The following is a 230,686-nucleotide window of genomic DNA, read 5'->3' on the forward strand; positions in this document are numbered from 1 at the left end:
CCTGACTCTCGAGAGCTCGATCTTCAGCGGCGAGGTTCCGGACATGACCTCGAACAGTGGAGGCACCGGCCAGAATGGTCCGCCCACCGAAGGGACAGGGCCCAGCTCGTTCTCGGTCGACCGCTTCACCGTCACGGGCATCGACTCCGCGACCGATGCGCTCGGTCCGCTGACCACGATGGAGATCACCGATGGCGAGGGGCTGTCGAGCGCCGGCGACACCGATCCCGTGGCCGTGCTCGACTCGGTCTACGCCAGCGAGGTCGGACTGGCCGTGGGCGACGCGATCTCGGTGGCCGGCACCGACCTGACGGTCATCGGCGTCGCAACCTCCACCAGCGGTGAGGGCGTGGCGACCGAGTCGAACGTCTACGTCCCGCTGACGCTCGCGCAGACCCTCGCGGGCCTGACCGACCAGGTCTCCACGGTCTACGTGCAGGCCATCTCGGCCGACACCGTGGGCGAGGTGGCTGACGCGATCAGCACATCACTGCCCGACCTCTCGGTCGAGACGCAGGAGGACCTGGCGTCCTCGGTGACCGGCTCGTTGTCGAGTGCCTCCGACCTGGCCGGCTCGCTGGGTCGTTGGCTCTCGATCGCGGTCCTGGTCGCGGCGTTCGGCCTCGCCGCGCTGTTCACGGTCTCGGGGGTCAACCGCCGCACTCGTGAGCTCGGCACCCTGAAGGCCATCGGCTGGTCGCGGCGCCGGGTCGTGGGGCAGGTCGCCGGCGAGTCGCTCGTGCAGTCACTGATCGGCGGCGTCATCGGTGCGGTCGTCGGACTGATCGCGATCGTCGGGATCAACGTCGCCGGCATCACGCTGTCGGCGGCACAGGCGGCCACGACCGGACCCGGAGGCGGCGCGTCCGGAGGCGGACCCGGAGGCGGACCCGGAGGCGGACCCGGAGGCCAGGCCGAAGAAGCCGCCACGAGCACCGTGGACCTGGTGCTGCACGCCCCGATCAGTCCCCAGCTCGTCGTGATCGCGCTCGGCGTGGCAGTCGTCGGCGGTCTCCTGGCCGGCGCGATCGGCGGTTGGCGCGCCGCCCGCCTCAGTCCCGCCGTGGCCTTGCGATCCATCGCCTGACCACCCACCCACCCAAGGAACGGAGCAGGACATGTACTCCATCACCGGACTCACCAAGACCTACGCCACCAGACAACGCGGCACGATCCACGCCCTCGAGGGCATCGACCTCCAGATCGACGACGGTGAGCTCGTCTCGATCCAGGGCCCCACGGGCGGTGGCAAGTCGACACTGCTCCAGATGCTGGGTGCGCTCGACCGGCCGAGCGACGGCTCCATCAAGGCCTTCGACGAAGACCTTGCGGTGCTGAGCGACACCGAGCTGACCCGGATTCGGGCGCGGGAGATCGGCTTCGTCTTCCAGCACTACAACCTGATCCCGACGCTCACCGCGGCCGAGAACGTCGAGGTGGCGATCCTTCCATCCAATTGCGACGGGAAGGTCACCCCACCGGAGCGACGCGAAAGGGCGCTCGAGGTACTGGCTCAGGTGGGCCTGGCCGACCGCGCGACGCACCGTCCGGCCGAGCTCTCCGGCGGTCAGCAGCAACGGGTCGCGATCGCCCGGGCGCTCGTCAAGCGACCCCGGGTCCTGCTTGCCGACGAGCCGACCGGCAACCTCGACGAGGCGATGCGTGACGAGATCTGGGACGTCATCGAGCGGCTCCACGCCGACAGTGGGCTCACCGTCGCGATCGTCACGCACGACACCGCGATCGCGCGGCGCACTCCGCGGCGCCTCCGCATCGCGGCAGGAAGGCTGGCGGAGCTCGACTGACTAGCGGCGGTTCCACTCGATCGCGGGGCAGGTGTCCATGACCATCGGGACGCCCGCGTCGCGGGCCCGGTCGAACGCGGCCTCGTCGATCACGCCGAGCTGCAGCCAGATGGCCTTCGCGCCGACCTCGATCGCCTCGTCGACGAACTGGCCGGCGGCCTCGGAGCGACGGAACACGTCGACGACGTCGAGGTCGAACGGCACGTCGGCGAGCGTCGCGTAGCCCTGCTCCCCCAGCACGACCGGTGCGTCCGGGTGGATCGGCACGATGCGCTTGCCCCGCTGCTGCAGCAGGGCCGCGATCGAGTGGGCCGTGCGGCTCGTGTCGGTCGAGAGGCCGACGACGGCCCAGGTCTCGAGATCGTCGAGCATCAGGTCGACGGCCGCCTTGTCCTGCCAGTTCGCGCTCATGGGTCCACGGTAGGCCGGAACCCCCAGCAGCGGGAACAGTCTCGGCCGGCAACCGGTTGACGCCGGTATGAAGATCTTGCTCACCGGGGGAACCGGGTACATCGGATCAGCGGTCCTCGACCGCCTCACCGCTGCTGGCCACGAGGTCACGGCCGTCGTGCGCAGCGACGACTCCCGCGCGAAGGTCGAGCCGACCGGCGCGACGGGCCTCGTCGGCGACCTGTTCGACTCGGCCTGGTTGCGCGAGCAGCTGACGACGCACGACGCCGCCATCCACACCGCGGCCGGAAGCGACGCCGACGACCAGGCGCTCAACACCTCGGTCGTCGAGGCCGCGATCGCGGCGTTCGGCGGCACGACCAACCCGTTCGTCCTGACCGGTGGCGTCTGGACGTACGGCTCGGGCGCCGACCTCGCCGAGGACCGCGAGCCGAACCCGGTGCCGCTCACCGCGTGGCGGGTGCCGCTCGAGCACCAGCTGCTCGACTCCGGCCTGCGCGCCACCGTGGTGCAGCCGGCCGTCGTGTACGGCCACGGGGCCGGCATCCCCGCGATGCTCGTCGGTCAGAAGTCGTTGCCCGGCACGGGCGACCAGCACTGGACCACGGTCCACGTCGACGACCTCGCCGACCTGTACCTCGCGGCGCTCGAGGCCCCCGGCGGGCAGGCCTACCTCGCGGCCAGCGGCGACAACCCCACCGTCCGCGAGCTCGGCGACGCGATCGGCGCCGACGTCACGGCCCAGGGCGACGAGGCCACGCTCGACGCGCTCGGCCCGTTCGGTGAGGCGCTGCTGCTCGACCAGCAGGCGTCCGGCGCCAAGGCCCGAGCCGACCTCGGCTGGTCGCCGAGCCGTCCGACGCTCGTCGAGCTGCTGCGCGAGGGTTATCCCGCCGACCGCTGAGCCACGAGCCGGTATCCCTGGCCCGGGTCGGTCAGGAACAGCACGGGGTTGGCCGGGTCGGGCTCGAGCTTGCGCCGCAGCTGCGCGAGGTAGACGCGCAGGTAGTGCGACTCGCGCCCGTACCCGGGACCCCACACCTCGTGGAGCAGCTCCCGCTGCGACACGAGGTGGCCGGCCCGACGGGCCAGCACCTCCACGAGGTGCCACTCGGTGGGCGTCAGTCGGACCACCTCGCCCCCGACCTCGGCGCGCCGCTCGGTGACGTCGAGCCGTACTCCGGCGCCCGTGACCACGAGCGGCGGTTCCCCCGAGGCGGTGCGTCGCACCGCGGCGCGCACGCGAGCCATGAGCTCCTCCATCTCGAAGGGCTTGGTCACGAAGTCGTCGGCCCCGGAGTCGAGCGCCTCGACCTTGTCATCGGTCTCGTGCCGCGCCGAGAGGATCACGACGGGCACGGAGTGCTGCTCGCGCAGCCGCTGCAGGACCGACAGCCCGTCGAGGTCCGGCAGGCCCAGGTCCAGGATCACGGCGTCCGGCAGGCGCTCGTCCACGACCTGCAGCGCGGAACGGCCGTCGCCCGCGGTCTCGACGTCGTACCCCCGGGCCCGGAGGTTGATGCCGAGCGTGCGCACGATCGCCGGGTCGTCGTCGACCACCAGCACGAACGTCATCGGAGCCCTCCCCCCTCGGACCGCGCCGGCAGGTCGACGACGAAGGTCGTGCCCCCGCCGGGCGTGTCGTCGACCGTGACGGTACCGCCCATGGCCTCCGTGAGTCCGCGCGCGACGGCCAGGCCCAGGCCCACCCCGGAGCCGCCCGGCACGTCCCCGAGACGCTGGAACGGGGCGAAGACCCGGTCGCGGTCGGCCGGGGCGATGCCCGGGCCCGTGTCCGAGACCCGCAGCAGGACCCGGCCTCCGACCGCCGAGGCGTCGACCCGCACGCCCGCGGGCGCCGGGGCGTGACGCACCGCGTTGGTCACGAGGTTGTCGACGACCCGCTCGAGCAGGCCCCCGTCGGCCCAGGCGGTCAGCGCCGGGTCGAGGTCGAGCTCGACCCGCTTCGCGTCGTCGGGCTCGAGCACTCCCACCACCACCCGCACCAGGGTGTCGAGCTCGACCGGACCGCTCCTGCTGCTCACGGCCCCGGCCTCGAGCCGGCTCATGTCGAGCAGGTTCGCGACCAGCGCGTCCAGGCGGTCGGCGCCCTCCTCGACCGTGGCGAGCAGCGCCTCGGTGTCCTCCGGGCTCCAGGCGATCGCGTCGTTGCGCAGGCTCGACGCGGCGGCCTTGACCGACGCGAGCGGCGTGCGCAGGTCGTGCGAGACCGCTGCGAGCAGCGCCGCCCGCGCGCGGTCGGCCTCGGCGAGCGCCTCACGCTCGGCGCTCTCCCGCGCCGCCGCGCGGCGCTCCCCCAGCACGCGCACGTGCGCCGCGTAGGCCGTCATGAGCCGGAGCTGGTCGGGAGACGGAGCGTGGCCCGTGAACACCAGCGAGGTCCCGTCGTCGACCTCGATCGTGGTGCTGTCGTCACCCGTCCCGGCGGGTCCGTCGTCGGACGCGACCAGGACGACACCGTCGGCATCCACCACGGCCACGCGGCGCATCCCGAAGACCTCGCGCGCCCGGGTCACGACGTCGCGGACGTCGAGTCCGGCGTGCAGCAGCCCGTGCGCCAACGCCGACAGGGCGTCGGCCTCGGCGGTGGCCCGCAGGGCCTGCGCCGTACGGCGAGCCGCCAGGTCGACGACCGAGGAGACCGCCACGGCCACCACGACGAACAGCGCCACCGCGTAGGCGTTCTCGCTGCTCGCGATGAGGAGCGTGCGAAGGGGTGGGGTGAAGAAGTAGTTCAGGGCGAAGCCGCTCAGGAGCGCCGCGAGCACGGCGGGCGCCAGACCACCCACGAGTGCGGTGGCCACGACGACGACCATGAAGAGCATCGACTCGCTCGGCAGCGAGTGCAGGTCGGGCGTCACGAGCAGCAGGCCCGACAGCAGCAGCGGACCGAGCACCGCGAGCGCGAAGCCGAGGACGCGACGCCGTGCCGCCAGCGCCGGCCTCGCCCGGACGTCACCCCGCCGCCTGCGGGCCTGGTCGTGCGTCACGATGTGCACGTCGATGTCGCCGGACTCCGCGATGACGACCTCGCCGATGCCGGGCCGCACCAGGGTCGAGAGACGGCCTCGACGACTCGCCCCGATCACGACCTGCGTCGCGTTCTCGGCGCGCGCGAACGTGAGGATCGCGCTGGCCGCGTCCCCGCCGTCGACGCCACCGACCACGCTGTGGAAGGACCCGCCCAGGTCGGCGGCCATGACCCGCATCTCCTCCAGCCGGGCCGGCGGGTGGTGCACGAGGCCGTCCCCACGGGCGACGTAGAGGGCCATCCAGCGCCCACCGCCGGTGCGCGACGAGATCCGTTCGGCGCGCCGCATGAGCGCCTCGGACTCCGGACCGCCGGTCACCGCCACGACGAGCCGCTCCCGGGCCGCCCACGTCGCGTCGATCTCGTGCTGCGACCGGTACCGCTCGAGCCCCTCCTCCACCCGGTCGGCCAGCCAGAGCAGCGCGACCTCCCGCAGCGCCGTGAGGTTCCCCTCGCGGAAGTACTGCGACAACGCCGCGTCGACCCGGTCGGCGGCGTACACGTTGCCGTGCGCCATGCGCCGGCGCAGCGCCTGCGGGCTCATGTCGACGAGCTCGATCGCGTCGGCCGCCCGGACGAACCGGTCCGGCACGGTCTCGCGCTGCTGCACTCCCGTGATGGCCTCGACGACGTCGTTGAGCGACTCCAGGTGCTGCACGTTGACGGTCGTGATGACGTCGATCCCGGCCGCGAGGAGCGCCTCGACGTCCTGCCACCGCTTCGCGTGCTCCAGGCCCGGCACGTTGGTGTGCGCGAGCTCGTCGACGACCGCGACGTCGGGACGCCGCGCGAGCAGCGCCGGCAGGTCGAGCTCGGTCTGCTCCGTGTCGCGGTACGGGACGGTCCGGCGCGGCAGGACCTCGAGCCCACCGATGCGCTCGGCCGTGTGCGTCCGTCCGTGCGTCTCCACGACACCGACCACGACGTCGGTGCCACGGGCGGACCGGCGGCACGCCTCGTCGAGCATGCGGTACGTCTTGCCGACGCCGGGCGCCGCGCCGAGGTACACCCGCAGGGCGCCCCGTCCCGGCTCCTGGAGATCGCTCACGGGATCAGTCTGCTCCCTCGAGCACGCGGTTGAGCGCCAGGACGTCGACCCGCGGCTGCCCGAGGAACCCGAGCTGCCGGCCCGAGGTGTGGTCGTCGACCAGCCGCTCGACCTCCGCGACCGGCAGGCCTCGCTCCTCGGCGACCCGCTCGACCTGCAGTGCGGCGTACTCGGGCGAGATGAACCGGTCGAGGCCGGAGGCGGACGCCGTGAGCGCGTCGGGCGGCACCGCGGCCGGTTCGACGCCCTCGACCTCCGCGACGGTCGCCCGCCGCTCGTCGATCAGGGCGAGCAGGTCGGGGCTCGACGGGCCGAGGTTCGACGGCGCCGACGCGAGCCCGTCGTAGTCGTTCGCCGACGGCCGCCCGTGGAACCAGCCGTCGTCGGCGACCGGGAAGTTCTGCCCGATCGTCGCGTCGTCACCGGGCACCACGCGACCAACCGCCCAGACGGCGGCGGGATAGGCCACGCCGAGCAGGAGCGTGGCCACGAGCAGGAGCCGCAGCCCCACCCAGGCCTGCCGGCCCGTCGACGTGAGCGTGTGCGTGAGGTTCGTCATCTGGTTCACCCGATTCCCGGAATCGTCGACACGACGACGTCGATGAGCTTGATGCCCACGAACGGGACCACGAGGCCCCCGAGTCCGTAGACGAGGACGTTGCGGCGCAGGAGCGCCTCGGCCGACAGCGGCCGGTACTTCACGCCGCGCAGCGCGATCGGGATCAGTGCCACGATCACGAGCGCGTTGAACACCACGGCGGACGCGATCGCCGACTGCGGCGTCGACAACCGCATGACGTTGAGCGTGTCGAGCGCCGGGTAGGCGGCCAGGAACATCGCCGGCAGGATCGCGAAGTACTTGGCGACGTCGTTCGCGATCGAGAACGTCGTCAGGGCCCCGCGTGTGATGAGCAGCTGCTTGCCGATCGCGACGACGTCGATGAGCTTGGTCGGGTCGGAGTCGAGGTCGACCATGTTGCCGGCCTCCTTCGCCGCCGACGTGCCGCTGTTCATCGCGACGCCGACGTCGGCCGCGGCGAGCGCGGGAGCGTCGTTCGTGCCGTCACCCGTCATCGCGACGAGGCGTCCGCCCTCCTGCTCCTTGCGGATCAGCGCGAGCTTGTCCTCCGGAGTCGCCTCCGCCAGGACCTCGTCGACCCCCGCCTCGCGTCCGATCGCCGCCGCCGTGCGCGGGTTGTCGCCCGTCACCATGACGGTGCGGATGCCCATCGCGCGCAGCTGGGCGAAGCGCTCCACCATGCCGTCCTTCACGACGTCCTTGAGGTGCACCACCCCCAGCGCGCGGGCGCCGCCGGGGCCCGACTCGGCCACGACCAGCGGTGTGCCGCCGGCCTCGCTGACCTCGTCGACCTGCGTCTGCACCGCGGCCGGCAGGGGCGAGCCGATCCACGTCTCCACCGCCGTGCCGGCTCCCTTGCGGAGCGCCCGACCGTCCGCGAGGTCGATCCCGGACATCCGCGTCTGGGCGGTGAACTCCACGAAGACCGCGCCGTCCGGCAGGTCCGTGTCGTCGGCGCCCCGCTCGAGGGCCAGGTCGACGATCGAGCGGCCCTCGGGGGTCTGGTCGGCGAGGCTCGTGAACCGGGCGACGTCGCGCAGCTCGTCGGCCGTGACACCCGGCGCGGTCAGGAAGGCCGAGGCCCTCCGGTTGCCGTACGTGATGGTGCCGGTCTTGTCGAGCAGCAGCGTGCTGACGTCGCCCGCCGCCTCGACCGCCCGGCCCGACATCGCCAGCACGTTGACCCGCACGAGCCGGTCCATGCCGGCGATGCCGATCGCCGACAGCAGGGCACCGATCGTGGTGGGGATCAGGCACACGAGCAACGCCACCAGCACGAGCGGTTCCTGCGAGGCCCCGGCGAAGTCCGCCATCGGCGCGAGCGTCACGACCGCGACGAGGAACACGATCGTCAGGCTCGTGAGCAGGATCGACAGGGCCACCTCGTTCGGCGTCCGCCGCCGCTCGGCCCCCTCGACCAGGGCGATCATCCGGTCGATGAAGGTCTCGCCCGACGCCGCCGTGATGCGCACGACGACCCGGTCCGACAGGACCCGCGTGCCGCCCGTGACCGCCGACCGGTCGCCACCGGCCTCGCGGATCACGGGGGCGGACTCGCCGGTGATGGCCGACTCGTCCACCGAGGCGACGCCCTCGACGACGTCGCCGTCGCCCGGGACGACCTCGCCGGCCTCCACCACCACGCGGTCGCCGACCGCGAGCTCCGTGCCCGGCACGACGACCTCCGTGCCGTCGGCCCTCAGGCGGCGAGCCGTGACGTCGCTGCGGGCCGCCCGCAACGAGTCGGCCTGCGCCTTGCCCCGGCCCTCGGCCACGGCCTCGGCCAGGTTGCCGAACACGACCGTGAGCCACAGCCAGATGGTGATGAACCAGGCGAACGTCGACGGATCCGTGAGGGCCACGACCGTCGTGGCCACCGACCCGGTCCACACCACGAACATCACGGGGCTGCGCCACAGGTGGCGGGGATCCAGCTTGCGCAGGGCCTGCGGCAGCTGGGCGACCAGCGTGGACAGCAGCGACGAGATGCTCACGACATGGCTCCGGTGGTGAGGGCTTCGGCGACGGGGCCGAGGGCGAGGGACGGCAGGTAGGTCAGGCCCGTCACGAGCAGCACGACCCCGACCAGGAGCGAGCCGAACAGCACGGTGTGGGTCGGGAGCGTGCCCGCGGTGGTGGGGACGGGACGTTGGCGGGCCAGCGACCCGGCCAGGGCCAGGACGAGCGCGATCGTGACGAACCGGCCGAGCAGCATCGCCGTCGCGAGCGCGACCTGGAAGAAGGTCGAGGTCACCGTGATGCCGCCGAACGCACTGCCGTTGTTGTTGGCTGCGGACGTGAAGGCGTAGACGACCTCGCTGAAGCCGTGGACGCCGCCGTTGCCGAGGGCCTCGTTCGTGGAGGGCAGGGCGATCGCCACCCCGACGCCGACCAGGACGATCGCCGGCACGCTCAACGTGTAGAGGGCGACCCGGGTGATCTCGGGCCGGCCGATCTTCTTGCCGAGGAGCTCGGGGGTGCGCCCGACCATGAGCCCGGCGACGAAGACCGTCACGATCGCCATCACGAGCATCCCGTAGAGGCCCGATCCCACGCCGCCGGGCGAGACCTCGCCGACCATCATGTTGACGAGCGCAGCGCCGCCGCCTGCGGGGGTGAGCGAGTCGTGCGAGGCGTTGACGGCTCCGGTCGACGTGCTGGTCGTCGCGGTGGAGAACAGGATCGAGCCCCAGGTGCCGAACTGGGTCTCCTTGCCCTCCATCGCGGCGCCGGCGGCACGCGCGGCGGCGCCCTGCCCGGTGGTCTCGGCCCACGCGGCCACGGCCAGGGAGGCCGTGAACAACGTCGCCATCGCCCCGAGGATCGTCAGACCCTGCCGGCGCGAGCCGATCATCGTGCCGAACGTGCGCGTCAGGCACACCGGGATCAGCAGCAGCAACGCGATCTGCACGAGGTTGGAGAACGGCGTCGGGTTCTCGAACGGGTGCGCCGAGTTCGCGTTGAAGAAGCCACCGCCGTTCGTGCCGAGCTGCTTGATCGCCTCCTGGCTCGCGACCGGGCCGCCGGGCACGACCTGGCTGCCGCCGGTGACGGTCGTGATCGTCTGGTCCGCGAAGCTCTGGACCACCCCCTGCGTGAGGAGGACGACGGCACCGACGACCGCCACCGGCAGCAGGATCCGGCCGGTCACACGCACGAGATCGACCCAGAAGTTGCCGATCGTGCCGGACCGGGAGGCGAGGAAGCCCCGCACGAGGGCGACCGCGACGCAGATGCCGACGGCCGCCGAGAGGAAGTTCTGCACCGCGAGCCCGGCCATCTGCGCGGTGAAGCCCAACGTGGACTCCCCTGCGTAGGACTGCCAGTTCGTGTTGGTCACGAACGAGACGGCGGTGTTGGCGGCCATGTCCCACGGCATGCCGGGCAGGTCGCGCGAGAACGGCAGGTGCTGCTGGCCCATCAGGATCGCGACGAGCACGAGGATGCTCACCCCGGAGAAGGCCAGCACGCTCGTGGCGTAGGACCGGGCGCTCTGCTGGGCCTGCGGATCGACCCCGACCAGCCGGTACAGGGCCCGCTCGGGCCGCGCGTGGCGCGTGCCGGTCACGACGCGCGCCATGTGGTCGCCGAACGGCTTCCAGGCGAGGGCCAGGACGACGACGAGCGCCGCGATCGTCAGCAGGCCGGAGGTGGTGTCGTTCATCGTCGCCTCAGAACCGGTCCGCCAGGACCAGCGCGACGAGCAGGTACACGATCAGGGCGCCGGCGAGCACCAGCCAGAGCGCGGAGGAGAGTTCCATGCGCTCATCGCACACCCGCGACGGTGCGGATCAGCTCGCGCTGACGGAGCCTTGACCCGTCTTGACGCGATCTTGACGCCCCGGAAGGGCGCCAGGTCAAGGGCGCGTGACGGTGCGACCGGCGAATGCCGCCAGGCGCTCGTACGCGTTGGCGCCCTCGGGTGCCGGGGTCTCCGGGTCGAACGCGCCGACCCGCTGCTCCTCGGTCAGGTTGGCCGACATGAAGGCGAAGCCCTCCTCCGCCAAGGACTGCTCGAGGTCGTCGGTGCTGCGGCCGAGGGCCGCCGCGAGGTCCCAGGTGTGCACTGACAGCTCAGCGGCCACCATCCCGAGCGGGAACGTGGCGCCGGCCTCGATCACCGTCAGCAGGTCGTGTGAGCGCTCGTCCCACACCGGCACCGGGTCGTCCAGCTGGTCCGGCGAGGCCGTCCAGTCGACCTCGCCGGCCCGTGCCATGGTGAGGAACTGGCCCCCGGTGTGCACGATGTGGTTGCTCAGGTCGGCGACGGTCCATTCGTCGCAGGGCGTGGCGGCATCGCGATGCCCCTCCGCGACCTGCAGAAGCGCGGCGACCTGACGGACTCCGGTGGTGATCTGGCTGATGCTCGTCATGATGGATCTCCTCGGGTGGATCGATCGGTGGAAGCGGGACCCGGTTCCGGGACCGGGAGTCGTGCGGCCGCGCGCGCCGCCACGCGTTCGGCCCGTTCGGGTGACATGGCGGGCCCGGGCGTGGCCACGACCGACGACGAGTCGTGCACCTGGCCGCAGCCCGCGCAGACCGTTGCGCCCGTCACGACGCCACCACAACGGGCGTGCCGGTAGACGATGGGCGGCCCGTGCGGCGCAGCCCAGGCATCGCCCCAGTCGGTGAGGGCGACCAGCACCGGCGTGAGTGCACGCCCCTTGGCCGTCAAGCGGTACTCGCGTGATGCGGGACGGAGGTCCGAGGGGACGCGCTCCATCACCTCAGCGCTGACGAACGCCTCCAGGCGCGCGGCGAGCACGTTCGAGGCGATGCCGAGCGACCGCTGGAAGTCACCGAATCGGGTGGTCCCCGCGAACACCGCGTTGCGCAGGATCAACAGGCTCCAGCGTTCGCCGACGACCTCGAGGGTCCTCGCGATCGAGCAGACCTCGTCGTCGTACCGGCTGCCGAGCATGCGAGCACCGTACGACGATCACTTGCATGATGCAAGTGCTCGCCGCTCGTGACGCCGCCCCGACGCGGCGCGACGCGGCCGGGATCGGCATACTGACCCTCGACGTGACGCCTCCGAAAGGGACCCCGTGCGCAATCCCCGTGCCTTCCTCCGCCCCCTCGCCGTCGGCGCTCCCGCGCCCATGTCGGAGGTGCCGTTCCGGCCGAGCCGGATGATCCACTTCTTCGACCCGAGCAACCCGAAGATGGCCGAGAAGGCGCCGTCCATCGCGGCCAAGGTCGACATCATCCTCGGCAACCTCGAGGACGCCATCAAGACCGAGAACAAGGAGGCCGCGCGCCTCGGTCTCGTCGAGATCGCGAAGAACAACGACTTCGGTGACACGCAGCTGTGGGTGCGCGTCAACAGCCTCGACTCGCCGTGGGTGCTCGACGACCTCACGACGCTCGTGACCGAGATCGGCGACAAGCTCGACGTCATCATGGTGCCGAAGGTCGAGGGCGCCCAGGACATCCACTACGTCGACCGCCTGCTGGCGCAGCTCGAGGCCAAGGGCAACGTCCAGAAGCCACTGCTGATCCACGCGATCCTCGAGACCGCGCTCGGCGTCACGAACGTCGAGGAGATCGCCGCGGCCAGCCCGCGCATGCAGGGCGTCAGCCTCGGCCCGGCCGATCTGGCCGCCTCGCGCCGCATGAAGACCACGCGCGTCGGTGGCGGCCATCCCGGCTACCTCGTGCGCCAGGACCCCACCGGCGAGGACCTGAACGAGGGCCGCACGACCTACCAGCAGGACCTCTGGCACTACACGATCGCCCGCATGGTCGACGCCTGCGCCGCGAACGACATCCTCCCGTTCTACGGACCCTTCGGTGACATCAAGGACGTCGTGGCGTGCGAGGACCAGTTCCGCAACGCGTTCCTGCTGGGCTGCGTCGGCGCCTGGAGCCTGCACCCCGTGCAGATCGACATCGCCAAGAAGGTGTTCTCGCCCTCGAAGGAGGACGTCGAGCACGCCAAGACCGTCGTCGAGGCGATGGGCGACGGCTCCGGCGCCGTCATGATCAACGGCAAGATGGAGGACGACGCGTCCTGCAAGCAGTGCCTCGTGATGCTCGACCTGGCCCGCGAGCTGGCCGAGCGCGACCCCGAGCTGAAGGAGCTGTACGACCTGTGAGCACCGATTCCGTGGAGCTGCGTCCCCGCCGCTCCGTCCTCTACATGCCCGGCGCCAACGAGCGCGCGCTCGAGAAGGCCAAGACGATCGACGCCGACGCGCTGATCCTCGACCTCGAGGACTCCGTGTCGCCCGACGCCAAGGAGGAGGGCCGCGCCAACGTGGTCGCCGCCGTGCGTTCCGGCGAGTACGGCCACCGCGAGCTCGCGATCCGCGTCAACTCGATCGGCACGCAGTGGCACGACGACGACGTCACGGCCGCCTCCGAGGCCGGTCCCGACGCGATCCTCGTGCCCAAGGTCGAGTCGGCCGAGCAGGTCCAGGGCCTCGTGGCCGCGATGGAGGCCGCCGGCGCCCCGGAGCACACCCAGCTGTGGGCCATGATCGAGACACCCCGCGCGCTCCTGCATGCCGAGGAGATCGCGGCGGCCCACGAACGGCTGACCGTCATCGTGATGGGCACCAACGACGTCGTCAACGAGACCTACGGCCTGCACGTGCCGGGTCGCAACGCCGTCGTGCTCACCTCGCTCGCCTGGACGCTCCTCGCGGTGCGCGCGGCCGGCAAGGTCATCATCGACGGCGTCTACAACGACGTGAAGGACCCCGAGGGCTTCGAGGCCGAGGCCCGCCAGGGGCGCGAGATGGGCTTCGACGGCAAGACGCTGATCCACCCGTCGCAGGTCGAGCCCGCCAACGTCGCCTTCAGCCCGTCGGAGGCCGACGTCGAGCGCGCCGAGGGCATGATCGCGGCGTTCGAGGAGGCCGCGCAGGAGAAGAAGGGCGTGGCCACGTACAAGAACAAGATGATCGAGGAGCTGCACATCCGCGACGCGAAGCGCATCCTCGCCTTCGCCGAGGCCCTCCAGGGCCGCTGACCCTCCCGGGGTGGGTCAGGCGCTGAGGCGCTGCGCCGCGGCGGCGATGCGCTCGTCGGTCGCGGTGAAGGCGACACGCACATGCTGGGCGCCGGCCGGACCGTAGAACTCCCCCGGTGCGGCCAGGATGCCGCGCTCGGCGAGCCAGTCAATCGTGGCGCGGCACGCCTCGCCACGGGTGGCCCAGAGGTACAGCGCACCCTCGGAGTGGTCGATCGTGAATCCGGCTCCCTCGAGCGCAGCGCGCAGCTGCAGGCGCCGGCGGGCGTAGCGCTCCCGCTGCTCCGCGACGTGCGCGTCGTCGCCCAGCGTGGCCGCCAGCGCCCGCTGGACGGGCGTGGGCACCATGAAGCCCAGGTGCTTGCGCACCGCGAGCAGCTCGCCCACGACGTCGGCGTCGCCGGACAGGAACGCCGCGCGGTAGCCCGCCAGGTTGGAGCGCTTGGAGCTCGAGTGCAGCGCGACGAGGCCCGTCAGGTCACCGCCACTGACGTCGGGGTGCAGCACCGACACGGCGGGGGCGTCCCACGCGAAGTCCAGGTAGCACTCGTCGGAGACGACGAGCACGCCACGCTCGCGCGCCCAGTCGACGACCTTGCGCAGGTGGTCGACGCCGAGGATCCGGCCGCTCGGGTTGGCCGGCGAGTTCAGGTAGACCAGCTTCGGGTTGCGCGGGCCGATCGCCAGGGTCGAGTCGGCGGCCAGGACGTCGCAGCCGGCGTAGCGCGCACCCACCTCGTAGGTCGGGTACGCGAGCTCGGGGAACACCACGAGGTCGCCGGCGCCGAGGCCGAGCTGGTTCGGCAGGTTCGCGATGAGCTCCTTCGAGCCGATCGTCATGAGCACCTGGTCGCGCGAGATCGACGCCGCACCGGTGGCTCGCGCGACCCACGCCGCCACGACGTCGCGGACCTCGTCAGGACCCGCCACGGTCGGGTAGCCATGGGCGTCGACGGCGGCCGTCAAGGCCTCCCGGGCCACCTGCGGCACCGGGTCGACCGGCGTGCCGATCGACAGGTCGACGATGCCGTCAGGGTGCGCCGCGGCGCGGGCCTTCGCCGCCGTGAGCGTGTCCCAGGGGAAGTCGGGGAATCGCGCCGAGACGCGGGCCACGGGGGTCAGCCCTGATTCTGGGGCGGGAGCTCGGCGATGATCGGGTGGTCGAGGTCGATCACCCCGAGCTTCGCTGCACCGCCGGGTGAGCCGAGCTCGTCGAAGAAGTGCACGTTGGCGTCGTAGTACGACGCCCACTCCTCCGGGGTGTCGTCCTCGTAGAAGATCGCCTCCGGCGGGCACACCGGCTCACACGCCCCGCAGTCGACGCACTCGTCGGGGTGGATGTAGAGCATGCGCTTGCCCTCGTAGATGCAGTCGACCGGACACTCGTCGACGCACGCGCGATCCTTCACGTCCACGCACGGCTGGGCGATCACATACGTCACTGCTCTGACTCCTTGTCGACGGTCCGCCCACCAGTATCGCGGCTCGCGGGTACTCCCCACACGTTAGGTTCGCCTGATGGACACCAGCCCCGTCCGACCCCCCGGGAAGGACGTCGTCGGCCGACGCGTCAGCGTGCGCCACCGGACCCCCGACGGCGCCGCCAGCGACGTCGTCGGTCGTCTCCTGGACGCCGGCAGCTCGCTGCGGCTCGAGCGCCGCGACGGCTCCGTGACCACGGTCGAGGCGGCCGCCGTGATCATCTGGCGCCTCGTCCCCGACCGTCCCGTTCGCGCCCGTCGCGCCACCGCGACCCCGGTGGACCAGCTCACGCGCATCACGGCGCGGGGCTGGCCCGCGATCGAGACGGAGCCGCTCGGCGAGTGGCAGCTGCGCGCCTCGAGCGGCTTCACCAAGCGGGCGAACTCAGCGTCCGCCTTCGGCGACCCGGGTCTCGGCGTCGATGCGGCCCTCGAGCGGGTCCGGTCGTTCTACGCCGACCGCGGGCTGCGCCCCCTCGTCAACCTCGAGGCCGGCGGCCCGTGGGAAGGTCCGCTCGTCGAGCGCGGCTGGACGCCGGTCGACGGCGGTGACACGACGGTGCTCGTCGCCCAGCTCGACCGCCGGTGGCCGCTCGATGCCGAGGCCGACGTCGCGACCGAGCCCGACGCTGCCTGGCTCGCCGCGTACGTCTCCCCCGGTGAGCCGGTCGACCTGGCGCGGCAGGTCATGTCCGGCACTCCCACCGCGGCGTACGTGAGCCTCAACGCGGCGATCGCGCAGGTCGTCGTGACCGGCGAGTGGGCGGGGCTGAGCGCCCTGTGGGTGCCCGAGGAGCATCGTCACCGTGGTCTGGCGCGCCGGCTCGTCACCACCTCGCTGGGATGGGCCGTGGAGCAGGGCGCCGACAAGGCGTACCTGCAGGTCGTCACCGGCAACGAGCCCGCCGAGCGGCTGTACCGCGCGTTCGGCTTCGTCGACCACCACGAGTACCGCTACCTGACGCTCCGTAGCGCGCCCCCACCGACACCCTGACGTGGTCAGGCCGGCGGCGGCCCGCAGACCACGGCGTCACCGGCCCGGTAGACGGCGGTGTCGGTCTCGGTCTTGACGACCTGGCCGTTCTGCTTGAACGTCCGGGTCACGTCGACATCGAATCCTTGGATCGCCGACTGCGGCGTGCATTCCGGCGAGGCGTCGTAGATCGTCGAGCCGGAGCGGAAGTTGCGCTTGGCCGAGACGTCGGCCTCGATGTCCCAGTACTTCGTGCTCCACATCTCGACGTGCATCGTGCCCTGGCGGCTGGAGTTGCTCGGCACGACCCACGCCTTGATGAGGATCCCGTAGGGGGTCGAGTTCGTGAACCTGAGGTCGATCGTGCCCCAGTTGACCGTGGCCTCGCGACCGAGCGGGTAGCGGCTCAGGTACAGGGAGTGCGGCCGGTGCTCGTCGTCGTCGAGGCCCGCGAAGAATGCCGCGTTGTACGTCGTGGTGGCCACCTGCGACACGCCGCCGCCGAAGGACTCCACGAAGCGGCCACCCTCGATCACGCCACCCTGGACGAATCCGTTGGCGGCCGTGCGCTTGCCGACGACCTTGTCGAAGCTGAACTGCTCCCCCGGTTCGAGGATCGTGCCGTCGATCAGGTCCGCGGCACGGCCCTGGTTGATGTTGCGGTACTGCGTGTTCGGGTAGTTCGTCTCGAACTCGCTGACCTTCTCGACGATCTGCAGGTCCTCGGCGTCGGCGGTCGTGAACTCGGGCTCGACCGGCTGGGCCTCGACCGGCAGGACACGCTCGGGCCCGGCGGCGGTCAGGACCGGCAGGAGGTCGACCGCGAGCACGTCGGGCTGGAGCCCGATGCCCGGCGTGCCCGGTGTGATCACCGGCGCGCCCCCCACGATGTCGATCGTCGCGTCGACGGCCTTCTCACCGATGCCCGTGGTGGAGTCGGTCAGGGGGCCCGCCAGGGCCGCGGGGTCGATGAAGGGCACCATCTCGTCGCCCTCGGTGCGGATCTGCAGCGCTGGGGCGTAGGCGGTGACCGGCAGCTCGACCTGGGTGCCACCCACGTCGAGGATCACCGGGGCGCTGACCGCGGGGACCGCGATCTCCTGCACGGCCTTCTCGAGCCCGGCGGCATCGACCCCGGGCTCGACGACCTCCGTCGGGATCTCGATCGTGTCGTCGCTGAGGAGATAGACCTCGCGCACGGCCTCGAGCAGGCCGTCGGAGGTGACCTGGCGGCCGTCGGCGGGCTGCACCGCGACGGGTTGCGCCTCGGGGAACGTGATGAGGGCTTCGGTCACCGGGATGTCGACGGCCTCGCCGAAACCGGCCCGGGCGGCGTCGAAGAGCTCCTGGTCGACCGTGAGCTCCGCGTCGTGGTCCGTGCCACCGAAGAGGGTGGTGACCATGGCGACCGGGTTCCAGCTGCGCTTGCCGCCCGCGGCCTCGACGGAGGCGGCGGCGTCCAGGGCCAGGCCCATGTCGGCGGCGGCGACCGTGAACTGCTGGTCCTCGAGCGCGAACACCAGGTTCTGGTTCTCGCGAGGAGCCAGCTCCTCGGTGAGCGTCGACTCGGCCTTCGCCGGGCTCTGGCCCCCGACGTCGACGCCGGCGATCGTGGTGTCGGCGCCCAGTCGGTCACCGATCAGGTAGTACGCACCGACGTAGACCCCGCCCAGCAGGAGGACGGCCGCCGCGACGAACCACGGCCAGCGTCGACGGCGACGGGGCTCCTCGCCGTCGGTGGGCGCCTCGTCGATCGGCGGATCGGCCGGAGGCTCGTCGATCGGTGTCAGCACGGGTCCCCCGTCGGCCACGACGGCGGCCCGGACGGTGGCGTCGGGGTCGACGTACTCCGGCTCGGGCGCCCCCTCCTCGTCGCGCGGCACCTCAGGGACGTCGTCGGCCGGCGGCGGCGCGCCCGCACCACTCTCGGTGGAGGACTGCGGCGGATCTCCCGCGCGCTCGTCGCTGCTCATGACTCTCCCTGACGATGACTCGACTCGAACTTCCGTGACCCCGCGATGGTGCCCGAGTCGGCCCGGGACCACAACACGGAGAGGGTGTTCACCGCTTCAGCCTAGAGTTCCGGAGCACGACCGCCACGAGCAGGGCCAGTCCGAGCAGGGTATAGGTCCACCCCACCGAGTCGTCGGCAATCAGGTACTGACCGCGCGAGGTCGATCCCTGCAACGCCAGCACGAGCCCCCACCCGATCATGAGGGAGGCGCTGCCGAGCGAGACCGTGCGATCGGCGACGAGCCCGAGGGGCACGAGCGGAGCCACCGCGAGGAGCAGTCCCCACGGCACGTCCAGGCCGAGGAGGTCGGCGTCGTGCCGGTGCACGACGGCACCGAGCACCCCGGCGTAGAGACCCGCGAGGATCCAGACCCCTCGGGTCAGAGCCCGGCGAACAGGTCCTCCTCGAGGCCCGACTCCCCGACGGGGCCGCGTGTGCCGCGGACGAGCCGGTAGTGCTCGGTGCCCCAGGCGAGCTTCGCGAGGTCGACACCCATCGCGAAGAACATGCCGTCGGGCGTGATCTGCGAGGCGTGGGCCCGCATCGCGGCGAGCTTGGCGTCGGTGTGCTCGGGCGACTCGATCACGGCGTCGAGCTGGTCGTCCTCGACCATGAACGGCGGGAGGTTGTCGGGGTCGAAGCCCTCGAAGCCCTCGGCCCCGGACTCCCGCATCAGGCGGATCCCCTCACGCATGCGGTTCGCCGACATCGCACCCCAGTACAGCTTGGCGACGTCCCAGGCCTCCCCCAGGTCGGGGCGGTGGCTGCGCGCCGCGGCGAGGTCGACCGCGTAGTGCGCCACCCGGTGGGCCTGGACGTGGTCGGGGTGTCCGTAGCCGCCGAACGTGTCGTACGTGACGACGACCTGGGGGCGGACCTCCCGGAGGATCTCGACCAGCAGGTCGGAGGCCTCGAGCAGGTCGGCGTTCCAGAACGACCGGGGGTCGACCTCGTCGGCGGCGGTGGCGTGGCCGTTCTCGTCCCACTTCATGCCCGAGTCGCGGAAGTGCCCCGCCCCGCCGAGCACGCGGTGGTCGGTGACGCCGAGCTCGCCCATGGCGGCGGCCAGCTCGCCGGCGCGGTGCTCACCCAGGGCGTCGTCGCGGTCGGCGGCGAGGTGCTCGAGCTCGGGCACGAGAATCTCCCCGAGGTCGCCGAGCGTGCAGGTCACGAGCGTGACGTGCGCCCCCTCCGCGACGTAGCGCGCCATCGTGACGCCGTTGCCGATCGACTCGTCGTCGGGATGGGCGTGGACGAGCAGCAGGCGGCGGTCGGGGAGGGTCATGGAGCCAGATTAGAGGGGCCCCATGATCGAATGGCGACATGACCGACGACAGCCCGTCCTACCCGCGCCTCGCCGCTCGCACCCTGCGCTTCACGCTCGGGGTGCCCCGCGCCGTCACGGTGTCGCCCGACGGGTCCACGGTGCGCTTCATCCGTACCCCCGACGGCGTGACCCGCACGGGCCAGCTCTGGGAGCACGACGTCGAGTCCGGCGTCGAGTCCCTGCTCGTCGATCCCGCCGTGCTGCTCGGCGCCGGCGACGAGGAGCTGTCGGCCGAGGAGCGGTCGCGCCGCGAGCGCAGCCGTGAAGGTGGTGCCGGCATCGTCGGGTACGACGTCGACGAGACCGGGCGATGGGCCGCATTCGCGCTGTCGGGCCGCCTGTGGGCCACCGACCTCGGCACGAAGGCCACCCACGAGCTCCCGTCCCAGGGGGCCGTGATCGATCCGCGCCTCGATCCCACCGGCCGCCGCGTGGCCTACGCCGCCGGCGGTGCCCTGCACGTCGTCGAGCTCGCGGACGCGAGCCACACGACGGTCGCCTCGCCCGCCGGCCCCACCGAGGTGTGGGGCCAGGCGGAGTTCATCGCCGCCGAGGAGATGGAGCGCATGCGGGGGTTCTGGTGGGCGCCGGACGGGCAGTCCTTGCTCGTCGAGCGCTACGACGAGGCCGCGGTCGCGATCTGGCACGTCGCCTCCCCGGAGCACCCCGAACGTCCCGCGACCGCCCACCGCTACCCGGCCGCCGGCACCACCAACGCCGACGTCTCGCTCTGGCACGTGACGCTCGACGGCGAGCGCACGGAGGTCCCGTGGGACCGCGACGCGTTCGAGTACCTCGGCCGGGTCACGTGGACGTCGGAGGGTCCGCCGCTGCTGCAGGTCCTGTCGCGCGACCAGAAGACCTCGCAGGTGCTCCGGGTCGATCCCGCCACCGGCGCGACGGAGGTGCTCCGCACGCTCACGGACGCCGCCTGGGTCGAGCTCGGCCCCGGGCCCCGGTGGTCGCCCGCCGGCGCCCTCGTCACGATCGAGGACGTCGCTGGCTGGCGTCGCGTCGTCATCGACGGGGAGCCGGTGACGCCCGACGGCTGGCAGGTGCGGGGCGTCGTGGCGACGTTCGCCGACGCGGTCGTCGTGACGGCCTCCCACGAGCCCACCGAGGTCCAGGTCGTGCGGGTCGGCACCGACGGCTCGCTCGAGCAGGTCACGCAGGGACGCGGCGTGCACGGCGCGGTCGTCGGCGGCGCCACGACCGTCATCACCCGTACGAGCCTCGCGGACACGCTGGTGCACCACACGGTCCACCACGACCTCGGCGCGGAGTCCGCCACGCCCAGCACCCTGACGAACGTCTCGGTCCCCCTCCCCGTCACCCCGTCGGTCCACCTGCTCAGCGCCGGTCCCCACGAGCTCCGCACCGCCGTGGTCTTCCCCACCGGGCACGAGCCGGGCACCCGGCTGCCGGTGCTGCTCGACCCGTACGGCGGCCCCGGTGCGCAGCGCGTGTGGGCGTCGGCCCGGGCCTTCGCCGAGGCGCAGTGGCTCGCCGACCAGGGCTTCGTCGTCGTCGTGGCCGACGGCCGGGGGACGCCGGGTCGCGGCAGCGCCTGGGACCGGGCGATCCACCACGACTTCGCCGGCGTCACGCTCGACGACCAGGTCGAGGCCCTCACCGCCGTCGCGGCGGCCTTCCCCCACGACGTCGACACCGGACGGGTCGGCATCACGGGCTGGTCGTACGGGGGGTACCTCGCGGCGCTCGCCGTGCTGAAGCGCCCGGACGTGTTCCACGCCGCGGTCGCCGGCGCCCCCGTGACCGAGTGGCGCCTCTACGACACCTGCTACACCGAGCGGTACCTCGGCCACCCCGGCGAGGTCCCGGACGTGTACGACCGGAACTCGCTGCTGCCGCTGGCCGCCGGACTCGAGCGCCCGCTGATGCTGATCCACGGCCTCTCCGACGACAACGTCGTCGCGGCCCACACGCTCCAGCTGTCGTCGGCGCTGCTGGCTGCCGGCCGCCCGCACACCGTGCTGCCGCTGTCGGGCGTGACCCACATGACCCCACAGGAGACCGTGGCCGAGAACCTCAAGCTGCTCCAGGTCCAGTTCCTGCGCGAGCACCTGGCCTGACCCGCCCGGGCGGGAGACGCAGCGGACCCCCGCACCGAGTCGGTGCGGGGGTCCGCTGCGTCAGGCGGTGGGTCAGCCCTGGCGCTGGGCCAGCGCTGCGTCGACCTCCGGGTCACCGAGCTGGCCGAGCCACTCGAGCATGCCCGGGTAGGCCTGCGGGTTGCCGGCCGCGGCCGGTCGCGCCTGCGGGTGGTTCTGCACCAGGTCGGCGAGCTCGGCCTGCGAGATCGTCGGGTCCGACGCGCGCTGCACGATCGGGTCGACCGCGACCTGCTCGGTCGGCGCCTCGCCCACCGGGATCTGCTGCGTCGGCGTGGGCTCCTGCGGGGCCTCGAACGACGGAGCCGGAGCCGGAGCCGGGGCGGGGGCGGGCGCAGCCGGTGCCGGGGCGGGCGCGTTCACGATCGGGGCCGTCGGGGCCGGGGCACCCGGGAGCGGGGCTCCGGCGGCGGGGCCCGCCGCCTGTGCGTTGGCGAACAGCTTCTTGGCGCCGCCACCGATCGTGCTGGTGCCCGTGATCGCGAAGGCGATGAAAAGCGCCGCCAGGATCGCACCGAGCCAGGTGTGGGCCGGCAGCGACTGCGAACCGTTCAGGCCGACGAAACCGGGCGAGCCCTCGTCGATGATGGCCATGATGATCGACGCGACGATGACGAGGACCGCCCACACGGCCACCGCGAAGAGCGGCAGCGTCTTGGCGCCCGTCGACGACGTCGTGACGAAGCCGAACACGGCGACGCCTCCCGCCAGCACCGAGATGATGAGCGACACGATGACGGCCGCCCCGAAGTCGTCGCCGGCGATGCCGATGAAGACCGCGCCCAGCACGTGGAGGAGCGAGGCGAGCGCGAGCAGCAGGAAGCCCGCCTTGGCCGCACCGGCCAGCGAGATCGGGTGCGACGCACCACCGGTGGCACGCGAGGCGCCGGGCGACAGCGCCGCGGCCGCTGCACCGACCAGCAGGAAGGCGCCGAAGCCCGGGAGCTGGAAGCTCTCGAACCCGCCCAGGATCGTGATGAAGCCCGTGAGCTGCGAGGCGTTCTCGCCGTCGATGTGCAGCATGCCGAGCACGAGCACGATCAGGCCGAGCCCGGCGATGAGCGCAATGCCCGCAGGCTTGGACATCAGCGCCAGGACCGCGCCGTAGGCCAGCAGGGCGGTGTAGACCATCGCCCCGATGACGAAGACGATGATCTCCGGCGCCTCGGCACCGAAGTCGTTGAGGTCACCGATGAAGATCAGCGACGTGATCAGCGCGAGCAGCGCGGACAGGGCGACGAGGCCGCCCGTGACGTAGACCCAGATCTTGTCGCTGGGAGCCAGCGACGCAGGCGGCAGCTCGTGCTTGCGCGGCTGGGCCACAAGGATCGCGGCGAACAGCCCGACGGCGACACCGACGCCGACCAACCGGTCGTCGGCGAGGTCGAGGATCACGACGACGAGGATGCTGATGAAGTACGGGACGGTGGCGCCGAGACGGATCAAGCCGTTGGTGCGGGGGTTCCAGGCCTGCCCGAACACGCCGAGCTTCCACAGGTACGTGGCCGCGAGCGAGATCAGGGCGAGGGCGAGCGACACGTCGACGAACCAGAGGTTGGCGCCGCTGTTGATCCCGGCGTCGAAGTTCCAGTCGTAGAACAGGGCCGTCACCAGGAGCACCAGCGCGGCGACGTCGCGCAGGACGTCGGAGAGCGGGAGTCCGGAGAAGGGGTTGGAGACCTGGGCCGGCGCGCCGGGAGCCTGCTGGTACTGCGGCTGCGGCTGCTGCGGTGGATAGGGCTGCGAAGTCATGAGCAGCACCCTAGCCCGATCGGGCCATGTCAGCAGTGCCGCGTCCGCCTCCTGGCATGGGGACCAGTCCCCCGCCTCATTCCCGCTTGAGCCGCTTCGGGGCGTCGGGCAGCTCGGGCCCGGCGGGAGGCCCCGTGTCGGGTCCGTCCGGGAGCCGTTCGTCGCCGGGCATCCAGCCGCCGTACACGTCGACCATCTCGACGACGCGGTCGTCGAAGGGGGTCACCGTGAGGACCCAGGCCTGGTCCTCGGCGTCGTCGTCGCCGGCGAACGCCTCCCGACGCAGGTCGGTGGTGTAGCCCTCCGACTGCAGGGCCTTGACGAGCTCGGTCGCGTCGTCCGCCTCGTCGAAGAAGATCTCGGGGCCGGGTGCCGACACGTCGCCTACCCCCGGATGAGCGCGAGCACCTGGTCGCGCACCGTGGCCATGGTGGCCTCGTCGTCGCCCTCGACGTTGAGGCGCAGCAGCGGCTCGGTGTTCGAGGCGCGGACGTTGAACCACCACGTGTCGGCCGTGACGGTCAGGCCGTCGAGCCGGTCCTGCTGCTGGTCGGCGTACGTGTCGACGAGGCGCGCGATGACCTCGTCCGCATCGGTGACGGTGCTGTTGATCTCGCCGGACGCCGCGTAGCGCGAGAACTGCTCCATGAGCTGCGAGACCGTGCCGTCCGACTCGGCGAGCGCGCCCATGACGTGCAGCGCCGCCAGCATGCCGGAGTCGGCGAGGTAGAAGTCGCGGAAGTAGAAGTGGCCCGAGTGCTCGCCGCCGAAGACCGCGTCGGTGCGCGCCATCTCGGCCTTGATCAACGAGTGGCCCACGGGCGTGCGGACGGCGGTGCCGCCGTTCTCGGTGATGATCTCGGGCACCGCGCGCGAGCAGATGACGTTGTGCAGGATCGTGGCGCCGGGCTGCTGCGCGAGGTACCGGGTGCCGATCAGCGCCGTGATGGCCGACGGCGCCACGAGCTCGGCGCGCTCGTCGACCACGAAGCAGCGGTCGGCGTCGCCGTCGAACGCCAGGCCCAGGTCGGCTCCGTGCTCGGTGACGGCGGCCTGGAGGTCGACGAGGGTGGAGGCGTCGAGCGGATTGGCCTCGTGGTTCGGGAAGGTGCCGTCGAGCTCGAAGTAGAGCGGCACGACCTCGACGTCGATCTTGTCCAGGACGGCGCTCGCGGTGTGGCCCGCCATGCCGTTGCCCGCGTCCACGACGACCTTCAACCGGCGACCCGAGACCGGCGCCAGGGACACGACCAGCTCGGCGTAGTCCTCGAGGAAGTCGCGCTCGGTGAGCTGGCCACGCAGCGCGCCCACCGGCTGGTCGAGCAGGTTGCCCGCCGCCTCAGCGATGGTCCGCAGGCCGGTGTCGAGACCGATCGGACGGGCGCCGGCGCGGCACACCTTGAAGCCGTTGTACCCGGCGGGGTTGTGGCTGGCCGTGATCATGATGCCGGGCAGGTCGAGCTGGCCGGACGCCGCGTAGAGCAGGTCGGTCGACGCCAGGCCCACCAGCAGGACGTCGCCACCCTGGGCGCGGATGCCGTCGGCCATCGCGGCCGCGAGGTCGGGCGACGAGTCGCGCATGTCGTGCCCCAGGACGACTGTGCCCCCACCCTCGCTCACGCCGACCTCGTCGGCGTAGGCGCGGCCGAAGGCCAGTGCGAGCTCGGCGTCGAGCTGGTCCGGGGTCGTGCCGCGGACGTCGTACGCCTTGGTCACGGCAGCGAAACGGGGGTGCATGGGGTGGAGATCTCCTGCGGTCGACCGACGGGGTGGCACGAGCCTAGTGGTGCCCCGGGATCCGCACGCCCCCAACGCGCCCTCGACCGGCCGGGGTCAGTCGCGTGGGGGGACCGAGCGGAGTCCGGGAGGTCCCGGGGGCTCCGGCTCGCGCCGGGACGGTCGACCCGCCTCGCGCACCGCGTCGGCCAGGGCCAGCAGGTCGTCGCGGGACGGCTCGCTCGCGCCGGTGTCGATCGCCAGTCGGATGACGTTCCACCCCTGCGGCACGGAGAGCCGCTGCGCGTGCTCGACACACAGGTCGTACGTGTGCGGCTCGGCCGCCGTGGCGAGCGGTCCGATGACCGCCGTCTGGTCGGCGTAGACGTACGTGAGGGTGGCGACAGCCGCGTTCGGGCAGGCGGCTCGGGTACAGCGTCGGACACTCACGCGCCGAGAGTACCTCGCGGAGCGGTCGCGTCTGGCTAGGCTCGCACCGTGGGTCATCCTCCGCGCGACACGCGCCGCTTCGTCGGCCCCGGGCTGGAGCCGGTCGTCCTCGGGCCCCGTCCCGGGCGACTCCGCGACCGTCGCGGACGTGGGCCGCGCGGACCCCTCGCGCTGCCGGGACCCCTGTCGCCCGCCAGCGTGCCCCTGCACCGCTCCCCCCGCGACGCCTTCGACCGCATCGTGTCGGAGGTCCTCGCCACCCTCGAGCCCCACTTCGAGCGCGAGACCGACGACGTCGACGTCGTCGTCGAGGAGGCACCGCTCCTCCCGCCGGAGTGGGACGAGCGCGTGCCGAGCAGCGTCGTCGCCCAGCACCTGACGCCCGCGCGGCTCGTCCTGTACCGGCTCCCGCTGAGCCGCGGCTGCACCACGCGCGCCGACCTCGAGGAGGCGGTCTGGGAGGCCATGCTCGACGGGCTCGCCCAGGTCTGGCACGTCCCCCCGGAGTCGCTCGACCCGCGGTAGAGCGCGCCGCTCGTCCCTCGCGGCATCACCGGTTCGTACCTCACCGGAGCCGGGCTTCGCCCGGGCGCCTGCCTCGCTTCGCTCGGCCCGTGGATCCGACGGTCGCGGGCGAGGCCTCAGCGCCGCGGGTGGTGGTCAGAACCCCGGTTGGACGTCGGGGCCGAGGGCGGTGAGGGGGGCCTCGACCAGGGCGAGCAGCGAGAGCAGGGTGTCGACCCGGTAGACGGCGGTGCCGTGCACCGGGGCATCAGCCCACACCACGACGTAGGCGACGTCGGGCGAGGCGAAGGCCTCCGGGTCGGCGAGGTCGACCGTGCCCAGGACCTCGTGGCCCACCCCGACGGTCGTCGACCCGACCGCCGTCATGCTCGCGTCGAAGGCCTCGACCGTCACCTGCGCCTCCGTGTCGTCGGCGAGCAGCTGCAGCACGGGACGCACGGTCCCCGAACCCGTCGCGACCGGCACGACGACCGGTCCCGTGAACGCGGGCGCGCCGGTGGCGTAGGCGAAGTCACGATCGGACGGGGTGACGCGGACGACCGAGAGCACCGGCTCGTCCGACGTGATCCGGAGGGCGGTCGCGTCGGTGCCCGAGGCCGGAGGCAGGGGCAGCACGATCACCGTGCCGGCCGGGACCTGCACGGCGTCCAGCCCCTCCGGCACGAAGTCGGCGTCGGCCCCGGTCTGGTTGACCGTGACGGTCGCCACCGTCGAACCCGGATTGGCGAGCAGCACCGATCGCGTGGCCGCTGCGGCGACGCCGGGCAGCACGGTCTCGGTCGACGGCTCCCCCGACGACGCCAGCACCTCGGAGCCGGCCAGCACCGACGTGGAAGTGTCGACGAGCGAGGTCGTGACGGCGCCGCGCATGCGTGTGACGTGGACGGCGACGTCGTCGACACCGACCGCCAGGTCGCTGATCGGCACCGTGCGTGTCTGGCCCGGCTCCACCACGATGCCGGTCTCGTCGACCGCGTCGATCGGACCCGCCGGACCCCACAGCTCGACGTCGACGCTGCCGACCACGTCCGCGACGTTCGTGAGGACCAGGGAGGAGGCATGCCGCTCGCTCGTGCCGGCGCCGAGGTACCAGGACTCGTCGGCGACGTCCGGGCACGAGGTGACGACCAGGCCGTTCCCGGGCGCGAGCTGACCGGCGGCGAACGCGACTCCACCGCCCGCCCCCTGCTGCCGCACGATCGCGGCGTCGCCCGTGCCCGCCGCCGCGGTCCACATGGTCGGGTCGAGCTCGGTGGTGGTGGACTCCTCGCCCGTGAGGGTCGTGACCGCGCTCGTGTCGCCCGCCTCGGGCCGGCCGACCGACGCCGTCAGCCCGTTCTGCAGCGGGCAGGCCGCCACCGACGACACCAGGGAGACCTCGCTCGGGCCCGTGGGATCGGGATCGCCCGGACCGATCACGACCCCGACGACCACCAGGAGCACGCCCACCAGCGGCAGGGCCAGGGCCTTCAGCGCCTCCACGTCCAGCCGGCGCTGCACCGCACGACGCCGGCTCATGCCCGCACCGCAGCGGCGGTCTCGTCGTCGACCTCGTCGGCGTAGGGCTCGGGCTCGGGACGCCGGCGGACGGGCGCGGTGAGCACGAGGGCCAGGAGCCAGACGGCGACCTGCACGACACCCAGCCCCACGCGCCACCAACCCGCGTCACGCGACGGGTCACCGGCCTCGCTTTCGATGGTCCACACCCGCGACGCGGGGCTCTCGCTGCCGGCCGGCTGCATCGAGGGGGCGGAGTCGACGCGCGAGGCGAGGCGGTCGTCGGCGTCGGGCAGGTAGACGGCCGTGATGCCCGCGTCGAGCAGGGCCTGCACGTCGTCGGCCGAGGGAGCGCTGAGCAGACGGTCGACCGCGGTGCCGACGGACCTCGAGGTGTCGGACGCCCGGATCATGGCCTCCTCGCCGAGCTCCAGTCCACCACCGCGCACCACGGTGTAGCGGACTCCGTCGGCGAGGTCGCCGCGGACGACGAGGGTCGAGCCGTCACGCCCGGCCAAGTAGGCCGGGACGATCTCGGCAGCGTCGTCGGTCAGCGGGTCGGCCGACCCGCGCACCAGCCAGTGGACGCCCGCGACGACCGGGAAGACGAGCGCCACGGCGACGACTCCCGCGGCGAGCCGGCGGGGCATGAACTCCAGCTCCTCGGAGGCCAGCAGTGCGGCGCCGAGCATCGCGCCGAGGAAGATGCCGGACGGCAGCGCCAGGGTCGGCGTGATGTCCTGGGCTCCGCTCGGGGTGCCGTAGGTGACCAGGTGTCCCAGGACCGCGGCCGCGAGGCCGATCAGGCCGATCGCCCACGCCCAGCGCACCTCGTCGCGCGTCAACGCGGGCAGCAGGGCCAGCACGCCGATCACGACGATCGAGACGCCCATCCAGCCGGGGGCCGAGCCCGAGCCGGACCAGCCGCCGAGCACGGCGGACGGCAGTGAGGTGTCGGCCGAGACCGCCACGCCCGCGTCCCACCACAGGCGGGTGGGATGAAGAGCCCGCTGGGCAAGCCAGGGACCCAGGAGCACGGCGGCGACGCCGAGCGCACCGGCCGTGTGGACCGCGAGCGAACGCAGCTCCTCGTGCCCCCGGCGCGCGACGAGCACCATCACGAGGGCCACCACCGTCATCGCGAGCACCAGCGGCGCGAACGCAGCACCCACGGCGGTCCAGATCCCGAGCCGGAGCGCGGTCTGCCAGTGCGGCGCTGCCACGAGCTGCACGGCCAGGTTGACGATGACCGGCGCCACCACGAGACCCAGGACGGTCCCGATCCGACCCTGGTCGATCGCTCCGCCGGCCGCGACCACCAACGCGTACGACACCGCGAACAGGATGCGGGCCGGACGCTGACTGCTGACGAGCCGGGCGAGCCGGTGCGCCGTCAGTCCCGCGAGGACCGGCGCCAGCAGGAGCAGCACCCAGATCAGGATCTCGGGCGCGAACCAGACGGGGACAGCCGCGAGCCCGAGCAGCAGCACGTAGGGCGGGGCGAAGGCGAGCGACGGCAGGCCGGTGTCGGTCGCACCGCGGAGCACGAGGTCCCACCACCCGCCCGCCGTGCCCGGGGCCGGCAGGAGCGCGCCTCCGGTCAGACCTGGCGTGAGCGGACGAGCGGCGATCACGGCAGCGACGGTCAGCAGGGCCGTGGCCGTGAGCCAGGGCCGGCGCCGCCAGATCGAGGGTCCCTCGTCGAGCTCGGGCTCCTCGTCGCCCTCGGTGTCCGGGGCGTAGGTGCGGCGTCCGACCGTCTCGGTGGTCTCCGGTCGCACGGCCGCGCGGACCGCCTCGACGAGGCCGTCCCACGAGTGCTGGTACGGCTGCCACCACGGGGGGAACAGGTGGGCGATGTCCTCGTGGCCGCGGCGCGCCGTGGACTGGCGCCAGCGTCGCGCCTGCTTCAGGCGGCCGGGGTGCAGGTAGATGGCCCGCAACGACAGCAGCTCGTCGGCGGCGCCCTCGGGGTCTCGGCCGACGAGCTGGCCCACGAAGCGCAGCAGGGTGCCGAAGAACAGACGGACGTACTGCCACGCGAAGCGCCGCGTGGACACGTTCGCCAGCACGGTGAACATCTCGGCCCGCCGGCGTTCGTGGTGCGGCGGATCGCCCGCACCGCGCTCGCGGACCCGGCGCCGGCTGGCCTCCGCGTGGAACACGACCGCGGCAGGTGCCGTGCGGACGCGGTGTCCGGCCCGGTTGGCCCGCCACCCGAGGTCGAGGTCGTCGGCGAACAGCGGGAGCTCGGGATCGAGCCCTCCCAGCTCGTCCCAGACGTCGCGGCGCACGAGCATGCCGGCCGTGTTGACCGCGAGCACGTCCTCGGCCCAGTCGTGCTGACCTGCGTCGGGCTCGCCCGTCTCGAGGCCGGTCTCGCGCGAGGCCGTGCCGGAGATCGTCAGGCCAACCTCCAACAGGCGGCGCAGCGAGGGCCACTCGCGAATCTTGGGTCCCACGACGGCGATGTCGTCGGCCGAGGTGGCCTCGTCGAGCAGCGCCGCCAAGGTGCCGGGCGTGACCGTGACGTCGTCGTGGAGCAGCCAGATCCAGTCGGTCCGCGGCAGCTCCGAGAGCCCGAGGCGGACGGCCTGGCCGAAGCCCGTGCCCGACGGCGCGTACGTGATGCGCTCGGCGCCGAAGGAGCGGCGCAGCAGCTCGGCCGAGCCGTCGGTGGAGCTGACATCGACCGCGTGCCATGCGGTGGGAGCGTGATTCAGGCCGGCCAGGGACGACAGGACCTTGGGGAGCCAGGTCGCTCCGTCATGGCTGACGAGGACCGCAGCGACCGAGGGTGGACTGCTCCTCCATGCCGAGATCACCTGCTCGTCGTCCACGAGCATCGACACTACTGGACCAGCGGTTGAGCCCTCAGGCGCGCTTCTTGAGCTTGCGGCGCTCGCGTTCGGACAGTCCGCCCCAGATGCCGAAGCGCTCGTCGTGCTGCAGCGCGTAGTCGAGGCAGGTGCTGCGGACGTCGCACGTCAGGCAGACGCGCTTCGCCTCGCGGGTGGACCCACCCTTCTCGGGGAAGAACGCCTCTGGATCAGTCTGGGCGCACAGTGCGCGCTCCTGCCACAGGAGTTCTTCGGTGTCGCCCACCGGCAGGCCCAGATCGAATGACATGCATGTGATTACAGTCCCTCAACTGCCACACGTCAAGCCGAATGGTCAAGATTCAGGCCCTCGACGGCGTGTCGCAGCGCCGTTGCGGCACGATGGGACCCATGCGACTCGTCCTGCTCGCCGGTGCTCCCGGCACGGGCCTCGCCCGAGAGCTCGCCGATCGGTGCGAGCTCACGGTCGTCGCTCCCACCACCCGCGACTCCTGGGCCGACGGTCTGAAGCGTTCCCCCGACATCGACGCCTTCCTCGGCGACCCTGCCCACGAACCCACCTACGGCGTCGCCCGGGCGCTCGAGGAGCTGGCGTTCGGCGCCGCCTGGCAGCGGGCGCACGACGACGAGATCGCCCTGCGGATCATGCGAACCGAGCTGCTGCACGCCGACTTCACCCTGACCGACGCCGTGGCCGCGCTCGCGCAGCGTCGCAGCCTGGGATTCACGCTGCTCCCGCTCAGCGACGACCGGGGCGAGATGCGCTACGTCGTGACCGATGAGGACGGCTCCCGGGCGGTGCACCACGACGAGTACCACGCCGCGCTGCCCGTCGGCGACGCCCCGGAGCCCGCCGTGGTCGCCCTCACGTGGGCCGTCACCGACCGGGTCGTCGAGGCCGTCCAGGCGTCGCACGAGACCACCGTCGCCGTGCTGGGCTCCGACCCCGTGATCCGCCACGCGGTGGAGACCGTCGCGGCGCGCGTGCCGGAGGCGCGCTTCGTCGACGTGACCCAGGCGGGTGTCGCGGAGGTCCTCCGTGCCGTCACGACGCCCCGATGACGGGTCCCGCCGTGGCTGACACCCTGGTCGACCTGGCAACCCGCGTCCGCCGGCCGACCTCGCCGCTCGTGACGTACTACGACCTCGACACGGGCGAGCGCGTCGAGCTCAGCGGCGTCACGACCGCGAACTGGGTCGCCAAGACCGCCAACTTCCTGATCGACGAGCTCGACGCCGAGATCGGCACCCGCGTGCGGATCGGCCTGCCGACCCACTGGCTGCGCGTCGTCTGGCTCCTGTCCGCGTGGCAGGTGGGGGCGGTCGTGGTCGAGCGTGACGCCCAGATCGCCGTCACCGGGCCCGACCTCGAGGCCGACGAGCCCGATCGCGTCGCCTCGGCGCTCCTGCCGTTCGGCGTCCGGTTCCCCGAGCCGCCCGCGGGGTTCTGGGACATCGGCGTCGAGGTGCCGGGCCACCCCGACATCTACCTCGGCCTGTCCTTCCCCGGCCCCGCCGACGCCGCGGTCGAGCTGGCGGACCTCGCGGGCACGCACGCCGACCTGCTCGCGACTCCCCCGGACGACCGTCGTCTGGTGCTGACGGAGGGCGACGTGGCCCGCGACGCATCGCTCCTGGTGGCGGCCTGCCGCGGCGGCGGCTCCCTCGTGCTGTGCCGTGGCGGTGGTACCGACGCACTGGAGCGCACGGCCGTTCAGGAGCAGGCCACCGTCTGGACCCCGACTGTTTGAATCGGCCGCCTAGCGTCCGGTGGCGTGGTGACCACCGACCGTGACGCGCTCGTCCCCGTGACGACGCAGGGCCCGACGACGCTGGGCCCGACGACGCTGGGCCCGGTGCCGTTGACGCTCGTCGGAGGTCGTCCGCCGCTTCCGGAGTACCTCCGGCAGGTCTGGGCACGCCGATCCTTCATCTACGCGCTCGCCCGGTTCCGGATCGAGGCCGAGAACCAGCAGAACCGTCTCGGCATGGCCTGGGTCGTGCTCAAGCCGCTGCTCAACGCCGGCCTCTACGGCACGATCTTCGGCGTCCTGCTCGCGAGCGGGCGGCCACCCCACTTCGTCGAGTTCCTCGTGATCGGGGTGTTCCTGTTCGAGTTCTTCGCGACCTCGTTCACGAGCGGGGCGAAGTCCATCACGACCAACACCGCCCTGGTCCAGAGCCTGGCCTTCCCCCGGATGGCGCTGCCGATCGCCGTGGTGCTGCAGCGGCTGCTGCAGTTCGTGCCGATGCTGGCGATCATGCTCGCGGTGGTCGCCGCGTTCGGGCATCCCGTGAGCGCGACCTGGCTTCTGCTCGTGCCCCTCACCGGGCTGTTCTTCCTGTTCAACACGGGCCTGGCGCTCGTCGCCGCCCGGCTCACGGTGCACGTGCGCGACCTCAGCAACCTGCTGCCCTTCGTCACGCGCCTCACCTTCTACATGACCGGCATCTTCTTCAGCATCGAGCAACGCTTCGCCGACGACCCCCTGGTGCTCCGGATCGCGTCCTTCGTCCCCCTGCACGAGTTCCTCACGCTGGCGCGCGGGATCCTGCTCGACGACCCGGCCTTCGAGGCACCCCCGGAGTTCTGGCTGTACGCCAGCGCGTGGTCGGTCGCGGTCCTCGTGGTGGGCGTGCTCTTCTTCTGGGCCGCGGAGGAGCGCTATGGCCGCACCGACTGAGACCGGGCGCCGGCCCGTCGTGGTGGTCGACGACCTGCACGTGGAGTACCGGGTCCTCGCCACGGGCAAACGGGCCTCGTCCCGTGACTCCCGCGGCGGCCTGCTGCACCGCGGGCGCAGCACCCGCACCGTCCACGCGCTGCGGGGCGTCGACCTCACGATCCACGAGGGCGACAGCGTCGGCGTGATCGGCGCCAACGGCTCGGGCAAGTCGACGCTCATGCGCGCGATCGTGGGCCTCACGCCGGCGACCCGGGGCACGGTGAGCGCCGCCGGTCGGCCCAGCATGCTGGGGGTCGGCGCAGCCCTCGTCAAGGAGCTCTCCGGGTCGCGCAACATCATCCTGGGCGGGCTGGCGCTCGGCTTCTCCCGCGAGGACATCGAGGCCCGCCACGACGACATCGTCGCCTTCGCGGGCCTGGAGGAGTTCATCGACCTGCCGATGCGCACGTACTCCTCCGGCATGACCGCACGGCTCAAGTTCGCCCTGGCGACCGCCCGCGACCACGACATCCTGATCGTCGACGAGGCACTCGCCGTGGGCGACAAGGCGTTCCGCACGAAGAGCGAGCGCCGCATCCGGGAGATCCGTGACGACGCCGGCACGGTGTTCCTCGTGAGCCACTCGATGAAGTCGATCCGCGACACCTGCAGCCGCACGGTGTGGATCGAGCGCGGCCGGGTCGTCATGGACGGCCCGACCGACGAGGTCGTCGACGCGTACGAGGCGACGTAGGGGCCAGGGTCCCCGACGGCTGTGAGTGGTGCCGAACAGGCGGCCACGGACAACGGCGCCGGCGGGCCGCGCCTCCGCCCCGGACCGGGTGACAGTTGGACCGACGGTGAGGCATTCAGGTCGTTGTGCCGACCGCGATGCATCGTCCTCGGTCCGCGGCGGTGGGCCGCAGCCCCGGGGCACCTCGTCCCGTGGTCCATGCCGCTCGTCCGGCACCATGGCCGGCGGTCAGGTGACGGATGGTTTCGAGGCTCGCGCCGCAGGCGGCACTCACACCTCAACCGGCGGTGGATTCGCTCAGCAGGTCTCGGCGAGGTTGGCGGTGTCGTTGGCGAGGGTCGGGTCGGCCGCCGCCTCCTCCGCGGAGCGCTCCGGCTGCGGGAGCACCGCGGTGACGGTCTCGAAGGCCGACGGCGGCGCGTCCTGGCCCTCCGCGATCGTGATCGCGTCGTTCACGAGCTGGCGGACGACGTCGAAGTCGGGGTCGGTCGTGTCGATGGCCGGCGGCACGATCGAGACGGTCGAGATCGGGTTCTTGCGGGCCTCCAGGGCCAGCCCGGCGAACTGGTCCAGCTCGGACGCCGGGATGTCGGTCGACAGCAGCGACGCGCTGCTCTCGGCGATGTCCTGCACGTTGAGCAGGACCTTCTGGGGGCTCAGCTGCGACAGCATCGCGTTCATGACGCACTTCTGGCGACCCATGCGCGCGAAGTCGTTGTCGGCCTTGCGGCTGCGCGCGTACCAGAGCGCCTCCTCACCGCTGAGCTCCTGCTCGCCGACCTCGATCCATCCGCGGGTCCGCTCGTTGATGCCACTCTTGGGGGTGCGCTGCTTGACGTCGACCGTGACGCCGCCGACCGCGTCGATCAGCCGGGAGAAGCCCTCCATGTTGATCGAGGCGTGGTAGCTGATCGTGAGTCCGGTGATCTCCTGCACCGCCTGGGTCGTGGCCAGCAGGCCCGGGTCGGCGGTGTCGCCGAAGAGCTCGGCGTGGTCGTTGGCCCACGTGCTGATGCCGTTGAGGTAGTAGCCCTCGTCCTCGTCCTCGCTGATGAATCCGTCGGGGAACTGGTCGTGCATCACGGTGCCGTCCGGGAAGGGCACTCGCTGCAGGTTGCGCGGCAGGCTCACGATGACGGTCCGCCCGGTCTCGGCGTCCACGCTCGCGACGTTGATCGAGTCGGGACGCATGCCGTCGCGGTCGGAGCCGGAGTCACCGCCCAGCAGCAGGATGTTGTACCGGCCGTCCGTGGCGTCACTGACCTCCTCGGACGCGAAGACCGTGCCGATCAGGTGGTTCTGGGCGGCCAGCACGTTGGCGGCGAAGAGCAACGACCCGGCCACGACGAAGCACAGGACCCCGTTGACCGCCGTGACCGCGAGGCGACGACGCTGCGGCAGGCGCAGCGGCATGCCGAGGCGCCACGCGTCGAGCAGCAGCACGACCCAGGCGATCGCGACGGCCGTGAGGATCCATCGGCCCAGGAACAGGATGCGCTGGTCGAGGACCAGGCTCAGGAACAGCGACCGCGACAGGAGCGCGACCAGCAGACCGAGCGCGGCCACCGCGACGAGGCTCAGCCAGACCCGCAGCGCGACGCGTCCGACCCGCCGGTCACCCGCCGCGATCTGGGCCGAACCGGGCACCACGACGGTCATGACGAGGAGTACGAGGGCCCGGCGGAACTGCACGCGCGCCGACGCGTCGGCGGCGGTGCGCGGGGGCGCGACGGATCTCGCGCTCGAGCGATCGTCAGGCATGTCGTCCTCACGGGGGAAGGTGCTGAGCGCGACCAGTGGACCACAGAAGTCTCGACCTCGACTTGAGGGCACGCCGGGGTGTGGCGCACTTTTTCGCGACGCCAGGGGTGACGGATCGCTGACGTCCCTGCCTCGGCTAGCGGACGGCGCTACCGTTCTGGCATGCCGCAACAGCCGAGCGACGGGTACGACTGGCTCTACGACGGGAAGCCGTCCACCGCACCTCGCCGTGACGCGCCCGCACCGCCGTCGCAGCTGCCGCCGCCGAACCTTCCACCACCGGGCCGTCGGGCTCCCGCGCCGCCGGCCGGGGGGCGCCCGCGCTCGACGCGTCGCTGGTGGATCCGGATCCCGCTGCTGCTGCTCGTGCTGTGGCTCGTCTTCCTCGTGGCCACCCCGTTCTGGGCCCTGCGCACCACGTCACGCGTCGACGTGGCCCCGGGCGGCGAGCGTCCCGGTGACCAGCCGGGGACGACCTACCTCGTCGTGGGCTCGGACAGTCGCGCCGGACTCACGCCCGAGGAGCAGGCCCAGCTCGCCACCGGCGGCGACGAGGGGGGCAACGGCCGCACCGACACGATCATGATCCTGCACGTCGGTGACGGGCCCGCCCTGCTGCTGTCGGTGCCGCGCGACTCGCTCGTGGACGTCCCGGGCTACGGCACCACCAAGATCAACGCCGCCTACTCCTACGGCGGCCCCTCGCTGCTGACCCAGACCGTCGAGCAGAGCACCGGGCTGCGGATCGACGGGTATCTCGAGATCGGCTTCGGTGGCCTGGTCAAGGTCGTCGACGCTGTCGGCGGGGTCGAGATCTGCCCCGCCGAGGCCATCACGGACCCCGACGCGGGTCTCGACGTCGCCGCGGGCTGCCAGGAGGCCGACGGAGCCACCGCGCTCGGCTACGCGCGCTCGCGGCACTCCTACGCGACGCAGGACATCCAGCGGGTGCAGGCGCAGCGCGAGGTCATGGGCAGCCTCGCCGGTGAGATCAAGAGCCCGTCGAGCGTCCTGAACCCCTTCCGCTACGTCGCGATCAACAAGGGCGGAGCCGCCTCCCTGACGATCGGCGAGGACGTCAGCACCTTCGACCTGGTGCGCTTCGCCCGCGGCCTCTCGTCGGCCATGAGCGGCGACGGCCTGAACTGCACCGTGCCGCTGCGCGACTTCTCCGTGCGGTGGGACGCCGAGCGCGCCGGGCAGATGTTCGAGCTCGTCGCGACCGACCGGACCAGCGACATCGGCGACCTGTGCACCGCCGACGGGCTGCCCGCATCGGGCTGACGATGACGCACGACACGAGGGTCAGGCGCCGGTGGTGGCTGCCCGGGGCCCTCGTGCTCGCGGTCGCCCTCGGGCTGGTCGTCGTGGAGCCCGGCAGCGACGGGGCCCGCGCCGGTGATCAGCGGTCGATGGTCGTCGTGGGCGACTCGATCTCGGCGAGCTACGACGACGAGCCCGGCAGCCCGCTGCAGGCGTGGTGGAGCCTCGTGGCCCGCGAGCTCGGCTACACGCCGACCGTGCTCGCGGAGGCGGGTTCGGGCTACCAGCGACCGGGCGCCGGCTGCTCGGGCACCGCGTTCGGCGACCGGCCCGGCGTGTTCGACCAACCGCCACCGGACCTGGTCCTGGTCGAGGGCGGCCGCAACGACTGGGCGCGGTGCGACGGCACCGACCTGGTCGAGGTCGACCCCGAGGCCGTGCTCGCCGCCGCGGACGAGTTCCTCGGCCGGCTGACGCGCGCCTATCCCGATGCACGCGTCGTCGTGCTTGCGCCACCCTGGGGACCCCTGCACCAGCAGTACGTCGACGGCGTCACCGACGCGATCGAGACCGCGGCGGAGCGCCACGACTGCGACTTCGTGCGCATGGACGGCGTCCTGCCCGCCGCGCGCACCACGGATGGCGCCCACCCCGACATTGCCGGCAGCGCGGCCATCGCCGACACCGTCGTGCAGGCGTTGCGCTAGGCCAGAAGCGACGCGACGCGCGGCGCGATCGCGCCCAGCGCGTGACCTCGATGGCTGATCCGGTCCTTCTCGGCCGGCTCCAGCTCCGCGGTGGAGACGTCGTAGCCCGTCGCCGCGAACAAGGGGTCGTAGCCGAAGCCGCCCCCGCCGAAGGGGGCGTGCAGGATGCGGCCGGGCATCTCGCCGTGCTCCACGACCTCGGTGCCGTCCGGCAGGCAGAGCGCGACGGCGCACACGAATCGGGCCGTGCGCCGGACGTCGGGCACGTCCGAGAGCTGGCTCAGCACCAGGTCGTTGTTGGCCCGGTCCTTGTCCGCACCACTGATGCCGGACCACCGGGCCGACAGCACCCCGGGCATACCGTTGAGGGCGTCGATGCAGAGCCCGGAGTCGTCCGCCAGGGCGGGCAGACCCGTGACCTCGACGCACGCCCGGGCCTTGATGAGCGCGTTGCCCGCGAACGTCGGGTCGGTCTCCGCAGGTTCGTCGTAGGACGCGACGTCGGCGAGCCCGAGCACCGTGAGTCCGGGCACGAGCGGAGCCAGGATGCGCTGCAGCTCGGCCAGCTTCTTGGCGTTGTTCGACGCCAGGACGACCCGCGTCCCGCCCGTCGCGTCTTCGCTCATCGAGCGAGGGCGTCCAGCTGCAGGCGCGTGAGCTCGGCACAGCCACCCGTGGCCAGCTCCAGCAGCGCGTCGAGCTCGGCCTTCACGAACGGGGCGCCCTCTGCCGTGCCCTGGACCTCGACGAAGGCACCCGAGCCCGTCATGACGACGTTCATGTCGGTCTCGGCCCGGACGTCCTCGACATACGGCAGGTCGAGCATCGGCACGCCGTCGATGATGCCGACGCTGATCGCCGCGACCGACTCGCGCAGCGGGTCGCCCTTCAGCGCACCCAGCCCGTCCAGGTGCCGCACCGCGTCGGCGAGGGCGATGTACGCGCCGGTGATCGCGGCGGTGCGGGTGCCCCCGTCGGCCTGCAGGACGTCGCAGTCGATCGTGATGGTGTTCTCGCCGAGCGCCGTCGTGTCGATCGCCGCGCGGAGCGAGCGCCCCACGAGGCGCGAGATCTCGTGCGTGCGACCGCCCACGCGGCCCTTGACCGACTCGCGCGAGGACCGCTCGTGTGTCGCGGCCGGCAGCATCGCGTACTCGGCCGTGACCCAGCCCTTGCCCTGGCCCTTGAGCCAGCGCGGCACGCCCTCGACCGCGGAGGCGGCGCACAGGACCCGGGTCTTGCCGAACTCGATCAGGCACGATCCCTGGGCGTGGTCGAGCCAGTTCCGCTGGATCGTGATGTCGCGGAGCTGGTCGACGGCGCGGCCGTCCTCTCGAGTCGTCATGGGACGAGCCTAGGGACTGTCAGAAGTCGAACGTGTCACCGGGGCGGACCACGGCGTAGGGACCGTCGTAGGCGGCCTTGAGGTCGGACTCGACCTCGTCGGCGTCGGTCCAGGCCGGGATGTGCGTGATGAGCAGCTGGCCCACCTCGGCGGTCGCGGCACAACGACCGGCCTCGGCCCCCGTGAGGTGCAGGTCGGGCGGGTTGGTGGCCGACTCGACGAACGACGCCTCGCACAGGAACACGTCGGCTCCCGCAGCGAGCTCGTCGAGCTCGGGCGTGGGGCCGGTGTCGCCGGAGTAGACCAGCACCGAGCCCCCGGCCTCGACGCGGATCGCGTAGGCCCGCACGGGGTGCTTGACCTCGACGACGCGGAGCGTGAAGGGTCCGACCTGCTGGACCGGCTCGTCCTCCCACACGGTGAAGTTGAGGGCGTCGAGCGGTGGCTCGCCCCCCGGTCCGCCGGCGTGCGCCAGGTACTCCTCGGCGCCGCCCGGCGCGATGACCGTGATGCTCTCGTAGGGGCCGTCCGGGTGGTACTTCGCGAGCACCACCAGGCTCACCAGGTCGATGCAGTGATCGGGGTGGAGGTGGCTCAGGGCGACGGCGTCGATGCCGCGGGGATCCATGTACCGCTGCAGCTGCCCCAGGGAGCCGTTGCCCATGTCGAGCAGGATGCGCCAGGTCCGGCCTTCGTGCTCGGCCTCCACCAGATAGCTGCTCGCGGCGGAGTCGGGGCCGGGGTACGACCCGGCGCAGCCGACGATCGTGAGCCTCATGCGCCCACCTCCGTCGCCGACGCCAGGGCGAGGCCGTGGACCCGGTCGACCTCCGGACCGAGGAAGCGGCGACCCAGCGCCGCGAACTCCTCCGGGTCACCCGTGGTCAAGAAGTGGTGGCGCGGGTCCGGCAGGCCGGGATCGCGGGTCAGACCGTCACGCGCCAGGAGGCGGTAGACGTCCTTCGCGGTCTCCTCGGCGCTGGAGACCAGCGTGACGGCGTCGCCCATGACGTAGGACAGTACGCCGGTCAGGAGCGGGTAGTGCGTGCAGCCCAGCACGAGCGTGTCGACCCCCGCGGAGCGGAGTGGTGCGAGGTACTCCTCGGCGACCCGCAGGAGGTCGTCGCCCCCGGTGACGCCCGCCTCCACGAACTCCACGAACCGCGGGCAGGCGCGCACGTGGAGGTCGATGCCGGGATTGGCCGCGAAGGCGTCGTCGTACGCGCGGGACGTGGCCGTGGCCGTGGTGCAGATGACCCCCACCGATCCGTTGCGCGTCGCGTTGACCGCGCGGCGGGTCGCCGGGACGATGACCTCCACGACCGGCACGTCGTAGCGCTCGCGGGCATCGCGCAGGACCGCGGCACTCGCGGAGTTGCACGCGATCACCAGGGCCTTGACGCCCTGCTCCACGAGGCGGTCCAGGCACTCGAGCGCGAACTCGCGCACCTGCCCGATCGGACGGGGACCGTACGGCTGGCGCGCGGTGTCGGCGACGTAGAGCAGCGGTTCGTGCGGGAGCTGGTCGAGCACCGCGCGCGCCACCGTCAGACCTCCGAAGCCGGAGTCGAAGATGCCGATCGGTGCGTCCGCCACAGCCCCGACCCTAGAGCCCCGTCCGACACCGCACCACACGACCCGGGTGGTGCCGTGGGGTCAGAGCGGGAGCTTGGGCTGGGGCGGGGCGTGGGTCGGGTCGACGCCGTCGAACAGGCTCGAGACGGACTCACCGGCGTGGATGCGGGCGATGGCTTCGGCGAACAGCGGAGCCACCGACCGGATCCGCAGGGCGGGCCAGTCCGCCGGGGCCGGGACGGTGTCGGTCGTGACCACCTCGCTGATCGTGGGGTGGTCACGGAGCCGCTCGACGGCATTGCCGGTGAACAGTCCGTGCGTGCAGGCGACCGAGACCTCGGTGACGCCCTCCTTCTCGAGCATCGCGACGAGCTCGACGATCGAGCCACCCGTGGCGATCTCGTCGTCGAGGACGATGACCTTCTTGTCGCGGACGTCGCCGACGATCGCGTCGATCACGACCTTGTCGTCGGCCTTGCGCTGCTTGCTGCCGGCCGCGACGGGCAGACCCAGCAGGCGGGCGAACTGCGACGCGGTCTTGGCGTTGCCGAAGTCGGGCGAGACGATCACGGTGTCGCTCAGGTCGCGCTCGCGGTAGTAGGCCGCGAGCTCGCCGATCGCGGTGAGGTGGTCGAGCGGCATCGCGAAGAAGCCGTGCACCTGGGGCGCGTGCAGCGTCATCGTGACGACCCGGTCGACCCCCGCGGTGGCGAGCATGTCGGCGACGAGCTTGCCTCCGATCGAGATGCGCGAGGCGTCCTTCTTGTCGGAGCGCGCGTACGCGTAGTGCGGGATCACGACCGTGACGGAGGCGGCCGACGCACCTCGAGCGGCGTCGACCATGAGGAGCAGCTCCATCAGGTGGTCCTGGGTCGGCGGCACGAGCGGCTGCACGATGTAGACGTCGCGTCGCCGGCAGTTCGCCAGCAGCTGCACCTGGAGGCAGTCGTTGCTGAACCGCGCCGTCTCGGACGGGGACAGCGACACCCCGAGATGGCTGCAGATGCTCTCGGCGAGCTCACGATGGGCACTGCCGGAGAACACGACGATCTGGCTCACGCTCGGAAGCCTAGGGGAGGTCGGCCCCCACGCCTACTCACGACCGAGACTCAGCCGGCCATCAGTCCGGCGGCGAACGCGACGGAGACGACCAGGCCGGTCGCGAGGGCGCTGAGGCCCGTGGCCATGGCGCCCCACCGTGTGTGCCAGAAGGCCACCCAGAACGTGCCGACGACCACGGTGCCCACCGTGATCGGCACTCCCAGGAACATCATCGCGAAGAGCACGCTGTCGCGTGGGGTCAAGGTGCAGCCGAAGCCGATGCCCTCGCACTGACCGGGCGGATTGCTGTCCGCCGCCAGGGCGTAGGCCACGACCGCCGCGGCCCAGAGGAGGCCGATGCCCCCGAACATCCACGCCAGGCTGCGCCCGAATCGTCGCTCGGTCTCCATGGGGAGATTCCAGCACGACCCGGGTCCACTCCGGGCCGGTCAGGCCCAGAGACGCTCAGGCCCAGAGACGCTCAGGCCCAGAGCTGGCCGTCGAGGGCGTCCTCGGCCTCGTCGAGCGTTCCCTCGTAGGCGCCGGTCGAGAGGTACTTCCAGCCGCCGTCGCACACGACGAACACGATGTCGGCACGCTCGCCGGCCTTGACGCTCTTGGCGGCCTGCGCCAGCGCGGCGTGGAGGATCGCCCCGGTCGAGATGCCGGCGAAGATGCCCTCGGACTCGATCAGCTCACGCACCCGCCGCACGGCGTCGCGCGGACCCACGCTGAAGCGCGCGTCGATGAGGCTCTCGTCGTACAGCTCGGGCACGAAGCCCTCGTCGAGGTTGCGCAGGCCGTACACGAGCTCGCCGTAGCGCGGCTCGGCCGCGACGATGCGCACGTCGGGCTGGTGCTCGCGGAAGAAGCGGCCCACGCCCATCAGCGTGCCCGTGGTGCCGAGACCGGCCACGAAGTGCGTGATCTCCGGCAGGTCGGCCAGCAGCTCCGGACCCGTGCCGCGGTAGTGCGCCTCGGCGTTGGCCGGATTGCCGTACTGGTAGAGCATGACCCAGTCCGGGTGCTCGGCCGCGATGCCCTTGGCGACGCGAACGGCCTCGTTGGACCCTCCCGCGGCGGGGGACGGAATGATCTCGGCCCCCCACATGCGCAGCAGCTGTCGACGCTCCTCCGAGGTGTTCTCCGGCATCACGCAGACCATGCGGTAGCCCCGCATCTTCGCGACCATCGCCATCGAGATGCCGGTGTTGCCGCTCGTGGGCTCCAGGATGGTGCACCCCGGTGTCAGACGGCCGTCGGCCTCAGCGGCCTCGATCATGGCCAGGGCCGCCCGGTCCTTGATGGAGCCCGTGGGGTTCTGGTCCTCGAGCTTGGCCCACAGCCGGACGTCGGGCGTGGGCGACAGCGTCGGCAGGCCCACCAGGGGCGTGCCGCCGACCGTCGCGGTCAGGTTCGCGAACTTCACGCCGGCAGGGGTGCCGGGCCCTGGGCGGCGAGATCGACACTGCCGCCGGCGACGGCGGGGAGGATCACGACGGTCGAGCTCTCCGAGAGCTCGGTCGCCAAGGCGCCCGTGAAGCGGATGTCCTCGTCGTCGACGTAGATGTTGACGAACCGGCGCACCGCGGGGCCGTCGGCGCCGTCCTCGACGAGACGTTCCTTGAGGCCCGGGTGCGACGACTCGAGGGCGTCGATGAGCTCGGCGACCGAGGCGCCGGAGGACTCCACCGCGCGCTCACCGCCGGTGTACGTGCGCAGGATCGTGGGGATGCGGACCTCGATGGCCATCAGGCGGACTCTCTCTTCGGGTCGGGGCTGTCGTGGGGGGCGTCGTCTGCGTAACGCTCGACGATCGTGACTTCTTCCTCGGTGACCTCGCCGTCGACGATCCGGTAGGACCGGAAGTCGACGGGGCCGGACTCGTGGGCGCCGTCGCGCGTGCTCACCAGCACGTAGTGGGCGTTCGGCTCCGAGGCCAGGTTGATGTCGGTGCGCGACGGGTAGGCCTCGGTGGCGGTGTGCGAGTGGTAGATCACGACGGGCTCCTCGTCGCGGTCGTCCATCTCCCGGTACAGGCGCAGGAGGTCGCCGGAGTCGAACTCGTAGAACGTCGGCGACATCGCGGCGTTGACCATCGGCACGTGCCGGGTCGGGCGATCGGACCCGATCGCACCGGCCACGACGCCGCACGCCTCGTCGGGGTGGTCGCGTCGAGCGTGGGCGACGATCGCGTCGCGGATCGCAGCGGTGATGGTCAGCACGCCCTCGATCCTATCGACGCCACAACATCGTTCCCGTGGTGCGTCCGAGGAGCGGTCCCTCAGTCGAGCACGCTGATCAGGGACTCCTGCACGTAGCCGAGCCAGTCGTAGACGTCGCTCATCGCGGCGACCGCGTCGTCCTCGGACCGCGCGACGAGGGAGGCGTCCTCCTCGGTCTCGATGCCGAGCCGCACGGCGATCGCGAGCCGGACGTCCGTGAGCGACTTGAGCCAGGCCTGCACGGCCTCGCTCCCGAGCTCGACCTCGACGGCCTCCTGGCCGCTGATGTCGCCCGCGTCCGGGTCGTAGCCGCCGACCACCAGCGACGACAGCACGGCCTCCGCGTGACTGACCTTCGCGGCGGTCAACGCCTGCTCGGTGTAGCGGCGGAACTCCCCGGACTCCTCGACCTCGTCGCCGGAGTAGGCGTCGGGCAGCAGGCGCCGCAGGACCGGGTCCTCCGGCGGGAGTGACGGGCCGTCGAGCCCGAGCTGGGCGGCCAGCGGGTCGGTCTCGGCGACCGACTCGCCGTGCCGGTCGCGCAGCAGCTCGATGACCTGACGGGCCAGATTGGCCAGCAGCGCCGCCTCACCGGGGTCGAACGTGGCCGTGATGCTGCCGCGACGCCGGCGCCGGAACGGCTTCATGACGGCGCCTTCGTGGACGGGGTCATGCGTCGTCCTTCTGCACGGTGGCCCAGAGGCCGTAGTCGTGCATCGCCTGGACGTGCCGCTCCATCTCCTCACGGCCACCGCTGGAGACGACCGCGCGCCCCTCCTGGTGCACCGCCATCATCAACGTGTCGGCCTTCTCCTCGGTGTAGCCGAAGTACGTGCGGAACACGTACGCCACGTAGCTCATGAGGTTGACCGGGTCGTTCCACACGATCGTGACCCAGGGTCGGTCCACCACGAGGTCGAGGCCGACATCGGTGTCGACCTCGGTGTCGGCATGCTCGACGGGAGCGGTCTTGGGCACGTCCCCCATTGTGACCCAGGGCGAGCGACTCACAAACCCGCGGGGATCGGCCTGACAGATGGACGCAGTCTGAGGGGTGCTGGTCGCTGCAGCGATGAGCCCCAGAGCACGGACGGTGCTTTCCGGCACCTGGGGCAGCCCGCATGCATCATCGTCCCCACCAATTCGTCCTACGCTGGCCGCGTGACCTCCACCGCGCTGCTGACGGACCGCTACGAGCTGACGATGCTGCAGGCGGCCCTCGCCGACGGCACGGCGCACCGGCCGAGCGTCTTCGAGCTGTTCTCCCGCCGACTCACCGGCGGACGCCGGTACGGCGTGGTCGCCGGCATCGGTCGCGCGCTCGACGCGCTCGAGCAGTTCCGGTTCGGCGACGACGAGCTCGCCTGGCTGCGCGACGCGGAGGTCGTCGACGCCCCGACCCTCGACTGGCTCGCCGACTACCGCTTCACGGGCTCGATCTGGGGCTATGCCGAGGGCGAGGTCTATCTGCCGCAGTCCCCCGTCGTCGTGGTCGAGTCGACGTTCGCCGAGGGGGTGCTGCTCGAGACGCTGCTGCTCTCGATCCTCAACCACGACTCCGCGATCGCCTCGGCCGGCGCCCGCATGGTCTCGGCGGCTGCCGGACGTCCGTGCATCGAGATGGGCTCGCGCCGCACGCACGAGCAGGCCGCCGTGGCCGCCGCTCGCGCCGCGTGCCTGGTCGGCTTCGCCGCGACGTCGAACCTCGAGGCCGGCCGCACGCACGGTGTCCCGACCACGGGCACGAGCGCCCACGCCTTCACGCTGCTGCACGACACCGAGCGCGACGCCTTCAGCGCGCAGGTCGACTCCCTCGGCACCGGAACGACCCTGCTCGTCGACACCTACGACGTGGCCGAGGCGATCCGCACCGCGGTCGAGGTCGCGGGTCCGGGTCTTGGGGCCGTCCGCATCGACTCCGGCGACCTCGTCGCGCTGGCGCACCAGGTGCGTCGCCAGCTCGACGACCTCGGCGCCACCGACACCCGCATCATCGTGACGAGCGACCTCGACGAGCACGCGATCGCCGCGCTGGCCGCTGCGCCCGTCGACGGCTACGGCGTCGGCACGTCGCTCGTCACGGGCTCCGGCGTGCCCACCTCGGGCTTCGTCTACAAGCTCGTCTCGCGGGCCGACGACACCGGCGCCATGGTGTCGGTCGCGAAGGCCAGCACGGAGAAGACCTCGGTGGGCGGCCGCAAGTTCGCGGTGCGCCGCCTCACGGGCGGCGTCGCGCGCACCGAGCTCGTGGGCGTGGGCGAACCGCCGGCGCACGACGGCGACGACCGGTCGCTGCTCGTCGAGCTGGTCCGCGCCGGCGAGCGCGTGCACCGTCCGACGTTGCAGCAGTCCACCGCGCACCACCAGTCGGCGATGGCCGAGCTGCCGCTCGTCGCGACCCAGCTCTCCCCCGGCGGCCCCGTGCTCGACACGTTGCTCGGCTGACCGCCCGTCGTCAACGGCTGAAGGGCCCCACGTAGATCAGCACCGAGCTGACGGCCGTCACGACAGCGACGGCGGCGACGACCGGCAGCGAGACCAGGGTCGCCAGAGCCGCCAGCCCGGCCACCAGGACCACCAGCCGGAATCCCACGTTCGTCGCCACCAGGTCCACGGGCGCCTGCGGCGACACGAACACCCCCCACAGAACGGCAGCGAGACCGACCACGGCCACGACGGCCAGCCCGCTGGTGACGACGTGGTTGCCCTGCCGCCACGCCCAGATCCCGAGGCTGACGAACACGACCACCTCCACGACGAAGACGACCAGGTCGTTCGCGTTCACCGACTCCCTCATGCGGACCCCTAAGTCTTCGAGAAGCTGTTTTCGAGAGCACTGCTCACGCTTGGGCTCCATGAGAGCACATCCGGGCCACAGGGCGGTGAACGACCCCGTCCCTAGACTGGAACGATGAAGGCTCCAGCATCGACAGCGTTGATCGTGGTCGACGTCCAGAACGACTTCTGCGAGGGCGGTTCGCTGGCGGTGGCCGGTGGCGCCCAGGTCGCCTCCGACGTCGCCGCGCTCGTCGAGTCCGGCGCCTACGCGACCGTCGTCGCCACCCGCGACCATCACATCGACCCGGGCAGCCACTTCTCCGAGACGCCCGACTTCGTCGACTCGTGGCCTCGGCACTGCGTCGTCGGCACGCCCGGCGCCGAGCTGCACGAGCCGCTGCGCGCCGACCACTTCGCCGCCGTGTTCCTCAAGGGTGAGTACGAGGCCGCGTACTCCGGCTTCGAGGGACGCGACTCCGGCGGCAGGCTCTTGGCCGACTGGTTGCGTGACGCCGGAGTCACGCACGTCGACGTCGTCGGCATCGCGACCGACCACTGCGTCCGGGCCACGGCGCTCGACGCCGCCCGTGAGGGCTTCGGCGTCCGCGTCATCGAGGGCCTCACGGCCGCCGTGACACCGGAGAACCTCATCCACGTGCGCCAGGAGCTCGCTGACGCCGGCGCCCGGGTCAGCCCGTCGCGCTGACCCGCTCGGCCAGCACGTCGTCGCTCGGCATCGTCTCGGGGAAGGTGCCCAGACGCGCCACGATGTGGCCGTTCGGGTAGCTCGCGACCCGCGCCAGGTCGCGCGCGTACGTCGGCTCACGTCGAGCGGGCAGGCGGGCGATCAGCCGGCCACGCAGGCGCAGGGCGGCCCGCGACGCCCAGCGCACCGGCGCCGGCGGCTTGCGGTAACCGAACGCCGCCAGCAGGTGGTCGTCCATCAGGCTCCGGGCAAAGGCGTCGACCGCGGGGGCGAGCGGCTTGGGGTAGAAGGAGATCAGCAGCTCGAGCGTGGCATCGGCGACCGCCCGCGTCTTGCGGTCCGGGGTGAAGTGCTCGGCCTCGTACGTGTCGAGGAGGCGGCTGAAGCCGGCGTAGTCGCCGGGCAGGTCCTTGATGCCCATGAGCGCGCCGATCCTGCTGTAGTACTCGACCGTCGCCTCGACCTCGTGCGGGCGGAGCGCGCGGTACCCGTAGTCGTCGACCCACCGCACCGGCATCACGACGAAGGTCGCGAGCACGTAGCGCATGTCGTCGTTGCTGATGTCGTAGCTGCCGTGCATCTGGTTCATGCGTCGCACGGACTGCCGCCCGACCTCGGAGTCGGGGCCGTGCTCGATGATCCCCTCGAGGATCAGGACGGTGTCGTCGTGCCGCCGCTGCGTGTCGGTCGTGAACTCCCCCGTGTCGAACAGCAGCCGCCCGATGCTCGGTACCGCATACGTGCGGAACAGCGCGAAGCTCAACGCCTGCTGCAGGTCCCAGGGGAACTCGTGCATCGACAGGATCTGGGTGACCCGCAGCCGGTCCTGCACGGGATCGAGCCGATCGATCTCGCGCTCCCAGTGATCGCGGCGCAGTGGCAGTCGCATCGGTGCTCCTCATCGTGACAGCGGAACTGTGACGCTAGAGCACGGACCGGCGACTTTCCACCACCTCGGACCGCTGGCGAGGGCGTCGACGCGATCAGGACGCGAGCGCCTCCGCGAGCAGCTCGATCGAGCGCACGCGCGCCGGCGCCTCGCCCGGCGCGACGCCCACGTGCTCGGAGACGATCGGGTGCAGCATGACCTCGTCGACACCGAGCTCCGTGGCCAGCTCCGTGAGGTGGGCGGCGACCGCAGCCGGGTCACCCACCCCGCCCTGGCGCAGCGATGACGCCACGAGGGGCTCGAGCTGCGGCGGCAGATCGTCGACGGGGTCCTCGACCAGGGCGAGCGGGTGCATCGGCAGCCCGCCCCGGAGTCGCGCCATGTTGACCGCGTTCGGACGCGCGAGGTCCCGCGCCTCGTCGGCCGTGGGGGCGACCGCGACGTTGGCGGTGAGGAACGTCGTGGGCCGCTCGAGCAGGTCGCTCGGCTGGAAGTTCTCGCGGTAGAACGCGAGCGCCTCGCGGGTGCCCTGACCGGAAAAATGATGCGCGAAGACGTACGGCAGGCCCTTCTCGGCCGCCAGGCGCGCGGAGTACATCGACGACCCGAGCAACCACAGGCGCGGGACGCTGGCCGCCGCGGGCGTGGCCTTGAGGACGTAGGGACCTCGACTCAGCGCCTGCGGGACCGGGACCTTGACGCCCGCAGCGCCCATCAGCGCCACGACGTCGTCGAGGTACTGCGGGAAGAGGCGGACGTCGTCGTCACCGCGGCCCGCCGCGCCGCGCAGCGCGACCGACGTGACGGGGTCCGAGCCCGGGGCGCGCCCGATGCCGAGGTCGATGCGACCCGGGTACGCGGCCTCCAGCAGCGAGAACTGCTCCGCCACCGCGAGCGGCGCGTGGTTGGGGAGCATGACGCCCCCCGAGCCCAGACGGATGCGCTCGGTGGCGGCAGCGAGCATCGCGATCAGGACCGGCGGACTCGTGGCGGCCACCGACGCCATGTTGTGGTGCTCGGCCACCCAGTAGCGCTCGAAGCCGAGCCGGTCGGCAGCACGGGCCAGGCCGGTGCTGGCACGGACGGCGTCGCCCGTGGACTGGTCGGTGCGGACGGGGACGAGATCGAGCACGGAGAGCCTCACCCTCGTCCCAACGCCGGACGAGGGTGAGACCTTCCCGGCCGCACTCAGCCGGCGACGGCGACCGGCCGGAACGCGGCGATCGCGTCGACCGCCCCCTGGAGCTTCGCGATGACCTCCTCGGTGCCGAGCACGTCGACGTCGATCGAGGTCTGCGAGACGGTGACGTCCTCGAGCGCGATGCCGCCGGCGATCGTGACCGACTTCAGCGCGTGCTCGTGCGACCACACGCCGCCGTAGGGGGTGGGGGTCACGCCGATCGCGGCGACGGGCTTGCCGGTGATGGCGCCCTGGCCGTACGGACGCGAGAGCCAGTCGATCGCGTTGTTCAGCACCGCCGGCATCGTGCCGTTGTACTCCGGGGTGACGAGCAGCAGGCCGTCGGCCTGCGCCACCGCACCGCGCACGCGCTCGGCGGCCTCGGGGGCCGAGCCGGCGTCGACGTCCTCGTTGTAGAACGGCAGCGCGTCGATGCCCTCGACGACGTCGAGGGTGACGCCATCGGGGGCGTGGTCGCGCAGGTACTCGGCGACCTTGCGGTTGACGGAGTCGGCGCGCAGGCTGCCGACGAGGACGGCGACGTGGGTGGTGTCAGACATGGGATGCTCCTGGGATCGAGTGAAGCGGACTGTGGTCCGGTTGCTAGGGTACACGTAACGGACTGCGGTCCGGTTATGGTGCTCGTCACCTTTCACCTCCCGCCCAGCGGCCCGCGACCTACAGTGAGATCCCATGAGCGACTCGCCCGTCCTCCTGCCACTCCCCCTCGCCGGGGAGCCGGTCGGTGAGCGCAGCGACGCCGCCCGAAACCGGGCTGCGCTGCTGTGCGCGGCGCAGCAGCTCGTGGCCGAGAACGGCGCCGAGGCGGTCACGATGGACGATGTCGCCGCCCGCGCCGGCGTGGGCAAGGGCACCGTCTTCCGCCGGTTCGGCAGCCGCGCGGGCCTGATGGTCGCGGTGCTCGACCAGAGCGAGGCGCACTGGCAGGCCCAGGTCATCTCCGGGCCGCCGCCACTCGGACCCGGGGCACCCCCGTGGGAGCGACTGGAAGCGTTCGGTCGCTCACGGCTCGAGACCACGATGACGCACGCCGACCTGCTTCGGGCCGCCGGTGCCGCAGGCAGCCGATCCAGCCCGGCGACCTCGTTCGTCGTGCAGCACGTGCACCACCTGCTCCTCGAGCTCGGCGTCACGGGCGACGTCCGGCTCCTGGCCACGGCGCTGATGGCCCCGCTCGAGATCGAGCTGCTCGACGCGCTGCGTACGAAGGGGATCGACGTCGAGCGCATCCTGCACGGCTGGCTCGACCTCGCCCGCCGCATCGTCGGCGGCTGCTAGCTGTACTCGGCGTGCTGCGCGGCGTCTCCCGCCAGCCGACTCACCACTGGGGCCGGAAGGCCGACTGAGGTCAGGTCACCGAGGTCAGCACGAGGCGACGCCGAGCTCATCCAGCAACGCCCTCACCACCGCCCCGGGATCGGCGGCGCGCATCACCTCACCCATCACGGCGACGCCATGGGCGCCGGCAGCGAGCGCCGATGATGCATTGTCGGGCGTGATCCCACCGAGAGCGTAGACCGGGAGCCCGTGTCCGGCGTAGGCCTGCTCGGGCAGCGGCGGACCGTAGCCCGGCTTGGAGGCAGTCGCCGCGAAGGGCGACAACGTCACCCATCCCGCTCCCCGGCCGGCCGCCGACGCGACCTCGGCGCGATCGTGGCAGGACTGCCCGAACGGCCTCGCCCCCGCAGCCGACGGGTCTTGCCCGGCGGCAAGGTGCGCACCCCATGCACCGACGAGCGCGCCGTGGGCCGTCACGACCGCGAGGCCGAGTGCGGTGAGCTCAGCCACCCAGCGGGTGCGTTGCTCCCGGTCGAGATCGAGCTCGCGGAGCACGACGTGGCTCAGACCCGCCTCGGAACAGCGCCCCAGGGTCGACACGAGGCCAGCTCCGTCCGGCAGCTGATGCCGATCGGTCATTACCAGCAACCGCGGCAGCGGCCCGGCCGTCACGGCGCCTCGATCCTGCCCGTCATCGGGGAGGACGCCCGTGCCACGACGCGCCGAGGAATCCGGCCGGCCTGATGGGCCAGGCGCCCCGCCTCCACGGCGAGTCGCAAGGCGCGGGCCATCATGACCGGGGACTCGGCCCGGGTGACTGCCGTCGCGGCGAGGACCGCATCACAGCCGAGCTCCATCGCCAGTGCCGCATCACTGGCGGTGCCGACGCCAGCGTCGAGCACGACCGGGACGTCCACGGCGGCGCAGACCGATTCGATCGCGTGTGGGTTGAGCACCCCCAGGCCCGAGCCGATGGGCGACCCCAACGGCATGACCGCCGCGCAGCCGGCATCGACCAACCGGCGGGCAATCACCGCGTCGTCGGTCGTGTACGGCAGAACTGTGAACCCGCGGCGCACGAGCTGCTCGGCGGCCTCGACCAGTCCGATTGCATCCGGCAACAAGGACACTTCGTCACCGATGACCTCGAGCTTGACCCAGTCGGTCTCGAGCGCCTCCCGACCCAACTCGGCCGTCAGCACCGCCTCTCGGACCGACAAACAACCGGCGGTGTTCGGCAACACCCGGACCCCGACGTCACGGACCTGCTCGAGCAAGCCACTGGCTCCCGAGCCCGAGGCGCGGCGCATCGACACCGTCACGAGCGCGGGTTCAGCCGCCGCGAGCACCGGGCCCACGAGCGAGACCTGCGGCAGCCCCCCGGTGCCGAGAAACAGCCGTGAGGACATCGTCTGCCCCGCGATGACGAGCGGATCGGCCGACGCGCTCATCCGCCCTGCACCGCCGTGACGACCTCGACAGCATCGCCATCCACGAGGCGGTGGCGGGACCACTCACTACGCGGCACCACCGCCGCGTTGACCGCGACTGCGACGCCGCGCGGACCCGAGTCCGTCAGGTGCGACCGCACGAGGTCGGCGACGGTCTCGGCCAGCTCGTCGAAAGGCTCACCGTTGAGCGTGAGGGGCATGGATTCCTCCTGGTTGGCGAGAAGTAAAACGTCGAGGGTCAACAGCGGCGTCGACCGCCGAACGCGGATCGTCCATCGCCTCGGCGATCAGGCGAGCGGTCAGCGGCGCGAGCAGCACACCGTGGCGGTAGTGACCGGCCGCGAGCCATTCACCGGATCGCTCCGTCGGACCGATGAGCGGCAGACCGTCGAGCGTGCCGGGCCGGTCGCGGGCCGTGGTCTCGACCAGTTCAGCGCGATCGAGCGCCGGCCACACCACCCGGGCCGCGGCCAGCAGCCGCAGGACTCCCCCGGCCGTGACGACGGGCAGACCGTCGTGCTCCTCGCTCGTCGCCCCGACCACGACCTCGGCCGGCCCCGCGGCCTCAGGTCGCCGTGGCACGAGGTAGACCGGCTCGCCGGAGACCCACCCGCGCACCGTGCGCGACGGCGGATCGTCGGTGCGCAGCCGCAGGATCTCGCCGCGCACGCCTCGAACGAGATGGCGGTGCGGTTCAGGCAGGACCGATCCCGTGGCGATCACCGTGACATCGGCACGCCAGTCGGTCGGCTCCTCCGGTTCCACTCGGACCCGTTCCAGCAGCGCGGCGCACACTTCGCGCGGGTTGACGCTGCCCTCGCCCGGCACCCAGACACCGCCGGCGACCCGATCGAGACTCGGCTCGCGTTCGACGACCTGCCGCCTCGACCACTCCTCGACCTGCACGCCGTGCCGCGCCAGCAGGTCGGCCTGGCGCCTCACCTGTTGCAGGTCGCCCGCGTCCACGCCGACCAAAAGCGTCCCGGTGTCGACCAGCGGTACGTCGAGACGCTGGGCGAGATCGGGCCACAGGGCCAAGGAGGCCAAGCCGAGCCGCAGCACGTCGTGCTCGCCGTGCCACACCTCGGCGGCCGGAGACAACATGCCGGCCGCCGCGAACGAGGCTCCACGCGCCGGCGCCGGATCGACGACCCGCACCAGGTGCCCGCGCCGCAGCAGCTCCTCGGCCACCGACAGACCGATGATGCCGGCACCTCGGACCGTGACGCGCATTGACATGAATCACACTTCCTTCGCCGGCATGACCCGGATCAGGTGTGACGGTCGGAGCGGATTCAGCTCCCTCTCAGCCCGATGCCTCGGACTCCCGCGGGGACCTCGCCACGCTAGCACCAGCCCTACGGCCCTGATGTGGGCACTGGACGCTCGAACCGCGGCCGAGACGGCGACCCGCTGCCGCTGAAACCGGCCCTACCTCGAAGCGCGCATGGCCCAGGTGCGGACGAGGTCGATGCGCTGCTGGAGGACCTCGACCGAGGCGGACGCGGCCGGCGGGCCTCCCGTGGAGTCGCGTAGACGCGTGTGGGTGACCCCGTGCGGCGCTCCCGTGCGGTGGTGCCACGCACCCACCAGGCCGTTGAGCTCGCGGCGCAGCTCACTGCGTCGCTCGTGCAGCACGGTCTCCTCCGAGACGCGGTCGACCTTCGGCTGCGCGGCCTTGGAACGCCGGCTCTGACGCAGCAGCTCGGCGACCTGGTCGGGCTCGAGCAGACCGGGGATGCCCAGCAGGTCGAGCTCCTCGCCGTCCTCGACCAGGCCGTCGTAGCCGAACTCGCCGCCGTCGTAGAGCACCTTGTCGAACGAGGCCTGGCTGCCGAGGGCCTGGTACTGGTTCTGCAGTTCCGCCGACCCCGCCTTGGCCTCCTGCGCTGCGGCGAGCAGCTCGGCCTCGGCGGCGAACAGGTCGTCCTCGTCCTTGATCGGCCGGCCGATGACGTGGTCGCGCATCCGCTCGAGGTCGCTGGCGTGCCCCAGGAGACCGGCGACGCTGGGCAGGAAGATCGTGGCGGTCTCGCCCCGGCGGCGGGCCCGCACGAAGCGACCGACGGCCTGCGCGAAGAACAGCGGCGTGGACGTGGTGGTGGCGTAGACCCCGACCGACAGCCGCGGGATGTCGACGCCCTCGCTGACCATGCGCACCGCGACCATCCACGGCTCCATGCCGGCGGAGAACTCGGCGATGCGCTGGCTCGAGCCCGCCTCGTCGCTCAGCACCACGACGGGCTCGACGCCCGTGACCTCGGCCAGGATCGCGGCGTAGGCGCGGGCCGAGGTCTGGTCGGAGGCGATCACGAGGCCACCGGCGTCGGGCACGTCGCGACGCACCTCGGTGAGCCGGCGGTGGGCCGCCGTGAGGACCGCCGGGATCCAGGAGCCCTTCGGATCGAGCGCGGTGCGCAGCGCCTGGGCGTTGCCGTCGCGGCCCAGCGGCTCGCCGAGGCGGGCCTGGATCTCGTCGCCCGCGCGGGTGCGCCAGTGGAGGTCGCCCGAGTAGGCCATGAACAGGACGGGCCGCACCACGCCGTCACGCAGCGCGTTGCCGTAGCCGTAGCTGTGGTCCGCGACGCTCACGAGGGTGCCGTCGTCGGCCGGGGCGTACTGCACGAAGGGGATGAAGCTGTCGTCGGAGCGGAACGGGGTGCCCGTGAGGCACAGCCGGCGCGCCGCCGGCTCGCACGCCTCGCGCACCGCGTCGCCCCACGTGAACGCGTCGCCCGCGTGGTGGACCTCGTCGAGGATCACGAAGGTGCGCCGGTGCTCGATGCGCACGCGGTAGGCCGTGGGGTTGGTGGCGATGCCCGCGTACGTGACCGCGAAGCCCGTGAAGTCCGAGCCGAGCACCCCGCCGCCGGCCATCGTGGGGTCGAGCGCGATGCCGACGCCCGCCGCCGCCTGGGCCCACTGCACCTTGAGGTGCTCGGTGGGCGCGACCACGACGACCCGGTCGACGACGCCCCGCGAGAGCAGGTCGGCCGCGAGGGTCAGCGCGAACGTGGTCTTGCCGGCACCGGGCGTGGCGACCGCCATGAAGTCACGCGGCTGACGCCGGGTGTACTCCTCGAAGGCGGCGCGCTGCCAGGCCCGTAACCGGGTGCTACTCACCCGAGCCGGAGGAGCCGGAACCGGACCCCTCGCCGTCGTCGCCGCCGCCTTGCATGGAGTTCCAGATGTCCTTGCACTCCGGGCACACCGGGAATCGCTGCGGGTCGCGGCTCGGCACCCAGACCTTGCCGCACAGGGCCACGACCGGCGTGCCCATCACCATGGCCTCGGTCAGGACGTCCTTGGGGACGTAGTGACTGAAGCGCTCGTGGTCACCGTCCTCGGTGCGCAGGTCAGTGCGCTCGTCGAGGACGGTCTGCGTTCCGCGGCCGAAGAATCCCACGCCGACATCGTACGCGGCCCCGGTGACGTCGTGGGCCAGGACGCGAGCCCGTGTCAGTTGTCGCTGGGATCGTCCGGGAGCGTGGTCCAGTACCGCAGGTCGCCGGGCTGTCGGCGCACGACGTCACGCCACAGCGACTCCGGGTGGCGGCTGATCAGGTCGCCCGGCTCGCCGTCGAGCACGAGCCAGGCCCCTTCCTCGACCTCGTCCTCGAGCTGTCCCGGCGACCAGCCGGCGTACCCCGCGAAGACGCGGAGCCCCGCGAGGTGCTGCGGTGCGGGTGGGGCACCGTCGAGGTCGACCAGACCGACGCGTCCGGCCATGGGCTGCCAGCCCGGGGGCGGGCCGTCCGCCGGCGCGGGATCGGCGAGCACCCCGACCGCGAGTGCACCGTCGGCCTCGACCGGGCCGCCCTGGAAGAGCAACGTCGGGGAGGTCACCGACGACGTCCACCCGGGCAGCACGCGGTGCACCTCGGAGTCGAGGGGCCGGTTCACGATGACGCCGAGCGCACCGTGGGCGTCGTGGTCGAGCAGGAACACGACACTGCGCGCGAACACCCCGTCCTCGATGGCCGGGGTGGCGACGAGAAGACGACCCCGCCATGCACCCATGCCTCTATGATGCCCGCATGGCTGACCCCGCGTCCGGAACCGGCGCCGACGGCGATGACGAGTTCCTGATCGACGGCCTGGCGGCCCACGTCGGCATGACGGTCCGGAACGTCCGGGCGTACGCCGGTCGCGGCATCCTCCCCCCGCCCCGTCTCGAGGGACGCACCGGCTACTACGGCCGTGAGCACGTGCAGCGGCTGCAGCTCGTGCGCGAGCTCCTGGACCGCGGGTTCACGCTGCAGGCCATCGAGTCGAGCATCCGCGACGCGCGTCCGGCGGTCGCGGGACACACGCTCGATCTCCTGCGCATCCTCGACGAGCCGCACGACGTCGAGCCCGAGATCATGTCCCGCGACGGCCTGGCCGCCCTCGCCGGGGTCGATCGCGACGCCCAGCTCATCGACGACCTCGCGACGCTCGGGCTCGTGCGCTGGCTCGACGACGACAACGTCGAGCTCCTGCAGCCGCAGATCGTGCGGATCGGCGCCACCGTGGTCAACCTGGGGTTGGACCCCGGGACCGTCATCAAGCTGTACCCGCTCATGCGCCAGCACCTGCGCACGATCGCCGACGCCTTCGTGGCGTCGGTGTCGGCCGAGATCATCGACCCGTTCCTCGAGGCGGGCCTGCCCGAGTCGGACTGGGACCACATCCTGGCGCTGACCGAGAGCCTCCTGCCCACGGCCAGCCAGGTCACGGTCGCGATCCTGCGCGAGCAGCTCGGTGTCGCGATCGACGAGGAGCTCTCCGTCAAGCTCGAGATGCTCCGCGCAGCCACCGAGCGCTAGCCACACCTGCCGGACGCCCCGCCGTGCCCGGAGGGAGTCAGGGGCACGACGGGGGTCACGCTTCCCGCGCGGCCGAGGGAGAGCGGCGCGCGGGGGTCTTGTCAGGCGGCGAGCGCGTTGCGCAGCCGCGTCAGGAGGCTCGGCGACGGCTCGACCGTGGCCGCAATCTCGGGCAGCACCGCGACGACGCGAGCCGAGTCGGCGATCTCACGGCCTCGCTCGCCGAGCGAGGGGGACATCGCCGGGACGCCCGCGGCGCGGGCCAGCAGCGTGTTCTCCTTCGCGACCGCCTTGGCGAGCACGGGCGTGCCGCGGTGACGGTCGAGCAGGCGCCGAGCGCCGGGCAGGACGGCAGCGGTGTCGACCCAGGCGTTGACGACGCCGATCTCCGGCGTGTCGTCACCCTCGCCGACGAGCTGGTCGAGACGGGCACTCAGGGCGGACGCCCAGCGCAGCTGCACGTCGAGCAGGAGCAGGTGGTCGTCGGGGTACACGTCGCGGGAGCCGGGAACGGCGTCCAGCGCGGCGTCGAGCGTCACTCTCGCGTCCGCGTCGGCGATCGCCAGCACGTCGGTCACGATGGTCTTGCGACGATGGTAGGCATCCCAGGTCATGGTCGCGATCCTTCCGTCGGGGGGAACGTACTCAGAGTACGTACTTCGAGTATGGCGCATTTGCGCAGGTCAGGCCCTATCAGGACCATGTGATCCCCCACACCTGAGGAACGCCCCTCTAGGATGTGAGGCATGACTCATCCGGCGAAGGTCCTTCGCGCCGCCCGCAAGGCCACCGGCACGTCGTCGGGGCGCGGGTACTCGTCGGGCACCAAGCGGGCCCTCGTGCAGAGCGCGACCCGCCTGTTCGCCGACCACGGCTACGCCGGCACCTCGCTCGACGAGGTCGTCGCGGCGTCCCGCGTCACCAAGGGCGCGTTCTACCACCACTTCCCGAGCAAGCTCGCGTTGTTCGACGCCGTCTTCACCGAGCTGCAGGAGTCGGCGATCCGCAGCATCCGCGCCGCCTTCGACGCCGAGAACGACCCGTGGGAGCAGGCCCGGGCCGGACTGCGGGCCTACCTCGACGTCAGCCGCGAGACCGAGTACCGCCGCATCTGCATGCAGGAGGCTCCGGTCGCCCTGGGTCAGGAGGCGTTCGCCGAGTCCGAGCGGGCCGCGTCGCTGGGCTTCGTGCACGACGCCGTCAACCGCCTCGTCGACGACATCGGGGAGGTCGCGGTCGATCGCGAGGCGCTCGCCGCGGTGTTCTACGGAGCCATCCGCTCCTCGGCCGAGTTCGTCGCCGAGTCCAGCGACCCCGACCTGGCCAGTGCGCGGGTCGCCGAGTCGATCGACGTCATCCTGACCGGCCTGCGCACGCTGGGCCAGCTCGTCGCCGACTGACCCGGTCGCCTGCTGCGGCTACTGGAAGGTCGCCGAGCCCCGGTCCTGCGAGACCAGCTCGAGCCAGGTCTTGCCCGCCGGGATCGTGACCGGCTCACCCGCCGCGTCGGTGAAGGAGAGCGTGCTGCCGAGCGACTCCTTCGACCAGGTCACGTCGATCGCCTGCCCGCCGATCACGACGACGCCGGCGCCGCTGCCCTGGAAGATCGTCTCGGGCACGGGGTTGCCGGCCGGGTCGCGGTACCCGGCATCGCGCTCGGGCGCGAACACCACGACGAGGTTGTTCGCCACGAACTCCTCGCCCGGGGCGGCGAAGCCGTTGGTGCGCGTCCACCCGCCGTCGGCGAAGCCGAACGTCGTGGTGTGGCTGCGGGAGAAGACGACCGTGCCCGACGTGACCGGGCGCGCTCCCGCCGAGGCCGGCTGCTCCTCGCCCACCGGGGTGAACTGGAAGTAGGGCCCGGGAATCTCGGTGGCCGCGGCCTGCGACGCGAGCGAGGCGAGGTCGACCAGGCGGTTGTAGGGGCGCTTCTTCGCGGAGTCGGTGCTGAACCCGGGCGCGTTGTTGTCCTCGGTGTAGGTCGTCAGGCCCGCCGCACCGACCGCGTCGTACGCGGGTCCAGCGCCACCGGAGGCCACGACGTGGGCCCCGACCGGCGCTGCGATGCCCGCGTCGGTGCCGCGCAGGGAGCGGACGTGGCCGATCTTGTCCGGCAGCGTCGTGTGGTAGAACGCCGCGAGCCGGGTGATGCCACCCTCGACCATCTCCTCGACGACCAGGTCGGCCTGGTTCACGCCGTACTGGGGGGCGCCCGACTTGCTGTTCTCGACCTTGACCACGAAGACCGGGTTGACGGGGGGCTCTCCCCCGAACTCCATCCCCGTCAGGGGCGAGACCTGCACGACCGTCTGGCTCTCGCCCGTGGTCGACTCCTGGTCGTCCGAGCCCGAGTCACCGCCGCTGCAGGCTGCGGCCACCAGGAGCAGGGACGTTGCGACGGCGATCAGACGGAACCTCATGCCGGTCAGCATGCCCGACGGGCCCACGGATCCGGTGGGGACACGCGGACCCTCCCCGCCAGGGGGCGGTGAGTGGTCCACCGAGGGCGGTGGCTCAGCCACCGTATGAGCGCTCATACGGTGGAGAACTCACCGCCCACCCCGGCGTGGTCCTCATTCGGTGGCTGACTCACCGCCCCCTCCGGCAGACCCGTCCGCCGTGCGGTGTCGGTGGTCGCTGCGACGATGTCAGGGTGCCCGACCCGCTCGACCGATTCGCGCCGGCCACCCGTGCGTGGTTCGGCGAGAGCCTTGGCGAGCCCACAGCCGCTCAGGCGGCCGCCTGGTCCGCGCCCGACGACCGGCACCTGCTGGTCGTGGCGCCCACCGGCTCGGGCAAGACCCTCGCCGCGTTCCTCAGCGCGATCGACGGCCTGCTGCACCGCGAGCCCCGCGCACCCGACGCGCCTGCGCGCGGCACCTCGGTGCTCTACGTCTCGCCGCTCAAGGCCCTGGCCGTCGACGTCGAGCGCAACCTCCGCTCGCCCCTGGTCGGCATCTCCCGCACCGCGGCCCGCGAAGGCGAGTCCGTCGTCGACGTCAGCGTCGGCATCCGCTCCGGCGACACCCCGCAGCAGGAACGCCGGCGGCTGGCCACCCACCCGCCCGACGTGCTCATCACCACGCCCGAGTCGCTGTTCCTCGTGCTCACGTCCGCGGCCCGCGAGTCGCTGCGCGACGTGCACACCGTCATCGTCGACGAGGTCCACGCCGTCGCGGGCACCAAGCGCGGCGCGCACCTGGCCCTCAGCCTCGAGCGCCTCGACGCCCTGCTCGAACGGCCTGCGCGGCGCGTCGGCCTGAGCGCCACGGTCCGTCCCGCCGAGGAGGTCGCCCGCTTCCTGGGGGGTGGCCGCCCCGTCGAGACGGTCGCGCCGCCCTCGCCGCGCCACCTCGCGCTCGAGGTCCGGGTGCCGGTCGAGGACCTCACCGACATCCCCGCGATCGACGAGGACAGCCCGGCGGGCACCATCTGGCCCCACGTCGAGCGTCAGGTGCTCGACCTCGTCCTGGCCCACCGGTCCACCCTCGTGTTCGTCAACTCCCGCGGGCTCGCCGAGCGGCTCACGTCCCGACTCAACGAGGCCTGGGCCGACCGCCAGGGCCACGCGCGCGACCCCGCGGTCGACTCCCGGGCCCCGGCCCAGGTCTCGGGCGGCAGCAACCAGTCCAAGGGCGTCGCCGACGGCACCGACGACCTGGTCGCACGCGCCCACCACGGCTCGGTCAGCAAGGAGCAGCGCGCGCTGATCGAGGACGACCTCAAGACGGGGCGCCTGCCGTGCGTCGTCGCCACGTCCAGCCTCGAGCTCGGCATCGACATGGGTGCGGTCGACCTCGTCGTCCAGGTCGGCTCCCCGCCCACCGTGGCATCGGGCCTGCAGCGGGTCGGCCGCGCGGGCCACCAGGTCGGCGCGCTCTCCCGCGGCGTCATGTTCCCCACCTCGCGCACCGACCTGCTGGGGTCCTCCGTCACGGCCGAGCGCATGATGGCCGGCGCGATCGAGGCCCTCCGCGTCCCCACCAACCCCCTCGACGTCCTCGCCCAGCAGACCGTCGCCGCGTGCGCCCTCGACCCGATCGACGTCGAGGACTGGTTCTCCACGGTCCGCCGCTCGGCCCCGTTCGCCACGCTGCCGCGGCGCGTCTACGAGGCGGTGCTCGACCTGGTCTCCGGCCGCTACCCGTCGGAGGACTTCGCCGAGCTGCGGCCCCGGGTCGTGTGGGACCGCGACGCCGGCACGCTGACCGGGCGGCCCGGCGCCCAGCGACTCGCCGTGACCAACGGCGGCACGATCCCCGACCGCGGCATGTTCTCCGTGGTCCTGCCCGTCGACGAGGAGTCCACGTCCAGCCGGCCGGCGCCACGACGGGTCGGTGAGCTCGACGAGGAGATGGTCTACGAGACCCGCCTCCAGGACGTCATCTCGCTGGGCGCCACGAGCTGGCGCGTGCAGGAGATCACGCACGACCGCGTCATCGTGGTGCCGGCGCCCGGGCTGCCCGCACGGCTGCCGTTCTGGAAGGGCGACGCCGCAGGACGATCCGCCGAGCTCGGCGAGGCCATCGGCGCGGCGGTCCGCGAGCGCCGCACCACCTCCCCGTCCCCTGAGGTGCGAGGAGGAACGACGAGCCTCGAAGGGTCAGCAGACGATCCGCCCGGCTCCCTGCTCGACGACCGCGCCACCACCAACCTCGACGCCTACCTGGCCGAGCAGCGGGCCGCCACGGGCGTCGTGCCCACCGACCGCACGCTGGTCGTCGAGTCCTTCCGCGACGAGCTGGGCGACTGGCGGGTCGTGCTCCACTCGCCCTACGGCCGGCGGGTGCACGCACCGTGGGCCCTGGCCGTCGCCGCCCGCATCCGCGAGCGCTTCGACCTCGACGGCGCCGTGGTGGCGTCCGACGACGGCATCGTGGCGCGCCTGCCCGACCTCGACGGCGACGCCGCGCCGGCCCTGGCCGAGCTGTTCGCCTTCGACCCCGACGAGCTGGAGCGCATCGTCACCACCGAGGTCGGCGGCTCGGCGCTGTTCGCCGCCCGCTTCCGCGAGTGTGCCGCCCGTGCCCTGCTGCTGCCACGGCGCAACCCCGGAGCACGTGCTCCGCTGTGGCAGCAGCGCCAGCGCGGCTCCCAGCTGCTCGAGGTGGCCCGCCGCCACCCGGAGTTCCCGATCCTGCTCGAGACGGCCCGCGAGTGCCTGCAGGACGTCTACGACCTTCCCGCCCTCACCCGCCTGATGCGGGGCATCGACGACCGCACGGTCGCGGTCGTGGAGGTCACGACCGACAAGGCCTCACCGTTCGCCCAGAACCTGGTGTTCGGGTACGTCGCCGCGTTCCTCTACGAGGGCGACGCACCGCTGGCCGAACGTCGCGCAGCCGCCCTGTCCCTCGACTCCGGACTCCTGGCCGAGCTCCTCGGCCGCGCCGAGCTGCGCGACCTCCTCGACCCGGAGGTCGTGCGCGACGTCGAGGCCGAGCTGCAGCGCACCGCGGCCGACTTCCGGGCACGCAACGCCGAGCAGGTGGCCGATCTCGTGCGCCGCCTCGGACCGATCCCGGCGTCGGAGGTCCGCGAGCGCATGGTCGAGCCCGACGAGGCCGATGCGTGGCTCGCCGGGCTGCAGGACGCGCGGCGTCTCCTCGAGGTCAACGTGGGCGGCCAACCCATGTGGGCGACCGTCGAGGACGCGGGGCGCCTCCGCGACGCGCTCGGGGTGTCGCTCCCGCTGGGCGTCCCGGCCGCCCACCTGGAGTCACCCGCCGACGCCCTCGGCGACCTCGTCTCGCGGCACGCCCGCACGCACGGGCCGTTCTCCGCCTCCGAGCTCGCTCGCCGCTGGGGCCTCGGCGTCGGGCCGGTGCGCGACGTCCTGCGCCGGCTCGCCGCCGACGGCCGCCTCGTCGAGGGCGAGTTCCGTACCGACGCCGACTCCAGCACCCAGGCCCACGACCGGACCGAGTGGGTCGACGCCGAGGTCTTGCGCCGCCTCCGCCGGCGCAGCCTGGCCGCCGCCCGGCGTCAGGTCGAGCCGGTCGACACCAGCACGCTCGTGCGGTTCCTGCCGGGGTGGCACGCGCTCGACCGCCGCCGCCGCGGCGAGACGGGCCTGCTCGACACGATCGACCAGCTCGCCGGCGTCGCCCTCCCGGCCAGCGCCTGGGAGTCGGTCGTGCTGCCCGCCCGCGTCGGTGACTACTCCCCCGCGATGCTCGACGCCCTGCTCGCCGAGGGCGAGGTCGTGTGGGTCGGTGCGGGCACGCTCGGCCGGTCCGACGGCTGGCTCCGGCTGCTCCCCGCCGATCTCGCCGGGCTCCAGGACCCGGTCGAGATCGAGCTCACCAGTCTCCACACCGAGGTCCTCGGCCAGCTCCGCGCCGGCGGGGCCTTCCGGTTCACCGAGCTCGTGCCCGGCCTCGACGACCCGGAGTCCCGCGCCGCCGACGTCGTCTGGGACCTCGCCTGGGCCGGCCTGGTCTCGAACGACTCCTTCGCCCCGGTGCGGTCGCGTGCCGGGGTCCGCACCACCCGGAGCTCTCGGCCCACCAGCCGGCCCCGGCGGCTCAACGCGCGCGCCCTGCGTCCCGCCGCGCCGCCGGCGCTCGCGGGCCGCTGGTTCGCCCTCCCCGACGACCCGGTCGATCCCACACGACGTGCCGTGACCCGTGCCGAGGTGCTCGTGGCGAGGCACGGCGTGCTCACGCGCGGGGCGGTCATGGCCGAGCAGGTGCCGGGTGGGTTCGCCGACGTCTACCGCGTGCTGCGCGAGGCCGAGGACCGCGGCGCCGTGCTCCGCGGCATGTTCGTCGAGGGCCTGGGCGCGGCGCAGTTCGCCGCCACGTCCACGATCGACGTCCTGCGCTCCCACGTGCGCGAGAGCGATGACGAGTCCACCGGGGCCGCGTACGCCCTGGCCTCCACCGACCCCGCCCAACCGTTCGGCGCGGCCCTGGGATGGCCCGACACGCTCGCCGCGGCCGACAGCACGCACCGCCCCTCGCGCCGGGCCGGCTCGCTCGTGCTGCTGCACGACGGCGCCCTCGTCGCCTACGTCGAGCGCGGCGCACGGCGGATCCTCACGTTCACCGACGACCCCGCCCATCTCGTGGCCGCCGCGGCCGCCCTGGCCGATCTCGGGCGCACGGGTCGCGTCGGGCGGCTCCGCGTCGAGACGGTCGACGACCGCACCGTCGGCGGCACCGCTCTCGGCGAGGCCATGGCCGCTGCAGGCTTCCGCGCCCACCCGAAGGGACTCCAGCTCGATGCCCGAAGGTGACACCGTCTTCCGCGCCGCCGCGAAGCTGCACGAGGGTCTGTCAGGCGGGGTCCTGACCGTCTCCGACTTCCGGGTGCCCCAGCACGCCACCGCCGACCTCACGGGCCTGGTGGTCGACGAGACGGTCAGCCGCGGCAAGCACCTGCTCACCCGCGTGGGCCCGTGGACCATCCACACGCACCTGAAGATGGAGGGGGTGTGGCACGTCCACCCCCACGGCACCGGGTGGCGGCGTCCGGCCCACTCGGCCCGCCTCGTGCTCGAGACCGCAGATCGCCAGGCCGTGGGGTTCTGGCTGGGCATGGTCGACCTCGTGCCGCGCGACGCCGAGGACACCGTGGTCGGCCACCTCGGGCCCGATCTGCTGGGTTCCGACTGGGACCTCGATGAAGCTCTCGCGCGCCTGGCCACGCGCCCGGACAGCCAGGTGTTCACGGCCCTGCTCGACCAGCGCAACCTCGCCGGCTTCGGCACCGAGTACGTCAACGAGATGCTGTTCGTGCTCGGGATCCATCCCACCACCGCGGTCGCCGACGTGCCCGACCTGCGCCGGCTCGTCTCGCGAGGTCAGCAGATGATCCGGGTCAACTCCACGCGCTGGGAGCGCTCCTTCACCGGCAGCACGCGCCGCGGCCAGGAGCGATGGGTGTTCCACCGCGAGCGCAAGCCCTGCCGGCGGTGCGGCACCCGCATCCGCGACACCGACCTCGGCGACGTGCCCACGCAGGAGCGCAACGCGTTCTGGTGCCCGCACTGCCAGCCGGCGCGGGGCTGACGCTCAGACGGCGGTCGGTGCCTTCGCCGGGGCGACGTCCCAGATCATGGCCTCGTCCAGGTCGGTGCGGCGGTGATCGATCGAGTCGAGCCACCAGTTCTGGCGGATCGTCCACGGGCGGGTCGATCCCTGCTGCGGCATCTGCTGGGCGACGCGCTGGACGTAGCCCGAGGTCAGGTCGAGCAGCGGACGCTCCTCGCCACCCGGACCGTCCGGGTGCGGGGCTCCGAACCGGCGCCCCGTGGCGCGCAGGTGCTCGACGAACCGCGCGACGTACTGCGAGGTCAGGTCGGCCCGCAGGGTCCACGAGGCGTTGGTGTACCCGACGCACCACGCCAGGTTCGGCACGCCACTGAACATCAGGCCCTTGTACGTGTACAGGTCGTGGGCGTCCAGCACCTGACCGTCGACCTCGACCTCGGCCGTGCCGAAGTTGACGAGCTGCAGGCCGGTGGCCGTCACGACGACGTCGGCCTCCAGGCGGCGCCCGTCCGTCAGCTCGATCCCGTCGGGCGTGAAGCCGGCGATGTGCCCCGTGACGATGTCGGCCTGGCCGCGGCGCAGCACACGGAACAGGTCGCCGTTCGGCACGACGCACAGGCGCTGGTCCCAGGGGTCGTAGCTGGGGTTGAGGTGCGTGTCGACATCGAAGCCCTCCGGAACCGCGCGCCGAGCGCGGGTCAGCAGGATCCGGCGGGCGAGCCGCGGGAAGCGCTGGCAGAACTCGTAGAAGCCCACCGCGATCGAGGCGTTGCGGAACCGGTTCAAGCGGTGCGCGAGACCGGCGGGCAGCAGCTTCTGGGTCACCCCGGCCAGCGGGTCGACCTGCGGCAGGCTCGTGATGAACGTGGGCGAGCGCTGCAGCATCGTCACGTGGGCCGTCTGGTCGGCCAGCGACGGCAGCAGGGTGACCGCGGTGGCGCCGGAGCCGATCACCACGACGCGCTTGCCGCTGACGTCGAGGTCCTCGGGCCAGAACTGCGGGTGGACCACGGTGCCGTCGAACGACTCCAGACCGGGGAACTCCGGGGTGTACCCGGTGTCGTAGGAGTAGTAGCCGCTGCAGAAGTAGACGAAGGACGCCGTCACGGTCGTCTCATCGCCCGCCGTCGTCGCCGTGACGGTCCAGCGTGCGTCGTCGCTGGACCAGCTGACCCGGCTGACGCGGTGGCCGAACCGGATGTGCGGCACCACCCCGTCGGCCTCGGCCGTGTCCTCGATGTACTGGCGGATCTCGGCACCGTCGGCGATCGAGTTGCGGTTGGTCCAGGGCCGGAACGGGTAGCTCAGCGTGTACATGTCGCTGTCGGAACGGATGCCGGGGTAGCGGAACAGGTCCCACGTGCCGCCGACGCGGTCCCGCGCCTCCAGGATCGTGAAGGTCGAGGTCGGCGAGATCTCGCGCAGCCGGTGAGCGGCCCCGATGCCGGAGAGACCGGCTCCGACGATCAGGACGTCGACGTGGTCGGTACTCATGAGCGGCTCCCGTGGTGATGTGACACTGCGGATGTCACCATACCGATGGTACGTCGGAGTGTCACCCTTCCTGCCTAGACTGTCGGCGTGACCGAGACCGACACCACACCCGCGCCCCGTGCGACCGAGCTCCGCGAGGGCCTGCGGGGCTACGGCGTCTTCCTGATCATCACCGGCGGCATCGCCCTCGCCTCCGCCCTGATCCTCACGATCGAGAAGGTCAACCTGCTGGAGAACCCGCAGGAGGCGCTCGCCTGCGACCTCAGCGCGTTCGTGAGCTGCGGCGGCGTCGTCAACCAGTGGCAGGCGTCGGTCTTCGGCTTCCCCAACCCGCTCATGGGCATCGTCGGATTCACGATGGTCGTGCTGCTCGGCGTGCTCCTGGTCTCCGGCGTCACCCTTCCCCGGTGGTTCTGGGGCGGCATCGCGATCGGCGTCACGTTCGGCATCGGTTTCGTCACGTGGCTGCAGAGCCAGAGCATCTACGACATCCAGGTGCTCTGCCCGTACTGCATGGTCGTGTGGCTCATGATGATCCCGATGTTCGTCGTCTCGATCGGTCAGGTGCTCATCGAGTACCGACCCGACGCAGCGGTCACCCGGTTCGTGAACGAGTGGCGGGTCCTCATCGTGGCGCTCTGGTACGTCGTCGTCGCCAGCCTGATCTGGTTCCAGTTCGGCACGACGCTCTGGGCCTGATTTCCTGGGCCTGAACCTCTGGGCCACCGTGCGCCACCTGGGCGTCATCTGAGGTCCACCGGCTCGTCACCGGGCCTCCCTACGTTCCGGCCATGCCCTCCTCCCCCACCCGCCGGGCGACCTCGCGTCGACTCGGACGCTCGCTGGCGGTCGCCGCCTCCGCGACGGCCCTTCTCGCTCCCCTGACCCTCCTGGGCCCGGCCCAGGCCGCCGCGCCGGTCATCCGCGACTCCGCCGACGGCGCCGAGCTCTCGCTCGACGTGCTCGGCACGTTCCGCACGGGCGTCTTCGACGCCAGCGCCGCCGAGATCGTGGCGTTCCACGCCGCGACGCAGCGGACCTTCGTCGTCAACGCCCAGTCGGGCGAGATCGACGTCCTGGACGCCTCCGACCCCGCGGCACCGGCCCAGGTCGGCTCGATCGTCGCCGCCGACGCACCCGCGATCGACCCCGGTGCCGTCGCCAACTCCGTGGCGATCCGCGCCGACGGTCTGATGGTCGCTGCGATCGAGGCACCCACCAAGACCGACGCCGGATGGCTGCTGTTCGCCGACGCGACCACGCTCGAGATCCTCGGCACGGTCCAGGTCGGCGCGCTGCCCGACATGGTCGCCCTGACCGCGGACGGCACGCGAGCCGTCGTCGCCAACGAGGGTGAGCCGGCCGACGACTTCAGCCTCGACCCCGAGGGCTCCGTCGGCGTCGTCGAGCTCCCCGCAGCGGTCGTCGCCCCGGCCCAGGACGCCGCGCGGACCGCGACGTTCCACGAGTTCGAGGCCGGCGGCAGCAGGACCCTGGACCCGGCGGTGCGCGTCTTCGGACCCACCCCCGAGGACGGCAACCCCGTCTCGCGCAACCTCGAGCCCGAGTACGTCGCGATGGCGCCGGGCGGCACCAGCGCCTACGTCGCGCTGCAGGAGGCCAACGCCGTCGCGGTCGTCGACCTCGCCACCGCCACGGTCACCGACATCTGGCCGCTCGGCGCGAAGGACCACAGCATCGCCGGCCAGGGGCTCGACCCCTCCGACCGCGACAGCGCCGCGAAGGGTCCCGAGATCGCGATCGGCGAGTGGCCGGTCCAGGGTCTGTACATGCCCGACGGCATCACCGCCTACCAGGCCGACGGCGACACCTACCTCGTGACCGCCAACGAGGGTGACGCCCGCGAGTGGGGCGACTACGTCGAGCCGTCCCGCGTCAAGGACCTCGGCAAGAACGGACTCAAGCCGATCTGCGAGGACTCGCCGCTCGCCGCCCTGAAGGGCGATGCCGCGCTCGGCCGCCTCAACGTCTCGACCGCCTCGGGCCTGGACGAGGCCGGCACCTGCTACGACGAGCTCTACTCGTTCGGCAGCCGCTCGTTCTCGATCTGGACGACCGACGGCGATCAGGTCTTCGACTCCGGCGAGGACTTCGAGCAGACCGTCGCCCGCGTGGTCCCGGAGTACTTCAACTCCAACCACTCCGAGTCCAATCTCGAAGGCCGCAGCGACGACAAGGGTCCCGAGCCCGAGAACGTCACCATCGGCACTGTCGGCGACCGCACGTACGCGTTCATCGGTCTGGAGCGGGTCGGCGGCGTCATGGTCTATGACATCTCCGACCCCGCCGACGCCACCTACGTGACCTACGTCAACAACCGCGACTTCGCGGTCTCGGTGGAGGACGGTATCGAGACCGCCGAGGACCCGGCGGCCTTCTTGGCCTCCGCCGGCGACCTCGGACCCGAGGGCCTGACGTTCGTCTCCGCCGTGGACTCCCCCACCGGGGAGGCGCTCGTGATCGTCGGCAACGAGGTCTCGGGCACCACGACGTTCTTCGGGGTCACCGACCTCGTCGAGCCGGAGCCGACGACGACGTTCACCGACGTCACCGAGGAGCACACCTTCTTCACGGAGATCACGTGGCTCGCCGCCCAGGGCATCACGACGGGGTACGCCGAGGCGAACGGCACCACGACGTTCCGCCCGTCGCAGCCGGTCCTGCGCGAGCAGATGGCCGCCTTCCTGTACCGGACCGCCGGCGAGCCTGCGTGGACCGCGCCCACCGCGTCGCCCTTCGCGGACGTCCCGACCTCGCACACCTTCTACCGCGAGATCACCTGGCTGGCCGACCAGGGCGTGACGACGGGCTACCGCGAGGCGAACGGCACCACGACGTTCCGTCCGTCGCAGCCGGTCCTGCGCGAGCAGATGGCCGCCTTCCTGTACCGCACCGCGGGCTCGGACTTCGTCGACGAGGACGGGGCGACGTTCATCGACGTGCCGCCCAGCGCCACGTTCTTCGACGAGATCGAGTGGCTCGCGACGACCGACATCACGACGGGCTACCTCGAGCGGGCCGAGACCCGCTCGTTCCGCGGCCCCCAGCCCGTCCTCCGCGAGCAGATGGCGGCGTTCCTCTTCCGGTTCGACCAGCTGCCGCAGTGAGGTCGGACCGGTGACACGTCGCCCCTGGGTCGAGGGGATCCCTTCGGCACGGGGGCGACGTGCGTCACGACTGGTGCGCCGTGACGACGTGCTCGGCGAAGAGCCCGGGCCAGGCCACGACTCCGTACGGGGTTCGCGCGACCTCGAGGCGGCTGCCGTGGATCCACTTGTGGAGCTTGTTGGCCGTCGTCATGGGGTGGGTCCGATCGCCCGTCCAGGCCAGGACGAGCGTCGGCACCTGCATGCGCACGACCAGCTTGCGGTGGGGCAGGTCGCTCGCCGCCGCTCCGCGGAGCACGGCCGGCAACAGCTCCTCCGGGACCGTGGGCACCGTCTCCGGAGCGTGGCCCATTGCCGGGACCGCGGGCGTGTCGACGTCGAGGGCGTGGAAGGCGCCGATGCCCTCGCGTTCGACGAGGTCGGCGTTCGCGAGATACGTCTCGGCCTGCTTGCGACGCGTCTTCCCCGCGGTCGGCGGGGTCACGAGCGTCAGGCTCGCGAACCGGTCGGGCTCCCGGGTCGCTGCGTGGAGCAGGGTGCCCGTGCCCATCGACGGCCCCACCCCGTGCACCGACTCCCCCGGCGCCACGTGGTCGAGCAGGGCCAGGAGGTCGCCGGCGAGTCGATCCCAGCGATACGCATCGGGCTCGGCCGTGCCGGTGGACCCGCCGTGTCCGCGGGCGTCGAAGCGGAGGATGCGGTGATCGCGCAAGGCACGCGACAGGTCGAGCCCGAGCTGACGGTCACGGTCGCGGCTCGAGGTGAGGCCGTGGAGCTGCACGACCAAGGGCCCGCCGGTCCCGTCGACGTCGAACGCGAGCGCGGCACCGCCCGTGGTGAATGTCTGCACGCCACCTCGCACTCTGTCGTCTACCGCCCGTCGGCCGGCACCCCCGCCCGCGCACCGGTTCCCGGGCATCGCCGCGCCTAGGATAGCGGCGATGCGACTCACCAACGTGGCTCACATGAGGCTCCCCCCGGGTCGTGTGACGAGTCTCTCCACGGGTCAGGTCGGCCTGCCCGGTGCCGCCGTGCCGATCTCGTACGACCAACGGCTCCACGCGGGCGCCGGCGATCGCGACGGCTCGTGGATGGCGATCGCGTTCCGGCTCGACCTCGACGCGACGCACGATCAGCTCGCCCACGCCTGGACGGCCGTCGTCGAGCGGCACGGCACGTTGCACACCGCTTTCTCGAACGAGAGCGGGAAGCTGGGCCTCCACCAGGTCCAGGTCGTGCAGGGCGAGTGGGTCGACCATCCGCCGGCCGATCCGTCCGAGACGCCGCGCGACGTGCTCCGACGCGTGCTCGACGCCGCCTGCCGACCGTTCGGGGCCCCCTCGCACCGGCTCTGCGTCGTCGTTCCCGATCCCGGCAGCGGCGAGGATCACCGGCCCGTGCTCGTGATCGCCGGCGACCACTCCCACCTGGACATGTGGTCGCTGCTGGTCCTGCTGCGCGACCTCCGCACCTGCGTCGCGGACGTCGTGGCTGGCCGGGCACCGGGGGCCGACCTCGCGCCGGCAGCTCCGTTCGCCGCCCACACGCACCTGCTCGAACAGCTGGACTCCACCCCGGACTGGGTCGCCGACCGGTGGGCCGAGGTGCTCGCCGCGGGCGGTGGAGCACTGCCGACCTTCCCGCTCCCCCTGGGTGACGTCTCCGCACCTCGGTCCGAGGTCGTCGAGGTACGTGACGTCCTCGAGCCCGGGCAGCTCGAGGCGCTCGAGAAACGCGCCGCCGACCACGGCGTTCGCCTGACCGCGCTCGCGATCGCCGAGGTCGCGTCAGCGACGGCGGAGCTGTCCGGAGCTCCGCTGCGTGCGGTGTTCCCGGTGCACAGCCGTGATGATCCTTCCTGGTACGGATCGGTCGGCTGGTTCATCACGAACTCCGTCATCGACTGCACCGACCCCAGCCCGACCGGGTGCACCGCCGCCCTGCGGGAGTCGATGAAGCTCGGTGCCCATCCGCTGGCCCCGATCCTCGGCCACCTCGACCGCGAGCTCGCCCCGCCCGGCATGTTCGCCCTGTCGTGGCTCGACACCCGACGCCTCCCCCAGGTGCCGCCGGGCCTGGACGTGCAGTACGTGTCGGCGGTCACCCGCCCCGACGGCGTCATGGCGTGGTTCCTGGTCAGCGACGACGGACTGCACTTGAGGTGCCGGTACCCCGACACCCCGGAGGCACGCGAGAATGTCGGACGTTGGTTGGACGCCGTGGTGGAGCGGGTGGGGGGCACCCGCGTCCCGTGACGACGAACCGTCAGTCGTCGGGAGAATGGAGCCCAGCTGCCGCGGCCGCCTCGTCGGCGAGCGTGTGCCCGGCTCCGTCGTAGAGGTGCAGCACGATGTCGGCCCCGTGCTCGCGTGCCTGCGCCGCCTCGTCGGCGAACTGGACCACGACCGCGACGACTCCGGCGAAGCCGGCCTCCTGCAGTCGCGTGGTCGCGGTGCGGTTCGCGCCGTGGAACGGCATCGCCAGCACGGCGAGGTCCAGATCCTCGGCACGGGTCAGCCGCAACCAGAACTCCGGGTCGCTGGCATCGCCCTCGACCGCCTGCAGACCGGCCTCGCACAGGCTCTCGACCCGTTCGCCGTCGGCGTCGACCCCCACCGTCTCCACACCGTGCTCGTCGACGAGCTGCTCGTAGGCAGCCCGGCCCACCCGCCCCATGCCGATGACGACCGCCTGCGCGTGTCCCACGTCGATCGGACGGTCCTGTTCCAGGAGCCGGTCCGGGTCCTTGGCCGGCAGCCAGCGGGACGCAGCGGTCACGAGGCGCTCGCGCCCAGCAGCGGCAGCCGTGGACAGCAGGAAGCTGAAGGCCACCGCCGTCGACACGACGACGAGCCAGTCCTCCTCGAGCACCCCCGAGGTGACCCCGTTGTCCACGACGATCAGCCCGAACTCCGAGAAGCTCGCCAACGCACCCGCCACCAGTGCCGCACTGCGGTGCCGCAGGCCCATCCGGTCGAGAAGCACCGCGAAGCCGACGACCTTGAGCGGCACGAGCACCAGCACCAGGACGCCCGCGATGAGCAGATCACTCGCCGACGGAAGTCCGATGAACCCCAGTGAGACGAAGAAGCCGACGAGGAGAAACTCCTTCAGCCCGAAGATCGCCTTCCGGATCTCGCCGGACCGTTCGTGCGAAGCCAGCAGCATGCCGAGGACCAGGGCACCCAGATCGCCCTTGAGGCCCACCGCGTCGAACAGCAGGTAGCCCGGGACGATCGCGACGACGACCCCGAACAGCACCTGCACCTCCCCGTGGTCGAGCCGCCCCATGACCCACCGGATCGCCCAGGCGCCCGGCACCACCAGGACCAGCGCGAAGGCCCACGGGCTCGGCAGATCACCCGTGCTCCCGGTCAGCACCGCGACGGCGACGATGTCCTGGATGACCAGGACCCCGATGGCGGTCCGCCCGAAGAACGCCCGCGTGGCGCTCGAGGCCTCCAGCAGCTTGACCACGAACACGGTGCTCGAGAACGACAGCGCCACCCCGATCAACGCGTACCCGCGCCAGTCGAGTCCGGCGATGAGGCTCAGCCCGGTGAGCCCCAGCACGGCGAGGAGCGCGATCGCGACCACCGTGGAGACGGCCACGTGCACTGTGGCGGTCACCCACACCTCGCGGCGCACCAGGATGCGCGGGTCGAGCTTCAGACCGATGCCGAACAGCAACAGGGTGACCCCGGCATCGGCCAGGACGTCGAGACCCTCGAAGGCGGGTACGCCCGACGCGTTGAGGATGAAACCCGCCGCCAGGAAGCCCACCATCGGGGGCACGCGGATCACCGTGGCGAGCAGTCCACAGACCAAGGGCACGGTGAAGAGCAGACCGAGGTCCATGTCGGGCGGGCTCCTCGTCAGGGCGGCGGGGGTCCAGCAGGAAGGCTCAGTCTAGGACCCGGCGGAGGTGGCGAGCGCGGGTGCCCGCGGCACGGTTCCCGGAAGGGTCGCTGCGGGGATCCCTCGACGCGCGACTTCGTCGCGGAAGATGGGGCCCACTCGATTCACGGAGCCTTCGATGACATGACGCTGCGGGGATCCCTCAGGAAGGGCGACTTCGTCGCCGACGGAGGGGCCCACTCGATTCGCTGCACTTTCGATAACGCCACTGAGGCCGCCCCCAAAGAACGGGGGCGGCCTCAGTGGCGTTGTGGAGCTGCGGGGAATCGAACCCCGGTCCTATGGCGCTGCATCAGGGCTTCTCCGGGTGCAGTTCGTCTAGCGCTTTTCTCGGCCCCGGTGTTCGGACGAACGCGTCACCGACAGGCCCAGCCACGAAAAAGTCCCGGTCACGCCTCGCGGCGCGGCATGACCAGCAAGTCCCCTAAATGAGACAGACGATCCGGGACGGGGACGCTCCCGGGTCTGCCCTTCACCAGTCGCTGTCAGGCAGCGAGGGCGAAGTCAGTGCGCTTGGAATCGGCACTTATAGATTGCAACGGACGTTTGAGAGATGACGTTGCGTTCTCTACCCGCTTCACCTGATCCGAACGACCACAGTCGAAACCGATCAGCCCCTCTGGAGTTGTCAAAACCCCTCGAGCTGCAGGGGCCACTGCCGAAGCAGTCTGCCCAGCATAGCGCTGCGGGCCGACGAAAGATTCCCGTCGGCCCGCAGCGCTGGCGTATCAGAGCTTGTAGTCCTTCAGGAGCGCGCGACCGATGATCATCTTCTGGATGTCGGAGGTGCCCTCGCCGATCAGCATGAACTTGACCTCGCGCATGATGCGCTCGATCTCGTACTCCTTGGAGTAGCCGTAGCCGCCGTGGATGCGGAAGGAGTCCTCCACGACCTCGTTGGCGTACTCGGAGGCGAGCATCTTGGCCATGCCGGCCTCGACGTCCATGCGCTTGCCGGTGTCCTTCAGACGGGCGGCCTTGACCATCATGGTGTGGATCGTCTCGACCTTGGTGGCCATCTCGGCCAGGCGGAACAGCACGGCCTGGTGGTCGGCGATCTGCTTGCCGAAGGTCTTGCGCTGCTGGGCGTACGCGATGGCCAGCTCGAAGCCACGGATCGCCATGCCGCACGCGCGGGCGGCGACGTTGACCCGGCCGACCTCGACGCCGTCCATCATCTGGAAGAAGCCCTTGCCCGGCTCGCCACCCAGGATCTGCTCGGCCGCGATCTGGTGGTCCTCGAGGATGAGCTCGGTCGTCTCGACGCCCTTGTAGCCCATCTTCGCGATCTTGCCCGGCACCGTGACGCCCTGAGCGGTCTCGCCGAAGCCCGGCTCCTTCTCGACCAGGAACGTCGTCATGTTCTTGTAGACGCTGTCGGCGCCCTCGTCGCTCTTGCAGAGCACCGCGACCAGCGTGGACGTGCCGCCGTTGGTCAGCCACATCTTCTGGCCCGTGATCGAGTACGAGCCGTCGTCCTTCTTGGTGGCCTTGGTCGAGACCGCCGCGACGTCCGAACCGAGGCCCGGCTCCGACATGCTGAACGCGCCACGGACCTCGCCGGTGGCCATCTTCGGCAGGTACTTCTTCTTCTGCTCCTCGGTGCCGTGCTGCATCAGCAGGTACGCCACGATGAAGTGCGTGTTGATGACGCCCGAGACGCTCATCCAACCGCGCGCGATCTCCTCGACCACGAGCGCGTAGGTCAGCAGCGACTCGCCGAGGCCGTCGTACTCCTCGGGGATCGTCAGGCCGAAGACGCCGAGCTCCTTGAGGCCCTCGATGATCTCGGTCGGGTACTCGTCGGCGTGCTCGAGCTCCTGGGCGACCGGGATGATCTTCTCGTCGACGAACTCGCGGATCGTCGACAGGATCGCGGTCTGCTCCTCGGTCAATCCCTCGGTGCTGGCGAGACGTCCCATGCGATGGCTCCTGGTGAGAAAGAGGGGGGCGACAGCCCACATGTCACGGCGACTCTACCCACCGGTAGCCCCCACCACTCGACGAGCCACCCGACGAGCCGGGTCAGTCGACCAGGGGCGGTTCGGCCAGCACCGGCTCGCGCGAGGAGCGCCGTGTGACGACGAACACGAGCCCGGCCAGGATCAGCGCCAGGCCGACCCAGACGCCCGCGTGCGGCGACTGGTCGAGGAAGGCGCCGGCGAGCAGGGCCGCCAGCGGCACCTCCAGCAGCAGCATCAACGAGACCACCGTGGGGCTCATCACGGCGAGCAGGTGGTTGAGGATCGAGTGCCCCAGGAACTGCGCAGCGATCGTGACCCCGGCGATCAACATCCAGTCGCGGGCCGAGAAGCCGGTCAACGGGATCCCACCCACGACGACCGCGACGAGCAGCGCCAGGCTGCACACCGAGTAGCAGACGGCGGTGTACGCCGTCGTCGACAGCTCGGTCCGCACGGCGCTGCCGGCCACGAGGTACAGGGCGGCGAAGAGCCCACCGGCGACGGCCAGGCCGTCGCCCACCAGGGCCTGGGTCGAGACCGTGAAGTCGAAGCCCGACACGACCAGCACCCCGGCGATCGCGAGCGCACACCCGATGCCGGCCTGCAGCGGCACGGGCCGCCCCCGCAGGCGGTCGATCAGCAGGACCCAGACCAGCTGCGTCGTGACGAGCGCGGTGGCGGCGGCCACCGACGTCAGCTTGAGCGACCCGACCCACGTCGCGAAGTGGAGCGCGAGCATGAGGCCCGCCACCACCACGAGTCGGCGTCCCCGCGGCGACAGGGCTCGCAGCTCGTCGCGACGACGCAGCAGCGTCACCGGCGCCAGAACGGCGGAGGCCGCGGCGTTGCGCCAGAAGGCGATCGCGAGGGCGGGGGCGGTCGTGGCGGCCATCAGCGGACCCGAGGCCGAGACCCCGAGGATCGCCACGGCAGCCAGGAGCGCATTCACCCGATCAGTGTCGGGGATGGGGGCGAAGCCCCGCCCCCTGAGGTGCGAGTGAGGAACGAACGAGCCTCGAAAGGGGTACCGCAACCCATCACCTGACCGAGGTTTCGAGGCTCGTCGCCAGGGCTCCTCACACCTCAACCGCCGGTGGCTGGGCCCGCCCCTTGAGGTGCGAGTGAGGAACGAACGAGCCTCGAAAGGGGTACCGCAACCCATCACCTGACCGAGGTTTCGAGGCTCGTCGCCAGGGCTCCTCACACCTCAACCACCGGTGGTGACCACCGGCCGAGCCGCAGGCGAGGCAGGCTGCCGGGCGGAGCCCGGGCGCGATGAGGAACGAGTCGCGTATCGCGACGGAGTCGCGATCAGCCCCAGGACGTCTCGAGCTCGGAGAGGGCGCTCTCGAGGTGCAGCAGGAGCCGCTGGAGGTGCGGGACCGTGCGACGGCAACCGATGATGCCGACGTCGAGGTAGCCGGCGCGGCTCGTCAGGGTGATGTTGATGGCCTGGCCGTCGAGCGCGATCGAGACGGGGTAGGAGCCGTCCATGCGCGCGCCGTTGAAGTAGAGCTCCTCGGAGGGGCCCGGCACGTTCGACACGATGACGTTGAACGGCGGGTGCGTGTACTTGACGAACCCCGGCACCGGCGTGAAGGCGAGCGGCAGCATCTGCAGCGCCGAGAACGCGAGGATCTGCGTCGGGGTGAGGTCGCCGAGGATGCGCTTGGCCTGGCGCGAGGAGTAGGCGATCTCCTCCAGTCGCGTCGACCCGTTCTCGCGGTCGGTCGCGAGGTTCACGATGATGACGCCGACCTGGTTGCCGCCGTCGCGCCCGCCGTCGGCTCCTCCGCCGGACCGCAGCGAGAGCGAGACCGGCACCATCGCGGTCATCGGGTCGTCCGGCAGCGCATTGTTCTCGATCAGGTAGTCGCGCAGGGCCCCGGAGACCATCGCGAGCACGACGTCGTTCATGGTCGTGGCCGACGACTTCGCGACGCGACGGATCCGCTCGATCTCCCACGACTGGGCCGCGAACCGCCGGGCACCACCGATCGGGACGTTGAACATCGTGCGGGGCGCGCGGGGCAGCGTGAGGTCGTTCGAACCGATCGCCTCCATCGCGATGCGGGCCGAGGCGGGCAGCAGGCCCGCCAGGTCGCCCGCGACACCACCGGCTGCCCCCACGAGCGACTTCGCCAGGGCCAGCGGCGCGAACCCGCCCGTCGCGGCGGCGTCGTCGTCGGCCTTGTCCCGCTTGCGGGCCGGCTGCAGCCACGGCGGCAGGCAGTCGTCGGCGTCGGGGTCGGTGCTGAGCGAGCGCTGCATCAGGCGCGCGGCCGAGACGCCGTCGATCAACGAGTGGTGCACCTTCGTGTAGACGGCGAAACGGCCGTCCTGCAGGCCCTCCACGACGTGGCACTCCCAGAGCGGACGGTGCCGGTCGAGCAGCGAGCTGTGCCAGAGCGAGGTCGCCTGCAGCAGCTCGCGGATGCGCCGCGGCTCGGGCAGGGCCGAGTGGCGCACGTGGTAGTCGAAGTCGATCGACTCGTCGTGCGTCCACCACGTGCTGCCGACCGCACCGACGGGCTCGGCCGGACGCTTCCGGAACAAGGGGTTGACGTTGTCGCTGCTGCGATACCGCTCCAGAACCTCGCGCACGAAGTTCGGACCGGCGTCGGCCGGGGGTTCGAACAGCTGCAGGCCCCCCACGTGCATGGGGTGCTCACGCGACTCGGCCAGCAGGAACATCGAGTCGGTCGGCGGCATGAACGGCATGGTGTGGGTTCCTCGCGCAGGGTGGTCGGGGCTGAAGTACGCTCACGGGGCGGATGTGAATCACATCACAACATGAGACATGATTCTGGTGAATGCTCGCAGGTCCCAGGGGGAGCGACACGAGCAGGACCAGATCGTGAGCAGAGGGAGAGACATGATGGGGAACACGCACCTCACCGTGGCCGCGGACGCCCAGTTCCGCGCCGGTGCCAGCCTGCCGTCCCAGGTGCTGGCCTTCGGGCTCAAGCACACGGTCCGTCCGCTCCTGGACGCCTGGTCGCGACTCCCCTTCGACGTGTTCCCGCCGAACCTCCTCGAGCAGGCCGCCCGCCTGCTCCCCGCGCCCGAGGGCACGCGGTGGCGCCGCGTCGACCTGAAGGAGTGCGGCGCCGAGCTCGTGCTGGGAGCCGACGTCGCCGACAACCCGGGCGAGGGCGGCGCGATCCTCTACCTGCACGGCGGCGCGTTCCTGACCTGCGGCATCAACACCCACCGCCGCCTCGTCTCGCGCATCTCGTCGGCATCGGGCGTCCCGGCCCTCAACGTGGGCTACCGCCAGATGCCCTACGAGCCGATCGCGGAGTCGATCGCCGACGGCCTCGACGGGCTGCACTGGCTGCTCGCCCAGGGCCATCGCATCGAGCAGATCACGATCGCGGGCGACTCCGCGGGTGGCTACCTCGCCTTCGCCGTGGCCCGGGCCGCGATGGACGCCGGTCTCGGACGGCCCGCCGGCGTCGTGGCCCTCTCCCCCCTGCTCGACTTCGACCCCGCCGGCAAGGTGGCCCACCGCAATGCCCACCGCTGCCAGACGTTCTCGCTGCGAGCCGTCTCGCGCCTGACCGACGTCTCCGAGAACCTCGACGCCCGCCGCGGCGTCTCGGGCCGGCGCACGTGCCCGGTCAACATGCCGCTCTCCGACATGCCGCCGACCCTCATCCACGTCGGCTCGCGCGAGGTCCTGCTGGCCGACGCCGAGCTCATGGCCAACCGGCTCGTGGCCGCCGGGGTGCCCTGCGACCTCACGGTCTGGGACCGCCAGGTCCACGTCTTCCAGGCGGCTGCGTCCTGGGTCCCCGAGGCGCGTGCCGCGATCAGCGAGGTCGGCGCGTTCGTCGCCGGGCTCGAGGGCCGCGTGGAGTCGCGTCCGTCCTCGACGCAGAACCTCGGCCACGTCAGCGCCGTGGCCCCGCGGCGCAGCTCTGCAGCGCCGGCCTGACACGAGACCCGCCGGTAGGGTGCTGACGTGAGCAGCATGCCCGGACGCATCTTCCTGTCCCGCGTCGTCGGTCAACCGGTCTTCGACCCGTCCGGCGACCGCGTGGGCAAGCTGCGCGACGTCGTCGTGACGGTCCGCTCCACCGGCAGTCGACCGCGCGTGCTCGGGCTCGTGGTCGAGGTGCTGGGACGCCGCCGGGTCTTCCTGCCGATCACCCGGGTCACCTCGCTCGACGGCGGCCAGATCATCACGACCGGCGTCGTCAACATGCGCCGCTTCGAGCAGCGCAAGCACGAGACCCTCGCGGTGCACGAGCTGTTCGACCGCCAGGTCACGACCCGCGACGACGTCGCCGGCGAGGTCTTCGACCTCGCGATGGAGATGGACGCCCGCCGCGACTGGCACCTGACCCACGTCGCGGTGCAGGAGTCGGGCAAGCGCTTCGGTCGCCGCGGCGCGACCCACACCCCCGAGTGGTCCGACGTCATCGGCCTGGCCGACGAGGACTCCGCGCAGGGCGCCCAGCACCTGCTCGCGGCGATGGACGACCTGCGCGCGGTCGACCTGGCCAACGCCCTGCTCGAGCTCACGCCCAAGCGGCGCCTCGAGATCGCCTCCGAGCTCGGCGACGAGCGCCTCGCCGACGTGCTCGAGGAGCTGCCGGCACGCGCCCAGGTCGAGATCCTCGGGGTCCTGGACCCCGAGCGAGCCTCGGACGTCATCAGCGAGATGAACGACGACGACGCGGCCGACCTGCTCGGATCCCTCCCCCCGGCCACCGCGGAGCAGCTGCTGCAGCGGATGGAGCCCGACGACGCCGAGGACATGCGCCGACTCCTGACGTACGAGGAGGGCACCGCGGGCTCGATGATGACGACCGACCCGGTCGTGCTCGCCCCCGACGCCACGATCGCGGAGGCCCTGGCCCGGGTCCGCGAGCCCGACCTGATTCCCGCGCTCGCCTCGATGGTCTACGTCTGCCGCCCGCCGGTCGAGACGCCCACGGGACGCTTCCTGGGGGTCGTCCACCTGCAGGCGCTGCTGCGGCACCCGCCGTCGACCCTGGTCAGTGCGATCGTCGACGACGACATCGAGTGGCCCCGCCCCGAGTCCTCGCTGGCCGACGTCTCCGGCCTGCTCGCGGCATACAACCTCGTCGCGCTGCCCGTCATCGACGAGTCCAAGCACCTGATGGGCGCCGTCACGATCGACGACGTGCTCGACCACCTCCTGCCCGAGGGCTGGCGCGAGTCGTCGATCGAGGTCTCGCGCCATGGCTGAGCAGTCGCGGCGCGACGCCGACCGCCAGAGCCGCCTCGACCAGCCGCGCGACCGCCGTCGCGGCTGGCACCCCAAGGCCGACTTCGACACCGAGCGCTTCGGCCGCTTCGCGGAGTCGTTCGCCCGCTTCATGGGCACCGCCACCTTCCTGGCGGGCATGACGGTCTTCATCATCGTGTGGCTCGTCTGGAACGTGCTGGGCCCGGAGGAGGCCCAGTGGGACCCGTACCCGTTCATCTTCCTGACGCTGATCCTGTCGTTGCAGGCCTCGTACGCGGCGCCCCTGATCCTGCTCGCGCAGAACCGTCAGGAGTCCCGTGACCGCGTCCAGCAGCAGCAGGACCGCGACGCGACCGCCCAGTCCCACGCCGACATGGAGTTCCTCGCCCGTGAGGTCGCGGCCCTGCGACTCGGTCTCGGCGAGGTCGCCACGCGCGACTTCCTGCGCAGCGAGCTGCGCGGACTCGTCGACGCGCTCGACCCGGCCGACGACGGGGAGCGACGCGACAAGCCGAGCAAGGCCAAGAAGGACAAACGCGACTGAGGCTGGACTCACCTCGGGCGCACAGGGCTCCCCCGTACGATGGGTCGCATGGCAGTCGTCACCGAGGAGCAGGTCCGTGAGGCGCTGACGCGCGTCAACGACCCCGAGATCAAGCGTCCCATCACCGAGCTCGGCATGGTCGACACGATCACGATCAGCGACACCGACATCACGGTGCGTCTGCTCCTGACCGTCGCCGGCTGTCCGTTGAAGGAGACCCTGACCCGCGACGTCACGGCCGCGGTCGCGAGCGTCGCCCCGGCACACCTGGCGCACGTCGACATGGGCGTCATGACCGACGAGCAGCGCTCGTCGATGCGCGACATGCTCCGCGGCGGTGCTGCCGAGAAGGAGATCCCCTTCACGCAGCCCGGCAACCTCACCCGCGTCTACGCGGTCGCGTCGGGCAAGGGCGGTGTCGGCAAGTCGTCCGTCACGGTCAACCTGGGCGTTGCGATGGCCCTGCGCGGACTCAAGGTCGGCATCCTCGACGCCGACATCTACGGTCACTCGATCCCCGACCTGATGGGCGTGGGCGACCACCGCCCCACCCAGGTCGACGACATGATCATGCCGGTCCCCGTGCCCGTCACGTCGCTCGGCGACCACCCCGACGCACCGGCGGCTCCTGACGTCAAGGTCATCAGCATCGGCATGCTCAAGCCGCGCAAGGACCAGGTCGTCGCGTGGCGCGGCCCGATGCTCGACCGCGCGCTCGTGCAGATGCTGAGCGACGTCTACTGGGGCGATCTCGACGTCCTGCTGCTCGACCTCCCGCCCGGCACCGGCGACATGGCCATCAGCGTCGGCCAGCACCTCTCGAACGCCGAGGTCGTCGTCGTCACGACCCCGCAGCAGGCGGCGGCCCAGGTCGCCGAGCGCGCGGGCACGATGGCCTCGATGCTCCACCAGCGCGTCGTGGGCGTCGTCGAGAACATGTCGTACCTGGCGCTGCCGTCGGGCGAGCGCCTCGAGGTCTTCGGCAGCGGCGGCGGCCAGCAGGTCGCGTCCACCCTGGCCGAGCGCCTCGGCCACGACGTCCCGCTGCTGGCCGAGGTCCCCCTCGACGAGCAGCTCCGCGTCGGCGGCGACGAGGGCCACCCCATCGTGGTCGCGCACCCCGAGTCGGCCTCTGCGGTCGTCCTGCAGGCTGCGGCCGATCGCCTCAGCGGTCGCTCCCGCGGGCTGGCCGGCATGCAGCTGGGCCTGACCCCGGCCGGGCGACTCTAGGACTCACCGTGTTCGGCATGGGCTGGGCGGAGATCGGGGTCGTCCTGGTCGTCGCGATGCTCCTGTTCGGCCCCGAGCGCCTGCCCGAGATCGCCAAGCAGGCCGGCGGCTTCGTGCGCACGGTGCGGCGGATGGCCGAGAACGCCAAGGACGACCTCGGGCGCGAGATCGGTCAGGACCTCTCGGGACTCCAGCTGCGCGACCTCGACCCGCGCGAGGCGGTGCGCCGCACGTTCCTCGACGAGCCGTCCGGACGCACCCCGCTCACGGCCGCCGCGACGGCGGGCCCCCGCGCCCTCCGGCCCGGCGAGCGCCCACCCTTCGACGCCGAGGCCACGTAGGGCGCACGGCGACTACGCGGCCGAGACCCAGCCGGTCATGCGGTGCAGGCCGTCCTCAACCCGTTCGACCGCGGAACGGTCCGGGGTCGAGGGCAGCTGCGCGACGACCTCGGCGACGCTCGCGACCGAGGCGTCCGTGACGACGGTGTACACGACGCCGTCGGCCTCCCACGAGGCCACGTTGGGCAGCCCCTCGCGCACCCACACCACCGAGTCGGCGAGGGTGCGCCGCTCGAATCCGGCGAGGGCAGCATCGTCGAGCCGTCCGACCTGCTCGATCAGGTGGAGCTGCACGTGCTCACCCAGGTAGCGCAGCGCGACCACGGCATCGCCGACGAGGCGTCCGTCGACGCGTTCCAGGTCGCCGGCCAGCATGGCGTGGCACGGCCAGCCGTCGGCGTCGAGCTCGTCGAGCTCCGCCGGGCTCAGGGGCACGTCGTCGCTCGAGGCGGCGACGGCGCTCGAGGCCGCGACGATGTCCGGGGCTCGCCGGCTCGCCGCCTCCGACATGAACTCCGCGACGTACGCGTCGAAGTGCGGGCCCACCGGGTCCCCGGAGCTGGGCAACGGCGGAGCCAGCACGTAGGCCAGCAGCAGCACGGCCGCCGACGAGCCCATGAGGGCGACGGCGACCCCCACCGACCGGCGCAGGGCCTGCCGGCTCCTCGGGTCAGGCTCGGGCGGGTCGGACGCGACGGCGCTGAGCGCCGCGGCGAGGTGTGCCGGAACTCCGGCGGACATGGACCGCGCCATGCGGCGCTTGAGCTGTTCCTGCTCGGCGACCACCCCGCGGCAACGCTCGCACTCCTCGAGGTGACGACGGGCGGCCAGCTCCCGCGCCGGCGGGAGCTGCCCGTCGACGAACGCCGCGACATCGGCACCGAGATGCGTCATCCGACCCCGACCGGTCCCCAGACCCGGGTGCGACCGGTGGTGGGCGCACGGTGCGCGAGCGCGGCCCGGAGCTGCGTCCGGCCCCGGTGGATGCGCGACCGCACCGTGCCGAGCTTGATGCCCAGCACGTCGGCGATCTCCTCGTAGCTCAGACCCTCGACGTCGCACAGCACGACCACGACCCGGAAGTCCTCCGAGAGCGCCTGGAGGGCCTGCTCGATGTCGGGGTCGAAGCCGGCACCGTCGACGGCCTCCTCCGGGCGCAGCTCGCGGGCCAGCAGCCGGTCCTCCGCGCCCTCGGCGAAGCGGTCCATGCGGATCCGAGACGCCCGGCGGGCGCGGTCGAGGAACAGGTTGGTCGTGATGCGGTGCAGCCAGCCCGGGAAGTTGCCGGGCTCGTAGGTGCCGAGCGAGCGGAACACCCGCACGAAGACGTCCTGCGTGAGGTCCTCGGCATCGTGCGGGTTGCCCGTGAGACGAAGCGCCAGCCGGTAGACCCGGGCGGAGTGCTCCGCCACGATGTCGTCCCACTCCAGGGAGGGGTGCGGCTCGGTGGTGACCACAGGGTTCCTGTCGCTCGTCATGGACTGATCGTCCCGCTTCTTGCTGAGAGAACGCCCAGCACGCGCTGACGGTTCCCCAAGCCCGGTCCTGTCTGCGCTGGGGCCATGACGAGGACTGCGGTTCCACCGTCATTCTCCCGCGTGGTGCCGCCGCGCGCAGGTCGACCCGCACTAGGCTGACGCCGTGGCGAAGGACAGCATGATCAACGCGGCCAGCCTGGCGTTCGCCGAGGCCTACCCGCGCGAGGACGCCGTCCTCGCGGAGGCGCGCCAGCGCGCCACGGTCGTCGGCGTGGCACCGATCGGGGCCAGCGGCGGTGCGACGATCTCGTTCCTCGCGGCAGCGATCGGCGCGAAGGCGGTCGTGGAGATCGGTACCGGCACCGGGGTGTCCGGCCTGTGGGTCCTGCGCGCGACCCCCGACGCCGTGCTGACCTCGGTCGACCTCGAGGCCGAGCACCAGCGCCACGCGCGCGAGGTCTTCTCCCTCGCCGGAATCCCGCCGCAGCGCTTCCGCCTGATCGCCGGCGCTGCGCTCGACGTCATGTCGCGCCTGGCCGACGGCAACTACGACCTCGCGTTCCTCGACGGCGACAAGGTCGAGTACGCCGAGTACCTCGACGAGGCCGTGCGCCTCGTCCGACCCGGTGGGCTGATCTGCTTCGACAACGCGCTCTGGCACGATCGCGTCGCCGATCCCGCGCAGCGTGACCCCGAGACCAGTGCGATCCGCGACCTGCTCCAGCGCGTCAGCGACGACGACGGCCTGCGGGCCATCGTGCTGCCGGTCGGCGACGGCCTGCTGGCCGTGCAGAAGATCGCCTGACCGCGCTCGTCCCGCTGACCGCTCAGCTCTCGAAGCGGGCCGACGACCGGAATCCTGCGGGTCCGCGCACTGCCGCGACGACCTCGAACGCCTCGATCAGGACCGGCGGCGAACCGATGAGCTCCGTCCCCGGCGCCGAGTCCGCCTGGGCGGTGAAGGATGCCTGGAAATCGGCGCGCGCCTGCGTGGAGACGAACACGTAGGTGCCCTCGAACCACTCACCGTCACGCGCACGCCACGTCTTGTAGCGCAGGCCGTCGAGTCCCGCGAACCGTGGGAGCGAGACGTCCTCGACGTACGCGTGCAGCCGCTCGAGCACGCCGTCAGGTGCGTCGGTCAAGGACCAACGCACCGACAGCCCGAACATCAGACGGCTTTGAGTGCGTCGCCGAGCGTCGCGGCTTCCTCGTTGTTGAGCTCGACGACGAGGCGTCCCCCACCTTCCAACGGGACGCGCATGACGATGCAACGCCCTTCCTTGGTGACCTCCATCGGACCGTCACCGGTCCGAGGCTTCATGGCCGCCATGAGTTCCCCTCTCGTCGAACAGGACCCACCGTCGTGGCGGGCCCGTGACTCATTATCTCCCATGGGCCGCAGCGATGCGACGTCACGGGTGTGTCATCTCGATGAAGGCGCTTGATCGGGGCTCAGCCGGGGGCCGTGGCGCAGGCCTCGAGGTGGTCGTCGACGACACCGATGGCCTCCATGAGCGCGTACGCCGTGGTGGGGCCGACGAACCGAAATCCCCGGGATCGCAGCTGCTTGGCCAGCGCCGCGGACTCCGGCGTGACCGCCGGGACCTCGGCCATCGACCGCGGCCTGGGCCGGGGGCCGGGGCCGCTGCCCCACACGATCGCGTCGAGCTCGCCCCCGAGGTCCAGCACCGCGCGGGCGTTGGCGATCGTCGCCTCGATCTTGGCCCGGTTGCGGACGATGCCGGCGTCGGCCAGGAGCCGCTCGACGTCGCCCGGCCCGTAGCCGGCCACCACCTCCGGGTCGAAGCCCGCGAACGCCTCGCGGAAGGCCGGTCGCTTGCGCAGGATGATGGCCCACGACAGTCCCGACTGGAACGCCTCGAGGCTGATGCGCTCGAACAGGCCGACGTCGCCGTGCACCGGCCGGCCCCACTCGGTGTCGTGGTACTCGACCATGTCGGGAGCGGCGCCCCACGGGCACCGCAGCAGGCCGTCGGGGCCGGGGATCGCGCTCACCCGTCGATCCTGTCAGCCGTCACCGACAGGGGTCGGTCGCGCCTAGCTCGTGAGCCAGGTGCGGAGCTTCTCCTCGACACTGCGCAGGTGGGCCACCGGCACCTGCTCGTCGGCCTTGTGGGCGTAGATCGGGTCACCCGGCCCGTAGTTCACGGCGGGCACCCCGAGGAGCGTGAACTTCGCGACGTCGGTCCAGCCGAACTTGGGTCCCACCTCGGCTCCGACGGCCTCGACGAACGCGGCCGCGGCGGGGCGCTGCAGCCCGGGCAGCGCGCCCGGCGCCGAGTCGGTGACCGTGAGGTCGTAGCCGGGGAAGGTCTCGCGCAGCACGGCCAGCGCCTGCTCCTCCGACCGGTCCGGGGCGAAGCGGTAGTTGACCGTGAGCGAGGCGGCGTCCGGCACGACGTTGCCCGAGACCCCACCGGACACGGCCACCGCGTTCAGGCCCTCGCGATACGTCAGCCCGTCGATCTCGACCTCGCGCGACACGTACCCCGCGAGGACGGCGAGGGCCGGCGCGAGGGCGTGGATCGCGTTGGAGCCCATCCATGACCGCGCCGAGTGCGCGCGCTCGCCCGCCGTGCGCAGGTCGACGCGCATCGTGCCCTGGCACCCCGCCTCGACGCCGGCGTTCGACGGCTCCATGAGGATCGCGAAGTCGGCCTCGAGCCAGTCGGGGTGCTCACGGGCGAGGCGGCCGAGCCCGTTGTGCACGGCCTCGATCTCCTCGGCCTCGTAGAAGACGTAGGTGACGTCGCGCGTGGGCTCGGCGACGGTCGCCGCCAACCGCAGGGCGACCGCGACCCCGCCCTTCATGTCGCACGTCCCCAGGCCGTGGAGCACGTCACCGTCGAGGCGTGAGGGCAGGTTGCCGTTGACGGGGACCGTGTCGAGGTGGCCCGCGATCACGACACGCTCGCCGCGGCCGAGGTCGCTCCGCGCCACGATCGTGTGGCCGTCGCGCGCCACCTGAAGGTGCGGAAGCGCCCGCAAGGCGGCCTCCACCTCGTCGGCGATGAGCTGCTCGTCGAGACTCTCCGAAGGGAGGTCGACGAGGGCTGCGGTCAGGTCGACGACGTCAGCGTCCAGGTCGAGGGGCATGGGTCCACTCTGGCACGCGGGCCGCCGACGATCAGGCCGGGTCGAAGACGCAGAACTCGTTGCCCTCGGGGTCGGCCATGACCGTCCACGGCTCGTCGTCGAGCGGCCCACGCAGCAGCAGGGCGCCGCGGTCCTGCAGGTCACGGATCGAAGTATCGGGCTCGAGGCGGACGTCCCAGTGGATCCGGTTCTTGACGGTCTTCGGTTCCGGGACCTGGGCGAAGTCGAAGCCTTCCCCCGGCCACCCGGGGACGTCCTCGACCGAGGAGTAGCCGGCGTCGTCGCGCTGGACCAACCGGCCACCGAGGACGTCGGCCCACCACGCCGCGATGGCCGCGTGGTCGACCGCGTCGACCTCGAGCGCCTTGAACGCGGGGGCGGCTCCGTCACGGACGAAGACGCAGAGCTCGCTACCCTCCGGGTCGCTGAAGACCGTCCAGGGGAACTCCCCGGGCTGGCTCAGTCGCTGCAGGTCGGAGAACGGCTCGAGCGAGGAGTCCTGCACGTCGACGTGCGTCCGGTTCTTGACGGACTTCGGCTCCGGGACGGCGTTGAACCAGATCGTCCGTCCGGGCTCGTCGCCGCGGAGCACCGCGGTGTCGTCGCCGTCCTCGACCTCCAGACGCAGCCCGAGGCGCTCGGCCCAGAACCGCGCCGAGGCCGCGGCATCGGCGGCGTCGACCACGAGGCCCTTCCACGTCACGAGGCTCATGGTCCGAACCTAGGCACGAACGGTCCGATCAGCATCCGCTCGCGGCGAGGTCAGTCCTGGACGGCCTTGATGATGGTCACGGCGGCCGTGACCCGACCGGCCTCGGAGTCCTCGATCGCCCACATCGCCCGGTGGGCCTCGCGCACCACGACCCAGTCGCGGGCCCGCTGCTCGTCGAGCCCGGCGACGTCGACCAGGGTGTGGAAACGGCGCCGCACGGCCGATCGCGGGTCGCGCGCCGCGAGCACCTCGTCCCAGCGGTTCGAGAGCATCGGGGCGGGCTCGTAGTGCGCGTCGCCCGACAGCGGTCGCGAGCCGATCGCGAGCCAGGGAGCCCGGTCGGCGGCCAGCACGTTCTCGTCGCGCAGGTCGGTGTGCACCAGGGTGCCGTCGGTGTCGGCATCGCCGGCCAGGGCTCGACCGAGGTGGATCGCCTGCTCGACCATGCGGCGCGGGAAGGGCAGGGACCGTGGCAGCGCCGCGAGGTCGTCGGTCCATCGCGTGACCGCGTCGGACAGGCGGTCCAGCCGGGCCGGCGCCGGCACGTGCAGCTGGCCGTAGAGACCGGCCACGACCTCGCAGGCCTCGAGGGCTCCGAGCGAGAGGAGGTCGGTGCCGTGCAGCCGCTCGAGCAGCAGCACGTTCGCCGCGGGGTCGGCGCGCAGCAGACGCACGGCACCACGCCCGTCCCACTGGCGCAGCGCGAGCCACTCCTGCCGCGACTCGTCGAACGGCCACCCGGTCGTGAGCACGGCCGGGCGGCCCTCGGTCGTCACCGGGACGGCCAGTGCGGTGGGCCCGTGCGTCGGCACACCGTCGACGACCAGGTCCCACGCCTCGAGGGCGTGGGCGACCCGGCCCGGCACCGAGTCGACCCAGGCGGCCCACTTCTCGTCGCGCTCCGCGTGCGCGAGGAAGGCGGCCGGCAGGTCGAACGGCAGCGGGCTCACGTCACGAGCCTGCCAGCCCTCCGGCAGGGGTCAGAGCGTCGACTGGATGCCGGCGAGGAGCTGGCGGCCCATGACGATGCGCTGCACCTGGTTGGTGCCCTCGTAGATCTGCGTGATCTTGGCGTCGCGCATCATGCGCTCGACCGGGTAGTCGCGGGTGAAGCCGTACCCGCCGAGCAGCTGCACGGCGTCGGTCGTGACCTGCATCGCGGTGTCGGAGGCGAACGCCTTGGCCGCGGCACCGAAGAACGTCAGGTCCTTGTCGCCGCGCTCGGAGCGGCCGGCAGCCGCGTAGGTGAGCTGACGGGCGGCCTCGATCTTCATACCCATGTCGGCGAGCATGAACTCGATGCCCTGGAACTCGGCGATGGCCTTGCCGAACTGCTTGCGCTCCTTGACGTAGCCGAGGGCGTAGTCGAGCGCGCCCTGCGCCACGCCGACGGCCTGGGCGGCGATCGTGACGCGGGTGTGGTCGAGGGTCTTCATCGCGATCGAGAAGCCGTCGCCGACCTCACCGATGATGCGGTCGCCGGGGATGCGGACGTGGTCGAGGTAGACCTCGCGGGTCGGCGAGCCCTTGATGCCGAGCTTCTTCTCCGGGGCGCCGAACGAGACGCCCTCGTCGGACTTCTCGACGACGAACGCCGTGATGCCCTTGCTGCGCTTGTCCGGGTCGGTCTGGGCCAGGACGGTGTAGTACTCCGACTCACCGGCGTTGGTGATCCAGCGCTTGGTGCCGTTCAGGACCCAGTCGTCGCCGTCGCGGGTGGCGCGGGTCTTCTGGTTCGCGGCGTCGGACCCGGCATCGGGCTCCGACAGGCAGTACGAGAAGCCGCCCTCGCCGGCCGCGAGCTTGCTCAGGTAGGTCTTCTTGACGTAGTCGCCGCCGCCGATCTGCACCGGCAGAGAGCCCAGCTTGTTGACCGCGGGGATCAGGGACGACGACACGCAGACGCGGGCGACCTCCTCGATCACGAGCACCGTGGCCAGCGCGTCCGCGCCGGCTCCGCCGTACTCCTCGGGCACGTGGGGGGCGTGGAAGTCCGATGCGAGCAGGGCCGCTGCTGCCTCGTGCGGGTAGCGCGCCTCCTCGTCGACCTGCGCCGCGTAGGGCGCGATCTTGTTCTCCGCGACGGCACGCACGGCCTCGCGGATCGCCTGGTGCTCCTCGGACAGCACGAACATGTCACTCATCGTCGACTCCTGGTGGACGGACTTCTCGGGCCCGGGGTGATGGGCCTGCCCCTACATAGTAGGACGTCCGACTAACGGATCCCCAACCACACGACCTGCCGGAAGGCGAGAGGTCGCCCACACTGGGTTCGTGACTCAGCGATTCGACGGACACATCGTGGGGCTCGGCACGACGAGCGGCACGCGGGTCGTCGTCGGGATCTGGGACCGGAGCCCCCACGGACGATTCGCCGACGCGATGGTCGAACGCCCCGACGGCCACCGCATCCTGCTCGCGCCCGATCCGTGGGTCGCCGACCTGGTCTCCACCACCTACACCTTCGACGACGTCCGGATCGTGCCCGTCTCGGTCGACGGGTGGTCGATCGCCGCCGGTCCCCTGCGCGCGCGATGGAGTCCCGGCGCGCGCGTCCCGGTCGGCTACCTGCTGCGCTGCGTCCCGCGCGCCGTCGGCCACCGGGAGACCTGGGCCCGGTTCTGCGACCCCATCGCGCGACGCGTCATGCCTGGCGTCCGCACCCACGGGACCGCGGGCAACGGCCGCACCGAGTGGTACGCCGCGTCCGACGCCTGGCGCGTCACGGAGTCCACGGTCAGCTGGGACGGGCACGACCTCGGGCCCCTCGCCCCGGTCGACCCGCCGGTGCGGTTCGGGTTCGCGTCGGCCCCCCGTGAACCGACCCTCAGCCAGGTCACCTCGTTCATCCGCGACCGCTGACGGCGTCGCGGGGGCAAGCACACCGATGAGACGCACCTCACAGGCACATCGGGCAATCTCACACCCGCTCCATGACGCGATCCTCCGGCCGCTCCGGCACAGTTGAACGGTGGACTTCTGCAGGGTCCGCACGTCTTTCTCAAGGAGTTGTCGAGCGTTGTCCGAGAACGCGAACCTTCCCACCGCGCCGAGCTCGCCTCTGCCGGACCACCTCACGACCGACGTGCTCCTGGTGGGCGCCGGCGTCATGAGCGCCACCCTGGGCACGATGCTCCGGACGCTCGAGCCGGACTGGTCGATCACCGTCCTGGAGCGGCTCGCGTCGCCCTCGCTGGAGAGCTCCGGGCCGTGGAACAACGCCGGCACGGGTCACTCCGCGCTGTGCGAGCTCAACTACACCCCGAAGCTGCCGAACGGCGACGTCGACGTCTCGAAGGCGCCCATCGTCAACGAGCAGTTCCAGATGTCGCGACAGTTCTGGTCGCACGCCGTCGAGAACGGGGTGCTGACCGATCCCTCCAGCTTCATCAACCCGGTCCCCCACGTCAGCTTCGTGCAGGGCGCGAAGAACGTCGAGTACCTGCGCAAGCGCCACGACAAGCTGTCGGCCAACCCGCTGTTCGCCGGGCTCGAGCTCATCACCGACCGCGACGAGTTCGCCCGGCGCCTCCCCCTGATGGCGGAGGGCCGCGACGAGTCCGAGGACGTCGCGATCAGCTGGGCCGAGAACGGCACCGACGTCGACTTCGGCGCGCTCACCCAGCAGTTCGTCGACCACCTCGCGCGCACCGGTGCTGACATCCGCTTCGACCACCACGTCAAGAACCTGACGCGCGAGAGCGACGGGTCGTGGCGCGTCGTCGTCAAGGACCGCCAGAACGGCAAGAACGTCGTGATCCGGGCCAAGTTCGTCTTCGTCGGCGCGGGCGGCGGCGCGATCCACCTGCTGCAGCGCTCGGGCATCGAGGAGATCAAGGGCTTCGCGGGCTTCCCCGTGAGCGGCCAGTTCCTGCGCTGCCTCGACGAGGACATCGCCGCGAAGCACCAGGCCAAGGTCTACGGCATGGCCGCCGTCGGCGCCCCGCCGATGTCGGTGCCGCACCTCGACACCCGCGTGATCGACGGGCACCGCTCGCTGCTGTTCGGCCCGTACGCCGGCTGGACGCCGAAGTTCCTCAAGGAGGGTTCGTTCACCGACCTCCCGAGCTCGATCCGCCCCGACAACCTGCTGCCGATGGCCGCCATCGGCGTGACGTCGTGGTCGCTCATCAAGTACCTCGTCCTCGAGCTGGCCAAGACCCGTGGCGGCAAGGTCGACGCCCTGCGCGTCTTCGCCCCCGAGGCCGAGGACCAGGACTGGGAGCTCATCACCGCCGGTCAGCGGGTCCAGGTCGTGCGCAAGAAGGGCCGGCTCGGCGGTTCGCTCGAGTTCGGCACCACGGTCGTCAACTCCGCCGACGGCTCCATCGCCGGCCTGCTGGGTGCCTCGCCGGGCGCCTCGACGGCCGTCGCCGCGATGCTCGACGTGCTCGAGCGATGCTTCCCCGCACGCTTCGACGGGTGGCGCACGCAGCTCAAGGAGATCGTGCCGTCGTTCGGCACCTCGCTGGCCGAGAACCCCGGCCTGCTCGCGGAGCTGCGCACCTGGACCGACGCGACGCTCGACCTCACGCCCTGACCTGAACCCGCCCGCCCCGCGGGTCGAGCGGGCCGTGGTGGGTCAGCGCGGGCCGAAGCCGGCGGGGCCGGAGCCGGCAGCACCACCGCGCACCTTGGCGCCCTTGGCGCGCGCGGCGTCGGCCAGGCCGGCCTGGAAGTCGAGCATCCGCTGCGTGAGGTCGGGGTCGCCCACGGCCAGGATGCGGGCCGCGAGCAGTCCCGCGTTGCGCGCGTTGCCGATCGAGACCGTCGCGACGGGCACCCCCGCCGGCATCTGCACGATCGAGAGCAGCGAGTCCATGCCGTCGAGGTACTTCAGCGGCACCGGGACGCCGATGACCGGCAGCGGCGTGACCGCAGCGAGCATGCCCGGCAGGTGGGCGGCGCCGCCGGCACCGGCGATGATGACCTCGAGGCCGCGCCCGTGGGCGTCCCGGCCGTAGGCGAGCATCTCGTCGGGCATCCGGTGCGCCGAGACGACGTCGGCCTCGAACTCGACGTCGAACTCCGCGAGGGCCTCCCCGGCGGCCTGCATGACCGGCCAGTCGGAGTCGGACCCCATGACGATGCCCACGCGCGCGCTCATGCTGGCGATCCTAGCCAGCACCCCGCCCGCCCCGCGGGCGGTGAGTGTTCCACCGACCCAGGGCGGGCGGTGAGTGTTCCACCGTCTGAGCGTTCGTGCGGTGGAAGACTCACCGCCCCTCGGTGGGTCAGCCGTCGGTCAGGAGTGCCGCGGCGCGGCGGGCGTCGGCCAGGACGGCCTCGAGGTCGGCCCCCACGACCGTCACGTGGCCGACCTTGCGGCCCGGCTTGACCGCCTTGCCGTACAGGTGGACCTTCGCGTGCGGCACCGCGGCGAGCACGACGGGTAGCTGCGCCTCGAGGTCGGGCACGGCTCCCCCGAGCACGTTGACCATGACGCTCCACGGCGCGAGTGGGGTGGAGGGCCCCAGCGGGAGGTCCATGACCGCACGCAGGTGATTCTCGAACTGGCTCGTCACGGCCCCGTCGATGCTCCAGTGCCCCGTGTTGTGCGGACGCATCGCGAGCTCGTTGACCAGGATCCGGCCGTCGGCGGTCTCGAACAGCTCCACCGCCAGCATCCCGACGACGTCGAGCTCGGTCGCGATCCGCTCGGCCAGCGCCGCGGCCTGCGCCGCGAGGGCGTCGTCGAGCTCGGGCGCGGGCGCGACGACCTCGGCACAGACGCCGTCGGCCTGCCGTGACTCCACCACCGGGTAGACCTCGACCTCGCCGCCGGGACGCCGCGCGACCTGCGCCGACAGCTCCCGCCGGAAGTCGACGAGCTCCTCGGCGATCAGACGAGCCCCCGACGGCAGCGCCCCGTCCTCGAACAGCGCTGCGGCGTCGGCGGGCTCACGGACGACCCAGACGCCCTTGCCGTCGTAGCCACCGCGCGTGGTCTTGACGACCGCTGGGAACCCGAAGGTCGCGACGTCCTCGGCGGTCCCGACGAACGCCCAGCGCGGACACGGGACGCCGAGCTCGGTGAGCCGCGTGCGCATCTCCCCCTTGTCCTGCGCGAACAGGAGTGCGTGCGGGCCGGGGCGGGGTGCGTGCCCGGCGGCCTCCAACGCTCGCAGGTGCTCCGGCGGCACGTGCTCGTGGTCGAACGTGACCACCGTGACGCCCTCGGCGACGCGCTCGAGGTCCGCGAGCACCGTGTGGTCGCCCACGATCGAGTCGGCCACGACCTGCGCGGCGGAGACGTCGGGGCCCTCCGCGAGCAGGCGGATGCGGAGCCCCAGGGCGATCGCCGGCTGCTGCATCATCCGGGCCAGCTGGCCACCACCGACGACGGCCAGGTGCGCACGTGACATGCGCCGAACTCTAGCGAGCGCAGAGGGGCCACGCGCCGACTGCATCGACCACTGGCGGACGGACGGGCCGAGCCGCAGGCCTCAGCGGCTGCGGAAGGCGCGGCGCTGCGACACGGTGATGGGGGCGACGTCGCCGAAGCCCCGCAAGGGTCGGGGCGGCAGGGCCCGGGTCGCGAAGTCCGGTCCGAGGGCCTTCGCGGTCGCGTCGTCGACGAGCACCCGGTTGGCCCGGGCCACGTGCGAGAGCCGGGCCGCGAGGTTGACCGGCGGACCGAAGACGTCGCCCAGCCGGCTGACGACCGAGCCGGTGGCCAGGCCGACGCGGATCGCGGGGACGTCGTCGCGGGCACCCACGTTGCTGACCAGCTCGAGGGCGATCCGCGTGGCCACGACGGGGTCGACCGTGACGTAGAGCACCGCGTCGCCCAAGGTCTTGATGACCCGGCCGCCACCCACCGTGATGACGTCGGCGCCCCGTTCCTCGAAGCGTTCGACGAGCGTGCCGAGCGCCGCGTCGTCGAGCTGGTTGCTCAGCGAGGTGAACCGGCTCAGGTCGGCGAAACCCACCGTCATCGTGGTGGTGCGGAGCTCGGTGTCGTTGGCCCCGATCGCCTCCATGCGCGCCGCGGCCACCGTGAGGTGACGCCGCCAGACCTGGACCAGGATGTCCTCGAAGCGCGGAGCGAGCTCAGCGGCGAGCGTGAGGGCCACCCCCAGACGGCTGTCGGCCCGGCCCACCTCGACGTCACGCTCCATCTCGTCGACGAGCGTGGCGACCTCCCAGTCGGCGAGCCTGGCCATCGTGACGCCCATCGCGCGCGCCAGGCGCAGGACGGTGTCCTCGGTCAGCAGGTCCGACTGGATCGCCGCCGTGACGAGCTGGAAGGCCGCGACGTCGGCGTCGCCGAACGCCTGGCGCTCCCCCGGCTCGGGAAAGCCGAGCGCTCGCCAGAGACGTCGCGCGAGCTCCGGATCGAGCCTCGCGTCGCCCGCGGCAGCGACGATGTCGCGGTCGAGCTCCTCGCGCAGCAGCAGACCGAGCAGTCGGTTGCGCAGTGACTCCCGACGCGGTTCGCGGACGGGTTCGCCCGACGGCGGGGAGGTGGATCGGGTCATCGCCGGCGGCTCAGTCGTCGTTCTGGTTCTGCACCTCGAACACCAGGTCGCTGATGCGGCGGTGGAACTGCTCGACGGAGGGGATGTCGTCGAGCTTCATCCCCTCCTCGTCGGCCGCGTTGTGGACGATGAGGGTGCCCGAGCGCAGGATGCGGTCGTTGAGGTTCTTCTCGTACGAGACGTCGTTGATGCGGCTCAACGGGATCACGCGACCGTGCCGCGTCAGGATCCCCTTCTGCTCCACGACGCGGCGGTTCGTCAGGGTGTACGTCCAGAGGTACCAGCGCAGGAACGGGACCACCGAGAACCACACCAGCACGACGACGGCGATCGCGATGATCACCCAGCGGACGTAGCCGTCGCCCGCGTCGCCCGCCTGCGCCGCGCCGAAGGCGCCCGCGAACGCCACCACGAGCAGCACGACGAAGGGCAGGAACAGCGCCTTCACGTGCGTCCGGGTGGTCTGGATGTTGTGCTCGCCGGTCATGAGCATCTTCTCGGACAGGGCCATGGGACTGATCTTGTCATGCGGCGAGCGGCGCGGGCAGGGTCTTCTCCCTAGTCACGGGCGCGGACGTGCGTCACGTCACCCGCGCTGACCGCGGTGCGTCGGCCGTCGGGTCCCACCACGACGAGCCGGCCGTCGTCGTCGACGTCGTCGGCGGTGCCGTGGAGCACCGACCCGTCGGGCATCGCGACGTCGACGGCGCGGCCCACCGTGTCGCACCGCGCGACGTAGGCGGCTCGCAGGTCCGCGGGGTCGGCGAGCTCCCAGCGCCGGTAGACCGCGTCGAGGTGTCCCAACAGGAGCGCGAGCACGCGACCGCGGTCCAGCTCCCGTGCCCCGGCGATCCGCAACGACGTCGCGTGCGGGACGGGCAGCTCGTCCTCGGCCAGGTCGACGTTGAGTCCCACCCCGACCACGGCTGCTGCGGCGGAGTCCGCGTCGGGGGTCTCGACGCGCTCGAGCAGGATGCCGGAGATCTTGCGCCCCTCGACCAGCACGTCGTTGGGCCACTTGACGTGGCCGCTCACGCCCAGGTCGGTCAACGTCGCGTCGACCGCCAGGCCGACCGCGAGCGGGAGCCAGACCCAGTGGCGCAGCGGGGCCTCGGGGCGCCAGACGACCGACACGGCGATGCCGCTGCGCTCGGGGAGGGTGAACGTGCGATCGAGTCGACCACGGCCGGCGAGCTGGTGGTCGGCCGTCACGACCGAGCCGTGCGGCGCCCCGTCGCGGGCCCACTGCGCGGCGTCGGCGTTCGTGCTGCCGGTCTCGGCGAGCACCCTGACCTCGCCACGGCGGGGTCCGAGCGCCGTGGCGAGCGCGGCGGCGTCGAGCGACTGGCGGGGAGGGCGGGCGTCCACGGCGCCAGAGTCGCACAGGGGTGCGGGCAACCTCCCAGCACGGTCACCGCTGACGGTGGTTACGCTGGCCCCCGTGACCGAACAGACGACTGACGACCTCGAGATCCGTCCGGAGCTCCACACCACGGCCGGCAAGCTCGACGACTTCCGTGACCGCAACCGACAGGCGACGGTCGTCGTCGCCGAGAACGCCGCCGAGAAGCAGCACAAGCGGGGCCGCAAGAGCGCCCGCGAGCGCATCGAGATGCTCTTCGACGAGGGCTCGTTCGTCGAGCTCGACGCGCTGGCCCGCCACCGCAGCCACTCCGCCGCCCTGCAGGACCGGCGGCCCATGGGCGACGGCGTCATCACCGGCTACGGCACGGTCGACGGACGCCAGGTCTGCGTGTTCAGCCAGGACTTCAGCGTCTTCGGCGGCAGCCTCGGCGAGGTGTACGGCGAGAAGATCACGAAGGTCATGGACCTTGCGATCAAGGCCGGGTGCCCCATCGTCGGCATCAACGAGGGCGCCGGCGCCCGTATCCAGGAGGGCGTCGTCTCGCTCGGCCTGTACGGCGAGATCTTCAAGCGCAACGTGCACGCCTCCGGCGTCATCCCGCAGATCAGCATGATCATGGGCAACTGCGCGGGCGGCCACGTGTACTCCCCCGCCGTCACCGACTTCACGATCATGGTCGACAAGACCTCCGGCATGTTCATCACCGGTCCCGACGTCATCAAGACCGTCACCGGTGAGGACGTCACGATGGAGGAGCTCGGCGGCGGGCGCACGCACAACACCAAGAGCGGCAACGCCCACTACCTGGCTGCCGACGAGGACGACGCGGTCGAGTACGTCAAGGCCCTCCTGTCGTTCCTGCCCCAGAACAACCTCGAGGAGCCCGAGGTCTACGACGAGGTGGCCGACCTCGAGCCGAACGAGGCCGACGAGGCGCTCAACACGCTGATCCCCGACTCCGACAACGTGCCGTACGACATCCGCACGGTCATCGAGACGGTCCTCGACGACAACGACTTCCTCGAGGTGCAGCCGCTCTTCGCCCCCAACCTCGTCATCGGCTACGGCCGGGTCGAGGGTCGCAGCGTGGGCGTCGTCGGCAACCAGCCGATGCAGTTCGCCGGCTGCCTCGACATCGACGCGTCCGAGAAGGCCGCGCGGTTCGTGCGCACCTGCGACGCCTTCAACATCCCGGTGCTGACGTTCGTCGACGTGCCGGGGTTCCTGCCGGGCACCGAGCAGGAGTGGAACGGCATCATCCGCCGCGGCGCCAAGCTCATCTACGCGTACGCAGAGGCCACGGTCCCGTTGATCACGATCATTACCCGCAAGGCCTACGGCGGCGCGTACGACGTGATGGGGTCCAAGCACCTCGGCGCCGACGTCAACCTGTCGTGGCCCACGGGCCAGATCGCGGTCGTCGGTGCCTCCGGTGCCGTCAACATCCTGTACCGCAAGCAGGTCGCGGCCGCCGACGATCCCGAGGCGATGCGCCAGGAGCTCATCACGGCGTACGAGGACGAGCTCTGCAACCCGTACATCGCGGCCGAGCGCGGCTACATCGACGCCGTCATCGAGCCGGCCACCACGCGCGCCGAGGTCACCAAGGCCCTGCGCCTGCTGAAGACCAAGCGCGAGACCCTGCCGCCCAAGAAGCACGGGAACATCCCCCTGTGAGCGACGAGTCGAACGAGACGGCCCCGGAGCCGCAGAAGCCGGCCCTGCGGGTCGTCAAGGGCGATCCCACGCCCGAGGAGCTCGCCGCCCTCGTCGCGGTGCTGGCCGCCCGGTCGGCGGCAGCGGCCGACGCGGCGTCACGGTCCCGCAAGCCCGTGCGGTCGGAGTGGGGCAGCCCCGCCCGGGCCGTCCGCGGCGTGCACCGCCACGGTGCCGACCAGTGGCGACGCTCCTCCTGGGGCTGACGTGCGCCCGTCGCGTGCGGCACTGAGCCACGAGCCGGACACCTCCGTGGCCGACTGGTTCGTCGGCGCCGACGCGCCCGCCCAGGTGCTCGCCGTGCAGGGTCCGCCCGGCTACGACGCCTACGCCACCGTCCACTTCGACGGCGCCGGCGACACCGCGGCGGGAACGGGCTACCGGAGCGACCCCGCCCTGGTGGCTCTCGTGACCCGACTGTGTGCGAACCACACCGCGACACCCGACGACGTGGTCTACGGCCTCTGGGAGGGCTGGGGGGAGATCGACGGCGGCGACGCCCGCCTCCTGGGGGTCGACGTCCGGTACCGGGTCCTGCCGCGCCTGTTCCGACCCCACCCCGGTCCCGCGACCCCGGCGGCCTTCGAGCCCCGGGTCGTCGACGCGCCGCGCGTCGACCTCGGGGGCCTGCGGTCGTACCTGCTCTTTCGCGGTTCGCTCGCCCAGGTCGGCGAGTGGGGCGCCCGCCCGCTCGCCCCGGGATGGCCGCGCACCCTCCCCCAGGCCTCACTGACGTGGCCCGCCGACCGCGCGTGGTTCATCGCCTCGGACGTCGACCCGTCCTGGTTCACCGTCGCGGGGTCCCGCGAGCTGATCGACCTCCTGCTCGGACGCACCGACCTCGTCGTCTCCGTCGCCCGGTACGGCGACCCGAAGGAGCCGACGTGAAGATCGTCCTGGCCTCGCAGTCGCCCGCCCGACTCGCGACGCTGCACGCCGCCGGCATCAAGCCCGACGTCGTCGTGTCCGGCGTCGACGAGTCACAGATCTCCTCGCGCGATCCGGCCAACCTCGCCTCCGCCCTCGCCCAGCTCAAGTGTCGGGCCGTCGCCGCCGACCGACCTGACGACCTCGTGATCGGGTGCGACTCCGTGCTCGCGTTCGAGGGCGAGATCCTGGGCAAGCCCGGCGACGCGGCGACCGCGACGGCCCGGTGGCGGCGCATGCGCGGACGCTCGGGCGTCCTGCACACCGGACACTGCCTGCGCCTTCGCGGCGAGGAGGTCGTCGAGGCCTCCTCCACGATCGTGCACTTCGCCGACCTGACCGACGACGAGATCGCGGCCTACGTCGCGACGGGCGAGCCGCTGCACGTGGCCGGCGCCTTCACGATCGACGGCTACGGCGCCGCGTTCGTGCGGGGCATCGAGGGCGATCCGCACACGGTCGTGGGCATCAGCGTGCCCCTGCTGCGCGAGCTCGTGGCCGATCTCGGGCTGCGCTGGACCGACCTGTGGTCGTTCATCCACCCGAACGAGTGAGGTGCGCCGCCGCGTCGTCGAGGCTGCCGGCGCCTCCCCACGAGCGGCGGGAACCCGGGCCGCAGGGGCAGCGATTCGCTTCTGGGAGCCGAGAAGAGGAAACTGGGATCACCATGACCGCGCCCCGTCGTCTCGCCAGCAGCCCGTTCGCCCCGCCCGCAGCGCCCGCGGAGCGCAACTACGAGGTGGGCCAGCGCGTCACGCACGACGCCCACGGCCTCGGGCGCGTGGTCAGCACGTCGGGCTCGACGGCCGTCACGGTCGACTTCGGCACCAAGGTCTGCCACTTCTCGCTGCCGTGCGCGAGCCTCGACGTCCTCTGAGGGTCCGCGCCCGCACGCCGCTACGGTCACCCCTGACCGCCCTGCGGCGGCAGCCGCCCGACGGCTCCCCTAGACTCGCTCCGCATCCCCGCCGACGTGTCCGAGGAGATCTTTCGTGAGCACCCCCCCGTTGCGCAAAGTCCTGATCGCCAACCGTGGCGAGATTGCCGTCCGCGTGATCCGAGCGGCGAAGGACGCCGGCATCGGTTCCGTCGCCGTCTACGCCGAGCCGGACCGTGACGCGCTGTTCGTGCGCCTCGCGGACGAGGCCTACTCCCTCGAGGGAGCGACGCCGGCCGAGTCCTACCTGTCGATCGAGAAGATCATCGCCGTCGCGAAGAAGAGCGACGCCGACAGCATCCACCCCGGCTACGGCTTCCTGGCCGAGAACGCCGAGTTCGCCCAGGCCGTGATCGACGCCGGGCTGATCTGGATCGGCCCGCCGCCGTCCGCGATCGAGAATCTCGGTGACAAGGCCAAGGCCAAGCAGATCGCCCTGAAGGCGAACGCCCCGCTCGCGCCCGGCACCAAGGACGCCGTCAAGGACGTCGACGAGGTCCTCGCGTTCGCCGACGAGGCGGGCCTGCCCGTCGCCATCAAGGCGGTTTTCGGTGGTGGCGGTCGCGGTCTGAAGGTCGCCCGAACCCGCGAGGAGATCCCGGGCGCCTACGAGTCCGCCGTCCGCGAGGCCGTGTCGGCCTTCGGCCGCGGCGAGTGCCTCGTCGAGAAGTTCCTCGACAAGCCGCGCCACGTCGAGACCCAGTGCCTGGCCGACAGCCACGGCAACGTCGTCGTCGTGTCGACGCGTGACTGCTCGCTGCAGCGCCGTCATCAGAAGCTCGTCGAGGAGGCGCCCGCGCCGTTCCTGACCGACGACCAGCTCGAGCGTCTCTACTCGTCGTCGAAGGCGATCCTCACGGAGGCCGGCTACGTCGGCGCCGGCACGTGCGAGTTCCTCGTCGCGGCCGACGGCACGATCAGCTTCCTCGAGGTCAACACCCGCCTGCAGGTCGAGCACCCGGTCTCCGAGGAGGTCACCGGCCTCGACCTGGTGCGCGAGATGTTCCGCATCGCCGCGGGCGAGGAGCTCGGCTACGGCGACCCCGAGATCATCGGCCACTCGATCGAGTTCCGGATCAACGCCGAGGACGGCGGCCGTGGGTTCCTGCCCGCGCCCGGCACCCTCACGGCCTGGGAGCCGCCGAGCGGCCCCGGCGTCCGCGTCGACTCCGGCTACGTCAACGGCGAGACCATCCCGGGCGCGTTCGACTCGCTCGTGGCCAAGCTCATCGTCACCGGCCGTACGCGCCAGCAGGCCATCGAGCGCTCGCGCCGCGCCCTCGACGAGTTCGTCGTCGACGGCATGCCGACCGTCATCCCGTTCCACCGCGACGTCCTCGACAACCCGGCCTACAACGCCACCAACCCCGATGGCAGCGAAGGCTCCTTCGACGTCTACACGACGTGGATCGAGACCGACTACGACAACCAGCTCGAGCCGTACGTCGCCTCCGGCGCCGAGGCCGACGAGCCCGCCGCCCGTGAGCGGGTCGTCGTCGAGGTCGGCGGCAAGCGCATCGAGGTCGTGCTGCCCGGCTCGCTCGGCGTCACCGCTGCAGCGTCCGGCGGTGCCAAGAAGTCGAAGCGGAAGTCCGGCGGCGGCGCCGGTGCAGCCGTCTCGGGCGACTCGCTGACGTCGCCGATGCAGGGCACCGTCGTCAAGCTCGCGGTCGAAGAGGGCCAGGAGGTCGCCGAGGGCGACCTGGTCGTCGTGATCGAGGCCATGAAGATGGAGCAGCCCATCAACGCCCACAAGGCCGGCGTCATCACGAGCCTCGCGGCCGAGGTCGGCGCCACGATCGGGGCCGGTGCGGTCGTCACCGACATCAAGGACTCCGACGCCTGAGTCCGGCGTCGACGCCGAAGGGCCCGCTGCGGATGTCCGCAGCGGGCCCTTCGGTCGTTCAGCGTCCGAGCGTCGCGTACCTGGCCGGCGACAGGGAGGCGACCCAGGCCGGGATGCCCGGGGCCGCGCCCGCGTTGGGGTAGACCACGGCGCGCGAGGGCGTCGTCAGACGGCCCACCGTGGTCGCGCCGTCGACCCGGAACCACGCTGACATCGGCGCGCCGACCGCGAGCGACGACATGAGCACGGACGAGACGTTCGTCGCGGCCCCGCAGCTCCCCATCCACAGCGCGGCCGTCGCGCAGTCGGGGAACGGATGCAGCTGGCCGTCCTGGACGAGGGCGATGTAGCCCGTGGTCGCGTTGCGCAGGATGGCCCCGGTCGTGCCCCGCGCCGGAAGCGCCGCGAGGTCTCCGGCCGACACCGTGCGCACCGAACCGTAGGCCGAGACGAGCTGGCGGTACGTCGTCATGCCGTCGAGGATCCACCGGCTGCTGCCGTCGGTCAGGTAGACATCGGCCGACGAGGAGGACTTGACCAGCCCGGTCGTGGCGATGGCGCTGATCCCGGCGGCCCGCGGGCCGCTGACGGTGGACGCGAAGGCGGGGAGCCCGGCGGACGTGGCCTCCGACTGCGAGGGGTAGTAGCGCGCCGAGGTGGGGCTCTCCAGCGCGCCCCACTGCGCGCCTCCCTCGACGATGAACCAGCGACTCATCGGCGCACCCTCCGGCACGATCGACATCAGTGCGTCGGACACGTTCGTGACGGCCCCGCACGAGCCCGCCCAGAGCGTGACGGTCGCGCAGTCGGGGAACGGATGCCGTTGCCCGCCCTCGATCGAGCCGATGTATCCCGTGGCCAGGTTCCGCAGGATCGCGGCCGTGGTGCCACGGTCCTGGGCCGTCGAGACGTGCGACGGCGCGCTGATCTGCACCGGACCCAGCGCCGAGGCGAGCTTGACGTACTCGGTGTAGTCCGCGAGCTGCCAACGCTGGCCGGCGTCGACCAGGTAGACGACGGAGGAGTCACGCGTGCGGACCAGGTAGGAGGAGGACGCCTGCGCCTTGGTCAAGGTCGCGTACCGCTGCTCGTCCAGCCGGCCGGCCCAGCCGGGGAACCCGGCGATCTGTGCGGCACGCAGGTCGGTGAGCGGCTGAGCACCGGAGCCCGAGGTGAAGTACCCGATCTGCGGGCTCTTGGAGGTGCCGACCCCGAACCAGGCGCTCATGGGAGCGCCCACGGAGAACCGGTTCATGAGCGAGCTCGAGACGTTCGTGACGGCCCCGCAGCCCCCGGTCCAGAGCGTGACCGTGGCGCAGTCCGGGAACGGGTGGGCCTGTCCCTGCTCGATCTTGGCGATGTAGCCGGTCGAGGCGTTGCGGAGCACCGAGCCGGTCACGGCGCCGTTGGCCAGGGCGTTGATCTCGGCGTCGGGCCGGACCCGCGCGGGCCCGAGGGCGCTCGCGAGCTCGTTGTACGCGACGCCGCCCGACAGCGGGTACTTCGTGCCGCTGTCGACGAGGTAGACCGTGGGCGACGCGGCGGTCCGGACGAGATCGGCCGACATGGCCTGCTCGACCTGGTCGCGCAGGCCGCCGGCGGCATTGATCCAGTTGAAGACCTGCTGGCCGGGACAGGCGGTGGACTTGACGCTCCGGTGCCCGTCGATCCGGTGGATCGTGACGCTGCCGTTCGTGTACCGGCCCTTGGCCGGCGTGCCGAACAGCGAGTGCCGCCACGCGACGAGCTGCACCAGGGCGTTCTTCATCGCGTCCGGCGGGACCGCGCTGGTGAACTCGCCCATGAGCGACACACCGGTCGTGCTGGCGTTGACCGCGGAGTTGCCGGCGTGGGCGCCGTAGGGGGTCTTGGTGATCCCGCCCGCACGGCCCTCGAAGGTCTGGCCGTAGCGGTCGATCAGGAAGTTGTAGCCGATGTCGCACCACCGCTGGCCGTCCATGTGGTACGCCTGCGCGGACCGGACGATGCCGGCGGACTGCGCGGCGGAGTAGTTGTTGCTGCCGGCGGTGTGGTGGACGATCGTGCCCTTGAACGTGCCGTTGGACGGTGCGGACCCGCAGCCGGAGCCTCCGTAGGCACGGGCGCCCCAGGAGGCACGCGAGATGATGTTCGGCTGCGTGGCCGCGGCCTGGGTGAGCGTGGGCGACTCGCCGGACGCCACCGTGACCAGCGTGAGACCGGCCGGGTCGATGTCGTCGCTCGCGATGATGCGCGCCTGCGCGGCCTGTGACGGTCCGACCCACTTCGGCTCGGTCCCGGGGATGCCGCCCTCGACCTCCTGCGACTCCGGGTCGAGGATCGTCCAGTCGGACCAGCTCCCGTCCTGCTGCCAGCGGACCTGCACCTCGGCGACGTCCGCGGGGACACCGTCGGTCCACGTCACGCCCAGCAGCTCGAAGCCGGGCAGGTCGTGGGGGGCGAGCTCCGCGACGATGACGCCGTCCTGGATGGTCTCGACCGTGGGGTCGGCGACGGCCACGAGCGCGGCGTCCTCGGCCGTGTACGGCTCGCGGTCCTGCTCCGGGGTCACGTCGAACTCGCTCTTCTCGACCTCGGCGGGCGTACCGGCCGTGTCTTCAGTGCGCAGCTGCGAGAACGTCACCGCGACCAGCAGGGCCGCCACGAGTGTCGTGACGGCGAGCAGCGGGACGAAGCGCAGCAGGGTGGCGCGCCGGGTACGACGCACTCGCTGACCTCGGGATCGACGGCCGAACATGGATTCTCCCCATCCGGCGGTGACTCAGGGGAAGGCCCACCGCCAGAGTTGATTAGACACCACATCGGTCCCACACGCCACAGGCTTCACAGAACTACAACGGTGTGATTTAGCCTGGAATTTCAGGCTTCTCGACCCGCGTCCGGGAAGGATGGCGTCACTCCGGGCGTCGCGGCGTCACTCCGGGCGGTGGATGCGGCGCGCGACCTCGGCCACGGTGCCGGACATCGACGGGTAGACCGTGAAGGCATTCGCGACCTGGTCGACCGTCAGGCTGGTCATGACCGCGAGCGACACGACGTGGATCAGCTCGCTGGCCCGCGGACCCACGATCACGCCGCCGATCACCGTGCCACTCCCCCGGCGGGCGAACAGCTTGACGAAGCCGTCGCGCACGCCCTGCATCTTGGCGCGCGGGTTGGCCGACAGCGGCAGCATCGCGACGTCGGCCTGGATGCCCTGCTCGTCGAGCTTCTTCTGCGACAGGCCGACGGTCGCGATCTCCGGCGAGGTGAAGATGTTGCTCGAGACCTGGGAGAGGTCGAGCGGGTGCACCGCAGAGCCGAGGACGTGCGACATCGCGATGCGCCCCTGCTGGGCCGCGACCGACGCGAGCATCAGCACCCCGGTGCAGTCGCCTGCGGCGTAGACGCCGGGCGCCGTGGTGCGGGAGACCCGGTCGACCCGGACGAAGCCACCGTCATCGAGCAGCACGCCGTTCTCGGCCAGCCCGAGCCCGTCGGTGTTGGGGATCGAGCCGAGCGCGAGCAGGCAGTGCGACCCCTCGACGGTGCGGCCGTCGGTGAGCGTGACCCGCACGCCGTCACCCCCGCCGTCGATGGCACAGCGCTCGACGGAGGCCATGCGTGAGTTGCCGAGGACGTCCATGCCGCGGCGGCGGAAGACGTCCTCGATCGTGTCAGCGGCGTCCGGGTCCTCCCCCGGGAGCACGCGGTCACGGCTCGACACCAGGGTCACCCGGGCACCGAGGCCGTTGTAGGCGCTGGCGAACTCGGCACCGGTCACGCCCGAGCCGACGACCACCATGTGCTCGGGCACCTCCTGGAGCGCGTAGACCTGCTCCCACGTGAGGATGCGCTCCCCGTCGGGCTGGGCGGAGTCCACGACGCGCGGGTGCGCCCCGGTCGCGACGAGCACGGCATCGGCGGCGACGGACTCGGTGGCACCGTCGGCAGTCGTGACCTCGACGGTCGTGCCGCTCACGAGGCGCCCGGCGCCCCGGACGATGCGGACGCCGCTGGAGCTGAGCCGCTCCCCGATGTCGCTCGACTGCGCCTGCGCGAGGTCCAGGACCCGGCGGTTGACCTTGGCGAGGTCGGCGTGCACCCCGGACGGGAGCTCGACACCCAGCTCGAGGGACTCGGCCACCTCGGTCAGGACGTCGGCCGTCGCGATGAGCGTCTTGCTCGGCACGCAGTCGGTCAGGACGGTCGATCCGCCCCAGCCGTCGCGCTCGACGATCGTCACCTCGGCCCCGTGCCGGGCCGCCACGAGGGCTGCTTCGTATCCGCCGGGACCGCCACCGATGATCACCACATGAGTCACCGGACCATTGTCCCGCACGCAGTCAGCGTCGATCACGCGGTCCGATGCAGCGGGTCGGCCGTCACCTGACGGATCGAGGCAGCACCGGACCAGCGGCTACGGACCGCCCAGCCGGGCGGGAAGCGATGATGCATGAGGGCCGCCCCGGCGACAGGAAGGCATCATCGTTGGTGCGCCCGCCGGTAGGACCGATGCATCCGGGTAGCAACCGCGACCCACATGCATCATCCTCGGTCCACCCGGCAACGGCCGTCACCACCGCCGCCCCTCCGCCGTGGTCCGAGGCCGCTTGTCCTGCACCACGCTTCAGTGGTCAGCGACGAACGCCGACCGAGCGCTCGAACAGGAGCTTCAGCGCTTCCAGGCGGGCAGCTGCTGCGTGAGCTCGCTGAAGAGGGCGCCGTTCAGGCCGAAGACGCCCTTGACCTCCGCCAGCACGAGCTGCTGCTCGACCGGGTCGAGGGCCAGGGCGTCGAGCCGCTCCCGGTAGGCGTCCTTGTAGGGCTTCGGCTTGGGGATGTCGGGGAACGCGTAGAACGCGACCCCAGCCCCGTCGAGCCCGAGCTCGCGCGCCAGGAGGCGTCCGATGGCCTGGCCGCCGGACAGGTCACCGAGGTAGCGCGTGTAGTGGTGGGCCACGAAGGTACCGCCCCAGGCGGACGCCTGCTGGATCCGTGACACGTAGGCGTCGGTGGCCGGGCTGGCGTGCTCGACCATGCCGCCCCAGAACTCCAGGTCGGCGTCGATCGCGGCGAGGCGTTCGAGGCGCGGGTCGATCACGGCGGACGCGATCGGGTCGGCGGCCAACGTGGCCGCTGCACCCTCGAGCGCGGCGTAGACGCGGCGCAGGCACGAGAGGTAGACGGCATAGCCCTCGCGCGAGACGCGACCGGCGAGCAGCTCGGTCATGAACGACGAGCCCTCGGCCTCGCGGTGCTCGGCCGCGGAGCCATCCCGCAGCAGGGCCGACAGGGGTGGCGTCGGCAGCTGCGTGGGCGGCGAGACGATCGCCATGGATGATCCCTCCCCCGGGTCGAGTGCACCACCCTATGGCATCTCCTCAGTGCGTCGCCGTGGCTTCCGGCGTGCCCACCAGTCGGACCGCTCTGCTGTCGTACGGTGGCTCGGTGAGCCCCTACGAGAGTGCCCAGCGCGCCGCCGACGTCCTCCGCGAGCGCACCGGAGGCGGCGACCACGACGTCGCCGTCGTCATGGGATCGGGCTGGATGCCGGCCGCCGACGTCCTGGGCGAGCCCGAGCACGAGGTGCCGCTGGCGGAGCTGCCTGGCTTCAGCGCACCCGCGGTGGCGGGTCACGGTGGCACCGTCCGCTCCCTGCGGCTCGGCGACCGCCGCGCCCTGGTGTTCCTGGGACGCACCCACTTCTACGAGGGCAAGGGCGTCGAGGCGGTCGTGCACGGGGTGCGCACGGCGGCCGCGGCCGGGGTCCGGAGCCTGGTGCTCACGAACGGGTGCGGCGGGCTCGTCCCCGAGTGGACCCCGGGCACGCCGGTCCTCATCAGCGACCACATCAACCTGACCGCCGCCTCGCCCCTGGTCGGGGCCACCTTCGTCGACCTGACCGAGGTCTACTCCCGCCGCCTGCGCGACCTCGTCCGCGAGATCGACCCGACGCTCGCGGAGGGCGTCTACGCGCAGGTCACCGGCCCGCACTACGAGACCCCGGCCGAGATCGGCATGATCCGGGCCATCGGCGGGCACCTGGTGGGCATGTCCACCGCACTCGAGGCCATCGCGGCCCGGGAGGCCGGGCTCGAGGTGCTGGGCATCTCGCTGGTCACCAACCACGCCGCGGGCACGACGGGCGAGCCGCTGAACCACGAGGAGGTCCTCGACGCCGGCCGGCAGGCCGCGACCCGCATGGGTGGACTCCTCGCCGACGTCCTCACGCGGATCTGAGCATGGACGCCGACCTGCGCCGCCGCGCGCTCGAGTGGATCGACCAGGACCCCGACCCAGACACCCGGGACGAGCTCCAGGCCCTGCTCGACGTCGAGGCCGAGGCCGAGGTCCGCGAGCGGTTCACCGGTCGCCTCCAGTTCGGCACCGCGGGCCTGCGCGGCGAGCTCGGTGCCGGGCCGCAGCGGATGAACCGGGTCGTCGTGGCGCAGGCCGCGGCAGGGCTCGCCGCCTACCTGCACCAGCACGAGGAGCACCCCTCGGCGGTCGTCGGCTTCGACGCCCGGCACAACTCCGACGTCTTCGCCCGTGACACCGCCGAGATCCTGGCCGGCGCCGGTGTGCGTGCGGTCCTGCTGCCCGAGCCCCTGCCGACCCCCGTGCTCGCCTTCGCGATCGGCCACCTCGGGCTCAGCGCCGGCGTCATGGTCACCGCCTCGCACAATCCTCCGCGCGACAACGGCTACAAGGTCTACCTGGGCGACACCAGCCAGATCGTGCCCCCCGCTGATGCCGACATCTCGGCAGCGATCGACCGGGTCGGACGGGTCGACGAGCTGCCCCGCTCCGACGACTACGTCGTCGCCGGACCCGAGGTCGCTGACGCGTACGTCGCCGCTGCGGCCGCGACCGCGCCGCCCGGGCCACGCGAGGTCACGGCGGTCTACACGGCCCTCCACGGCGTGGGGCTGCGGACGCTCGAACGCACCGTCGCGGCGGCCGGTTTCCCGGCCCTCGTCCCCGTGCCGGAGCAGGCTGAGCCCGACCCGGACTTCCCCACCGTGGCGTTCCCCAACCCCGAGGAACCCGGGGCGATGGCCCTGGCCCTGGCCCTGGCCGCCTCGGTCGGGGCCGACCTCGTGATCGCGAACGACCCCGACGCCGATCGCTGCGCCGTGGCGGTCCCGACCGGTCCGGACACCTGGCGCATGCTCACCGGCGACGAGGTCGGGGCCCTGCTGGCCGACCTGATGCTCCGCCGCGGCACGCCCGGCACGTACGCGTCCTCGATCGTCTCGTCGGACCTGCTGGGTCGCCTGGCCGCCTCCCACGACCGGGCGTGGCAGCAGACCCTGACGGGATTCAAGTGGATCGGCAAGATCCCCGATCTCGCCTACGGGTACGAGGAGGCGCTGGGGTACAGCGTCGCCCCCGCGATCGCGCGCGACAAGGACGGCGTCACCGCTGCACTGGCGATCCTGGCGCTCGCCGCCGACCTGAGGACCCAGGACCGCACGCTGCTGGACCGCATCGACGACCTGCACCGTGAGCACGGCGTGCACGCCACGGGGCAGCTCTCGGTGCGGGTCGAGGACCTCGCCGTCATCGTGACCGCGATGACCACGCTGCGCACGACTCCCCCGGCCAGTCTCGGTGGACTCGAGGTCACGTCGGTCGACGACCTGGCCGACGGGTATCGCGGACTGCCACCGACCGACGGGATCCGGCTGGGCCTCGGCGAGGGGACCCGGGTCATCTGCCGCCCGTCCGGCACCGAGCCCAAGCTCAAGTGCTACCTCGAGGTGGTCGAGCCCACCGGTGACGACCTCGCCGCGGCCCGCGCTCGTGCCGCCAGCACGCTCGAGGCGATCCGCACCGACCTGGCTGCTGCGCTCGGTCTGTGACCACAACGGCCACGAGCACCGGGGTGCTCGTGGCCGTGGCGGTCATGCCTGGCGGGTCGCGCCTGGCGGGTCAGCTGACCGGTGCGGTCTCCCGTTCGTCGAAGCGGAAGAGGAAGGCAGCCATCTGCTCACGCAGGACCGGCTGCGACCCACGGAACGTCGTGGTGCCGTTGCTCTCCTGGTAGCCCGTGGTGACGCCCGTGCTCTCCAGCCACAGGATCTCCGTGTAGAACGTGTCGGTCGACGCCACGTCGGCGAACGGCGAGCCCGTCAACGGCAACGAGATCGGCGGCGAACCGGCCAGGCGGTACAGGAACGCCGCCATCTGCTCACGCAGGACCGGCGCGCTCGGACGGAACGTGCCATCGGCGTAGCCCGTCGTGATCTTCTCCCCGGCGAGCCACGCGATGTGCTGGCTGAACGTGTTCGACACGGTGTCGCTGAACGTCGCGCCCGGAGCGTCCGCCGGCGGGTTCGCACCGTCGTTCGCGTACCGGTACAGGAACGCCGCCATCTGCTCCCGCAGCACCGGCGCCGAGCCACGGAACGTGCCGTCCGCGTAGCCGGTGGTGATGCCGGCGCTCACGAGCCAGCCGATCTCCTTCTCGAAGGTGTTGCCGGCGACGTCGGTGAAGTCGCCCGCGACCTGGAGCGGCACGCGGACGAGCGTGCCGGCGGGATCGACCTCCACCTCGAGCGTGTACGCCCCGGCGGCCACGTCGGGCACCGTCGCGGTGATCGTCGTCGAGCCCGCCGAGACGGGGAACTCGCCAAGGTCCGCACGTGTGCCGTTCCCGGCCACCAGCGTCGCCGTCGCGAGCGTGGACACCGGCGCTCCCTTCGAGGTCAGGTCGAGCTCGGCCAGGGTCACGGCCAGCGGCGCTCCGGCGACCTGAACCGGACGGACACCCTCGACGCGCACCGCGTGGCGGGCGAAGTCGGGCGTGACCGGGCTGTTGGCACCGAGGTAGGCGATCCAGGCCTCGTAGTCGAGCAGGCCCGTGTCGACGGACGTGCCCTCCGTGAAGGCGTGGAAGTTGTCGCCACCGGCGGTCAGGAACGACGGGACGGCGACCTTGTAGGACCCGGCCGGGTCGACCGGGGCGTCATCGACCCAGAGCGAGGTGATCCGCTGGCCCTCCGGACGCGCGGGATCGAACGTGTAGCTGACGTTCGCCGACGTGCCCAGCTGCAGGAACGGCTTCGACGGGACGTCGCCGTCCAGCTCGCGCTGCCACTGCTGCTCGAAGACCTTCCGGAGCGAGGTGCCGCTCAGCGTCACCGTGCTCAGGTTGTTCGTGAACGGCAGCACCGCGTTCGCCTCGGCGAACGTGACCACGCCGTCCTCGCCGACGTAGAGCTCGTTGCGCAGCCCACCGGGGTTCATGAGGGCCAGGTCGGCGCCGGCCGGCGTCGCGGCGACGCTGGCCAGCATCGAGTCGGCCACCAGGTTGCCCAGGGTCGACTCCTTCGACCGGTCGTCGCGGGCGTCGCCGACGAACGCCGTCGTCACGTCGTCCGTGATCGTCGCGACCTCGACGCCTCCGACCTCGGCCGCGTATGCGAGTGCCTCGTCGACGATCGTCTTGACCTCCGCGACACGCGGGTAGGTCGAGACGAGCTCGGCCGCCGGGGTCGTCGTGCGGGGGACGTTCGCCGCGGTGTGGCTCTGGACCTCACCCGTGGCCGGGTCGACGGTGAGCGTGATCTCGCCGATGTTCTCGCCGTAGCTGCCAGTCTGGAGCACGGGGCGGGTCTCGCCCGTGACGCCGGGGACCGGGGCGTCCCACGCGTACTGCTTGTGCGTGTGGCCCGTGAAGATCGCATCGACCTCCGCGTCGGTCTGCGTCACGATGTCGGCGAAGGCGCCTCCGGCGGCGATCTCCTCCTCGAGGGAGGCGCCGTCGGGCGTGCCCGCGCCGGCGCCCTCGTGGTACGCCGCGACGATGACGTCCGGCACGTCCTCGAGCGCCTCGAGGTCGGCGACCGTGTCGTTGACGGCCTGCACGGGGTCGAGGAAGGTGAGCCCCTCGATGCCGGACGGGATGACGAGACTCGGCGTGGCCTCCGTGACCGTGCCGATCACGGCGACGTCGAGGCCACCGACCGGGAAGATGTCGTAGGCCGGCAGGATCGGCTCACCGTCGGCGCCGATCACGTTGGCCGCCAGATGGGTGAAGTCAGCCGCGGGCTCGACGCGGTCGAGCAGGTCGTCGACCCCCTTGTCGAACTCGTGGTTGCCCACGGCGGACGTGGCGAGGTCGAGCGCGTTCAGCACGTCGATCGTCGGCTGGTCCTGCTGCGTCGAGGAGGAGAACAGCGAGGCGCCGATGTTGTCGCCCGCCGAGAGGAACAGCGTGGAGTCCTCGCCGTGCTCGGCGCGGAGCTGCTCGATCGTGCCGGCCACGTTCACCGTGTTGGCGTCGATGCGGCCGTGGAAGTCGTTGATGTCGACCAGGGCGATCGTCACGGGCGCTTCGGCGACGGCCGGCTGGGGCTCGATGGCCTGCGCAGGCACGGCGGTCAGGAGCGAGGCACCGAGGGCGGTGCCGACGGTCACGGCCAGATGACGCCACGGCGGACGTGGGGAGGAGATGAGGGACACGGGGACGACCTTCCGGATGAGGAGGATGGGACGAAGAGGTGGACGGACGAGGTGGGACGGAGGGGGGACCTAGCGCTCGAGCTGGTCGAACCGGAAGAGGAACGCGGCCATCTGCTCCCGCAGCACCGGCTGGGAGCCGCGGAACGTGCGCGTGCCGCCGGGTCCGGCGTAGCCCGTCGTGACCTTGGTGCTGTCGAGCCAGACGATCTCGGTGTAGAAGGTGTCGGTCACCTCGACGTCGGCGAACGGCGAGCCCGTCAACGGCAACGAGATCGGCGGCGAGCCGGCCAGGCGGTACAGGAACGCCGCCATCTGCTCACGCAGGACCGGCGCGCTCGGACGGAACGTGCCATCGGCGTAGCCCGTCGTGATCTTCTCCCCGGCGAGCCACGCGATGTGCTGGCTGAACGTGTTCGACACGGTGTCGCTGAACGTCGCGTCCGGAGTGTCCGCCGGCGGGTTCGCACCGTCGTTCGCGTACCGGTACAGGAACGCCGCCATCTGCTCCCGCAGCACCGCTGCCGACGGCTGGAACGAGAACGTCCCGTCGCCGTTGGCGTAGCCCGTCGCGATGCCTTGGCCCGCCAGCCACGCGATCTCCGTCGCGAAGGTGGTCCCGACCGTGTCGGTGAACGACGCCGGCTCGCCCGGGGTCCCGCCCTCCCCCGGGTCGTAGCCGACCAGCGTCGGGTCGTGGTCGCTCGAGCGGAAGACCGACTCGTCGTACAACAGCGTCGCGTTGCTGTTGTACCGGCTGTACTCGCGGCCCAGCGGCTCGTCGGCGTTGATGTCCCACGTGTCGGCGCCCGTGACCCGCTCGAACGCCGAGGCCGAGGCAAAGACGTGGTCGAGCGAGCCGACGCGCCCCTGGAACAGGTACGTGGCGCCGGCATCGAGCTCGGCGCCGACGTTGACGAACCCCGCCGTCTCGAGCACCTGGAGCGGGTCCTCCATGGTGTACGAGTTGAAGTCACCGATCAGGAAGAGCTGGTCGGTGCCGACCGTGGACTCGAGGTCCTCGGTGAAGCCGACGAGGGCCGTGGCCTGCTTCACGCGCGAGGCGTTCGAGGCACTCTGGCCATCGCCCTGGTCGGCGTCCTCGCCCGAACCGGAGCCCTTGGACTTGAAGTGGTTCGCGACCACCACGAACGTCGACTCCTCGTCGCCGCCCTTCGGACGGAACGCCTGCGCCAGCGGGGCGCGGGCATTGACGAACGCAGGATCGTCGAGGATCGAGGACTCCCCCGCCACCTCGACGGCGTCGACGCGGTAGATGAAGGCCGAGCGGATCACGTCGGTGCCACCATTCGTCGGCACGACGGCCGGTGACGGCACGGCGGCCCAGTTGTCCTCGCCCGTGTCGGCGTTCAGCGCGGCGACGAGGGTGTCGAGCGCCGCGTCGCGGTCCTGGCCGAACGCCGCCGAGTTCTCGATCTCCGCGAGACCGACGACGTCGGCCCCGAGGGTGTTGATCGCCTCGACGATCTTGACCTGCTGACGGGCGAGGTTCTCGTCGTCGGCCGCGCCGCGCGGACCGTCGGGGGTGCAGCGGTTGTTGGTGATCGGCGCGCCCGTGCGGTCGTTGTAGTACGTGCACGTGCCGAGCTCGGCGTCCACGAACTCCTGGCCCGTCGTCGAGAAGTAGTTGAGGACGTTGAAGCTCGCGACCTGCAGGTCACCGCCCACGTCCTCGGGCTTCTCCTCGGCCGCGCGGAGTCCGTCCTCGATCACGGCAGGCTTGGGACCGTCGGCCGTCAGGGCCGCGGTCGGCTGCACCCGCCACGTGTCGAACCGGTAGTCGAGCACGAGCGGCTCGGTCAGCTCGACCGCGGCGCCGACTCGGATCTCGTTGTCGGCGGTCAGCCAGGTCTGGTCGACGTCCTTGGCACCGCCGGCGAAGTTGGCCGAGGAGCCGTCGTCGAGCGTGACGGCGAGAGCCGCGTTCTCGGCGACCTTGGCCGTGTACTCCGGGGTCCCTGGCGCGACGACCTCGGTGGGCTGCACGAGCGGCTCGGTGCCGGCGGCCAGACCGATCTCACCGAACGTGTGCGTGTCGTAGTTGTTGGTGACCGTGAAGTCGCCGTCGAGCTGGACCAGCATGCCCTCGAGCGCCTCACGGTCCTCGAGGGGCAGCGGGAGGGCCAGCGACGTCGGGAGGACCTCCCCCGGACCCTCCAGGACGCTGAAGCCGCTCGAGGCCGGGCTGATCTGGGTCAGACCGAAGTACTCGCTGACCGTGCCGGTGACCTCCACGAGCTGACCGACCTCGGCCTCGGTGGCCACGGCCTTGGAGTAGACGAAGATGCCGTGCGAGGCTGCGGCGTCGGGATCGTACGCGCCGCCGGTGCCGGACGTCTGGAGGTAGACGCCGTCCAGGCCGCCCGTGGGGAACGCCGCGGTGACGACGCCCTGCGTCGTCACGGTCTGCCCGGCGAGCGGGCTGACGTCGGTCGTGCCCTGGATCTCGGCGATCGTGGCGTCGGTGGGGTCGACGGGCTCCTCCTCGCCCTGGCAGCCCGTGGCGCCGCACGGGGTGACCGTGGCGGAGAGCGTGAGGTCGGCGCTGTTGACGTCGGTGTCGGTCGAGCCGGCTCGCACCATCGCCTTCGGATCGGTGGTGCCGGCCGGGTTCGTCGCGGCGGCGCCCTCGAAGGTGTTGGCATTGCCGTAGCCGACGAGGTCGACTCCGCCAGCGGCCACCCAGTCGGGGTCCGAGGCGACGTCGCCGGTGACCGCGTTCGTCACGGCGTCCGTGCCGTTCACGAGGGCCACGACCCCGCCGTTCGCGCCCGGGTTGATGCCGATCTCGTCATCGACACCGGTGAGCGGAACACCGTTGGACGCGTTGCTGCCGCCCTGGACCAGGAAGTCTCCACCCGCAGGGATCGTGCCCTCGAGCGCATAGGCCTGGAAGCTGCCCGTGCCGGTCGGGGACCGGTACTGCAGCGACCACCCGTCGAGGTCGATCGGCGCTCCGGTGGGGTTGTGCAGCTCGACGAACTTGTTGCGGAAGGGGGCATTCGCGCTGCCGCCGTTGACGTACAGCTCCGCGATGACCGGCCCGGAACCGTCAGGGGCCGCCTGGGCCGGCACCGCGCCGAGCAGGCCGGCGGTCAGCGTCGCGAGGACGGCGAGGGTGGGAACCAGGCGGCGCGAGGCGCGACCGGGAGTTCGAGACATGGGGACGACCTTCTGGCGAGTCGGGACGTGGCGCACCGAGTCGCGGGTCGTCGACCAACCTGATTCCCCCCGAAATCGTGCTCCTTCACCTCATCGCGGCAGCCGTCCCGGATCAAGACCTCGAACGGAACGGACGGTGACGATTCGATGTCGACTCGATCCGTCGGTCCGCCAGGCGGTCCGGGCTGGCGGCGAGGTCAGTAGGAGGAGTCGTCGCTCGCGCCGGTGCCCGAGCCCCCGGCCTCGCGCGCGGCCGCGTCGTCGAGGATCGTGGCCGTCGCGCTCGTGCCGAAGCGCGTGATGCCGAGGGCGCGCATCTCCAGCAGCGTGTCGAGGTCACGGACCCCTCCGGAGGCCTTGACCTGGACGTCCGGACCGACGCTGGCGCGCATCAGGGTGACGTGCGGGATCGTGGCGCCGCCGCCGGCGAAGCCCGTAGAGGTCTTGACGAAGGCTGCACCGGCACGTTCAGCGGCCTTCGAACCTGCCTCGATCTGGGCGTCGTCGAGGTAGGCGGTCTCGAGGATGACCTTGACGACGTGGTCACCGGCGGCCTCCACCACGGCGGCGACGTCGGCCTCGACGTCGTCGAGCAGACCCGAGCGTAGCCGGCCGATGTTCAGGACCATGTCGAGCTCGACGGCCCCGTCGGACAGCGCCTGGCGGGCCTCCGCGACCTTGGTCTGCGTCGAGGTGGTGCCGTGCGGGAAGCCGATCACGGTGCCCACCGCGACGCCCGAGCCGGCCAGGCGCTCGACGGCGTGGGCGACGTCGCTGGGTCGCACGCACACGCTGAAGATCCGGTACCTCGCGGCCAGGTCGAGGTCGGCGTCGACCTCCGCGCGGGTCAGCTCCGGCTTGAGGATGGCGTGGTCGATGAGGGCGGCGATCTCGGCGGCGCGGACGCCAGGGGGGACGGTCTCGGACATGTCCTCCACCCTACGACGCTCGCCGGACCGGCCGTCCCGACCCACGACTAGGCTGGTCCGTCGTGGGCGTCGTGATCGTGGCCGGGCCGTCGGGCTCCGGCAAGTCGCACCTGGGCGAGCGGCTCGGGTGGACCGTGCTGCGCCTCGACGACTTCTACCGCGAGGGTGACGACCCCGACCTCCCCCGCTCCGACCTCGGCATCGCCGACTGGGACCACCCTGGTTCCTGGGACACCGACGCCGCCGTCGCCGCGATCCGCGAGCTCGCGGAGCGAGGCACCACCGAGGTGCCCGTGTACGACATCGCGGCCAGCCGGCGCACGGGCACGCACACCGTGACGTGCGGCGAGCGGTTCATCGCCGAGGGCCTGTTCGCCCCCGACGTCGTGGCGGCGTGCCGTGCGGCCGGCGTGCTCGACGACGCGCTCTGCCTGGTCCGCCCGCGACTCCTGACGTTCGCGCTCCGCCTGCGGCGCGACCTGCGCGAGAGCCGCAAGCCACCGCTCGTGCTCGTGCGCCGCGGCTGGCGTCTGCTCCGCGACGACCCCGCCGTCATCGCACACGCCGTCGCCGCAGGATGCCGCCCGGTCAGCCCACGGCGCGCGTTCGCCGAGCTGTCGCCCTGAGCGCAGGCAACAGCGGCATGGACCAGGCGCCGAGGCCCTGGCGACCCGCGGGGTGACCGAGGATGATGCATCCCGGTAGCGACAGCAGCGCCGATGCATCATCCTCGGTCGGCCGGCAACGGACGACGATGCAACACGGGTGTCCTGGCTACCGCGATGCATCACCGTCGGTCCCCCACGGCCGGGACGGGTGAGCCGACCGAGGGCCGCCCCAGCTCGACGGTCCGTGCCGTTCTTGCCTGTCAGGACCCAGCAGAGCGCACCCGTGTCAGAGCGCCGCGTACCCCGGCTTGATGACGTCGTCGATCAGGGCGAGGCGCTGGTCGAACGGCAGGAACGCGCTCTTCATCGCGTTGACCGTGAACCAGCGCAGGTCGTCGGGGCCGTAGCCGAAGGCATCGGCGAGCAGCTGGAACTCGCGACTCATCGAGGTGCCGCTCATGAGGCGGTTGTCGCAGTTGATCGTGACGCGGAAGCCGAGGTCGGCGAGCCGCCCGATCGGGTGGTCGGCGATCGACGACATGCCGGGCACCGCCGCGGTCTGCAGGTTCGACGACGGGCACATCTCGAGCGGGATGCGGCGGTCACGCACGTAGGCGGCGAGCGGGCCCAGGTGCGGACCGCCCGGGGCGTCGAAGTCGATGTCGTCGACGATGCGCACGCCGTGGCCGAGGCGGTCGGCGCCGCAACGCTGCACGGCCTGCCAGATCGACGGAAGGCCGAACGCCTCGCCGGCGTGGATCGTGAAGTGGGCGTTCTCGCGGCGCAGGTACTCGAACGCCTCGAGGTGCAGGATCGGCGGGAAGCCGTCCTCGGCGCCCGCGATGTCGAAGCCGGCGACGCCCCGGTCGCGGTACTGCACGGCGAGCTCGGCGATCTCGAGACCGCGGTCAGCGTGCCGCATCGCCGTCAGGAGCTGGCCCACGACGATCTCGCGGCCCTCGCGCGCCGCCTCGGCGCGACCCGACTCGATGCCGGCCTGCACCGCCTCCACCGCTCCTGCCAGGTCGAGCCCCTGCTCGAGGTGCTGCTCCGGCGCCCAGCGCAGCTCGGCGTAGACCACGCCGTCGCGCGCGAGGTCGAGCACGGCCTCACGGGCGACGCGCGCCAGGTCCTCCGGACGCTGCATGACGGCGACGGTGTGCACGAAGGTCTCGAGATACCGCGGCAGCGAGCCCGACGACGACGCCTCGGCGAACCAGGTTGCGAGGCCGTCGACCGTGTCGGCCGGCAGCGTGTGCCCGATCTCCTCGGCGATCGCCACGACGGTCGCCGGTCGCACCCCACCGTCGAGGTGCTCGTGCAGCGCCACCTTGGGCGCCGCGGCGACCTGCTCGGCCGTGGCGGGAGTCCCGCCACCTCGTCGGGTCACCCCGAGCTCGGCGCGCGTTCGTGCCTCGTCGGCTGCGGTCACAGTGCTCCACCCTCCATGAAGAGCGAGACGGTCTCGGCGACGCACGCCGGACGGTCCTCGCCGCGGATCTCGACCGTGTGACGCAGGGTCGCGCGCTGGCCCTTCTCGACGTCCTCGACCGACATGAGCTCGACCGTGTTGCGCACCTTCGACCCGACGCGGACCGGGTTGACGAAGCGCACCTTGTTGAGGCCGTAGTTGACCCGCGCCAGGTTGCCCGCGAAGGCGAACACCTGGGCGCCGAGGAACGGCAGCAGGGAGAGCGTGAGGTAGCCGTGGGCGATCGTGGTGCCGAACGGACCCTCCTGGGCGCGCTCGGGATCGACGTGGATCCACTGGCGGTCACCCGTCGCGTCGGCGAACAGGTCGATCCGGTCCTGCGTGATCGTGAGCCACTCGCTCGAGCCGAGCGTGGTACCTGCCGCCGCGGCGATCTCGGCCGCGTCGTTGAAGACCTTCATCCGTCACTTCCCAGGTGTCACTGCATGGACCCTCGACCCTAACCGAGTCGCCGTGCGGCAGAGGTCACACCCACTCGGCGCGCGGGTCGACGCTCAGTCGACCCGGTCCAGCACGACCGAGGCCGGCAGGTCAGGTGCGTCCGAGCCGATCTCGAACGCGCCCTCCAGGGCGGCCTCGGCCCGGGCAAACCGCTCCGGGGTGTCGGTGTGCAGCTCCAGGAGCGGCTGCCCCGCCCGCACGACGTCGCCCGGCTTGGCGTGCAGGACGACTCCGGCGGCGGCCTGGACCTGCTCGCCCGGGCGTGACCGGCCAGCGCCGAGACGCCAGGCGGCCACACCGACGGCGAGCGCGTCGAGGCGGGTCAGCACCCCGTCGGACGGTGCCGTGACGACCTGCGTCTCCTTCGGCGTGGGCAACGGGGCGTCGGGGTCGCCGCCCTGGGCCGCGATCATGCGCCGCCAGACGTCCATCGCCCGGCCGTCGGCCAGGGCCTCGGCCGGGTCGACGTCGGGGCGGCCCGCGCCGGCGACCATCTCGCGGGCCAGCGCGATCGTCAGGTCGACGACGTCGCGCGGACCACCACCGGCCAGCACCTCGACCGACTCCGCGATCTCGACCGCGTTGCCCGCCGTGAGGCCCAGCGGCGTCGACATGTCGGTGAGCAGGGCGACGGTCGTGACCCCGGCATCGGTGCCGAGCGCCACCATGGTCTCGGCCAGCTCCCGCGCCTGCTCGTGCCGCTTCATGAAGGCCCCCGAGCCGACCTTGACGTCGAGCACGAGCGATCCGGTGCCTTCGGCGATCTTCTTGCTCATGATCGAGCTCGCGATGAGCGGGATCGCCTCGACCGTGCCGGTCACGTCGCGCAGGGCGTAGAGCTTCTTGTCCGCGGGCGCCAGCCCGGCCCCCGCCGCGCAGACCACCGCGCCGACGTCCTCGAGCTGCGCCATGATCTCGGCGTTCGACAGGTCGGCCCGCCAGCCCGGGATCGCCTCGAGCTTGTCGAGCGTGCCGCCCGTGTGGCCCAGACCTCGACCGGAGAGCTGGGGCACAGCGACGCCGCACGCCGCGACGAGGGGGGCCAGCGGCAGGGTGATCTTGTCGCCGACCCCGCCCGTGGAGTGCTTGTCGGACGTCGGGCGGCTGAGCGTGGAGAAGTCCATCCGCTCCCCCGAGGCGATCATCGCCGCCGTCCAGCGGCTGATCTCGTCGCGGTCCATGCCGTTCAGGAGGATCGCCATCGCGAGCGCCGACATCTGCTCGGGCGCCACGACGCCCCGCGTGAACGCATCCACGACCCAGTCGATCTGCGCATGGCTCAGTCGATGCTGGTCCCGCTTCGCGGCGATGATCTCGACGGCGTCGAACGGTTCAGTCATGAGTGGCTCCTGGGGGTGGAGGGGGCACGGGCGGGAGCGCGGGCGCTGCGCCGAAGGGATCCTGCGGCGGGTGGGGGTACGGGTACGGAGCCTGCGGCGGATAGCCGTACGGCTGGGCCGGATGGCCGTACGGCTGCACCGGATAGCCGTACGGCTGCACCGGATAGCCGTACGGCTGGGGCAGGTACGGGTAGGGCCAGGGCGGCCCCCACATCGGTGGCGGTGGCGGTGGCTTCGGCGGCAGCGGGGCTCGCGTGCGCTGCAGACCCTCGGCGCGTGCCATGAGCTCCACGAGCAGCACGAAGACCACCGAGGTCAGCAGGGTCGGGAGCACGTCGACGGGGCCGTACTCCTCGGTCGTGACGAGAAGGACGTTGAACCCCTCCAGCGTGAACAGCACGAGGTTGTTGGCCACGTGCGCGGCGATCGCCGCCTCCAGCCCGCCCGTGCGGATCACCAGGTAGGACGCCATGAGCGCGAAGATCGTGACGTCGACCAGTCCCCAGAACTCGTACAGGTGGCCGGCCACGAAGAGCGGCGTGCTGACGAGGACCGGAATGATCGCGAACCGGGTCCACGAGCCGACCAGCTGGAAGAGGTACCCCCGGAAGACGTACTCCTCCGCCGTGGCCTGGAACGGCACGAGCAGCAGCGCGATCAGGACGTAGAGCAGGGCCTGGTCGTCCAGGCTCGGCCCGGTCACGTCGCCGCCGAGACCGAGCGCGAGGCTGCCGACGATCACGGCCCCGTAGAGGGCGAACGCCACGGCGGTCACCCGCGCCAGCCAGCCCCAGCGCAGTCGCCCCTGCACCGACGACAGGTAGCCCACGGGCCGTGGACCCGTGGCGAGCACGCTCAGGAGCACCGCCGGCAGCAGCAGGGCGATGGAGGCGAGCATGACGGCTAGCACCCACGGCGAGGAGGTCGTCCCCGCGACGAGCTCGTCGAGCCAGCGGTCGAAGGTGCCGGGGTCGTCCCGCGCGGTGACCAGGAGCACGACCACCAGCCCGACGCCCAGGACGGACGAGACGATGACGTAGCCCATCGTGCCGATCAACCCGGCGACCGGCAGCTTCCACCACTCGTGGTCGGGGTGCTCCCGGGCGAGCCGGTGGTACGGGGTGGCCACCGTCAGCCCGTCACGGACAGGTCGCACACGAGGCTCTCGTAGCCGCGCAGGACCCACGTCGGTCGTCGCGGCGCTGCCGTCACCTCGATCTCGCCGAAGCGGTCGAGCAGGGTCCGGAGGCTGATCTGCAGCTCGAGGCGCGCCAGCGGCGCCCCGAGGCAGAAGTGCAGGCCCATGCCGAAGCCGACGTGCGGATTGGGGTCACGGGCGACGTCGAAGCCGTCGGCGTCGTCGAAGGCCCCCGCGTCGCGGTTCGCCGACCCCATCAGGCAGGCCACGACCTGGCCCGCGCGCACCGGGGTGCCCATGACCTCGACGTCGGCGGTGGCCGTGCGCTCGAACAGCTGGAGCGGGGCGTCGAAGCGGATGAGCTCCTCGAGCGCCGTGGCGACGTCGACCTCGCCGGACCGCACGCGGCGCTCCTGCTCGGGATGCCCGAGGAGCGCCACGAGTCCGTTGCCGAAGGTGTTGACCGATGCCTCGTGACCGGCGTTGAGCAGCAGCACCACGGTGGCGACCAGCTCGTCGTCGGAGAGCTTGGCGTCGCCCGCGTCGCGGGCCGCGATGAGGTCGGTCACGAGATCGTCGCCCGGGTGCGAGCGGCGGTGCTCGACGATGTCGCGCACGTACGCGGCGAAGTCGGTGCTCGCCCGCACGGCCGCGGCGCGGGTGGCCTGGTCGACGTCCGACTCGTACATGTGCACGATCGCCTGCGACCAGTCGCGCAGCAGCACGTGGTCGACCCGCGGGAAGCCCAGGAGGTCGGCGATCACGAACACCGGGAAGGGCTCGGCGAAGTCGGCCAGGAGGTCGCTGCCGGGCACGAGCCGGGCCACCATCTCGCTCGCGAGCGACTCGATGCCCGGACGCAGGCGCTCGACGTGGCCCCGGCCGAACGCGCCCTGGAGCAGACGGCGCATCCGGGTGTGCTCGGGCGGCTCGTTCTCCATCAGCTGGTTGCGGTGCAGCGTGTTGAACGGCTCCATGACGTCGGCCGGCTCGTGGTCGGTCCAGAGCCGGCCGAACGACCGGTCCCGCAGCACGCGGGTCACGGCGGCATGGGTCGTGGCGAGCCACCGGCCCGACGGCTCGTGCCACAGCAGGTCGCCGGTGGCCCGCAGCTCGGCCAACGCGGGGTACGGGTCGGCGACGAACGCGGGATCGGTCAGGTCGAGGTGACTCGTGGTCACGCCGGCCCGTCTTCCGCATCAGCGTCGTCCGCAGCAGCAGGGTCGTCGTCGGCCGGGGCTCCCCCAGTCGCCGCCAGGTCGGTCGCGTCGAACGCGTCCGGCAGCACCTCGCGCATGGTCCGGATGCCGGAGGCGGTCTGCAGCTGCAGGTCCGGACCGCCGTTCTCCCACAGGAGCTGGCGGCAGCGCCCGCACGGCATGAGCGGTCGGCCCTGCGCATCCACGCAGGCCACCGCGATCAGGCGTCCGCCACCCGTGGCGTGCAGGGCCGAGACCATGCCGCACTCGGCGCACAGGGCGACCCCGTAGGCCGCGTTCTCGACGTTGCAGCCGAGCACGACCCGACCGTCGTCGACGAGACCGGCCACGCCGACCTTGTAGTTCGAGTAGGGCGCGTAGGCGCGGCCCATGACCTCCGTGGCGTAGCGCGTGAGCGAGGCCCAGTCGATGGGGTCGTCGGCGCCCTTGATGCCCAGCGACATCGCCGGCGCCACTAGCCCGCCCCTCCGCGCCTGTACTGCTGCCCGTCGGCCGCAGGCATGCGGAGCCGTTGCGAGAACACCGCGAGCACGAACAGCGTCACGACGTACGGCGTCATGCCCGTGAAGGACGTGTTGACCGAGTCGGAGCTGAAGTACCAGAGGAACGCGCCGAGGGAGAGGCCCGCCATGACCGCTGCCGTGATCTTCTCCGCGGCCCGCAGCTTGAGCACCGCGAAGGCGGCCAGACCGATCGCCACGAGCAGCAGCAAGGCGTGCACGAGCACACCGCTGTTGGAAAGCAGCGAGATGCCGTCGGTGTAGCCGAACATCAGCGATCCGGTCAGCACGCCGCTGGGACGCCAGTTGCCGAAGATCATGGCGGCCAGGCCGATGTAGCCGCGGCCCCCGGTCTGGCCGACCGTGAACGACGACGAGGCGACCATCGCCAGGTAGGCGCCGCCGAGACCGGCGAAGGCGCCCGAGATGAGCACGGCGACGTACTTGTAGCGGTACACGTTGATACCGAGGGTCTCCGCCGCCTGGGGGTTCTCCCCGCACGAGCGCAGGCGCAGGCCGAACGCCGTGCGCCACAGCACCCACGCGGTCACCCCGACGAGGACGAACGTCAGCACGGTGAGCAGCGAGAGGCGGGTCGTGACGCCCGCGATGGCCCCGGCGATGTCGGAGACGACGAACCAGTTCCGGTCGGCGAGCGAGCGCGCCCCGTCAGCGACGAGGGGCACCGTGAACTCCGGGGGCGTCGAGTAGCCCGAGAGGTTGCGGGGACCTCCCCCCTCGAGGTCGTCGAACGTCGTCTTCGCGAGGAAGCCGATCGCGCCGAGCCCCACGATGTTGATCGCGACGCCCGAGATGATGTGGTCGACGCCGAACGACACCGTGGCGATCGCGTGCAGCAGGCCCCCGATCAGGCCCATGAACGCGGCACCGAGGACGCCCGCGAGCGGACCGTAGTGGTACGCGAAGAAGGCTGCGCCCCACGTGCCGAGCAGCATCTGGCCCTCCAGGCCGATGTTGACGATGCCGGCGCGCTCGGCCCACAGGCCGCCGAGGCCCGCGAGCAGGATGGGGCACGCGCCGATGATGGCCGCGCGGAGCGTGCCGGGGGCCGTGATGCGGTCGGCGCCGGTGTAGAGCCGCACCGTCGAGATGACGACGATGACCGCGAGGGCGGCGAGCCACCACGTGTACCGGAAGGTGCGCGCCCGGGCGACCTCGGCGCTGAACGACTGCTGCGTGCTCATGACGTGACCTCCGCCCGCTCGGCCTCGAGCTGTCGGGAGACCCGCTCGGCCTCGGTCGTGGCACGGCGGCGGCCGACGACCTCGTACGCCACCACGACCGCGAGCACCGTGATGCCCTGGGTGATGTCGATGACGTCCTTCGCGATGCCCGCGGACTGCAGGTTGTTCGACTGCCCGGACAGGAAGGCGAACAGCGCGGCGGCGAAGAAGATGCCGAGGGTCCGGTTGCGACCCAGCAGCGCGACCGCGAGGCCGAGGAAGCCGAGGCCGGCCTGGAAGTTCTCGGGCGTGCCGAAGGTGTGGACCGAGCCGAAGTAGGCCGGCATCCAGACCAGGCCCGCGACGGCTCCCGACAACGCCATCGTGATCAGCGTCATCCGCTTGACGTTCACGCCGCCGGCGAGCGCCGCGGTGGCCGACTCGCCGGTGACCCGCAGCTCGAAACCGAACCGGGTGCGCGCGATGAGGAACCAGTACCCGATGCCCAGGATCAGGGCGAGGCTCGACAGCGCCCACACGTCACCCGGGGCGTCGGCGAAGATCTTGAAGCCGAGCGGCTGCGCGTCGAGGGGCAGACGCTCGGTCGTGAAGGTGTAGCCGCTGGCCTGGCCGTAGTTCGTGACGAGATAGCCGGCCATCGTCAGCGCGATGTAGTTGAGCATGATCGCGCTGATCACCTCGCTGACGCCGCGGAACACCTTGAGCAGGCCGGCGATCGAGGCGAAGGCCGCACCCGCGGCCGCAGCCACGACGAGGGTCGCCAGGATGTTGAGCGGGCCGGCCACGAGGCCGCTGCCGGCGAAGAACGCCCCGGCGCAGGAGCCGACGATGTACTGGCCCTCGACGCCGATGTTGAACAGGCCCATCCGGAACCCGATCGCGGCCGCGATGCCCGAGATCGAGAGCATCGCCGACTGGTTGATGATCGTGAGCAGGACGCGATCGTTCGGCACCGAGAAGATCACCTGCAGGAAGTCGCCGGGCGAGCCTCCGAAGGCGGCGATCAGGACGCTCGTCGCCAGCATCGCGGCGAGCACCGCCACGAGGGGCGGGAGCAGGCCCGCGACGACCGAGTCGAGGACGCGTCGGAGCTGGAGGCGCCTCATGCTGCGTTCCCTCCGGTCATGGCTTGGCCGAGGTCGCTCGCGGTGACCGAGGACGGATCGAAGCGGGCCGTCAGGCGACCCCGCAGGATGACCTCGAGCCGGTCGGACAGGCCGATCAGCTCGTCGAGGTCGGCGGAGACCAGGAGCACGCCGAGCCCCTCTCGTCGGGCAGCACGGATGTGGTCCCAGATCGCGGCCTGGGCGCCGACGTCGACACCGCGGGTCGGGTGGGAGGCGACCAGCAGCCGCGGGTCACCGCTCATCTCACGGCCCACGATGAACTTCTGCTGGTTGCCGCCGGACAGCGCCCGGGCGGACGTGTCGACACCCGGGGTGCGGACGTCGAACTCGTCGATGATGCGCTGGGCGTCGGCCCGCGCACCCTTGCGGCTGACGAGGCCTCGCCTGACCGCCGGCGCGGACGTCTGGTGCCCCAGGACGCGGTTCTCCCAGAGCGGGTAGTCGAGCACCAGGCCGTGACGGTGGCGGTCCTCCGGCACGAAGCCGACGCCGAGGCCACGCACGGCGCGGGTGCTCAGCCGCGTGATGTCGTCGTCGCCCAGGTGGATCGAGCCGGCGCGTGCACGCACCATGCCCATCACGACCTCGACGAGCTCGGACTGGCCGTTGCCCTCGACGCCCGCGATACCGACGACCTCGCCGGCGTGGACCGTGAGCGAGATGTCGTGCAGCAGCTCGCGCCCGGTGTCGTCGGCGACCGAGACCGCGTCGAGGCGGAGCACGGGACGGTCGGTCACGGTGGACGCCGAGGGCGCGGGCGACGCCAGCTCCGCACCGACCATGAGCTCGGCGAGCTCACGCTTCGTCGCGGTCTGCGGGTCCGCGGTGCCGACCGTCGTGCCACGGCGCATGACTGTGATGTCGTCGGCGATCTGGCGGACCTCGTCGAGCTTGTGGGAGATGAACAGGACCGAGCAGCCCTGGGTCACGAGCTCGCGGAGGTTCGCGAACAGCGCGTCGACCTCCTGCGGCACCAGCACGGCCGTGGGCTCGTCGAGGATGATCAGGCGGGCGCCGCGGTACAGGACCTTGAGGATCTCGACGCGCTGGCGGTCGGCCACCCCGAGCTTCTCGACGAGGGTGTCCGGATCGAGACCGAACCCGAAGCGCTCGGAGATCGCCCGGATCTCACCCTTGGCGCCCTCGCCGATGCCGTGCAGCTTCTCGGCGCCCAGGACGATGTTCTCGGCGACCGTGAGGTTGTCGGCCAGCATGAAGTGCTGGAACACCATGCCGATGCCGGCCGCGATCGCATCGGTCGGCGAGGTGAAGGAGACCGGCGATCCGTCGACGACGATCTCTCCGTCGTCGGGGGGCTGCACGCCGTAGAGGATCTTCATCAGCGTGGACTTGCCTGCGCCGTTCTCGCCGATCAGTGCGTGAACGCGGGCGGGGCGGATGCGCAGGGACACGTCGTGGTTCGCCACGACCCCGGGGAATCGTTTGCCGATCCCGCGAGCCTCGACGTCGATGGTCATCACGCGATCATCCTCTCCCAGGTCTGGATGGAACACATGAGTGATGGGTCCGGGGCGTCCCCGGACCCATCACTCATGATCGGTCGACGACCGACTTACGGCTCGGTCGGGACCTCGATGTCACCGGCGATGATCTGCGCCTTGTAGTCCTCGAGGGCCGCGATCGTCTCGGGGGTCAGGAAGCCGCCCGAGGTCGAGTAGCCGACACCCTCGTCAGCCAGGGTGAACGTCGTGAAGCCCTGGTCCGGCTCACCGTCGACGACCGACTCGATGAAGCCGAACGTGGCCGTGTCGACCCGCTTGAGCATCGAGGTGATGATGCGCTGCGCCTGCTCCGGACCCGCGGTCAGGAACTGGTCGGAGTCGACACCGATCGCGAGCTTGTTGGCCGCGACGGCCGCGTCGAACACGCCCGTGCCCGAGAAGCCGGCGGCGTGGAACACGATGTCGGCACCGTCGCCGTACTGGCCCTCGGCTGCGGCCTGTCCACCGGCCGGATCACCGAAGCCCGCAGGATCGGACTCCTCGATGTAGGTCGTGAGGATCTCGATGTCGGGGTTGACCGCCTCGGCACCTGCGGCGTAGCCCGCCTCGAACTTCTGGATCAGGGTGTTGTTGACACCGCCGACGAAGCCGATCGTGCCGGTCTGCGACTGCAGGGCAGCTGCGGCGCCGACCAGGTACGAGCCCTCGTTCTCGGCGAAGCCCAGGTACGCCACGTTGCAGTTGACGTCGTCCTCGGTCGGGTCGAAGCCGTCGATGACGGCGAAGGCGACGTTCGGGTAGTCGGGTGCGACCGTGTCGACGGCCTCGCTGTAGGCGAAGCCCACGCCGACGATGACGTTGTGGCCGCTGTCGGCGAACGTGCGCAGGCGCTCCTCGCGGATGTCCTCGGACTCGTCCTGCCCCGCCTCACCCTCGGTGACCTCGGTGATGCCGAACTCGGCGACGGCCTGGGTCAGGCCGGCGTAGGCCGAGTCGTTGAAGGACTGGTCGCCGCGTCCGCCGACGTCGTACGCCAGGCCGACCTGCGGGTCACCCTCGATCTGGACGGTCTCGCACTCCTCCGCAGCGGCGTCGGAGTCGTTGTCGTTGTCGTCGGCTGCGGTTCCGCACGCGGTCAGGATCAGACCGCACGTCGCCAGGGCGACGCCGTACGTCGAGAGTCGGCGCACTGTTCCTCCTCAGATCTTCGGCTCGACCTTCTGCCGGCCTGCGCCAGACTCTAGGTCGGTGCGGGCCCGCCCGGAAGCGAAGTGGGAAGCCGTAACCGTTTTGTCACCGGGGCCCGTCGGGCCGGCTCGACCCGTGGATCCACGGGCGGCGAGCGCGTAGCCGCCCCTTGAGGTGCGACGAGGAACGAGGAGCCTCGAAAGGGGGTACTGAACCGACCGTGGCTTCGAGGCTCGTCGCCAGGGCTCCTCACACCTCAGCCGGCGGGGTCGGGGCCAGCGGCCTCAGCTGAGCGCAGCGGCGGCGAGCACCCGTGCCCCGATGGCGATGGCGCGCTCGTCGACGCGCAGGTTGCCCTGGTGCAGGTCGTACGTGGGGCCGTCGGGCGTGCGGGTGCCGAGGCGGCCCATGGCGCCCGGAACGGCCTCGACGTACCAGGCGAAGTCCTCGCCGCCGAGGCTCTGCGAGGTCGTGGCGACGCCACTCGGCCCGATGACGTCGGTGACGGCGCGGCGCATGGCCTGGGTCGCCTCGAAGTCGTTGACGACGGGCGGCACGCCGCGCACGTAGAGCACGTCGGCGCTGACGCCGAAGGGCTCGATGATGTCGGCGATCAGGCCGCGCACGAGGTGCTCGGCCTGGTGCCAGGCGTTGGCGTCGAGCATGCGGAGGGTGCCCGCGAGCTCACCCGTGGCGGGGATGACGTTGGCGGCCTGCCCCGCCGAGATTTGGCCCCACACCATCGAGACCCCGGCCCGGGGGTCGAACCGCCGCGAGAGCACCGCGGGGAGCTGCGTCACGAGGCTGCCCAGCGCGTACGTGAGGTCCTCGGTGAGGTGGGGACGCGAGGTGTGGCCGCCGCGCCCGCTCAGCGTGACCTGGATGCGGTCGGACGCGCCCGTGATGGGTCCTTCGCGCAGGCCGACCTGGCCGACGTCGAGCGAGGGGTCGCAGTGCAGCGCGAAGATCCGCGAGACCCCCTTGAGCACGCCCTGGGACAGGAGCCGCAGCGCGCCGCCGGGCATGACCTCCTCGGCGGGCTGGAAGATGAAGCGCACGCGGACCGGCAGCGGGGCGACGCGATGCGCCTCGGCCAGGGAGATCGCGGCACCGACGAGCGACGAGACGTGCACGTCGTGGCCGCACGCGTGGGCCACGTTCGGCACCAGCGACCGCCAGGTGTCCTGGGTCGTGTCGGGGATCGGAAGGGCGTCGAGGTCGCCCCGCAGCGCGACGATCGGGCCCTCCTCGCGGCCGACCTCGGCCACGAGCCCGGTGCCGGGCAGCAGGTCGTAGGAGATGCCGTGCTTGTCCATCCACCGCGCGACGAGGTCGGTCGTGCGCTCCTCCTCCCACGACAGCTCGGGGTGGGCGTGGACGTCGCGTCGCAGCTCGATGAGATCGGGGGTGATCTCGTCGACCACGCGGGTCACGACGTCGAGGGAGGCCATCGGGTCAGGATACGCGCGCGACCCGGTTGCGCGCGTCCCTCACCCGCCGACCGGGACGCTCGCGAGGGAGCTCGGGTGGGCGCAGGAGCGACTTCGGTGGCGCTGTGGACCAACAAAGTCTCTCGTGACCACCAACAAAGTCTCTCGCGAGCGGAACGTCAGGCGAGGTCCAGCGGCTCGTGCGGCGTGGGGACCGGGCGGCGGTTCCGACGACGACGGCGGCGGGCCAGGGCGTCCCGGATGGGGGCGTCCTGCCGCATGAACCAGACCGCCGAGAGGGTGACCCCGATCCCCACCCCGAGACCGCTCGCGGCGAGCGCCCAGCGGGCGCCGAAGGCCTCACCCAGCCAGCCGATCAGCGGGGCTCCGAGCGGCACGCTGCCGAGGAACACCATGAGGTAGAGCGAGGCGACGCGACCACGCATCGCCGGGTCGGTCGACATCTGGATCAGGGCGTTGGCCGTGGTGACCGCCGTCAGCACCGACAGCCCCACGAGCGGCAGCACCGCGGCGTAGGTGACGTACGTGGGCATGACCGCCGAGAGCATCTGCACCGCGGAGAACGCGAGCGCCGCCCCGACGATGAACCGCAGCCGCGGCGACTCCCGGCGGGCGGCCAGCAGTGCGCCGGCGAGCGAGCCGGTGGCCATGATCGACCCCAGCAGCCCGAACTCCCCCGCCCCCTTGCCGAACTCCTCGGTCGCCATGAGCGCCGTGGTCACCGCGAAGTTCATCCCGAACGAGCCCATGAAGAAGACGCACGCGAAGAGCAGCACGAGGTCGGGCCGGGACCGCACGTAGCGGACGCCGGCCCGCACGGCGCCACGGCGATCACCCGTCAGCGGCGCGGGGTGCAGGGTCGAGGGGTCCATGAGCTGCAGGGCCAGCAGCACGAACCCGTAGCTCAGCGCGTTCGCCAGGATGACCCAGCCGGTCGCGAAGACGCCTGAGCCGAGAGCGGCGATCAGGACGCCCGCGAGGGCCGGTCCGACGAGCCGGCCGGAGTTGAACGAGGCCGAGTTCAACGACACCGCGTTGCTGAGGTGCTCCTGTCCGACCATCTCCGCCACGAACGACTGCCGTGCCGGGGCCTCGAGGGCCCGGGCCGCCCCGAACAGGGTCGTGAGGACGTAGACCTGCCAGACCTGCACCACGCCGGCGATGGCCAGCGCGCCGAGCAACGCCGAGGGCAGCGCCATGCCGACCTGGAGCCACCGCAGCAGGGTGCGCTTCGGCACCCGGTCGGCCAGCACGCCGGCGACCGGCGACAGCAGGAGCGACGGCAGGAGCTGCAGGGCGATCGTCAGGCCCAGCGCGGCGCCACTGCCGGTGAGCTCGAGCACGAGCCAGGCCTGCGCGGTGCTCTGCAGCCAGGTGCCCACGTTCGAGAGCAGCCCGCCGGTCGCGTAGATGCGGTAGTTCCGGACCTCCAGCGAGGCGAACGTCCCCGTCCTGGGCGCGGTCGACGCGGTGTGCGTCCGACTCACGACTCGGCCAGGCGCGTCAGGATCTGCGCTGCCTCCGCCAGGACCTCGCGGTCGTGGGCGTCCATCTCCTGCAGGCGCAGGTACAGCCACGCGTCACGCCGCTCGCGCTCCTCGGCGAGCACCTTCGTGCCGAGGTCGGACACGCTGACCACGACCTGGCGACCGTCATCGGGATGAGCGGACTTGTCGACCAGACCGAGCTCGACGAGTCCCCCGAGCGTGCGGGTGATGGAGGGCGGACTGACCTTCTCGCGGGCCGCGAGGGCACCCGGGGTCACGGGTCCGGCGACCGTCATCGCGCCGAGCACCGAGAGCTGCGTCGGCGTGAGCTCGGAGTGTCGCTCCTGACGCAGCCGACGGTTCAGCCGGGCCACGGCGATCGCGATCTCCTGAGCAGTGGCGGGCATGTCGTGAGCCTAGTTCATTAACCAAGCGAAACATCTTGCGCCCCCGACGTTTCACCCCACACCGACCGGGCGCTGACCGCCGCGGGAGTCAGGCCAGGGCGCGCTGGATCTGCTCGATCGTCTCGTCGGCGAGCTTCTCGACCGGACGGCGCAAGGCAATCCCCGCGATCCAGCCCCACGAGCGCGGGAAGTCGAACACCGCGCGGTAGTGGATCATGGTCCGCTCGCCGTCGCGCGTGAAGCTCAGGTGGTCCGTGGCGACGGTCTTGCCGTTCACGCCGCGGCACACGAAGTGCGTGGGCCGATCGTGCGCGATCGTCTCGTACTCGAGCTCGACGCTGCGGCCCATGAAGGTCGAGACGTTGCGGTAGCGGGTCCCGAGCCCCCCGTCACCGGAGAGCCGCGTCGTCTCGACGGTTCCCGGGTCCCACGACTCGGTGTTCTCGAAGTCCGCGAGGAAGTCGAAGACCTCCTCGACCGGGCGGTCCACCACGAAGCTGCGCTCGACGTCCATGAGGCCACCGTAGGGGTGCTTCGGGTGATCGGCCGAGGAGCCGCGCTCAGCCGGCGTCGAGGCCATCGCGCTGGCGTGCCCGGTATGCCGCCGCAGCGACCCGGTTGCCGCACGCCGTGCTGCAGAACCGGCGCGAGCGGTTGCGCGAGAGGTCGACCACGACCCCGTCGCACTCGGGGTCGTCGCAGCGCGACAACCGCAACATCTCGTCGGCGCGGATCACGTCGATCATCGCCATGGCGGTCTCGACGAGGATCCGCTCGGCGAACGGTCGCTCCTGGGCCACCGCGTGCACGTGCCAGTCGAAGGTGTCGTGTCGCACGAGCTGAGGGAGCGCGTTGCCCTCGCGCAGCATCTCGTTGACGAGGTCGACGGCCTCGTCGCGGGACGCCAGCAGGACCTCCCGCAGACGGGGCCTCAGCGCACGCACCTCGTCGAGCTCACGACGGTCGTGGCCTCGCGAGCCGGTGTAGCGGTGCTCGGTCGCGAACGCGTCGAGCTCCTCGACCGTCGCGAGGGTGTCGGGCTCCAGGGCGCTGTTGGCCAGCCAGACGGCCGCGACGAGGACCTGCTCGACGTCATGGGCGAACACCATGTTGACACCTTACGACACTCGCCCGTAGCGTCATGACCCATGACCACCATGACCCATGATGCCGCCGTGGCGGACGCGCCGAGCCGTTTCGGCGCCGGCCTGCTGCTCGCCCTCGTGAGCGCGACCGCGTTCGGCACGTCGGGCGCCCTGGCTCGCGGGTTGATCGAGTCCGGCTGGTCGCCCGGGGCCGCCGTCACGCTGCGCATCCTGGTCGCGGCGGCCGTGCTCGTCGTGCCGGTGGCCCTGAGCCTGCGAGGCCGGTGGCGCACCCTCCTGCAGAACGCGCGACTCGTCACGGGCTACGGCGTGGGCGCCGTCGCCGGCGCCCAGCTCTGCTACTTCCAGGCCGTCGCCCGCATGGACGTCGGCATGGCGCTGCTGATCGAGTACACCGCGCCCGTCGCGGTCGTCCTGTGGCTGTGGCTGCGACGCGGGGAGCGTCCGGGGGCCCTCACGCTGGCCGGTGCCGCCGTCGCGGCCCTGGGTCTCGTGCTGGTCCTCGACCTGCTCTCGGGCGGCAGCCTCGACCCGGTCGGCGTGCTGTGGGCGCTCGGCGCGATGGTCGGGGCCGCCTCGTACTTCCTGCTCTCGGCCGACGACAGCTCCGGGCTCCCGCCCCTCGCCCTCGTGGGCGGCGGGCTCGTCGTGGCGGGCACCGGCCTCGGGCTCGCCTGCCTCGTCGGGATCCTCCCGTGGGCCGCCAGCACGAGCGACGTGACGTTCGCCGTCGCCACGGTGCCGTGGTGGGCCCCGGTGGTGGCGCTCGGCGTGCTCGCCGGAGCCGTCTCGTACCTGACCGGCGTCGCCGCGGCGCGACGACTGGGGTCGCGTCTCGCCTCGTTCATCGCCCTGACCGAGGTGCTCGCGGCACTCGCGTTCGCCGCCCTGCTGCTCAACCAGGTCCCGTCGGCCGTGCAGCTGCTCGGCGGGGCCGGCGTCCTGGCCGGAGTCGTACTCGTGAAGCTGGGAGAGCCCCGGCCACCGATCACGCCCGAGGAGGGCGGAGCGGTCGCCGGGGCTCTCCCGGTGGCTGGTTCGTGACCAGCGGAGACTGACCTCCGGTCAGCCGCCGACGCTCTGGCGCGCGAGCGCACCCAGCAGGTCGCGGTTCAGCCGGCTGATGACGTCGAGCGGGATGCCCTTGGGGCAGGCCGCGGTGCACTCACCGATGTTGGTGCAGCCGCCGAATCCCTCGGCGTCGTGCTGCTCGATCATGCCGAGCACGCGCGAGTCACGCTCGGGCTGACCCTGCGGCAGCAGACCCAGGTGGGTGATCTTCGAGGCCGTGAACAGCATCGCCGAGCCGTTGGGGCACGCGGCGACGCAGGCGCCGCAGCCGATGCACGTGGCCGCCTCGAAGGCGTGGTCGGCGTCGGCCTTCGGCACCGCGATGTTGTTGGCCTCGACCGCGGATCCCGTGGGGGCGCTGATGTAGCCGCCGGCCTGGATGATGCGGTCGAAGGCGCCGCGGTCGACGACGAGGTCCTTGACGACCGGGAACGCACCCGCGCGCCACGGCTCGATGTCGAGGACGTCGCCGTCGGAGAACGTGCGCATGTGCAGCTGGCAGGTCGTGGTGACCTCGGGGCCGTGCGGGATGCCGTTGATCACGACGCCGCACGAGCCGCAGATGCCCTCACGGCAGTCCGAGTCGAACGCGACCGGGTCCTCGCCGTCGAGCGTCAGCTTCTCGTTGAGGACGTCGAGCATCTCGAGGAACGACATGTGCTCGTCGACGTCGTCGAGCGGGTACGAGACCATGGAGCCCTTGGCGTCCGCGTCCTGCTGGCGCCAGATGTTGACGGTGATCTTCACTTGCAGCTCTCCCTCACTTGTAAGACCGGGCCTTCATCTCGACGTACTCGTACTCGAGCGGTTCCTTGTGCAGGATCGGGGTCTGACCCTCGCCGTCGGCGTCGTACTCCCACGCGGAGACGTAGGCGAACTGGTCGTCGTGGCGCAGGGCCTCGCCGTCCTCGGTCTGGCTCTCGGTGCGGAAGTGACCGCCGCACGACTCGGCGCGGTTGAGCGCGTCGATGCACATGAGCTCGCCGAGCTCGAGGAAGTCGGCCACACGGCCGGCACGCTCGAGCGTCTGGTTGAGCTCCTCGCCCGTGCCCGTGACCTTGACGTTGGTCCAGAACTCGTTCTTGAGCTCCCGGATCAGGCCGATGGCCTTCGAGAGGCCCTCCGCCGAGCGCTCCATGCCGCAGTACTCCCACATGATGTGGCCGAGCTCCTTGTGGACGGAGTCGACCGTGCGCGAGCCGTCGATCTTGAGCAACGTCTGGATGCGGTCCTCGACCTGCTGGCGCGCCTCGACGACCCGGGGGTGGTCGTCGGCGACCTTCTCGAACGGGCTGCCGGCCAAGTAGTCGGCGATCGTGTTCGGCAGCACGAAGTAGCCGTCGGCCAGACCCTGCATCAGCGCCGAGGCGCCGAGGCGGTTGGCGCCGTGGTCGGAGAAGTTGGCCTCACCCGCGCAGAACAGGCCCGTGATGTTGGTCTGCAGGTCGTAGTCGACCCACAGTCCGCCCATCACGTAGTGCACGGCCGGGTAGATGCGCATGGGCTCGGAGTACGGGTCCTCACCCGTGATCCGGGCGTACATGTCGAAGAGGTTGCCGTACTTGGCCTCGACCGCCGGACGACCGAGACGCTCGATCGCGTCCTTGAAGTCGAGGTAGACGCCCAGGCCGCCGGGGCCGACGCCCTTGCCGTCGTCGCACTGGTACTTCGCGGCGCGCGAGGCGATGTCGCGCGGCACCAGGTTGCCGAACGAGGGGTAGATGCGTTCCAGGTAGTAGTCGCGCTCGTCCTCGGGGATCTGCGAGGCGGGGCGCTCGTCGCCACCCTCCTTCGGCACCCAGATACGACCGTCGTTGCGCAGCGACTCCGACATCAGGGTCAGCTTCGACTGGTACTCGCCCGAGACGGGGATGCACGTCGGGTGGATCTGCGTGTAGCAGGGGTTCGCGAAGTAGGCGCCCTTCTTGTGCGCGCGCCACGTGGCGGTCGTGTTGGACCCCATCGCGTTGGTCGACAGGAAGAACACGTTGCCGTAGCCGCCCGTGGCGAGCACGACGGCGTCGGCCGTGTGGGTCTCGATCTCACCGGTGACCATGTCGCGCACGACGACGCCGCGGGCACGCTCGGTACCGTCCTCGTCGGGCACGAGGACGACCTCGAGCATCTCGTGGCGGGTGTTCATCTCGACCGTGCCGGCGCCGATCTGGCGCTCGAGCGCCTGGTAGGCACCGATCAGGAGCTGCTGCCCGGTCTGGCCGCGGGCGTAGAACGTGCGCGAGACCTGGACGCCGCCGAAGGAGCGGTTGTCGAGCAGTCCGCCGTACTCGCGGGCGAACGGCACGCCCTGCGCGACGCACTGGTCGATGATGTTCACCGAGACCTGCGCGAGCCGGTAGACGTTCGACTCCCGCGAGCGGAAGTCACCGCCCTTGACGGTGTCGTAGAACAGGCGGTAGATGCTGTCGCCGTCGTTGCGGTAGTTCTTCGCCGCGTTGATGCCGCCCTGGGCCGCGATCGAGTGCGCGCGGCGGGGGCTGTCCTGGTAGCAGAAGCTGACGACCTGGTAGCCGGCCTCGCCGAGCGTGGCCGCGGCCGAGGCGCCGGCCAGGCCGGTGCCGACGACGATGACCTTGATCTTGCGGCGGTTGGCCGGGTTGACGAGCTTCGCGTTGAACTTGCGGTCGTCCCAGCGACGCTCGATCGGGCCCGAGGGCGCCGCGGTGTCGCGGATGTCCTCACCCAGGGTGTGGAACGCGTCCGGTGCGGGGGTGGTCGTGGTCACGGGGTTCAGCCCTCCAGTCCGAGCAGGATGGCCCACGGCGGCAGCAGGAAGCCGAGGACGATGACGAGCGTCACGACGACGGCGATGCCCGTGAGCCGGGAGTCGATGCGGTTGGCGCTGCGGTTGCCGCCGAGCGTGGTCAGGGCGCTCCAGATGCCGTGCCACAGGTGGAAGCCGACGGCGAGCATCGCGACGGTGTAGGCCGCGACGACCCACCAGATCTCGAAGCCGTTGACGACCCGCTCGTAGGGGCTGTCGGACGCGCCACCGGGCGCGATGACGTTCGCCGTCAGGTGAAGGATGTGGTAGACGATGAACGTCAGGACGACGATGCCGCCCCAGCGCATCGTGAACGACGCGTAGCTGCGCTGGATGCCGGTCCGGTTCTGCTTGGAGTGGTAGCGACGAGCGCCGACCACGCCGGCGGCGGCGCGGTTGCGACGCCACAGCACGACGACCGCGTAGATGTGGGCGATGATCGCCGCGAGGAGCACGACGCGCACGATCCAGAGCAAGCCCTCGTAGGGCAGGATCGGCTCGCCGAAGGTGCGCAGGTGCTCGGCGTACTCGTCGAACGCCTCCTGGCCCGCGAAGACCTTCAGGTTGCCGTACATGTGCAGGAGCAGGTACCCGATCATGATCAGACCGGAGACCGCCATCAGGTACTTGAGCGCCACCGTCGACCGCGTCGCGGGCGTGCGCTTCATCGTCGAGGAAGTCACCACGTTGGCCACAGTAGGTGTGATTGATGATTCTGTCTCAGTCTCACTGAGGCTCGCTTGCATAGACGACGGGCATGACAGACTGCTCGCATGCAGGTCCAGCAGCTCCGCTACTTCGTGGCGGTCGCCCAGACGCGGCACTTCACCCGCGCCGCCGAGCTGACCGGCGTCTCCCAGCCCAGCATGTCCAAGCAGATCCGCGTGCTGGAGAACTCCTTGGGCACACCGCTGTTCGTCCGCAACCGCGGGGCGATCGAGCTGACCAGTGCGGGCGAGGCGCTGCTCCCCCACGCCGAGCGGATCCTGATCGACGTGGAGGCCGCCGAGGAGTCGGTGCAGGAGGTCGCGGGGCTGCGCCGGGGCCGGGTGCGGCTCGGGGCGACGCCCTCCCTGTGCGACGGGCTCCTCCCCGAGGTGCTGACCGCGTTCCACCGACGCCACCCTGGCATCGACCTGGAGGTGCACGAGTCCGGCTCCCGGCTGCTCATGACCGAGCTCGTGCGCGGACGCCTCGACCTGGCGCTCAACATCGTGTCGGCGACGACCGAGCACGAGGACCTCGTCACGACCGAGCTGCTGACCGAGCAGCTGGTTCTCGTGGGCCCCCCGCACCACGACCTCGCGACGGAGGTCCCGCTCCGCGACCTCCGCGACGTTCCGCTCGTCATGGCGCGCGAGGGCTACGACCTGCGCGACCGCACCAACGCCGCGTGCCGCGAGGCGGGGTTCGAGCCGGTGATCGCCGTGGAGGGCGGCGAGATGAGCGCCGTGCTCCGGTTCGTCGAGGCGGGCCTGGGCCACGCGATCGTGCCGCAGATGGTCGTCGCGACCCGGCCCCAGCTGGCGGTGGCCCGCCTCGTCTCCCCCACGCTCACCCGCACGATCGGGGTGTCGCACCGCGACGAGCAGGCGATGTCGCTCGCGGCACGCGCCTTCCGCGACGAGCTCGTGCGGGCCCTGGGCTGAGGAGCGCGACGGGCACGCGACCGCTCACCGTGGTGACGGACAGGCGGCCACGGACCATCGAGCAGCGGGGCGGTGAGTCAGCAACCTTTCGACTACCCGGAGAGGTTGCCCGCTCACCGCCGACGTCGAGCAGTGGTGAGTCAGCAACCTTTCGACTACCCGGAGAGGTTGCCCGCTCACCGCTCCCGCCGACCGCCGGCTGGTCTGTGGCCGCTTGTCCGCTAGTTCCGCCGAGCGGGACCCACCATGACTTCGCTGACCGGCTCCGCCGGTGAAGGTCTCAGCCGAGCGGGAAACGGGTGTCGACGTGCCAGCCGCGACCGTCGTGGCAGAACAGCACGAAGTCGCGCACCGGGAACTCCGCCGTGAAGCCCGCAAGCTCCTCGCAGGCCTGGTCGAGCGACGACCGGTCGAGGTGGTGCGCCACGGTGACGTGCGGATGGAACGGGAAGTCCGGCTCACCCGTGGCCAGCCGGTCGCGCACGTCGTCGGCCAGACGGGCCGTCTCCTCGGCGCCGTCGGCCACGGCGACGTAGGCGACCGGCGAGACCGGCGCGAACGTGTCGGTGCCGTCGAGCCGCATCGTGAACGGCTGGTGCCCGGCACCGATCGCGGCCAGGGCGGCCCGCACCGTCTCGATCTCCGCGGCCGCCACGGCGGTCGGCGGCACGAGGGTCACGTGGGTGGGGACGCGGTCACCCTCCGGGTCGCCGAACTCGCAGCGCTTGCCCCGCAGGTGGGAGGCGTGCGGCTCGGGCACCGCGATGGCGACGCCGTACGTGATCTCGTCGGCCGGCGTCCCGACCGTCTCCTGGACGCTCATGCCGGAGTGACGAATCCGGAGCGCTCGTAGACGCGCGCGAGGGTGGGCGCCGCGACCTCGCGGGCACGGGCGGCGCCGGCGGCCAGGATGCGGTCGAGCTCGGCGCGGTCACCCAGGAGCTCCCGCGTCCGGTCGCCGAACGTGCCCACGAAGTCCGCCAGCAGGTCGCCGAGGGCCACCTTGAGGTGCCCGTACTGCTGCCCCTCGTACTCGGCCACGACCTCCTCGATCGAACGCCCCGTGAGAGCGGAGTAGATCGTCAGCAGGTTCGAGATGCCCGGCTTGCCGACCGGGTCGTGGGCGATCTCCGAACCGGAGTCCGTGACCGCGGACCGCACCTTCTTGGCGACCTGCTTCGGGGTGTCGGTCAGGTCGACGACCCCCGCGTGCGAGGCGTTGGAGCCGCTCATCTTCGAGGTCGGGTCCTGCAGGTCGTAGATCTTCGCGGTGGCCTTGACGATGTGCGCCTCGGGCACCGTGAACGTCTCGCCGAAGCGGTGGTTGAACCGCTGGGCGAGGTTGCGGGTCAGCTCGACGTGCTGGCGCTGGTCCTCGCCGACCGGGACCTTGTCGGCCTGGTAGATCAAGATGTCGGCCGCCATCAGGATCGGGTACGTGAAGAGCCCGACGCTCGCGTTGTCGCTCCCGTTCCTGGCCGACTTGTCCTTGAACTGGGTCATGCGGCCGGCCTCGCCGAAGCCGGTGATGCCGTTCAGGACCCAGGCCAGCTGCGCGTGCTCCGGGACGTGGCTCTGCACGAACAGGGCGCTGCGCTCCGGGTCGACGCCCGAGGCCAGCATCTGCGCGGCGGCGACGTACGTCCGCTCCCGCAGCAGCGCCGGGTCGTAGTCGACCGTGATCGCGTGCAGGTCGGGGATGAAGTAGAACGCCTCGAACTCGTCCTGGAGCGCGACCCACTGCCGGAAGGCACCGAAGTAGTTGCCCAGGTGGTAGGAGTCAGCGGTGGGCTGAGCGCCGGAGAGCGCCCGGGGTCGTCGCGCCGTACCTGACCCCGGGGGGCCTGACCGCTGGGGGGAAGGGTCGGACATGGCCAGCATCATGCCAGCCCACCTGTGGACGGCCGCCGCAGCCCGGAGGCCGCGCTCACCTAGGGTCGGTGCGTGGTCGAGATCAAGCAGTGGCACGTGCCCGGACGCGTCAACCTGGTCGGCGAGCACCTCGACCACAACGGGGGGCCCACGCTCCCCTTCGCGATCGACCGGGGCCTCACGGTCAAGGCCCGGCGCCGTGACGACGAGCGGATCGCGGTCTGGAGCGGAGGCGAGCGGGCCGACGTGTCGCTGTCGGTCGAGCCGGGCGAGGTGGACGGCTGGGCCGGCTACGTCGCGGGCGTGGTCTGGGCCCTGCAGCAGGCCGGCCAGCGGGTGGCCGGCACCGACCTCGTGGTGGAGTCCGCCCTCCCCCGCGGCGCGGGGCTGGCGTCCTCGGCCGCACTCACGTGCGGCGTCGCACTGGCGCTCGCCGACGTCGCGGGCCTCGAGATCGACCGCCCCTCGATCGCGGCCGTGGCGCAGCGCGCCGAGACCGACTTCGTGGGCGCTCCCGTGGGCCGCATGGACCAGCTCGCCGTCCTGCTGGCCCAACCGGGCCACGCCCTGCTCATCGATCACCGGCCCGACCCGCCCGTCACGAGCGACGTCGAGCTCGACCCCGCCTCGGCAGGGCTCGCGCTCGCCGTCATCGACACCCGCGTGCACCACGACCTCGCGGCCGGCGAGTACGCCGTGCGCCGCCAGGAGTGCGCCGCCGCCTGCACCGAGCTCGGCCTCGAGCACCTGAGTGCCGCCCCGGTCGACGCCGTGTTCAAGCTCGAGGACCCCGTGCTCGTCCGCCGCACCCGGCACGTCATCACCGAGACGACGCGCGTCCGGGGCGCCGTCAAGGCGCTGCGCACCGGTCACTGGGAGCAGCTCGGCACGATCCTCACCTCGTCGCACGAGTCCCTGCGCGACGACTTCGAGGTCAGCTGCCCCGAGCTCGACCTCGCGGTCGAGCTCGCGCTCGAGCACGGCGCTCTGGGCGCCCGCCTGACCGGTGGTGGGTTCGGCGGCAGCGTCATCGCGCTGGTGCCCGTCGACCGGGCCGCCGCCATGGCCGCCGCGATCAAGGAGGCGTTCGTCGCACGCACCTGGGCCGAGCCCGTCGTGGCGCCCGTGCGCCCGTCGGCAGGTGCCAGACTGGTCCCGTGACCTCCCCCCGCACCACAGGACGCATCGCCTACCAGGGCGAGCCGGGCGCCAACTCGCACATCGTCTGCCAGCAGCACCACCCCGAGCTCGAGGCCGTGGCCTGCGCGTCGTTCGAGGACGTCTTCGCCGCGGTGCGCTCCGGGGCCGCCGACCTGGCCATGATCCCGATCGACAACACGATCGCGGGCCGCGTGGCCGACATCCACCACTTCCTGCCCGACTCGGGGCTGCACATCGTGGCCGAGCACTTCCTGCGCATCCGCTTCCACGTCATGGCCGTGCCCGGGGCCACCCTGGACTCCATCCGCACGGTGCACAGCCACGTGCACGCGCTGGGCCAGTGCCGTCGGATCATCGCCCGCCTCGGCCTCACGACCGTGATCTCCGGCGACACCGCCGGCGCCGCCCGCGAGATCGCCGACGCCGCCGACCCCACGCAGGCGGCGATCGCCCCGCCGCTCGCGGCCGACATCTACGGCCTCGAGGTCCTGGCGAAGGACGTCGAGGACGAGGACCACAACACGACGCGGTTCGTCGTGCTCTCACCGGAGCCCGTGCGTCCGGCGCCCGGCCCGGGGGCGATCGTCACGACGTTCATGTTCAACGTCCGCAACCTGCCGGCCGCGCTCTACAAGGCGCTCGGTGGCTTCGCCACGAACGGCGTCAACATGACCAAGCTCGAGTCGTACATGGTCGGCGGAGAGTTCACGGCGACGCAGTTCCTGGCCGAGGTCGACGGACACCCCGACGACCCGGGCCTGGCGCGCGCACTCGAGGAGCTCGCGTTCTTCACGACCGACGTCCGCGTGCTGGGCGTCTACCCGGCCGACGCGTACCGCGCCAGCCACTGAGGTCGAGGCTGCACCCGTGAGTCCCCTCACCTGGCCGCTGTCCGTGCCGGTCCTCACCGACGGCGTCGTCACGCTGCGCGCCCACGCACCGGCCGACGTCCCCCTCATGCTCGAGACCGCGACCGACCCGGAGATGGTGCGGTGGACCGCGGTGCCGACCCCGTACGGCCCGAGCGAGGCGACCCGCTTCCTCGCCGACGTCGTGCAGGCCGGATGGGACGGCGACACCCACCGCATGTGGGCCGTCGAGGTCACCGACGGCGACGGCCACCCCCGGTTCGCCGGGGACGTCGTGATCCGCGGTCGCGGGGTCTCGACGATCGGCTTCTCGCTGCACCCCACCGCCCGGGGCCACGGCACCATGGCCGCCGCGGTGCGGCTCGCGATCATGGAGGCCTTCTCCTCCGGATTCACCGAGGCCGTCCACTGGCAGGCGCACGTCGGCAACCTGCCGTCGCTGCGCGTGGCCCACGCCTGCGGGTTCCGGCTCCTGGCCGAGGTTCCCGGCCTGCTGTTCGAGCGCGGCCGCTTGATCGACGGCTGGCTCGGCGTGGTGCTGTTCGGCGACCCCCTCTACCCGCGCCAGCCCTGGCGCGACGACACCGTGCTGACGACCAGGACGCGGACCGGGCGCGAGCTCGTCCTCCGGGCCCCGAGCGGCGACGACGTCACCCGCCTCAGCGAGACGTTCGCCGATCCCGCGACCCGCCACTGGCTCGTCGACAAGCCCCACGACGTCCCGGGGACCCGCACCGCGGTGGCCCGCTGGTGGTGGCGCGCGGCGACCGGGCAGGTCGCCACCTGGATCGTCGCCGACGCCGGCTCCGACGCGGCGCTCGGCGAGATCTGCGTCATGGACCTGCACGGCATCGACCCCACGAGCGGCGAGGTGGGGTACGCCGTGCACCCCGACTCCCGTGGGCAGGGCGTGGCGAGCGCGGCCCTCGAGGTCGTCGTCGCGCACGCCCTCGATCCGGGCGGACTCGACCGCCGACGGCTCACCGCCGCCGCCGCGGTCGGCAACACCGCCAGCCTGGCGGCCCTGCGCGGCGCCGGGTTCACGCCGACCGGACGCCAGACGGCGGCCGAGCCGCTCGGCGACGGCACGCATGCCGACCTGGACGAGCTCGAGCTGCTGCGCTGACGCCCGGCGGCCTGGGACGGGGCGGTGTGAGGGAGAAAACTGGTTGCCGGGAGCAATCATGTCGGCCCGAGGCGGCAGACTGGGTCCCATGACCTCTCCCGCTCCCGCAGCCACCTCGACCTCGGGGCTCCCGGACGACTACCGCCCCTGGCCGGCCCTCTGGGCGATGGTCATCGGCTTCTTCATGATCCTGCTCGACAACACGATCGTGTCGGTCGCGACGCCCGACATCATCCGCGATCTGCGCACCGACTTCACGAACGGCATCTGGGTCACGAGCGCCTACCTCCTCGCGTACGCCGTGCCGCTGCTCATCACGGGCCGCCTCGGCGACCGCTTCGGCCCCAAGAACGTGTACCTCGTGGGCCTGGTCATCTTCACGCTCGCCTCGCTGTGGTGCGGCCTGACCGGCTCCATCGAGGGCCTCATCCTGGCTCGCGTCGTGCAGGGCCTCGGCGCCGCGCTGATGACCCCGCAGACCATGGCCGTCATCACTCGCACGTTTCCCGCGGCCAAGCGCGGCAGCGCCATGGCGCTCTGGGGTGCCACGGCAGGCGTCGCCACGCTGGTCGGCCCGATCCTCGGCGGGATCCTGGTCGACCTGGCCGGCTGGGAGTGGATCTTCTTCATCAACGTGCCGGTCGGGATCATCGGCTTCGTCCTCGCCGTCCGCCTCGTCCCGGTGCTGCCGACGCACAGCCACAGCTTCGACCTCGTGGGCGTCGCGCTCAGCGCCGCCGGCATGTTCCTGCTCGTGTTCGGCATCCAGGAGGGCTCGACGTACGACTGGGGCCAGATCAACGGCTTCCTCAGCGTGCCGCTGCTGATCGGCGCCGGCGTCGTCGTCCTTGCCCTCTTCTTCTGGTGGCAGACCCGGGTCGATGCTGAGCCACTGGTGCCGCTGAGCCTGTTCCGCGACCGCAACTTCGCCGTCGCCAACATCGGCATCGCCCTGGTCTCGGCCGCCATCACCTCCATGGCCCTCCCCTTCATGTTCTACGCCCAGGGAGCGCGCGACTGGAGCCCGATCCAGGCCGGGCTGTTCATGCTGCCGATGGCCGTCGTGCTGATCGGCCTCTCCCCGTTCGTGGGCCGGCTCGTGGACACCGTGCATCCCCGCAACATCACGGTCGTCGGCTTCTCGACCGCGGCGATCGCGATGGCCTGGACCGGCCTCCTGATCGAGGTCGACACACCGGCGTGGCAGCTTCTGCTGCCGATGGCGCTCTTCGGTGTCGCGAACGCCTGCCTCTGGGCACCGCACGGCGCCACGGCGACCCGCAACCTGCCGATGTCGGCCGCCGGCGCCGGGGCCGGCGTCTACAACACGACCCGCCAGGTCGCTGCGGCCCTGGGCAGCGCGGCCATCGCGTCGCTCATCGGGGCGCGGCTCTCCGCGAACGGCCTCGAGGGCGGTGCCGACTCGTTCCAGGCCGCCGGCACCGCGATGCCGCCGCAGATCCGGGAGCCGTTCGCCCAGGCGATGTCCGAGGCCTACTGGCTGCCGGTCGTGTGCTTCGCGCTCGGCCTCGTGGTGGTGCTGTTCTTCCGGGCGCCCGACCACGACCGCGAGCCCGCCGTCGACACCGAGGCGGCCACGCCGACTGCCGGCTGACCCGAACCGGGCGTTCGCCCCCACCCCTTAGGCTGCGCCCGTGGGGGACCTACTCGAGCAGATCAACGACGTCGCGGTCGACCTCGGCGGATCGCCCTGGGTGTATCTCGTGGTGCTGGCGTTCGCTGCGATCGACGCGTTCTTCCCACCGCTTCCCAGCGAGTCGATCGTCGTGGCGCTCGCCGCGATCGGCGCCAGTACGGGCGAGCCTGACCTCGTCGCCTTGGCCCTCGCGGCCGGAGCCGGGGCCTTCCTCGGTGACAACTTCACGTACCGCGTCGGGCGTGCGATCGGCGTCGAACGATTCTCCCTCGACGAGCGGCCCCGACTCCGCCGCGCCGTGGCGCGGGCGGAGCGCGAGCTCGACCGACGGGCGGCGTTCCTGATCCTGACGGCCCGCTACATCCCGGTCGGGCGCACCGCGGTCAACCTGACGGCGGGCGCCACCGGGTTCCCGTACCGGCGCTTCCTGCCCCTCAGCGTCCTCGCCGCCAGCTCGTGGGCCACGTACTCCGTGCTGATCGGCGTCGTCGCCGGCACGTGGGTCAAGGAGAACCCCCTGCTGGGCGCCGCCGTGGCGGTGGTCGTCGCTGCCGGCGTGGGCTTCCTGATCGATCAGCTCCTCCAGCGCACGTACCGCCGCGAGGACGCCGAGAGCGACGAGCCGGAGCCCGGCCCCACGTCTCGCTGAGGACCACCAGCGGATCGCTCGCGGTGACCCTCGTCTCACGATCCGTCGAGATGTCTCACATCTTGGAATCGGTCGGAGGCGTCCGAGAACTTCCCTAGGTTTTTCGGAGGCCGGCACCGTCTCGTGCCGGTACCGACGACCGGAGGACCCCCCACCATGAGCCTGACCCGACGCCCCCGTCACGCGTCCGTGGCCATGGCGACCGCCGCCCTGCTGACCCTCGGCGCCTGCGCCAGCGCGGCGGGGAACGGCGGCGACGACGGCCGGGAGGTCGTGGACCTCGTGGGCTTCGCTGTGCCCGAGGCGGCGAACAAGGCCATCGAGGCCAGGTTCAACGAGACCACCGAGGGCGAGGACATCGACGTCCGCGGCTCGTACGGGCCGTCGGGCGACCAGAGCCGCAAGGTCGAGGCCGACCCGGAGATCGCCGACTACGTGCACTTCTCGCTCGAGGGCGACGTCCAGCGCCTCGTCGAGGCCGGTCTGGTCGCCGAGGACTGGAAGGACAACGAGAACGAGGGCATCGTGTCGCGCTCCGTCGTCGTCCTCGTGGTGCCCGAGGGCAACCCGAAGGACATCCAGGGCTGGGACGACCTGACGCGCGACGACATCTCGATCGTGACCCCCGATCCCGACTCATCCGGTGCCGCACGCTGGAACATCCTCGGCGCCTACGGCCACGCGATCGCCGAGGGCAAGACCGAGGACGAGGCGAGCTCCTTCCTGGTCGACGTCTTCCGCAACGTCGACCAGTGGGCCGCCAGTGGCCGCGAGGCCACGACGGCCTTCGACACCGGCGAGTACGACGTGCTGATCAGCTACGAGAACGAGGCGATCCTCGCCCGTCAGAGTGGCAAGGCGTACGACTACGTCGTTCCCGACGACACGTTGCTGATCGAGAACCCCGGCACCGTGCTGATCGACGCCCCCGAGGCGGCCACGACGTGGCTCGACTTCGTCCTGAGCGACGCCGGACAGACCGAGTTCGTCGAGAAGGGCTTCCGCCCGATCGACGACCTCGACGGCATCGAGGTCGAGGGCGCCAACGACCCGAGCGACCCGTTCCCGACGCCGACGACCCTGCTCACGATCACGGACGACTTCGGTGGCTGGGACGCGGCCAACGCGAAGTTCTTCGACGAGGAGAACGGTCTGATCAAGCAGCTGCGGGACCAGGCCAACCAGGGGTGAGCCAGATCAACGCCGATCGCTCCAGCGACGATCGCCCCGACCCGGCGCCCGCGCCGACTCCTCTGCGCCGGCGCCGCGCTCGGCGTTCCACCCTCACCCCGGCGAGCGGGGTCGGCCTCGGCCTGGCCGTGGTCTGGTTCAGCCTGCTCGTCCTGATCCCCCTCGCCGCGGTGGTCATCGCGGCGGCCGAGGGCGGGTGGGACACCTTCGTGAACACGATCACCGACGGCGACACCGCGGCGGCGATCCGCCTCACGGTCGCCGAGGCGGCCCTCGTCACGATCGTCAACGTCGTGATGGGCACCGTCATCGCCTGGGTGCTCGTCCGCGACCGGTTCCCGGGCAAGCGCATCCTCGAGGTCGTGATCGACCTCCCCTTCGCGCTCCCCACGATCGTCGCCGGCCTGGTGCTGCTGAGCCTCTACGGGCCCGACAGCCCGGTCGGCGTCAACGTCGTCAACAGTCGGCAGGGCATCTTCCTGGCCCTGCTGTTCGTGACGTTGCCGTTCGTCGTGCGCACCGTGCAGCCCGTGCTGCTCGAGCTCGACGCCGACGTCGAGGAGGCGGCCGCCTCGCTCGGCGCCTCCCGCGCCACGACGTTCCGTCGCATCATCCTGCCGGCCCTGGCACCCGCCATCGCCGCAGGCGCCTCGCTCGCGTTCGCCCGGGCCATCAGCGAGTTCGGCTCGCTCGTGCTGATCGCGGGCAACCAGCCGCGAAGCACCGAGGTCGCCTCGCTCAAGATCCTCAAGTACATCGAGGGTGACCAGCAGGCCGCCGCCGCGTCGGTCGCGGTGCTGCTGCTGCTCGTCGCCGTCGTCGTGATCGTGGCGCTCGACCTCATCTCCCGGAGGGTGGCGGCCCGTGGCTGACACGATCGCCACCCCGCTCGACGGCGCACCCACCCGTCCGGCGAAGCGCCGGGTCCGCAGCAGGCGTGGCCCGTTGGCCTACGTGCTGCGTGCCGTCGTCATCGTCTACCTGTTCTTCCTCGTCGTCTGGCCCGTGTCGGTCGTGGTGCAGCGCGCGTTCGCGCCGACCGACGGCAAGCCCGGCGGCATCGGGCCGCTGTGGGAGCGACTCACCGACCCCGCGGCGATCTACGCCTTCAACCTGACGCTGACGGTCTCGTTCTGGGCCGTCGTCATCAACACGGTCTTCGGCGTCGGCATCTCGCTGCTGCTCGTGCGGCACCGGTTCCCCGGCCGCCGCGCGCTCTCGGTCCTGATCGACCTGCCGATGAGCGTCTCCCCCGTCGTGATCGGTCTGGCCCTCGTGCTGACCTACAGCACCTCCCTCGGCATCTTCGGCGACGTGCTGCAGGCCACCGGGCTGCGCATCATCAACTCGACGCCCGGCCTGATCATGGCCACGGCCTTCGTGAGCCTGCCGCTCGTGATCCGCGAGGTCATCCCCGTGCTCGAGGAGGTCGGCGACGACGCCGAGATCGCCGCCAAGAGCCTCGGCGCGAACGCGTGGCAAGCGTTCTGGCGCATCACGCTGCCCACGATCAAGTGGGCCGTCGTCTACGGAGTCGTGCTCAGCGCGGCTCGCGCGATCGGCGAGTACGGCGCGGTCCGCATCGTCAGCCGCGGCGCCGAGTTCAACGGCGAGACCGCCACGCTGCTGATCCAGAACGAGTACGGGGCCTTCAACGAGGCCGCGGCCTATGCCGCTGCCTTCGTGCTCGTCGTCATGGCCGTCCTGGCCCTCGTCGTCATCACCGTCATCCGGCCGCAGGAGTCGCACCGATCATGAGCACCCCATCCGTGAAGAGCCCGCGCGTGAGGAACCCGTCATGAGCATCGAGATCAGCAACGTCAACAAGCACTTCGGCGACTTCGCGGCGCTGACCGACATCAACCTGACGATTCCCACCGGCCAGCTGACGGCGCTGCTCGGGCCCAGCGGCGGCGGCAAGTCGACCCTCCTGCGGGTCATCGCCGGCCTCGAGGAGGCCGACACCGGCACCGTCACGATCGAGGGCAACGACGCCACCGCGCTGCCGGTCCAGAAGCGCAACGTCGGCTTCGTGTTCCAGCACTACGCCGCCTTCAAGCACCTGAGCGTCCGCCGCAACATCGCCTTCGGCCTGGAGATCCGCAAGCGTCCCAAGGCCGAGGTCGACGCCAAGGTCGAGGAGCTGCTCGAGCTCGTGCACCTGACCCAGTGGGGCGACCGCAAGCCGGCTCAGCTCTCCGGTGGCCAGCGCCAGCGCATGGCGCTCGCCCGGGCCCTCGCGATCGAGCCATCCGTGCTGCTGCTCGACGAGCCGTTCGGCGCCCTCGACGCGAAGGTCCGCAAGGAGCTGCGCGACTGGCTGCGACGCCTGCACGACGAGGTCCACGTGACCACGGTGTTCGTGACGCACGACCAGGAGGAGGCCCTGGAGGTCGCCGACCAGATCGTCGTCATCAACGACGGGCGGATCGAGCAGATCGGCACCCCGGACGACCTCTACGACCGTCCGGCCAGCGAGTTCGTGCTGAGCTTCCTCGGCCCCGTCACGCGCCTCGGAGGAGACCTGATCCGGCCGCACGACATCGAGATCTCGCGCTACGAGCAGGCCTCGACGGCCAACGGCCCCATCACGCGGTGGACCCGGGTCGGGTTCGAGGTCCGACTCGAGATCACGCCGGACGACGTCCTGCACCCGGAACCGGTGCAGGTCGCGCTGACCCGGACCGAGGCTCGCGCGCTCGACCTCCATCTGGGCGACCGGGTCTGGCTGCGTCCCGCGGTGGGCGCCCAGTCCGTCACGACCTGACCTCGCGGGCCCGGACGACGCGCCCACCGACGACGAAGATCAGCACGCCCAGGACCGCCAGGCCTGCCCCGACGAGGCTGGGCGCGCGGTAGCCGTACCCGCCGGCGATCACGATCGACCCGAACCAGGCACCGAGGCCGTTGCCGACGTTGAGCGCGGAGTGGTTGAGCGCGGCACCCAGCATCTCGGCGTCGCCCGCCTCGTGCATCAACCGCACCTGGAGGTTGATCGCCACGACCGAGCCGAGCCCGCCGATCGCGAACGACAGGGCCGCCAGCGCGATCGGCACCCCGGCCAGGGGCACCACGAGCACCAGCGTGACGGCCGTCGCGACGAAGCCGAGCACGACCGACCGCTCGACGTCCCAGTCGGCCATGCGGCCCGCGATCCACGTGCCGCCGACCGATCCCACGCCGAACGCGAGGAGGAACAGCGGCACGGCCCCCGCCCCCAGGCCGGCCTCGTCGGTCACGAGCTTCGCGATGTAGGTGTACATCGCGAAGAGCCCGCCGAAGCCGACCATGCCGGCGACGACCGCGACCACGACCTGGGGACGCTTGAGCGCCGACAGCTCCTGGCGCACCGTCGCCTCCGGATTGCCCGGGGTGGCCGGGACGAACGCGAGGATCATGAGCGCCGCGATGGCCGCGATGGCCAGCACGACCCAGTAGGCGCTGCGCCAGCCGAGGTTCTGCCCGAACCACGTGCTGGCCGGCACCCCGGCGACGGTGGCCACGGACAGGCCGAGCATGACCGAGCTGATGGCCCGCCCGCGGTGCTGCGGCGGCACCATCGAGGCCGCGATCAGCGAGGCCACGCCGAAGTACGCGCCGTGCGGAAGGCCGGCGACGAAGCGCGCGAGCATGACCGGCCCGTAGGTCGAGGCGATCGCCGTCATGGCGTTGCCGATGCCCAGCGCCAGTACGAGGGCGACCGCGAGCCCCCGCCGCGGCAGCCGCGCCCCGAGCGAGACGAGCAGCGGAGCGCCGACGACCACCCCGAACGCGTACGCGGTGATGACGTGACCGGTCGTGGGCACCGATTCGCCGATGCCGCGGGCGATGTCCGGCAGCAGGCCCATCGACATGAACTCGGTCGTGCCGATGGCGAACCCGCCCATCGCGAGGGACAGCAGCGCGAGGCCCAGGTGGGGGGCCCGGATGATCGCGACCGCGCCCACGTCCGCGGTGGACACGGGAGCGCCGGACACGGGAGCACCGGACACGATGCGGCTGTCGGAGGTCACCCTTGATTCAAGCCCGTCGCCCTCCCGGGCATTCCACCGGGAGCCCGTTGCGACGGTGGGGGTGGTCACAACCGCTCGGCGCCACACCGACGGCGGGGACCGGTAGGATCGACGGTGGTGAGCCGGGAAGTCTGGTCGGCGGGCGCGTCAGCGCTCTGACGTCGCCGCGACCCCACTCGAGGAGCCCCGTGTCCACCCCTTCCCCGTCCGTCCTCGCCCGCACGAGCGCTTGGCTCTCGCGCGAGACCTCCGGCGGAATCCTGCTCATGATCGCCGCGGTGATCGCGTTGACCTGGGCCAACTCGCCCTGGCGTGAGGCGTACCACGCGCTGACCGAGACCGTCATCGGTCCGAGCGCGATCCACCTCGACCTCGACCTCGCCCACTGGGCCGCCGACGGACTCCTGGCGATCTTCTTCCTCGTCGTGGGTCTCGAGCTCAAGCACGAGATCCGGGTCGGCAGCCTGCGCGACCCCCGCGAGGCCGCCGTGCCGATGCTGGCCGCGGTCGGAGGCATGGCCGTGCCAGCCGCCCTCTTCACGCTCGTCGTGCTGATCGACGGCGGTGGCGACGGACTGGACGGGTGGGCCATCCCCACCGCGACCGACATCGCCTTCGCCCTGGCCGTCCTGGCCGTGCTCGGCCGCGGCCTGCCGCTGGCCCTGCGCACGTTCCTGCTGACGCTCGCGGTGGTCGACGACCTGCTCGCGATCACGATCATCGCGATCTTCTACTCGAGCGACCTCGCGCCGCTGTACCTGCTCGGTGTCGTCGCGGTGCTCGTGGCGTTCCGGTGGGCCGTGACCCGCCGGAAGCTCCGCGCCGTGGTGCTGGTGCCCCTGGGCCTGGTCGCCTGGTACCTGATGCACGAGTCGGGCGTTCACGCCACGGTCGCCGGTGTGCTCCTGGGCTTCTGCGTCCCGGCCGAGCCCGTGCACGGCGAGTCCGAGGCCCGGACGACCCGCCTCACGCACCGCGTCGAGATCGTCTCCTCCGGTTTCGCGCTCCCGGTGTTCGCGTTCTTCTCGGCCGGCGTCACGGTCGTCGGCGAGGTCGGCGCGGTGTTGACCTCCCCCATCGCCCACGGCGTCGTCGCAGGCCTGGTGCTGGGCAAGATCATCGGGGTCCTCGGCACCACGGCCCTCGTCACACGGTTCACGAGCTTCCACCTCGCGCAGGGCATCGGTCTGCGCGACCTCCTGCCCATCAGCCTCCTGACGGGCATCGGGTTCACGGTGTCGCTGCTCATCGCCGAGCTGTCGTACACCGGTGTCGAGAACCTGGCCTCGGCCAAGGCCGCGGTGCTCGGGGCCTCGCTCCTGGCCGCGGTCCTCGGGGCCCTCTCGCTCCGGCACGACGCACGACGTGCCCGCGACGGCGACATGAACCGCGACGGCGTGCCCGACGGCGACCTACCGCGCATCGGCGGCTGAGCAACCTCCGGGTGTGCCGAGTCGCCCGCCTGCGCTACGTTGGCGATGTCGTCCAGGTCACACCGTTCGAGGAGCAGTCGATGAACCCCACCCCGGTCAAGATCGCCGTCACCGGAGCCGCCGGACAGATCGGCTACAGCCTGCTGTTCCGCATCGCGGCGGGCGACCTGCTCGGCCCCGACACCCCCGTGCAGCTGCAGCTGCTGGAGATCGAGCCGGCCCTGAAGTCGCTCGAGGGCGTGGTCATGGAGCTCGACGACTGCGCCTTCCCGCTGCTCGACTCGGTCGAGATCGGCTCCGACCCGCAGAAGGTCTTCGCCGGCGTCAACCTGGCGCTGCTCGTCGGCGCCCGCCCGCGCAGCGCCGGCATGGAGCGCGCCGACCTGCTCGAGGCGAACGGGGCGATCTTCACGGCCCAGGGCAAGGCCCTGAACGAGGTCGCGGCCGACGACGTCCGCATCGGCGTCACGGGCAACCCGGCCAACACCAACGCGCTGATCGCGATGAGCAACGCCCCCGACATCCCGCGTGAGCGCTTCAGCGCCCTGACCCGGCTCGACCACAACCGGGCCCTCAGCCAGCTGCACGGGCGCACCGGAGTGCCGGTCGCCGACATCCGCCAGGTCACGATCTGGGGCAACCACTCCGCGACGCAGTACCCCGACATCTTCCACGCCGAGATCGACGGCCGACCCGCGGTCGACGTCATCGACGACCTCGAGTGGGTCGAGAACACCTTCATCCCCACGGTCGCCAAGCGCGGCACCGCGATCATCGACGCGCGCGGCGCCTCCTCGGCGGCCTCGGCCGCGTCGGCCACGATCGATGCCGCCCACGACTGGCTGCTGGGCTCCCACACCGACGACTGGGTCTCGATGGCGGTCGCCTCCGACGGGTCCTACGACATCCCGGAGGGGCTCATCTACTCGTTCCCGGTCAAGACGTCGAACGGCTCGTGGAGCATCGTCCAGGACCTGGAGATCAACGACTTCAGCCGCCAGCGGATGGACGCCACGGCCGCCGAGCTCGCCGAGGAGCGCGAGGCGGTCACCGCGCTCGGCCTGATCTGACCGACGCCTCAGGCGTCAGGCGTCAGGTCCGGGGTCGATCACGACGCCGAGCACCAGCAGCGAGGCACCGAGCAGCGTCGTCCAGGCGATGTCGAACCCGCGGCTCCGCACCGCCAGCAGTCCCTTGTGCTCCTCCGGCACCACCGCCCGCAGCGTGGCCGACACCAGGAACGTGGCTCCGATGACCAGGATGCCGCGCCGCCAGTACCCGAGGGCGACCAGGCCGAGGCCGAGCATGACGAGCAGCAGCAGCACGATGTAGGCCTGCGTCCCGCGGGACCGCGGGACCAGGGACTTCACGCCCGATCCCGGTCGAGCGCCTTCTCGGTCGCGTCGACGACGTTGGCGAGCAGCATGGCCCGGGTCATCGGCCCCACACCACCGGGATTGGGCGCCACCCAGCCCGCGACCTCGTGCACGTCCGGGTGGAGGTCACCGACGATCTTGTTGTCCTCGTCGCGGCTCACGCCGACGTCGAGCAGGGCCGCTCCGGGCTTGACCATGTCAGCCGTGATGATGCCCGGCACTCCGGCGGCAGCGATCACGATGTCGGCCCGGCGCACCTCGGCGGCCAGGTCGCGCGTGCCCGTGTGGCAGAGCGTGACGGTGGCGTTCTCACTGCGACGCGTGAGCATGAGCCCCATCGGACGGCCCACCGTGATGCCGCGTCCCACGACCGCGACGTTGGCTCCCGCGATCGGGACCTCGTGGCGGCGGAGCAGCTCGATGATCCCGCGCGGCGTGCAGGGCAGCGGGGCGGGCTCGCCCAGCACGAGCCAGCCGAGGTTCGTGGGGTGCAGCCCGTCGGCGTCCTTGGCGGGGTCGATGCGCCCGATCACGGCGTTCTCGTCCAGGCCCCGGGGCAGCGGCAGCTGCACGATGTACAGGGTGCACTCGGGATCGTCGTTGAGCTGGTCGACCGCGGCCTCCACCTCGGCCTGCGTGGCCGTGGCCGGCAGGTCGATGCGGATCGAGCGGATACCGATCTCGGCGCAGTCGCGGTGCTTGGCGCCGACGTACCACTGGCTCCCGGGGTCGTCGCCCACGAGGATCGTGCCGAGGCCCGGGACGACGCCGCGGTCGGCGAGCGCCGCGACCCTCGTCGTGAGCTCGGACTTGATCGCGGCGGCGGCCGCCTTGCCGTCGAGGATCTGCGCAGTCACGGAGACGAGTCTCCCACGACGTCCCCGGGCCCGGCGATGGGCAGGTTTGCCCGGCCGTGGTCCTGCCTGCCCTCTACACTCGTGCGGTCGGGGCGACCCGTCTGCACGGCGGACGGATGAACGAACACACGATCGAGGTCTCCAGGATGTCGCGAGCGCAACTCAGCCAGGTCCGCAGCCGCGCACGACGCGGAGCGCTCCTGGCCGCGGCCATCGAGCTGTTCGCCGAGGGCGGCGCGCGATCGGTGACGCACCGTGCCGTGGCGGCACGCGCGGGCCTGCCCCCGGCCACCACGACGTACTACTTCGCCTCGATCGAGGAGCTCGTGCGTGAGGCCCTCGCCACCCACCTGGCCGGGTGGATCGAGGTGCTGGAGGCGCTGGCCGACGTCGAGATGGATCCCACCCTCGACCTGGCCTCCACCAGCGACTTCGTGACGGGCGTCTTCGCGACCCGCAGCCCCGAGAAGGCCGGCACCGAGCTCGCGATCTACCTGGCGGCGGCCCGCGATCCGCAGCTGAAGGGCACGGCCGCCGAGGCGCTCCAGGCTCTCGAGGACCTCGCCGTGCGCACGTTCGAGCGCCTCGGCATCCTCGGCGCTCGCGACCTCGCCTCCCAGACGGTTGCCCTCATCGCCGGCAGCGCGCTGCGCCGCCAGAGCGCACAGTTCGAGGACGCCGAGGAGGCTCGCCTCCTGACCGCGGCCATCCGTCACCTCGTCGCGGGTCACGTCGACGCGGCCGGTTCCGCCGCCACCACCTGACCCTCGCCGCCGACGAGCGACGCGCCCGTCCCGAGCCTAGGGTCGGGGCATGGCTCGGCTGCGTCGCGTGTCCCCCGACGAACCGGGTTGGTCCCGGGTCCGGCACGGGCGAGGATTTCGCTACCTCGACGTCGACGGCCTGTCGCTGACCCCCGTCGACATCGACCGGTGCAAGCGCCTCGTGATCCCGCCCGCCTGGACCGAGGTCTGGATCTGCCCCTTCGACCACGGGCACCTGCAGGCGGTCGGCACCGACGACGCCGGACGCCGCCAGTACCTCTACCACCAGGAGTGGCGCCGTCGCCGCGACGCCGAGAAGTTCGAGTCGATGGAGGCCTTCGCGCGCTCCCTGATCAAGAACAGGCGCGTCGCGCGCCACGACCTCGGCCGCGAGGAGCCCGACCTGACGCGGTCCTGCGCCGTGGCCTTCGGGCTGCTCGACCTGGGCCTGTTCCGCATCGGCAACGAGCAGTACCGCGCCGCCAACGGCAGTCACGGGCTGACCACCCTCGACCGCGACCACGTGACGGTCGAGGGTCAACGGATCGCCCTGCACTACCCCGGCAAGTCGGGCCAGGTCATCGACGGCTCGGTCCGCGACGAGCGCCTCGCCCACGCCGTGTGCGCGATGCTCGAGCGCGACGGCGGCACGGATCGCGCCTTCGCCTGGCACGACGACCGGGGGTGGCACGACCTCGACTCCACGACCGTCAACGCGTACGTCGCCGACGTCCTGGGTCCGGGCTTCACGGCCAAGAACTTCCGGACCTGGCGCGGCACCGTGATCGCGGCCCGGTCCCTCGCACTCGCCGACGCCACGACCGCCACGGCTCGCAAGCGGGCCGTCAGCGCGGCGATGAAGGAGACGGCCGAGCACCTCGGCAACACTCCCGCGGTCGCGCGCTCCTCGTACGTCGACCCACGCGTCGTCGACCTCTTCGAGCAGGGCGTCACGCTCGGCGACACGGCCCTCGGCAAGCGGCGCCGGATCGCTGCGGGTGCGCCCGTGCCGCGGGTCCTGGAGCGGTCGGTGCTCCGGCTGCTGCGACGGGGCGCCTAGGGCGGCAGGGCGGTGAGCCAGCAACCTTCTGGTCCGCCGTGGAGGTTGCTCACGCACCGCCACCGGCCCCCATCGGTGACCCGGCACCCTCCGGCCTCCGGGAAAGGTTGGCTGCTCACCGCCCTGCCCGGCTTCGTGGTCCGTGGCCGCTTGTCCCCCGCCCTCCGCCGTGCAGATCCGCGCGGATCCGACTCAGTGGAAGAAGTGGCGGGTGCCCGTGAAGTACATCGTGACCCCGGCGGCCTTCGCGGCCTCGATGGTCTCGTCGTCGCGGACCGAGCCGCCCGGCTGCACGATGAACGTCACGCCGGCGTCGATCAGGATCCCCGGCCCGTCGGCGAACGGGAAGAACGCGTCGGACGCCGCCACGGCGCCGCGGGCGCGCTCCTCGCCGGCACGCTCGACCGCGAGGCGGCAGGAGTCGACGCGGTTGACCTGCCCCATGCCGATGCCCACGGAGGCACCGCCCTTGGCCAGCAGGATCGCGTTGGACTTGACCGCCCGGACCGAGGTCCAGGCGAACGCGAGGTCGGCGAGCGTGGCCTCGTCGGCCGGCTCGCCGGCGGCGAGGGTCCACGTGCTCGGATCGTCGCCTCCGGTCACGGACCCGTCAGCCTCCACGACGGCGTCGACGCGGTCACGCTTCTGCACCAGGACGCCGCCGCTGACCTGGCGCAGCTCGGTGTCCGGGTACTCACCGAGGTCGGGGGCCTGCAGGATGCGGATGTTCTTCTTGCCCTGCAGCACCTCGACCGCACCGTCCTCGTAGGAGGGCGCGACGATGACCTCGGTGAACACCTCGGCGACCTGCTGGGCCATGGCCACCGAGACCGGGCGGTTGGCCGCGATCACGCCGCCGAAGGCCGAGACCGGGTCGCACGCGTGCGCCCGGGCGTGGGCCTGGGCGATGTCCTCGCCCACGGCGATGCCGCACGGATTGGCGTGCTTGATGATCGCGACGGCAGGACGCTCGTGGTCGAACGCCGCACGGATCGCCGCGTCGGTGTCGACGTAGTTGTTGTAGCTCATCTCCTTGCCGTGGAGCTGCTCGGCACCCGCGAGCCCGCCCGCGTTCGGCGCGACGTAGAGCGCCGCCTCCTGGTGCGGGTTCTCCCCGTAGCGCAGCACGGCCGACTTGTCCCAGGCCTCGCCGACGAACTCCGGCCAGCCGTCCTGGGCGGTGTCGTACGACGCGGCGAACCACGAGGCGACCGCGGCGTCGTAGGAGGCCGTGTGGGCGAAGGCCTGCGCGGCGAGGTGCCGACGCTGCTCGAACGTGAACCCGCCGGACGCGAGCGCCTCACGGACGTCGCCGTAGGCGTCGGGCGACGTGACGATCGCGACCGTGGGGTGGTTCTTCGCCGCGGCCCGCACCATCGACGGCCCACCGATGTCGATCTGCTCGACGCACTCGTCCGGCGTGGCACCCGACGCCACGGTCTCGCGGAACGGGTACAGGTTCACCACGACGAGGTCGAACGGCTCGACGCCGAGCTCGTCGAGCTGCGCGACGTGCGACTCCAGGCGCGAGTCGGCCAGGATGCCGGCGTGCACGCGGGGATGCAGCGTCTTGACCCGGCCGTCGAGGCACTCGGGGAATCCCGTGAGCTCCTCGACCGGGGTCACCGGCACGCCGGCGGCCTCGATCGTCTTCGCCGTCGACCCGGTGGAGACCAGGGAGACGCCGGCCTCGTGCAGCGCACGGGCGAGGTCCTCCAGGCCGGTCTTGTCGTACACGGAGACGAGGGCGCGCTTGATCGGGCGCTGGGTCATCGGGCTTCCTTCGGTTGGGCGGGTGTCACGACGCGACGGCCGTCGATCGAGTGGCCGTCGCGGGCCAGGCGGCCCACCCACTCGACGAGCATGCCGCGCTCGCTGGACTTGATGCGGTCGTGGAGGGAGTCGACGGAGTCGTCGTCCCGCACCGGGACCGCGACCTGGGCCACGATGGGGCCGGTGTCGACCCCCGCGTCGACGACGAACAGCGTGGCTCCGGTGATCTTGACCCCGTGCGCCAGGGCGTCGCGCGGGGCGTGCATGCCGGGGAACGACGGCGACAGCGCGGGGTGGCTGTTGAGCGTGCGGCCACCGAAGCGTGCGAGGAAGGCCGGGCCGGTCAGCTTCATGAAGCCAGCCAGCACGACCAGCGCGGGTGACGCGGCCGCGACCCGTTCCGTGAGCGCCTCGTCCCACGCCGCCCGGGTCGGGAAGTCGCCGACCCGCAGCACGAACGTGGCGATCCCGGCCCGCTCGGCACGGTCGAGCGCCGGGGTGCCGTCGCGGTCGGCGCCGACCGCGACGACCTGCACGCCGTAGGCCGGATCGGCGGTGGCGTCGAGGAGGGCCTGCAGGTTGGTGCCGCTGCCCGAGACGAGCACCACGACGGGAGTCGGGTCAGGCAGCGGGGGCACGGCCCCCACGATAGTGGGCCGCTGCTGCTCCGAATCCGGCGGCCACAGCCATGAACGGGAGGGTCCGGAGCAGGCCGAGCAGCGACTCGGGGCCCACCTCGCTCATGCGCCCCGGGCCCACCGCTCCACCGGACGACCACGCGAGCAGCGCCAGCACGAGGGCTCCGGCCGCGCCGGCGCCGGCGGCCACGCCGACACCGCGCCAGAAGTCGGTCGCCAGGTCGACGTGGCCACGCCGGACCAGCCGCCATCCGGCCCAGCCGGCAGCCACCACCGGCACCAGGGCCAGCAGGAAGGTCCACACCGGGAACTCGCCCGGCGCGGGCAGCGCCGCGAGCACCGGGAGTCCCGGGACCTGGCCCAGGTGGGAGCTCGTGAGGTCGACCGAGGTGCCGGTGCCGACCTGGAAGCCGGACCCGACGAGGGCGGACGTGGCCCACAGCACGAGCGTCGGCACCACGAGCAGGCAGAGCAGACCGAGTGCCACGCCCCCGCCCACGCCGGGGTCGAGCAGGGCCCACAGACTCCCGGCCTGCTGGACGTGGCGCGCGAGCAGGGTCAGCACGATGAGGACCGACACGACCAGCACGACGGACACCGAGATCGCCGCGCCCCGGACGACCGCGAGCACGCCGGGACGACCCTCCGGCCACCACGCGGCCGGAGCCCCGTGCACGCTCACGTAGGCGAGCGCGGACGCGACTCCGGCCAGCACGAACGTGACGAGCGCCGCACGGATCGTGGGGACCGAGATGGCCACGTCGTTCGCGACCGCGGTGACGACCGAGGCGAGCACCGCGTAGACCCCGGCCACCGTGGCGGCGAACGCCGCCGGCTCACCCACGGGCTCCCGGACCTGCCGCCGCGCGACGACCACGACGATCGCCCCGGCGAGCAGGACGCCGCCCCACGGCAGAAGCGTGACGTCGACGCCCTCCACCGTGATCCCGCTCCCCTGCGCCACCAGCCAGACCCGAGCCGCGCCGCGCACGGAACCGAGGCCGGCGTCACCGCCGAGTCCTGCCAGCAGCACGGCGGCGCCGGTGACCAGCCAGCCGGCCACGGCGGCCCAGACCGCGGTCATGGCACCCGGCCACACGGCAGACCGCAGGTCGTCGGGCGAGGTGAGGCGAGCGGGGGAAGGCACGGCACCATCCTCCCCTGTAGGGTTGCGGCGATTTCCGGAGCCACGCCGACTCGCGAGGAGGGGTTCGATGTCGCGGGTCGAGGAGTTCGACGCGTTCTACGCATCGACGTCCGACAACGTCCTGCGCGTCGTGTACGCCGTCACCGGCGATCGCGCCGTGGCCCGGGACGCCACGATCGACGCCTACCGCCACGCGTGGCGCGACTGGGCGAAGGTCCACGACCAGGAACCGCACCGCTACGTGAGGGTCGAGGCCTGGAAGGCCCAGGCCGTCACGCGGGGCACCCACCCCCTGCGCCGCCGCCACGAGGAGGACTCCGACACCGAGCTCCTCGACGCCCTGGCCGACCTGTCCCCGGACGACCGACGCCTCCTGGTGCTCCTGACGATCGGGGCGACCGACCTGGACGCCGCCGCCCGCGAGATCGGGGTCGGCGACGAGGAGGCCATCGAGCTCGTCACGACCGCCATCACGACACTCGAGCAGAGCACCGGCCAGACGATCGACCAGCTCGAACGACGCCTCACCGGGCTGGGCGAGATCACGAGCCAGCTCCCGATGCCGGACGCGGCCGAGCTACGCGCCCAGGCGACCCGGGGCCACCGCGTCAACACGATCGCGGTCGTCGCCGCCTCGATCCTGGCGATCGTGCTCGGTGGCGTCGTGCTGACCGAGGGCGACGCCCTCTCGGCGCTGCCGGCCGAGTCCAACCGCCAACAGCTGGGCGCCGAGCGTCCGGACCTCGTGCTCGATGCCCAGCGCATCTCGACCGACAACCTGATGACGCCCGAGCAGGTCACCGACCTCGGCCCGGACGCCACCTGGACCGTCGATGAGACCGACGAGGACCTCGACGCCGCCGAGCCCCTCACGATCTGCGCCCAGGACCGGTTCGCCACCGAGAATCCCCTCAAGGTCTTCGTGCGCACCTTCGACGCCGCACCGTCGACCACCTCGACCCCCGGCCCGTCGGACCCCGCACAGCCCACCGACCCCGCCACGGCGACGGCGCCCGCCACCGGCCAACGGGTCTCGCAGTCGATCGAGATCGCTCGCGACCCCGCGGCGGCCAGCGAGGCGTACCAGCGATCGGCCGCCTGGTTCTCCGACTGCGAGGTGCCACGGCTGCAGCTGACCGGCACCTACCGCGCCACCGGCTCGTTCGGCGACGTGGTCCTCCTCCGGTTCGTCGAGCACGGTGAGACCGACCGCACCTACACGGTGGCACTCGGGTCGTCGGGCACCGTCACGTCCACGGTGGTCCACCAGACCGACGCCGCCGAAGGCCCTCCGATCGCGGAGTTCGCCGCGACCGTCAACGCGTCCTTCCAGCAGATCTGCCGCGACAGCGGCGGCCAGTGCGACGCCGATCTCACGGTCGCGCCCGCCGACCCGCTCCCGTTGCCGGAGGACCCCGGATTCCTCGGCGTCATCGACCTGCCCGCGATCACCGGCATCAGCTCGGTCTGGGGTCGGGCGGAGGCCAACAACGCCGCCACCAACCCTGCGGCCACGGCGTGCGACCTCGCCGACTTCGGTGCGGCCGGTGGCACGGCCTCGTCGCGGGTCTTCCTGCTGCCGGAGGCCCAGGGACTGGCCAAGACGTTCGGTCTGGTCGAGACGGTCGGCACGTTCGCGACCACCGAGGCCGCCACCGCGTTCGTCGACCAGGTCCAGGCCTCGATCAACACGTGTCCGCAGAACAATCTCGCCGCCTCCGTCGTGGAGGCATCGACCTTCGGCGAGGTCGCCGACTTCCGGGGCGCCACCTGGACCCTGACCCTGCAGGTGGAGTCCGGCGATCCCGTCACGGTCCGCTCGGCGATCGTGCAGCGGGGCACCAACGTCGCGCAGGTGCTGTTCACCCCGAGCGGCGCGACCGACCTCCCCGCCGAGACCTTCGCCGAGGTCGCGCAGCGGGCCACCGAGCGACTGGCGTACGCGGGCGGCTGAGGGAGCTCCCCCGCCTCACCCCGATGGTTGAGGTGCGAGGAGCCCTGGCGACGAGCCTCGAAGCCACCTGAGGTGCCCGGACTCGATCAACCGACCATGGTTTCGAGGCTCGTGCCCCAGAGGGCACTCGCACTGGGGGCACCTCCCACGACGAAGTCGTAGGGGGACAACCAGCGAGGGTGGTGGGAACGCAGGACGGGCGGTGACCGGCCCAAGGCCGGTCACCGCCCGTCGATGCTGTCAGCTCAGAGAGCCTGGAGGATCTCGCGCATGAGCTGGGCCGTCTCGGACGGCGTCTTGCCGACCTTGACCCCGGCGGCCTCGAGGGCCTCCTTCTTGCCCTGCGCCGTGCCCGCACCGTCGGACACGATGGCGCCGGCGTGGCCCATCGTCTTGCCCTCGGGAGCGGTGAAGCCGGCGACGTAGCCGACGACCGGCTTGGAGACGTTGGCCTGGATGTAGGCCGCGGCCTTCTCCTCGGCGTCGCCACCGATCTCGCCGATCATGACGATGGCCTTCGTCTCGGGGTCGGCCTCGAACGCCGCGAGGGCGTCGATGTGGGTGGTGCCCACGATCGGGTCACCACCGATGCCGATCGCCGTCGAGAAGCCGAAGTCACGCAGCTCGAACATCATCTGGTAGGTCAGCGTGCCCGACTTCGAGACGAGACCGATCGGGCCCTTGCCGGCGATGTTGGCCGGCGTGATGCCCGCGAGGGCCTCGCCCGGCGTGATGATGCCGGGGCAGTTCGGGCCGATGATCTGCGTCTTCTTGCCCTGGGCGTACGCCCAGAACTCGGCCGAGTCCTGGACGGGCACGCCCTCGGTGATGATGACGAGCAGACCGATCTCGGCGTCGATGGCCTCGATCACGGCGTCCTTGGTGAACGCCGGCGGCACGAACGCCACGGAGACGTCCGCTCCGGTCTTCTCGATGGCCTCGGCGACCGAGCCGAAGACCGGGAGCTCGACGGCGTTGCCGTCGGCATCGGCGTGGGACACGGTCGTGCCCGCCTTGCGCGCGTTGACACCGCCCACGACCTGGGTTCCGGCAGCCAGCATGCGGGCCGTGTGCTTCGAGCCCTCACCGCCGGTGATGCCCTGGACGATGACCTTGGAGTCCTTGGTCAGGAAGATCGACATGTTCTAGAGGCCCCTTCAGCCGTTCGCCAGCTCGGCGGCCTTGTCGGCCGCTCCGTCCATCGTGTCCACCTGAGTCACGAGCGGGTGGTTCAGCTCGTCCAGGATCGCGCGGCCCTCGTCGACGTTGTTGCCGTCGAGGCGCACGACCAGCGGCTTGGTGGCGTCGTCACCCAGGAGCTCGAGAGCGCCCTTGATGCCGTTCGCGACCGCGTCGCAGGAGGTGATGCCGCCGAAGACGTTGACGAAGACGCTCTTGACCTGCGGGTCGCCCAGGATGACGTCGAGGCCGTTGGCCATGACCTCGGCCGAGGCGCCGCCGCCGATGTCGAGGAAGTTGGCCGGCTTGACGTTGCCGTGCTTCTCGCCGGCGTACGCGACGACGTCGAGGGTGCTCATGACGAGCCCCGCGCCGTTGCCGATGATGCCGACCTCACCGTCGAGCTTGACGTAGTTGAGGCCCTTGGCCTTGGCCTTCGCCTCGAGCGGGTCGGCGTCCTCCTCGATGACGAAGTCCTCGTGGTGCGGGTGGCGCACCTCGGACGCGTTGTCGTCGAGCGACATCTTGCCGTCCATCGCGTCGAGCTTGTCGCCCTCGAGCCGCGCGAGCGGGTTGACCTCGACGAGGGTCGCGTCCTCCTCGACGAAGGCCGTCCACAGCGCCTGGACCATGGCGACGGCCTGCTCGGTGAGCTCGGCCGGGAACTTGGCCTCCGCCACGATCGAGCGGGCCTTGGCCTCGTCGACGCCGGTACCGGCGTCGATCGGGATCTGACGCACGGCCTCGGGGTTGGTCTTGGCGACCTCCTCGATCTCCACACCACCCTCGACGCTCGCGATGCAGAGGTAGCTGCGGTTCGAACGGTCCAGCAGGAAGGAGAAGTAGTACTCCTCGACCGGGGGCGTGGCCGGCGTGACGAGCACGCGACCGACGGTGAGCCCCTTGATCTCCATGCCCAGGATGTTCGACGCGTGCTCGTAGGCCTCGTCGGGCGTCTTGGCGATCTTGACGCCGCCGGCCTTGCCGCGGCCGCCCGCCTTGACCTGTGCCTTGATGACCGTGACGCCGCCGAGCTGCTCGGCAGCGGCCTTGGCCTCGTCGGCGGTCTGGGCGACGACGCCGAGCGTCGTCGCGACGCCGTGCTTGGCGAAGAGTTCCTTCGCCTGGTATTCCATCAGATCCACGGTGATGACCGTCCTGTGGTGTTGGCGAGTGAAATGGGCCCGTCGACACTGGTGCCGAAGGCCGAGCCGACTCTAACCGCGCCGGGATTGCAGCGCGAGCCCGGGTCGGTTACCCGTGAGTCAGGTCACCTGCACCGGCGGCCGCGACGACCTCGACGTCGTCGGCCTCCATCCGCGCCAGCGCACGGACCACGCCGTCGGTCGCCTCGGTCGGCGCGACCTCCACGCCGTCGGCATCCTCCGACACCCCGATCGCGGCCACCTGGTCGGGGTGCAGGCCCGTGCCGGCCCAGATCACCTCGACGCCCGTGTCGCGCAGCGTGCGGGCCCGGCGCACCAGGAGCTCCTCGAGACCGGCGTCACCCCCGCCCGTCTCCGCCCTCGCGACACCGGCCACCACGACACGACGGGGCCGGGACTCATCGGACGGATCACGCGCGGCATCGTTCGGCACGCGGCCATGATCCCATCATGTGAGACCCCGCACACTCGGTGCCGGTTTTCCCGCCTGTATCCCGGCGTTCACCTCAGCGCATCATCCGACGGGCTGTGATGATCTCCGTCTGTCGGCTATCCTCATCGAGGTCTGTGTCGTCCATCGGTCGGAGGTCGTGCGTGAGCAATCCCGCTCCCAAGCGCCGACTCGACGTCCGTCACCAGTCCAGCGTCCGCGCCTCGGAGGCCGGCTCGAGCAGCCGCCGCGCCGCTCCCCGACGTGCGCAGCGCTCGTTCCGCCCCTCCATGGCCATGGTCGGCGCCGTCGCGCTCGTCCTGGCCGGACTCGGGTCCGCCGTCATCAGCAGTCGCGCCGACTCCGGTTCCCTCGGCGGCGACTACCAGGCCCTCTCGGCCGACACCTCGGGCGGCGGGTTCGACGTCAGCCGCGACTTCGACCGCGAGACCCTCGAGAAGCAGACCCAGGCGCAGGCCGACCAGCTGCTGCAGGCGCAGCAGGACCTCACGGCCGCCACGCAGCAGAAGGCCGAGGAGCTCAAGTCGAACCAGTGGGTGCTGCCGGTCACCGGCTACCGCATCACGGGTCGCTACGGCGTCACCAACTCGCTGTGGGGCAAGGGGCACAGCGGCCTGGACTTCGCCGGTCCGAGTGGATCCACGATCAGTGCCATCGCGTCCGGCACCGTCATCGCGGTCAAGTACTCCGGCAACTGCGGCAACATGACGCAGATCCAGCTCGACGAGGAAGACCTCGTCATCATGTACTGCCACCAGAGCCGCCAGACGGTTCAGGTCGGTCAGCGGGTCACGGCCGGTGAGACCGTCGGCTACACGGGGTCCACCGGACGCTCGACCGGTCCTCACCTGCACGTCGAGGTCAAGCCCGGGGGCGGCAAGTCTGCCGACCCGGAGCCGTACTTCAACGAGCACAACGTCTACCCGTAAGCACTCGCCACCTGACGGCATCCGTCGGTAGCGGACCAGCGGCACGGACGAAGGGCCGTCGGTTCCTGCTCGCGGTCGTCTCGCCAATCAGCGGCGACTGGACCGAGGACGATGCTTCGCGGCTGTCATAGCGACCCGGATGCATCAGGCTCCGTGCGGTGCGGTCCAGCGATGATGCATGTCGGTCGCTCCGGCAACCGGCATTCATCATCGCCGGCACCGACCCCGCTCCCGGTCCATGCCGAACGACTGAGCGCCCACTGCAGACGCAGATCCGCTCCGGCAGGCCCGCGGGAGCACCGAGCGGTCAGAGCTTCTCGAGCTTGGCGTAGCGCAGGATCAACCGCTTGACCCCGGACGAACCGAAGTCGACCGACGCCTGCATGTTCTGGCCACTGCCGTCGATCGAGACGACGGTGCCGAGACCGAACGTGTCGTGGGTGACGCGGTCGCCCGGGTCCAACGAGGCGATCCCGGTCATGTCGGCCGAGCGCGAGACCGAGCGCGAGCTGAAGGTCTCGCTACGACGCGACGTGGCCGACGGGGTGGACGGCAGCCACTGCGTGGGCGGACTGGCCTCGCGGCGCCAGTCGACGAGCTCGTCGGGCACCTCGTCGAGGAACCGTGAGGCCGGGTTGTAGGAGGGGGCGCCCCAGGCGGAGCGACTCGTGGCGCGGGTCAGGTAGAGGCGTTCGCGCGCCCGGGTGATGCCGACGTACGCCAGCCGGCGCTCCTCGGCCAGCTCATCGGTGTCGGCGAGCGAGCGCATGTGGGGGAAGATGCCGTCCTCCATGCCGGTCAGGAACACGACCGGGAACTCCAGGCCCTTGGCGGTGTGCAGGGTCATGAGCGTCACGACGCCGTCGCCCTGCTCGGGGAGGGAGTCGGCGTCGGCCACCAGGGCGACGCGCTCGAGGAAGGCGTCGAGGGAGCCGGGAGCGAACGGCGGCGCATCATCGATCTGGGCGCCGTCGACCTGGGCATCATCGGGGTCGGCCGGGTCCGTGCCGTTGGCGGCCGGGACGTCGTCGTCGATCGTGGCGGCCCCCGTGACGAACTCGCGGGCGACCGCGACGAGCTCCGCGAGGTTCTCGACCCGGGTCTCGTCCTGCGGGTCGTCGCTGGACTCGAGCGCCGCGAGGTACCCCGTGCGCGTGAGCGCGGCCTCGAGCACCTGGTCGGCCGGAGCCCCGTCGGCCGCCATCGTGCGCAGGTCGTCCATCACGGTCTGGAACTCGCGCACCGACTTGGCGGACCGCGTGGCCAGCTCGCCCACCTCGTCGACCCGGCGCATCGCGTCGGTGAGGCTGATGCGCTCGCGGGAGGCGAACATCTCGAGGGCGGCCTCGGCCCGCTCACCGATGCCCCGCTTGGGCTCGTTGACGATGCGCCGCAGCGAGACGATGTCGCGCTCGTTGGAGATCGCGCGCAGGTAGGCCAGCGCGTCGCGGACCTCCTTGCGCTCGTAGAACCGCACGCCGCCGACGACCTTGTAGGGCAGGCCGACCCGGATGAAGACCTCCTCGAACACGCGGCTCTGGGCGTTGGTGCGGTAGAACACCGCGACCCCGGCCGGCGTGACGGCCTCGTCGTCGGTGAGCTCGTCGATCTCGTCGGCGATGAACTGGGCCTCGTCGCGTTCGTCGTCGCCGACGTAGCCGACGATGGGCTCACCCTGACCCGCCGCCGACCAGAGGTTCTTGGCCGGACGGTTCTCGTTGCGACTGATGACGGCGTTGGCGGCCGACAGGATCGTCTGGGTCGAGCGGTAGTTCTGCTCGAGCACGATGGTCTCGGCGTCCGGGAAGTCCTGCTCGAACTCGAGGATGTTGCGGATCGTGGCCCCGCGGAAGGCGTAGATCGACTGGTCGGAGTCGCCCACGACCATGAGGTCGGTGTGCTCGTCGCTGAGCTCACGGATCAGCTGGTACTGCGCGTGGTTGGTGTCCTGGTACTCGTCGACCAGGACGTGACGGAACCGGCGCCGGTACCCCTCGGCGACGGCGGGGAACGCCTGGAACAGATGCACGGTGTGCATGATGAGGTCGTCGAAGTCCATCGCGTTGGCGGCCCCGAGCCGGCGCTGGTACTCGCCGTAGACCTCGGCGAAGGTCTCCTCGGTGGGGGTCGAGGCCTGGGTGCGCGCGGTCTCGTGGTCGACGAGCTCGTTCTTGTGGTTGGAGATCCAGTTGAGCACCGCCCGGGGGGCCACCCGCTTGGGGTCGAGCTGGAGGTCGCGGCACACGAGGGTGACCAGACGCTTGGCATCGGTGGCGTCGTAGACCGTGAACGACGAGGTGAAGCCCAGGGTGGTGGCCTCGCGCCGCAGGATGCGGACGCACGCGGAGTGGAACGTGGAGACCCACATCGCCCGTGCTGCCCCGCCGACCGCCTCGGCGACCCGCTCGCGCATCTCGGCCGCGGCCTTGTTGGTGAACGTGATCGCGAGGATCGAGCCCGGGCTGGCACCACGGGCAGCCATGAGCCAGGCGATGCGCCGGGTCAGCACCCGGGTCTTGCCCGAGCCGGCACCGGCCACGACCAGGAGCTGGCCGGGCTCGTGGCCCACGGCGGCGCGCTGCGGGTCGTTGAGGCCCTCCAGCAGCGTCTCGGACCGGGGCCGACGGCTCGCCGAGGAGCTCGCCGGAGTGCGGGCTTCGGGCACGGGGAAAGGCAGCGTCATCGTCGTCCCAGCCTAGTCGCCGACCCCGACAGCCCAGGTGTGGGTCAGCCGCGCCAGCGACGCTCGAAGGGGAGGCGCCACCGCCGCGGCGCGACGAGCTCGAGCGCGGCCTCGGGACCCCACGACCCCTGGGGGTAGGTCTGCACCGGTGGCGGGTCGTCGAGGACGGGCTGGCTGACCTCCCAGAGGCGCTCGATGCCCTCCGCCGTCGTGAAGAGCGTGCGCTCCCCCAGCATCGCGTCGTGGATGAGTCGCTCGTAGGCCTCCAGGACGTCACCGGAGTGCCCCGACTCCTGCATCGCGAACTGCATCGAGAGCTTGTCGAGGGTCATGCCCGGCCCGGGCCGCTTGCCGTAGAACGACAACGACATGCGCGAGGAGTCGGCCAGGTCGAACGTCAGGTGGTCGGGCCCGGACCGACCGACGCCCGAGCCCTCGGGGAACATCGACTTGGGTGGCTCGTTGAACGCGATCGAGATGATGCGCGCCCCCTCGGCCATGCGCTTGCCCGTGCGCAGGTAGAACGGCACGCCCGCCCACCGCCAGTTGTCGATCTCGGCCTTCAGCGCCACGAACGTCTCGGTCTCGGAGGCGGGGTCGACGCCGTCCTCGTCGCGGTAGCCCGCGTACTGGCCCCGCACGACGTCCTCGACCACCAGGGGCTTCATCGACCGGAAGACCTTGTTCTTCTCCTCGCTGATCGAAGCGGAGTCGAGCGACGTGGGCGGCTCCATGGCCATGAACGCCAGCACCTGGAACAGGTGGGTCACGACCATGTCCTTGAACGCACCGGTGCCCTCGTAGAACCCGGCGCGACCCTCGACCGAGAGCGTCTCGGGGATGTCGATCTCGACGTGGTCGATGAAGTTGCGGTTCCAGATCGGCTCGAACAGGCCGTTGGCGAAGCGGAACGCCAGGATGTTGAGCGCCGCCTCCTTGCCGAGGAAGTGGTCGATGCGGAAGATCTGCTCCTCCTCGAACACCTCGTGGATCGAGGCGTTGAGGCTGCGCGCGCTCGCGACGTCGGTGCCGAAGGGCTTCTCCATGACGATGCGCGACCGCTCCACCAGGTGCGCATCGTCGATCAGGTGCACGACCTCGAGCGCGGCCTGGGGCGGCACGCTGAGGTAGTGCAGGCGTCGCACGTCGTCGCCGAGCTGGGCCTCGAGCTCCGCGGCCTTCTCCTCGAGCGCCTCGGGACCGTGCCCGAGCGGCAGGAACGACAGCTTCTGCGCGAAGCTCTCCCAGACGTCGGTGCGGACCGGACGGGTGCTGAACTCCTTGCACGCGGCGAGGGCGAACTCGCGGAACTCCTCGTCGCTGTACTCGTGCGTCGAGATCCCGAGGATGCGGGCATCACCCACGAGATGCGACTCCACGAGGTGCATCAGCCCCGGCAGGAGCTTGCGCCGGGCCAGGTCGCCCGTGGCACCGAAGAGGACGATCAGGTGCGGCTGCTTCATGCGATCAGGCTAGTCCCGAGTCATGACGCGCACGTGAACTCGACGGTCAGCCCGACGTCCGCTTCCGGTCACCCTGCTTCTCGTGGATGAGCAGCGCCTGGGCGCTGATGCGCTGCTGGGCCTCCTCCAGCGACACCCCGCTGCTCTCGAGCAGGTACGCGCCGAACGGGTGGAAGCACAGGAAGTCCGGCCACAGGAGCAGGTCGACGTTGTCCTCGTCCTCATTGGCGACGCAGACCGCGCCGTCGAGCCCCTGGGGTGGATCGACCTCCACCATGCCCAGGCCCGTGGCCTGCTCCACGAAGGCGTCACGGAGGTCGGCCGCCCCGGCGGCGTCCTTCGCGGCGTAGAGCGACGTGAGGTTCGAGGCGACCCGCGAGACGCCGGACGTGGTGAACGCGCGGTCGATGCCGTCGGCGTCGATCTGTCGGCTCTGCGCGGCGTGGCCACCCGAGACGTACGCGGTGTCGGTGAGTCCGCCGCTGCCGTCGGCCGCCAGGGTGAGGCCCCAGAGCCCCGTGGGGTCGAGGTCACGGATGCGGGGGTCCTCCATGATCGTGACCGGCTCGACGTCCTGGAGGGCGGACTCCTGCTGGACCAGGAAGTCGTCGGCGTACTGCCTGACCTCGTCCATGTCGCCGTTGATGTCGTAGACCCAGATGTACGCCAGGAACGGACCGTACGCCCGCAGGACGTACATCTGCTTGGCGATGTCGGTGTCGGTCGCGACGACCGCGACCGCCTGGTCGTCGGACGGGACCGGCTCGAGGACGTCGGTCGACTCCAGACCCGTCGGGTCGGGCGCCGCGAGCGCCGCGGCAGCGGCCTGCTCGGCGGCCTCGGCCGACGCGGCGTCGGGGAACTGCACGAGGGCCGTCGTGATCCAGGCATCGCCGGGAGCGTCGACGCGACGGGCCAGCAGACCCGTCTGCGCCCCGGCGGCCACCACGGGGGCACCCGCCTCGCTCAGGGAGTACTCGAAGTCACCCGGGTCCACGAGGGCGGCGGACTCGATGCCGATGCGGGTCAGACCGGGGCGCAGCTCCTGGGGCAGCACGAGGTCGCTACCGAGGTCGTAGGCGGCAACGAGCCGTGAGCTCGCCCCCGTGAGGGCCGTCGAGAGGTCGGTGGCGGTGGGATCGATCCGGCCGAGGTCGAGTGCCTCGGGATCGAACGTCGAGGTGGGCGTGGGGCTCGGGTCCGGATCGGCGTCGTCCCCGCACGCCGCCAGGACCGACAGCAGGACCCCTGCCGTGGCGAGCATCGCGACCGTGCGCCTGGACATCGCCGTCCCCCTTGCTCGGCCCGCACCGAGCGGGCGCCGTCGTGAGGCCGCGCCGACGCGCGGCGACCGGGCCGAGTCTACCGACGCCACCGGCCGACCGCCGTCCACCGGACCTCGTCGACGTCCGCGACGTCAGGGGCCGTCAGATCAGGCGCCGGTCGTTGGCCCACCGGGTGAGCTCGTGGCGGCTCGAGAGCTGGAGCTTGCGCAGGACGCTGGAGACGTGGGTCTCCACCGTCTTGGGCGAGATGAACAGCTCCCGGGCGACCTCCTTGTAGGCGTACCCGCGGGCGATGAGTCGCATGACCTCGCGCTCCCGCTCGGTCAGCCGGTCGAGGTCGGAGTCGACCTGCGCGACCTCCACGTGGCCCGCGAAGGCGTCCAGCACGAAACCGGCCAGCCGCGGGCTGAAGACCGCGTCGCCGGCCGCCACCCGTCCGATCGCGTCGACGAGCTCCTGCCCCGAGATCGTCTTCGTCACGTAGCCGCGGGCCCCCGCGCGGATGACACCGATCACGTCCTCGGCGGCATCGCTGACCGAGAGCGCCAGGCAGCGCACCTCCGGCGCCCGGGTCGACAGGCGTCGGAGCACCTCCGGCCCGCCGCCGCCCGGCAGGTGCACGTCCAGCAGCACGACGTCGGGCCGGGTCGCGACGATGACGTCGACCGCGGTGTCGACGTCGCCCGCCTCGCCCACGACGTCGACGGCCGCAGCGACCTCCGAGCGCACGCCGGTGCGGAACATCGCGTGGTCGTCGACGAGGACGACGCGCAGGCGCGCCGGATCGCTGCTGGTGGGATGGGTGTTCGCCGGCTCAGACCCGGTCATGCGTGCTCCTGAGGTCGGTCGAGGTCTCGGCCTCGGGATGGCGGTCGGGACGGCGCGGCAGCACCAGTCTGACCTCGGTGCCGGACCCCGGCGCGGACCGGACGTCGGCCCGTCCGCCGTGCCGCTGCATGCGATCGGTGATCGACCCGCGCAGCCCCATGCGGTCCGGGTCGACCGTCGCGGGATCGAAGCCGACACCGCGGTCGCGCACGAAGACCTCCGCCGACGCGGGTGTCACCTCGGCGAAGACGTCGACGCGGTCGACGCCGGCGTGACGAGCCGCGTTGAGCACGGCCTCGCGCGCGGCCCGGACGAGCGCCGCGAGGTCGGGATCGATGGGGGCGTCGCCGACGACCACGAGCTCGACGGCGACCCGGTGGTGGTCCTCGACCTCGTCGGCGGCGGCGCGCAGGGCGGCGTTCAGCGTGGAGTCGGCCAGGTCGTCGCCGCCGTACAGCCAGGCGCGCAGCTCACGTTCCTGGCGCCGCGCGACGGTCGACACGGTCGCGGGGTCGTCGGCGTACTTCTGCAGGAGCGACAGGGTCTGCAGGACCGAGTCGTGCAGGTGCGCGGCGACGTCGGCCCGCTCCTGCGACCGGACGCGCTCGCGCCGCTCCGCGCCGAGGTCGGCGACCAGCGAGGCGATCCACGGCCCGGCGACCAGGGCGACCCCGATCAGCGCGACCGCGATCGCGACACCCGCGTCGGCCAGCGCCGACCACCCGCCCTCGACCGTCACGGCGAACGCTGCGGCCACGGCGAGGATGCCGACACCGGCGAGCACCCGGACGACCGACCACCACCGGAGGCTGCTCACGCGCCCGACGTCGTCGAGGCCCCGCCACATCACCGCGAGCCCGGCGCCCCCGATCGTGAGCGGCACCAGCACGTTCCACGCGATGCCCCGGCCCGACACCTGCAGGGCGAGCCCCACCCCGGCGCCGAGCGCCAGCACCGCGACCGCCCGCGTGTGGTCGACCCACGAGGAGGTGCGTGCCGGGCGCATGCCGCTGCGTCTCGCGGCCTCCAGGCCCGGGCTCGTGGTGTCCTCGGCGATCGGCAGGAAGCGCCAGAGCAGCAGGTAGGCCACGATGCCGGTGCCGTTGACCGCCGCCGTGACCGTGAAGGCGAGCCGGACCCAGAGGGTGTCGACGCCGAGGTGCTCGGCGACCCCCGCGCTCACGCCCGAGACCAGTCGTCGTCCGACGGGTCGGTACGCACGGCGAACGGGCGGCGCCGGACGCGGGGACGGTGGGGTCACCCCCTGATCGTCACACGTCGCCGCGCGGGGCACCATGAGGGAACCACCGCGTCCGACCCCGGGAGATCTCAGGGTCGGACCAGGGTCGGTCCTGATGGTCGGGGCCGGTTCCCGCGACCACGATGGAGCCATGAACCAGACCGCCACCCCACCGCCTCCACCGCCCGGCGCGCCGCACGGCTCGGACACCGGTCCCGATGCCGACCGCCTGCGCTCGGTCACGTCCACCCGACGGGCCACCGACGGGCGGCTCGTCGCCGGGGTGGCGTCCGGCATCGGTCGTCAGCTCGGCATCGACCCGATCATCGTGCGGATCGTGCTCGTCGCCCTCTGCTTCGCCGGCCTCTCCGGGCTGATCCTCTACGCGGCGGCGTGGTTCGTCCTGCCGAGCGACGACGGTCGCCGCAGCGTCATGGCGGACTGGTTCCGCCTCGGCAGCAACGAGCCCCAGCTGCGGGTCGCGGCACTCGTCGTCGCCGCGGCACTCGCCCTGGTCGCCATCGTCGGCGACAGCGGCTGGTACTGGGGCGGGCCGTCGCTCGGCCTGCTGTGGATCATCGTCCCGGCCCTGTTCCTCTACTGGGTCTTCGCCGTGCTGCCGCGTCAGCGAGGCGGTGGCCGCGCGTCGTCGGTGCCCGGTCCGGCGGGCCCGAGTCCCACGCCCCCCGCGGCCGAGTCCGCCGCCTCGCCGGCCGGCGAGTCCCCGACCGCGGTCCTCGACGACCCCGACAGCAATCCCGCACCCTCCGGCGACGACGGCGTTCCCCCGCCGCCCGCGCCGCAGGCCGCCCCCGGCGGACCGCCTCCGCGCCCGCACGTGCCCCGGACCCCACCGACGCTGTTCCTGGCCACGACGTCGGTCATGCTGATCGCCCTCGGCAGCCTCGCCACGGTCCACGCCGCCGCCGGCCTCGACCTCGCGCCGGAGACCTACCCGGCGGTCGCGCTCGGCATCGTCGGTGCCGGACTGCTCGTGGGGGCGCGATGGGGCCGGAGCATCGCCCTGGTCCCGGTCGGCGTCGTGCTGGCCCTCGTGCTCGGTGCGATCGGCGTCGTGCCCGACGGGCCCGTCGGCGACCTGCGCCCCACCCCGACGACCGCCGCCGCCGTCGACGCCGAGTACCGCCTCGGGGCCGGGAGCCTGCGGCTCGACCTGTCCGAGGTCAGCGACCCCGAGGACCTCCTCGGCCGCACCATCGTGATCGACGGAGGGCTCGGACAGGTGCGGATCATCCTGCCGCGGGACCTCGCCGTGACGGTCGAGGCGACGATCTCCGGTGGCGAGATCCGGGTGCTGGGCGAGCAGACGTCCGGCCAGGGAGCCAGCCTCGACGTCGTCAGCGACGAACGGCCGGCCCTGACCCTCGAGATCGAGCACACCTTCGGACAGATCGACGTGGAGCGAGCATGAACCAGCACCCTTTCAACCCGTGGAGCTTCCTCGCGGGAGCCCTCTTCGTGCTCGTCGCGATCGCAGGCGCGGTGGTCACCGCCGACGTCGTCGCGGCCCGGGACCTGCTGGTCGCCGCGCCGGTCGTCCTGATCCTGCTCGGGGTCGGCGGCCTGGCCCTCACGTTCCGACGGACGTCCTGAGTCCCAGCGCCTCACGGGCGACGCGGGTGTCGTCGGCGAAGAAGCCGTCGACACCCGCGTCGAGGAACACCCGGTACTCGGCCAGCGCGTCCCCGGCGGCCGCCTTGTCGTCACCGAGTCGGAAGTCCGCCGGCAGGAAGTTGTTCTCGTCCCGCATCGTCCAGATGTGCACCTGCAGCCCCACGGCGTGCGCCGCGTCGACCAGCCCCGTCTCACCCGTCAGCCAGTGGCCCGCTCGACGACCGACCACGAGACTCTTGTTCGGCCCGATCGCGTCGGCGTAGGTCGCGATCTCGGCGAGCGCCTCCGGTGTCGTCAGGTCGTCGTACGTGCGAGGGTCCCGGGCCTCGATGAAGTCCCACGGCGCGCCCTTGCGGTCCAGCAGCTGGGTCAGCGGCAGCGGCGTGCGCCGACGGAGCTCGCGCAGGTTGCGGGTCTCGAACGACTGCAGCACGACCGGGACGTCGGCGTCCGGCCGGTTCAACCCGCGCCGCTCGAGCGTCGCGATGATCCGGTCGTCCAGGTCGAGGCCGAGGCCCCGGAAGTACCCGGAGTGCTTGATCTCCACGCACACGCCGACCCGGCGGTCCGCGGCCTGCGCGATGTCGAGCACGTCGTCGAAGGTCAGGATCTCCGCCGTGAGCCCGATGTTCTGCGGGCGGAGCTGGGGCAGACGTTCCCGCGTCCGCAGGGTCTTGAGCTCGGCGAGGGTGAAGTCCTCGGTGAACCATCCCGCCCGCGGGATCCCGTCGACGAACTTCGCCGTCTTGCGGCCGGAGAACTCCGGTCGGTCGGCCACGTCGGTCGTGTCACCGATCTCGTTCTCGTGCCGCGCCACGAGGTGACCGTCGGCCGTGCAGACGAGGTCGGGCTCGATGTGGTCGGCGCCCCACGCGATCGCGAGCTCGTACGACGCGCGGGAGTGCTCCAGCCGGCACGTCGGCACCCCGCGGTGACCGATGACGATCGGGCGACTCACGATGGGCCGGGCCACACCGCCATCATGCCACCGGTGATCGTCGAAGGCTGGGAGGTTCCGGGGGCCGACGGTCGTCCCGATGAAGGACCACGGCGCGCCGGGTGGTGGCTCCGTGGTCGGGTTCGCCGGTACCGTGCGATCACCGGATCAGGAGGTTCCATGACACACGCCCCTCGACGCCTTCTCACGTGCGCGGTCGCGGGCGCCGCCGCGCTGCTGGTGCTCGGTTCGTCCGCGCTCTCGTCGGCCGCCACCGAGTCCCCGTACCGCGACGTCCGTCTGCAGGTCCCTGCCCCGACGCCCGAGGTCGTCGCGAGCAGCTCCGGCGTCACTCCGGTTCCGGCGCCCCGCCCCGGCTCGGGCACGACCGCCGTCGACCAGCTGTCGCCGGAGGAACAGGCCTGGGCGCCGTACTGGTCAATGGGCTCCGCCCTGTTCGCGATCGAGTCCGACCACGCCGCGACCTTCGCCTACGCCTGCTTCGACGGATTCGTCGGCGTGGTCGGGTTCGTCGGCGACGCACCTCGAGCGGCGATCGAGCGGCTCGCGGCCACGGGCCTGCCCTATGAGGTCCACGCCGGGGTCGGCTACACGTACGCCGAGCACCTCGACGAGGTGGACCGCGTGTCCGTGGCGCTCGTGGGCGAGCTCGATCTCGGATCCGGGGCGAACAGCGTCATGGTGGCGCCGAGTCCGGAGCGGGGCGCCGGCCGCATCCTCGTCACCGTCGCCAGCACCGATCCTGCGCAGCTGCGCCGCATGGCGGACGTGGCCGCCGACCTGACCGTCTCGTGGCCGTTCTCGCTCGACGTCGAGAGCACCGACGACCCGATCGTGCTCCTGTAGCGGCCGCCCCTACGGCCCGGGGCGCACCAGGCGGACCGCGCCGTCTCGGCGCGGGTCGGCGGCCGCGACGAGATGTCCGTCGGGACGGCGCAAGGTCGCGGCGACGCCGCCGAAGTACATCGACGGCTCGGTCTCGACCTTGACCTCCTCGGCCGGACGGCCGGCACGGTGCACGTGGACGCGGGGGTGGTTGACCGCGGCCTGGAGCCCGAGGCCGCCGTTCACGAAGCCGGCGACGGCCTGGACGATCGCGGTCGTGATGCGGTCGGCACCCGGCGACCCGATGGCGAGCGTCGTGCCGTCGGCGTGGCGACCGACCGTGGGCGCCATGTTGGAGAGCAGGCGGGTGCCCGGCGGCAGGCCGTGGAGACCACGGGGGTTCAGCTCCTGCTCACCGAGGCAGTTGTTGAGCCAGACGCCCGTGCCCGCCGCGACCATGCCGGAGCTGTAGCCCGAGGACACCGTCACCGCGCACGCCAGGCCGTCGGAGTCGGCGGTCGAGACGTGCGCCGTGGAGCCGGACTCCAGGGCCGCGATGCCACCGCTCTCGACCTGTCCCAGCAGCAGCGATGCCTCGGCGGCGAGGTCGTCCGCTCCCTCGAGCCGATCCAGGCGCGCCGCGAGCACGGCCCGCTGGACGCGCACCATGTGCTCCACGTCGCCCTCGCCCCAGCGCAGGTCGACGAGCGGTGCGCGGGGGTGACCGTCCAGCAGGGCCAGCATCGCCGCGACGCACACGCCACCGATGGCCGGCGGAGGGTTGGTGCCGAAGGTCCAGTCCCCCAGCCGTGAGACGAGCGAGGGGCGCACGACCGGCCGGTACGCCGCGAGGTCCGCGGCGCCGAGGAGGCCGCCGCGGGCGAGGACGTCGGCGCTGATCGCGCGCGCCAGGTCGCCCTCGTGCATCGCGCGAGGGCCCTCGGCCGCGATGACCTCGAGGGTCGCGGCGAGATCGGGCACGACGACGGCCTCGGTCGTGATCTCGCCCTCGAGGTCGTGCACGACGGACCGGCTCGCCGGGTCCCAGCCGAAGATCGACTCGTGCACGTACTCCAGGTAGTACCGCGACGCCGCACTGAGCCGGAAGCCCGAGCGGGCCACCGCGATGGCCGGCTGCACGAGCTCGGCCCACGGCAGGGCGCCCCAGCGCGCGTGCGCCTCCCCGAGGGCCGCGACCGATCCGTGCGCCGCCACCGACCCGGGGCCCACCGTGATCGTGACGCCGCCGCCGTACGCGGTGTCGACGTCCCACGTGCCGCCACGGAGAGCAGGGGCCTCGCGCCCCGGCATGTCCATCCAGCCGTCGACCGTGACCGGCGCCGAGCCGTCGGCGGGCTGCACCGTGACGAAGCCGCCCGAGCTCAGCGACACCAGACCCACCTCGTTGACCATCGTCACGAGCACCGCGGCGATCGCCGCGTCGACCGCGTTGCCGCCGGCCAGCGCGATCTGCTCGCCGGCATCGGCCGCGGCCTCGCTCGGCGCGGCGATCGCGACGTCGGTGCTCATGAAGGGGTGCTCACGACCGGGTGCTCATCGACGGGCGCCGGTGGCCGGGACGCTCACTCCCACTCGATCGTGCCCGGCGGCTTGCTCGTGACGTCGAGCACGACGCGGTTGACCTCACGGACCTCGTTGGTGATGCGGGTCGAGATCCGCTCGAGCAGCTCGTGCGGGAGCCGGCTCCAGTCGGCCGTCATGGCGTCCTCGCTCGAGACCGGGCGCAGCACGATCGGGTGACCGTAGGTGCGGCCGTCGCCCTGCACGCCGACCGAGCGGACGTCGGCCAGGAGCACGACGGGGAACTGCCAGATGTCGGAGTCGAGGCCTGCCGCGGTGGTCTCCTCGCGCACGATCGCGTCGGCGTCCCGCAGGATGCGCAGGCGATCGGCGTCGACCGCTCCCACGATGCGGATCGCGAGACCCGGCCCGGGGAACGGATGACGCCCGACGATGGCCTCGGGGATGCCGAGCTGACGCCCGACCTCGCGGACCTCGTCCTTGAAGAGCGCCCGCAGCGGCTCGATCAGGCCGAACTCGAGGTCCTCGGGCAGGCCGCCGACGTTGTGGTGGCTCTTGATGTTGGCCGCTCCCTCGCCCCCGCCGGACTCGACGACGTCCGGGTAGAGCGTGCCCTGCACGAGCCACTTGACCGGCGCGCCGGGCGTGCTGAGGATCTCCCGCTCGGCGGCCTCGAAGGTGCGGATGAACTCGCGCCCGATGATCTTGCGCTTCTCCTCCGGGTCGGTGACCCCGGCGAGGTGCCCCAGGAACTGGTCGGCGGCGTCGACGACCTTGAGGTCGACGCCCGTGGCGGCGACGTAGTCGTTCTCGACCTGCTCGGCCTCGCCCTTGCGCAGCAGGCCGTGGTCGACGAAGACCGCCGTGAGCTGGTCGCCGATCGCCCGCTGCACCAGGGCCGTGGAGACGGCGGAGTCGACGCCGCCCGACAGCGCCGAGATGACGCGGGAGTCGCCGACCTGCTCGCGGATCAGGGCGATCTGCTCCTCGACGATGTTGGCGCTGGTCCAGGACTGGCGGCAGCCCGCGATCTCGACCAGGAAGCGCTCGAGCACCCGCTGGCCGTGCTCGCTGTGCAGCACCTCCGGGTGCCACTGCACGCCGGCGAAGGCGCGATCGACGTTCTCGAACGCCGCGACCGGAGCGCCGCCCGTGCTCGCGAGGACCGAGAAACCCTCGGGGGCCTGGGTCACGGCGTCGCCGTGGCTCATCCAGATGCGGTGCGTCGGCGGGATGCCGTCGAGCAGCACGCCACCGGACACGACCGAGACGTCGGTGCGACCGAACTCCGAGAGACCCGTGCGGGCCACGGTGCCGCCGAGGGCCGCCGCCATGGCCTGGAACCCGTAGCAGATGCCGAACACGGGGACCGTGCCGTCGAGGACGCCCGCGTCGAGCTGCGGGGCGCCGGGCTCGTACACCGAGGACGGTCCTCCGGACAGGATGATCGCGGCCGGCTTCTTGGCCAGCATCTCGGCCGCCGGCATCGTCGACGGCACGATCTCCGAGAAGATGCGGGCCTCACGCACCCGGCGCGCGATCAGCTGCGCGTACTGGGCGCCGAAGTCGACCACGAGGACCGTGTCGTGCTGGGCCTCGGCGGCCTCCTCGGGGGTGGCCTCGGGCGTGGTGGTTGGTGCGTCCGTCACAGGGCCGATCCTAGCGGCCGAAAAACTTCTCGAGACCCCGCGTAACCCCCCGCCCTGGGCCTCGTTAATTGGAGTGGATCTGACACATTCTCCCTCCCGTCAGATCCACTGTGCCCGCTCCTCGTGGCACAACAGGGCCCGGTCACTTTCTCCCTCCCGACCGGGCTCTGTGCTTTCCAGGAGCCGCACCGCGAAAAAGTTGGTCCGCTCCCGCAGGTAGGTCCCTCCCGACCGGCCGCGGGGGCGGACCGCTCGCATTTCCGGGGCTCCGATCCCAGCGGCTCCCGTCACGATGTGTGCGCAAAAGCGCCTCGGAAGAGCCTTCCGAGGCGCTTTTTGCGCACACACCTGGTGGGCCACTCGGCCCGAGCGAGGTCAGTTGACGATGGGGAGGCGCAGGGCGCCGGGGGCCTCGTCGGGGACGACGGGGCTCTTGGGCGCGATGGGCTCGAGCCGGCGGTAGGCCTCGGTCACGTCGGGCCGGGTGTCGGTCTCGCCCTTGTTGGGCCAGAACGACATCGCCCGCTCGGCCTGGGCCGTGATCGTGAGCGACGGGTTGACGCCGAGGTTGGCCGTGATGGCCGATCCGTCGACGACGTGCAGGCCGTCGTGGCCGTAGAGGCGGTGGTACGGGTCGATGACGCCCGTCTCGGCACTGTCGCCGATGCACGCCCCGCCCATGAAGTGCGCCGTCAGCGGCACGTTGAACGGCTCGCCGATCGTGCCGCCCGCGGTGCCGGGCATGTGCTTGGCCATGCGCTGCACGGCCTCGTGGCCCTCCGGGATGAACGCCGGGTTGGGCGCTCCGTGTCCCTGGCGCGAGGTCAGACGCTTGCGCCCGAGGAAGCCGCGCTTGGTGTAGGTCGTGATCGAGTTGTCGTGCGTCTGCATGACGAGCGCGATGACGGTGCGCTCCGACCAGTGACGCAGGTCGTAGAGCTTGAAGAGGTTGCGCTTCTGCACCCACATCTCCCGCGCCCACACCCGCCAGCGGGCCTTGGGTCCGCTGCCGTCGGTGAGCACGGTCTGCATGAGCGACATCGCGTTCGAGCCCTTGCCGTACCGGACGGGCTCGATGTGCGTGTGCTCGTTGGGGTGGAACGACGACGTGATCGCGACGCCCTCGCTGTAGTCGATGTCCTTGCCGTCCGAGATCGCCCCGAGGAGGGCCTCGGAGTTGGTGCGCGTCAGGAGGCCGAGACGCTGCGAGACGTTCGGGAGGTCGCCGGAGTCACGCATCTTGTGCAGGAGCTTCTGGGTGCCCATCGTGCTGGCCGCGAAGACCACCTGGCGCGCCCGCAGCTTGCGGTGCGGGCGGAAGCGCCGGTTGGTGCGACGGGTCTCGATCTCGTAGCCGCCGGCCGCGAGCGGGCGGACGGCCGTGACGGTCGTGAGCGGGTGGACCTCGGCGCCGTTCTGCTCGGCGAGGTACAGGTAGTTCTTGACGAGGGTGTTCTTGGCGTTGTGGCGGCAGCCGGTCATGCACTCGCCGCAGTTGATGCACGCCTTGCGGTCGGGGCCGGCGCCGCCGAAGTACGGGTCGCCCATGTCGGCACCCTGCTCGTCGCCGAACAGCACGCCGACCGGCGTGTGGTGGAACGTGCCCTCGACGCCCATCTCCGTGGCGACCTGCTTGATGAGCCGGTCGGCCTCGGTCTCGTACGGGTAGATGCTGACGCCGAGCATGCGCTTGGCCTGGTTGTAGTACGGCGCCAGCTCGGCACGCCAGTCGGTGATGTGGCCCCAGGCCGCGTCCTTGTAGAACGGGTCGAGGGGCTCGTACAGCGTGTTGGCGTACACGAGCGAGCCGCCGCCGACACCAGCACCCGACAGGATCAGGACGTCCCTGAGCTTGTCGATGCGCTGGATGCCGTAGCACCCGATCTGCGGCATCCAGAGGAACTTGCGCAGGCGCCAGGAGCTCTTCGCGAAGTCGTCGTCCTCGAAGCGCTTGCCTGCCTCGAGCACCGCGACCTTGTAGCCCTTCTCGGTGAGGCGGAGCGCCGACACGCTGCCACCGAAACCGGAGCCCACCACGATCACGTCGTAGTCGAAGTCCCCACCGTCGACGTCGTCCATGGAGTCCAGGATCTGGTCAGTCATGCAGCTCTCCTTCTCAGCGACGGACGGTCGTGCGACGCAGGACGCGCAGCAAGAACGTCAGGATCGCAGCGTACGGCTTGGCGGGGATCGCGGCAGGGCCCGCGACGGGAAGCAGTCGCTGGACGCCCACCGACTGGGTCTCGGTGTAGCGGTAGTAGCCCTCCTCGCCCTGGCGACGGCCGGTGCCCGAGGTGCGCATGCCGCCCATCGGGGCGTCGACGCTGCCGAACGTGGCGCCGAAGCCCTCGTTGACGTTGACCGTGCCGGCCTTGATCCGCGGCGCGAGGCCGCGGGCCAGCCGGACCGGGCCGAAGATCGAGGCGTTGAGGCCGTACTCGCCCTCGTTGGCGAGCGCGACGGCCTCGTCGAGGCTCGAGTAGCGGTAGAGGGACACGAGCGGGCCGAACGTCTCCTCCGCGAAGCACTCGGCGGCCGCGGTGACGTCCTCCAGCACGGTGGGCTCGAAGAAGTACGGCCCGAGATCGGGTCGGGCCGAGCCGCCGGCCAGGACCGTGGCGCCGTTGGCGACCGCGTCGGCGACGTGCTTGGTGACGGTCTCGAGCTGGCTGGCCGAGACCAGGGAACCCATGTCGACGTCCCAGTCGAGGGAGGCGCCCAGGCTCATCGCCGCGACGCGACGCACGAACGCGTCCCGGAAGTCGTCGTAGACCGAGTCGTGCACGTAGAGCCGCTCGATCGAGACGCACAGCTGGCCAGCCGACGAGAAGCACGCGCCGACCGCGCCCTCGGCCGCCTTCTCGACGTCGGCACCGGGCAGCACGATCATGGGGTTCTTGCCGCCGAGCTCGAGCGAGTACCCGACGAGACGTTCGGCCGCGAGCTTGGCGATGCCGGTGCCGGTCGCGGTGGAGCCGGTGAAGCAGATGTAGTCCGCCTGCTGCACGATCGCGGTGCCGACGACCGAGCCCGCGCCGCTGACCATCTGCCACACGTCGGCCGGGACGCCGGCCTTGCGCAGCAGCTCCAGGGCGGCCAGCGCCGTGAGGGGGCTCTGGCTGTCGGGCTTCTGCACCACGACGTTGCCGGCCGCGATGGCGGGCAGACCGTCGGCCAAGGCCATCGTGAGCGGGTAGTTCCAGGGGCTGATGATGCCCACGACGCCCTTCGGCACGTGGTGCACCGTGATCTGGGTGATGAACGGGAACACCCCGACGCCGCGGCGCGAGCCGGCCAGGTGGCGCAGGCGTCGACCGTAGTAACGCGCCGTGAGGGCCAGGTGCAGGACCTCGTCGTAGGCGTGCTTGCGGGTCTTGCCCGACTCGAGCTGGATCAGGTCCATCAGCTCGCCCTGGTGGGCGAGGACGAGGTCGTGCAGGCGCAGCAGCATGCCGGCCCGGTCGCGGACCGAGGTCGAGGCCCAGCGGGGCTGGATCGCGCGCGCGGTGTCGAACGCCTCGTCGACGTCGCCGAGGCTCGAGACCGGGACCTCGGCGAGCGCCTCGCCGGTGAACGGGGTCGACGTCGTGCGGAACTCACCGGTGGTGCTGCGGATCAGGGCGGTCAGCTCGGCCGCGCGCGCCGCGGAGACCGGAGCGTCCACGGGGACATCCATGGCGGCGTCAGAGGCTCCAGGACGAACAGAAGTGGTCGACATGGAGGCGAGCATACCGCCGGTATGTGAACCGTGCCATCCTCGCAGGTCAGGTGCTGCGTCGGGCGGACGGACGGCTCGTCAGAGCACGATCCGGCGCGCCGGGGCGAGCGCTCGTCGCTCGTCGAGCATGGGGTGGAGCATCCGTGTCTCGGCGACGAGCGCGAGGTCGAGATCGGCCACCGCGACCCCCTGCTCGCCGTCGGGCACGGCGGCCACCGTGCGCCCCTCCGGGTCGTGGATCGCAGCACCTCCGCAGAACTCACCGTCGCCGCACCGACCCACGAGGGCGCCCACGGCCACGAAGAAGCCGTTGTCGAGCGCCCGGGCGCGGGTGTAGAGGTCGCGGCGGTGCTCGCTGCCCGCGTAGTACGCGATCGACGCGGCGTACAGCACCGCCCCCGCGTCGGCCGCCGCGCGGCCGTGCTCCGGGAAGCACGTGTCGTAGCAGGTGGCCAGCGCCACCGGGACCGCCGCGAGGTCGAGCACCGTGCCCGCCTCGCCGGGCTCGAACCAGTCCTGCTCGCCACCGGAGAGGTGCTGCTTGTCGTAGACCTGACGCACGTGGTCACCGCCGAACGCGAGGGTAGCGAGCCGTGGCCGGGCCTGCCCCGGGACGGCCGCTCCGGCCAGCACCACCGTGCCGACCGCGCTCGCCGCCTCCTGCAGCGGGCCGAGGCGGGGGTCGTCGGCAGCGATGACCGCCGGCGGGAGCGTGTACCCGGTGAGGAAGAGCTCGGGCAGCACCAGCAGCGCCGCTCCCCCGGCCTGCGACACCGCCTGGACCGCGGTCGCCACGTTGGCCTCGACGTCACCAGGCACCGACGTCAGCTGAGCGACCGCGACCCTCATGACGCCGGGCCCTCGATCAGGTCCTTCGCGAAGCAGACCGAGTCCGGCACGGACCGGTAGGGCTCGAACACCGACACCTCCGTGTAGCCGCTGGCGCGGTACAGGGCCAGGGCCGGCTCCTGGCGTGAGCCGGTGTGCAGGAGCAGACGTGGCGCGCCGGTGCGGCGCGCACGGTCCTCAAGGTCCTCCAACAGCAGCCGCCCCACTCCCTGACCTCGTCCGACCCGCGGGACGTACATGCGCTTGACCTCCACGTCGGCGCCGAGCCGGCGGAGCGCCCCCGTGCCGACCGGGTGGTCGCCCTGCCACGCGATCAGCGTCGCGACCACCGAGTCGGGATCGATGTCCTCGGCCGGTGCCGTGTGGCGGGGGCGGCCGTAGAGCGCAGCCATCTCGGCGCCCATCTCCTGCCGCATCCGCAGCACGACGGGGTCGTCCACCGCCACCTCGGTCAGGACGACCGGGATCACCCGACGACGACCTCGACCCGCTGGAACTCCTTGAGCTCGGTGTAGCCGGTCGTGGCCATCGCCCGCCGGAGAGCGCCGATCAGGTTCATCGTGCCGTCGGGGACGGTCGACGGACCGAACAGCACCGACTCGAGCGTGCCGATCGTGCCGAACTCGACGCGCTCGCCCCGCGGCAGCTCGGCGTGCCACGCCTCGGCGCCCCAGTGGAAGCCCCGGCCCGGTGCGTCGTGGGCCCGCGCCAACGGGGAGCCGATCATGACGGCGTCGGCACCGCACGCCACCGCCTTGGCGATGTCGCCGCTACGGCCGATCGACCCGTCGGCGATGACGTGGACGTAACGACCGCCCGACTCGTCGAGGTAGTCGCGGCGGGCAGCGGCCACGTCGGCGACGGCCGAGGCCATCGGCACCGAGATGCCCAGGACGGACCGGGTGGTGTGCGCCGCACCGCCGCCGAAACCGACGAGGACGCCCGCGGCGCCGGTTCGCATGAGGTGGAGGGCGGCCTGGTAGGTCGCGCAGCCGCCGACGATCACGGGGACGTCGAGCTCGTAGATGAACTCCTTGAGGTTGAGCGGCTCGGCCTGACCGGAGACGTGCTCGGCGGACACCGTGGTGCCGCGGATCACGAAGAGGTCGACGCCGGCGCGCACCACGACGTCGGCGAACTGCTTCGTGCGCTGCGGCGAGAGCGCAGCCGCGACCGTAACCCCGGCGTCGCGGATCTCCTGCAGCCGGCTCTCGATGAGCTCGGGCTTGATCGGCTCGGCGTAGATCTCCTGCATGCGGGAGTTCGCCGCGACGGTGTCGAGGCTCGCGATCTCCGCCAGGAGCGGCTCGGGATCGTCGTACCGGGTCCAGAGGCCCTCGAGGTCGAGCACACCGAGCCCGCCGAAGCGCCCGAGGGCGATCGCGGTGGCCGGGCTCATGACGGAGTCCATCGGCGCGGCCAGCACCGGGAGCTCGAACCGGTAGGCGTCGATCTGCCAGGCCGTCGAGACCTCCTCGGGATCACGCGTGCGCCGGCTCGGCACGATCGCGATGTCGTCGAAGGAGTACGCCCGGCGTCCGCGCTTCGCGGCTCCGATGTCGAGGTCAGCCATGGCGACCACCCTATCGGCGACGGGTCACGTAACTCGCCCGCGGGCGAGTTACGGAGTCCACCAGGCACATGGTTGCCGAACACGGAGAATCTGCCGTGTTCGGCAACGACTTGCCGTGTCCAGCATCGACTACCGCCAGATTCAGACCCCGAGGGCCCGTTCGTGGTCCATGCCGCTTGTCCAATTCGCCCGGAGCCGCCAGACGACCGAGGTTTCGAGGCTCGTCGCCGAGAGCTCCTCGCACCTCAACCAGCGGTGGCGCGGGACTCCCGCTCCGCCAGGTCCTTCAGGTTGAGCAGCTGGCGCCGCGCCATGGGCAGGTCGCCCACGCACAGCAACGTGGTGGTGCCCCGCGGCGGACGACCGGCGAGCTTGAGCAGCAGACGCGTCGTTCCGTCGCCGACCGGCTCGATCCGGTACGACATCGCCGTCCCGAGGATCTCCGCCGTCAGCTCACGACCCGGCTCGACCGCCAGGACCCGGCCGATGCTGCGGCCGGCGGAGGCCGTGAACGGGTCTCCCACCCGCGGCTCAGGGAGCTCGGACCGCACGCGCGGCGAGCGGCGACCCAGGTTGTCGACCCAGTCGTACGAGTAGGGAGCGAGACGGATCTGCTTGACCCAGGACCAGACGACCTGAGGCGTCGCGGCGACGCTCACGCCCCGCCAGGCCTGCAGCGTCGGGGCGGCGACGACCGCGTCGCACCCGTAGACGAGCCGGGTCTCGGCGTCCGTGACGCCCCAGCGATCGGCGAGCACGGCGCTGCCGACCCTGCTCAGCGACCGGCGTAGTTGGGGGCCTCGACGGTCATCTGGATGTCGTGCGGGTGCGACTCCTTGAGGCCCGCCGACGTGATGCGGACGAAGGTGCCCTTGGTCTGCAGGTCGTCGATCGTGCGGGCGCCGACGTAGAACATCGACTGGTGCAGGCCACCCACGAGCTGGTGGGCGACGGCACCCACCGGGCCGCGGTAGGCGACCTGGCCCTCGATGCCCTCGGGGACGATGAGGTCGTCGCTCGTGACGTCGGCCTGGAAGTAGCGGTCCTTCGAGTACGACTTCTTGCCGCGGGAGGCCATGGCCCCGAGCGAGCCCATGCCGCGGTACGACTTGTACTGCTTGCCGCCGACGAAGATCAGGTCGCCCGGGCTCTCCTCGCAACCGGCGAGCAGCGAACCGACCATGACGGTGTCGGCGCCCGCGACGAGCGCCTTCGCGATGTCGCCGGAGTACTGCAGGCCCCCGTCGGCGATGACCGGCACGCCGGCCGGGCCAGCCGCGAGCGACGCCTCGTAGACCGCGGTGATCTGCGGGACGCCGACGCCGGCCACGACCCGGGTCGTGCAGATCGAGCCGGGGCCCACGCCGACCTTGACCGCGTCGACGCCGGCGTCGACGAGTGCCTGGGCACCGGCGCGCGTGGCGACGTTGCCGCCGATGACCTGGACGCCGTCGAACGCGCGGTCGTCCTTGATGCGGCGGATCATGTCGAGCAGGAGGCGGGCGTGGCCGTGCGCGGTGTCGACCACGAGGACGTCGACGCCGGCCTCGCGCAGCTGGTTGGCGCGCTCCCAGGAGTCGCCGAAGAAGCCGACCGCGGCGCCGACCATGAGGCGCCCCGACGAGTCGTTGCTGGCGAGCGGGAACTGCTCGGACTTCACGAAGTCCTTGACCGTGATGAGTCCGGCGAGCTTGTCGTCGGCGTCGATGATCGGGAGGCGCTCGCGCTTGTGCTGGCGCAGCAGCGACTGCGCCTCGTCACGCGTGATGCCGACCTGGCCGGTGATGAGCGGCATGGGGGTCATGACGTCACCGACGTGCGTGGTGGCCCACTCGGCGACGGGGGTGAAGCGCAGGTCGCGGTTGGTGATGATGCCGATCAGCGTGCCGTCCTCGTCGACGACGGGCAGGCCCGAGACGCGGTACTCGCCGCACTTGGCGTCGAGGTCCTCGAGCGTGGCCTTCGGGCCGATCGTGACGGGGTTGGGGATCATGCCCGTCTGCGTTCGCTTGACCAGGTCGACCTGGTACGCCTGGTCCTCGATCGAGAGGTTGCGGTGCAGGATGCCAATACCACCCTCGCGGGCCATGGCGATGGCCATCCGGGACTCCGTGACGGTGTCCATCGCGCTCGACAGCAGCGGGATGCGGAGCGTCAGCTCACGCGTCAGGCGAGCGGTCGTGTCGACCTCGCTCGGGATGACGTCGGTCTCGCCGGGCAGCAGCAGGACGTCGTCGTAGGTGAGTCCCAGCATCTGGAACTTGTCGGGGATTCCACCACTCATGACGTCATCGTACGCGCCCCGGGCGACCGCCCCGGACGCAGTGAGCGTCGTGTGCGACAGGTCACCACGACCGAGGTCGGACCGTCAGAGACCCGTCTTGCCGTCGGCCCAGTAGGGCTGCGTGCGGATGCTGCGACGGTCGATCGTCGAGAGGTCCAGCAGCACGCGGCGTTGCCGCTGGATCGACTGCCCGTGGCCGGCGAGGTAGACCGTCGTCGAGACGTCGAGGTCGCCCGCGTGCTGCTGCAGCCAGGCCTCGGCGTCGAGGCCGTGGGCCCCGGTCCGGGGCACGACGGTGGCCGCAGGCACGAGATCACGTGTGGCCTGGACGTCACCGGGATCGACCTCCAGCAGCGCGCCGAACGGGCGGGCCCGGAGCGCACACCGGTCGCCGAACGCCATGGCGAGGCTGATCACCGTGGCGTCGCCCACGACCAGGACGGGGTTCACGCCGTCCTCCCAGCGGAAGTTCTTCTTCGACCCCCACTGGCACACCGCGACGTCATCGCCCTCGCTCCAGCCCAGGATCAGCTCCTCACCGGGCCCGGACCCGTGGCGATGGACGATGATCGACAGCTCACCGCTGGCGGCGTCGATGCGCGCGGGCGTGTAGTGCCGGAACTCGGTGCGACTCGTGCGGAAGGCGGTGGAGTCGCCCGGCACGAACGTGGCCTCCCGGAAGTCGTCGGACCCGAGCACGAGCTCGATGAGCCCGTGCCCGAGGTCGCGACGACGCACCAGGGTGGTGGCGTGCGCCGACTTCATGACCTGGTCGGCCAGGAATCCCGGCGTCCGGAGCGCCATGGATCAGAGCAGACCCTGCGCGGCGGTCGTGAACCGCGTCAGGAGGTCGGCCGCCGTCTGGTAGGTCGGCGGGTAGACCGAGGTCCACGGCGTGTACGCGTCGTTCTTGGCAGCCGTGATGGTGGCGAACACGGGCTGGGCCTTGAGGGCCTGCACGCCGGCCTGGCCCTGGCGGTCGTCGACCAGCACCAGGTCGGCGTTGTACTTGTCGGCGTCCTCCCAGCTGAGCGTCTCGAAGTAGCCCTGCGCGTCCGGGTTGTCCGGGATCGTGATCGGCAGTCCGAGCGTCTCGACCCAGTAGTTGAGGTCCTGGGAGACGGCGGGGTTCGAGACGTAGAAGCTGTCGACCGAGCCCGAGACCGCGAGCGCGGTCTTGCCGGCCGCGGTGAGCTGCTCACCGAGGGCCGTGGCGGTGGCCGACGCCTCGTCGAAGGCGGCCTGGCCCGCGGCGACCTCGTCGCTGTCGAGGTCCGCTCCGAGCTCCTCGGCCAGCTCCTGGACCTCCTCGATCTGACCGGTCAGGTCGAGACCGTCGTAGTTGGCGACGACGATGTCCCACTGCTGGCCGAGGCTGTCGTGGATCGGCTTCGACATGTACCAGTAGTCGCCCTCGATGTAGCTCGAGGTCACGATGAGGTCGGGGTCGAGCGCCGCGACCTTCTCCTCGTCGATGTCGCCGTAGTCGCCGGCTCCCGTGACGTCCTCGACCGAGGCCGGGTCGAGGCCCTGGGCCTGGCTGTCGACCCCGCCGTCGGGACCGTTGAGCGGGCCGAACGTGCCGACGATCCGGTCGCCGAGGCCCAACTGGGTCAGCGCGGCGGCGATCGTGGTCTGGGCCACGATGCGCTCCGGGCCGCCGTCGGCCAGGTCGACGTCGATGCCGTCGGTCTGGTCGACGCTGCCGTCACCGGAGTCGGAGTCGGAGCCGCACGCGGCCAGGGGCAGGAGCAGGAGAGCGCCGACGAGGGCGCCGGCGAGGGATCGAGTCTTCATATGAGGAAGGGTACCCTGCCCTAACTTCGAATGGACCCACCACCCCGGTTGCCTGCCTCACACCACGACGACGACGAACGGCCCGCCCCCGGTGAGGGACGGGCCGTTCGTACGAGCGGGACGGATCAGTGGCTGTGACCCGCGTGCGCGTCGCCCTCGTCCTCGGCCGGCTTCTCGGCCACGAGGGTCTCGGTCGTCAGCAGCATCGCCGTGATCGAGGCGGCGTTGGCCAGAGCCGAACGCGTGACCTTGACCGGGTCGAGGATGCCCTGCGCGAGCAGGTCGCCGTACTCGCCCGTGGCGCCGTTGTAGCCCTGGCCCGACTCGCGGACCTTGCTGACCACGACCTCGCCGGCGGCGCCGCCGTTGCGGGCGATCCACTCCAGCGGGGCGTCGGCGCCCTTGCGGACGATGCGGACACCGAACGCCTCGTCGCCGGTCAGGCCGAGGTCACCCTCGAGCACGGCCACGGCGTGGACGAGCGCGGAGCCACCGCCGGGGACGATGCCCTCCTCGATGGCCGCGCGGGTCGCCGAGACGGCGTCCTCGATGCGGTGCTTCTTCTCCTTGAGCTCGACCTCGGTGGCCGCGCCGACCTGGATGACACAGACGCCGCCGGCGAGCTTCGCGAGACGCTCCTGGAGCTTCTCCTTGTCCCAGTCGGAGTCGGACAGGTCGATCTCGGACTTGATCTGCGCCACGCGGCCGCTGACCTCGGCGGCGTCGCCGCCACCCTCGATGACCGTGGTGTCGTCCTTGGTGACCACGATGCGACGGGCGGTGCCGAGCACCTCGAGGCCGACCGAGTCGAGCTTCAGGCCGACGTCCGGCGTGACGACCGTGGCGCCCGTGAGCGTCGCGATGTCCTGCAGGATCGCCTTGCGACGGTCACCGAAGGCCGGGGCCTTGACCGCGACCGAGGTGAACGTGCCGCGGATCTTGTTGACGACGAGCGTGCTGAGCGCCTCGCCCTCGATGTCCTCGGCGATGACGAACAGCGTCTTGCCGGCGGCGATGACCTTCTCGAGCAGCGGCAGGAGGTCCGAGACGGCCGAGATCTTGCCGCTGTGCAGCAGGACGTACGGGTCGTCGAGGACGGCTTCCATGCGCTCGGTGTCGGTCACCATGTAGGGGCTCAGGTAGCCCTTGTCGAACTGCATGCCCTCGGTGAAGTCGAGCTGCGTGCCGAGGGTGTTGGACTCCTCGACCGTGATGACGCCGTCCTTGCCGACCTTGTCGAACGCCTCGGCGATGAGCTCGCCGATGTGCGCGTCACGGCTGGAGACCGTGGCGACCGCCGTCATGTCCTTGACGTCGTCGACCGTGCGGGCGGTCTCGTGGAGCTTCTCGACGACGGCCGCGACGGCCGCCTCGATGCCCTTCTTGAGGCCGACCGGGTTGGCACCGGCAGCCACGGCGCGCAGGCCCTCGTGGACCATGGCCTGGGCCAGCACGGTGGCCGTGGTGGTGCCGTCACCGGCGACGTCGTTCGTCTTGGTGGCGACCTCCTTGGCGAGCTGGGCGCCGAGGTTCTCGAAGGGATCGTCGAGCTCGATCTCCCGGGCGACGGTCACGCCGTCGTTGGTGATCGTGGGGGCGCCCCACTTCTTGTCGAGCACGACGTAGCGGCCCTTGGGGCCGAGGGTGACCTTGACGGTGTCGGCGAGCTTGTCGACGCCGCGCTCGAGGGCGCGGCGGGCGTTCTCGTCGAACTCCAGAATCTTGGGCATGGTGAGCCTTTCGGAGCGAGATGTGGGTGGGGAGAAGCAAGCGCCCCGGCGCCCGTGCCCACGAGGTGGGAGGGCGGCCGGGGCGTCAGCGCATCAGGAGATGACGGCGAGGATGTCGCGCGCCGAGAGGATCAGGTAGTCCTGACCGGCGTGCTTGACCTCGGTTCCGCCGTACTTGCTGAAGATGATCTTGTCGCCGACGGCGACGTCGATCGGGACACGGTTGCCGTTGTCGTCGATGCGACCGGGGCCCACGGCCACGACCTCGCCCTCCTGGGGCTTCTCCTTGGCGGTGTCCGGGATGACGAGACCGGACGCGGTGGTCTGCTCGGCCTCGCTCGTCTTGATGATGAGACGGTCCTCGAGCGGCTTGATAGTCGACACTGGTCGACCTCCCCTTCTTCGTTCTGAGAGTGGAGTCTGTGGGTGCTTCGGGTGAGCTGCGCACGTCGTCGCGGGAGCCGTGCACGGCTGGCAATCTCACAGGGAGAGTGCCAGTTCCGACGTTAGCAGATCGCTGGCACTCGGTGAACCCGAGTGCTAAGCGCACGTGGCTCGTTCCTCGCCACTCACTCGGGCTCGGGCGCTGGGCGCCCTCCCCCTGGCGCTTCTCGTCGCTGCGCTCCTCGCCATGGCTGGGCCGGTTCTGACCGCCTCCGCAAGATGAACGGCTCCGACACCCACCGCTCCTGGTCCGTGCCGCTTGTCCTTCGCAACCGCTGCCCCGCACTCCCCCGATACGCTCCGGGGATGGACCTCGCGACGTTCGAGCGGTTGCTCGCGCCCGAGGGCCAGGAACTGCTGGCGGAGATCGCCGAGCGTGCCGGGGTGGAGTCCGACCTCGGACTGGGCACCCGGCTGCGCAAGACGCACGCCAACGACCTGGTCGCTGCGGCGGTCACGCAGAACCACCTCCGCGGGAAGGCCGCATCCAAGCTGGGCGTCGACGCCGCGCACCTCTACTTCACGCACGACGCGCTCGAGCAGGCCACGCGTCACCGCGTCGCCGCGCACCGGGCGCAGCGGCTGGCCGACTCCGGTGCCACGTCGGTCGTCGACCTGGGCTGCGGGATCGGCGCCGACCTGCTCGCGTTCGCCCGGGCCGGCCTGCGCGTCCGAGGCGTCGAGCAGGACCCCGTCCGCGCCGCGATCGCCGCGGCCAACCTCCGCGCGCTCGGGCTCGAGGGGGAGGTCGAGGTCGGCGACGCCACCCGGACCGACCTGCGGCCCGGCGAGACCGCTTTCGTCGACCCGGCCCGACGGACCGGCAAGGGGCGGGTGTTCGGCACCGCCGACCTCCAGCCGCCGTGGGCCTGGACCCGCGAGCTGCTCCGCGAGCGCGCCGTCGCCAAGGTCATGCCCGGCCTCGCGCACGGCGACGTTCCGGCGGGGGTCGAGGCCGAGTGGGTCAGTGACGGCGGCGACCTCGTCGAGTGCTGCCTCTGGGGCAGCCCGTACGCCCGCACCCGCCGGCGCGCGACCCTGCTCCCGTCGGGAGCCACGCTCGCCCTGCAGGACGAGCCCGCGGTCGTCGCACCGGTGGGCGCCTACCTCTACGAGCCGGACGACGCCGTGATCCGCGCCGGCGTCGTGGCCGAGCTGGCGGCGGACCTCGGCGGCTGGCTCCCCGACCCCCACATCGCCTACGTGAGTGCCGACCGTGGCGACGTCACCCCGCTCGCCCGCCGGTTCGCGGTCGTCGGCGAGCTGCCGTTCCGCGAGAAGCCGCTCAAGGCGGCGCTCCAGCAGCGTCGCGTCGGCACGCTGACGATCAAGAAGCGTGGCGTGCAGGTCGTGCCCGAGGAGCTCGTCAAGCGGCTCAAGCTGTCGGGCCCGAACCGGGCTACCGTGGTCATGACGCGCGTCGACGGCCAGGGGCGCGCCTTCCTCGTCGAGCCGCTGAGGCCCTGAGTCGCGCGGCGGGCCTACGCTGACGCCATGCAGGTCGACCTCAACGCCGACGTCGCCGAGAGCCCGGACGACCTCGCGCTCCTGGACGTCGTGACCAGTGCCAACGTGTGCTGCGGGGCCTACGCGGGCGGCATCGACCTGATGCTCGCGGCCTGCACCCGGGCCGTCGAGCGGGGTGTCGCGATCGGGGCCCAGGTCGGGTACGCCGACCCCGAGGGCTTCGGACGCCGCGCCCAGGACCCCGACACCGACGAGCTGATCGAGTCGCTCCGCGAGCAGATCGACCTGCTCGCCGAGATCGCCGACTCGGTCGGAGGGCACGTCGCCTACGTCAAGCCGCACGGCGCGCTCTACAACACGGTCGTCACGGACGAGGCCCAGGCGACCGCCCTCGTCGAGGCCGTCGCCCCGTACGGGCTGCCGCTGCTCGGCCTCCCCGGAGCTGCCTCGTTGCGCATCGCCGCGGCCGACGGGATGCCGGTCGTCACCGAAGGATTCACCGATCGCGCCTACCTGCCGGACGGCACCCTCGTGCCTCGCTCGGAGCCCGGCGCCGTCCACGACGACCTCGCGACCGTCGTGGCCCAGGCCGTGCGACTCGCGCCGCAGGTCGACTCGCTGTGCGTGCACGGCGACTCCCCGGGCGCCCTCGACCTCGCCCGTGCGGTGCGCGCGGGTCTGGAGGACGCCGGCCACACGCTCCGGTCGTTCGCGTGAGGCTGCTGCCGGCCGGTGACCGCGCGGTGCTGCTCGACTGCGCCGACCCCGACGAGGCGCGGGCCTGGCACGCCGCCCTGGTCGACGCGGCCGACGTGACCCTGGGCGCCCGCACCGTCCTGGTCAGGGGTGAGCCGGCCGAGACACGCCGGCTGGTCACGGCCGCCCGCCCGCGCGAGGTCTCCACCCGGCCGAGCACGGAGGTGGTCCTCGCCGTCGTCTACGACGGTCCCGATCTCGACGAGGTCGCCCGCCTGACCGGCCTCACGGTCGAGGAGGTCGTCACCGCACACACGGGCACCACCTGGGACGTCGCCTTCACGGGCTTCGCGCCGGGATTCGCCTACCTGACCGGCGGGGACCCGCGCCTGCACGTGCCCCGCCGCGACACGCCGCGTCCCCGGGTGCCGGCCGGTGCCGTGGGACTGGCCGGACCGTACTCCGGGGCCTATCCGCGGGAGTCCCCCGGTGGCTGGCAGCTGCTCGGCCGCACCGACGCCACGCTGTGGGACCTCGACCGCGACCCGCCGGCGCTGCTGCGACCGGGCACCCGCGTGCGGTTCGAGGTCGCGCCACCCGAGGCCGAGCTCGAGGAGCAGGCATGAGCCTGCGCGTCACCGAGCTCCTCGGGTCCGCCCTGGTGCAGGACCTCGGACGACCCGGCCGCTCGGGCATCGGGGTGTCGCCATCAGGCGTCTTCGACCGCCGGGCCGGCCGCCAGGCGAACGCCCTCGTGCGCAACCCCGCCGACGCCGCGGTGCTGGAGGTCATCGGGGCGGTCACCCTGCGCGCGAGCCGGCCGACCACCCTCGCGGTCGCCGGCGCACCCGGCCCCCTCGCGATCGACGGCGTGCCCGTGTCGTCGATGCGCACGCTCCACCTCCCGGCCGGCGGCGCGCTGACGATCGGCGCCGCCGTGGTCGGGCTCCGCCGGGTCGTCGCGGTCCTGGGTGGGGTCGCCGCCGAGCCGGTGCTCGGCTCGCGGTCGACCGACACCTTGTCCGGCCTGGGGCCGGCACGTCTCGCGGCCGGATCGTCCGTCCACGTCGGACTCGGCGCCGCCGGACCCGACCTGCGCCAGCTCGACGTCGGTGTGCCCGGCATCGGCGACCTCACGGTGCGGGTCGTGCTCGGCCCGCGTGACGACTGGTTCGCCTCCACCGCCGTCGACACGCTGCTGCGCACCGGATGGTCGGTGTCCGACCGCAGCGACCGCATCGGGGTGCGCCTGGACGGGCCCGCCCTCGAGCGTGCCGTCGACGGCGAGCTGGAGTCCGAGCCCGTCCTGCGCGGCAGCATCCAGGTCACGTCAGCGGGCCTGCCGGTCGTGCTGGGCCCGGACCATCCCGCCACGGGGGGCTACCCCGTGATCGGCGTCGTGGTGGACGCCGACACCGACGTCCTGGCCCAGGGGGCACCCGGTCGGGTGGTCCGGTTCCGCCGCCACCCCGCTCCCTGAGGGGGCGGTGAGTGTTCCACGCTGGGTGCGCCACGGCGCTGAGGGGCGGTGAGTGTTCCACCGCCCCAGCGCTCGGGCGGTGGAACACTCACCGCCCGACCGTTCGTGGGTGGAACACTCACCGCCCCCGCTTGGTCAGGCGACGATCGAGGTGACCGGGAGGCCGGAGTCGGCCCGCAGGTCGAAGGGCGAGGCCGGGAGGCCGCGGCGCACGACCTCGGCCCCGAGCGCGGCGACCATCGCCCCGTTGTCGGTGCACAGGCCCAGGCGCGGCACCCGCAGCTCGATGCCGGCCTCGGCGCAGCGCTGCTCGGCGTACCAACGCAGACGCGAGTTCGCGGCGACACCGCCGCCCACGACGAGGGTGCCGACGTCGTGCACCAGGCACGCCTCGACGGCCTTGGCGGTGAGCACGTCGCAGACGGCGTCCTGGAACGAGGCGGCGACGTCGGCCACCACGAGCTCGCGCCCGGCGAGCTGCTCACGCTGCACATGTCGCGAGACCGCACTCTTCAGGCCGGAGAACGAGAAGTTCCAGCGGTGCTTCTCGTGGTCGCGTGACGCCGTCAGGCCCCGCGGGAACGACACCGAGCGCGGGTCACCGTCGGCCGCGACCCGGTCGATGTGCGGTCCGCCCGGGTACGGCAGGCCGAGCAGCCGGGCGACCTTGTCGAACGCCTCGCCGGCCGCGTCGTCGATCGTCTGGCCGAGCAGGGTGACATCAGTGGCGATGTCGTCGACCAGCAGGATCTCCGAGTGTCCTCCGCTGGCGAGCAGCGCCACGACACGTCGGTCGAAGCGGCCGTGCTCGATCTGGTCGACCGCGACGTGCGCCGCGAGGTGGTTGACGCCGTAGAGCGGCGTGTCATGGGCCAGGGCGAGCGCCTTCGCGCCGGCGATGCCCACGAGCAGCGCGCCCGTCAGGCCCGGTCCGCTCGTGACGGCGATGCCGTCGATGTCGGCCATCGTGAGGCCGGCCTCGTCGAGCGCGCCCGTCAGGGTGGGCACGAAGGCCTCGAGGTGCGCGCGGCTGGCCACCTCGGGCACGATCCCGCCGAAGCGGACGTGCTCGTCCATGCTCGACGCCACGACGTGCGCGAGCAGCTCGGTGCCCCGGACGATGCCGACACCGGTCTCGTCGCAGGACGACTCGATGCCGAGGACGACGGGTTCACTCACGCCGCAAGTGTCCCACTCCCGGCCCGACCGCCGGGCGGTGGACCAGCCACCCTCCGACGCGGCCGGAAGGTGGCTGACGCACCGCCCGACGTGCGGACTACTCCGCGATCGTGACCTTGCGGTCGAACGCGACGTAGCCGGCAAAGTCGGTGCCGACCCGCTCGACCGCGCCGGGGAGGAGGTCGGGGTACGACCAGGCGCCGTCGGGGAGCTTGTCGCCACCGTTGCCGACGTCCCAGTACTGCGTGTCGCCCTTCCAGGGGCAGTGGTAGGCGGTGTCGCTCGTGGCGAACTCGCCCTCGGCGAGGCTCGAGGGCGGGAAGTACCAGTTCCCCTCGATCTTGACGAGCTCGTCGCTCGGAGCCTCGGCCAGGACAGTGCTGCCGTAGACGGCCTTCATGGTGCCTCCTCAGGGTTCACGACCAGTGTGGCCCCGGCACCCTGAAAGCGCTCAGCCGTTCTCGCGCTCCGCGCTCAGCCGTTCTCGCGCTCCGCGCGGCGGGCCGCCTTGGCGGCCTTCTCCTCCGCGTCGAGGCGCGCAGCCTCCTCGGGCGTGGGCGCGAGGCCACCGAAGCGGGCGGGCGCCCACCACTGTCCCTCGGGGCCGATCGGGTACTCGGCGATCGCGTGCTCGAGCAGGCGCGTCATCTCCGCCTTGAGCAGCGCGGTCTCGGCGACGGGGTCCTCCCCCGTGACGGCGAGCGGCGCCCCCACGTGCAGGCCGATCGTCTTGCCACGGCCGAAGATGTCCGACTCGTGGTCCTTGGTCTTCATGAGCTGCGTGCCCCACGTGACCATCGGGATCAAGGGCACGCCCGCCTCGGCGGCCATGCGGACCGCTCCGGTCTTGAGCTCCTTGATCTCCATCGACCGACTGATCGTGGCCTCGGGGAAGATGCCGACGATCTCGCCGGACCGCAGGTACTCGACCGCGGTGTTGTACGACTGCTCGCCACTGTCGCGGTCGACGCTGATGTGGTGGAACGAGCGCATGAGGCGCCCCGATGCGCCCTCGAACGCCTCACGCTTGGCCATGAACCGCACGAGCCGCTTGCTCGGCTGGGCGGCGAGCCCGTCGAACACGAAGTCGACGTAGCTGATGTGGTTGGCAGCGAGCACGGCACCACCGGTGCGCGGGATGTGCTCGGTGCCCGAGGTCTGGAACGTCATGCCCAGCACCTTGAAGAGGGTCTTGGCCGTCACGATGACGGGCGGGTACGTCACGTCGCGCATGCCGACACCGTAGTGCACACGCGTGCACCGTCGTGGGCCGGAAAGCCGTGGCTCACCCCGTATCCTCGTTGTCCGTGACCCATGCCGTGCCCGAGACCGCGCGGCACCGCGCGACCCCGGAGGGTGGCGACCGGGTCCGCCCCGAGATCCAGGCGCTCCGGGCCGCCGCCGTGCTGGGCGTCGTGCTCTACCACCTGTGGCCGACCCGGCTCACGGGTGGCTACGTCGGCGTCGACGTGTTCTTCGTGGTCTCGGGCTACCTGATCACCGACCACCTCCTGCGCGAGGTCGACCGTTCCGGGCCGCCCCGGCTCGTGCGCTTCTGGGCGCGGCGGGCCCGGCGCCTGCTGCCCGCCTCGTTCCTCACGATCGCGTGCACCGGTGTGGCGATCCTGGCCTTCGTCCCGGAGGTCCGCTGGAACCAGTTCGGCCGCGAGCTCTGGACCTCCACGTTCTACGTCCAGAACTGGGAGCTGGCGCGGCAGTCCGTCGACTACATGGCCCGAGCCAACGTCAAGTCGCCGACGCAGCACTTCTGGTCCCTCGGCGTCGAGGAGCAGTTCTACCTCGTCTGGCCCGTGCTGATCGCGGGCGCCGTCGTGCTCGCGATCCGGCTTCGGCGCAGCCCCGCCGCGGCGATCGGCGTCCTGCTCGTCACGGTGCTCGCGGCGAGCCTGCTCCACTCCGTCCTGCTGACCGCGTCCGACCCGGGCAGCGCGTACTTCGTCACCACGACCCGCGCCTGGGAGTTCGCCGCCGGCGGGCTCCTGGCCTGGGCCGTGCGCCGGGGCCTGGCCCGCACCCCTCGGGGCGCCGCGGCCGTGGCGCTGTCGTGGGCCGGAGTCGCCGCGATCGCCGTCGCGATGGTGACGTTCGACGAGACCACCCCGTTCCCCGGGTACACGGCCGCGCTCCCGGTCCTGGGCACGGTCGCCGTGATCGCCGCCGGCGCGCCGCGCGGCGTCCTCGCCCCGACGCTGGCGATGCGTCTGCGGCCCGTGCAGTTCATGGGCGACGTCTCCTACGGCGTGTACCTGTGGCACTGGCCCCTGGTCGTGCTCCTGCCCTACGCCGTGGGACACGACCTCACGCGCACCGAGAAGATCCTGGTCCTGCTGGCCAGCTTCGCCCTGGGCTGGCTCTCCAAGACCCTGGTCGAGGATCCCCTGCGCCGACCGGGCACCGCGGTCTGGCACGGGACGGCGAGCACCTTCGTCGGGGTGGCCGTGGCCTCGGCCGCGATCGCGGTCCTCGCGCTCCCCCTCGTCCGCTGGTCGCCCCCCGCGGCGCCCGTCATCGCCGGCGATGTCGAGCCCTGCACGGGCGCCACCGCGATGTTCGACGCGAGCTGCGGGGATCCCGAGGAGATCGCGCTCTCGACCGACCTGACGGCGTTCCCGACCGACCTCCCGCCGACGTCGGTGCTGGCGTGCGAGGCCTCGAGCGCCGCGGCGAGCTACCGGCGCTGCGAGCTCGGCGCGGAGGACGCCCGCGACGACGCCCCGGGCGTCGCGCTCGTGGGCGACTCCCATGCCACACGCTGGGTCGAGGTCCTCGGACAGGTCACGAGCGACCTCGACGTGCCCCTGAGCACGTTCACGGTGTCGGGCTGCTCCATGGCCACGACCGACCCGATCGGCAGCATCTGGGGCACCGACCCCACCCAGGCCGACAACTGCGCGACCGTCATGTCCGACGTCCTCGACGAGATCGCCGCCGACCCCACGATCGGCACCGTCGTCCTGACCAACCGCACCCGACTGCACGCCGGCCCGGACCTCCTGACGCCCGAGCGGGTCGAGGCGACCATCAGGGCCCTCGACGACGCCGGCAAGCGCGTCGTGGTCCTGGCCGACCCGCCCGAGACGAACGCCGTGCCGCCGCAGTCGGGTGGCAACGCGTCGGAATGCCTGATCTCGGCGGACTCGCCGTCCGACTGCAGCCTCCCCCGTGCGGAGGCGGAGTTCGCCGACCCGATGCTCGAGGCGGCCGCCGCCACCGACACCACCGTCGTCGACCTCACCGACGCCTTCTGCACCCCCGACCGGTGCCTGTCCCGCATCGGTGGACTCGTCGTCTACAGCGACGACAACCACATGACCCGGTCCTTCGCCGCGACGCTGCGCCCCGTGCTCGCCGAGCGTCTGGACCCCGCCCTGGAGCGCGATCGATGACCCCGGCGCGCTCGTCCCGTCTGGTAACGTCCGTCTGATGCCTCGTCCCGCGACCCGTCCCCGAGCCCCGTGGATCGCGCTGTCGGTCCTGGTCTCGTGCGCGGTCTACGCGCTGGTCAACGTGCGCTGGGACCTCACCAGCGGATCTCGGCCCTTCCTCAGCCTCCGAGCGGCGTACGGGCACGACCAGCTCGGGTACCTGGCGATCGTCACCAACGTGGCGAACGGTGACCTCTCGGCGTCCGAACCCGTCACGCAGACCGGAAGCAGCTACTACCCGCGGGGCTACTACTCCTTCGTCGGACTCGTCGCCCGGACGCTGGGCGTGCACCCGATCACGGCGTGGAACCTCGTGTCGGTCGGACTGCAGATCCTGGCCGTGGCCCTCCTCGCCGTGGCCCTCGTCGTGCTGTCCCGGCGCTGGTGGATCGGCCTCCTCGCGCCCCTGCCCTTCACGATCGGCACCCTGTCGATGGTCACGGGCGGCGACTGGCTCACCGACCTCAACTCGCACGCGGTCCTGTGGGGGCCGTTCGGACTGCTGTTCTCCAACAACGCCGACACCGCGGCGCTCATGGTCATCACGATGGTCCTGTCCGTCGCGGCGCTGGCCGTCCACCTTGGCGTGGCCGGCGGACGCGCCCTCGCGATCGCGATCGCGTGCGGCGCCGCCGTGGGTCTCCTGGCCTCGTTCCACGCCTACACGTTCATCGTCGCGGTCTACTTCCTGACGATCATCGTCAGCTCCCACGCCCTGGTGTCGGGCCGGCTGCGGCGCTCCGCGATCGCGACCGCCGTCATCCTCGTCGCGGTGCTCGTGGCCGGTCCCTGGCTCGACGGCACCCTCGGACAGATCCCGATGTTCGGCCTCGGCCTGCTCGCGGCCGTGCCCGGCGCTGTCGCGGCGCTGCGCCGCATGCCCGGCGTGGTGCTCGGCTTCACCCTGGCCGTGCTGGCCTTCTCCGGTCCGTCGCTCGGCTGGCTCTTCTACGGCATCGCGTCCGGCGACGAGTTCCTCTCGTTCCGCACCGTGACCACCAACGACCTCAGCGTGGCCATGCCGGTCACGCTCCTGGCATCCCTCCCGGTCCTGCTCCCCCTGCTCCTGCTGCTGGCGATCTCCCGACGCCGTCGCGACGACGTCAGCACCGCGGCGTTGCTCGGCGCGCTCGCCAGCTGGATCCTGCTGGCGACCAACGACCTGTGGGGGCCCGACGCCGAGCCCTACCGGTTCTGGATCGACTGCTACGCCGTGACCGCCATCGTGGTCGTCCTGGTGCTCGGTCGCCTCGTGGGCGGACGGACGGCTGCGGCGACCCCGACCGGCGACGCCCCCGCGACCGGGGACACTCCGGCCTCGGGGAGGTACTCGCGGTTCGAGCGACCCGCCACGATCGGTGCGGCCGTCGTGTGCGCGGCCGTCATCGCCGTCTCCTTCGCCGACATCGTGGAGTACCAGAACGACCCCCGCATGCTCGAGGCGTACGACCCGCACCTGTCCCGCGAGACGGCGATCGGCGACATCGGTCGCGAGGCGTCGGAACGCGATCCCGAGGGCCTCGTCACGGCCGACCCCTGCGTCGACCTGCGGACCCTGAAGATCAACAGCGGCGCGCGGGTCGCCAACTACCACCTGGGCATGGCCTGGCCCGACGACAAGGAGAGCATCGACGACGTGCTCGACGCGCGCAACGACAGTGAGATCGATGCCGCCGCGATGCGCGCCAGCGACACCCGCTGGATCGTGGTCGACATGAACTGCCAGTACGCCTGGCAGGACGATCCTGAGCTCGAGCTGGTCGACACGGCGTCGTGGGATGCTGGGGTGATCGGTCTCTACCGGCTGGACCCCTGAGGTCACGGCCGCAGCGACCGTCCCGTGAGGTAGCCTCGATCGGCGCCCTCGACCCGTTCCCCGACCCATCGGAACCCATGAACGCAGCAGCAGAATCCTCCGACGCGCCCCAGCTCTCGGTCGTCGTCCCCGCGTACAACAACGGTCGTTACATCGGCGAGACGATCGAGTCGATCCTCCAGCAGGAGGGCGTCGACCTGGAGCTGATCGTCGCGGACCACACCTCCGCCGACGACACGCGCGCGGTCGTGGAGACGTACCTCGACGACCCGCGGGTCACGCTCCTCGACACGCCCGCCGGTGGTGGGGCCCCGGCGAACTGGGGCCGGGTCACCGACGAGGCCACCGGCACCTACGTCAAGCTCGTGTGCGGTGACGACATCCTCCGTCCCGGCGTCCTGGCCCGCCAGGTCGCCCTGCTGGAGTCCCGGCCCGGCGCGGTCCTCACGGCGTGCCGACGCGACGTCATCGACGCGTCCGGTCGCACGCTGATCGCCGGCCGCGGCCTGCAGGGGCTCGATCGCCCCATGCCCGGTCGCGATGCCGTCCGCCAGTGCGTGCGGGCGGGCATCAACCCCTTCGGCGAGCCCGCCTCGGTCACGATGCGCCGCGACGCGCTCGAGCAGGCCGGCGGCTGGTTCCCCGACTTCCCGTACCTCATCGACCAGGCGTCGTACGCCCGCGTGCTGCTGCTCGGTGACTTCGTCCCCGACGACGAGGTCGGCGCCACGTTCCGCATGAGCAACGAGCAGTGGAGCGTCGCCCTGGTCAAGGACCAGTCGAGCCAGGCGCACGGCTTCCACCGCTGGATGCACGAGCACCACCCCGAGACGGTGTCGGCCTCCGACGTCCGCATCGGCAACCTCCGCGCCTCCCTGGCGGCCCGGGCCCGACGCCTCGCGTACGCCGTGCTGCAGAGGAGGATGCGATGACCGTCCCCGTCGGAGCGACGCCCGACGTCCACCGGGTGTCGATCGTGATCCCGGTCTACAAGGGCGAGCAGACCCTGCCGGGGCTGCTCGACGAGATCGATCCCTTCACGACCGAGTTCACCACGGCCGACGGTCACCGCGCCGTGGTGACCGAGGTGATCCTGAGCCACGACAACGGACCCGACCAGTCCGACCGCGTCATCCGCGAGATCAGCGTGCGCCTCCCGTACGTCAAGCCGGTCTGGCTCAGCCGCAACTTCGGGCAGCACGCGGCGACGCTGGCCGGCATCGCGTCGTCCGGCGGGGACTGGGTCGTCACGATGGATGAGGACGGCCAGCACGATCCGGCCTTCATCGGCAGCCTCCTCGACACCGCGCTGCGCGAGCGCGCCCAGGTCGTCTACGCCCGGCCCGACAACCTGCCGCCCCACGGCTTCGTGCGCAACACCGCCTCGAAGTCGGCCAAGCGCATCCTCGAGTCGATCTTCGGTGGTGGCAACGCCTCCGCCTTCAACAGCTTCCGCCTCGTGATCGGTGACGTCGCCCGCAGCGTCGCGGCCTACTCGGGCAACGGCGTCTACCTCGACGTCGCGCTGGGCTGGATCGCCCGTCCGGCCGTCACGTCCCCGGTGGTGCTGCGCGACGAGGGCGGCCGTGGCAGCGGCTACTCCTACCGCAGCCTGATGGCGCACTTCCTGCGCATGGTGCTCACGTCCGGCACCCGGGGCCTCCGTCTGGTCACGGTGGTCGGTGCTCTGTTCGCACTCACGGGCCTGCTCTTCGCGATCTACGTCGTCGTCAGCCGGCTCACCGGCGACGTCGACGCCGAGGGCTGGACGTCGATCATGGTGCTGCTCTCGCTGGGCACCGGCGCGATCCTCATGGCGCTCGGCATCGTGGCCGAGTACCTCGGGGTGGCCGTCAACGCGGCCCTCGGCAAGCCGTCGTACCTCATCGTGCGCGACCCGGAGAGCGGGCCGCTCGGGCGCCGGCTGCCCGGGACCGGCGACTCCACCACCCCATGACCGCTCGGTGGGTCATCGGCCACGGCCTCCTGGGCCGTGCGGTCCACGACGCCGCCGCGCACCCGCCGATGGCCGTGCCGGTGCGCTGGATCGACGCGGACGAGGCGGTCGCCGACCTCGCCGCGGGCCTCGACCTCCTGGCCGAGGCCGCGGACGGCGGGCCGTGGGAGATCTCCTGGTGCGCCGGCCGGGGTGTCACCTCCTCGCCCCGCGACCAGCTCGAGGCCGAGGTCGCGGTGTTCCGTCGCTTCATGGCTGCGCTCGCCGACCACGAGCTCGACGCCACGCAGGGCCGGCTCTTCCTCGCCTCGTCGGTCGGCGGCGTCTACGCGGGCAGCGGGGCCGCTCCCTTCACCGAGTCCACGGAGCCCCGGCCCGTCTCGGCCTACGGCGAGGCCAAGTTCGCGATGGAGGAGATCGTCACGACGACGTCGCGACAGACGGGCCTGCGCTCCTTCATCGGACGCATCACCAACCTGTACGGACCGGCGCAGGACCTCTCCAAGGGGCAGGGCCTCATCTCGGTCATCGTCGCCAGCCACGTGCTGCGGCGACCCGCCACGATCTACGTGTCCCTCGACACCCTGCGCGACTACCTCTACGCCGACGACTGCGGCGCCATGGTCGTCGCCGGGCTGGAGCGCCTCGAGCGCGAGCCCGCGGGCACCACTGTCGTCAAGATCCTGGGGTCCATGACGCCGTGGTCGATCGGGGCCATCCTCGGCGAGGCCGGACGCATCCATCGCCTGCGCGCACCGATCGTGTCGGGCCAGGGGCCCATCACCCACACCGCCGGGCAGTCCCGCGATCTCCGGGTCCGCTCGGAGGTGTGGGTCGAGCTCGACGCGCTCGCCCGCACGACCCTGCCGGAGGGCCTCGACGCCCTGCACCGGGCCCAGATGGGCGAGCTCATGGCGCACGGCGCGCCGTTCGGCTGACGACCGCGCGCGAGGTCAGTCGGCCTGCGAGGCCGGCTCGCGCCGGCGCACACGGTGCGTGACGGACCACACCAGCCCCAGCACCGCGGCCAGCACGACGCTCGCCAGCTCGACGGGCCAGCCCGGCGGACGGAAGGTCACGGTGACCTCGTCGCCGACCTGGTCGGCCGAGACCTCGACGGTCAGCAGGTAGCCCTGGGTCGCGTCGACCTCCCGCGCACCGTCGACCCCGTAGCCGGGCCAGTCGATGCGGCTGAGCACGACCTCGCCGGCGTCGCCCTCGACCTCGTCGACCGTGAACGTGACCTCCGTGTCACGCACGTCGACGTCCGACACCTCGACACCGTCGGTGCGGGTCACGCCACCGGCCGGGGCGACGGGGTCGTCGCGCCGCACGGTCCAGGTGTAGGTGCCCGAGTCGTCGAGCGTCCACCCGTCCGGGGCCACCTCGGGCGGGTCGAGGTCGTCGCGCAGCACGATGACGGTGTTCAGGTGCATGTCGTCGGCCATCGTGGTGCCACCCACCTGGGGGGTGAACAGCTCGAAGTAGGCATCGGGACACGTGACGCCCCGCAGGTCGATGCAGAGGCGGTCGACCAGCGTGCGCAGGGGCAGCACGGTGTACACGTTCGGCGAGTCGACGTCGGTGACGTGCCACATGTTGGCCAGCAGCACCTCGCTCCAGGGACCGGGGTCGGCCTGCAGCGTGTACAGGTCGCCGACGGCGAACACCCCGGTGTCGACGTCGTCGGTGACCGACTGGATCTCCTCGACCGAACGGGGCGGCTTGAAGTCGCCGAGCGGAGCGGTGCGCGCGAGCTGCACCTGGGCCCCCAACAGGATCGTGGTGGCGACCAGGGAGATGGCCACGGCCCACGGCACGGCACGCTCGCGGGAGACCCGTGAACCGACCTTGAGCACCGCCACGACCGCGACGATCTGCAGCGCGCCGCCGATCGCCAGCCACCGCATGTTGTCGGGCTGGGCCGACCACGCCAGCCACAGCGACAGCGACGTGGCGCCCACGACGACGAGGACGTTCCTGCGGGTCGCGTGCCGCGGCCAACCACGGGTGGCCAGGACGGCGAACGCCACGGCCAGGCACACGACGAGGTACGGCAGCATCCGAGCCGGGTAGCGGAGCGGTCCGACGACGCTGGGCCCGAGGACCATCGCCAGCGTCAGCAGGCCCACCACCCCGGGGACGACGAGGTGTCGCCACTCCCGCCGGACGGCCGGGACCAGGACGAGCAGGAGCGGCAGGAACCAGCCCAGGTACTGGATCGGCACGGGCGCGATGGGGCCCCAGTAGCCGGCGACGCTGGACAGGCCGGTGGCGCTCGCACCGGTCGCGAGGTCCCCCAGGTCCATGCCCAGGAACTGGTCGTTGGCGATGCCCGAGCCTGCACGCACCGTGACCGGCGCGGTGAGGACGCCCGGCAGGTAGACGAAGATCGTCAGCAGGCCGCTGTAGGCGCCGAGCCCGAGGACACGGACGACCCGCGCGCGGTCGCGGGCGGTCCACGCGGCCTCGACCAGCAGCGCGACGAACAGGAAGATCAGGGCGATCACGGCGAACACGTAGCCCGAGGCGATCAGCAGGTAGGCGGTCACGAAGTAGGCCCACGGGTTGCGACCGTGGTCGAGGTGGCGCCGCAGCATCCACCAGGTCAGGACGAACAGGCCGACGCTCTGCAGGCCGGTGACCCAGGACGGGGCGTCCATGTAGAGGGTCTGCCCGCCGACCGCAGCGCTCGCACCCGCCAGCGCCGACCAGGGGGCCGAGGCTCCGTACGACCGCGCGAGCCCGAACGCTGCCGTCTGCAGCAGCAGGAGGAACACGATCTTGACCAGCGTCGTGAACACCGCCGGGTTGTCGAGCACGTGACTCGAGACGCCCACCAGCCACGAGAGCGGACTCCACATGCCCCACTGCTGCTCCGCGAGGTAGTTGCCGCCCTGCCAGGACCCCGGGTCGAGGATCGTCCACTCGCCCGACCGGATCTGCCGGCCCAGCTCGTACCAGGCGCCGAACGAGCCGAGCTGGCTGTCGTCCCAGAAGAAGTAGTGCCGGGTCTCGGCGATGCGCTCGAGCGCCACCACCATGACGGTCAGCGCCGAGGCGAACCACCACGCGAGGCTGTGCCACCGAGGCGACGGCGGGGCTGCGGTGTCGTCGCCGTCGACGTCCGCATCGCTGGTCGAGGTCACACGCAAGGGTACGTCCGCCGGTGCGCTCACCAAGGGACGTGGCGGGGCTTCAGCTCGGCCCTGGTCGGTTCGGGGTACCGGATCGGCGGGTTGAACGACACGCCGCGCAGGTACTGGCGGAACATCCGCAGCCGCAGCCGCCACGGGACCTTGCCCCGGCGGAAGTTGACCGCGATCCGCAGGCCGAACTCGACCCAGCGGACGACGCTCTGGTGGTGCAGGAGCCACGAGGACTCGTTGCGGATGCCGTGCGCGAACTTCCACGCGTTCGCCGAGTCGACCATCGAGAAGTTGACGCCCCGGTTGTCGCCCATGTCGTGCACCACGACGCTGTCGAGGACCTGGACGCCCGGGCACCGGTCGGTCAGGCGCAGCGTGTACTCACGGTCGTCGAACCAGATGAAGTACTCGGCGTACGGGAGCCCGTGCTCGGCGATGACCCACCGCGGGACGAGGACGGACACGAACGAGCACGCCGTGACCATGACGTTGCGCTGGTCCCGAACGAGCAGGCGTCCCCAGTCCCAGGTCGTGACCGGGTTGTTCATCTCGCAGATCGACCCGTCGGTGTAGGTCACGACCGAGCAGGAGAACGGCACCTCGGGCCCCAGCTCGCGCACCGCGGCGTCGAGGCCGTCGACCAGGTGATGCAGCGCGTCGGGCTCGGCGTAGCAGTCGTCGTCCATGATCCAGACGTGGTCGGCGCCCAGCTCGTAGCCCTCGGACATGCCGCGCGCGAACCCACCGGCGCCGCCGGCGTTCTCGGTCATCGAGACGACGTGCAGCGGCACGGTCGTCTCCAGCCCGGACAGCCAGGCTCCGGTGCCGTCGGTCGAGGCGTTGTCGACCACGACGATCCACGCCGGAGCCAACGACTGGGCCTCGAGCCGCGCGATGACGGTCTTGAGCTTCTCCAGGCGGTTGAACGTCACCACGACGGCCGCAACCTTCACCACGACGACACCAACTCCTCGAACCAGTCACCCGCGGACGGGAGCGCGAGCAGGGCCCGCTCCGCGGCCCGCTCACTCTCCCACAGACGTCGTCGCGCCCCCTCGTCGTCGACGTACCGCAGGGCGATCTCGGCGATCTGGCGCACCGCGCGGTGCGCGTTGCGCGAGGCCAACGCCTCGGCCGGCACGAGGTTCGCCTGCGCACCGACGTCGGTCGAGACGACCGGGGTGCCGTGGGCGATCGCCTCCAACGTGGTCAACGTCAGACCCTCGTTGTGCGAGGTGATCGCGAGCAGGTCGGCGTCGTCGAGCGTGCGCGAGACGGGCACGGACTCGTCGCGGCGCTCCAGGACGTCCTCGAGCCCCGCGGCGCTCACCAGGTCGGTGACCCACTGGTTGAGCTCACCGTGCCCGTGCATGATGAACCGCACGTCGGGTCGGGTCCGGTGGATGCGGGCCGCCGTCTCCACGAAGACCTCGGGCGCCTTCTGGCGGGCGAGGCGTCCGACGAAGGCCACCGTGAACGGGCGGTCGGGCGAGCGCTCCCCGAAGACCGCCTCCGCCTCGTGGTCGACGGTGAGGCCACCGAGCGGTGCCATGACGACCCGCTCCGCCGGGATCTCCTGCACGCCGGTCATCCAGCGCTCCAGGGCCGGTGAGATGACGTGGTGGAGGTCGATGTAGTCGGTGGCCTTGGCGGACGAGGCGGGGTAGCCGCCTCCCCGGAACTCCAGGATGTGGGTCGTGTCGACGACCGGGAGACCGGGACGACTGCGCTTCAGGAACGGCAGCCGGTCGTAGAGCCACTGGCTGTGGTGGACCACGACGCCACGCAGGTCGACGTTCTCGAGCAGCGCCCGCAGGAGCTGCTCGCTGCCGGGCGTCTGGCTGAGGTAGGTGGCCTCCGAGAGTGGCAGCAGCAGGGCGCCGTCGAGCTCCGGGCGGGTGATGAGCTCGTGGTGGGAGTCACGCGACGTCAGCACGATCGGCTGCAGGCCCGCCTCCCGCACCAGGCGCACGGTCTCGAACGCCCAGCGCTCGGCGCCCCCCATCTCGAACCAGTGCATGCCGATCAGGACGGCGCGGGGGGCGTCCTGCGGCGCCGCGCCGGCGGGGTGCATCCGCGCACCGGCAAAGGCCGTGCCGGGAGCGAACAGGGTGTCGTCGCCCATGCGCTTGACCCGGGTGCGGATGGGTCGCATGTGCCGCACCAGCTCGGCGTCGCGGATCTCGTCGTACACCAGCGGGGCGGCCACCCTCAGGCGCTTGAGCACGCGCCCCCGCAGGTCACCGGGCGCGAAGAACTCCGGGCGGGCGGCCGCGGTCTCGTCGGAGGAGATCATGACGTGCCGCGTGGTCGAGGCCAGCAGGACGTCCTGACGCGCGTCGACCACCTCGGCCGGGGTGGCGCTGACCGCCGACCGGACCCGGATCGTGGCGCGGCGACGTCGGTACAGCCGGGACCGGCCGTCGAACGTGCGGTCGTCAGTGGTGCGTGGCGTGTAGTCGCTGAACGGCGCGTAGACGTGCACCGTGAGGTCGAGCCCCGGGGTCGTGAGGACGTGCACGTTGACGGCCCCGACGAGGATCCGACGCTCTCGTTCACTCAGGTCGCCGAGCGCCTGGTCGTCCTCGATCACCGTGAACGCGCAAGGCTGTCCCAGATAGGTGCTGAACATGGTGTCGGGTGCCTTGTGATGTCGAGGTCGAGGGCTCGCGGAGGAGCCTAACAGTCGGTCCGACACCCTTGAGGAACCCCGGCGACCCGCAGGGAGCAGGCGCCTCGACTGCTAAGGTGGCGCGCATGAGTCACCCCGAACAGCTGGGCTTTTTCCGTGCCGTCGCCGCTGCGAACACGAGCGTCGTCGACGGCGCGGCGATCCTCGAGATCGGCTCCTACGACGTCAACGGCAACATCCGTGAGATCTTCGCCGGCCACCGCTCGTACACCGGTGTCGACCTGGTCGAGGGCCCCAACGTCGACGTCGTCACCTACGGCCACGAGTTCGAGGCCGAGCCCGGCAGCTTCGACCTGGCGATCTCGGGCGAGTGCTTCGAGCACGACCAGCACTGGCAGGAGTCGTTCACCAACATGGCGACGCTCGTCCGCCCCGGTGGGCTCGTCGCCTTCACGTGCGCCTCCTGGGGTCGCCCCGAGCACGGCACGACCCGCTCGGACCGCACGCTGAGCCCGGGCACGCAGCACGAGGGCCTCGACTACTACCGCAACCTGCGCGAGTCGGACTTCCTCGAGGCGGGCCTCCCGCTCGACGAGTGGTTCAGCTCCTGGAAGTTCTGGTACCTGCCGACGTCGATGGACCTCTACTTCGCGGGCGTCCGACGTGGTGACGCCGCCGACAAGCCCACCGCGGTGTTCCCGCGCGAGGCCGACGTGGCCGCGCTGCGCGAGATCATGCCGCTGACGCACAAGATCGCTCGCCTCCCGCTCATCGCCCTCAAGCGCGTGCTGCCGCACGACCGCTACCAGGACGTCATCCGCTTCTACTGGCTGCCGCTCTTCCGGCTGCAGCAGAAGGTCACCGGCGGATCCTTCGAGCGTCACGAGCGCACCGCGATCAACTGATCGACCGAGCGCACCGCGATCAACTGATCGACCGAGCGCACCGCGATCACCTGATCGACCGAGCGCACCGCGATCACCTGATCGATGGGGCGCGGCGCGTCAGGCGTCGTCGGCCGGGGCCTTCGTGCGCCGGAACGAGAACGAGCTGTGCCCGGTGTAGGAGATCAGCGTCGTCACCATGACGACGAAGAGCTGCCCCAGGAGCGGTGGCATGCCGAACACCTCGACGAACACCGGCAGCAGCACGAGGTTGACCGCGAGTGCGCCCAGGTAGACCGACTCGAACCGCGCGAGGTCCAGCAGCACCTGCCCCCGGACCCGGAAGACCAGGCGCCGGTAGAGCACGAAGGCGCACAGGACGCTCAGGACGTGCGTCATCAGCACGCTGATGAGGTAGCCCCAGCGCCCCTCGCCGAGCCACAGGAACAGGATGAACCAGGCGTAGCCCACGCCGGTGTTCACGAGGCCGACCAGGATGAACGCGATGCGTCGGTCGCTGACGAGCCGCAGGAGCGGCCCGTCGGGGCCCCTCATCCCCGCGATGACCTCGTCCGGGCCGGCGCCGTTCTCGGTGATGTCCGGCTCCTCGCGATGGTGGTGGGCGGCCCCCGACCCGTGGGAGCGCTTCGTCACGGTACCAGCGTGGCCACGCGTGCCTGGTCGAGCTCGCCGACCCAGGCCGGCATGCCCGCAGCGGTCGCCTCGGGCTGCGTCGGGTAGGTCGTTCCCGTCGTGAACGTCCTCAGCAGTCCCCAGGGCGAACCGGCGCTGGAGCGGAACCAGGCGGTCATCGCAGGTCCTCGCGGTGCCGCCGCGAGGAGCTCGTCGCTCACCGGCGTCGACGCCAGGCACGACCCGACCCACACGGTGACCGTGGCGCAGTCCGGGAACGGGTGCACCGCGCCGCCCTCGATGCGGGCGATGAAGCCGGCTCCGGTGCCGCGCAGGACCGAGCCGGTCGTGCCCTTCTCGGCGAGCGCCGCGACGGTCGCGTCCGGCACCACCACGGCAGGCCCGAACACGCTGCTGAGCCGCACGTACTCGCCGTAGTCGGCGAGCTTCCAGCGTGCCGACCCGTCGCGCAGGAACACGGTGGGCGAGCTCTGCGACCGCACCAGCGGGGCGACGGCGGGTCGCTTGACCAGGCCGGCGTACGTGGCGGCGTCCATCTCGGCGACCCAGGAGGGGATACCGGCGGCGACGACGGCCGACCAGCTCGCGTACATCTGCGCCACGCCCGGTCCGACGAGCTGGGCCCGAGTGGGTGAGGACTCGACCGCGAACCAGCGGCTCATGGGGGCTCCCGGCGAGCCCGCGGACATCGTGTCGGCCGAGACCGTGGTGGCGCCGGAGCATGACCCGACCCAGGCCGCCACGGTGGCGCAGTCCGGGTACGGGTGCCACTGGCCGCCACCGGCCGCCGCGATGTAGCCGGTGCTGGCGTTGCGCAGCGTGGAGCCCGTGGTCCCCTGCTGGGCCAGCCCGTCGACGTACGCCGCGGGGGTCACGACGGACGGGCCGAAGATCGACGCCAGCTGCTTGTACGCCAGGCCGGACGAGAGCTTCCACCGTCGACCCTGGTCGGCGAGGTAGACGTCGGGCGACGTCGTGGTGTGCACCAGGGTCGCCGACGCGACCGGCTGGGGCGTGCGGGTCGCGTAGGTCGTCGGATCCATCGTGGCGACCCAGGCCGGCATGCCCTTCGACCTCGCCGCGACGGCGTCGACGTAGGGCCGGGCCGAGGTGGGCGAGAGCAGCTGGACGAACGCCTCGGGCGACTCCACGTGGGCGAAGGCGCTCATGGCCTCCCCGCTGCGGAAGCGCAGCATCGTCGAGGACGACAGGTTCGTGGCGCCGTCGCACCGGCCCACCCACAGGGTGACGACCGCGCAGCTCGGGTACGGGTGCGCGACGCCGCGCTCGACGTAGGCGATGTAGCCCGTCGAGGAGTTGCGCACGGAGTTGCCCACGACCCCGGCGTCGACCAGGGCCCCGAAGTCGGCGGCACTGATCGTGCTGACCGTGCCGAACGCGGGCAGCAGGTCGACGTAGGAGTCGTAGCCGCTGAGCCGGTACCGGCGGCCCGCGTCGGTGAGGTAGATGTCCGGAGAGCTCGCGGTCTTGACCAGGTCGCCGGTGGCCTGCGCCGTGCCGAACCACTCCGTGAAGTACCGGTGGAAGTTGCGGTTGCCGTACGACGAGCAGGCGTCGCCGGTCCCCGCGCCGGCGGCCAGGGACGCGGCGTTGGGCTGGTACGGCGTGTAGTAGTACAGGTTCGCAGTGGCCTGGTTCTCGATGTAGACCGGAGCGCCGCCGCACGCCGCGTTCGGGTGGTAGCGCACCGTCACGGTGCTGCCCGGGCGGTACCAGGTGTAGCGACCGCTGCGCTCGTAGACGCGCATCTGACGGATGCCGGCGTAGACCTGGTTGGCGAAGCCGTAGTACTGCGCGTCGCAGGCCGAGGTGTCCGGACATCCCATGCCCATCGCGGCGCGGTACCGGGCGTCGGTGGGCGGCGTCGACGACGTCACGAGTCCCTGCTCCTTCTGGAGCATCACGAGGATGACCTGCGGGTTGATGCCGCAGGACTGGGCGACTTTGTAGATGATCGCGGCGGCCCGCTCGGCCCCCGGCGCCGGGTACCCGGCGCAGTACTGGTCCGCGGCCTTGCCGACCGAGGTGAAGTTGATGTTCTTGAGGCACCACGCGCCGGTGCAGCGTGCTCCCTTGGTGTCGAGGAAGGCCTGGATCTGCGCGACGCTCATCGTCGTCGGGTTGAAGAACACCGCGTCGCTGATGATCTGGCCGGGCCGGAACTGGGAGTTGTCGATCGCGTCGGCCTCGGGGGTGCGCACCAGGCTCACCGCGGCGACCAGCCCGCTGAGCACCATGACTCCCGCGAGGAACATCCGCGCGGAACGGTGCGCGACGGCACGCCTGTGACGGGAGGGGTTGCTGCGACGCATGGGAGTCAGTATGCGGCAGACCTGGGCCGGTGTCTGCCAGACCTTGACGACCGGGCGCTCGACCGGCTCAGGCCGCGTCGACTGCAACCGGCTCGTCGCGAGCCCGGCGCAGCCGCGGGACCACCGCCGCACCCACGGTCCAGGCGAGGGCCAGGACCACCGCGGCGATCCCCGCACCGACCTCGACGGCCCACCCCGGCGGACGGAACGACACGACGACCTCACGACCGGTCGACCCCGCCTCGAGGTCGACGGTCAGCAGGAAGTCGCGCTCGGGAGTGGCGAGGGCCGCGGGCCCGGAGACGCGGTACCCGGGCCAGTCGAGCCTCGACAGGACCACCCGTCCGCCTGCGGCGTCGACGTCGTCGACCTGCAGCACGACCTCGCTGCCGGTCTGCCGCACGACCGACACCTCGGCCCCCTCGGCGCGCAGGACCCCACCGGCGCGTTCCACCGGGACGTCACGACGCACGATCCACGTGGCGTCACCGGTCTCGAGCGACCAGCCCGCCGGCGGCACGGGGCGGGTCGTGATGCCGTCGCGCACGACGACGATCGTGTTGACGAGCAGCTCGTCGGCGAGCGGTCGGCCCTCGTCACCGGGCACGAGCACGGCGTCGTAGGCGTCGGCGCACGTCTCACCGCGAAAGCCCGCGCAGAACTGGTCGGCCAGCGCCGGGAAGCGCAGCACCGTGTAGACGCTCGACGAGTCCCAGCCGGTCAGGTACCAGGCGTTCGCGAAGACCGCCTCGTCGAAGCCGTCGGAGTCGGTGAGGGCGTGCCAGTCCCCCACCGTCAGGATGCCGTGCTCCCCGCCCGCCGCGAGATCGTCGTAGTCGTCGATCGACCCCGGGAGTCCGTGGTCAGGCATCGGCGACGTCGGCGCCTGCACCATCGTCATCGCGCTGAGCACGACGCCCACCGCCATCGCCGCGGCGGGGACGCGCAGCGGCCGGCTCGCGACGGGGCGGTCGGCCGACCACGACCGCATCACAAGCTCCTGCACGAACGCCTGCACCGCCGCACCCAGGAGGACCCAGTCGGCGTTGGCCGGGACCGCGGAGACCGCCAGCACGACGACGAGGCCGAGCAGCACCCGCACCAGGCGTCGTTCCGCGACCGTCCAGCTCCGCTCCGCGGCAGCCTTGGTCGCCAGCACGGCGAACATCAGCCCAAGGCCCAGCACGACGTACGGCTGCATGCGCAACGGGAACCGGAGCGGACCGAGGTCGCTGGGCGCCAGCAGCAGGAACAGGGAGCCGGCGGTCATGACGGCGACGGTGACCGGGACCGAGCGCCACGACCTCACGAGCAGGACCACGAGCAGCGGGAGGAACCAGCCGAGGTAGGCGACGGGCGAGGGCGCCAGGATCCCGTTGAACCACGTGACGGTCGGGAGCGCCGTGGCCAGCGACCCGACGGCGACGTCACCGAGATCGGTCGTCAGCAGCATCGTGTTGAGGATCCCGCGCTCCCGGCTGGTCACCGCCGCCGAGAGCAGGGCCGGGAGGAACACCAGCAGCGAGAGCAGGCCGCTGTAGACGCCGAGCAGCAGCACGCGGACGGTGCGTCCGCGTGGGTCGCGCCGCAGGACCGACTCCGCGAGCAGGACCGCGAACAGCAGCACGAGCATCAGCACCGGGGCCAGGTAGCCCAGCGTGATCATCAGGCCCGCGCTGAGGAAGTACGCGCCGGGTCCCCTGCCGTGCACCAGGTGTCGACGCAGGCCCCACCAGACCCAGGGCAGGAGCGCGGCGCCGTGCAGTCCCGTGATCCACGAGGTGGCGTCGACATAGGTCGTCTGGCCCGCCGTCGTGACGGTGAAGCCGACGACCGCGGCCCAGGCCGGCGAGGCCCCGAACGACCGCGCGAGCAGGAAGACCCCGCCAGCCATGACGGCCAGGAACGGGACCTTGGCCGCGATCGCGAGGAGCACGAGGTCGTCGGTGACGGTGCTGCCGAGGGAGACGACCCACATGATCGGGCTGAACAGCCCCCACTGACCCTCGGCGAGGTAGTTGCCGCCCTGCCAGGATCCCGGGTCGAGCAGGGTCACGTCCCCGTCGAGCAGCCGCTGTCCCTGGGCGTACCAGACGCCCGTGGCTCCGGCCTGGGTGTCGTCGGCGAAGAAGTAGCGTGCGTCACCGAGGACACGGGCCAGCCCCGTGCCCGCGGCCAGGACGCACGCCGTGAGGCACCACAGGAGGCTGGCGCGACGGGAGCGGGGACCCGACCCGGGTTCCGTCTCCGCTTCGCGCACGGCGTCACCCTACCGGGACGGCGCGCCCTCGTCCGGAGGTGACGTGGCCCGGCTGCCAGTGCGCACGGTCACCACGACGACGGCGACCAGGACCACGACCACGACGCCGATCAGCAGCCGGGCCTCGCCGTCGGTCCTCGTCAAGGACGCCACGACACCGGCGCCGATCGTGGTCCAGATCGTGGCCCAGAGGGCCGCTCCCGGGACCAGGCCGAGCAGGTACCGCGGCACCGTCATGCGGCACAACCCCGCCGCCAGGTTGATGACGGTCTGCGCCCCGACCGTCAGGAAGCTGAGCGTCACCGCCGGTGGGCCCCACCGGTCGACGCGAGCCGTCGCGGCCACGAGCCGGGGTCTCGGCTCACCGGTTCGCGCCGCTCCCGCTGCGATCAGCCGTCCGATCGCGAACGTCGACCCGGCGCGCAGCAGCACGATGGCGAACAGGGTCAACCAGGCCCAGACCCACGGCCAGGCACGGATCGACTCGAGGACGTCGTTCACGGGAGCAGCCGTTCGAGCACCAGGGCGTCGGCACCACCGGCGTAGTAGCGGCGGCGGCGGTGGATCTCGCGGAATCCCGTCGCGGCGTACAGGGCCCGAGCAGCAGTGTTCGGCTCCGCCACCTCGAGCAGCACCCGGGTGGCCCCGGCCGCGCCCGCGCTCCGCAGCACGTCGTCGACCAGGGCGTGGCCCAGGCCGCGTCCCCGGGCGGACGGCTCGACCGCGACACGCAGGAGGTCGGCGGTCTCGGCCACGACGGAGGTCGACGACCACCCCAGGACCCCACCTGCACCGGCGGCCACCCGGACGATCCGGTCGGGGGCCCCGAGCTCGGCGGCGACGGAGTCCGGGCCCCACGGCTCGTCGAAGCAGGCCTGCTCCAGCGCCACGACTGCGGCGAAGTCGTGACCGGTCGCGGCGCGCGGCCGGAGGACCGGGACCGGGCCGAGGCTCATCGTCCGGCGATCGGCACGGCGTCGGGCCGCCGCAGGTACAACGGCTCGAGCGGCAGGACCTCGACGACCCCGTCGACGACGGCCGAGGCGAGCACGGCGGCCGCGGGGTCGACCGGACCCCGAGACCCGCCGAGCACCTCGGCGTGGACGTCGGCGCCGCGACCCACGACCGGAAGGCCCGCGAAGCGCTCGGCGACGACGATGGGGAGGTCGACCGCGGGTCCTTCGAGCCGGCGCCCGTCGGCCGCGTAGCGCGCCCAGTAGACCTCGCGGCGCCGTGCGTCGGTGGCGACGACGAACTCCTGCCCGAGCCCGGCGGCAGCCTCGACGGCGAGGACGTCCAGCGTGCAGACGCCGTGGGTGCGCAGGCCGAGGGTCGCCCCGAGCGTCAGTGCCGTCACGACGCCCACCCGCAGGCCCGTGAAGGGGCCGGGACCGACGCCGACCGCGACGTCGGTGAGGTCGGCCGGCACCAGCCCGGCCTGCGCCAGGGCCTCGCGGATCGACGGGGCGAGCTGCTCGCCGTGCGCCGTGGCGCCCTCACCGCCCGCCTGGCCGACGACGGACGTGCCGTCGTGCACGGCGACCGTGATCGCCGGAGTGGCGGTGTCGAAGGCGAGCAGGAGCACGGGCCGAGCCTACAAGCGGACCCGATCCACCCCGCTGGCTGAGGTGTGAAGGCGCTCTGGCGCCCGAACCTCGAAGCCCCTCGCCTCAGCTCGTGGCGCCGTCCAGCAGGGTTGAGCGGAGCGGCACGCGGAGCCAGCGCGCCCCGTAGGACCGGACTGTGATGACGCGCGACTCGGCCAGGTCGTCGGCCTCCCCCGCCGCGACCCCCAGCGGGTCGCGCGTGCCGACGGGGTCACCGGGCCGCGCATGGCGTCGCTCGAGGTGCACGTGCAGGCGGTCGGGCGCGAGCTGCTCGGCCAGTCCCTGGCCCCACTCCACGACCGTGACCGAGTCGGCCACCGAGGCGTCGAGGTCGAGGTCGTCGAGCTCGGCCGCCGAGCCGAGGCGGTAGGCGTCGACGTGCACGAGCGCCGGTCCCTCGGCGACTGAAGGATGGGTGCGGGCGATGACGAACGTCGGGGACGTGACCGGCCCCCGGACGTCGAGCCCCTCGGCGAGGCCCTGGGTGAAGGTGGTCTTGCCGGCACCGAGATCGCCCGACAGCACCAGCAGGTCGCCGGCCTGCAGCAGCGTGGCGAGACGGCCGGCCAGCGCCTGCGTGTCCTCCGGCGTGTGCGTCTCGCGCGCGAGCCAGAGCGTCTTGCCGAACTCGAGCAGCTTCGCGTCGCCCTGGTCGGCGATCCGCAGGTACTTGCGGCGCTCCCAGAAGCGCACGGTGTCGGGCAGCTCGGACCGCACGTGCAACCAGATGCCGTCCTTGCCCCGTTCCTCGGCGGTGTCCTCGGCGACGCCGACCATGGCCGAGGCCACGCCACGCGACTGGATCTCCGGGTCGACCGCGACCCGGCGCAGCCCCAGGAGGCCCGGGCGGGACTCGTCGAAGAGCAGGGCGCCCATGGGACGGCCGCGCCGCTCGACGAGCAGTCCGCCGGAGGTCTCGAGGGACGCACGCACGTTCTCCGCGGTCTCGTCGGGCGCGGTGCTGGGCGGATCGAGGGCGGGGCGGGCCGAGAACGACCGCCGGATGATGTCGGCGATCGTCTCGGCGTGCTCCGGGCCCGCCTCGATGACGTCGAGGGCATGCAAGGAGACCATCAGCCCACCTGGCCGATCAGGTCGTCGATCGCGTCATCGACCTCACGCGGCTTCTCGAGCATCACCATGTGGCCGGCGCCCTCCACGAGCACGAGCCGTGCCCCGTCGATCGCCTCGGCCAGGCGACGGCTGTGCTTCGGCGGGGTCAGGAGGTCGGCCGTGCCACACACGACCGTGACCGGGACGTCGGCGAGCGTCGAGAGCGCCTCGAACAGGTCGAGCGACGGGAAGTTCGGGTAGAAGTCGACCACGACGCGCGACGGGGCGCGGGCGATCATCTCGTCGACCATCGCCGCGCGGGCCGGGTCGGCGTCGGGTCCGACGGCCCAGCGACGAATCACGGACTCGCTGTTGAACGCCCGGCCCCAGTCGAGCACCGGGCCGGCGCGGCGCACGAGCCAGGCCATGCGCTCCAGGGCTGGGGTGCCGCGCATGAGCCTGCCGGCGCTGGTGCCCACGAGCGCGACGCCGACGACGGTGCCGCCGAAGAGCTCGGGATGGTCGGCCGCGAGCTGCATCGTGGCCATGCCGCCCATCGAGTGACCCACGACGACGACCCGGCCCTTGCCGTGCTCCCGGATCACCCGGGCGAGGTCGTCGGCGAGGTGGGCCAGCGAGGAGCCCGTCGCCGACGACGCACCCGAGGCGCCGTGGCCCCGCTGGTCGACGAAGACCAGCCGGGCGCTGCCGCGCAGGTGCAGGCGCTGGAAGTGCCACGTGTCCTGGTCGCACATCCAGCCGTGCACGAACACGATCGTGAGGTCGGCGTCGCCGTCGGGGTCGGGCTCGTCGACCTCGACGTTGATCGCGACGCCGTCGGCGGCCTCGACGGTGTACCGGTCGCCGCGCACCGAGCCGAAGGGCGCGTCGCCCCCCAGGTGGCGTCGACGCTGCACGATGCGCTGGCGCCGCAGGAGCGAGGCCGCGACACCGGCACCGGCGAAGGCGCCGGCCGTGATCGCCGCGGTCGTGATGCGCTTCATCGGGATCTCCCTGGATCTGCGGTGTGGGTGAGCTGGATGCGGCCGCCCAGTCCCGTGACGACCTCGTAGGCGATCGTGCCAGAGGCCTCGGCCCACTCGACCGCAGTGGGCTCGCCCGCGTCGCCCGGGCCGAAGAGCGTGACGACGTCGCCGCGGCCGGCGGGAAGGTCGCCGAGGTCGACGACCATCTGGTCCATGCAGATCGTGCCGACGACCGGCACGCGGTGGCCGTCGAACCAGGCGTGCGCGCGGCCGGTGGCGGCGCGGTGGACGCCCTCGCCGTAGCCGATCGGCACGAGTCCGAGGGTCGTCTCGCGGTCCGTGACGTGCCGGTAGCCGTAGGACACCCCCTGGCCCGCCGGCACGCGCTTGACCGCCGCGAGCCGCGCTCGCAGCGACATGACCGGGGTCAGCGGCACGTCGTGCGGCATCGCGGGGTCCGGCGGCAGGCCGTAGGTCGCGATCCCCGCGCGCACCAGGTCGAAGTGGGCGCTGGGCCGCGTCATGAGCGCCGCCGAGTTGGCCAGGTGCCGCAGGCCGGGCTCGAGGCCGGCGGCCCGGAGCTCGTCGACGGCCTCGCGGAAGCGGGCCTCCTGGGCGTCGTTCGCCGGGTGGTCGGGCTCGTCGCCGCAGGCCAGGTGTGACCAGACACCGGTGAGCCGCACGCCGTCGGCCGTGGCTCGCGCCGCAGCGGCGACGAGGTCGGACCACTGGTCCCCGAACGCGCCGTTGCGGCCCAGGCCCGTGTCGACCTTGAGCTGGATGCGCGGGACCTGGCTCGCGGCCAGGATCTCGCCGAGCTGCTCGGCCGACGAGGCCGTGACCTCCACGTCGTGGCGGGCTGCCGCGGCGAAGTCGGCGCCGGGCGCCGCCAGCCAGCACAGCAGCGGTCCCTCGTCGCCCGTGGCCCGCAGTGCGAGCGCCTCGTCGAGGGTCGCGACCCCGAGCCAGTCGGCCCCGGCCTCGCGGGCCGCCCGGGCGACGGGGGCCAGGCCGTGGCCGTAGGCATTCGCCTTGACCACGGCCATCAGCTGGGCACCGGGGGCGAGTGCCGCGAGCGTGCGGACGTTCTCGCGGTAGGCGTCGAGGTCGACCTCGGCCCACGCCTGTGGCACCGCCGCTCCCCGCGTCACCAGTCCCGCTCCCCCGTGAGGCGGCCACCGAGGAAGTCGGCGACGACCGTTGGCAGCGCCGACGCGACGCCGGAGGCCGTGACAGGCCCGCCGGGATTCGCCCGCACGGCCGCGGCGCCGTGCAGGAACGCGCCGACGGAGGCCGCGTCGAGCGGTGCGAGGCCCGACGCCAGCAGCGAACCCACGAAGCCCGAGAGGACGTCGCCCGAGCCGGCCGTGCCGAGCCAGGCGGTGCCCGAGAGGTTCACGCGCGACGCGCCGTCGGGGGCGACGACGACGGTGCGGCGCCCCTTGAGCAGGACCGTCGCTCCCCAGCGCTGCGCGGCCGTCCGGGCGTGGCCCCAGGGGTCGGCCTCCACCGTCGCCCGGTCGATCTGGAGCATCGTGGCGAGCTCACCGGCGTGCGGTGTGAGCACGACGCGGCCAGCCAGGCGGTCGGGGAGGTGCTGCAGGGCCGTGGCGTCCAGCACCGTCGGGACGTCGTCGTCGAGCGCCTCGGCGACGTGGACGGCCGTGTCGTCACCCCCGCCCGGTCCCACGACCCAGGCCTGCACGCGGCCGGCGCCGGCGACCACCTCGGGCGCCCGCAGCACGACCTGCTGCGCGACCTCGGCGTGACCCACGAACCGCAGGTAGCCGGCGGGTCCCGCCTGACCACCGGCGACCGCGAGGTGGGCGGCACCGGGGTAGCCGGGGGATCCGGCCCGCACGCCCAGCACGCCGCGCGAGTACTTGTGCGCGTCGCCGCGGGGCACGGCCGGTGCCAGCACGTGGGCGTCGGCCGTCGTGAGTGCCTCGACCGTCGGCGCACCGAGGTGCTCGTCGAGCCCGATCGGAACGAGGGTCACGCGGCCCGCGGCATCGGCGGCAGGGCCGACGAGGAGGCCGGGCTTGTGGGACCCGAACGTGACGGTGCGGTCGGCCACGAGGTGCGGGCCCGGCGCGGTGCCGTCGTCGACCCCGATCCCCGACGGCACGTCGACGGCCACCGTGAACGGACGGGCCCGGGCCTGCCACGCGGCCCACTCGGCCGCGCGACCCGTGAGCCCCGGGCGGGCCCCGATGCCGAGCACGCCGTCGACGACGACGGCGTGGCCGTCCGGCCGGTCGACCTCGCCCACACCCGCGGCACGGGCCGCGGCGAGGCCCGCCGCGTGGGCCCGTCCCGGGTCGAGCAGGCACAGGTTGGCCGGTCGTCCGGCGTCGCGCAGCCGCGCGGCGGCGAAGAGTGCGTCGCCCCCGTTGTTGCCGGGGCCCACGAGGAACACCGGTGTGCGCGCCGGGTCGAGCTCGTCGAGCAGGACGTCGGCCAGTGCGGCAGCAGCCTGCTGCATCAGGTCGTCCCAGCCGCGGGTCCTCGCGGCCGACTCCTCCGCGGCGCGGACGGCGGCCACGGCGTGGGCGCGGAGCACCGTCAGCCCGCCTCGGCGACCACGAAGGCGGTCGCGACAGGTCCGTCGTGCGCGATCGACAGGTGCAGCGACGTGATCCCGAGCTCGCGCACTCGCGACGCGGCCAGCTCCGACAGCTCGAACGACGGCGCACCGCGATCGTCGACCACGACCTCGATGTCGGTCCACGACAACCCCGACGGCGCGCGCAGGGCCTTCACGAAGGCCTCCTTGGCGGCGAACCGGCCGGCCATCGAGGTCAGGCTCAGCTCGCCCTCGGCCGGGGTGAGGATCCGTTGGCGCAGGGTGGGCGTGCGCTCGAGCGACTCCGCGAACCGTTCCAGGTCCACGACGTCGACCCCGACACCCACGATCGCCATGGGAAGCACCCTATCGCCGCGCCGCTCGCGAGAGAGTTTGTTGGTGGTCAGGAGAGAGTTTGTTGGTGGTCAGGAGAGAGTTTGTTGGTGGCCAAGCTCTGACGACGGCGCACCTGGCCTGCGGACCCTCTGGCTTACTCGACCGTGACGCTCTTGGCGAGGTTGCGGGGCTGGTCGACGTCGTGACCCATCTGCGCCGCGTACTCGCAGGCGAAGATCTGCAGCGGCACGGTGGCCACGAGGGGCTGCAGCAGCGTCGGCACCCTGGGCAGGCGGATGAGGTGGTCGGCGTACGGCACGACGCTGTCGTCGCCGTCCTCGGCCAGCACGATCGTGCGGGCGCCGCGGGCCCGGACCTCCTGGATGTTGCTCACGACCTTCTCGTGCACCTCGCCCCGACCGGGCGGCGGGACGACGACGAAGACCGGCACGCCCTCCTCGATGACCGCGATGGGGCCGTGCTTGAGCTCGCCCGCCGCGAACCCCTCGGCGTGGAGGTAGGCGAGCTCCTTGAGCTTGAGCGCACCCTCGAGCGCGACGGGGTACCCGACGTGCCGGCCGAGGAAGATGAACGACCTGGAGCCCTGCAGGTCGGCGGCGATCTTCCGGACCACGTCGGCGTCGTCGAGCATGCGCTGAATCGCGTCGGGCATCTGGACGAGGTCGTCGATGATGCGGCTGATCTCGTCGCCGTACTTGGCGCCCTTGACCTGGGCGAGATACAGGCCCAGGAGGTAGCAGGCCACGATCTGGGCCAGGAACGCCTTGGTCGACGCGACCGCGATCTCGGGACCGGCGTGCGTGTAGATGACGGCGTCGGACTCCCGCGGGATCGTGGAGCCGTTGGTGTTGCAGATGCTCAGCACGCGCGCCTTCTGCTGCCGGGCGTACCGGATCGCCATCAGGGTGTCCATCGTCTCGCCCGACTGGCTAATCGTGACCACGAGCGTGGACTGGTCGAGGATCGGGTCGCGGTAGCGGAACTCGCTCGCGAGCTCGACCTCGACCGGGATCCGGGTCCAGTGCTCGATCGCGTACTTCGCGACGAGGGCCGCGTAGTAGGACGTGCCGCACGCGATCGCGACGATCTTGTCGACGCCGCGCAGCTCGTCGTCGGACAGGCGCATCTCGTCGAGCTGCAGGAGGCCGTCGGCGTTGTGTCGACCGAGGAGCGTGTCGGCGACGGCCTTCGGCTGCTCGGCGATCTCCTTGAGCATGTACCACTCGAAGCCGTCCTTCTGGGCGGCCGACAGGTCCCAGTCGACGGTGTACGGCGTCGTCTCGACGGGGGCGCCGTCGAAGTCGGTGACCGTGATGTCGTCGGCGGTGATGACGACGACCTGGTCCTGCCCGAGCTCGACGGCCTCCTTCGTGTACTCGATGAAGGCGGCGACGTCGGACCCCAGGAAGTTCTCGCCGTCGCCGCGTCCGACCACGAGCGGGGAGTTGCGCCGGGCGCCGACGACCACGCCGGGGGTCTGCGCATCGCAGATCACGAGCGTGAAGGCGCCCTCGAGGCGGCGGCTCACGGCGCGGACGGCGTCGCCGAGGTCGCGACCGGCCACGAGCTCGTCGTGGACCAGGAAGGCCACGACCTCGGAGTCGGTCTCGCTCTCGAGCTCACGCCCGGAGCGCTCGATGCCGTCGCGGAGCTCGGCGAAGTTCTCGATGATCCCGTTGTGCACGACCGCCACGCGACCGGTGTCGTCGAGGTGCGGGTGCGCGTTGCGGTCCGTGGGCCCACCGTGAGTGGCCCAGCGGGTGTGGCCGATGCCGGTGCGGGCGTCCGGGAGCGGCTGCTCGGCCAGGACGGCGTCGAGGTTGACGAGCTTGCCGGCCTTCTTCGCCGACACGAGCCCGTCGTCGGCCACGACCGCGACCCCGCCGGAGTCGTAGCCGCGGTACTCCAGACGTCGCAGACCACCCATGACGACGTCGACGGCGGACCGCTGACCGACGTACCCGACGATTCCACACATGGGGTTGAGGGTACCGACTGCGCCGGCGCGCACGGCGGTGGCGACAATGGTGCGCATGTCACGCGACCTCTCGCCCTACGTCGAGCTGGAGCGCGATGCGTGGGCCCAGCTGGCCGGCGACGCGCCGCTTCCCCTGGCGGCCCACGAGATCGAGCGGGTCCGCGGCATCGGCGACGAGCTCGACCTCGAGGAGGTGCGGCAGGTCTACCTGCCCCTCGCCGAGCTCATCGCGCTGCGCATCCGGGCCGCCTCGGGCCTCTACCGCGCGACCGAGAAGTTCCTCGGCAACCCACAGCCGCAGCGCACCCCCTACGTCATCGGCATCGGTGGCTCGGTCGCGGTGGGCAAGTCCACCACGGCGCGCCTGATCCGCGAGCTGCTCGCCCACGCCCCGGAGGGCCCGCAGGTCGAGCTCGTCACGACCGACGGCTTCCTGCTGCCCAACGCCGAGCTCGAGCGGCGCGGCCTGCTCGAGCGCAAGGGCTTCCCCGAGTCGTACGACCGCAAGCGCCTCCTGCGCTTCATCATGAGCGTCAAGTCCGGGGCCGAGGTCGTGGAGGCACCCGTCTACTCGCACCTCACCTACGACGTGACCGACGAGGTCGTGCGCCTGCACCGGCCCGACATCGTGATCGTCGAGGGGCTCAACGTCCTCGCGCCCGCCCGGGCCAGGGGCGACGGCAGTCCCGGCCTCGCGATCAGCGACTTCTTCGACTTCTCGGTCTACGTCGACGGCGCGAACCGCGACATCAAACGCTGGTACGTCGACCGGTTCCTGGCCCTGCGCCGCACCGCCTTCGCCGACCCGGAGTCGTACTTCCACCGGTACAGCTCCCTGAGCGACGCCGAGGCCGTGGCCCGCGCCGAGCACCTCTGGGACACGATCAACTGGCCCAACCTGCGCGAGAACATCCTCACGACCCGCGGCCGCGCCGACCTGGTCCTGCGCAAGGACGCCGACCACGACGTCAAGTGGGTCCGCCTCCGCAAGATGTGACGCACTCCTCGCAAGCTCGTCGCATGTGATGTCCGGGGTTCGTCAGACATCACACGTGCCGGTCCACCTGCCTGTGCGCGCACATCTGGTGGACGGACACACCGGCGGGTCAGCCGAGGACGTCCTTGACGAGGTCGTCGGCCGAGTCGGGCGCGAGGCAGTGGTAGGTCGCGGCGCTGACGGTCAGGTCGACGGTGCCCGCCGAGGGGCTCCCGCCGAGCAGCTGCTCGACCACCGCGGTGCGGTCGCCCTCGGACATCAGGGCGAACTCCTCACAGCGGGTCTCGCCCCCGTCGTTGCCGGCGCAGGCTCCCACCACCCCGAGGGTGGCGAGCACGAGGAGGACGGCCGCTGCCCGGTTCATGGCAGCGGCCGCCCTCTCCTGCTCGATGTCACTCAGGCCGGCTGGCCCGTGTTGACGTTGATCGGCCGGATGTTGTCCCGCGCGTCCGACTGGCCGGGGCCGGTCTGGACCGGGGCGTCCGCCTCGTCGATCTGGATGTCCTGGATGTCCTCGCGGGCCGTCGACTCGCCCGGCCCCGTCTGGATCGGGTCGTCGGCCAGGTCGACCTGCGTCTGACCGATGCCGTTGCTCGCGTCGGACTGACCCGCACCGGTCTGGACCGGACCGTCGGACAGGTCGATCGTGGTCGTGGCCGGCGCCGGCTCCCGGTCGATCAGGAACGGGTGCGTGAGCGGCGGGAAGTCGATGTTGTCGAGCACCTCGGACCCGGTCTGCGCCAGGCTCTCGTCGGCCTCGGTGTACTTCTCGTACACGATCGTGACGCCGGAGGCGAGCTTCTCGACGACGGCCTCGCCCATCAGGCCCAGCTCGGCCGAGACGGTGTCGAGCATGTCGTCGAGCATCGCCTTGAACATGCCCGAGGTCGCCAGGTCAGGGATGGAGGTCGGCGTCATGTAGTCGCACTGCATGTGCCAGTCGAGCAGCGTGTTGAACGCCACCGCGAAGTCGTCGTAGGCCGACTTGATGTCGGTGACGGCCTTCTCGATGTCGAGGACGTCGCACACCAGGGTCGGCACGACGACCGTGCCGCTGACCGACGGGGTGAGCGAGACGACGACGTCGGAGACCGGACGGGTGACGGCCTGGATCGCCGACTCCGTGAGGTTGTTGATGGGGTCGATGACCTGGCTCTGGATCTGGTCGTTGATCGCCCCGACGACCTGCGACATGAGCTCGGAGACGGCCATCTCGATGACCGACCTGATCGCTTCCTTGGCCGCGAGCCTGACCAGGGCGCCGGCGGGTCCGGCCGCGATCAGCAGGCCCGCCTGGACCGTGCCGACGGCCAGCACGGCCGTCTTGTAGCCACGGATGCCGTCGGCGATCGCGGAGCAGATGGGCTGCGTCGCGCCGACCGCCTCGTTGAGCGGCGTGAAGATGTTGGAGCGGGTGTCCTGGAAGACCTCCTCGTACGACGTGAGCGCCGTGGAGTCCGACACCTCGGCGACCGTGCCGATCGCGTTGCCCACCGACTCGACGAAGGCGTCGAGACCCTCGGTGAACGCCAGGAGCTGACCGCCGAGCTCCTCGACCGCGTCCTCGTTGATGTTGATCCACTTGAGACCGAACAGGTCGAGAGCCCACTCAACGGGCTCGGGAATCATGATGGGCATGGCTTGTCCTTCGGGTCGCGTCCGCTCCGGGTCCCCCCGGTACGCGGTCGCTCCGGCCGTCAGACCGGAGCGACCAGCGGATCAGGTCAGGAGGCGTTGATCGCGCTCGACAGGTCGGCGTCGGTGGCGGACAGCGTGTCGGCCGCCTGCTCCAGGTACGCGGCCAGCTGCTCGAGCGCGTCGACGGCCGAGCGGGTGCTCGTCGTGAACTGCTCGTACTGGTCGTTGTAGGTGACCGAGGCCTGATCGGTGACGAACCCGCTCTGCACGAGGTTCTGGATGAAGCTGCTCAGCTCGGTGAGCGTCGTGTTCATGTTCTCCTGGCCCGTGCGCAGCTGGCTGGCCGCGGAGCGCATCTCGTCGTAAGTGACCGAAACGTTCGACATGGTGTTCCCTTTCGCTGACCCGCCCCTGCGGCGGCTTGTGAGGATGACTTTAGGAGCGCATCGTCACCAGCGCGATGGGGAGCACTCCCCGCGCCCGACGGGAACATTCCGGGGTCCCGGAAAAGACTGGGATATCAGGCTTCTTCGCCGGTCCATGGCACCTGCACACGGACCGGTTTGCCCTTCAGGACGGCCATCGCGCGACCCGGTGGGAACTCCCGCTTGGCGAAGCGGCCGAACGGGGTGCGCATCAAGGTCTCGCCCTCGATCGACTCCGGCTGGAGCAGCATGCCGCGCCGGGCGTTGCGGATCTCCGACAGCAGGGGGTACATCGACCCCCACGTGCCGGACTCGGACTCCCCCACGAGGAAGTGGTCGGTGCGCTTGACGGCCCGGATCAGCTCCACGAGAGGAGCGTCGGCCGGGGTCGAGAGGAAGTCGGCGATCGACTCGACGAACACCGCGATGTGCCCCTCGTCCTCGGCGGCCACCCGCGCGGCCAGCTCCTTGGCCAGCGCCGCGATCTCGGCGACGTCGGTCACGGCGCGGGTCCAGGGCGCGAGCCGTGGCACGGCCGAGCGCCGATGGCCCAGGTAGATCAGCTCCCCGTCGGGCTTCCACCGGTGCAGCGAGCGTGCGAGCGCCACGATCGCGTTGGTGCGGCCACTCGCCGGCCCACCGCCGAGCAGGAACGTGCCGGCCGGCTCGATGCCGATCGGCTGCAGTGCCTCCTCACCGATGCCGAGCACGGGGCGACCCCCCACGTCGGCGGGCAGGCTCGACTCCGGAACCTCGACCGGCATCGCGCCCACCGCGGGCGCCGGAGGCACCTGCTGCCGCTGCATCGCCCTCGCGAGCTTGCCGATGGCCTGCGACTGGTCGGCGACGTTGCCCGACCCGCCCAGCACCGCGACCTGGGTCTCGACGCCGTCGATCACGGCTCGTCCGGGGGGCGAGGCCGCCGAGAGGACGTCGGAGGGCATGCCCATCACGAGGTAGCCCGTCTCGTCGGCGAGGCGCAGGACGACGCGGCGCGGCACGCTTGAGGAGATCGAGCCGGGCACGCTCGCCGGACGGTCGGCCGTGAAGACCACGTGGATGCCGAGCTGGCGCCCCTCGGAGAGCAGCTGCTGCAGCACGGCGTACCACTGGGCGCGCGAGCCACCCGAGTCGTAGGCCTCGCGGAACGCGGGGAAGTTGTCGAGCAGCAGCAGGATGCGGGGCTCGTCGGGACGGTTCGTGGCCTGGCGGTACTCGGCGATGGAGCCGGCGTTGACCTCCGGGAAGTCCCGGGCCCGCTGCTCCGCGATGCCCCGGAGCGTGCGCAGCAGCCGCACGATGCGCTCGTCGTCGTCACCGGAGACGATCGAGCCGACGTGCGGGAGTGCCTCGAGCATGCGCAGTCCGCCCGCGGCGAAGTCCAAGCCATAGACGTGGACCGGCCCACCGCGCGGGGTGACGCCGGCGCCGGCCGCGAGCGAGCGCAGCAGGACGGACTTGCCGGAGCCGCCCGTGCCGTAGATCGCCATGTTGCCGTCGACGTCGGGCTTGAACGCCACGACGTGCTGGGCCTGGCGCTCCGGGAAGTCCGCGACGCCCATCAGCAGCTCGGTGTCGGTGCGGGGTCCGAGCAGGGCCAGGTCGTAGACCTCGCTGAGCTCGTCGAGCCAGGGTCGCCGCGGCTCGGGCAGCTCGGCCAGCAGCGAGGCCCGGCCGATCGTGTCGACGAGCCGGACCTGGTCGGTGGGCCCCGGATCGGCGATCTCGACCTCGACGTCGGACTCGCGGCGTCGCCACCGCTCCTCTGCGCCGAACCTGAGCGGGTGCAGGTGCACCGAGGCCGGCACGACCTCGTCGGTCGTGTGCCCGCCGGCGTAGGCCGACTGGAACGGGATCAGGCGCCCCGGGCCCATCTTGGCGACGGCCCGACCCGGGATCGACGGGTCGAAGTGCGCCGCCTCCTTGGAGTCGATGACGTCGGCGCTGTCGGACTCGTCGGCCATGCGCAGGGCGATGCGCAGGTTCGTGTTGGCGCGCAGGTTGTCCTTGATGACGCCGGCCGGGCGCTGCGTGGCCATGATCAGGTGGATGCCCAGCGAACGGCCGCGCTGGGCGATGTCGACGACGCCGTCGACGAACTCGGGCACCTCGCTGACCAGGGCCGCGAACTCGTCGATCACGAGGATCAGCGCCGGCGGCGAGTCGGGGTCACCGCGCTTCTCGAGCTCGAGCAGGTCCTTGGCGCGCTTGCGCTGCAGCACGAGCTCACGGTGGTGCAGCTCGGCGCGCAGGCTCGTCAGCGCCCGGCGCACGAGGTGCGGGCTCAGGTCGGTCACGAGGCCGACGCAGTGCGGCAGCTTGACGCAGTCGGCGAACGCCGCGCCGCCCTTGTAGTCGACGAACAGGAACGTCACGCGGTCCGGGCTGTACTCGGCGGCCATGCCGAGAACCCAGGACTGCAGGAACTCGCTCTTGCCCGATCCGGTGGTGCCGCCGACGAGCGCGTGCGGGCCCTGGGCACGCAGGTCCAGGTGCATCGCGTCGGTGGCCCCCTGTCCGACCAGCGCACGGAGCGTGCCGCTGCGCGGCAGCGGCTTGGGTGGCTTGTCACGCTCGTGGACCGAGAAGTTCTGCCGCCAGCGGTCCAGGACCGCCTCCCCCGACGAGCGCAGGTCGGTGCCCACCAAGGTGACCATCGAGACCTGTCGCG

213 protein-coding genes, 1 other RNA gene and 1 riboswitch (2 of these 215 cut by a window edge) are annotated in these 230,686 nt (G+C 71.8%); of the genes, 72 read left to right on the top strand and 142 right to left on the bottom strand.

The features are described from left to right. Positions 1–1,087 carry the 3' portion of an ABC transporter permease gene (locus V6S66_RS11345; RefSeq protein WP_334206847.1) on the top strand. It extends 383 nt beyond the left edge of the window, so the window shows 1,087 of its 1,470 coding nt (coding positions 384–1,470); the start codon falls outside the window, past its left edge; its stop codon occupies positions 1,085–1,087. A gap of 31 nt (positions 1,088–1,118) precedes the next feature. After that, positions 1,119–1,805, top strand: a complete 687-nt coding sequence (locus tag V6S66_RS11350) for an ABC transporter ATP-binding protein (protein WP_334206848.1) — start codon at positions 1,119–1,121, stop codon at positions 1,803–1,805. Here the strand turns inward: V6S66_RS11350 and V6S66_RS11355 are convergent, their stop codons facing one another. Then, on the bottom strand, positions 1,806–2,216 hold the full coding sequence (locus V6S66_RS11355; protein ID WP_334206849.1) for a CoA-binding protein: 411 nt from the start codon (positions 2,214–2,216) through the stop codon (positions 1,806–1,808). Positions 2,217–2,283: 67 nt separating this feature from the next. On the opposite strand from V6S66_RS11355, the gene V6S66_RS11360 reads away from it, so the two are divergent. Further along, a complete protein-coding gene (locus V6S66_RS11360) occupies positions 2,284–3,120 on the top strand; it encodes an NAD-dependent epimerase/dehydratase family protein (RefSeq protein ID WP_334206850.1) in 837 nt (278 codons plus the stop codon). Here the strand turns inward: V6S66_RS11360 and V6S66_RS11365 are convergent. The 7 genes from V6S66_RS11365 to V6S66_RS11395 all read right to left on the bottom strand — a co-directional run bounded on the left by V6S66_RS11365 (position 3,102) and on the right by V6S66_RS11395 (position 11,820). Continuing rightward, on the bottom strand, positions 3,102–3,791 hold the full coding sequence (locus V6S66_RS11365) for a response regulator transcription factor (RefSeq protein ID WP_334206851.1): 690 nt from the start codon (positions 3,789–3,791) through the stop codon (positions 3,102–3,104). The two genes, V6S66_RS11360 and V6S66_RS11365, sit on opposite strands and share 19 nt — an antisense overlap. Further along, positions 3,788–6,316 carry a sensor histidine kinase gene (locus V6S66_RS11370; RefSeq protein WP_334206852.1) on the bottom strand — a complete coding sequence of 843 codons (2,529 nt, stop codon included), beginning with the start codon at positions 6,314–6,316 and terminating at the stop codon, positions 3,788–3,790. Before V6S66_RS11370 ends, V6S66_RS11365 begins: the two co-directional genes overlap by 4 nt. Positions 6,317–6,320: 4 nt before the next feature. Further along, the gene (locus V6S66_RS11375) at positions 6,321–6,875 is read right to left on the bottom strand and encodes a potassium-transporting ATPase subunit C (protein WP_334206853.1); all 555 of its coding nucleotides are present in this window, start codon (positions 6,873–6,875) and stop codon (positions 6,321–6,323) included. A gap of 5 nt (positions 6,876–6,880) precedes the next feature. Next, positions 6,881–8,851, bottom strand: coding sequence for a potassium-transporting ATPase subunit KdpB (gene kdpB / locus V6S66_RS11380; RefSeq protein WP_442885923.1), 1,971 nt, complete (start codon positions 8,849–8,851; stop codon positions 6,881–6,883). 35 nt (positions 8,852–8,886) lie between these two features. Next, complete coding sequence (gene kdpA, locus V6S66_RS11385; RefSeq protein ID WP_334206855.1) at positions 8,887–10,560, bottom strand: potassium-transporting ATPase subunit KdpA; 1,674 nt, start codon at positions 10,558–10,560, stop codon at positions 8,887–8,889. Positions 10,561–10,753: 193 nt separating this feature from the next. Then, positions 10,754–11,269 (bottom strand): TIGR03086 family protein, encoded by a 516-nt coding sequence (locus tag V6S66_RS11390; protein WP_334206856.1) that lies wholly within the window; start codon positions 11,267–11,269, stop codon positions 10,754–10,756. Beyond that, on the bottom strand, positions 11,266–11,820 hold the full coding sequence (locus V6S66_RS11395; protein ID WP_334206857.1) for a winged helix-turn-helix transcriptional regulator: 555 nt from the start codon (positions 11,818–11,820) through the stop codon (positions 11,266–11,268). The genes V6S66_RS11390 and V6S66_RS11395 overlap by 4 nt, the downstream gene beginning before the upstream one ends. 127 nt (positions 11,821–11,947) lie before the next feature. Between V6S66_RS11395 and V6S66_RS11400 the strand changes: the two genes are divergently transcribed. Together V6S66_RS11400 and V6S66_RS11405 are read left to right on the top strand one after the other, a co-directional pair. Continuing rightward, on the top strand, positions 11,948–12,997 hold the full coding sequence (locus tag V6S66_RS11400) for an HpcH/HpaI aldolase/citrate lyase family protein (protein WP_334206858.1): 1,050 nt from the start codon (positions 11,948–11,950) through the stop codon (positions 12,995–12,997). Continuing rightward, entirely contained in the window at positions 12,994–13,875 is an 882-nt protein-coding gene (locus V6S66_RS11405) for an HpcH/HpaI aldolase/citrate lyase family protein (RefSeq protein WP_334206859.1), read from the top strand. Before V6S66_RS11400 ends, V6S66_RS11405 begins: the two co-directional genes overlap by 4 nt. 15 nt (positions 13,876–13,890) lie before the next feature. Here the strand turns inward: V6S66_RS11405 and dapC are convergent, their stop codons facing one another. Together dapC and fdxA are read right to left on the bottom strand one after the other, a co-directional pair. Then, positions 13,891–14,988, bottom strand: a complete 1,098-nt coding sequence (dapC, locus tag V6S66_RS11410; protein ID WP_334206860.1) for a succinyldiaminopimelate transaminase — start codon at positions 14,986–14,988, stop codon at positions 13,891–13,893. 5 nt (positions 14,989–14,993) lie between these two features. Beyond that, positions 14,994–15,317 carry a ferredoxin gene (gene fdxA, locus V6S66_RS11415; protein ID WP_334206861.1) on the bottom strand — a complete coding sequence of 108 codons (324 nt, stop codon included), beginning with the start codon at positions 15,315–15,317 and terminating at the stop codon, positions 14,994–14,996. A gap of 76 nt (positions 15,318–15,393) precedes the next feature. Here fdxA and V6S66_RS11420 point away from each other — a divergent pair, with 76 nt between their 5' ends. Next, the gene (locus tag V6S66_RS11420) at positions 15,394–16,350 is read left to right on the top strand and encodes a GNAT family N-acetyltransferase (protein ID WP_334206862.1); all 957 of its coding nucleotides are present in this window, start codon (positions 15,394–15,396) and stop codon (positions 16,348–16,350) included. 5 nt (positions 16,351–16,355) lie between these two features. Here the strand turns inward: V6S66_RS11420 and V6S66_RS11425 are convergent, their stop codons facing one another. From V6S66_RS11425 to mshB, 3 genes are all read right to left on the bottom strand, one after another. Beyond that, positions 16,356–18,302, bottom strand: coding sequence for a VanW family protein (locus V6S66_RS11425; RefSeq protein WP_334206863.1), 1,947 nt, complete (start codon positions 18,300–18,302; stop codon positions 16,356–16,358). An 88-nt stretch (positions 18,303–18,390) separates the two neighbouring features. Further along, a complete protein-coding gene (locus tag V6S66_RS11430; protein WP_334206864.1) occupies positions 18,391–18,669 on the bottom strand; it encodes a hypothetical protein in 279 nt (92 codons plus the stop codon). A gap of 53 nt (positions 18,670–18,722) precedes the next feature. Then, positions 18,723–19,628 carry an N-acetyl-1-D-myo-inositol-2-amino-2-deoxy-alpha-D-glucopyranoside deacetylase gene (gene mshB, locus V6S66_RS11435; protein ID WP_334206865.1) on the bottom strand — a complete coding sequence of 302 codons (906 nt, stop codon included), beginning with the start codon at positions 19,626–19,628 and terminating at the stop codon, positions 18,723–18,725. 38 nt (positions 19,629–19,666) lie between these two features. On the opposite strand from mshB, the gene V6S66_RS11440 reads away from it, so the two are divergent. Further along, positions 19,667–21,763 carry a S9 family peptidase gene (locus V6S66_RS11440; RefSeq protein WP_334206866.1) on the top strand — a complete coding sequence of 699 codons (2,097 nt, stop codon included), beginning with the start codon at positions 19,667–19,669 and terminating at the stop codon, positions 21,761–21,763. A 72-nt stretch (positions 21,764–21,835) separates the two neighbouring features. Here V6S66_RS11440 and V6S66_RS11445 read toward each other — a convergent pair whose 3' ends face one another. The 4 genes from V6S66_RS11445 to V6S66_RS11460 all read right to left on the bottom strand — a co-directional run bounded on the left by V6S66_RS11445 (position 21,836) and on the right by V6S66_RS11460 (position 25,720). Next, entirely contained in the window at positions 21,836–23,554 is a 1,719-nt protein-coding gene (locus V6S66_RS11445; protein WP_334206867.1) for a DUF7937 domain-containing protein, read from the bottom strand. Positions 23,555–23,630: 76 nt separating this feature from the next. Then, positions 23,631–23,933, bottom strand: coding sequence for a hypothetical protein (locus V6S66_RS11450; RefSeq protein WP_334206868.1), 303 nt, complete (start codon positions 23,931–23,933; stop codon positions 23,631–23,633). A 5-nt stretch (positions 23,934–23,938) separates the two neighbouring features. After that, on the bottom strand, positions 23,939–25,291 hold the full coding sequence (locus V6S66_RS11455) for a phosphomannomutase/phosphoglucomutase (RefSeq protein ID WP_334206869.1): 1,353 nt from the start codon (positions 25,289–25,291) through the stop codon (positions 23,939–23,941). Between the two features lie 96 nt (positions 25,292–25,387). Continuing rightward, positions 25,388–25,720: a DUF3499 domain-containing protein gene (locus V6S66_RS11460; protein WP_334206870.1), complete on the bottom strand. Its 333-nt coding sequence runs from the start codon at positions 25,718–25,720 to the stop codon at positions 25,388–25,390. Positions 25,721–25,768: 48 nt separating this feature from the next. On the opposite strand from V6S66_RS11460, the gene V6S66_RS11465 reads away from it, so the two are divergent. Beyond that, positions 25,769–26,245, top strand: a complete 477-nt coding sequence (locus V6S66_RS11465; protein ID WP_334206871.1) for a metallopeptidase family protein — start codon at positions 25,769–25,771, stop codon at positions 26,243–26,245. A 135-nt stretch (positions 26,246–26,380) separates the two neighbouring features. Here V6S66_RS11465 and V6S66_RS11470 read toward each other — a convergent pair whose 3' ends face one another. From V6S66_RS11470 to V6S66_RS11480, 3 genes are read right to left on the bottom strand one after another with little or no spacing between them, the layout of a single operon-like run. Continuing rightward, positions 26,381–27,763 carry a DUF5719 family protein gene (locus V6S66_RS11470; RefSeq protein WP_334206872.1) on the bottom strand — a complete coding sequence of 461 codons (1,383 nt, stop codon included), beginning with the start codon at positions 27,761–27,763 and terminating at the stop codon, positions 26,381–26,383. Further along, positions 27,760–30,582: a glycosyltransferase family 2 protein gene (locus V6S66_RS11475; protein WP_334206873.1), complete on the bottom strand. Its 2,823-nt coding sequence runs from the start codon at positions 30,580–30,582 to the stop codon at positions 27,760–27,762. The genes V6S66_RS11470 and V6S66_RS11475 overlap by 4 nt, the downstream gene beginning before the upstream one ends. Before the next feature lie 34 nt (positions 30,583–30,616). Beyond that, positions 30,617–30,871 (bottom strand): WhiB family transcriptional regulator, encoded by a 255-nt coding sequence (locus V6S66_RS11480; RefSeq protein WP_334206874.1) that lies wholly within the window; start codon positions 30,869–30,871, stop codon positions 30,617–30,619. A 101-nt stretch (positions 30,872–30,972) separates the two neighbouring features. Here V6S66_RS11480 and V6S66_RS11485 point away from each other — a divergent pair, with 101 nt between their 5' ends. Genes V6S66_RS11485 through V6S66_RS11500 form a run of 4 tightly spaced genes read left to right on the top strand, consistent with a single transcriptional unit; the run spans position 30,973 to position 34,002 of the window. Further along, positions 30,973–31,644: a 2-phospho-L-lactate transferase CofD family protein gene (locus V6S66_RS11485; protein ID WP_334206875.1), complete on the top strand. Its 672-nt coding sequence runs from the start codon at positions 30,973–30,975 to the stop codon at positions 31,642–31,644. 11 nt (positions 31,645–31,655) lie between these two features. After that, positions 31,656–32,333: a TIGR03089 family protein gene (locus V6S66_RS11490; protein ID WP_334206876.1), complete on the top strand. Its 678-nt coding sequence runs from the start codon at positions 31,656–31,658 to the stop codon at positions 32,331–32,333. A 24-nt stretch (positions 32,334–32,357) separates the two neighbouring features. Beyond that, the gene (locus tag V6S66_RS11495) at positions 32,358–33,266 is read left to right on the top strand and encodes an ABC transporter permease (RefSeq protein ID WP_334206877.1); all 909 of its coding nucleotides are present in this window, start codon (positions 32,358–32,360) and stop codon (positions 33,264–33,266) included. After that, positions 33,250–34,002: an ABC transporter ATP-binding protein gene (locus tag V6S66_RS11500; RefSeq protein WP_334206878.1), complete on the top strand. Its 753-nt coding sequence runs from the start codon at positions 33,250–33,252 to the stop codon at positions 34,000–34,002. Before V6S66_RS11495 ends, V6S66_RS11500 begins: the two co-directional genes overlap by 17 nt. Positions 34,003–34,299: 297 nt before the next feature. Here the strand turns inward: V6S66_RS11500 and V6S66_RS11505 are convergent, their stop codons facing one another. Beyond that, positions 34,300–35,763, bottom strand: coding sequence for an LCP family protein (locus tag V6S66_RS11505; RefSeq protein WP_334206879.1), 1,464 nt, complete (start codon positions 35,761–35,763; stop codon positions 34,300–34,302). A 162-nt stretch (positions 35,764–35,925) separates the two neighbouring features. Here V6S66_RS11505 and V6S66_RS11510 point away from each other — a divergent pair, with 162 nt between their 5' ends. Both V6S66_RS11510 and V6S66_RS11515 read left to right on the top strand, forming a co-directional pair. Further along, the gene (locus V6S66_RS11510) at positions 35,926–37,047 is read left to right on the top strand and encodes an LCP family protein (RefSeq protein WP_334206880.1); all 1,122 of its coding nucleotides are present in this window, start codon (positions 35,926–35,928) and stop codon (positions 37,045–37,047) included. Between the two features lie 2 nt (positions 37,048–37,049). Then, positions 37,050–37,733 carry an SGNH/GDSL hydrolase family protein gene (locus V6S66_RS11515; RefSeq protein WP_334206881.1) on the top strand — a complete coding sequence of 228 codons (684 nt, stop codon included), beginning with the start codon at positions 37,050–37,052 and terminating at the stop codon, positions 37,731–37,733. On the opposite strand, the gene rdgB is transcribed toward V6S66_RS11515, so the two are convergent. The 11 genes from rdgB to clpS all read right to left on the bottom strand — a co-directional run bounded on the left by rdgB (position 37,730) and on the right by clpS (position 44,906). After that, positions 37,730–38,359, bottom strand: a complete 630-nt coding sequence (gene rdgB / locus V6S66_RS11520) for an RdgB/HAM1 family non-canonical purine NTP pyrophosphatase (protein WP_334206882.1) — start codon at positions 38,357–38,359, stop codon at positions 37,730–37,732. The genes V6S66_RS11515 and rdgB overlap by 4 nt on opposite strands. After that, positions 38,356–39,078 (bottom strand): ribonuclease PH, encoded by a 723-nt coding sequence (rph, locus tag V6S66_RS11525; RefSeq protein ID WP_334206883.1) that lies wholly within the window; start codon positions 39,076–39,078, stop codon positions 38,356–38,358. Before rph ends, rdgB begins: the two co-directional genes overlap by 4 nt. A 19-nt stretch (positions 39,079–39,097) precedes the next feature. Next, positions 39,098–39,856, bottom strand: a complete 759-nt coding sequence (locus V6S66_RS11530) for an MBL fold metallo-hydrolase (RefSeq protein WP_334206884.1) — start codon at positions 39,854–39,856, stop codon at positions 39,098–39,100. Then, entirely contained in the window at positions 39,853–40,674 is an 822-nt protein-coding gene (murI, locus tag V6S66_RS11535; RefSeq protein ID WP_334206885.1) for a glutamate racemase, read from the bottom strand. Before murI ends, V6S66_RS11530 begins: the two co-directional genes overlap by 4 nt. 60 nt (positions 40,675–40,734) lie before the next feature. After that, positions 40,735–41,712: a ribose-phosphate diphosphokinase gene (locus V6S66_RS11540; protein ID WP_334206886.1), complete on the bottom strand. Its 978-nt coding sequence runs from the start codon at positions 41,710–41,712 to the stop codon at positions 40,735–40,737. A 50-nt stretch (positions 41,713–41,762) separates the two neighbouring features. Beyond that, positions 41,763–42,104 (bottom strand): hypothetical protein, encoded by a 342-nt coding sequence (locus V6S66_RS11545; RefSeq protein ID WP_334206887.1) that lies wholly within the window; start codon positions 42,102–42,104, stop codon positions 41,763–41,765. A gap of 71 nt (positions 42,105–42,175) precedes the next feature. Further along, complete coding sequence (locus tag V6S66_RS11550; RefSeq protein WP_334206888.1) at positions 42,176–43,123, bottom strand: PLP-dependent cysteine synthase family protein; 948 nt, start codon at positions 43,121–43,123, stop codon at positions 42,176–42,178. Next, complete coding sequence (locus V6S66_RS11555; RefSeq protein ID WP_334206889.1) at positions 43,120–43,446, bottom strand: MoaD/ThiS family protein; 327 nt, start codon at positions 43,444–43,446, stop codon at positions 43,120–43,122. Before V6S66_RS11555 ends, V6S66_RS11550 begins: the two co-directional genes overlap by 4 nt. Continuing rightward, positions 43,446–43,919, bottom strand: a complete 474-nt coding sequence (locus V6S66_RS11560; protein ID WP_334206890.1) for a M67 family metallopeptidase — start codon at positions 43,917–43,919, stop codon at positions 43,446–43,448. The genes V6S66_RS11555 and V6S66_RS11560 overlap by 1 nt, the downstream gene beginning before the upstream one ends. Positions 43,920–43,978: 59 nt before the next feature. Next, entirely contained in the window at positions 43,979–44,566 is a 588-nt protein-coding gene (locus V6S66_RS11565; RefSeq protein WP_334206891.1) for a DUF2017 domain-containing protein, read from the bottom strand. A 22-nt stretch (positions 44,567–44,588) separates the two neighbouring features. After that, positions 44,589–44,906: an ATP-dependent Clp protease adapter ClpS gene (clpS, locus tag V6S66_RS11570; protein WP_334206892.1), complete on the bottom strand. Its 318-nt coding sequence runs from the start codon at positions 44,904–44,906 to the stop codon at positions 44,589–44,591. A gap of 174 nt (positions 44,907–45,080) precedes the next feature. Between clpS and V6S66_RS11575 the strand changes: the two genes are divergently transcribed. Beyond that, the gene (locus V6S66_RS11575) at positions 45,081–46,364 is read left to right on the top strand and encodes a nicotinate phosphoribosyltransferase (protein WP_334206893.1); all 1,284 of its coding nucleotides are present in this window, start codon (positions 45,081–45,083) and stop codon (positions 46,362–46,364) included. Positions 46,365–46,374: 10 nt separating this feature from the next. Here V6S66_RS11575 and V6S66_RS11580 read toward each other — a convergent pair whose 3' ends face one another. Next, a complete protein-coding gene (locus V6S66_RS11580; RefSeq protein WP_334206894.1) occupies positions 46,375–46,716 on the bottom strand; it encodes a DUF2568 domain-containing protein in 342 nt (113 codons plus the stop codon). Positions 46,717–46,830: 114 nt separating this feature from the next. On the opposite strand from V6S66_RS11580, the gene V6S66_RS11585 reads away from it, so the two are divergent. Continuing rightward, the gene (locus V6S66_RS11585) at positions 46,831–47,403 is read left to right on the top strand and encodes an isochorismatase family protein (RefSeq protein WP_334206895.1); all 573 of its coding nucleotides are present in this window, start codon (positions 46,831–46,833) and stop codon (positions 47,401–47,403) included. Here V6S66_RS11585 and V6S66_RS11590 read toward each other — a convergent pair. The 3 genes from V6S66_RS11590 to V6S66_RS11600 form a co-directional block, all read right to left on the bottom strand. Beyond that, positions 47,387–48,292 carry an oxygenase MpaB family protein gene (locus V6S66_RS11590; RefSeq protein WP_334206896.1) on the bottom strand — a complete coding sequence of 302 codons (906 nt, stop codon included), beginning with the start codon at positions 48,290–48,292 and terminating at the stop codon, positions 47,387–47,389. The genes V6S66_RS11585 and V6S66_RS11590 overlap by 17 nt on opposite strands. A gap of 94 nt (positions 48,293–48,386) precedes the next feature. Continuing rightward, positions 48,387–49,424 carry an LLM class flavin-dependent oxidoreductase gene (locus tag V6S66_RS11595; protein WP_334206897.1) on the bottom strand — a complete coding sequence of 346 codons (1,038 nt, stop codon included), beginning with the start codon at positions 49,422–49,424 and terminating at the stop codon, positions 48,387–48,389. A gap of 56 nt (positions 49,425–49,480) precedes the next feature. Continuing rightward, positions 49,481–50,032, bottom strand: a complete 552-nt coding sequence (locus V6S66_RS11600) for an NADPH-dependent FMN reductase (protein ID WP_334206898.1) — start codon at positions 50,030–50,032, stop codon at positions 49,481–49,483. A 133-nt stretch (positions 50,033–50,165) separates the two neighbouring features. Between V6S66_RS11600 and V6S66_RS11605 the strand changes: the two genes are divergently transcribed. After that, on the top strand, positions 50,166–50,771 hold the full coding sequence (locus V6S66_RS11605) for a TetR/AcrR family transcriptional regulator (protein ID WP_334206899.1): 606 nt from the start codon (positions 50,166–50,168) through the stop codon (positions 50,769–50,771). A gap of 84 nt (positions 50,772–50,855) precedes the next feature. Here V6S66_RS11605 and V6S66_RS11610 read toward each other — a convergent pair whose 3' ends face one another. The 7 genes from V6S66_RS11610 to V6S66_RS11640 form a co-directional block, all read right to left on the bottom strand. After that, positions 50,856–51,410 carry a thiamine phosphate synthase gene (locus V6S66_RS11610; RefSeq protein WP_334206900.1) on the bottom strand — a complete coding sequence of 185 codons (555 nt, stop codon included), beginning with the start codon at positions 51,408–51,410 and terminating at the stop codon, positions 50,856–50,858. A 29-nt stretch (positions 51,411–51,439) separates the two neighbouring features. After that, entirely contained in the window at positions 51,440–52,222 is a 783-nt protein-coding gene (locus V6S66_RS11615; RefSeq protein WP_334206901.1) for a thiazole synthase, read from the bottom strand. Next, complete coding sequence (thiS, locus tag V6S66_RS11620) at positions 52,219–52,422, bottom strand: sulfur carrier protein ThiS (protein ID WP_334206902.1); 204 nt, start codon at positions 52,420–52,422, stop codon at positions 52,219–52,221. The genes V6S66_RS11615 and thiS overlap by 4 nt, the downstream gene beginning before the upstream one ends. After that, positions 52,400–53,461: an FAD-dependent oxidoreductase gene (locus V6S66_RS11625; RefSeq protein WP_334206903.1), complete on the bottom strand. Its 1,062-nt coding sequence runs from the start codon at positions 53,459–53,461 to the stop codon at positions 52,400–52,402. Before V6S66_RS11625 ends, thiS begins: the two co-directional genes overlap by 23 nt. Continuing rightward, positions 53,453–53,563, bottom strand: a riboswitch (TPP riboswitch). It overlaps the preceding gene by 9 nt. Before the next feature lie 90 nt (positions 53,564–53,653). Continuing rightward, complete coding sequence (locus tag V6S66_RS11630; protein ID WP_334206904.1) at positions 53,654–55,345, bottom strand: DEAD/DEAH box helicase; 1,692 nt, start codon at positions 55,343–55,345, stop codon at positions 53,654–53,656. Next, on the bottom strand, positions 55,338–55,628 hold the full coding sequence (locus V6S66_RS11635) for a DUF3039 domain-containing protein (protein WP_334206905.1): 291 nt from the start codon (positions 55,626–55,628) through the stop codon (positions 55,338–55,340). The genes V6S66_RS11630 and V6S66_RS11635 overlap by 8 nt, the downstream gene beginning before the upstream one ends. Before the next feature lie 53 nt (positions 55,629–55,681). Beyond that, complete coding sequence (locus V6S66_RS11640; protein ID WP_334206906.1) at positions 55,682–56,242, bottom strand: YqgE/AlgH family protein; 561 nt, start codon at positions 56,240–56,242, stop codon at positions 55,682–55,684. Positions 56,243–56,259: 17 nt separating this feature from the next. Between V6S66_RS11640 and V6S66_RS11645 the strand changes: the two genes are divergently transcribed. Next, positions 56,260–57,030, top strand: coding sequence for a MerR family transcriptional regulator (locus tag V6S66_RS11645; RefSeq protein WP_334206907.1), 771 nt, complete (start codon positions 56,260–56,262; stop codon positions 57,028–57,030). A gap of 101 nt (positions 57,031–57,131) precedes the next feature. Here the strand turns inward: V6S66_RS11645 and V6S66_RS11650 are convergent, their stop codons facing one another. Further along, the gene (locus V6S66_RS11650; protein ID WP_334206908.1) at positions 57,132–57,644 is read right to left on the bottom strand and encodes a hypothetical protein; all 513 of its coding nucleotides are present in this window, start codon (positions 57,642–57,644) and stop codon (positions 57,132–57,134) included. Between the two features lie 132 nt (positions 57,645–57,776). Here V6S66_RS11650 and V6S66_RS11655 point away from each other — a divergent pair, with 132 nt between their 5' ends. After that, complete coding sequence (locus V6S66_RS11655; RefSeq protein ID WP_334206909.1) at positions 57,777–58,430, top strand: TetR/AcrR family transcriptional regulator; 654 nt, start codon at positions 57,777–57,779, stop codon at positions 58,428–58,430. A gap of 18 nt (positions 58,431–58,448) precedes the next feature. Here the strand turns inward: V6S66_RS11655 and V6S66_RS11660 are convergent, their stop codons facing one another. Further along, positions 58,449–59,450 (bottom strand): DUF3048 domain-containing protein, encoded by a 1,002-nt coding sequence (locus V6S66_RS11660; protein ID WP_334206910.1) that lies wholly within the window; start codon positions 59,448–59,450, stop codon positions 58,449–58,451. A 233-nt stretch (positions 59,451–59,683) separates the two neighbouring features. On the opposite strand from V6S66_RS11660, the gene V6S66_RS11665 reads away from it, so the two are divergent. Together V6S66_RS11665 and V6S66_RS11670 are read left to right on the top strand one after the other, a co-directional pair. Continuing rightward, the gene (locus V6S66_RS11665) at positions 59,684–64,270 is read left to right on the top strand and encodes an ATP-dependent helicase (RefSeq protein WP_334206911.1); all 4,587 of its coding nucleotides are present in this window, start codon (positions 59,684–59,686) and stop codon (positions 64,268–64,270) included. After that, on the top strand, positions 64,257–65,045 hold the full coding sequence (locus tag V6S66_RS11670; protein WP_334206912.1) for a DNA-formamidopyrimidine glycosylase family protein: 789 nt from the start codon (positions 64,257–64,259) through the stop codon (positions 65,043–65,045). Before V6S66_RS11665 ends, V6S66_RS11670 begins: the two co-directional genes overlap by 14 nt. A 3-nt stretch (positions 65,046–65,048) precedes the next feature. Here the strand turns inward: V6S66_RS11670 and V6S66_RS11675 are convergent, their stop codons facing one another. Continuing rightward, positions 65,049–66,521, bottom strand: a complete 1,473-nt coding sequence (locus V6S66_RS11675; RefSeq protein WP_334206913.1) for a flavin-containing monooxygenase — start codon at positions 66,519–66,521, stop codon at positions 65,049–65,051. Positions 66,522–66,608: 87 nt separating this feature from the next. Between V6S66_RS11675 and V6S66_RS11680 the strand changes: the two genes are divergently transcribed. Next, entirely contained in the window at positions 66,609–67,220 is a 612-nt protein-coding gene (locus V6S66_RS11680) for a vitamin K epoxide reductase family protein (RefSeq protein WP_334206914.1), read from the top strand. Between the two features lie 92 nt (positions 67,221–67,312). Beyond that, positions 67,313–69,649: a choice-of-anchor I family protein gene (locus V6S66_RS11685; RefSeq protein ID WP_334206915.1), complete on the top strand. Its 2,337-nt coding sequence runs from the start codon at positions 67,313–67,315 to the stop codon at positions 69,647–69,649. A gap of 64 nt (positions 69,650–69,713) precedes the next feature. Here V6S66_RS11685 and V6S66_RS11690 read toward each other — a convergent pair whose 3' ends face one another. Further along, complete coding sequence (locus V6S66_RS11690) at positions 69,714–70,499, bottom strand: alpha/beta fold hydrolase (protein ID WP_334206916.1); 786 nt, start codon at positions 70,497–70,499, stop codon at positions 69,714–69,716. Positions 70,500–70,614: 115 nt separating this feature from the next. Between V6S66_RS11690 and V6S66_RS11695 the strand changes: the two genes are divergently transcribed. Further along, positions 70,615–71,904, top strand: a complete 1,290-nt coding sequence (locus tag V6S66_RS11695; RefSeq protein ID WP_334206917.1) for a peptide synthetase — start codon at positions 70,615–70,617, stop codon at positions 71,902–71,904. Positions 71,905–71,914: 10 nt separating this feature from the next. Here the strand turns inward: V6S66_RS11695 and V6S66_RS11700 are convergent, their stop codons facing one another. From V6S66_RS11700 to V6S66_RS11720, 5 genes are all read right to left on the bottom strand, one after another. Next, a complete protein-coding gene (locus tag V6S66_RS11700) occupies positions 71,915–73,507 on the bottom strand; it encodes a cation:proton antiporter domain-containing protein (protein WP_334206918.1) in 1,593 nt (530 codons plus the stop codon). Between the two features lie 308 nt (positions 73,508–73,815). Then, positions 73,816–74,185, bottom strand: a transfer-messenger RNA (tmRNA) gene (gene ssrA, locus V6S66_RS11705). A gap of 110 nt (positions 74,186–74,295) precedes the next feature. After that, positions 74,296–75,489, bottom strand: a complete 1,194-nt coding sequence (locus V6S66_RS11710) for an acyl-CoA dehydrogenase family protein (RefSeq protein ID WP_334206919.1) — start codon at positions 75,487–75,489, stop codon at positions 74,296–74,298. A gap of 103 nt (positions 75,490–75,592) precedes the next feature. After that, complete coding sequence (locus tag V6S66_RS11715) at positions 75,593–76,480, bottom strand: DMT family transporter (protein ID WP_334206920.1); 888 nt, start codon at positions 76,478–76,480, stop codon at positions 75,593–75,595. A gap of 362 nt (positions 76,481–76,842) precedes the next feature. Beyond that, complete coding sequence (locus tag V6S66_RS11720) at positions 76,843–78,243, bottom strand: WS/DGAT/MGAT family O-acyltransferase (RefSeq protein WP_334206921.1); 1,401 nt, start codon at positions 78,241–78,243, stop codon at positions 76,843–76,845. Positions 78,244–78,406: 163 nt separating this feature from the next. Here V6S66_RS11720 and V6S66_RS11725 point away from each other — a divergent pair, with 163 nt between their 5' ends. From V6S66_RS11725 to V6S66_RS11745, 5 genes are read left to right on the top strand one after another with little or no spacing between them, the layout of a single operon-like run. Next, entirely contained in the window at positions 78,407–79,471 is a 1,065-nt protein-coding gene (locus V6S66_RS11725; RefSeq protein ID WP_334206922.1) for an alpha/beta hydrolase, read from the top strand. Between the two features lie 36 nt (positions 79,472–79,507). Next, entirely contained in the window at positions 79,508–80,752 is a 1,245-nt protein-coding gene (locus V6S66_RS11730; RefSeq protein ID WP_334207259.1) for a magnesium transporter MgtE N-terminal domain-containing protein, read from the top strand. Further along, positions 80,745–81,296, top strand: a complete 552-nt coding sequence (locus V6S66_RS11735) for a DUF1003 domain-containing protein (RefSeq protein ID WP_334206923.1) — start codon at positions 80,745–80,747, stop codon at positions 81,294–81,296. Before V6S66_RS11730 ends, V6S66_RS11735 begins: the two co-directional genes overlap by 8 nt. A 48-nt stretch (positions 81,297–81,344) precedes the next feature. Next, on the top strand, positions 81,345–82,526 hold the full coding sequence (locus V6S66_RS11740) for an Mrp/NBP35 family ATP-binding protein (protein WP_334206924.1): 1,182 nt from the start codon (positions 81,345–81,347) through the stop codon (positions 82,524–82,526). Between the two features lie 17 nt (positions 82,527–82,543). Continuing rightward, positions 82,544–82,867: a sec-independent translocase gene (locus tag V6S66_RS11745; protein WP_334206925.1), complete on the top strand. Its 324-nt coding sequence runs from the start codon at positions 82,544–82,546 to the stop codon at positions 82,865–82,867. Between the two features lie 12 nt (positions 82,868–82,879). Here V6S66_RS11745 and V6S66_RS11750 read toward each other — a convergent pair whose 3' ends face one another. Further along, positions 82,880–83,761, bottom strand: coding sequence for an anti-sigma factor family protein (locus V6S66_RS11750; protein ID WP_334206926.1), 882 nt, complete (start codon positions 83,759–83,761; stop codon positions 82,880–82,882). Then, positions 83,758–84,345: an RNA polymerase sigma factor SigE gene (gene sigE / locus V6S66_RS11755; protein ID WP_334206927.1), complete on the bottom strand. Its 588-nt coding sequence runs from the start codon at positions 84,343–84,345 to the stop codon at positions 83,758–83,760. Before sigE ends, V6S66_RS11750 begins: the two co-directional genes overlap by 4 nt. A gap of 163 nt (positions 84,346–84,508) precedes the next feature. Here sigE and V6S66_RS11760 point away from each other — a divergent pair, with 163 nt between their 5' ends. After that, positions 84,509–85,150 (top strand): O-methyltransferase, encoded by a 642-nt coding sequence (locus tag V6S66_RS11760; RefSeq protein ID WP_334206928.1) that lies wholly within the window; start codon positions 84,509–84,511, stop codon positions 85,148–85,150. A 22-nt stretch (positions 85,151–85,172) separates the two neighbouring features. On the opposite strand, the gene V6S66_RS11765 is transcribed toward V6S66_RS11760, so the two are convergent. The 7 genes from V6S66_RS11765 to V6S66_RS11795 form a co-directional block, all read right to left on the bottom strand. Further along, complete coding sequence (locus V6S66_RS11765) at positions 85,173–85,490, bottom strand: hypothetical protein (protein WP_334206929.1); 318 nt, start codon at positions 85,488–85,490, stop codon at positions 85,173–85,175. A 26-nt stretch (positions 85,491–85,516) separates the two neighbouring features. Beyond that, positions 85,517–85,678 carry a DUF3117 domain-containing protein gene (locus tag V6S66_RS11770; protein ID WP_019145023.1) on the bottom strand — a complete coding sequence of 54 codons (162 nt, stop codon included), beginning with the start codon at positions 85,676–85,678 and terminating at the stop codon, positions 85,517–85,519. A gap of 122 nt (positions 85,679–85,800) precedes the next feature. Continuing rightward, on the bottom strand, positions 85,801–86,364 hold the full coding sequence (locus V6S66_RS11775) for a DNA-3-methyladenine glycosylase I (RefSeq protein ID WP_334206930.1): 564 nt from the start codon (positions 86,362–86,364) through the stop codon (positions 85,801–85,803). Between the two features lie 42 nt (positions 86,365–86,406). Next, positions 86,407–87,465 carry a succinyl-diaminopimelate desuccinylase gene (gene dapE / locus V6S66_RS11780; RefSeq protein WP_334206931.1) on the bottom strand — a complete coding sequence of 353 codons (1,059 nt, stop codon included), beginning with the start codon at positions 87,463–87,465 and terminating at the stop codon, positions 86,407–86,409. A gap of 31 nt (positions 87,466–87,496) precedes the next feature. Beyond that, the gene (locus V6S66_RS11785) at positions 87,497–88,177 is read right to left on the bottom strand and encodes a VOC family protein (RefSeq protein ID WP_334206932.1); all 681 of its coding nucleotides are present in this window, start codon (positions 88,175–88,177) and stop codon (positions 87,497–87,499) included. 50 nt (positions 88,178–88,227) lie between these two features. Then, positions 88,228–89,127, bottom strand: coding sequence for an aminoglycoside phosphotransferase family protein (locus V6S66_RS11790; RefSeq protein WP_334206933.1), 900 nt, complete (start codon positions 89,125–89,127; stop codon positions 88,228–88,230). Between the two features lie 30 nt (positions 89,128–89,157). Further along, a complete protein-coding gene (locus V6S66_RS11795; protein WP_334206934.1) occupies positions 89,158–90,321 on the bottom strand; it encodes an acyl-CoA dehydrogenase family protein in 1,164 nt (387 codons plus the stop codon). Between the two features lie 130 nt (positions 90,322–90,451). Between V6S66_RS11795 and V6S66_RS11800 the strand changes: the two genes are divergently transcribed. Both V6S66_RS11800 and mqo read left to right on the top strand, forming a co-directional pair. Further along, complete coding sequence (locus tag V6S66_RS11800; protein ID WP_334206935.1) at positions 90,452–91,039, top strand: hypothetical protein; 588 nt, start codon at positions 90,452–90,454, stop codon at positions 91,037–91,039. Between the two features lie 157 nt (positions 91,040–91,196). Further along, a complete protein-coding gene (gene mqo / locus V6S66_RS11805) occupies positions 91,197–92,717 on the top strand; it encodes a malate dehydrogenase (quinone) (RefSeq protein WP_334206936.1) in 1,521 nt (506 codons plus the stop codon). A gap of 42 nt (positions 92,718–92,759) precedes the next feature. Here the strand turns inward: mqo and purE are convergent, their stop codons facing one another. The 5 genes from purE to V6S66_RS11830 form a co-directional block, all read right to left on the bottom strand. Continuing rightward, positions 92,760–93,284, bottom strand: a complete 525-nt coding sequence (gene purE, locus V6S66_RS11810; RefSeq protein ID WP_334206937.1) for a 5-(carboxyamino)imidazole ribonucleotide mutase — start codon at positions 93,282–93,284, stop codon at positions 92,760–92,762. A 127-nt stretch (positions 93,285–93,411) separates the two neighbouring features. Beyond that, complete coding sequence (locus V6S66_RS11815; RefSeq protein ID WP_334206938.1) at positions 93,412–94,542, bottom strand: 5-(carboxyamino)imidazole ribonucleotide synthase; 1,131 nt, start codon at positions 94,540–94,542, stop codon at positions 93,412–93,414. Between the two features lie 81 nt (positions 94,543–94,623). After that, entirely contained in the window at positions 94,624–95,658 is a 1,035-nt protein-coding gene (locus tag V6S66_RS11820) for an adenylate/guanylate cyclase domain-containing protein (RefSeq protein ID WP_334206939.1), read from the bottom strand. 10 nt (positions 95,659–95,668) lie between these two features. Continuing rightward, complete coding sequence (locus V6S66_RS11825; protein WP_334206940.1) at positions 95,669–96,169, bottom strand: PH domain-containing protein; 501 nt, start codon at positions 96,167–96,169, stop codon at positions 95,669–95,671. A 47-nt stretch (positions 96,170–96,216) separates the two neighbouring features. Next, entirely contained in the window at positions 96,217–97,026 is an 810-nt protein-coding gene (locus V6S66_RS11830) for a biotin--[acetyl-CoA-carboxylase] ligase (RefSeq protein WP_334206941.1), read from the bottom strand. Positions 97,027–97,099: 73 nt separating this feature from the next. On the opposite strand from V6S66_RS11830, the gene V6S66_RS11835 reads away from it, so the two are divergent. The 6 genes from V6S66_RS11835 (at position 97,100) to V6S66_RS11860 (ending at position 102,450) form a co-directional block, all read left to right on the top strand. Continuing rightward, positions 97,100–98,701, top strand: coding sequence for an acyl-CoA carboxylase subunit beta (locus V6S66_RS11835; RefSeq protein WP_334206942.1), 1,602 nt, complete (start codon positions 97,100–97,102; stop codon positions 98,699–98,701). Further along, positions 98,698–98,946: an acyl-CoA carboxylase epsilon subunit gene (locus V6S66_RS11840; protein ID WP_334206943.1), complete on the top strand. Its 249-nt coding sequence runs from the start codon at positions 98,698–98,700 to the stop codon at positions 98,944–98,946. Before V6S66_RS11835 ends, V6S66_RS11840 begins: the two co-directional genes overlap by 4 nt. A 1-nt stretch (position 98,947) precedes the next feature. Beyond that, positions 98,948–99,628, top strand: coding sequence for a hypothetical protein (locus V6S66_RS11845; protein ID WP_334206944.1), 681 nt, complete (start codon positions 98,948–98,950; stop codon positions 99,626–99,628). Continuing rightward, complete coding sequence (locus tag V6S66_RS11850) at positions 99,625–100,221, top strand: Maf family protein (protein ID WP_334206945.1); 597 nt, start codon at positions 99,625–99,627, stop codon at positions 100,219–100,221. The genes V6S66_RS11845 and V6S66_RS11850 overlap by 4 nt, the downstream gene beginning before the upstream one ends. A gap of 113 nt (positions 100,222–100,334) precedes the next feature. Further along, positions 100,335–100,544, top strand: coding sequence for a hypothetical protein (locus V6S66_RS11855; protein WP_334206946.1), 210 nt, complete (start codon positions 100,335–100,337; stop codon positions 100,542–100,544). A 115-nt stretch (positions 100,545–100,659) separates the two neighbouring features. Next, positions 100,660–102,450 carry an acetyl/propionyl/methylcrotonyl-CoA carboxylase subunit alpha gene (locus V6S66_RS11860; protein WP_334206947.1) on the top strand — a complete coding sequence of 597 codons (1,791 nt, stop codon included), beginning with the start codon at positions 100,660–100,662 and terminating at the stop codon, positions 102,448–102,450. A 58-nt stretch (positions 102,451–102,508) separates the two neighbouring features. On the opposite strand, the gene V6S66_RS11865 is transcribed toward V6S66_RS11860, so the two are convergent. The 3 genes from V6S66_RS11865 to V6S66_RS11875 form a co-directional block, all read right to left on the bottom strand. Continuing rightward, a complete protein-coding gene (locus V6S66_RS11865; protein ID WP_334206948.1) occupies positions 102,509–105,157 on the bottom strand; it encodes an N-acetylmuramoyl-L-alanine amidase in 2,649 nt (882 codons plus the stop codon). A 207-nt stretch (positions 105,158–105,364) separates the two neighbouring features. After that, positions 105,365–106,753, bottom strand: coding sequence for an NAD(P)H-quinone dehydrogenase (locus V6S66_RS11870; protein ID WP_334206949.1), 1,389 nt, complete (start codon positions 106,751–106,753; stop codon positions 105,365–105,367). Between the two features lie 351 nt (positions 106,754–107,104). Then, positions 107,105–107,767, bottom strand: a complete 663-nt coding sequence (locus tag V6S66_RS11875) for a biliverdin-producing heme oxygenase (protein ID WP_334206950.1) — start codon at positions 107,765–107,767, stop codon at positions 107,105–107,107. 113 nt (positions 107,768–107,880) lie between these two features. Between V6S66_RS11875 and V6S66_RS11880 the strand changes: the two genes are divergently transcribed. Then, positions 107,881–108,672, top strand: coding sequence for a purine-nucleoside phosphorylase (locus tag V6S66_RS11880; RefSeq protein ID WP_334206951.1), 792 nt, complete (start codon positions 107,881–107,883; stop codon positions 108,670–108,672). A 2-nt stretch (positions 108,673–108,674) separates the two neighbouring features. Continuing rightward, complete coding sequence (locus tag V6S66_RS11885; protein ID WP_334206952.1) at positions 108,675–110,297, top strand: phospho-sugar mutase; 1,623 nt, start codon at positions 108,675–108,677, stop codon at positions 110,295–110,297. Between the two features lie 70 nt (positions 110,298–110,367). Here the strand turns inward: V6S66_RS11885 and V6S66_RS11890 are convergent, their stop codons facing one another. From V6S66_RS11890 to deoC, 3 genes are all read right to left on the bottom strand, one after another. Then, the gene (locus tag V6S66_RS11890) at positions 110,368–112,902 is read right to left on the bottom strand and encodes a 5'-nucleotidase C-terminal domain-containing protein (RefSeq protein ID WP_334206953.1); all 2,535 of its coding nucleotides are present in this window, start codon (positions 112,900–112,902) and stop codon (positions 110,368–110,370) included. A 69-nt stretch (positions 112,903–112,971) separates the two neighbouring features. Then, entirely contained in the window at positions 112,972–116,082 is a 3,111-nt protein-coding gene (locus V6S66_RS11895) for an ExeM/NucH family extracellular endonuclease (RefSeq protein ID WP_334206954.1), read from the bottom strand. Between the two features lie 197 nt (positions 116,083–116,279). Then, positions 116,280–117,011 (bottom strand): deoxyribose-phosphate aldolase, encoded by a 732-nt coding sequence (gene deoC / locus V6S66_RS11900; RefSeq protein ID WP_334206955.1) that lies wholly within the window; start codon positions 117,009–117,011, stop codon positions 116,280–116,282. Between the two features lie 62 nt (positions 117,012–117,073). On the opposite strand from deoC, the gene V6S66_RS11905 reads away from it, so the two are divergent. Next, the gene (locus tag V6S66_RS11905; protein ID WP_334206956.1) at positions 117,074–117,637 is read left to right on the top strand and encodes a uridine kinase family protein; all 564 of its coding nucleotides are present in this window, start codon (positions 117,074–117,076) and stop codon (positions 117,635–117,637) included. Between the two features lie 268 nt (positions 117,638–117,905). Here the strand turns inward: V6S66_RS11905 and V6S66_RS11910 are convergent, their stop codons facing one another. The 15 genes from V6S66_RS11910 to V6S66_RS11980 form a co-directional block, all read right to left on the bottom strand. After that, entirely contained in the window at positions 117,906–119,009 is a 1,104-nt protein-coding gene (locus V6S66_RS11910; RefSeq protein ID WP_334207260.1) for an adenosine deaminase, read from the bottom strand. Positions 119,010–119,047: 38 nt separating this feature from the next. Continuing rightward, on the bottom strand, positions 119,048–119,512 hold the full coding sequence (locus V6S66_RS11915) for a MaoC family dehydratase (protein WP_334206957.1): 465 nt from the start codon (positions 119,510–119,512) through the stop codon (positions 119,048–119,050). 93 nt (positions 119,513–119,605) lie between these two features. Beyond that, on the bottom strand, positions 119,606–120,892 hold the full coding sequence (locus tag V6S66_RS11920; protein WP_334206958.1) for a thymidine phosphorylase: 1,287 nt from the start codon (positions 120,890–120,892) through the stop codon (positions 119,606–119,608). Then, on the bottom strand, positions 120,885–122,021 hold the full coding sequence (locus V6S66_RS11925; protein ID WP_334206959.1) for a CPBP family intramembrane glutamic endopeptidase: 1,137 nt from the start codon (positions 122,019–122,021) through the stop codon (positions 120,885–120,887). The genes V6S66_RS11920 and V6S66_RS11925 overlap by 8 nt, the downstream gene beginning before the upstream one ends. A 2-nt stretch (positions 122,022–122,023) precedes the next feature. Then, a complete protein-coding gene (locus tag V6S66_RS11930; protein WP_334206960.1) occupies positions 122,024–123,211 on the bottom strand; it encodes a cytochrome P450 in 1,188 nt (395 codons plus the stop codon). Continuing rightward, entirely contained in the window at positions 123,208–123,693 is a 486-nt protein-coding gene (locus tag V6S66_RS11935) for a cytidine deaminase (protein WP_334206961.1), read from the bottom strand. Before V6S66_RS11935 ends, V6S66_RS11930 begins: the two co-directional genes overlap by 4 nt. Before the next feature lie 11 nt (positions 123,694–123,704). Then, positions 123,705–124,955, bottom strand: coding sequence for an ABC transporter permease (locus V6S66_RS11940; protein ID WP_334206962.1), 1,251 nt, complete (start codon positions 124,953–124,955; stop codon positions 123,705–123,707). Further along, positions 124,952–126,061: an ABC transporter permease gene (locus tag V6S66_RS11945; protein WP_334206963.1), complete on the bottom strand. Its 1,110-nt coding sequence runs from the start codon at positions 126,059–126,061 to the stop codon at positions 124,952–124,954. Before V6S66_RS11945 ends, V6S66_RS11940 begins: the two co-directional genes overlap by 4 nt. Next, positions 126,058–127,560, bottom strand: a complete 1,503-nt coding sequence (locus V6S66_RS11950; RefSeq protein WP_334207261.1) for an ABC transporter ATP-binding protein — start codon at positions 127,558–127,560, stop codon at positions 126,058–126,060. Before V6S66_RS11950 ends, V6S66_RS11945 begins: the two co-directional genes overlap by 4 nt. Positions 127,561–127,655: 95 nt before the next feature. Further along, positions 127,656–128,735, bottom strand: a complete 1,080-nt coding sequence (locus V6S66_RS11955; RefSeq protein WP_334206964.1) for a BMP family lipoprotein — start codon at positions 128,733–128,735, stop codon at positions 127,656–127,658. Positions 128,736–129,017: 282 nt separating this feature from the next. Further along, a complete protein-coding gene (locus V6S66_RS11960) occupies positions 129,018–130,184 on the bottom strand; it encodes an amidohydrolase (RefSeq protein ID WP_334206965.1) in 1,167 nt (388 codons plus the stop codon). A 158-nt stretch (positions 130,185–130,342) separates the two neighbouring features. Next, positions 130,343–131,671: an MFS transporter gene (locus V6S66_RS11965; RefSeq protein WP_334206966.1), complete on the bottom strand. Its 1,329-nt coding sequence runs from the start codon at positions 131,669–131,671 to the stop codon at positions 130,343–130,345. Continuing rightward, positions 131,668–132,078 carry a MarR family winged helix-turn-helix transcriptional regulator gene (locus V6S66_RS11970; RefSeq protein WP_334206967.1) on the bottom strand — a complete coding sequence of 137 codons (411 nt, stop codon included), beginning with the start codon at positions 132,076–132,078 and terminating at the stop codon, positions 131,668–131,670. Before V6S66_RS11970 ends, V6S66_RS11965 begins: the two co-directional genes overlap by 4 nt. Before the next feature lie 88 nt (positions 132,079–132,166). Continuing rightward, positions 132,167–132,592, bottom strand: coding sequence for an SRPBCC family protein (locus V6S66_RS11975; protein WP_334206968.1), 426 nt, complete (start codon positions 132,590–132,592; stop codon positions 132,167–132,169). Between the two features lie 46 nt (positions 132,593–132,638). Next, positions 132,639–133,187 carry a CGNR zinc finger domain-containing protein gene (locus V6S66_RS11980; protein WP_334206969.1) on the bottom strand — a complete coding sequence of 183 codons (549 nt, stop codon included), beginning with the start codon at positions 133,185–133,187 and terminating at the stop codon, positions 132,639–132,641. Positions 133,188–133,226: 39 nt separating this feature from the next. Here V6S66_RS11980 and V6S66_RS11985 point away from each other — a divergent pair, with 39 nt between their 5' ends. Next, complete coding sequence (locus V6S66_RS11985) at positions 133,227–134,228, top strand: EamA family transporter (RefSeq protein ID WP_334206970.1); 1,002 nt, start codon at positions 133,227–133,229, stop codon at positions 134,226–134,228. Between the two features lie 21 nt (positions 134,229–134,249). Here the strand turns inward: V6S66_RS11985 and V6S66_RS11990 are convergent, their stop codons facing one another. From V6S66_RS11990 to V6S66_RS12000, 3 genes are read right to left on the bottom strand one after another with little or no spacing between them, the layout of a single operon-like run. Next, positions 134,250–135,002 (bottom strand): succinate dehydrogenase/fumarate reductase iron-sulfur subunit, encoded by a 753-nt coding sequence (locus V6S66_RS11990; protein WP_334206971.1) that lies wholly within the window; start codon positions 135,000–135,002, stop codon positions 134,250–134,252. Positions 135,003–135,015: 13 nt separating this feature from the next. Beyond that, positions 135,016–137,007 (bottom strand): fumarate reductase/succinate dehydrogenase flavoprotein subunit, encoded by a 1,992-nt coding sequence (locus V6S66_RS11995; RefSeq protein ID WP_442885924.1) that lies wholly within the window; start codon positions 137,005–137,007, stop codon positions 135,016–135,018. Next, entirely contained in the window at positions 137,004–137,723 is a 720-nt protein-coding gene (locus tag V6S66_RS12000; protein ID WP_334206973.1) for a succinate dehydrogenase cytochrome b subunit, read from the bottom strand. Before V6S66_RS12000 ends, V6S66_RS11995 begins: the two co-directional genes overlap by 4 nt. Positions 137,724–137,810: 87 nt before the next feature. Between V6S66_RS12000 and V6S66_RS12005 the strand changes: the two genes are divergently transcribed. Further along, positions 137,811–138,686, top strand: a complete 876-nt coding sequence (locus V6S66_RS12005) for a LysR family transcriptional regulator (RefSeq protein ID WP_334206974.1) — start codon at positions 137,811–137,813, stop codon at positions 138,684–138,686. Positions 138,687–138,966: 280 nt separating this feature from the next. Here V6S66_RS12005 and V6S66_RS12010 read toward each other — a convergent pair whose 3' ends face one another. Then, positions 138,967–139,509, bottom strand: coding sequence for a 2'-5' RNA ligase family protein (locus V6S66_RS12010; RefSeq protein WP_334206975.1), 543 nt, complete (start codon positions 139,507–139,509; stop codon positions 138,967–138,969). Further along, positions 139,506–140,558, bottom strand: a complete 1,053-nt coding sequence (gene trpS, locus V6S66_RS12015; RefSeq protein WP_334206976.1) for a tryptophan--tRNA ligase — start codon at positions 140,556–140,558, stop codon at positions 139,506–139,508. The genes V6S66_RS12010 and trpS overlap by 4 nt, the downstream gene beginning before the upstream one ends. A gap of 72 nt (positions 140,559–140,630) precedes the next feature. Between trpS and galK the strand changes: the two genes are divergently transcribed. From galK to V6S66_RS12060, 9 genes are all read left to right on the top strand, one after another. Next, complete coding sequence (gene galK / locus V6S66_RS12020; RefSeq protein WP_334206977.1) at positions 140,631–141,719, top strand: galactokinase; 1,089 nt, start codon at positions 140,631–140,633, stop codon at positions 141,717–141,719. Further along, entirely contained in the window at positions 141,716–142,570 is an 855-nt protein-coding gene (locus tag V6S66_RS12025) for a prephenate dehydratase (protein ID WP_334206978.1), read from the top strand. The genes galK and V6S66_RS12025 overlap by 4 nt, the downstream gene beginning before the upstream one ends. Before the next feature lie 16 nt (positions 142,571–142,586). After that, a complete protein-coding gene (locus V6S66_RS12030; protein ID WP_334206979.1) occupies positions 142,587–143,714 on the top strand; it encodes a GNAT family N-acetyltransferase in 1,128 nt (375 codons plus the stop codon). A gap of 88 nt (positions 143,715–143,802) precedes the next feature. Continuing rightward, on the top strand, positions 143,803–145,329 hold the full coding sequence (locus tag V6S66_RS12035) for a DHA2 family efflux MFS transporter permease subunit (RefSeq protein WP_334206980.1): 1,527 nt from the start codon (positions 143,803–143,805) through the stop codon (positions 145,327–145,329). Positions 145,330–145,369: 40 nt separating this feature from the next. Then, on the top strand, positions 145,370–146,020 hold the full coding sequence (locus V6S66_RS12040) for a DedA family protein (RefSeq protein WP_334206981.1): 651 nt from the start codon (positions 145,370–145,372) through the stop codon (positions 146,018–146,020). Between the two features lie 156 nt (positions 146,021–146,176). Beyond that, positions 146,177–147,211: an extracellular solute-binding protein gene (locus V6S66_RS12045; RefSeq protein ID WP_334206982.1), complete on the top strand. Its 1,035-nt coding sequence runs from the start codon at positions 146,177–146,179 to the stop codon at positions 147,209–147,211. Next, a complete protein-coding gene (gene cysT, locus V6S66_RS12050) occupies positions 147,208–148,083 on the top strand; it encodes a sulfate ABC transporter permease subunit CysT (RefSeq protein ID WP_334206983.1) in 876 nt (291 codons plus the stop codon). Before V6S66_RS12045 ends, cysT begins: the two co-directional genes overlap by 4 nt. Further along, the gene (locus V6S66_RS12055; RefSeq protein ID WP_334206984.1) at positions 148,076–148,969 is read left to right on the top strand and encodes a sulfate ABC transporter permease subunit; all 894 of its coding nucleotides are present in this window, start codon (positions 148,076–148,078) and stop codon (positions 148,967–148,969) included. The genes cysT and V6S66_RS12055 overlap by 8 nt, the downstream gene beginning before the upstream one ends. Before the next feature lie 40 nt (positions 148,970–149,009). After that, entirely contained in the window at positions 149,010–149,978 is a 969-nt protein-coding gene (locus tag V6S66_RS12060; RefSeq protein WP_334206985.1) for a sulfate/molybdate ABC transporter ATP-binding protein, read from the top strand. Here the strand turns inward: V6S66_RS12060 and V6S66_RS12065 are convergent. Then, positions 149,968–151,224, bottom strand: a complete 1,257-nt coding sequence (locus tag V6S66_RS12065; RefSeq protein ID WP_334206986.1) for an MFS transporter — start codon at positions 151,222–151,224, stop codon at positions 149,968–149,970. The two genes, V6S66_RS12060 and V6S66_RS12065, sit on opposite strands and share 11 nt — an antisense overlap. A 188-nt stretch (positions 151,225–151,412) precedes the next feature. Here V6S66_RS12065 and nhaA point away from each other — a divergent pair, with 188 nt between their 5' ends. Together nhaA and V6S66_RS12075 are read left to right on the top strand one after the other, a co-directional pair. Beyond that, positions 151,413–152,657 carry a Na+/H+ antiporter NhaA gene (nhaA, locus tag V6S66_RS12070; RefSeq protein ID WP_334206987.1) on the top strand — a complete coding sequence of 415 codons (1,245 nt, stop codon included), beginning with the start codon at positions 151,413–151,415 and terminating at the stop codon, positions 152,655–152,657. Between the two features lie 80 nt (positions 152,658–152,737). Then, positions 152,738–153,727, top strand: a complete 990-nt coding sequence (locus V6S66_RS12075; protein ID WP_334206988.1) for a malate dehydrogenase — start codon at positions 152,738–152,740, stop codon at positions 153,725–153,727. A gap of 15 nt (positions 153,728–153,742) precedes the next feature. Here the strand turns inward: V6S66_RS12075 and V6S66_RS12080 are convergent, their stop codons facing one another. Both V6S66_RS12080 and V6S66_RS12085 read right to left on the bottom strand, forming a co-directional pair. After that, on the bottom strand, positions 153,743–154,027 hold the full coding sequence (locus V6S66_RS12080; RefSeq protein WP_334206989.1) for a DUF3017 domain-containing protein: 285 nt from the start codon (positions 154,025–154,027) through the stop codon (positions 153,743–153,745). After that, complete coding sequence (locus tag V6S66_RS12085; RefSeq protein ID WP_334206990.1) at positions 154,024–154,890, bottom strand: bifunctional methylenetetrahydrofolate dehydrogenase/methenyltetrahydrofolate cyclohydrolase; 867 nt, start codon at positions 154,888–154,890, stop codon at positions 154,024–154,026. The genes V6S66_RS12080 and V6S66_RS12085 overlap by 4 nt, the downstream gene beginning before the upstream one ends. A gap of 146 nt (positions 154,891–155,036) precedes the next feature. Between V6S66_RS12085 and V6S66_RS12090 the strand changes: the two genes are divergently transcribed. Both V6S66_RS12090 and V6S66_RS12095 read left to right on the top strand, forming a co-directional pair. Next, entirely contained in the window at positions 155,037–155,654 is a 618-nt protein-coding gene (locus V6S66_RS12090) for a TetR/AcrR family transcriptional regulator (RefSeq protein WP_334206991.1), read from the top strand. A gap of 49 nt (positions 155,655–155,703) precedes the next feature. Next, a complete protein-coding gene (locus tag V6S66_RS12095; protein WP_334206992.1) occupies positions 155,704–156,714 on the top strand; it encodes a DNA topoisomerase IB in 1,011 nt (336 codons plus the stop codon). 192 nt (positions 156,715–156,906) lie between these two features. Here V6S66_RS12095 and purH read toward each other — a convergent pair whose 3' ends face one another. The 3 genes from purH to V6S66_RS12110 are packed head-to-tail and all read right to left on the bottom strand — an operon-like array spanning position 156,907 to position 160,272. Further along, positions 156,907–158,487, bottom strand: coding sequence for a bifunctional phosphoribosylaminoimidazolecarboxamide formyltransferase/IMP cyclohydrolase (gene purH / locus V6S66_RS12100; protein WP_334206993.1), 1,581 nt, complete (start codon positions 158,485–158,487; stop codon positions 156,907–156,909). Then, positions 158,484–159,134: a phosphoribosylglycinamide formyltransferase gene (gene purN / locus V6S66_RS12105; protein WP_334206994.1), complete on the bottom strand. Its 651-nt coding sequence runs from the start codon at positions 159,132–159,134 to the stop codon at positions 158,484–158,486. Before purN ends, purH begins: the two co-directional genes overlap by 4 nt. Beyond that, positions 159,109–160,272 carry a cell division protein PerM gene (locus V6S66_RS12110; RefSeq protein ID WP_334206995.1) on the bottom strand — a complete coding sequence of 388 codons (1,164 nt, stop codon included), beginning with the start codon at positions 160,270–160,272 and terminating at the stop codon, positions 159,109–159,111. Before V6S66_RS12110 ends, purN begins: the two co-directional genes overlap by 26 nt. Positions 160,273–160,339: 67 nt before the next feature. Here V6S66_RS12110 and V6S66_RS12115 point away from each other — a divergent pair, with 67 nt between their 5' ends. After that, a complete protein-coding gene (locus V6S66_RS12115) occupies positions 160,340–162,226 on the top strand; it encodes a hypothetical protein (RefSeq protein ID WP_334206996.1) in 1,887 nt (628 codons plus the stop codon). A 245-nt stretch (positions 162,227–162,471) separates the two neighbouring features. Here V6S66_RS12115 and sucD read toward each other — a convergent pair whose 3' ends face one another. The 3 genes from sucD to V6S66_RS12130 form a co-directional block, all read right to left on the bottom strand. Then, the gene (gene sucD, locus V6S66_RS12120; protein WP_334206997.1) at positions 162,472–163,368 is read right to left on the bottom strand and encodes a succinate--CoA ligase subunit alpha; all 897 of its coding nucleotides are present in this window, start codon (positions 163,366–163,368) and stop codon (positions 162,472–162,474) included. A gap of 15 nt (positions 163,369–163,383) precedes the next feature. Continuing rightward, positions 163,384–164,550, bottom strand: coding sequence for an ADP-forming succinate--CoA ligase subunit beta (gene sucC / locus V6S66_RS12125; RefSeq protein WP_334206998.1), 1,167 nt, complete (start codon positions 164,548–164,550; stop codon positions 163,384–163,386). Between the two features lie 109 nt (positions 164,551–164,659). Beyond that, positions 164,660–165,004, bottom strand: a complete 345-nt coding sequence (locus V6S66_RS12130) for a hypothetical protein (RefSeq protein WP_334206999.1) — start codon at positions 165,002–165,004, stop codon at positions 164,660–164,662. Between the two features lie 161 nt (positions 165,005–165,165). Here V6S66_RS12130 and V6S66_RS12135 point away from each other — a divergent pair, with 161 nt between their 5' ends. Beyond that, entirely contained in the window at positions 165,166–165,951 is a 786-nt protein-coding gene (locus V6S66_RS12135; protein ID WP_334207000.1) for a M23 family metallopeptidase, read from the top strand. 307 nt (positions 165,952–166,258) lie between these two features. Here V6S66_RS12135 and V6S66_RS12140 read toward each other — a convergent pair whose 3' ends face one another. The 5 genes from V6S66_RS12140 to V6S66_RS12160 all read right to left on the bottom strand — a co-directional run bounded on the left by V6S66_RS12140 (position 166,259) and on the right by V6S66_RS12160 (position 173,604). Further along, positions 166,259–168,634, bottom strand: a complete 2,376-nt coding sequence (locus V6S66_RS12140; RefSeq protein WP_334207001.1) for a UvrD-helicase domain-containing protein — start codon at positions 168,632–168,634, stop codon at positions 166,259–166,261. Positions 168,635–168,678: 44 nt separating this feature from the next. Beyond that, positions 168,679–170,097: a glucose-6-phosphate dehydrogenase gene (gene zwf / locus V6S66_RS12145; protein ID WP_334207002.1), complete on the bottom strand. Its 1,419-nt coding sequence runs from the start codon at positions 170,095–170,097 to the stop codon at positions 168,679–168,681. Between the two features lie 46 nt (positions 170,098–170,143). Beyond that, positions 170,144–171,382 carry a DUF7373 family lipoprotein gene (locus tag V6S66_RS12150; RefSeq protein WP_334207003.1) on the bottom strand — a complete coding sequence of 413 codons (1,239 nt, stop codon included), beginning with the start codon at positions 171,380–171,382 and terminating at the stop codon, positions 170,144–170,146. A 142-nt stretch (positions 171,383–171,524) separates the two neighbouring features. Further along, positions 171,525–172,211 carry a response regulator transcription factor gene (locus tag V6S66_RS12155; RefSeq protein ID WP_334207004.1) on the bottom strand — a complete coding sequence of 229 codons (687 nt, stop codon included), beginning with the start codon at positions 172,209–172,211 and terminating at the stop codon, positions 171,525–171,527. Continuing rightward, the gene (locus V6S66_RS12160; protein ID WP_334207005.1) at positions 172,198–173,604 is read right to left on the bottom strand and encodes an ATP-binding protein; all 1,407 of its coding nucleotides are present in this window, start codon (positions 173,602–173,604) and stop codon (positions 172,198–172,200) included. The genes V6S66_RS12155 and V6S66_RS12160 overlap by 14 nt, the downstream gene beginning before the upstream one ends. Between V6S66_RS12160 and V6S66_RS12165 the strand changes: the two genes are divergently transcribed. Both V6S66_RS12165 and V6S66_RS12170 read left to right on the top strand, forming a co-directional pair. Then, the gene (locus V6S66_RS12165) at positions 173,603–174,883 is read left to right on the top strand and encodes a PspC domain-containing protein (protein WP_334207006.1); all 1,281 of its coding nucleotides are present in this window, start codon (positions 173,603–173,605) and stop codon (positions 174,881–174,883) included. The genes V6S66_RS12160 and V6S66_RS12165 overlap by 2 nt on opposite strands. Further along, the gene (locus V6S66_RS12170; protein WP_334207007.1) at positions 174,880–175,065 is read left to right on the top strand and encodes a hypothetical protein; all 186 of its coding nucleotides are present in this window, start codon (positions 174,880–174,882) and stop codon (positions 175,063–175,065) included. The genes V6S66_RS12165 and V6S66_RS12170 overlap by 4 nt, the downstream gene beginning before the upstream one ends. Here the strand turns inward: V6S66_RS12170 and V6S66_RS12175 are convergent. Continuing rightward, positions 175,043–176,059, bottom strand: a complete 1,017-nt coding sequence (locus V6S66_RS12175; protein WP_334207008.1) for a glycerophosphodiester phosphodiesterase family protein — start codon at positions 176,057–176,059, stop codon at positions 175,043–175,045. The two genes, V6S66_RS12170 and V6S66_RS12175, sit on opposite strands and share 23 nt — an antisense overlap. A 144-nt stretch (positions 176,060–176,203) precedes the next feature. Here V6S66_RS12175 and V6S66_RS12180 point away from each other — a divergent pair, with 144 nt between their 5' ends. Next, positions 176,204–176,890, top strand: a complete 687-nt coding sequence (locus tag V6S66_RS12180; protein WP_334207009.1) for a hypothetical protein — start codon at positions 176,204–176,206, stop codon at positions 176,888–176,890. Positions 176,891–176,899: 9 nt separating this feature from the next. Here V6S66_RS12180 and V6S66_RS12185 read toward each other — a convergent pair whose 3' ends face one another. The 13 genes from V6S66_RS12185 to groES form a co-directional block, all read right to left on the bottom strand. After that, positions 176,900–178,399: a gamma-glutamyltransferase gene (locus tag V6S66_RS12185; protein WP_334207010.1), complete on the bottom strand. Its 1,500-nt coding sequence runs from the start codon at positions 178,397–178,399 to the stop codon at positions 176,900–176,902. A gap of 53 nt (positions 178,400–178,452) precedes the next feature. Beyond that, positions 178,453–180,060 (bottom strand): glutamine-hydrolyzing GMP synthase, encoded by a 1,608-nt coding sequence (guaA, locus tag V6S66_RS12190; RefSeq protein ID WP_334207011.1) that lies wholly within the window; start codon positions 180,058–180,060, stop codon positions 178,453–178,455. 375 nt (positions 180,061–180,435) lie between these two features. Further along, a complete protein-coding gene (locus V6S66_RS12195) occupies positions 180,436–182,163 on the bottom strand; it encodes a GMC family oxidoreductase (protein ID WP_334207012.1) in 1,728 nt (575 codons plus the stop codon). A 13-nt stretch (positions 182,164–182,176) separates the two neighbouring features. After that, a complete protein-coding gene (locus V6S66_RS12200; RefSeq protein ID WP_334207013.1) occupies positions 182,177–183,724 on the bottom strand; it encodes a succinic semialdehyde dehydrogenase in 1,548 nt (515 codons plus the stop codon). 132 nt (positions 183,725–183,856) lie between these two features. Further along, on the bottom strand, positions 183,857–184,627 hold the full coding sequence (locus tag V6S66_RS12205; RefSeq protein ID WP_334207014.1) for a carbon-nitrogen hydrolase family protein: 771 nt from the start codon (positions 184,625–184,627) through the stop codon (positions 183,857–183,859). Beyond that, entirely contained in the window at positions 184,624–185,097 is a 474-nt protein-coding gene (locus V6S66_RS12210) for a GNAT family N-acetyltransferase (RefSeq protein ID WP_334207015.1), read from the bottom strand. The genes V6S66_RS12205 and V6S66_RS12210 overlap by 4 nt, the downstream gene beginning before the upstream one ends. Beyond that, positions 185,094–186,200 carry a GuaB3 family IMP dehydrogenase-related protein gene (locus tag V6S66_RS12215; protein ID WP_334207016.1) on the bottom strand — a complete coding sequence of 369 codons (1,107 nt, stop codon included), beginning with the start codon at positions 186,198–186,200 and terminating at the stop codon, positions 185,094–185,096. Before V6S66_RS12215 ends, V6S66_RS12210 begins: the two co-directional genes overlap by 4 nt. 245 nt (positions 186,201–186,445) lie before the next feature. Continuing rightward, positions 186,446–186,958 (bottom strand): hypothetical protein, encoded by a 513-nt coding sequence (locus V6S66_RS12220; protein WP_334207017.1) that lies wholly within the window; start codon positions 186,956–186,958, stop codon positions 186,446–186,448. Positions 186,959–186,975: 17 nt separating this feature from the next. Further along, on the bottom strand, positions 186,976–188,484 hold the full coding sequence (guaB, locus tag V6S66_RS12225) for an IMP dehydrogenase (protein ID WP_334207018.1): 1,509 nt from the start codon (positions 188,482–188,484) through the stop codon (positions 186,976–186,978). Between the two features lie 84 nt (positions 188,485–188,568). Beyond that, positions 188,569–189,288 (bottom strand): siderophore-interacting protein, encoded by a 720-nt coding sequence (locus tag V6S66_RS12230; protein ID WP_334207019.1) that lies wholly within the window; start codon positions 189,286–189,288, stop codon positions 188,569–188,571. 3 nt (positions 189,289–189,291) lie between these two features. Continuing rightward, positions 189,292–190,281, bottom strand: a complete 990-nt coding sequence (locus V6S66_RS12235) for an ABC transporter substrate-binding protein (protein WP_334207020.1) — start codon at positions 190,279–190,281, stop codon at positions 189,292–189,294. 125 nt (positions 190,282–190,406) lie between these two features. Further along, positions 190,407–192,011 (bottom strand): chaperonin GroEL, encoded by a 1,605-nt coding sequence (gene groL / locus V6S66_RS12240; RefSeq protein ID WP_334207021.1) that lies wholly within the window; start codon positions 192,009–192,011, stop codon positions 190,407–190,409. A gap of 93 nt (positions 192,012–192,104) precedes the next feature. After that, positions 192,105–192,395, bottom strand: a complete 291-nt coding sequence (gene groES, locus V6S66_RS12245; protein WP_290581703.1) for a co-chaperone GroES — start codon at positions 192,393–192,395, stop codon at positions 192,105–192,107. Positions 192,396–192,761: 366 nt separating this feature from the next. Here groES and V6S66_RS12250 point away from each other — a divergent pair, with 366 nt between their 5' ends. From V6S66_RS12250 to V6S66_RS12265, 4 genes are read left to right on the top strand one after another with little or no spacing between them, the layout of a single operon-like run. Further along, positions 192,762–193,922, top strand: a complete 1,161-nt coding sequence (locus V6S66_RS12250; RefSeq protein WP_334207022.1) for a class I SAM-dependent methyltransferase — start codon at positions 192,762–192,764, stop codon at positions 193,920–193,922. A 27-nt stretch (positions 193,923–193,949) separates the two neighbouring features. Beyond that, positions 193,950–194,639: a LamB/YcsF family protein gene (locus tag V6S66_RS12255; RefSeq protein ID WP_334207023.1), complete on the top strand. Its 690-nt coding sequence runs from the start codon at positions 193,950–193,952 to the stop codon at positions 194,637–194,639. Beyond that, positions 194,636–195,244: a 5-oxoprolinase subunit B family protein gene (locus tag V6S66_RS12260; protein WP_334207024.1), complete on the top strand. Its 609-nt coding sequence runs from the start codon at positions 194,636–194,638 to the stop codon at positions 195,242–195,244. Before V6S66_RS12255 ends, V6S66_RS12260 begins: the two co-directional genes overlap by 4 nt. Continuing rightward, positions 195,241–196,098 carry a biotin-dependent carboxyltransferase family protein gene (locus V6S66_RS12265; RefSeq protein WP_334207025.1) on the top strand — a complete coding sequence of 286 codons (858 nt, stop codon included), beginning with the start codon at positions 195,241–195,243 and terminating at the stop codon, positions 196,096–196,098. Before V6S66_RS12260 ends, V6S66_RS12265 begins: the two co-directional genes overlap by 4 nt. Before the next feature lie 135 nt (positions 196,099–196,233). Here V6S66_RS12265 and tsaD read toward each other — a convergent pair whose 3' ends face one another. From tsaD to V6S66_RS12280, 3 genes are all read right to left on the bottom strand, one after another. After that, positions 196,234–197,277 carry a tRNA (adenosine(37)-N6)-threonylcarbamoyltransferase complex transferase subunit TsaD gene (tsaD, locus tag V6S66_RS12270; protein WP_334207026.1) on the bottom strand — a complete coding sequence of 348 codons (1,044 nt, stop codon included), beginning with the start codon at positions 197,275–197,277 and terminating at the stop codon, positions 196,234–196,236. 97 nt (positions 197,278–197,374) lie between these two features. Continuing rightward, complete coding sequence (locus V6S66_RS12275) at positions 197,375–197,677, bottom strand: DUF427 domain-containing protein (RefSeq protein WP_334207027.1); 303 nt, start codon at positions 197,675–197,677, stop codon at positions 197,375–197,377. 74 nt (positions 197,678–197,751) lie between these two features. Continuing rightward, entirely contained in the window at positions 197,752–198,510 is a 759-nt protein-coding gene (locus V6S66_RS12280) for a lysophospholipid acyltransferase family protein (protein WP_334207028.1), read from the bottom strand. Positions 198,511–198,584: 74 nt separating this feature from the next. On the opposite strand from V6S66_RS12280, the gene V6S66_RS12285 reads away from it, so the two are divergent. The 5 genes from V6S66_RS12285 to V6S66_RS12305 all read left to right on the top strand — a co-directional run bounded on the left by V6S66_RS12285 (position 198,585) and on the right by V6S66_RS12305 (position 205,434). Further along, complete coding sequence (locus V6S66_RS12285) at positions 198,585–200,684, top strand: acyltransferase family protein (protein ID WP_334207029.1); 2,100 nt, start codon at positions 198,585–198,587, stop codon at positions 200,682–200,684. A gap of 37 nt (positions 200,685–200,721) precedes the next feature. Then, on the top strand, positions 200,722–202,539 hold the full coding sequence (locus V6S66_RS12290) for a hypothetical protein (protein ID WP_334207030.1): 1,818 nt from the start codon (positions 200,722–200,724) through the stop codon (positions 202,537–202,539). Between the two features lie 77 nt (positions 202,540–202,616). After that, complete coding sequence (locus V6S66_RS12295; RefSeq protein ID WP_334207031.1) at positions 202,617–203,471, top strand: glycosyltransferase family A protein; 855 nt, start codon at positions 202,617–202,619, stop codon at positions 203,469–203,471. Next, a complete protein-coding gene (locus V6S66_RS12300; protein ID WP_334207032.1) occupies positions 203,468–204,496 on the top strand; it encodes a glycosyltransferase in 1,029 nt (342 codons plus the stop codon). Before V6S66_RS12295 ends, V6S66_RS12300 begins: the two co-directional genes overlap by 4 nt. After that, positions 204,493–205,434: an NAD-dependent epimerase/dehydratase family protein gene (locus tag V6S66_RS12305; RefSeq protein ID WP_334207033.1), complete on the top strand. Its 942-nt coding sequence runs from the start codon at positions 204,493–204,495 to the stop codon at positions 205,432–205,434. The genes V6S66_RS12300 and V6S66_RS12305 overlap by 4 nt, the downstream gene beginning before the upstream one ends. 15 nt (positions 205,435–205,449) lie before the next feature. Here V6S66_RS12305 and V6S66_RS12310 read toward each other — a convergent pair whose 3' ends face one another. The 3 genes from V6S66_RS12310 to V6S66_RS12320 are packed head-to-tail and all read right to left on the bottom strand — an operon-like array spanning position 205,450 to position 210,277. Further along, positions 205,450–207,645 carry a hypothetical protein gene (locus V6S66_RS12310; protein WP_334207034.1) on the bottom strand — a complete coding sequence of 732 codons (2,196 nt, stop codon included), beginning with the start codon at positions 207,643–207,645 and terminating at the stop codon, positions 205,450–205,452. Positions 207,646–207,671: 26 nt separating this feature from the next. Beyond that, positions 207,672–208,601 carry a glycosyltransferase gene (locus V6S66_RS12315; protein ID WP_334207035.1) on the bottom strand — a complete coding sequence of 310 codons (930 nt, stop codon included), beginning with the start codon at positions 208,599–208,601 and terminating at the stop codon, positions 207,672–207,674. Continuing rightward, positions 208,595–210,277, bottom strand: a complete 1,683-nt coding sequence (locus V6S66_RS12320) for a glycosyltransferase (RefSeq protein ID WP_334207036.1) — start codon at positions 210,275–210,277, stop codon at positions 208,595–208,597. The genes V6S66_RS12315 and V6S66_RS12320 overlap by 7 nt, the downstream gene beginning before the upstream one ends. Before the next feature lie 125 nt (positions 210,278–210,402). Here V6S66_RS12320 and V6S66_RS12325 point away from each other — a divergent pair, with 125 nt between their 5' ends. Continuing rightward, positions 210,403–211,182: a methyltransferase domain-containing protein gene (locus tag V6S66_RS12325; RefSeq protein ID WP_334207037.1), complete on the top strand. Its 780-nt coding sequence runs from the start codon at positions 210,403–210,405 to the stop codon at positions 211,180–211,182. A gap of 99 nt (positions 211,183–211,281) precedes the next feature. On the opposite strand, the gene V6S66_RS12330 is transcribed toward V6S66_RS12325, so the two are convergent. The 12 genes from V6S66_RS12330 to glmS all read right to left on the bottom strand — a co-directional run bounded on the left by V6S66_RS12330 (position 211,282) and on the right by glmS (position 224,955). Further along, complete coding sequence (locus tag V6S66_RS12330; protein ID WP_334207038.1) at positions 211,282–211,815, bottom strand: GtrA family protein; 534 nt, start codon at positions 211,813–211,815, stop codon at positions 211,282–211,284. Then, positions 211,812–214,148: a hypothetical protein gene (locus V6S66_RS12335; protein ID WP_334207039.1), complete on the bottom strand. Its 2,337-nt coding sequence runs from the start codon at positions 214,146–214,148 to the stop codon at positions 211,812–211,814. The genes V6S66_RS12330 and V6S66_RS12335 overlap by 4 nt, the downstream gene beginning before the upstream one ends. A gap of 67 nt (positions 214,149–214,215) precedes the next feature. Beyond that, positions 214,216–216,408, bottom strand: coding sequence for a hypothetical protein (locus V6S66_RS12340; RefSeq protein ID WP_334207040.1), 2,193 nt, complete (start codon positions 216,406–216,408; stop codon positions 214,216–214,218). A gap of 9 nt (positions 216,409–216,417) precedes the next feature. Then, the gene (locus V6S66_RS12345) at positions 216,418–216,909 is read right to left on the bottom strand and encodes a DedA family protein (RefSeq protein ID WP_334207041.1); all 492 of its coding nucleotides are present in this window, start codon (positions 216,907–216,909) and stop codon (positions 216,418–216,420) included. Continuing rightward, positions 216,906–217,364, bottom strand: a complete 459-nt coding sequence (rimI, locus tag V6S66_RS12350; RefSeq protein WP_334207042.1) for a ribosomal protein S18-alanine N-acetyltransferase — start codon at positions 217,362–217,364, stop codon at positions 216,906–216,908. The genes V6S66_RS12345 and rimI overlap by 4 nt, the downstream gene beginning before the upstream one ends. Further along, positions 217,361–217,993: a tRNA (adenosine(37)-N6)-threonylcarbamoyltransferase complex dimerization subunit type 1 TsaB gene (gene tsaB / locus V6S66_RS12355; RefSeq protein ID WP_334207043.1), complete on the bottom strand. Its 633-nt coding sequence runs from the start codon at positions 217,991–217,993 to the stop codon at positions 217,361–217,363. Before tsaB ends, rimI begins: the two co-directional genes overlap by 4 nt. A gap of 85 nt (positions 217,994–218,078) precedes the next feature. Then, positions 218,079–219,089 carry a tRNA (adenosine(37)-N6)-threonylcarbamoyltransferase complex ATPase subunit type 1 TsaE gene (gene tsaE / locus V6S66_RS12360; RefSeq protein WP_334207044.1) on the bottom strand — a complete coding sequence of 337 codons (1,011 nt, stop codon included), beginning with the start codon at positions 219,087–219,089 and terminating at the stop codon, positions 218,079–218,081. Beyond that, entirely contained in the window at positions 219,089–220,072 is a 984-nt protein-coding gene (locus V6S66_RS12365) for an alpha/beta fold hydrolase (protein ID WP_334207045.1), read from the bottom strand. Before V6S66_RS12365 ends, tsaE begins: the two co-directional genes overlap by 1 nt. Then, positions 220,069–221,187 (bottom strand): alanine racemase, encoded by a 1,119-nt coding sequence (gene alr / locus V6S66_RS12370; RefSeq protein ID WP_334207046.1) that lies wholly within the window; start codon positions 221,185–221,187, stop codon positions 220,069–220,071. The genes V6S66_RS12365 and alr overlap by 4 nt, the downstream gene beginning before the upstream one ends. Positions 221,188–221,201: 14 nt before the next feature. Then, positions 221,202–222,617: a bifunctional ADP-dependent NAD(P)H-hydrate dehydratase/NAD(P)H-hydrate epimerase gene (locus tag V6S66_RS12375; protein ID WP_334207047.1), complete on the bottom strand. Its 1,416-nt coding sequence runs from the start codon at positions 222,615–222,617 to the stop codon at positions 221,202–221,204. A 2-nt stretch (positions 222,618–222,619) separates the two neighbouring features. Further along, positions 222,620–222,976 carry a holo-ACP synthase gene (locus tag V6S66_RS12380; RefSeq protein ID WP_334207048.1) on the bottom strand — a complete coding sequence of 119 codons (357 nt, stop codon included), beginning with the start codon at positions 222,974–222,976 and terminating at the stop codon, positions 222,620–222,622. A 134-nt stretch (positions 222,977–223,110) separates the two neighbouring features. Further along, positions 223,111–224,955, bottom strand: a complete 1,845-nt coding sequence (glmS, locus tag V6S66_RS12385) for a glutamine--fructose-6-phosphate transaminase (isomerizing) (protein ID WP_334207262.1) — start codon at positions 224,953–224,955, stop codon at positions 223,111–223,113. Between the two features lie 46 nt (positions 224,956–225,001). Here glmS and coaA point away from each other — a divergent pair, with 46 nt between their 5' ends. Continuing rightward, positions 225,002–225,952 (top strand): type I pantothenate kinase, encoded by a 951-nt coding sequence (gene coaA, locus V6S66_RS12390; protein ID WP_334207049.1) that lies wholly within the window; start codon positions 225,002–225,004, stop codon positions 225,950–225,952. Positions 225,953–226,061: 109 nt separating this feature from the next. On the opposite strand, the gene V6S66_RS12395 is transcribed toward coaA, so the two are convergent. The 4 genes from V6S66_RS12395 to V6S66_RS12410 all read right to left on the bottom strand — a co-directional run. Then, positions 226,062–226,316, bottom strand: a complete 255-nt coding sequence (locus tag V6S66_RS12395; protein WP_334207050.1) for a hypothetical protein — start codon at positions 226,314–226,316, stop codon at positions 226,062–226,064. Positions 226,317–226,348: 32 nt separating this feature from the next. Then, complete coding sequence (locus V6S66_RS12400) at positions 226,349–227,590, bottom strand: hypothetical protein (RefSeq protein WP_334207051.1); 1,242 nt, start codon at positions 227,588–227,590, stop codon at positions 226,349–226,351. A gap of 86 nt (positions 227,591–227,676) precedes the next feature. After that, on the bottom strand, positions 227,677–227,976 hold the full coding sequence (locus V6S66_RS12405; RefSeq protein ID WP_229051830.1) for a WXG100 family type VII secretion target: 300 nt from the start codon (positions 227,974–227,976) through the stop codon (positions 227,677–227,679). 134 nt (positions 227,977–228,110) lie between these two features. Beyond that, positions 228,111–230,686: the 3' portion of an FtsK/SpoIIIE domain-containing protein gene (locus V6S66_RS12410; protein ID WP_334207052.1), read on the bottom strand. Its footprint extends 1,921 nt past the window's final position; 2,576 of the gene's 4,497 nt are visible here — the last part of the coding sequence; the start codon falls outside the window, past its right edge; it ends in the stop codon at positions 228,111–228,113.

Origin of the sequence: Aeromicrobium sp. Sec7.5, assembly GCF_036867135.1 — a bacterium.
Taxonomy (GTDB): domain Bacteria; phylum Actinomycetota; class Actinomycetes; order Propionibacteriales; family Nocardioidaceae; genus Aeromicrobium.

Coding starts and splice junctions, on each gene's coding strand:
- V6S66_RS11820 (WP_334206939.1), bottom strand. CDS start 95,658: ATGACCCGATCCACCTCCCCGCCGTCGGGCGAACCCGTCCGCGAACCG.
- zwf (WP_334207002.1), bottom strand. CDS start 170,097: ATGAAGCAGCCGCACCTGATCGTCCTCTTCGGTGCCACGGGCGACCTG.
- V6S66_RS12185 (WP_334207010.1), bottom strand. CDS start 178,399: ATGAGCACCGACGTCGCGATCGCCGCGCCGAGCGAGGCCGCGGCCGAT.
- purE (WP_334206937.1), bottom strand. CDS start 93,284: ATGAGCGCGCGCGTGGGCATCGTCATGGGGTCCGACTCCGACTGGCCG.
- V6S66_RS12380 (WP_334207048.1), bottom strand. CDS start 222,976: ATGGCGATCGTGGGTGTCGGGGTCGACGTCGTGGACCTGGAACGGTTC.
- V6S66_RS12140 (WP_334207001.1), bottom strand. CDS start 168,634: ATGACGCTGCCTTTCCCCGTGCCCGAAGCCCGCACTCCGGCGAGCTCC.
- V6S66_RS11360 (WP_334206850.1), top strand. CDS start 2,284: ATGAAGATCTTGCTCACCGGGGGAACCGGGTACATCGGATCAGCGGTC.
- V6S66_RS12060 (WP_334206985.1), top strand. CDS start 149,010: ATGAGCATCGAGATCAGCAACGTCAACAAGCACTTCGGCGACTTCGCG.
- V6S66_RS11455 (WP_334206869.1), bottom strand. CDS start 25,291: ATGCACCCCCGTTTCGCTGCCGTGACCAAGGCGTACGACGTCCGCGGC.
- V6S66_RS12305 (WP_334207033.1), top strand. CDS start 204,493: ATGACCGCTCGGTGGGTCATCGGCCACGGCCTCCTGGGCCGTGCGGTC.
- V6S66_RS11645 (WP_334206907.1), top strand. CDS start 56,260: ATGGCTGACCCCGCGTCCGGAACCGGCGCCGACGGCGATGACGAGTTC.
- V6S66_RS11730 (WP_334207259.1), top strand. CDS start 79,508: ATGCCCGGACGCATCTTCCTGTCCCGCGTCGTCGGTCAACCGGTCTTC.
- V6S66_RS12075 (WP_334206988.1), top strand. CDS start 152,738: ATGAACCCCACCCCGGTCAAGATCGCCGTCACCGGAGCCGCCGGACAG.
- V6S66_RS11390 (WP_334206856.1), bottom strand. CDS start 11,269: ATGACGAGCATCAGCCAGATCACCACCGGAGTCCGTCAGGTCGCCGCG.
- V6S66_RS11735 (WP_334206923.1), top strand. CDS start 80,745: ATGGCTGAGCAGTCGCGGCGCGACGCCGACCGCCAGAGCCGCCTCGAC.
- V6S66_RS11660 (WP_334206910.1), bottom strand. CDS start 59,450: ATGAGGTTCCGTCTGATCGCCGTCGCAACGTCCCTGCTCCTGGTGGCC.
- V6S66_RS11365 (WP_334206851.1), bottom strand. CDS start 3,791: ATGACGTTCGTGCTGGTGGTCGACGACGACCCGGCGATCGTGCGCACG.
- V6S66_RS11695 (WP_334206917.1), top strand. CDS start 70,615: ATGAGGCTCCCCCCGGGTCGTGTGACGAGTCTCTCCACGGGTCAGGTC.
- V6S66_RS12320 (WP_334207036.1), bottom strand. CDS start 210,277: ATGTTCAGCACCTATCTGGGACAGCCTTGCGCGTTCACGGTGATCGAG.
- mshB (WP_334206865.1), bottom strand. CDS start 19,628: ATGACCCTCCCCGACCGCCGCCTGCTGCTCGTCCACGCCCATCCCGAC.
- dapE (WP_334206931.1), bottom strand. CDS start 87,465: ATGCCCCTCGACCTGGACGCTGACGTCGTCGACCTGACCGCAGCCCTC.
- V6S66_RS11615 (WP_334206901.1), bottom strand. CDS start 52,222: ATGAGCGCGTCGGCCGATCCGCTCGTCATCGCGGGGCAGACGATGTCC.
- V6S66_RS11445 (WP_334206867.1), bottom strand. CDS start 23,554: ATGACTTCGCAGCCCTATCCACCGCAGCAGCCGCAGCCGCAGTACCAG.
- V6S66_RS11655 (WP_334206909.1), top strand. CDS start 57,777: ATGACTCATCCGGCGAAGGTCCTTCGCGCCGCCCGCAAGGCCACCGGC.
- V6S66_RS11740 (WP_334206924.1), top strand. CDS start 81,345: ATGGCAGTCGTCACCGAGGAGCAGGTCCGTGAGGCGCTGACGCGCGTC.
- V6S66_RS11935 (WP_334206961.1), bottom strand. CDS start 123,693: ATGTCGCTGGGCATCAAGGGCGCCGACGACCCCATCGACTGGGCCTCG.
- V6S66_RS11745 (WP_334206925.1), top strand. CDS start 82,544: ATGGGCTGGGCGGAGATCGGGGTCGTCCTGGTCGTCGCGATGCTCCTG.
- sucD (WP_334206997.1), bottom strand. CDS start 163,368: ATGTCGATCTTCCTGACCAAGGACTCCAAGGTCATCGTCCAGGGCATC.
- V6S66_RS11470 (WP_334206872.1), bottom strand. CDS start 27,763: ATGAGCCGGCGTCGTGCGGTGCAGCGCCGGCTGGACGTGGAGGCGCTG.
- V6S66_RS11555 (WP_334206889.1), bottom strand. CDS start 43,446: ATGGCCATCGAGGTCCGCATCCCCACGATCCTGCGCACGTACACCGGC.
- V6S66_RS11420 (WP_334206862.1), top strand. CDS start 15,394: ATGGACACCAGCCCCGTCCGACCCCCCGGGAAGGACGTCGTCGGCCGA.
- V6S66_RS11585 (WP_334206895.1), top strand. CDS start 46,831: ATGAAGGCTCCAGCATCGACAGCGTTGATCGTGGTCGACGTCCAGAAC.
- deoC (WP_334206955.1), bottom strand. CDS start 117,011: ATGTCCGAGACCGTCCCCCCTGGCGTCCGCGCCGCCGAGATCGCCGCC.
- V6S66_RS12215 (WP_334207016.1), bottom strand. CDS start 186,200: ATGGCTGACCTCGACATCGGAGCCGCGAAGCGCGGACGCCGGGCGTAC.
- V6S66_RS11545 (WP_334206887.1), bottom strand. CDS start 42,104: ATGGAGACCGAGCGACGATTCGGGCGCAGCCTGGCGTGGATGTTCGGG.
- V6S66_RS12275 (WP_334207027.1), bottom strand. CDS start 197,677: ATGAAGGCCGTCTACGGCAGCACTGTCCTGGCCGAGGCTCCGAGCGAC.
- V6S66_RS12400 (WP_334207051.1), bottom strand. CDS start 227,590: ATGCCCATCATGATTCCCGAGCCCGTTGAGTGGGCTCTCGACCTGTTC.
- V6S66_RS12395 (WP_334207050.1), bottom strand. CDS start 226,316: ATGAACCGGGCAGCGGCCGTCCTCCTCGTGCTCGCCACCCTCGGGGTG.
- V6S66_RS12300 (WP_334207032.1), top strand. CDS start 203,468: ATGACCGTCCCCGTCGGAGCGACGCCCGACGTCCACCGGGTGTCGATC.
- V6S66_RS12230 (WP_334207019.1), bottom strand. CDS start 189,288: ATGGCGCTCCGGACGCCGGGATTCCTGGCCGACCAGGTCATGAAGTCG.
- V6S66_RS11510 (WP_334206880.1), top strand. CDS start 35,926: ATGCCGCAACAGCCGAGCGACGGGTACGACTGGCTCTACGACGGGAAG.
- V6S66_RS11375 (WP_334206853.1), bottom strand. CDS start 6,875: ATGACGAACCTCACGCACACGCTCACGTCGACGGGCCGGCAGGCCTGG.
- V6S66_RS11750 (WP_334206926.1), bottom strand. CDS start 83,761: ATGACGCATCTCGGTGCCGATGTCGCGGCGTTCGTCGACGGGCAGCTC.
- V6S66_RS11500 (WP_334206878.1), top strand. CDS start 33,250: ATGGCCGCACCGACTGAGACCGGGCGCCGGCCCGTCGTGGTGGTCGAC.
- V6S66_RS11795 (WP_334206934.1), bottom strand. CDS start 90,321: ATGAGTGACATGTTCGTGCTGTCCGAGGAGCACCAGGCGATCCGCGAG.
- V6S66_RS11675 (WP_334206913.1), bottom strand. CDS start 66,521: ATGAGTACCGACCACGTCGACGTCCTGATCGTCGGAGCCGGTCTCTCC.
- V6S66_RS12250 (WP_334207022.1), top strand. CDS start 192,762: ATGGACCTCGCGACGTTCGAGCGGTTGCTCGCGCCCGAGGGCCAGGAA.
- V6S66_RS11920 (WP_334206958.1), bottom strand. CDS start 120,892: ATGACTGAACCGTTCGACGCCGTCGAGATCATCGCCGCGAAGCGGGAC.
- V6S66_RS11610 (WP_334206900.1), bottom strand. CDS start 51,410: ATGACCGATCGGCATCAGCTGCCGGACGGAGCTGGCCTCGTGTCGACC.
- V6S66_RS11885 (WP_334206952.1), top strand. CDS start 108,675: ATGGACGCCGACCTGCGCCGCCGCGCGCTCGAGTGGATCGACCAGGAC.
- V6S66_RS11855 (WP_334206946.1), top strand. CDS start 100,335: ATGACCGCGCCCCGTCGTCTCGCCAGCAGCCCGTTCGCCCCGCCCGCA.
- V6S66_RS11600 (WP_334206898.1), bottom strand. CDS start 50,032: ATGTCTGACACCACCCACGTCGCCGTCCTCGTCGGCAGCCTGCGCGCC.
- V6S66_RS11940 (WP_334206962.1), bottom strand. CDS start 124,955: ATGAGCACGCAGCAGTCGTTCAGCGCCGAGGTCGCCCGGGCGCGCACC.
- V6S66_RS11815 (WP_334206938.1), bottom strand. CDS start 94,542: ATGTCACGTGCGCACCTGGCCGTCGTCGGTGGTGGCCAGCTGGCCCGG.
- V6S66_RS12265 (WP_334207025.1), top strand. CDS start 195,241: ATGAGCCTGCGCGTCACCGAGCTCCTCGGGTCCGCCCTGGTGCAGGAC.
- V6S66_RS11685 (WP_334206915.1), top strand. CDS start 67,313: ATGCCCTCCTCCCCCACCCGCCGGGCGACCTCGCGTCGACTCGGACGC.
- V6S66_RS12005 (WP_334206974.1), top strand. CDS start 137,811: ATGCAGGTCCAGCAGCTCCGCTACTTCGTGGCGGTCGCCCAGACGCGG.
- V6S66_RS11505 (WP_334206879.1), bottom strand. CDS start 35,763: ATGCCTGACGATCGCTCGAGCGCGAGATCCGTCGCGCCCCCGCGCACC.
- glmS (WP_334207262.1), bottom strand. CDS start 224,955: ATGTGTGGAATCGTCGGGTACGTCGGTCAGCGGTCCGCCGTCGACGTC.
- V6S66_RS11515 (WP_334206881.1), top strand. CDS start 37,050: ATGACGCACGACACGAGGGTCAGGCGCCGGTGGTGGCTGCCCGGGGCC.
- thiS (WP_334206902.1), bottom strand. CDS start 52,422: ATGCCCCTCACGCTCAACGGTGAGCCTTTCGACGAGCTGGCCGAGACC.
- V6S66_RS11480 (WP_334206874.1), bottom strand. CDS start 30,871: ATGTCATTCGATCTGGGCCTGCCGGTGGGCGACACCGAAGAACTCCTG.
- V6S66_RS11625 (WP_334206903.1), bottom strand. CDS start 53,461: ATGTCAATGCGCGTCACGGTCCGAGGTGCCGGCATCATCGGTCTGTCG.
- V6S66_RS12095 (WP_334206992.1), top strand. CDS start 155,704: ATGGCTCGGCTGCGTCGCGTGTCCCCCGACGAACCGGGTTGGTCCCGG.
- V6S66_RS11985 (WP_334206970.1), top strand. CDS start 133,227: ATGACCACCATGACCCATGATGCCGCCGTGGCGGACGCGCCGAGCCGT.
- V6S66_RS11590 (WP_334206896.1), bottom strand. CDS start 48,292: ATGCGACTGCCACTGCGCCGCGATCACTGGGAGCGCGAGATCGATCGG.
- V6S66_RS11960 (WP_334206965.1), bottom strand. CDS start 130,184: ATGGCCTCCCTCGACGTCGTGACCCGCGTGGTCGACGAGATCACCCCC.
- V6S66_RS12180 (WP_334207009.1), top strand. CDS start 176,204: ATGACACACGCCCCTCGACGCCTTCTCACGTGCGCGGTCGCGGGCGCC.
- V6S66_RS11975 (WP_334206968.1), bottom strand. CDS start 132,592: ATGGACGTCGAGCGCAGCTTCGTGGTGGACCGCCCGGTCGAGGAGGTC.
- V6S66_RS12115 (WP_334206996.1), top strand. CDS start 160,340: ATGTCGCGGGTCGAGGAGTTCGACGCGTTCTACGCATCGACGTCCGAC.
- V6S66_RS12160 (WP_334207005.1), bottom strand. CDS start 173,604: ATGGCTCCATCGTGGTCGCGGGAACCGGCCCCGACCATCAGGACCGAC.
- V6S66_RS11355 (WP_334206849.1), bottom strand. CDS start 2,216: ATGAGCGCGAACTGGCAGGACAAGGCGGCCGTCGACCTGATGCTCGAC.
- V6S66_RS12205 (WP_334207014.1), bottom strand. CDS start 184,627: ATGAGGGTCGCGGTCGCTCAGCTGACGTCGGTGCCTGGTGACGTCGAG.
- V6S66_RS11710 (WP_334206919.1), bottom strand. CDS start 75,489: ATGGGACGTCTCGCCAGCACCGAGGGATTGACCGAGGAGCAGACCGCG.
- groL (WP_334207021.1), bottom strand. CDS start 192,011: ATGCCCAAGATTCTGGAGTTCGACGAGAACGCCCGCCGCGCCCTCGAG.
- V6S66_RS11350 (WP_334206848.1), top strand. CDS start 1,119: ATGTACTCCATCACCGGACTCACCAAGACCTACGCCACCAGACAACGC.
- trpS (WP_334206976.1), bottom strand. CDS start 140,558: ATGTCCGACCCTTCCCCCCAGCGGTCAGGCCCCCCGGGGTCAGGTACG.
- V6S66_RS12090 (WP_334206991.1), top strand. CDS start 155,037: ATGTCGCGAGCGCAACTCAGCCAGGTCCGCAGCCGCGCACGACGCGGA.
- V6S66_RS11530 (WP_334206884.1), bottom strand. CDS start 39,856: ATGAGGCTCACGATCGTCGGCTGCGCCGGGTCGTACCCCGGCCCCGAC.
- V6S66_RS12365 (WP_334207045.1), bottom strand. CDS start 220,072: ATGAAGCGCATCACGACCGCGGCGATCACGGCCGGCGCCTTCGCCGGT.
- V6S66_RS11725 (WP_334206922.1), top strand. CDS start 78,407: ATGATGGGGAACACGCACCTCACCGTGGCCGCGGACGCCCAGTTCCGC.
- V6S66_RS11440 (WP_334206866.1), top strand. CDS start 19,667: ATGACCGACGACAGCCCGTCCTACCCGCGCCTCGCCGCTCGCACCCTG.
- V6S66_RS11970 (WP_334206967.1), bottom strand. CDS start 132,078: ATGCCCGCCACTGCTCAGGAGATCGCGATCGCCGTGGCCCGGCTGAAC.
- V6S66_RS11425 (WP_334206863.1), bottom strand. CDS start 18,302: ATGAGCAGCGACGAGCGCGCGGGAGATCCGCCGCAGTCCTCCACCGAG.
- V6S66_RS11785 (WP_334206932.1), bottom strand. CDS start 88,177: ATGAGCCTCGTGACGTGGAAGGGCCTCGTGGTCGACGCCGCCGATGCC.
- V6S66_RS11485 (WP_334206875.1), top strand. CDS start 30,973: ATGCGACTCGTCCTGCTCGCCGGTGCTCCCGGCACGGGCCTCGCCCGA.
- V6S66_RS12045 (WP_334206982.1), top strand. CDS start 146,177: ATGAGCCTGACCCGACGCCCCCGTCACGCGTCCGTGGCCATGGCGACC.
- V6S66_RS12165 (WP_334207006.1), top strand. CDS start 173,603: ATGAACCAGACCGCCACCCCACCGCCTCCACCGCCCGGCGCGCCGCAC.
- tsaE (WP_334207044.1), bottom strand. CDS start 219,089: ATGGTCTCCTTGCATGCCCTCGACGTCATCGAGGCGGGCCCGGAGCAC.
- V6S66_RS12255 (WP_334207023.1), top strand. CDS start 193,950: ATGCAGGTCGACCTCAACGCCGACGTCGCCGAGAGCCCGGACGACCTC.
- V6S66_RS12325 (WP_334207037.1), top strand. CDS start 210,403: ATGAGTCACCCCGAACAGCTGGGCTTTTTCCGTGCCGTCGCCGCTGCG.
- V6S66_RS11980 (WP_334206969.1), bottom strand. CDS start 133,187: ATGGTGTTCGCCCATGACGTCGAGCAGGTCCTCGTCGCGGCCGTCTGG.
- V6S66_RS11640 (WP_334206906.1), bottom strand. CDS start 56,242: ATGGGTGCATGGCGGGGTCGTCTTCTCGTCGCCACCCCGGCCATCGAG.
- V6S66_RS11700 (WP_334206918.1), bottom strand. CDS start 73,507: ATGGACCTCGGTCTGCTCTTCACCGTGCCCTTGGTCTGTGGACTGCTC.
- coaA (WP_334207049.1), top strand. CDS start 225,002: ATGGTGCGCATGTCACGCGACCTCTCGCCCTACGTCGAGCTGGAGCGC.
- V6S66_RS11895 (WP_334206954.1), bottom strand. CDS start 116,082: ATGTCTCGAACTCCCGGTCGCGCCTCGCGCCGCCTGGTTCCCACCCTC.
- V6S66_RS11945 (WP_334206963.1), bottom strand. CDS start 126,061: ATGAGGCGCCTCCAGCTCCGACGCGTCCTCGACTCGGTCGTCGCGGGC.
- V6S66_RS11770 (WP_019145023.1), bottom strand. CDS start 85,678: ATGGCGGCCATGAAGCCTCGGACCGGTGACGGTCCGATGGAGGTCACC.
- rdgB (WP_334206882.1), bottom strand. CDS start 38,359: ATGAGCGAAGACGCGACGGGCGGGACGCGGGTCGTCCTGGCGTCGAAC.
- V6S66_RS12170 (WP_334207007.1), top strand. CDS start 174,880: ATGAACCAGCACCCTTTCAACCCGTGGAGCTTCCTCGCGGGAGCCCTC.
- V6S66_RS12235 (WP_334207020.1), bottom strand. CDS start 190,281: ATGAAGACTCGATCCCTCGCCGGCGCCCTCGTCGGCGCTCTCCTGCTC.
- V6S66_RS12150 (WP_334207003.1), bottom strand. CDS start 171,382: ATGTCCAGGCGCACGGTCGCGATGCTCGCCACGGCAGGGGTCCTGCTG.
- V6S66_RS11565 (WP_334206891.1), bottom strand. CDS start 44,566: ATGAAGCCGTTCCGGCGCCGGCGTCGCGGCAGCATCACGGCCACGTTC.
- sigE (WP_334206927.1), bottom strand. CDS start 84,345: ATGACGAGCGACAGGAACCCTGTGGTCACCACCGAGCCGCACCCCTCC.
- V6S66_RS11950 (WP_334207261.1), bottom strand. CDS start 127,560: ATGACCATCGACGTCGAGGCTCGCGGGATCGGCAAACGATTCCCCGGG.
- V6S66_RS12290 (WP_334207030.1), top strand. CDS start 200,722: ATGCCTCGTCCCGCGACCCGTCCCCGAGCCCCGTGGATCGCGCTGTCG.
- V6S66_RS11670 (WP_334206912.1), top strand. CDS start 64,257: ATGCCCGAAGGTGACACCGTCTTCCGCGCCGCCGCGAAGCTGCACGAG.
- clpS (WP_334206892.1), bottom strand. CDS start 44,906: ATGGGGGACGTGCCCAAGACCGCTCCCGTCGAGCATGCCGACACCGAG.
- V6S66_RS11605 (WP_334206899.1), top strand. CDS start 50,166: ATGAGCGACTCGCCCGTCCTCCTGCCACTCCCCCTCGCCGGGGAGCCG.
- V6S66_RS11825 (WP_334206940.1), bottom strand. CDS start 96,169: ATGGCCCTGTCCGAGAAGATGCTCATGACCGGCGAGCACAACATCCAG.
- V6S66_RS12195 (WP_334207012.1), bottom strand. CDS start 182,163: ATGACTGACCAGATCCTGGACTCCATGGACGACGTCGACGGTGGGGAC.
- V6S66_RS12295 (WP_334207031.1), top strand. CDS start 202,617: ATGAACGCAGCAGCAGAATCCTCCGACGCGCCCCAGCTCTCGGTCGTC.
- rimI (WP_334207042.1), bottom strand. CDS start 217,364: ATGAGCCTCGGCCCGGTCCCGGTCCTCCGGCCGCGCGCCGCGACCGGT.
- V6S66_RS11720 (WP_334206921.1), bottom strand. CDS start 78,243: ATGCCGCCGACCGACTCGATGTTCCTGCTGGCCGAGTCGCGTGAGCAC.
- rph (WP_334206883.1), bottom strand. CDS start 39,078: ATGACGACTCGAGAGGACGGCCGCGCCGTCGACCAGCTCCGCGACATC.
- V6S66_RS11875 (WP_334206950.1), bottom strand. CDS start 107,767: ATGGCGATCGTCTCGCCGCCCACGCAGCTGCCGACGCCACCCCTGTCG.
- purH (WP_334206993.1), bottom strand. CDS start 158,487: ATGACCCAGCGCCCGATCAAGCGCGCCCTCGTCTCCGTGTACGACAAG.
- guaB (WP_334207018.1), bottom strand. CDS start 188,484: ATGAGTGGTGGAATCCCCGACAAGTTCCAGATGCTGGGACTCACCTAC.
- V6S66_RS12280 (WP_334207028.1), bottom strand. CDS start 198,510: ATGCGCGACGTGACGTACCCGCCCGTCATCGTGACGGCCAAGACCCTC.
- V6S66_RS11580 (WP_334206894.1), bottom strand. CDS start 46,716: ATGAGGGAGTCGGTGAACGCGAACGACCTGGTCGTCTTCGTCGTGGAG.
- V6S66_RS12155 (WP_334207004.1), bottom strand. CDS start 172,211: ATGACCGGGTCTGAGCCGGCGAACACCCATCCCACCAGCAGCGATCCG.
- V6S66_RS12405 (WP_229051830.1), bottom strand. CDS start 227,976: ATGTCGAACGTTTCGGTCACTTACGACGAGATGCGCTCCGCGGCCAGC.
- V6S66_RS11915 (WP_334206957.1), bottom strand. CDS start 119,512: ATGAAGGTCTTCAACGACGCGGCCGAGATCGCCGCGGCGGCAGGTACC.
- V6S66_RS11395 (WP_334206857.1), bottom strand. CDS start 11,820: ATGCTCGGCAGCCGGTACGACGACGAGGTCTGCTCGATCGCGAGGACC.
- V6S66_RS12010 (WP_334206975.1), bottom strand. CDS start 139,509: ATGAGCGTCCAGGAGACGGTCGGGACGCCGGCCGACGAGATCACGTAC.
- V6S66_RS11650 (WP_334206908.1), bottom strand. CDS start 57,644: ATGACCTGGGATGCCTACCATCGTCGCAAGACCATCGTGACCGACGTG.
- V6S66_RS12335 (WP_334207039.1), bottom strand. CDS start 214,148: ATGCGTCGCAGCAACCCCTCCCGTCACAGGCGTGCCGTCGCGCACCGT.
- kdpA (WP_334206855.1), bottom strand. CDS start 10,560: ATGAACGACACCACCTCCGGCCTGCTGACGATCGCGGCGCTCGTCGTC.
- V6S66_RS12035 (WP_334206980.1), top strand. CDS start 143,803: ATGACCTCTCCCGCTCCCGCAGCCACCTCGACCTCGGGGCTCCCGGAC.